The 230,686-nt window shown below is 53.9% G+C and carries 211 protein-coding genes, 3 tRNA genes, 3 rRNA genes and 6 pseudogenes (2 of these 223 only partly in view); 133 read left to right on the top strand and 90 right to left on the bottom strand.

All coding sequences use genetic code 11. The features are described from left to right. The 4 genes in view from PspS35_RS25035 to PspS35_RS25020 are tightly spaced (at most 29 nt apart) and all read left to right on the top strand, a layout consistent with a single transcriptional unit that may run on beyond the window. Positions 1-552 carry the 3' portion of a gluconate:H+ symporter gene (locus PspS35_RS25035; RefSeq protein WP_159937215.1) on the top strand. The gene continues 852 nt to the left of window position 1, outside the view, so 552 of the gene's 1,404 nt are visible here — the last part of the coding sequence; its start codon lies off the left edge, out of view; it ends in the stop codon at positions 550-552. Between the two features lie 13 nt (positions 553-565). Next, on the top strand, positions 566-1,426 hold the full coding sequence (locus tag PspS35_RS25030; protein ID WP_159937214.1) for a MurR/RpiR family transcriptional regulator: 861 nt from the start codon (positions 566-568) through the stop codon (positions 1,424-1,426). Between the two features lies 1 nt (position 1,427). After that, on the top strand, positions 1,428-2,891 hold the full coding sequence (locus PspS35_RS25025; protein ID WP_159937213.1) for a D-aminoacylase: 1,464 nt from the start codon (positions 1,428-1,430) through the stop codon (positions 2,889-2,891). Positions 2,892-2,920: 29 nt separating this feature from the next. After that, a complete protein-coding gene (locus PspS35_RS25020) occupies positions 2,921-3,289 on the top strand; it encodes a glyoxalase superfamily protein (RefSeq protein WP_159937212.1) in 369 nt (122 codons plus the stop codon). Positions 3,290-3,916: 627 nt separating this feature from the next. On the opposite strand, the gene PspS35_RS25015 is transcribed toward PspS35_RS25020, so the two are convergent. Continuing rightward, positions 3,917-5,836 carry a methyl-accepting chemotaxis protein gene (locus PspS35_RS25015; protein WP_159937211.1) on the bottom strand — a complete coding sequence of 640 codons (1,920 nt, stop codon included), beginning with the start codon at positions 5,834-5,836 and terminating at the stop codon, positions 3,917-3,919. Between the two features lie 248 nt (positions 5,837-6,084). Here PspS35_RS25015 and PspS35_RS25010 point away from each other — a divergent pair, with 248 nt between their 5' ends. Beyond that, complete coding sequence (locus PspS35_RS25010) at positions 6,085-6,702, top strand: FKBP-type peptidyl-prolyl cis-trans isomerase (RefSeq protein WP_159937210.1); 618 nt, start codon at positions 6,085-6,087, stop codon at positions 6,700-6,702. Positions 6,703-6,839: 137 nt separating this feature from the next. On the opposite strand, the gene PspS35_RS25005 is transcribed toward PspS35_RS25010, so the two are convergent. The 3 genes from PspS35_RS25005 to PspS35_RS24995 all read right to left on the bottom strand — a co-directional run bounded on the left by PspS35_RS25005 (position 6,840) and on the right by PspS35_RS24995 (position 8,750). Beyond that, on the bottom strand, positions 6,840-7,097 hold the full coding sequence (locus PspS35_RS25005) for a hypothetical protein (protein WP_005791321.1): 258 nt from the start codon (positions 7,095-7,097) through the stop codon (positions 6,840-6,842). 161 nt (positions 7,098-7,258) lie between these two features. Beyond that, entirely contained in the window at positions 7,259-7,600 is a 342-nt protein-coding gene (locus PspS35_RS25000; protein ID WP_159937209.1) for a zinc ribbon domain-containing protein YjdM, read from the bottom strand. A gap of 181 nt (positions 7,601-7,781) precedes the next feature. Continuing rightward, positions 7,782-8,750 (bottom strand): polyprenyl synthetase family protein, encoded by a 969-nt coding sequence (locus tag PspS35_RS24995; protein WP_159937208.1) that lies wholly within the window; start codon positions 8,748-8,750, stop codon positions 7,782-7,784. 239 nt (positions 8,751-8,989) lie between these two features. On the opposite strand from PspS35_RS24995, the gene rplU reads away from it, so the two are divergent. The 7 genes from rplU to PspS35_RS24960 all read left to right on the top strand — a co-directional run bounded on the left by rplU (position 8,990) and on the right by PspS35_RS24960 (position 14,574). Further along, complete coding sequence (gene rplU, locus PspS35_RS24990) at positions 8,990-9,304, top strand: 50S ribosomal protein L21 (RefSeq protein ID WP_007950961.1); 315 nt, start codon at positions 8,990-8,992, stop codon at positions 9,302-9,304. 34 nt (positions 9,305-9,338) lie between these two features. Continuing rightward, positions 9,339-9,596 (top strand): 50S ribosomal protein L27, encoded by a 258-nt coding sequence (rpmA, locus tag PspS35_RS24985; RefSeq protein ID WP_003176049.1) that lies wholly within the window; start codon positions 9,339-9,341, stop codon positions 9,594-9,596. Between the two features lie 192 nt (positions 9,597-9,788). Further along, positions 9,789-11,012, top strand: a complete 1,224-nt coding sequence (gene cgtA / locus PspS35_RS24980) for an Obg family GTPase CgtA (RefSeq protein ID WP_065874686.1) — start codon at positions 9,789-9,791, stop codon at positions 11,010-11,012. A gap of 111 nt (positions 11,013-11,123) precedes the next feature. Further along, on the top strand, positions 11,124-12,242 hold the full coding sequence (gene proB / locus PspS35_RS24975; protein WP_026013771.1) for a glutamate 5-kinase: 1,119 nt from the start codon (positions 11,124-11,126) through the stop codon (positions 12,240-12,242). 15 nt (positions 12,243-12,257) lie between these two features. Beyond that, a complete protein-coding gene (locus PspS35_RS24970) occupies positions 12,258-12,722 on the top strand; it encodes a CreA family protein (RefSeq protein ID WP_015885841.1) in 465 nt (154 codons plus the stop codon). 101 nt (positions 12,723-12,823) lie between these two features. Continuing rightward, positions 12,824-13,306, top strand: coding sequence for a glutathione peroxidase (locus PspS35_RS24965; RefSeq protein ID WP_159937207.1), 483 nt, complete (start codon positions 12,824-12,826; stop codon positions 13,304-13,306). Between the two features lie 164 nt (positions 13,307-13,470). After that, on the top strand, positions 13,471-14,574 hold the full coding sequence (locus PspS35_RS24960) for an NADH:flavin oxidoreductase (RefSeq protein WP_159937206.1): 1,104 nt from the start codon (positions 13,471-13,473) through the stop codon (positions 14,572-14,574). Between the two features lie 376 nt (positions 14,575-14,950). Here PspS35_RS24960 and PspS35_RS24955 read toward each other — a convergent pair whose 3' ends face one another. Both PspS35_RS24955 and cysZ read right to left on the bottom strand, forming a co-directional pair. Beyond that, positions 14,951-16,129 carry a glycosyltransferase family 1 protein gene (locus PspS35_RS24955; RefSeq protein WP_159937205.1) on the bottom strand — a complete coding sequence of 393 codons (1,179 nt, stop codon included), beginning with the start codon at positions 16,127-16,129 and terminating at the stop codon, positions 14,951-14,953. A gap of 54 nt (positions 16,130-16,183) precedes the next feature. After that, complete coding sequence (cysZ, locus tag PspS35_RS24950) at positions 16,184-16,948, bottom strand: sulfate transporter CysZ (RefSeq protein ID WP_159937204.1); 765 nt, start codon at positions 16,946-16,948, stop codon at positions 16,184-16,186. On the opposite strand from cysZ, the gene PspS35_RS30130 reads away from it, so the two are divergent. Further along, positions 16,947-17,102, top strand: coding sequence for a hypothetical protein (locus PspS35_RS30130; RefSeq protein ID WP_174244838.1), 156 nt, complete (start codon positions 16,947-16,949; stop codon positions 17,100-17,102). The two genes, cysZ and PspS35_RS30130, sit on opposite strands and share 2 nt — an antisense overlap. 127 nt (positions 17,103-17,229) lie before the next feature. Then, positions 17,230-18,192 carry a thioredoxin-disulfide reductase gene (gene trxB / locus PspS35_RS24945; protein ID WP_122488872.1) on the top strand — a complete coding sequence of 321 codons (963 nt, stop codon included), beginning with the start codon at positions 17,230-17,232 and terminating at the stop codon, positions 18,190-18,192. 63 nt (positions 18,193-18,255) lie between these two features. Here the strand turns inward: trxB and PspS35_RS24940 are convergent, their stop codons facing one another. Genes PspS35_RS24940 through PspS35_RS24915 form a run of 6 tightly spaced genes read right to left on the bottom strand, consistent with a single transcriptional unit; the run spans position 18,256 to position 21,186 of the window. Next, positions 18,256-18,597, bottom strand: a complete 342-nt coding sequence (locus PspS35_RS24940) for a HopJ type III effector protein (protein WP_159937203.1) — start codon at positions 18,595-18,597, stop codon at positions 18,256-18,258. Continuing rightward, complete coding sequence (locus PspS35_RS24935) at positions 18,590-18,886, bottom strand: DUF1244 domain-containing protein (RefSeq protein WP_010206472.1); 297 nt, start codon at positions 18,884-18,886, stop codon at positions 18,590-18,592. The genes PspS35_RS24940 and PspS35_RS24935 overlap by 8 nt, the downstream gene beginning before the upstream one ends. Positions 18,887-18,902: 16 nt before the next feature. After that, entirely contained in the window at positions 18,903-19,274 is a 372-nt protein-coding gene (gene folX / locus PspS35_RS24930; RefSeq protein WP_003194073.1) for a dihydroneopterin triphosphate 2'-epimerase, read from the bottom strand. A 2-nt stretch (positions 19,275-19,276) separates the two neighbouring features. Continuing rightward, entirely contained in the window at positions 19,277-19,837 is a 561-nt protein-coding gene (gene folE, locus PspS35_RS24925) for a GTP cyclohydrolase I FolE (protein ID WP_159937202.1), read from the bottom strand. 20 nt (positions 19,838-19,857) lie between these two features. Then, positions 19,858-20,568 (bottom strand): dihydromonapterin reductase, encoded by a 711-nt coding sequence (folM, locus tag PspS35_RS24920; protein ID WP_159937201.1) that lies wholly within the window; start codon positions 20,566-20,568, stop codon positions 19,858-19,860. 57 nt (positions 20,569-20,625) lie between these two features. Continuing rightward, positions 20,626-21,186, bottom strand: coding sequence for an antibiotic biosynthesis monooxygenase (locus tag PspS35_RS24915; RefSeq protein WP_159937200.1), 561 nt, complete (start codon positions 21,184-21,186; stop codon positions 20,626-20,628). Positions 21,187-21,400: 214 nt separating this feature from the next. On the opposite strand from PspS35_RS24915, the gene PspS35_RS24910 reads away from it, so the two are divergent. Further along, positions 21,401-22,360 (top strand): MerR family transcriptional regulator, encoded by a 960-nt coding sequence (locus tag PspS35_RS24910; RefSeq protein ID WP_159937199.1) that lies wholly within the window; start codon positions 21,401-21,403, stop codon positions 22,358-22,360. 2 nt (positions 22,361-22,362) lie between these two features. Here the strand turns inward: PspS35_RS24910 and PspS35_RS24905 are convergent, their stop codons facing one another. Both PspS35_RS24905 and PspS35_RS24900 read right to left on the bottom strand, forming a co-directional pair. Next, positions 22,363-22,968: a hypothetical protein gene (locus tag PspS35_RS24905; protein WP_159937198.1), complete on the bottom strand. Its 606-nt coding sequence runs from the start codon at positions 22,966-22,968 to the stop codon at positions 22,363-22,365. Between the two features lie 60 nt (positions 22,969-23,028). After that, complete coding sequence (locus tag PspS35_RS24900) at positions 23,029-23,496, bottom strand: PAS domain-containing protein (protein ID WP_159937197.1); 468 nt, start codon at positions 23,494-23,496, stop codon at positions 23,029-23,031. A 128-nt stretch (positions 23,497-23,624) separates the two neighbouring features. Between PspS35_RS24900 and PspS35_RS24895 the strand changes: the two genes are divergently transcribed. The 7 genes from PspS35_RS24895 to PspS35_RS24865 all read left to right on the top strand — a co-directional run bounded on the left by PspS35_RS24895 (position 23,625) and on the right by PspS35_RS24865 (position 33,605). Further along, entirely contained in the window at positions 23,625-24,080 is a 456-nt protein-coding gene (locus PspS35_RS24895; RefSeq protein WP_159937196.1) for a flavodoxin, read from the top strand. A 199-nt stretch (positions 24,081-24,279) separates the two neighbouring features. Continuing rightward, positions 24,280-25,062 carry a class II aldolase/adducin family protein gene (locus tag PspS35_RS24890; RefSeq protein WP_159937195.1) on the top strand — a complete coding sequence of 261 codons (783 nt, stop codon included), beginning with the start codon at positions 24,280-24,282 and terminating at the stop codon, positions 25,060-25,062. Beyond that, positions 25,062-25,964: an alpha/beta fold hydrolase gene (locus tag PspS35_RS24885; protein WP_159937194.1), complete on the top strand. Its 903-nt coding sequence runs from the start codon at positions 25,062-25,064 to the stop codon at positions 25,962-25,964. Before PspS35_RS24890 ends, PspS35_RS24885 begins: the two co-directional genes overlap by 1 nt. A gap of 118 nt (positions 25,965-26,082) precedes the next feature. Beyond that, on the top strand, positions 26,083-26,994 hold the full coding sequence (locus PspS35_RS24880) for an SDR family oxidoreductase (protein ID WP_159937193.1): 912 nt from the start codon (positions 26,083-26,085) through the stop codon (positions 26,992-26,994). 483 nt (positions 26,995-27,477) lie between these two features. After that, positions 27,478-29,256, top strand: coding sequence for a DUF1302 domain-containing protein (locus tag PspS35_RS24875; RefSeq protein WP_159937192.1), 1,779 nt, complete (start codon positions 27,478-27,480; stop codon positions 29,254-29,256). A 26-nt stretch (positions 29,257-29,282) separates the two neighbouring features. After that, positions 29,283-30,641: a DUF1329 domain-containing protein gene (locus PspS35_RS24870; protein WP_159937191.1), complete on the top strand. Its 1,359-nt coding sequence runs from the start codon at positions 29,283-29,285 to the stop codon at positions 30,639-30,641. 462 nt (positions 30,642-31,103) lie between these two features. Then, positions 31,104-33,605 carry a LuxR C-terminal-related transcriptional regulator gene (locus tag PspS35_RS24865; RefSeq protein ID WP_159937190.1) on the top strand — a complete coding sequence of 834 codons (2,502 nt, stop codon included), beginning with the start codon at positions 31,104-31,106 and terminating at the stop codon, positions 33,603-33,605. Here PspS35_RS24865 and PspS35_RS24860 read toward each other — a convergent pair. Further along, positions 33,602-34,474 (bottom strand): AraC family transcriptional regulator, encoded by an 873-nt coding sequence (locus PspS35_RS24860; RefSeq protein ID WP_159937189.1) that lies wholly within the window; start codon positions 34,472-34,474, stop codon positions 33,602-33,604. The two genes, PspS35_RS24865 and PspS35_RS24860, sit on opposite strands and share 4 nt — an antisense overlap. 138 nt (positions 34,475-34,612) lie before the next feature. Between PspS35_RS24860 and PspS35_RS24855 the strand changes: the two genes are divergently transcribed. After that, complete coding sequence (locus tag PspS35_RS24855; protein ID WP_159937188.1) at positions 34,613-35,524, top strand: DMT family transporter; 912 nt, start codon at positions 34,613-34,615, stop codon at positions 35,522-35,524. A gap of 65 nt (positions 35,525-35,589) precedes the next feature. On the opposite strand, the gene norR is transcribed toward PspS35_RS24855, so the two are convergent. Then, on the bottom strand, positions 35,590-37,134 hold the full coding sequence (gene norR / locus PspS35_RS24850; RefSeq protein WP_159937187.1) for a nitric oxide reductase transcriptional regulator NorR: 1,545 nt from the start codon (positions 37,132-37,134) through the stop codon (positions 35,590-35,592). A gap of 148 nt (positions 37,135-37,282) precedes the next feature. Here norR and hmpA point away from each other — a divergent pair, with 148 nt between their 5' ends. Both hmpA and PspS35_RS24840 read left to right on the top strand, forming a co-directional pair. After that, positions 37,283-38,464, top strand: a complete 1,182-nt coding sequence (gene hmpA / locus PspS35_RS24845) for an NO-inducible flavohemoprotein (protein WP_159937186.1) — start codon at positions 37,283-37,285, stop codon at positions 38,462-38,464. Positions 38,465-38,614: 150 nt separating this feature from the next. Continuing rightward, positions 38,615-39,121, top strand: coding sequence for a disulfide bond formation protein B (locus PspS35_RS24840; protein WP_159937185.1), 507 nt, complete (start codon positions 38,615-38,617; stop codon positions 39,119-39,121). 473 nt (positions 39,122-39,594) lie between these two features. Here PspS35_RS24840 and PspS35_RS30615 read toward each other — a convergent pair. Continuing rightward, positions 39,595-39,886 (bottom strand): annotated as a pseudogene (locus tag PspS35_RS30615) (hypothetical protein). A gap of 27 nt (positions 39,887-39,913) precedes the next feature. Here PspS35_RS30615 and cyoA point away from each other — a divergent pair. The 6 genes from cyoA to queC all read left to right on the top strand — a co-directional run bounded on the left by cyoA (position 39,914) and on the right by queC (position 45,550). Further along, positions 39,914-40,855 (top strand): ubiquinol oxidase subunit II, encoded by a 942-nt coding sequence (cyoA, locus tag PspS35_RS24835; protein ID WP_159937184.1) that lies wholly within the window; start codon positions 39,914-39,916, stop codon positions 40,853-40,855. Positions 40,856-40,858: 3 nt separating this feature from the next. Next, positions 40,859-42,877, top strand: coding sequence for a cytochrome o ubiquinol oxidase subunit I (cyoB, locus tag PspS35_RS24830; RefSeq protein WP_159937183.1), 2,019 nt, complete (start codon positions 40,859-40,861; stop codon positions 42,875-42,877). A gap of 3 nt (positions 42,878-42,880) precedes the next feature. Then, complete coding sequence (locus tag PspS35_RS24825) at positions 42,881-43,507, top strand: cytochrome o ubiquinol oxidase subunit III (RefSeq protein ID WP_159937182.1); 627 nt, start codon at positions 42,881-42,883, stop codon at positions 43,505-43,507. Then, complete coding sequence (gene cyoD, locus PspS35_RS24820; protein ID WP_017734785.1) at positions 43,507-43,848, top strand: cytochrome o ubiquinol oxidase subunit IV; 342 nt, start codon at positions 43,507-43,509, stop codon at positions 43,846-43,848. Before PspS35_RS24825 ends, cyoD begins: the two co-directional genes overlap by 1 nt. Before the next feature lie 11 nt (positions 43,849-43,859). Beyond that, the gene (gene cyoE, locus PspS35_RS24815; RefSeq protein WP_003194050.1) at positions 43,860-44,747 is read left to right on the top strand and encodes a heme o synthase; all 888 of its coding nucleotides are present in this window, start codon (positions 43,860-43,862) and stop codon (positions 44,745-44,747) included. A 104-nt stretch (positions 44,748-44,851) separates the two neighbouring features. Beyond that, positions 44,852-45,550 (top strand): 7-cyano-7-deazaguanine synthase QueC, encoded by a 699-nt coding sequence (queC, locus tag PspS35_RS24810; RefSeq protein WP_159937181.1) that lies wholly within the window; start codon positions 44,852-44,854, stop codon positions 45,548-45,550. Between the two features lie 50 nt (positions 45,551-45,600). Here the strand turns inward: queC and PspS35_RS24805 are convergent, their stop codons facing one another. Both PspS35_RS24805 and PspS35_RS24800 read right to left on the bottom strand, forming a co-directional pair. After that, positions 45,601-46,479: a queuosine precursor transporter gene (locus PspS35_RS24805; RefSeq protein ID WP_159937180.1), complete on the bottom strand. Its 879-nt coding sequence runs from the start codon at positions 46,477-46,479 to the stop codon at positions 45,601-45,603. Next, on the bottom strand, positions 46,466-47,068 hold the full coding sequence (locus PspS35_RS24800; RefSeq protein ID WP_159937179.1) for a helix-turn-helix transcriptional regulator: 603 nt from the start codon (positions 47,066-47,068) through the stop codon (positions 46,466-46,468). The genes PspS35_RS24805 and PspS35_RS24800 overlap by 14 nt, the downstream gene beginning before the upstream one ends. A gap of 307 nt (positions 47,069-47,375) precedes the next feature. Between PspS35_RS24800 and PspS35_RS24795 the strand changes: the two genes are divergently transcribed. Together PspS35_RS24795 and PspS35_RS24790 are read left to right on the top strand one after the other, a co-directional pair. Further along, complete coding sequence (locus PspS35_RS24795) at positions 47,376-48,731, top strand: serine hydroxymethyltransferase (protein ID WP_159937178.1); 1,356 nt, start codon at positions 47,376-47,378, stop codon at positions 48,729-48,731. Positions 48,732-48,874: 143 nt separating this feature from the next. Then, a complete protein-coding gene (locus PspS35_RS24790) occupies positions 48,875-49,966 on the top strand; it encodes a pyridoxal phosphate-dependent aminotransferase (protein ID WP_159937177.1) in 1,092 nt (363 codons plus the stop codon). A gap of 184 nt (positions 49,967-50,150) precedes the next feature. Here PspS35_RS24790 and PspS35_RS24785 read toward each other — a convergent pair whose 3' ends face one another. Both PspS35_RS24785 and PspS35_RS24780 read right to left on the bottom strand, forming a co-directional pair. Continuing rightward, positions 50,151-50,867 carry a hypothetical protein gene (locus PspS35_RS24785; protein WP_159937176.1) on the bottom strand — a complete coding sequence of 239 codons (717 nt, stop codon included), beginning with the start codon at positions 50,865-50,867 and terminating at the stop codon, positions 50,151-50,153. 131 nt (positions 50,868-50,998) lie between these two features. Then, positions 50,999-52,249, bottom strand: a complete 1,251-nt coding sequence (locus PspS35_RS24780; protein WP_159937175.1) for an aspartate aminotransferase family protein — start codon at positions 52,247-52,249, stop codon at positions 50,999-51,001. 222 nt (positions 52,250-52,471) lie between these two features. On the opposite strand from PspS35_RS24780, the gene PspS35_RS24775 reads away from it, so the two are divergent. After that, complete coding sequence (locus tag PspS35_RS24775) at positions 52,472-53,500, top strand: amino acid ABC transporter substrate-binding protein (RefSeq protein WP_159937174.1); 1,029 nt, start codon at positions 52,472-52,474, stop codon at positions 53,498-53,500. 12 nt (positions 53,501-53,512) lie between these two features. Here PspS35_RS24775 and PspS35_RS24770 read toward each other — a convergent pair whose 3' ends face one another. The 5 genes from PspS35_RS24770 to PspS35_RS24750 all read right to left on the bottom strand — a co-directional run bounded on the left by PspS35_RS24770 (position 53,513) and on the right by PspS35_RS24750 (position 60,509). Then, positions 53,513-54,526 (bottom strand): sensor domain-containing diguanylate cyclase, encoded by a 1,014-nt coding sequence (locus PspS35_RS24770; protein ID WP_159937173.1) that lies wholly within the window; start codon positions 54,524-54,526, stop codon positions 53,513-53,515. Positions 54,527-54,666: 140 nt separating this feature from the next. Continuing rightward, on the bottom strand, positions 54,667-56,562 hold the full coding sequence (locus tag PspS35_RS24765; RefSeq protein WP_159937172.1) for an alkaline phosphatase D family protein: 1,896 nt from the start codon (positions 56,560-56,562) through the stop codon (positions 54,667-54,669). A 517-nt stretch (positions 56,563-57,079) separates the two neighbouring features. Next, a complete protein-coding gene (locus tag PspS35_RS24760; protein ID WP_159937171.1) occupies positions 57,080-59,323 on the bottom strand; it encodes an ATP-binding protein in 2,244 nt (747 codons plus the stop codon). Continuing rightward, entirely contained in the window at positions 59,320-59,934 is a 615-nt protein-coding gene (locus PspS35_RS24755) for a biliverdin-producing heme oxygenase (RefSeq protein WP_159937170.1), read from the bottom strand. Before PspS35_RS24755 ends, PspS35_RS24760 begins: the two co-directional genes overlap by 4 nt. A 194-nt stretch (positions 59,935-60,128) precedes the next feature. Then, on the bottom strand, positions 60,129-60,509 hold the full coding sequence (locus tag PspS35_RS24750; protein ID WP_099587293.1) for a response regulator: 381 nt from the start codon (positions 60,507-60,509) through the stop codon (positions 60,129-60,131). Positions 60,510-60,786: 277 nt separating this feature from the next. On the opposite strand from PspS35_RS24750, the gene PspS35_RS24745 reads away from it, so the two are divergent. Next, entirely contained in the window at positions 60,787-61,161 is a 375-nt protein-coding gene (locus PspS35_RS24745) for a cytochrome c family protein (RefSeq protein ID WP_159937169.1), read from the top strand. On the opposite strand, the gene PspS35_RS24740 is transcribed toward PspS35_RS24745, so the two are convergent. The 5 genes from PspS35_RS24740 to PspS35_RS24720 form a co-directional block, all read right to left on the bottom strand. Next, positions 61,162-63,183: an LTA synthase family protein gene (locus tag PspS35_RS24740; protein ID WP_159937168.1), complete on the bottom strand. Its 2,022-nt coding sequence runs from the start codon at positions 63,181-63,183 to the stop codon at positions 61,162-61,164. A gap of 72 nt (positions 63,184-63,255) precedes the next feature. Beyond that, positions 63,256-63,867 carry a hypothetical protein gene (locus tag PspS35_RS24735; protein ID WP_159937167.1) on the bottom strand — a complete coding sequence of 204 codons (612 nt, stop codon included), beginning with the start codon at positions 63,865-63,867 and terminating at the stop codon, positions 63,256-63,258. Beyond that, entirely contained in the window at positions 63,867-65,135 is a 1,269-nt protein-coding gene (locus PspS35_RS24730) for a sialidase family protein (protein ID WP_159937166.1), read from the bottom strand. Before PspS35_RS24730 ends, PspS35_RS24735 begins: the two co-directional genes overlap by 1 nt. A 22-nt stretch (positions 65,136-65,157) precedes the next feature. Then, the gene (locus PspS35_RS24725) at positions 65,158-65,703 is read right to left on the bottom strand and encodes a cytochrome b/b6 domain-containing protein (protein WP_159937165.1); all 546 of its coding nucleotides are present in this window, start codon (positions 65,701-65,703) and stop codon (positions 65,158-65,160) included. After that, the gene (locus PspS35_RS24720) at positions 65,703-65,969 is read right to left on the bottom strand and encodes a PepSY domain-containing protein (RefSeq protein WP_104994763.1); all 267 of its coding nucleotides are present in this window, start codon (positions 65,967-65,969) and stop codon (positions 65,703-65,705) included. Before PspS35_RS24720 ends, PspS35_RS24725 begins: the two co-directional genes overlap by 1 nt. A gap of 147 nt (positions 65,970-66,116) precedes the next feature. Here PspS35_RS24720 and PspS35_RS24715 point away from each other — a divergent pair, with 147 nt between their 5' ends. The 3 genes from PspS35_RS24715 (at position 66,117) to PspS35_RS24705 (ending at position 68,904) form a co-directional block, all read left to right on the top strand. Next, on the top strand, positions 66,117-66,779 hold the full coding sequence (locus PspS35_RS24715) for a response regulator (RefSeq protein WP_159937164.1): 663 nt from the start codon (positions 66,117-66,119) through the stop codon (positions 66,777-66,779). After that, positions 66,776-68,155, top strand: coding sequence for a sensor histidine kinase (locus PspS35_RS24710; protein WP_159937163.1), 1,380 nt, complete (start codon positions 66,776-66,778; stop codon positions 68,153-68,155). Before PspS35_RS24715 ends, PspS35_RS24710 begins: the two co-directional genes overlap by 4 nt. Before the next feature lie 194 nt (positions 68,156-68,349). After that, positions 68,350-68,904 (top strand): hypothetical protein, encoded by a 555-nt coding sequence (locus PspS35_RS24705; protein WP_159937162.1) that lies wholly within the window; start codon positions 68,350-68,352, stop codon positions 68,902-68,904. A 192-nt stretch (positions 68,905-69,096) separates the two neighbouring features. Here PspS35_RS24705 and PspS35_RS24700 read toward each other — a convergent pair whose 3' ends face one another. The 3 genes and pseudogenes from PspS35_RS24700 to PspS35_RS24690 form a co-directional block, all read right to left on the bottom strand. After that, the gene (locus PspS35_RS24700) at positions 69,097-69,468 is read right to left on the bottom strand and encodes a PH domain-containing protein (RefSeq protein ID WP_024077309.1); all 372 of its coding nucleotides are present in this window, start codon (positions 69,466-69,468) and stop codon (positions 69,097-69,099) included. Positions 69,469-69,551: 83 nt separating this feature from the next. Next, positions 69,552-69,881 carry a hypothetical protein gene (locus PspS35_RS24695; RefSeq protein ID WP_159937161.1) on the bottom strand — a complete coding sequence of 110 codons (330 nt, stop codon included), beginning with the start codon at positions 69,879-69,881 and terminating at the stop codon, positions 69,552-69,554. A 75-nt stretch (positions 69,882-69,956) separates the two neighbouring features. Then, positions 69,957-70,115, bottom strand: a pseudogene (locus tag PspS35_RS24690) (OmpA family protein); the annotation flags it as partial. On the opposite strand from PspS35_RS24690, the pseudogene PspS35_RS24685 reads away from it, so the two are divergent. The 9 genes and pseudogenes from PspS35_RS24685 to PspS35_RS24640 form a co-directional block, all read left to right on the top strand. Then, a pseudogene (locus PspS35_RS24685) lies at positions 70,099-70,365 on the top strand (TonB-dependent receptor plug domain-containing protein); the annotation flags it as partial. The pseudogenes PspS35_RS24690 and PspS35_RS24685 overlap by 17 nt on opposite strands. Positions 70,366-71,151: 786 nt before the next feature. Next, positions 71,152-72,688: ribosomal RNA gene (locus tag PspS35_RS24675) — 16S ribosomal RNA — on the top strand. 83 nt (positions 72,689-72,771) lie between these two features. Next, positions 72,772-72,848: transfer RNA gene (locus PspS35_RS24670), tRNA-Ile, on the top strand. 30 nt (positions 72,849-72,878) lie between these two features. Continuing rightward, positions 72,879-72,954, top strand: a tRNA-Ala gene (locus PspS35_RS24665). A gap of 248 nt (positions 72,955-73,202) precedes the next feature. Further along, positions 73,203-76,094, top strand: a 23S ribosomal RNA gene (locus tag PspS35_RS24660). Between the two features lie 157 nt (positions 76,095-76,251). After that, positions 76,252-76,367 (top strand): 5S ribosomal RNA (gene rrf, locus PspS35_RS24655). Together the 16S, 23S and 5S rRNA genes with 2 tRNA genes alongside form the textbook arrangement of a ribosomal RNA operon. A gap of 76 nt (positions 76,368-76,443) precedes the next feature. Further along, entirely contained in the window at positions 76,444-76,668 is a 225-nt protein-coding gene (locus PspS35_RS24650; RefSeq protein ID WP_159937160.1) for a hypothetical protein, read from the top strand. After that, the gene (gene tnpB, locus PspS35_RS24645; protein ID WP_159937159.1) at positions 76,665-77,057 is read left to right on the top strand and encodes an IS66 family insertion sequence element accessory protein TnpB; all 393 of its coding nucleotides are present in this window, start codon (positions 76,665-76,667) and stop codon (positions 77,055-77,057) included. Before PspS35_RS24650 ends, tnpB begins: the two co-directional genes overlap by 4 nt. After that, positions 76,991-77,662 (top strand): annotated as a pseudogene (locus PspS35_RS24640) (transposase); the annotation flags it as partial. The gene tnpB and the pseudogene PspS35_RS24640, both read left to right, overlap by 67 nt. 638 nt (positions 77,663-78,300) lie before the next feature. Here the strand turns inward: PspS35_RS24640 and PspS35_RS30465 are convergent. Beyond that, a complete protein-coding gene (locus PspS35_RS30465; RefSeq protein WP_026067433.1) occupies positions 78,301-78,483 on the bottom strand; it encodes a hypothetical protein in 183 nt (60 codons plus the stop codon). A gap of 561 nt (positions 78,484-79,044) precedes the next feature. On the opposite strand from PspS35_RS30465, the gene PspS35_RS24630 reads away from it, so the two are divergent. The 3 genes from PspS35_RS24630 (at position 79,045) to PspS35_RS24620 (ending at position 84,777) form a co-directional block, all read left to right on the top strand. Then, a complete protein-coding gene (locus tag PspS35_RS24630) occupies positions 79,045-82,986 on the top strand; it encodes a response regulator (protein WP_159937158.1) in 3,942 nt (1,313 codons plus the stop codon). Beyond that, positions 82,979-84,094, top strand: a complete 1,116-nt coding sequence (locus PspS35_RS24625; RefSeq protein WP_017530054.1) for a two-component system response regulator — start codon at positions 82,979-82,981, stop codon at positions 84,092-84,094. Before PspS35_RS24630 ends, PspS35_RS24625 begins: the two co-directional genes overlap by 8 nt. A 254-nt stretch (positions 84,095-84,348) precedes the next feature. Beyond that, on the top strand, positions 84,349-84,777 hold the full coding sequence (locus tag PspS35_RS24620) for a hypothetical protein (RefSeq protein ID WP_159937157.1): 429 nt from the start codon (positions 84,349-84,351) through the stop codon (positions 84,775-84,777). Here PspS35_RS24620 and PspS35_RS24615 read toward each other — a convergent pair. Next, positions 84,774-85,301 (bottom strand): integrase arm-type DNA-binding domain-containing protein, encoded by a 528-nt coding sequence (locus PspS35_RS24615; RefSeq protein ID WP_238785932.1) that lies wholly within the window; start codon positions 85,299-85,301, stop codon positions 84,774-84,776. The two genes, PspS35_RS24620 and PspS35_RS24615, sit on opposite strands and share 4 nt — an antisense overlap. 351 nt (positions 85,302-85,652) lie before the next feature. Between PspS35_RS24615 and PspS35_RS24610 the strand changes: the two genes are divergently transcribed. From PspS35_RS24610 to PspS35_RS24595, 4 genes are all read left to right on the top strand, one after another. After that, positions 85,653-87,191 (top strand): tyrosine-type recombinase/integrase, encoded by a 1,539-nt coding sequence (locus PspS35_RS24610; RefSeq protein WP_159937156.1) that lies wholly within the window; start codon positions 85,653-85,655, stop codon positions 87,189-87,191. Positions 87,192-87,750: 559 nt separating this feature from the next. Then, complete coding sequence (locus PspS35_RS24605; protein WP_159937155.1) at positions 87,751-88,062, top strand: hypothetical protein; 312 nt, start codon at positions 87,751-87,753, stop codon at positions 88,060-88,062. Between the two features lie 57 nt (positions 88,063-88,119). Next, the gene (locus PspS35_RS24600) at positions 88,120-88,611 is read left to right on the top strand and encodes a hypothetical protein (RefSeq protein WP_159937154.1); all 492 of its coding nucleotides are present in this window, start codon (positions 88,120-88,122) and stop codon (positions 88,609-88,611) included. A 46-nt stretch (positions 88,612-88,657) separates the two neighbouring features. Continuing rightward, the gene (locus tag PspS35_RS24595; protein WP_159937153.1) at positions 88,658-89,551 is read left to right on the top strand and encodes a hypothetical protein; all 894 of its coding nucleotides are present in this window, start codon (positions 88,658-88,660) and stop codon (positions 89,549-89,551) included. 68 nt (positions 89,552-89,619) lie between these two features. Here the strand turns inward: PspS35_RS24595 and PspS35_RS24590 are convergent, their stop codons facing one another. The 3 genes from PspS35_RS24590 to PspS35_RS24580 all read right to left on the bottom strand — a co-directional run bounded on the left by PspS35_RS24590 (position 89,620) and on the right by PspS35_RS24580 (position 92,715). After that, on the bottom strand, positions 89,620-90,267 hold the full coding sequence (locus tag PspS35_RS24590; protein WP_159937152.1) for a hypothetical protein: 648 nt from the start codon (positions 90,265-90,267) through the stop codon (positions 89,620-89,622). A 174-nt stretch (positions 90,268-90,441) separates the two neighbouring features. After that, a complete protein-coding gene (locus tag PspS35_RS24585) occupies positions 90,442-92,343 on the bottom strand; it encodes a hypothetical protein (RefSeq protein ID WP_159937151.1) in 1,902 nt (633 codons plus the stop codon). A gap of 108 nt (positions 92,344-92,451) precedes the next feature. Next, positions 92,452-92,715 (bottom strand): hypothetical protein, encoded by a 264-nt coding sequence (locus PspS35_RS24580; protein WP_159937150.1) that lies wholly within the window; start codon positions 92,713-92,715, stop codon positions 92,452-92,454. A 285-nt stretch (positions 92,716-93,000) separates the two neighbouring features. Here PspS35_RS24580 and PspS35_RS24575 point away from each other — a divergent pair, with 285 nt between their 5' ends. After that, entirely contained in the window at positions 93,001-93,399 is a 399-nt protein-coding gene (locus PspS35_RS24575; RefSeq protein ID WP_159937149.1) for a hypothetical protein, read from the top strand. Here the strand turns inward: PspS35_RS24575 and PspS35_RS24570 are convergent. From PspS35_RS24570 to PspS35_RS24550, 5 genes are all read right to left on the bottom strand, one after another. Further along, positions 93,396-93,647 carry a hypothetical protein gene (locus tag PspS35_RS24570; RefSeq protein WP_159937148.1) on the bottom strand — a complete coding sequence of 84 codons (252 nt, stop codon included), beginning with the start codon at positions 93,645-93,647 and terminating at the stop codon, positions 93,396-93,398. The two genes, PspS35_RS24575 and PspS35_RS24570, sit on opposite strands and share 4 nt — an antisense overlap. A gap of 168 nt (positions 93,648-93,815) precedes the next feature. Continuing rightward, entirely contained in the window at positions 93,816-94,103 is a 288-nt protein-coding gene (locus PspS35_RS24565; protein WP_159937147.1) for a hypothetical protein, read from the bottom strand. A 24-nt stretch (positions 94,104-94,127) separates the two neighbouring features. Then, the gene (locus PspS35_RS24560) at positions 94,128-94,730 is read right to left on the bottom strand and encodes a hypothetical protein (protein ID WP_159937146.1); all 603 of its coding nucleotides are present in this window, start codon (positions 94,728-94,730) and stop codon (positions 94,128-94,130) included. Positions 94,731-95,649: 919 nt separating this feature from the next. Further along, on the bottom strand, positions 95,650-98,220 hold the full coding sequence (locus tag PspS35_RS24555) for a hypothetical protein (RefSeq protein WP_238785931.1): 2,571 nt from the start codon (positions 98,218-98,220) through the stop codon (positions 95,650-95,652). A gap of 59 nt (positions 98,221-98,279) precedes the next feature. Then, positions 98,280-100,949 carry a hypothetical protein gene (locus PspS35_RS24550; RefSeq protein ID WP_159937145.1) on the bottom strand — a complete coding sequence of 890 codons (2,670 nt, stop codon included), beginning with the start codon at positions 100,947-100,949 and terminating at the stop codon, positions 98,280-98,282. A gap of 615 nt (positions 100,950-101,564) precedes the next feature. Between PspS35_RS24550 and PspS35_RS24545 the strand changes: the two genes are divergently transcribed. Next, positions 101,565-102,131, top strand: a complete 567-nt coding sequence (locus tag PspS35_RS24545) for a hypothetical protein (RefSeq protein ID WP_159937144.1) — start codon at positions 101,565-101,567, stop codon at positions 102,129-102,131. 143 nt (positions 102,132-102,274) lie between these two features. After that, positions 102,275-103,279 carry a DNA adenine methylase gene (locus tag PspS35_RS24540; RefSeq protein WP_159937143.1) on the top strand — a complete coding sequence of 335 codons (1,005 nt, stop codon included), beginning with the start codon at positions 102,275-102,277 and terminating at the stop codon, positions 103,277-103,279. A gap of 514 nt (positions 103,280-103,793) precedes the next feature. Here the strand turns inward: PspS35_RS24540 and PspS35_RS24535 are convergent. From PspS35_RS24535 to PspS35_RS24520, 4 genes are all read right to left on the bottom strand, one after another. Next, entirely contained in the window at positions 103,794-104,018 is a 225-nt protein-coding gene (locus tag PspS35_RS24535) for a DUF2188 domain-containing protein (RefSeq protein ID WP_159937142.1), read from the bottom strand. Between the two features lie 8 nt (positions 104,019-104,026). After that, positions 104,027-106,588 (bottom strand): DNA ligase D, encoded by a 2,562-nt coding sequence (gene ligD, locus PspS35_RS24530; protein ID WP_159937141.1) that lies wholly within the window; start codon positions 106,586-106,588, stop codon positions 104,027-104,029. A 543-nt stretch (positions 106,589-107,131) separates the two neighbouring features. Further along, complete coding sequence (locus PspS35_RS24525) at positions 107,132-108,106, bottom strand: helix-turn-helix transcriptional regulator (RefSeq protein ID WP_159937140.1); 975 nt, start codon at positions 108,104-108,106, stop codon at positions 107,132-107,134. Between the two features lie 579 nt (positions 108,107-108,685). After that, positions 108,686-109,141 carry a hypothetical protein gene (locus tag PspS35_RS24520; RefSeq protein ID WP_159937139.1) on the bottom strand — a complete coding sequence of 152 codons (456 nt, stop codon included), beginning with the start codon at positions 109,139-109,141 and terminating at the stop codon, positions 108,686-108,688. Positions 109,142-109,537: 396 nt separating this feature from the next. Here PspS35_RS24520 and PspS35_RS24515 point away from each other — a divergent pair, with 396 nt between their 5' ends. After that, positions 109,538-110,206, top strand: coding sequence for an OmpW family outer membrane protein (locus PspS35_RS24515; protein WP_268934839.1), 669 nt, complete (start codon positions 109,538-109,540; stop codon positions 110,204-110,206). Between the two features lie 61 nt (positions 110,207-110,267). Beyond that, positions 110,268-111,425, top strand: a complete 1,158-nt coding sequence (locus PspS35_RS24510) for a GGDEF domain-containing protein (RefSeq protein ID WP_159937137.1) — start codon at positions 110,268-110,270, stop codon at positions 111,423-111,425. A 499-nt stretch (positions 111,426-111,924) separates the two neighbouring features. Here PspS35_RS24510 and PspS35_RS24505 read toward each other — a convergent pair. Continuing rightward, positions 111,925-112,073, bottom strand: a pseudogene (locus tag PspS35_RS24505) (efflux transporter periplasmic adaptor subunit); the annotation flags it as partial. A gap of 55 nt (positions 112,074-112,128) precedes the next feature. Between PspS35_RS24505 and PspS35_RS24500 the strand changes: the two are divergent. From PspS35_RS24500 to PspS35_RS24465, 8 genes and pseudogenes are all read left to right on the top strand, one after another. Then, positions 112,129-113,757, top strand: coding sequence for a methyl-accepting chemotaxis protein (locus tag PspS35_RS24500; protein ID WP_159937136.1), 1,629 nt, complete (start codon positions 112,129-112,131; stop codon positions 113,755-113,757). 163 nt (positions 113,758-113,920) lie between these two features. Continuing rightward, positions 113,921-115,237, top strand: a complete 1,317-nt coding sequence (locus PspS35_RS24495; RefSeq protein WP_159937135.1) for a PAS domain-containing methyl-accepting chemotaxis protein — start codon at positions 113,921-113,923, stop codon at positions 115,235-115,237. A 200-nt stretch (positions 115,238-115,437) separates the two neighbouring features. Continuing rightward, a pseudogene (locus PspS35_RS24490) lies at positions 115,438-115,810 on the top strand (histone-like nucleoid-structuring protein, MvaT/MvaU family). A gap of 533 nt (positions 115,811-116,343) precedes the next feature. Continuing rightward, entirely contained in the window at positions 116,344-116,586 is a 243-nt protein-coding gene (locus PspS35_RS24485; protein WP_159937134.1) for a hypothetical protein, read from the top strand. 16 nt (positions 116,587-116,602) lie between these two features. Beyond that, a complete protein-coding gene (locus PspS35_RS24480) occupies positions 116,603-117,295 on the top strand; it encodes an SOS response-associated peptidase family protein (RefSeq protein ID WP_159937133.1) in 693 nt (230 codons plus the stop codon). 71 nt (positions 117,296-117,366) lie between these two features. Then, positions 117,367-117,930 (top strand): hypothetical protein, encoded by a 564-nt coding sequence (locus PspS35_RS24475; RefSeq protein ID WP_159937132.1) that lies wholly within the window; start codon positions 117,367-117,369, stop codon positions 117,928-117,930. An 86-nt stretch (positions 117,931-118,016) separates the two neighbouring features. Further along, positions 118,017-118,337, top strand: coding sequence for a hypothetical protein (locus tag PspS35_RS24470; protein ID WP_159937131.1), 321 nt, complete (start codon positions 118,017-118,019; stop codon positions 118,335-118,337). A gap of 56 nt (positions 118,338-118,393) precedes the next feature. Further along, positions 118,394-119,179: a hypothetical protein gene (locus tag PspS35_RS24465; RefSeq protein WP_159937130.1), complete on the top strand. Its 786-nt coding sequence runs from the start codon at positions 118,394-118,396 to the stop codon at positions 119,177-119,179. Between the two features lie 83 nt (positions 119,180-119,262). Here the strand turns inward: PspS35_RS24465 and PspS35_RS24460 are convergent, their stop codons facing one another. Continuing rightward, entirely contained in the window at positions 119,263-119,544 is a 282-nt protein-coding gene (locus PspS35_RS24460) for an addiction module antidote protein (RefSeq protein WP_159937129.1), read from the bottom strand. Beyond that, on the bottom strand, positions 119,541-119,849 hold the full coding sequence (locus PspS35_RS24455) for a type II toxin-antitoxin system RelE/ParE family toxin (RefSeq protein WP_056788882.1): 309 nt from the start codon (positions 119,847-119,849) through the stop codon (positions 119,541-119,543). Before PspS35_RS24455 ends, PspS35_RS24460 begins: the two co-directional genes overlap by 4 nt. Positions 119,850-119,944: 95 nt before the next feature. Here PspS35_RS24455 and PspS35_RS24450 point away from each other — a divergent pair, with 95 nt between their 5' ends. Then, positions 119,945-120,796: a hypothetical protein gene (locus tag PspS35_RS24450; protein ID WP_159937128.1), complete on the top strand. Its 852-nt coding sequence runs from the start codon at positions 119,945-119,947 to the stop codon at positions 120,794-120,796. Between the two features lie 55 nt (positions 120,797-120,851). Here the strand turns inward: PspS35_RS24450 and PspS35_RS24445 are convergent, their stop codons facing one another. The 6 genes from PspS35_RS24445 to PspS35_RS24420 all read right to left on the bottom strand — a co-directional run bounded on the left by PspS35_RS24445 (position 120,852) and on the right by PspS35_RS24420 (position 125,089). After that, complete coding sequence (locus tag PspS35_RS24445) at positions 120,852-121,604, bottom strand: hypothetical protein (protein WP_159937127.1); 753 nt, start codon at positions 121,602-121,604, stop codon at positions 120,852-120,854. Continuing rightward, positions 121,604-122,125: a hypothetical protein gene (locus PspS35_RS24440; RefSeq protein ID WP_159937126.1), complete on the bottom strand. Its 522-nt coding sequence runs from the start codon at positions 122,123-122,125 to the stop codon at positions 121,604-121,606. Before PspS35_RS24440 ends, PspS35_RS24445 begins: the two co-directional genes overlap by 1 nt. Before the next feature lie 10 nt (positions 122,126-122,135). Further along, positions 122,136-122,570, bottom strand: a complete 435-nt coding sequence (locus PspS35_RS24435; RefSeq protein WP_057021762.1) for a hypothetical protein — start codon at positions 122,568-122,570, stop codon at positions 122,136-122,138. Between the two features lie 67 nt (positions 122,571-122,637). Beyond that, the gene (locus PspS35_RS24430; protein WP_159937125.1) at positions 122,638-123,708 is read right to left on the bottom strand and encodes a hypothetical protein; all 1,071 of its coding nucleotides are present in this window, start codon (positions 123,706-123,708) and stop codon (positions 122,638-122,640) included. A 1-nt stretch (position 123,709) separates the two neighbouring features. After that, on the bottom strand, positions 123,710-124,330 hold the full coding sequence (locus PspS35_RS24425) for a HEPN domain-containing protein (RefSeq protein WP_159937124.1): 621 nt from the start codon (positions 124,328-124,330) through the stop codon (positions 123,710-123,712). 69 nt (positions 124,331-124,399) lie between these two features. After that, complete coding sequence (locus PspS35_RS24420; RefSeq protein ID WP_108538251.1) at positions 124,400-125,089, bottom strand: hypothetical protein; 690 nt, start codon at positions 125,087-125,089, stop codon at positions 124,400-124,402. A 142-nt stretch (positions 125,090-125,231) separates the two neighbouring features. Between PspS35_RS24420 and PspS35_RS24415 the strand changes: the two genes are divergently transcribed. The 3 genes from PspS35_RS24415 to PspS35_RS24405 all read left to right on the top strand — a co-directional run bounded on the left by PspS35_RS24415 (position 125,232) and on the right by PspS35_RS24405 (position 128,840). Beyond that, positions 125,232-126,692, top strand: a complete 1,461-nt coding sequence (locus PspS35_RS24415; protein WP_159937123.1) for a hypothetical protein — start codon at positions 125,232-125,234, stop codon at positions 126,690-126,692. A gap of 91 nt (positions 126,693-126,783) precedes the next feature. Next, positions 126,784-128,121, top strand: coding sequence for a hypothetical protein (locus PspS35_RS24410; RefSeq protein ID WP_159937122.1), 1,338 nt, complete (start codon positions 126,784-126,786; stop codon positions 128,119-128,121). Beyond that, positions 128,118-128,840 (top strand): hypothetical protein, encoded by a 723-nt coding sequence (locus tag PspS35_RS24405; RefSeq protein ID WP_159937121.1) that lies wholly within the window; start codon positions 128,118-128,120, stop codon positions 128,838-128,840. Before PspS35_RS24410 ends, PspS35_RS24405 begins: the two co-directional genes overlap by 4 nt. Here the strand turns inward: PspS35_RS24405 and PspS35_RS24400 are convergent. From PspS35_RS24400 to PspS35_RS24390, 3 genes are all read right to left on the bottom strand, one after another. Continuing rightward, positions 128,837-129,433 (bottom strand): hypothetical protein, encoded by a 597-nt coding sequence (locus PspS35_RS24400; protein ID WP_159937120.1) that lies wholly within the window; start codon positions 129,431-129,433, stop codon positions 128,837-128,839. The genes PspS35_RS24405 and PspS35_RS24400 overlap by 4 nt on opposite strands. Continuing rightward, the gene (locus tag PspS35_RS24395) at positions 129,430-130,368 is read right to left on the bottom strand and encodes a hypothetical protein (RefSeq protein WP_159937119.1); all 939 of its coding nucleotides are present in this window, start codon (positions 130,366-130,368) and stop codon (positions 129,430-129,432) included. Before PspS35_RS24395 ends, PspS35_RS24400 begins: the two co-directional genes overlap by 4 nt. A gap of 308 nt (positions 130,369-130,676) precedes the next feature. Beyond that, complete coding sequence (locus PspS35_RS24390) at positions 130,677-131,426, bottom strand: hypothetical protein (protein ID WP_133244082.1); 750 nt, start codon at positions 131,424-131,426, stop codon at positions 130,677-130,679. Between the two features lie 82 nt (positions 131,427-131,508). On the opposite strand from PspS35_RS24390, the gene PspS35_RS30140 reads away from it, so the two are divergent. Beyond that, a complete protein-coding gene (locus tag PspS35_RS30140) occupies positions 131,509-132,174 on the top strand; it encodes a hypothetical protein (protein WP_159937118.1) in 666 nt (221 codons plus the stop codon). A gap of 33 nt (positions 132,175-132,207) precedes the next feature. Here the strand turns inward: PspS35_RS30140 and PspS35_RS24380 are convergent, their stop codons facing one another. Then, positions 132,208-132,978, bottom strand: coding sequence for a hypothetical protein (locus tag PspS35_RS24380; protein WP_159937117.1), 771 nt, complete (start codon positions 132,976-132,978; stop codon positions 132,208-132,210). 97 nt (positions 132,979-133,075) lie between these two features. Here PspS35_RS24380 and PspS35_RS24375 point away from each other — a divergent pair, with 97 nt between their 5' ends. From PspS35_RS24375 to PspS35_RS24365, 3 genes are all read left to right on the top strand, one after another. Further along, positions 133,076-133,348, top strand: a complete 273-nt coding sequence (locus tag PspS35_RS24375; RefSeq protein WP_159937116.1) for a hypothetical protein — start codon at positions 133,076-133,078, stop codon at positions 133,346-133,348. Then, positions 133,345-133,521 carry a hypothetical protein gene (locus tag PspS35_RS24370; RefSeq protein WP_159937115.1) on the top strand — a complete coding sequence of 59 codons (177 nt, stop codon included), beginning with the start codon at positions 133,345-133,347 and terminating at the stop codon, positions 133,519-133,521. Before PspS35_RS24375 ends, PspS35_RS24370 begins: the two co-directional genes overlap by 4 nt. Before the next feature lie 82 nt (positions 133,522-133,603). Beyond that, positions 133,604-133,909, top strand: coding sequence for a hypothetical protein (locus PspS35_RS24365; protein WP_159937114.1), 306 nt, complete (start codon positions 133,604-133,606; stop codon positions 133,907-133,909). Positions 133,910-133,966: 57 nt separating this feature from the next. Here PspS35_RS24365 and PspS35_RS24360 read toward each other — a convergent pair whose 3' ends face one another. The 3 genes from PspS35_RS24360 to PspS35_RS24350 are packed head-to-tail and all read right to left on the bottom strand — an operon-like array spanning position 133,967 to position 135,448. Continuing rightward, positions 133,967-134,509 carry a hypothetical protein gene (locus tag PspS35_RS24360; RefSeq protein WP_236298320.1) on the bottom strand — a complete coding sequence of 181 codons (543 nt, stop codon included), beginning with the start codon at positions 134,507-134,509 and terminating at the stop codon, positions 133,967-133,969. 31 nt (positions 134,510-134,540) lie between these two features. Beyond that, positions 134,541-135,077 carry a hypothetical protein gene (locus tag PspS35_RS24355; RefSeq protein WP_159937112.1) on the bottom strand — a complete coding sequence of 179 codons (537 nt, stop codon included), beginning with the start codon at positions 135,075-135,077 and terminating at the stop codon, positions 134,541-134,543. After that, positions 135,074-135,448, bottom strand: coding sequence for a hypothetical protein (locus PspS35_RS24350; RefSeq protein WP_159937111.1), 375 nt, complete (start codon positions 135,446-135,448; stop codon positions 135,074-135,076). The genes PspS35_RS24355 and PspS35_RS24350 overlap by 4 nt, the downstream gene beginning before the upstream one ends. Positions 135,449-135,639: 191 nt before the next feature. Here PspS35_RS24350 and PspS35_RS24345 point away from each other — a divergent pair, with 191 nt between their 5' ends. Then, positions 135,640-135,948, top strand: coding sequence for a helix-turn-helix transcriptional regulator (locus PspS35_RS24345; RefSeq protein WP_159938114.1), 309 nt, complete (start codon positions 135,640-135,642; stop codon positions 135,946-135,948). 22 nt (positions 135,949-135,970) lie between these two features. Here the strand turns inward: PspS35_RS24345 and PspS35_RS30460 are convergent, their stop codons facing one another. Together PspS35_RS30460 and PspS35_RS24340 are read right to left on the bottom strand one after the other, a co-directional pair. Then, on the bottom strand, positions 135,971-136,192 hold the full coding sequence (locus PspS35_RS30460; RefSeq protein ID WP_236298321.1) for a hypothetical protein: 222 nt from the start codon (positions 136,190-136,192) through the stop codon (positions 135,971-135,973). Beyond that, a complete protein-coding gene (locus tag PspS35_RS24340; protein ID WP_159937110.1) occupies positions 136,189-136,422 on the bottom strand; it encodes a hypothetical protein in 234 nt (77 codons plus the stop codon). The genes PspS35_RS30460 and PspS35_RS24340 overlap by 4 nt, the downstream gene beginning before the upstream one ends. A gap of 679 nt (positions 136,423-137,101) precedes the next feature. Here PspS35_RS24340 and PspS35_RS24335 point away from each other — a divergent pair. The 3 genes from PspS35_RS24335 (at position 137,102) to PspS35_RS24325 (ending at position 140,293) form a co-directional block, all read left to right on the top strand. Then, positions 137,102-137,980, top strand: coding sequence for a hypothetical protein (locus tag PspS35_RS24335; RefSeq protein ID WP_159937109.1), 879 nt, complete (start codon positions 137,102-137,104; stop codon positions 137,978-137,980). Positions 137,981-138,401: 421 nt separating this feature from the next. Beyond that, the gene (locus PspS35_RS24330; protein ID WP_159937108.1) at positions 138,402-138,737 is read left to right on the top strand and encodes a hypothetical protein; all 336 of its coding nucleotides are present in this window, start codon (positions 138,402-138,404) and stop codon (positions 138,735-138,737) included. A 266-nt stretch (positions 138,738-139,003) separates the two neighbouring features. Further along, positions 139,004-140,293 carry a HEPN/Toprim-associated domain-containing protein gene (locus tag PspS35_RS24325; protein ID WP_159937107.1) on the top strand — a complete coding sequence of 430 codons (1,290 nt, stop codon included), beginning with the start codon at positions 139,004-139,006 and terminating at the stop codon, positions 140,291-140,293. Between the two features lie 94 nt (positions 140,294-140,387). Here PspS35_RS24325 and PspS35_RS24320 read toward each other — a convergent pair whose 3' ends face one another. Continuing rightward, entirely contained in the window at positions 140,388-142,229 is a 1,842-nt protein-coding gene (locus tag PspS35_RS24320; RefSeq protein ID WP_159937106.1) for a hypothetical protein, read from the bottom strand. Positions 142,230-142,283: 54 nt separating this feature from the next. Then, positions 142,284-142,955 (bottom strand): hypothetical protein, encoded by a 672-nt coding sequence (locus tag PspS35_RS24315; RefSeq protein WP_159937105.1) that lies wholly within the window; start codon positions 142,953-142,955, stop codon positions 142,284-142,286. A 491-nt stretch (positions 142,956-143,446) separates the two neighbouring features. Here PspS35_RS24315 and PspS35_RS24310 point away from each other — a divergent pair, with 491 nt between their 5' ends. Continuing rightward, a complete protein-coding gene (locus PspS35_RS24310) occupies positions 143,447-146,212 on the top strand; it encodes a TrlF family AAA-like ATPase (RefSeq protein ID WP_108538235.1) in 2,766 nt (921 codons plus the stop codon). Between the two features lie 35 nt (positions 146,213-146,247). On the opposite strand, the gene PspS35_RS24305 is transcribed toward PspS35_RS24310, so the two are convergent. The 4 genes from PspS35_RS24305 to PspS35_RS24290 are packed head-to-tail and all read right to left on the bottom strand — an operon-like array spanning position 146,248 to position 150,284. Then, entirely contained in the window at positions 146,248-148,503 is a 2,256-nt protein-coding gene (locus PspS35_RS24305; RefSeq protein ID WP_159937104.1) for a hypothetical protein, read from the bottom strand. Then, positions 148,500-149,300: a hypothetical protein gene (locus PspS35_RS24300; RefSeq protein WP_159937103.1), complete on the bottom strand. Its 801-nt coding sequence runs from the start codon at positions 149,298-149,300 to the stop codon at positions 148,500-148,502. Before PspS35_RS24300 ends, PspS35_RS24305 begins: the two co-directional genes overlap by 4 nt. A gap of 10 nt (positions 149,301-149,310) precedes the next feature. Continuing rightward, complete coding sequence (locus PspS35_RS24295) at positions 149,311-149,748, bottom strand: hypothetical protein (protein WP_108538149.1); 438 nt, start codon at positions 149,746-149,748, stop codon at positions 149,311-149,313. Next, on the bottom strand, positions 149,745-150,284 hold the full coding sequence (locus PspS35_RS24290; protein WP_159937102.1) for a hypothetical protein: 540 nt from the start codon (positions 150,282-150,284) through the stop codon (positions 149,745-149,747). Before PspS35_RS24290 ends, PspS35_RS24295 begins: the two co-directional genes overlap by 4 nt. 611 nt (positions 150,285-150,895) lie before the next feature. On the opposite strand from PspS35_RS24290, the gene PspS35_RS24285 reads away from it, so the two are divergent. From PspS35_RS24285 to PspS35_RS24265, 5 genes are all read left to right on the top strand, one after another. After that, on the top strand, positions 150,896-151,399 hold the full coding sequence (locus tag PspS35_RS24285; protein ID WP_133244138.1) for a hypothetical protein: 504 nt from the start codon (positions 150,896-150,898) through the stop codon (positions 151,397-151,399). Continuing rightward, positions 151,399-152,526, top strand: coding sequence for a hypothetical protein (locus PspS35_RS24280; RefSeq protein ID WP_159937101.1), 1,128 nt, complete (start codon positions 151,399-151,401; stop codon positions 152,524-152,526). The genes PspS35_RS24285 and PspS35_RS24280 overlap by 1 nt, the downstream gene beginning before the upstream one ends. Before the next feature lie 512 nt (positions 152,527-153,038). Next, positions 153,039-153,515, top strand: a complete 477-nt coding sequence (locus PspS35_RS24275; protein ID WP_236298329.1) for a hypothetical protein — start codon at positions 153,039-153,041, stop codon at positions 153,513-153,515. Between the two features lie 114 nt (positions 153,516-153,629). Further along, a complete protein-coding gene (locus PspS35_RS24270; RefSeq protein ID WP_159937099.1) occupies positions 153,630-156,758 on the top strand; it encodes a hypothetical protein in 3,129 nt (1,042 codons plus the stop codon). Positions 156,759-156,760: 2 nt separating this feature from the next. Continuing rightward, the gene (locus PspS35_RS24265; protein ID WP_108538154.1) at positions 156,761-157,066 is read left to right on the top strand and encodes a hypothetical protein; all 306 of its coding nucleotides are present in this window, start codon (positions 156,761-156,763) and stop codon (positions 157,064-157,066) included. Between the two features lie 314 nt (positions 157,067-157,380). Here the strand turns inward: PspS35_RS24265 and PspS35_RS24260 are convergent, their stop codons facing one another. From PspS35_RS24260 to PspS35_RS24250, 3 genes are all read right to left on the bottom strand, one after another. Next, a complete protein-coding gene (locus PspS35_RS24260; protein WP_133244137.1) occupies positions 157,381-157,722 on the bottom strand; it encodes a hypothetical protein in 342 nt (113 codons plus the stop codon). Positions 157,723-157,859: 137 nt separating this feature from the next. Next, positions 157,860-158,711, bottom strand: a complete 852-nt coding sequence (locus PspS35_RS24255; protein ID WP_159937098.1) for an N-6 DNA methylase — start codon at positions 158,709-158,711, stop codon at positions 157,860-157,862. Continuing rightward, positions 158,708-159,583 carry an N-6 DNA methylase gene (locus PspS35_RS24250; protein ID WP_159937097.1) on the bottom strand — a complete coding sequence of 292 codons (876 nt, stop codon included), beginning with the start codon at positions 159,581-159,583 and terminating at the stop codon, positions 158,708-158,710. The genes PspS35_RS24255 and PspS35_RS24250 overlap by 4 nt, the downstream gene beginning before the upstream one ends. A 440-nt stretch (positions 159,584-160,023) precedes the next feature. On the opposite strand from PspS35_RS24250, the gene PspS35_RS24245 reads away from it, so the two are divergent. The 8 genes from PspS35_RS24245 (at position 160,024) to PspS35_RS24210 (ending at position 168,258) form a co-directional block, all read left to right on the top strand. Beyond that, on the top strand, positions 160,024-160,455 hold the full coding sequence (locus PspS35_RS24245) for a S24 family peptidase (protein ID WP_122752495.1): 432 nt from the start codon (positions 160,024-160,026) through the stop codon (positions 160,453-160,455). A gap of 11 nt (positions 160,456-160,466) precedes the next feature. Next, entirely contained in the window at positions 160,467-161,372 is a 906-nt protein-coding gene (locus PspS35_RS24240; RefSeq protein ID WP_159937095.1) for an abortive infection family protein, read from the top strand. After that, positions 161,365-162,093 (top strand): hypothetical protein, encoded by a 729-nt coding sequence (locus tag PspS35_RS24235; protein WP_159937094.1) that lies wholly within the window; start codon positions 161,365-161,367, stop codon positions 162,091-162,093. Before PspS35_RS24240 ends, PspS35_RS24235 begins: the two co-directional genes overlap by 8 nt. Beyond that, positions 162,077-162,538: a DUF4113 domain-containing protein gene (locus PspS35_RS24230; RefSeq protein ID WP_159937093.1), complete on the top strand. Its 462-nt coding sequence runs from the start codon at positions 162,077-162,079 to the stop codon at positions 162,536-162,538. The genes PspS35_RS24235 and PspS35_RS24230 overlap by 17 nt, the downstream gene beginning before the upstream one ends. A 36-nt stretch (positions 162,539-162,574) precedes the next feature. Beyond that, positions 162,575-164,080, top strand: a complete 1,506-nt coding sequence (locus PspS35_RS24225) for a hypothetical protein (protein ID WP_159937092.1) — start codon at positions 162,575-162,577, stop codon at positions 164,078-164,080. Between the two features lie 64 nt (positions 164,081-164,144). Then, positions 164,145-166,481 (top strand): hypothetical protein, encoded by a 2,337-nt coding sequence (locus tag PspS35_RS24220; protein ID WP_159937091.1) that lies wholly within the window; start codon positions 164,145-164,147, stop codon positions 166,479-166,481. 118 nt (positions 166,482-166,599) lie between these two features. Continuing rightward, a complete protein-coding gene (locus PspS35_RS24215) occupies positions 166,600-167,169 on the top strand; it encodes a hypothetical protein (RefSeq protein ID WP_238785930.1) in 570 nt (189 codons plus the stop codon). Positions 167,170-167,784: 615 nt separating this feature from the next. Then, positions 167,785-168,258 carry a hypothetical protein gene (locus PspS35_RS24210; RefSeq protein ID WP_097191535.1) on the top strand — a complete coding sequence of 158 codons (474 nt, stop codon included), beginning with the start codon at positions 167,785-167,787 and terminating at the stop codon, positions 168,256-168,258. Positions 168,259-168,525: 267 nt separating this feature from the next. Here the strand turns inward: PspS35_RS24210 and PspS35_RS24205 are convergent, their stop codons facing one another. The 4 genes from PspS35_RS24205 to PspS35_RS24190 form a co-directional block, all read right to left on the bottom strand. Continuing rightward, positions 168,526-168,984 (bottom strand): hypothetical protein, encoded by a 459-nt coding sequence (locus PspS35_RS24205; protein WP_097191534.1) that lies wholly within the window; start codon positions 168,982-168,984, stop codon positions 168,526-168,528. Between the two features lie 27 nt (positions 168,985-169,011). After that, positions 169,012-169,989, bottom strand: coding sequence for an AAA family ATPase (locus tag PspS35_RS24200; protein ID WP_159937089.1), 978 nt, complete (start codon positions 169,987-169,989; stop codon positions 169,012-169,014). A 304-nt stretch (positions 169,990-170,293) separates the two neighbouring features. Next, positions 170,294-170,458, bottom strand: a complete 165-nt coding sequence (locus tag PspS35_RS24195) for a hypothetical protein (protein WP_159937088.1) — start codon at positions 170,456-170,458, stop codon at positions 170,294-170,296. Continuing rightward, positions 170,455-171,657: a zincin-like metallopeptidase domain-containing protein gene (locus PspS35_RS24190; RefSeq protein ID WP_159937087.1), complete on the bottom strand. Its 1,203-nt coding sequence runs from the start codon at positions 171,655-171,657 to the stop codon at positions 170,455-170,457. Before PspS35_RS24190 ends, PspS35_RS24195 begins: the two co-directional genes overlap by 4 nt. Before the next feature lie 212 nt (positions 171,658-171,869). On the opposite strand from PspS35_RS24190, the gene istA reads away from it, so the two are divergent. Then, complete coding sequence (gene istA, locus PspS35_RS24185) at positions 171,870-173,369, top strand: IS21-like element ISPpu27 family transposase (protein ID WP_159935364.1); 1,500 nt, start codon at positions 171,870-171,872, stop codon at positions 173,367-173,369. Further along, complete coding sequence (istB, locus tag PspS35_RS24180) at positions 173,362-174,165, top strand: IS21-like element helper ATPase IstB (protein WP_010466203.1); 804 nt, start codon at positions 173,362-173,364, stop codon at positions 174,163-174,165. Before istA ends, istB begins: the two co-directional genes overlap by 8 nt. A gap of 158 nt (positions 174,166-174,323) precedes the next feature. Here istB and PspS35_RS24175 read toward each other — a convergent pair whose 3' ends face one another. Next, the gene (locus PspS35_RS24175; RefSeq protein WP_159937086.1) at positions 174,324-175,115 is read right to left on the bottom strand and encodes a GIY-YIG nuclease family protein; all 792 of its coding nucleotides are present in this window, start codon (positions 175,113-175,115) and stop codon (positions 174,324-174,326) included. Positions 175,116-175,433: 318 nt separating this feature from the next. Next, a tRNA-Leu gene (locus tag PspS35_RS24170) sits at positions 175,434-175,518 on the bottom strand. A 108-nt stretch (positions 175,519-175,626) separates the two neighbouring features. Between PspS35_RS24170 and queA the strand changes: the two genes are divergently transcribed. From queA to PspS35_RS24140, 6 genes are all read left to right on the top strand, one after another. Next, the gene (gene queA / locus PspS35_RS24165) at positions 175,627-176,676 is read left to right on the top strand and encodes a tRNA preQ1(34) S-adenosylmethionine ribosyltransferase-isomerase QueA (protein WP_159937085.1); all 1,050 of its coding nucleotides are present in this window, start codon (positions 175,627-175,629) and stop codon (positions 176,674-176,676) included. 5 nt (positions 176,677-176,681) lie between these two features. Then, positions 176,682-177,797 (top strand): tRNA guanosine(34) transglycosylase Tgt, encoded by a 1,116-nt coding sequence (tgt, locus tag PspS35_RS24160; protein WP_003175976.1) that lies wholly within the window; start codon positions 176,682-176,684, stop codon positions 177,795-177,797. A gap of 43 nt (positions 177,798-177,840) precedes the next feature. After that, complete coding sequence (gene yajC, locus PspS35_RS24155; protein ID WP_003175975.1) at positions 177,841-178,179, top strand: preprotein translocase subunit YajC; 339 nt, start codon at positions 177,841-177,843, stop codon at positions 178,177-178,179. Between the two features lie 62 nt (positions 178,180-178,241). Then, complete coding sequence (secD, locus tag PspS35_RS24150; RefSeq protein ID WP_159937084.1) at positions 178,242-180,110, top strand: protein translocase subunit SecD; 1,869 nt, start codon at positions 178,242-178,244, stop codon at positions 180,108-180,110. A gap of 9 nt (positions 180,111-180,119) precedes the next feature. After that, positions 180,120-181,034, top strand: coding sequence for a protein translocase subunit SecF (gene secF, locus PspS35_RS24145; protein WP_159937083.1), 915 nt, complete (start codon positions 180,120-180,122; stop codon positions 181,032-181,034). 124 nt (positions 181,035-181,158) lie between these two features. After that, a complete protein-coding gene (locus PspS35_RS24140) occupies positions 181,159-181,701 on the top strand; it encodes a glycine zipper 2TM domain-containing protein (RefSeq protein ID WP_032890678.1) in 543 nt (180 codons plus the stop codon). Between the two features lie 142 nt (positions 181,702-181,843). Here PspS35_RS24140 and suhB read toward each other — a convergent pair whose 3' ends face one another. Then, positions 181,844-182,659 (bottom strand): inositol-phosphate phosphatase, encoded by an 816-nt coding sequence (suhB, locus tag PspS35_RS24135; protein ID WP_003175971.1) that lies wholly within the window; start codon positions 182,657-182,659, stop codon positions 181,844-181,846. Between the two features lie 145 nt (positions 182,660-182,804). On the opposite strand from suhB, the gene trmJ reads away from it, so the two are divergent. The 21 genes from trmJ to PspS35_RS24030 all read left to right on the top strand — a co-directional run bounded on the left by trmJ (position 182,805) and on the right by PspS35_RS24030 (position 201,567). Then, the gene (gene trmJ, locus PspS35_RS24130) at positions 182,805-183,575 is read left to right on the top strand and encodes a tRNA (cytosine(32)/uridine(32)-2'-O)-methyltransferase TrmJ (protein WP_159937082.1); all 771 of its coding nucleotides are present in this window, start codon (positions 182,805-182,807) and stop codon (positions 183,573-183,575) included. Positions 183,576-183,577: 2 nt separating this feature from the next. Beyond that, entirely contained in the window at positions 183,578-184,360 is a 783-nt protein-coding gene (gene cysE, locus PspS35_RS24125; RefSeq protein WP_159937081.1) for a serine O-acetyltransferase, read from the top strand. A gap of 238 nt (positions 184,361-184,598) precedes the next feature. Beyond that, positions 184,599-185,090 (top strand): Fe-S cluster assembly transcriptional regulator IscR, encoded by a 492-nt coding sequence (gene iscR, locus PspS35_RS24120; protein WP_003194020.1) that lies wholly within the window; start codon positions 184,599-184,601, stop codon positions 185,088-185,090. A 50-nt stretch (positions 185,091-185,140) separates the two neighbouring features. Then, complete coding sequence (locus PspS35_RS24115; RefSeq protein ID WP_112196678.1) at positions 185,141-186,355, top strand: IscS subfamily cysteine desulfurase; 1,215 nt, start codon at positions 185,141-185,143, stop codon at positions 186,353-186,355. Between the two features lie 99 nt (positions 186,356-186,454). Beyond that, positions 186,455-186,841, top strand: coding sequence for a Fe-S cluster assembly scaffold IscU (iscU, locus tag PspS35_RS24110; RefSeq protein ID WP_003209682.1), 387 nt, complete (start codon positions 186,455-186,457; stop codon positions 186,839-186,841). 28 nt (positions 186,842-186,869) lie between these two features. Further along, entirely contained in the window at positions 186,870-187,193 is a 324-nt protein-coding gene (gene iscA, locus PspS35_RS24105; protein WP_003209680.1) for an iron-sulfur cluster assembly protein IscA, read from the top strand. Between the two features lie 8 nt (positions 187,194-187,201). After that, the gene (gene hscB, locus PspS35_RS24100; protein WP_159937080.1) at positions 187,202-187,723 is read left to right on the top strand and encodes a co-chaperone HscB; all 522 of its coding nucleotides are present in this window, start codon (positions 187,202-187,204) and stop codon (positions 187,721-187,723) included. Between the two features lie 51 nt (positions 187,724-187,774). Further along, on the top strand, positions 187,775-189,637 hold the full coding sequence (hscA, locus tag PspS35_RS24095; RefSeq protein WP_159937079.1) for a Fe-S protein assembly chaperone HscA: 1,863 nt from the start codon (positions 187,775-187,777) through the stop codon (positions 189,635-189,637). Between the two features lie 3 nt (positions 189,638-189,640). Further along, the gene (gene fdx / locus PspS35_RS24090; protein ID WP_017736823.1) at positions 189,641-189,982 is read left to right on the top strand and encodes an ISC system 2Fe-2S type ferredoxin; all 342 of its coding nucleotides are present in this window, start codon (positions 189,641-189,643) and stop codon (positions 189,980-189,982) included. A gap of 14 nt (positions 189,983-189,996) precedes the next feature. Next, on the top strand, positions 189,997-190,197 hold the full coding sequence (gene iscX, locus PspS35_RS24085) for a Fe-S cluster assembly protein IscX (RefSeq protein WP_032879605.1): 201 nt from the start codon (positions 189,997-189,999) through the stop codon (positions 190,195-190,197). Positions 190,198-190,289: 92 nt separating this feature from the next. Further along, positions 190,290-190,715, top strand: coding sequence for a nucleoside-diphosphate kinase (gene ndk, locus PspS35_RS24080; protein WP_003175956.1), 426 nt, complete (start codon positions 190,290-190,292; stop codon positions 190,713-190,715). 29 nt (positions 190,716-190,744) lie between these two features. After that, positions 190,745-191,893 (top strand): 23S rRNA (adenine(2503)-C(2))-methyltransferase RlmN, encoded by a 1,149-nt coding sequence (rlmN, locus tag PspS35_RS24075; protein ID WP_159937078.1) that lies wholly within the window; start codon positions 190,745-190,747, stop codon positions 191,891-191,893. 12 nt (positions 191,894-191,905) lie between these two features. Beyond that, entirely contained in the window at positions 191,906-192,664 is a 759-nt protein-coding gene (gene pilW, locus PspS35_RS24070) for a type IV pilus biogenesis/stability protein PilW (RefSeq protein WP_159937077.1), read from the top strand. Beyond that, positions 192,664-193,656, top strand: a complete 993-nt coding sequence (locus PspS35_RS24065; protein WP_159937076.1) for a RodZ family helix-turn-helix domain-containing protein — start codon at positions 192,664-192,666, stop codon at positions 193,654-193,656. Before pilW ends, PspS35_RS24065 begins: the two co-directional genes overlap by 1 nt. 2 nt (positions 193,657-193,658) lie before the next feature. Next, positions 193,659-194,768, top strand: a complete 1,110-nt coding sequence (gene ispG / locus PspS35_RS24060; RefSeq protein WP_099585613.1) for a flavodoxin-dependent (E)-4-hydroxy-3-methylbut-2-enyl-diphosphate synthase — start codon at positions 193,659-193,661, stop codon at positions 194,766-194,768. A 21-nt stretch (positions 194,769-194,789) separates the two neighbouring features. Further along, positions 194,790-196,079 (top strand): histidine--tRNA ligase, encoded by a 1,290-nt coding sequence (gene hisS, locus PspS35_RS24055; protein ID WP_159937075.1) that lies wholly within the window; start codon positions 194,790-194,792, stop codon positions 196,077-196,079. Between the two features lie 42 nt (positions 196,080-196,121). After that, positions 196,122-196,763, top strand: coding sequence for a YfgM family protein (locus tag PspS35_RS24050; RefSeq protein WP_159937074.1), 642 nt, complete (start codon positions 196,122-196,124; stop codon positions 196,761-196,763). Beyond that, the gene (bamB, locus tag PspS35_RS24045; RefSeq protein ID WP_159937073.1) at positions 196,756-197,907 is read left to right on the top strand and encodes an outer membrane protein assembly factor BamB; all 1,152 of its coding nucleotides are present in this window, start codon (positions 196,756-196,758) and stop codon (positions 197,905-197,907) included. Before PspS35_RS24050 ends, bamB begins: the two co-directional genes overlap by 8 nt. 134 nt (positions 197,908-198,041) lie before the next feature. Then, positions 198,042-199,511: a ribosome biogenesis GTPase Der gene (gene der / locus PspS35_RS24040; protein ID WP_106578275.1), complete on the top strand. Its 1,470-nt coding sequence runs from the start codon at positions 198,042-198,044 to the stop codon at positions 199,509-199,511. 128 nt (positions 199,512-199,639) lie between these two features. Next, positions 199,640-200,788 (top strand): pyridoxal phosphate-dependent aminotransferase, encoded by a 1,149-nt coding sequence (locus tag PspS35_RS24035; protein WP_159937072.1) that lies wholly within the window; start codon positions 199,640-199,642, stop codon positions 200,786-200,788. Continuing rightward, on the top strand, positions 200,776-201,567 hold the full coding sequence (locus PspS35_RS24030; RefSeq protein ID WP_159937071.1) for an amidohydrolase: 792 nt from the start codon (positions 200,776-200,778) through the stop codon (positions 201,565-201,567). Before PspS35_RS24035 ends, PspS35_RS24030 begins: the two co-directional genes overlap by 13 nt. Before the next feature lie 161 nt (positions 201,568-201,728). Here the strand turns inward: PspS35_RS24030 and leuA are convergent, their stop codons facing one another. The 4 genes from leuA to PspS35_RS24010 form a co-directional block, all read right to left on the bottom strand. Beyond that, positions 201,729-203,408, bottom strand: coding sequence for a 2-isopropylmalate synthase (gene leuA, locus PspS35_RS24025; protein ID WP_159937070.1), 1,680 nt, complete (start codon positions 203,406-203,408; stop codon positions 201,729-201,731). A gap of 324 nt (positions 203,409-203,732) precedes the next feature. Continuing rightward, a complete protein-coding gene (locus PspS35_RS24020) occupies positions 203,733-204,554 on the bottom strand; it encodes a M23 family metallopeptidase (protein WP_159937069.1) in 822 nt (273 codons plus the stop codon). Between the two features lie 3 nt (positions 204,555-204,557). Next, positions 204,558-205,937 carry an exodeoxyribonuclease VII large subunit gene (gene xseA, locus PspS35_RS24015; RefSeq protein ID WP_159937068.1) on the bottom strand — a complete coding sequence of 460 codons (1,380 nt, stop codon included), beginning with the start codon at positions 205,935-205,937 and terminating at the stop codon, positions 204,558-204,560. A 10-nt stretch (positions 205,938-205,947) separates the two neighbouring features. After that, a complete protein-coding gene (locus PspS35_RS24010; RefSeq protein ID WP_159937067.1) occupies positions 205,948-206,838 on the bottom strand; it encodes a LysR family transcriptional regulator in 891 nt (296 codons plus the stop codon). 99 nt (positions 206,839-206,937) lie between these two features. Between PspS35_RS24010 and PspS35_RS24005 the strand changes: the two genes are divergently transcribed. From PspS35_RS24005 to guaA, 4 genes are all read left to right on the top strand, one after another. Beyond that, positions 206,938-207,705: a sulfite exporter TauE/SafE family protein gene (locus PspS35_RS24005; RefSeq protein ID WP_159938113.1), complete on the top strand. Its 768-nt coding sequence runs from the start codon at positions 206,938-206,940 to the stop codon at positions 207,703-207,705. A gap of 137 nt (positions 207,706-207,842) precedes the next feature. Then, entirely contained in the window at positions 207,843-208,391 is a 549-nt protein-coding gene (locus PspS35_RS24000; protein WP_159937066.1) for a sugar ABC transporter ATPase, read from the top strand. A 104-nt stretch (positions 208,392-208,495) separates the two neighbouring features. After that, the gene (gene guaB, locus PspS35_RS23995; protein WP_090400665.1) at positions 208,496-209,965 is read left to right on the top strand and encodes an IMP dehydrogenase; all 1,470 of its coding nucleotides are present in this window, start codon (positions 208,496-208,498) and stop codon (positions 209,963-209,965) included. 80 nt (positions 209,966-210,045) lie between these two features. Next, positions 210,046-211,623 carry a glutamine-hydrolyzing GMP synthase gene (gene guaA / locus PspS35_RS23990; RefSeq protein ID WP_122489116.1) on the top strand — a complete coding sequence of 526 codons (1,578 nt, stop codon included), beginning with the start codon at positions 210,046-210,048 and terminating at the stop codon, positions 211,621-211,623. A 110-nt stretch (positions 211,624-211,733) separates the two neighbouring features. On the opposite strand, the gene PspS35_RS23985 is transcribed toward guaA, so the two are convergent. Continuing rightward, entirely contained in the window at positions 211,734-212,357 is a 624-nt protein-coding gene (locus PspS35_RS23985) for a DUF1120 domain-containing protein (protein ID WP_159937065.1), read from the bottom strand. A 135-nt stretch (positions 212,358-212,492) separates the two neighbouring features. Next, a complete protein-coding gene (treR, locus tag PspS35_RS23980) occupies positions 212,493-213,197 on the bottom strand; it encodes a trehalose operon repressor (RefSeq protein WP_159937064.1) in 705 nt (234 codons plus the stop codon). Positions 213,198-213,423: 226 nt separating this feature from the next. On the opposite strand from treR, the gene treP reads away from it, so the two are divergent. The 5 genes from treP (at position 213,424) to PspS35_RS23955 (ending at position 220,791) form a co-directional block, all read left to right on the top strand. Beyond that, complete coding sequence (gene treP / locus PspS35_RS23975) at positions 213,424-214,866, top strand: PTS system trehalose-specific EIIBC component (protein ID WP_159937063.1); 1,443 nt, start codon at positions 213,424-213,426, stop codon at positions 214,864-214,866. A gap of 117 nt (positions 214,867-214,983) precedes the next feature. After that, the gene (gene treC / locus PspS35_RS23970; protein ID WP_159937062.1) at positions 214,984-216,621 is read left to right on the top strand and encodes an alpha,alpha-phosphotrehalase; all 1,638 of its coding nucleotides are present in this window, start codon (positions 214,984-214,986) and stop codon (positions 216,619-216,621) included. A gap of 72 nt (positions 216,622-216,693) precedes the next feature. Then, entirely contained in the window at positions 216,694-217,914 is a 1,221-nt protein-coding gene (locus PspS35_RS23965) for a carbohydrate porin (RefSeq protein ID WP_159937061.1), read from the top strand. A 91-nt stretch (positions 217,915-218,005) separates the two neighbouring features. Next, entirely contained in the window at positions 218,006-220,510 is a 2,505-nt protein-coding gene (gene ptsP, locus PspS35_RS23960) for a phosphoenolpyruvate--protein phosphotransferase (RefSeq protein ID WP_159937060.1), read from the top strand. Between the two features lie 2 nt (positions 220,511-220,512). Then, a complete protein-coding gene (locus PspS35_RS23955; protein ID WP_065947917.1) occupies positions 220,513-220,791 on the top strand; it encodes a PTS transporter subunit EIIB in 279 nt (92 codons plus the stop codon). Positions 220,792-221,091: 300 nt separating this feature from the next. Here PspS35_RS23955 and mltF read toward each other — a convergent pair whose 3' ends face one another. Continuing rightward, entirely contained in the window at positions 221,092-222,552 is a 1,461-nt protein-coding gene (gene mltF / locus PspS35_RS23950; protein WP_159938112.1) for a membrane-bound lytic murein transglycosylase MltF, read from the bottom strand. A 286-nt stretch (positions 222,553-222,838) separates the two neighbouring features. Between mltF and purL the strand changes: the two genes are divergently transcribed. Further along, a complete protein-coding gene (gene purL, locus PspS35_RS23945) occupies positions 222,839-226,735 on the top strand; it encodes a phosphoribosylformylglycinamidine synthase (protein ID WP_159937059.1) in 3,897 nt (1,298 codons plus the stop codon). 4 nt (positions 226,736-226,739) lie between these two features. Then, positions 226,740-227,051, top strand: coding sequence for an NGG1p interacting factor NIF3 (locus PspS35_RS23940; protein WP_159937058.1), 312 nt, complete (start codon positions 226,740-226,742; stop codon positions 227,049-227,051). A gap of 99 nt (positions 227,052-227,150) precedes the next feature. On the opposite strand, the gene PspS35_RS23935 is transcribed toward PspS35_RS23940, so the two are convergent. Next, positions 227,151-230,686, bottom strand: partial view of a membrane-targeted effector domain-containing toxin gene (locus PspS35_RS23935; RefSeq protein WP_238785929.1) — the 3' portion only. Its footprint extends 2,191 nt past the window's final position; only the last 3,536 of its 5,727 coding nucleotides appear in the window; its start codon lies off the right edge, out of view; the stop codon is at positions 227,151-227,153.

Raw genomic sequence — 230,686 nt, 5'->3', positions numbered from 1 at the left:
CTGTTTATCGGCAACTCGGTCATCGCGTTGCTGGTGGCGACCCTGGTGAGTTTCTGGACCTTGGGCCTGGCCCAGGGCTTCAACCGCGAATCGATCCTCAAATTCACCAATGAGTGCCTGGCGCCCACCGCCAGCATCACCTTGCTGGTGGGCGCGGGCGGTGGGTTGAACCGCATCCTGGTGGACGCCGGCGTCACCCATGAAATTCTCGGCCTGGCCAATGCGTTCCAGTTGTCGCCCTTGGTGATGGGTTGGTTGTTCGCCGCGTTGATGCGTATTGCTACCGGCTCGGCCACTGTCGCGATGACCACCGCGTCCGGCGTGGTCGCGCCTGTGGCGCTGGGCTTGGGTTATCCACACCCTGAGTTGTTGGTGCTGGCCACAGGCGCCGGTTCGGTGATCTTTTCCCACGTCAATGACGGCGGCTTCTGGCTGATCAAGGAATACTTCAATATGACGGTGATCCAGACCTTCAAGACCTGGACCGTGCTGGAGACCCTGATCTCGGTGGTTGCCTTCGGTCTTACGTACGGTCTGTCGTGCATCCTCTGACCCTGGAGCCCTAATGGACATCCTCTACCAGATCCGCGCCCGCCAGGCGTCTTTCAGCGCCGGCGAAGGGCGTATCGCCCAACTGATGCTCGATGACGTTGGCTTTGCCGCATCGGCCAGCCTGGAGGAATTGTCCCAACGCGCCGAGGTGAGTACGGCCACCTTGTCGCGCTTTGCCCGCAGCGTCGGCTGCCGCGATCTGCGCGATTTGCGCCTGCAACTGGCCCAGGCCAGCGGGGTCGGCAGCCGCTTCCTGGACCCGGCGGGGTTACCCGAACAGTCGGCGTTCCACCGGCAGATCCTCGGCGATATCGAGGCGACGTTGCGTCAGCATTTGTCCGGGTTCAGCCAGGCGTGTTTTGCCGATGCCGTCAGCCTGCTGGGTCAGGCGCGGATGATCCACGCATTCGGCATGGGTGGCCCGTCGAGCCTGTGCAGCGACGAGTTGCAGGTGCGCCTGGTCCGCCTGGGTTATCCGATTGCCGCCTGTCACGACCCGGTGATGATGCGCGTCACGGCCGCCACCCTGGGCCCGCAGCATGCGTTGATCGTCTGCTCGCTCACCGGCCTGACCCCCGAACTGCTGGACGTAGTGGCACTGGCCCGCAGCTACGATGCACGCATCATCGCCATCACCCTGGCCGATTCCCCGCTGGCGCAGTTGGCGGACGTGCTGCTGCCGCTGCAACCGGCCGAAACCAGTTTTATCTACAAACCCACGGCGGCGCGCTACGGCATGTTGTTGGCCATCGACCTGCTTGCCACCGAGCTGGCGCTGGCCCAGCCGGACGACAACCAGGAACGCCTGCGCCGGATCAAACTGGCCCTGGACGATTATCGCGGCGGGCCCGATAGCCTACCGCTTGGAGATTGAAATGAAGTACGACACGCTGATTCGCCAGGCGCTGGTCATCGATGGCAGCAATACCCCGGGTTACCTCGCGGATGTGGGGGTGCGCGACGGGCGTATCGAGACAATCGGTGATCTGTCTGCTGCAACGGCCGAGCATGAAATAGACGCCACCGGTCGCGTATTGACGCCAGGCTTTATCGACGTGCACACCCACGATGACACCGTGGTGATCCGCCACCCACAGATGCTGCCCAAACTCAGCCAGGGCGTGACCACCGTGGTTGTCGGCAATTGCGGCATCAGCGCTTCGCCGGTCAGTCTGCGCAGCGACCCGCCCGACCCGATGAACCTGCTGGGCACGCGTGAGGCGTTCACCTACCCGCGTTTCAGCGATTACCGCCGCGCCGTGGAAAACGCCCACCCGGCCGTCAACGTCGCGGCGCTGATCGGCCACACCGCGCTGCGCAGCAACCACATGGACGACCTGCACCGCACGGCCACGCCGGGTGAAATCGCGGCCATGCGCGTGCAGTTGCAACAGAGCCTTGAAGCCGGTGCACTCGGTTTATCCACAGGCCTGGCCTACGCCAGTGCGTTCAACGCCGAGACCGATGAAGTGCTGCAACTCAGCGAAGAACTGACGGCCTACGGAGCGGTGTACACCACCCATCTGCGCAGCGAATTCGAACCGGTACTGGAAGCGATGGACGAAGCGTTTTTGATCGGTCGGCATGCCAGGGCGCCAGTGATTATTTCCCACCTCAAATGCGCAGGGGCGGGGAACTGGGGGCGTAGCCCGCAACTGCTGGCAGCGCTGGAGCTGGCGGCGAAAACCCATCCGGTGGGGTGTGATTGTTATCCCTATGCGGCCAGTTCTTCGACCCTGGACTTGAAGCAAGTGACCGATGCGTTTCGCATCACCATCACCTGGTCCATGCCACACGCGCAGATGGGCGGGCGCGACTTGCAGGACATTGCGGGTGAGTGGGGCGTTTCGCTGATGGACGCCGCGCGCCGCCTGCAACCGGCCGGGGCGGTGTATTACGGCATGGATGAGGCGGATGTGCGGCGCATCCTGGCGCATCCACTGTCGATGGTGGGCTCCGATGGCTTGCCGGAAGATCCGTTCCCGCACCCGCGTTTGTGGGGCGCATTTCCACGGGTGCTGGGGCATTTCAGCCGGGATGTGGGGCTCTTCCCGTTGCACACCGCCGTGCACAAGATGACCGGTTTATCGGCGGCGCGTTTTGGTTTGTCGCAGCGCGGAGAAATTCGTGAAGGGCACTGGGCGGACCTGGTGTTGTTCGATGCGTTGAGGGTGCGGGATGTGGCGGATTTCAAAACGCCAGAACGGGCGGCAGAGGGCATTGACGGCGTGTGGGTCAATGGCGTGTTGAGCTACAGCGACGGGCAGGCGAACGGTCAGCGACCGGGTCGGTTCCTGGCGCGCAGTGGGGATTTGCGTCGGGGATTTTCGCCTTTATAGTGGGCGATCTTTTACACGGAGCGGTTGCCATGCACTTAGGAAAAGTCACCCCGATCCTGCGGATTTTCGACGAGACCAAAGCGTTGGAATTCTATGTGGATTTCCTCGGGTTCAAAGTCGATTGGCAGCATCGTTTCGAGGCGAATTACCCGCTGTACCTGCAAGTGTCGTTGGGTGAATGCGTGCTGCATTTGTCCGAGCATCACGGCGATGCATCGCCGGGTGCTGCGGTGCGGATCCAGGCGCAGGGCGTGGACGCCTACCAGCAGCAATTGCAGGTGAAGGACTACCGTTATGCCAAGCCGAGCGTCGAAGAAACGCCGTGGGGCTCGCGGGAGATGAGCATCAAGGATCCGTTTGGCAATCGGGTGGTGTTTGTCGAGGAAGGCGAGGGCTGAGGGGCAAATCCCAGGCACTAAAAAACCGCCTTAGTAGGGCGGTTTTTTATTGCAATCCCGGTTTACGACTGGGGTTGCGGTCTCACAGGAAGCGCTGACCCGCAGGCGGATACTACCGCCGGTCTTATCATCTCGCAAGGCCAGCGGATTATCATTGTTGATGATTTCTCTTGCCTTTTTGTTCTGTAAAAATTCGCAATGAATCTATCGAATTATATTGGTATCTGAGCGTCGTTGGTCACACCTTCGACTGGGATTTTGGTTAGGCTCCGCCCCGTTCTACGTTTGTCGATGTGAGGTGATCCGGGCGTGCGCGCGAATTCTGGACCAACCGCCACGGGCTAGTAATCCGTGCCGGATTAATGCGGGAGGCCCATTAGCCCGGCCACCTCACTGGAAGCGATGACCCGCATCCGAAGGCTCACATGTTCCGGTAAGTGCGCTGGAGGTAAGGCCTAACTCACGGAGGGCCGAGTATGTCCAAGTTTGCACGACGTACGTGGAGCCTCGTAGTGAACTGCCTGCGTGCTTATCACGTATGGAAGTTCCTGCGGGACAGCTTCGATGACCGGTAAGGTCTGAGAGGTGGAGCCGCCTCGGTTAATCCCAAGGCGGCTTTTTGGTTTATTAAACCCGGAAATGGCTGACCATCTGCTGCAACTGGCTGCCCAGGCGTGCCAGTTCCACACTCGACTTAGCGGTCTCGTCACTGGCGGTGGCGGTCTGTTCCGACACATCACGCACATTGACGATACTGCGGCTGATCTCTTCGGCCACGGCGCTTTGTTGCTCGGCGGCGGCAGCGATCTGCTGGTTCATCGACTGGATGTTCGACACCGTACGGGTGATGTTCTCCAGGGAGACACCGGCCTTGCGCGTCAGCTCCACGCTGCTGTCGGTGAGGCTGCGGCTGTTGTTCATCACGTTGGCCACTTGCTGGGTACCGTTCTGCAAACCGGCGACCAGGCCTTCGATTTCTTCGGTGGATTTTTGCGTGCGCTGGGCCAGGCCACGCACTTCGTCGGCGACCACGGCAAACCCACGACCGGCTTCACCGGCACGCGCGGCTTCGATGGCGGCGTTGAGGGCCAGCAGGTTGGTCTGTTCGGCCACGGCCTTGATCACGTCCATCACGCTGCCGATCTTGTTGCTCTCTTGTTGCAGGTGGCTCATGGCGTCGGTGGAACGCGCCACTTCGGCAGCCAGGCGTTCGATCTGGGCGATGGCTTCGGCCACCACTTTGTCGCCTGCACGGGCTTGGCCGTCGGCATCGGCAGCGGCCAGGGAAGCCTGTTCGGCGTTGCGCGCAACTTCCTGCACGGTGGCGGTCATTTCATGCATCGCGGTGGCCACTTGATCGGTCTCGATCTTCTGGCTGTTCACGCCGGCGCTGGTCTGTTCGGTCACGGCCGACAGTTCCTCGGCGGCGCTGGCGATCTGGGTCACGCCGTCACGAATACCGCTGATCAATTCACGCAAGGTGGTGCCCATGCGCTGGATGCCTTGTTGCAGCACGCCCAGTTCGTCGCGGCGGGTCACCTGGATGTTGTGGCTCAGGTCGCCGGAGGCAATGCGCTCCACCACGGCCAGGGTTTCCTGGATCGGGCGAGTGATCTGGCGGGTGATGACCCATGCGGCAATGATGCCAACCAGCAGGGCCAGCAGGGTGCTGATCAATTGCAGGCTACGGGCCTGGGCGCTTTCGGCGTCGCGGCGGTCCAGTTGGATATCGTAGAGCTTGTCGCTGATGCTCACGATATCAGCGCCCTGGGTAGTCATTTCGGCACGGGCGGCGACAATGTTGGCGTTTGCCGTCTTGTAGTTCTGCACGGCGGTCCGGTACGCGCCCAGGGCGGTTTCCAGCGCGCTCAACGCGCTTTGCTGGCTGGCGCCAAACGCGGTGCTGAGGTCTTTCAAGCCGGCAATGGCTTTGTCGATCTGGGCCGCAGCGCGGGCTTCGGTGTCCGGGTTGACGTTGCCGGTGTAGCCGCGCACTTCGTAGCGGGCCAGCTGGAATTGCATCTTGGCGTCGGCCACGGCCTGGAACTGAGCCAGGTGCTCGGCGCTGTCAGGCATCTGCTTCAAGATGGCTTCCAGCGCGTCGATCTGGGTGTTGGCGCTGTCGGCCTTGTCACCCATCACTTGGCGGGAGGCATTGCCGTTACGGTAGGCCTCGCGCATTTTGTTCAGGGACTGCTGGTAAGCCGTGATCACCGCTTTCTGCTCGTTGAGCAGCTTGAGGTTTTCCGGGCTCTTGAAGCTGTCCAACAGCTTCTGTTGCTGGGCAGCGAAGGCATCCAGGCTGGTCTGCACGTTCTGCGCCACGGCTTCATCGCCGTTGGCCAGCATGTATTGCAGGCGCACGATGCGCAGTTTGGTCAGCGACGCGTTGAGCTGGGTGATGTCGCTCATCCAGTTGCTGCGGTCGATCAGGCCGCCCAGGCTGGTCCAGCCGGTGAGGGCCAGGATTGAGGTCAGAACGAGTACCAGGCCGAAGCCCAGGCCCAGTTTGAGGTTGACGCTGATGTTACCGAACCAGCTGTTCATCGATTGCTCCGCAAGAGTGATGTCTGTTTGCTGGACGGTGTTGTTATTTGAGCCAGCCAAGGTGTAGCGCTGTATCGGCGGCCAGAGGTGAATCTGAAGGGGCTTTTATTGCGAGTGCGACGAAGGGTCGCCAGCGGTGTGCAGCACCACTGAGGGCTCATCAAGGGGCGGTCTTGTGTGCTAGTCTGCGGGCCCTTTTAGTTTTGGACAGCGCGGGAAATCGCGTTGTCCTACAGCGGAGCCTCTTCATGTCCGAAGTTAATCTGTCCACAGACGAAACCCGCGTCAGCTACGGTATCGGCCGTCAGTTGGGCGACCAACTGCGCGACAACCCGCCACCGGGTGTGAGCCTGGACGCGATCCTGGCTGGCCTGACCGACGCGTTTGCCGGCAAGCCAAGCCGCGTTGATCAAGAGCAAATGGCTGCCAGCTTCAAGGTTATCCGTGAAGTCATGCAAGCCGAAGCTGCCGCCAAGGCTGAAGCCGCTGCTGGCGCTGGCCTGGCCTTCCTGGCTGAAAACGCCAAGCGTGATGGCATCACCACCCTGGCTTCCGGCCTGCAATTTGAAGTGCTGACTGCCGGTGAAGGCGCCAAGCCGACCCGTGAAGATCAAGTCCGTACCCACTACCACGGCACCCTGATCGACGGCACTGTGTTCGACAGCTCCTACGAGCGTGGCCAGCCAGCAGAATTCCCGGTTGGCGGCGTGATTGCCGGTTGGACCGAAGCCCTGCAACTGATGAATGCCGGCAGCAAATGGCGCCTGTACGTGCCGAGCGAACTGGCTTACGGCGCTCAAGGCGTTGGCAGCATCCCGCCGCACAGCGTTCTGGTGTTCGACGTCGAGCTGCTCGACGTTCTGTAAGACCTGCTTGGCTTTATGTAGGAGCTGGCTTGCCTGCGATGGCATCCACTCGGTGTAACTTCAGACCGAGTCGCCTGCATCGCGGGCAAGCCCGGCTCCCACAGCAAGCGCAGTGCATTCAGGTTTTGCGCGGTTATTCATGGATGAAACTTGCCATTGAGGTCCGTCGCCGGGCGCAACGCTCGGGCGTAGCAAAACAGGAACAGATTACGCACCACCTCTTTCAGCACACCGGGTTCGCTTGAACTCAGGCCATTGACGTCCAGGTCGCCCTGGTCCTGCAATTCATTCAGCGCTTCTTCTTCCAGTACCGCACAGACTTCACCGGTTTCCCGATGCAGGATCCGCAGGTAAGGGTGTGGCCGGTCCAGCCAGGCATCTATCAAATAAGTCATGGGTCGCATCTCCTTGATAAGTTTAAATGAGAATAATTCTTATTCGTAGAATAGCAAGCGTCTATTGGCAGTTTCTTGGTTTTTCTGTGTGGATATTGAGATGGGTCAGGCGAGAGGGCAAAACGCCATCCCGCGGCGGGCGCGGGATGGATGCAGCAAATTCAGACTTTGCGCACGAACTCGGACTTGAGCTTCATCGGGCCGATACCGTCGATCTTGCAATCGATATCGTGGTCGCCGTCGCACAGGCGGATGTTCTTGACCTTGGTGCCGACCTTGACCACCAGGGACGTGCCCTTGACCTTGAGGTCCTTGATCACGGTGATGGTATCGCCGTCCTGCAGGACGTTGCCCACAGAGTCTTTCTTCACGGTTTCATCGCCGGCCACTTCGGCCTCGCCATTGGCGGACCACTCATGGGCGCATTCCGGGCAGATCAGCTGGGCGCCGTCTTCGTAGGTGTATTCGCAATTGCATTTCGGGCAGGGTGGCAACGTGCTCACTAAAGCTCCTTAAAGGGCAGGATGGCTAAAGTCGCACATTATATAGGGTTTTGTGGTGTTGCAGGCTGTATGAAATCCAAATGTGGGAGGGGGCTTGCTCCCGATGACGGTGTTCCAGTTGATATATCGACTGGCTGATCCACCGCTATCGGGAGCAAGCCCCCTCCCACACGGGTATTTCTTAGTGCGTACGCGCGACCGCAAACTCACTCAGCTCAACCAGGGCATCCCGGTATTCGCTGGCCGGCAGGGCTTCGAGGCACTTGATCGCACGGGCCACGTAGTCACGCGCCAGTTGCGCGGTGTAGTCCAGGGAGCCCGAGGCTTCCACGGCTTCACGGATGCTTTCCAGGTCTTCGATCCCGCCTTTCTGGATCGCCTTGCGCACCAGGGCGGCCTGTTCCGGCGTGCCTTCGCGCATGGTGTAGATCAGCGGCAAGGTCGGCTTGCCCTCGGCCAGGTCGTCACCGACGTTCTTGCCCAGGGTTTCGGCGTCGCCACGGTAGTCGAGCAGGTCGTCCACCAGTTGGAAGGCCACGCCCAGGTGATCACCAAAGGTACGCAGGGCTTCAGCCTGTTCGGTGGTCGCGCCACACAGTGCGGCGGCGCTGTGGGTCGAGGCTTCGAAGAGCATCGCGGTCTTGCCGCGAATCACTTCCATATAGGTTTCTTCGGTGGTGCTGGCGTCGCGGACCTTCGACAACTGCAACACCTCGCCTTCGGCGATGATGCGCGTGGCCTGGGACAGGATTTTCATCACCGGCATCGAGCCCAGTTCGACCATCATTTCGAACGAGCGCGAGTACAGGAAGTCGCCCACCAGCACGCTTGGGGCGTTGCCCCACATGGCATTGGCGGTCTCGCGGCCACGGCGCATGCCGGACATGTCGACCACGTCGTCATGCAGCAGGGTGGCGGTGTGCAGGAACTCGATGGTGGCGGCCAGCAGGCGCAGGTCATCGCCCTCGCGGCCCAGGGCCTTGCCACACAGCAACACTAATAAAGGACGCAGACGTTTACCGCCCGCCGACGTAATGTAGTCGCCAATTTTGGAGACCAGCGGCACTTTAGACGTCAGCTGCTGCTTGATGATGCCGTCGACGGCGCTAAAATCGTCCGCGACCGCGCGGTAGAAAGCTTGGGGTTGCATCAGCGACAGTCGCTCCAGAAGGGTTGCGCGGCATGCTAGGACCCTGACCCCCGGGTGTCAAGGCGCGATAGACGGCCCCTTGCAACACCCATTTACCTTGCGTACAATCGCGCACCCTGAACTTCCTGGGCAGCACCTGCCTTACGCAATTGCATTCGGGACGTCCATCCCATGCAGCCATGCCAGCCAATACCTCTTTTTATAAAGCGCTGGGTGAGCAGGATTATCGGAGAAATACCATGTCGTACGCAGTAATTGTTACTGGTGGCAAGCAATACAAGGTCGCCCCAGGTGAATACCTGAAGATCGAAAAACTGGAAGTCGCTACTGGCGAATCCGTTACTTTTGATCGCGTTCTGTTGGTCGCCAATGGCGATGACGTGAACATCGGCGCTCCAGTTGTTGCTGGCGCTACCGTTGTGGCTGAAGTGATCTCCCAAGGTCGTCACGATAAAGTCCGCATCATCAAGTTCCGTCGTCGTAAGCACCACATGAAGCGTATGGGCCACCGCCAGTGGTACACCGAGATCAAAATCACCGGTATTCAGGCTTAATTTCAGCCTAATTCCTCACTAGGAGAATTGACTCATGGCACACAAAAAAGCTGGTGGTAGTACCCGTAACGGTCGCGACTCAGAAGCCAAACGCCTTGGCGTTAAGATGTATGGCGGCCAGAAAATCATTCCGGGCAACATCATCGTGCGTCAGCGCGGCACCCAATTCCACGCCGGTTACGGTGTAGGCATGGGTAAAGATCACACCCTCTTCGCGAAAATCGAAGGCGTGATCAAGTTTGAAGTAAAAGGCGCGTTCAACCGCCGTTACGTGAGCGTTGTCGCAGCTTAATTGCGAGATCGCTGGAAAAGCCCTGTCTTGCGACGGGGCTTTTTCGTTTGTGGGGTGAGTCTCTTGCAAAGCTGTTTGTGATGAGCTCAGGCGCTGGTTTGCGGTCGCTGATTGAGGTCGCTGCGCTCATTTTTGCAAGAGTCTTATGTCTTGGTTTTTTAAGCTCGTCCATGCGGCGAGAGGCGTTTTGTTATGAAGTTCGTTGATGAAGTTTCCATCCGAGTAAAAGCAGGCGACGGCGGTAACGGTTGCATGAGTTTCCGTCGCGAAAAGTTCATCGAAAACGGTGGCCCCAACGGCGGTGACGGCGGTGACGGCGGTTCCATCTACATGATGGCCGACGAAAACCTCAACACCCTGGTCGACTACCGTTACACCCGGCACTTCGATGCCGAGCGTGGCTCCAACGGCGGCAGCACCGACTGCACCGGTAAAAAAGGCGAAGACCTGGTACTGCGCGTACCGGTCGGCACCACGATTATCGACTCCGCTACTCAAGAAGTGATCGGCGACCTGACCAAGGCCGGCCAGAAGCTGATGGTAGTGCAGGGCGGCTGGCACGGTCTGGGTAACACCCGATTCAAGTCCAGTACCAACCGTGCGCCACGCCAGACCACCCCAGGTAAGCCGGGCGAGCAGCGTGACCTCAAGCTGGAAATGAAAGTGTTGGCTGACGTGGGCCTGCTGGGCTTGCCGAACGCCGGTAAAAGTACCTTCATCCGCTCGGTCTCGGCCGCCAAGCCGAAAGTTGCCGACTACCCGTTCACCACCCTGGTGCCAAACCTGGGCGTGGTCAGCGTCGACCGTTGGAAAAGCTTCGTAGTCGCCGACATTCCTGGCTTGATCGAAGGCGCTTCCGATGGCGCAGGCCTGGGGATTCGCTTCCTCAAGCACTTGTCGCGCACCCGTTTGCTGCTGCACCTCGTCGACATGGCGCCGCTGGATGACACCAGCGCACCGGACGCCGCCGAAGTGATCGTCAGCGAGCTGACCAAGTTCAGCCCGGCCCTGGCCGAGCGTGATCGTTGGTTGGTACTGAACAAGTGCGACCAGATCCTCGAAGAAGAGCACGAGGAGCGCGTCAAGGAAATCGTTGATCGCCTGGAGTGGACAGGCCCGGTCTACGTGATCTCGGCCATTGCCAAAGAAGGCACCGAGCGCCTGACCCGCGACATCATGCGCTACCTCGAAGACCGCGCCGACCGCCTGGCGGCCGACCCGGTGTTCAAGGCAGAACTCGCCGAGCTCGATCAGCAGATCGAAGACGAAGCCCGTGCCCAGTTGCAGGCCCTGGACGACCAGCGTGCCTTGCGCCGCAGCGGCGTGAAGTCGGTCCATGACATCGGCGACGACGATTGGGACGAAGAAGACGTGGATGATGAAGACGGTCCGGAAATCATTTACGTGCGTGACTGATCCGTTGCAGTAAACTTGAACGCCGCTCTCTATAGAGCGGCGTTTTAGTATCCGGGTTTAACGTTATGGGCCGCGCTGGGTCGCGCAGCCCTCAATCTAAGGTTGAAGATGATGCGGAGCAAAGTGACAGGTGCGCAGCGCTGGGTCGTAAAGATCGGAAGTGCGCTGCTGACGGCGGATGGCAAAGGTCTGGATCGTGCAGCCATGAGCGTCTGGGTGGAGCAGATGGTGGCCTTGCATGAGGCCGGTGTCGAGTTGGTGCTGGTGTCGTCCGGGGCAGTTGCCGCCGGGATGAGCCGCCTCGGCTGGACCGCGCGACCCAGCGCGATGCACGAACTGCAAGCCGCCGCCGCCATCGGCCAGATGGGCCTGGTGCAAGCCTGGGAGTCCAGCTTTGCCGAGCACGGCCGCCACACGGCGCAGATCCTGCTGACCCACGATGACCTGTCCGACCGCAAGCGCTACCTCAACGCTCGCAGCACCTTGCGTGCGCTGGTGGAGCTCAAGGTCATCCCGGTGATCAACGAGAACGACACCGTGGTCACCGACGAAATCCGTTTCGGCGACAACGACACCCTGGCTGCCCTGGTGGCCAACCTGGTGGAGGCCGACTTGCTGGTGATCCTCACCGACCGCGACGGCATGTTCGACGCCGACCCGCGCAACAACCCCGATGCGCAGCTTATTTATGAGGCGCGTGCCGATGACCCGGCGCTGGACGCCGTGGCCGGCAGTGTCGGCGGCGCCCTGGGTCGTGGCGGCATGCAGACCAAGCTGCGCGCTGCACGCTTGGCGGCACGCTCCGGTGCCCACACCATCATCGTCGGTGGGCGCCTGGAGCGCGTGCTGGACCGCCTCAAGGCGGGCGAGCGCATTGGCACGTTGCTGTCGCCGGAACGCGGCATGCTGGCGGCGCGCAAGCAGTGGCTGGCCGGGCACCTGCAAACCCGTGGCACCCTGGTGCTGGACGATGGCGCGGTGTCGGCACTGTCCCAAGGCAACAAGAGCCTGCTGCCGGTGGGCGTCAAGTTGGTGCAGGGCAGTTTCCGCCGTGGCGAGATGGTGGTGTGCGTCGCGCCGGATGGCCGCGAGATTGCCCGTGGCCTGGCCAACTACAGTGCCTTGGAGGCGCAGAAGATTATTGGACAATCCTCTGATGCGATTGTCGGACTCTTGGGCTACATGGCGGAACCGGAACTGGTGCACCGCGACAACCTGATCCTGGTCTAACCAAAGGAATACACGATGCGCGTAATGAAGGGATTGCTCGGCCTACTGCTGGCCATGCCGCTGCTGGCCTCGGCCGAAGAGATTGGCCAGGTGTCGACGGTGTTCAAGTTTGTCGGCCCCAATGACCGAATCGTCGTGGAAGCGTTTGACGACCCCAAGGTCGACGGCGTGACGTGCTACTTGTCGCGTGCCAAGACCGGCGGCGTCAAAGGCGGCCTGGGCCTGGCCGAAGACCGCGCCGAAGCGTCGATTGCCTGCCGCCAGGTTGGCCCGATCCGTTTCAAGGGCGAGCTTAAGGATGGCGACGAAGTGTTCAAGGAACGCACCTCGCTGGTGTTCAAGACCATGCAGGTGGTGCGCTTTCTCGACAAGAAGCGCAATACCCTGGTGTATCTGGTCTACAGCGACCGTCTGATCGAGGGCAGCCCTCAGAACGCGGTGACGGCGATTCCGATCCTGCCGTGGCCGACCGCTCAGTAATCCGCAGGCGGGTTTTGTAATCGGCGTCTATGATTGCAGGCTTGCGGGTTGTAATCTCGAACAGCTGCAATGCGAAGAACATGGGATATCTGGAGTTCGTCATGAGTGCTTTCCACGACCTGAAACTCAAAGCTTTGGACGGACAAGAACTGCCACTGGCGCCCTTCAAGGGGCACGTTGTGCTGGTGGTCAACGTGGCCTCCAAATGCGGCCTGACCCCGCAATATGCGGCGTTGGAAAACCTCTATCAGCAGTACAAGGACCAGGGGTTTACCGTACTGGGCCTGCCGTGCAACCAGTTTGCCGGCCAGGAACCGGGTACCGAAGAGCAAATCCGCGAGTTCTGCAGCCTGAACTACGGTGTGACTTTCCCCCTGGGCAGCAAGCTCGATGTAAACGGCCCGGACCGTCACCAGCTCTACCGTTTGCTGGCGGGCGAGGGCGCCGAGTTTCCTGGGGATATCACCTGGAACTTCGAAAAATTCCTGCTCGGTAAAGATGGCCGCGTGCTCGCACGCTTCTCGCCGCGCACGGCTCCGGATGATCCAACCATCGTCCAGGCCATCGAAAAAGCCCTGAGCTGACACCCTGCGCCGCGTCTGTGGTGAGCGAGCCCGCTTGCCACAGATTCGCGGTCATTCACTTTCTGCGCTTTTAGTCCTTAATCACCCAGATCAATAGTGCTACCCGGCAGGCTACACTCTCCATATTATCCACGTCATAAATCTCGTCCCCGTGGAGTGCCCCCATGCCTGTCCAAGCCTTGTTCAAACCGTTCCAGCTCGGTGCACTGCAACTGTCGACCCGTGTGGTCATGGCGCCGATGACCCGCTCGTTTTCTCCGGGCGGTGTACCCAACGCCAACGTCATCGAATACTACCGTCGCCGCGCTGCCGCTGGCGTGGGCCTGATCATCACCGAAGGCACCGTGGTCGGTCACCAGGCCTCCAACGGCTACCCGAATGTCCCGCATTTCTACGGTGAGGCTGCGTTGGCCGGCTGGAAGAAGGTGGTCGACGCGGTGCATGCCGAGGGCGGCAAGATCGTCCCGCAGTTGTGGCACGTGGGCAGCGTGCGTCGTATCGGCACCGAGCCTGATGCCAGCGTGCCGGCTTATGGGCCGATGGAAAAACTCAAGGATGGCACTGTAGTCGTCCACGGCATGACCACCCAAGACATCAAGGACGTGATCAACGCCTTCGCCCAAGCTGCCAAAGATGCTCAAAGCATCGGCATGGATGGCGTGGAAATCCACGGCGCCCACGGCTACCTGGTCGATCAGTTCTTCTGGGAGGGCAGCAACCAGCGCACCGATGAATACGGCGGCAGCCTGGCCAACCGTTCGCGGTTTGCCATTGAGCTGATCCAGGCCACCCGCGCCGCTGTCGGCCCGGACTTTGCGATCATCTTGCGCTTCTCCCAGTGGAAGCAGCAGGACTACACGGCGCGTCTGGTGCAAACCCCCGAGGCGCTGGCTGAGTTTCTCAAGCCGTTATCTGAGGCTGGCGTAGATATTTTCCACTGCTCCACCCGCCGTTTCTGGGAGCCGGAATTCGACGGCTCCGATCTCAACCTGGCCGGCTGGACACGCCAGCTCACCGGCAAACCGACCATCACCGTGGGCAGCGTGGGTCTGGATGGCGAGTTCCTGCAGTTCATGGTCAACACCGATAAAGTCGCGCAGCCGGCCAGCCTGGAGAAACTGTTGGAGCGCCTGAACAACGATGAATTCGACCTGGTTGCAGTCGGCCGCGCTTTGCTGGTGGACCCGGATTGGGCCGTGAAGGTGCGTGAAGGCCGTGAGGGCGACATCCTGCCATTCAGTCGTGAGGCGTTGACGAGCCTGGTGTAACGGCCTCAGCTCCCTGTGATGTTCACAGGGGGCTGTGCAGCTTCAGTGGCTCAGTATTCCAGTGACTTCTTCAGCTCGTGGCTATGATCGGTCTTGTGCCCTTCTTTTCGCGTGGATTGGTCGTAGGTTGGCGGTTCGGCTCGGGATTGATCCAACCATTGTTGCTGACGCATCCACTCCGCCGTTGGCATGTTGACGCCATTGCGTATACCCATTCCATAAGTAGCCATCTTTGAATATCTCCATTTAATTTAAGAGTTCTGCCTCAACTGGCAGGTACCTTTAAGTGGTCGTTCGCCGCCAGCTGTTCCCTCATTTAAATACCCGGTAATGCTTGAGTGGAGGATGGTAAGGGCGCCACCAAACGGCCGTTGACTCAAGGTGTATAAGGCTCTGCTGGCATCACAAAATGCTCTGCGCAAACGCTGCGTAATTGGATTTCAAACTGCTCGATAATTGCCGGCCAACCCTGGCGGCTTGCATGTTGGCGCGCATTCAAGCGCATGCGGCGTAAACTCTCCGCATCCTCCAGCAGCCAGTTGGCGGCGTCACAAAACGCGTCCTCATCGCCTGGCATCGCCAGTACGCCGTTGTAGCCATGGCGAATATGCTGGGTCGCGGCTGCCTGATCGTAAGCCACCACACCCAGTCCCGAGGCCATTGCTTCCAGCACCACGTTGCCGAAGGTTTCGGTCAGGCTGGGGAACAGGAACACGTCACCGGACGCGTAGTGCCGCGCCAGTTCTTCACCGCGCAGGGTGCCGCAGAAAATCGCCTCGGGCAGTTCCTTTTCCATCGTCGCCCGTTGCGGGCCGTCGCCGACGATGATCAGTTTCATCTGGCGCAGTGGGTAGGTGTCTTGCAAGGTTTCGAAGCAGCGCTTGAGCAGCCCCAGGTTTTTTTCCTGTGCCAGGCGGCCCACATGCAGCACGGCGATTTGATCGTTAGTCAGCGCCCAGCTTTCACGCAACGCGTTATCGCGTTTGGCTGGGTGGAACAACTGGCTGTCTACACCGCGCGACAACATCCCCAGGCGCTCGAAATGGCGACGCTCCAGTTCCAGGCGCTGGCTGGCGCTGGGCACCAGGGTCAGGGTCGAGCGGTTGTGAAACCAGCGCAGGTAATGCGTCACCACGCGACTGAGCAGGCTCAAGCCGTACTGGTTCGAATACTGCTGGAAGTTGGTGTGAAAACCACTGACCACGCTGATGCCCAGGCGCCGCGCTGCACGCAATGCCGACAGCCCCAGCGGCCCCTCAGTGGCGATGTACAGCACGTCTGGGCGTTGCCGCGTCCAGCGTCGCAGTAACTTGTGCATCGACGACTGGCCCCATTGCAGGCCTGGATAGCCCGGTAACGGCCAGCCGCGACACAGCAGCAGGTCGGCGTCACTGGGACGGCTCTGGTCGGCGCCTTGGCGTGGGCGAACCAGCTCGACTTGATGGCCGCGTGCGCGCAAACCGTCGCACAGGCGACCAAGGGTATTGGCCACCCCGTTGATTTCCGGCGGGAAGGTTTCAGTGATCAGGGTGATGTGAAGCGAAGCTGTCGTCATGACCCACAGTGTCGCCGTGGGCCATGTCGTCATTGTGTCATCTGGATGATGGATTTATGACGGGGTCACCTTAGGTGTTTCCATGGCCTCGGCCCCTTGCTCACGCACCCAGAACAACGTGGCCCCGGCCACCGCTGCTGGCATCATCAGCAGGTTGACCACCGGCACCAACAGCACCAGGTAGACGATCCCGCCAAAGCTCATGCTTTGCCAGCGTTTCTGGCGCAGCCAGGCGAGCATTTCGTTCCAGCCCAGCTTGTGGTTGTCCGCCGGGTAGTCGATGTATTGGATCGCCATCATCCACACACCGAACAGCAACCACAGCGGCGCGGCGATCAGGTTCACCACCGGGATGAACGACAGGATAAACAGGCCAATCGCCCGCGGCAGGAAGTAACCCAGCTTGCGCATCTCCCGGGCCAGGGTGCGCGGGACCATCGCGATCAACTCGCCCCAGCTGAACGCCGGGAAGTCGTCGGTGCCACGCACTACCACTTCGACCTTCTCCGAGAGAAAGCCATTGAACGGCGCGGCGATGATATTGGCGAGCATGGTGAAGGTGAAAAACACCATCAGCACCACCAACACGACAAACAATGGCCACAGCAGGTAATTCAGAAAACTCAGCCAGCTTGGCAACGTCGGCATCAGGTGATCGACCCACAGGCTGAATTGATGGCCGGCGAAATAGATCAAGCCGACGAACAGCACGATATTGATCACCAGCGGCAGCAACACAAACAGACGCAAGCCTGGGCTCAACACCAGTTTGAGGCCTTCACGCAGGTATTGCGGGCCGGAAAGAGCAGGGGCAGGCATGGAGAACTCCGAGCAGGATGACGAACGCGCCGACCTTACCGGCTTTGTATCCCAGGCGAAAGCGGCGACATCAGCAGTAACAAACGCGTCGATTAACCGGGCTCAAAGCATAGAGACCGCCTATGAGCTGGATTGTTATTCCGTATTTCCTTAATCTTGCCCCCCTCTATACGCTGCACCCATTATTTTCAGGATCCGCGAGTTCAAGCCTTCCCCAAGTGCTTCGCGGTCCTTTTTTATTCCCGCCGCCTTGTAGTGCGGGCGGTCGATAGGAGCGAGTCATGTCTGATACCCGTCATTCGCGAGTGATTATTCTCGGTTCCGGCCCTGCCGGTTACAGCGCTGCTGTCTACGCTGCTCGCGCCAACCTCAAGCCGCTGCTGATCACCGGCATGCAGGCGGGCGGTCAGTTGACCACCACCACCGAAGTCGACAACTGGCCGGGCGACGTCCACGGCCTGACCGGCCCGGTGCTGATGGAGCGCATGAAAGAGCACGCCGAGCGCTTTGAGACCGAGATCGTGTTTGATCACATCAACCAGGTCGACTTCTCGAAAAAGCCTTACAGCCTGACCGGCGACAGCGGTGTGTACACCTGTGACGCGCTGATCATCGCCACTGGCGCCAGCGCTCGTTACCTGGGCCTGCCATCGGAAGAAGCGTTCATGGGCAAGGGCGTTTCGGCCTGCGCGACCTGCGACGGTTTCTTCTACCGCAACAAGCCCGTCGCAGTCGTCGGCGGCGGCAACACGGCGGTGGAAGAGGCGCTGTACCTGGCCAACATCGCCAGCACTGTGACCCTGGTTCACCGTCGCGAGACCTTCCGCGCCGAGAAGATCCTGATCGACAAGCTGCACGCCCGTGTGGCCGAAGGCAAGATCATCCTCAAGCTCAACGCCACCCTGGACGAAGTCCTGGGCGACAACATGGGCGTGACCGGTGCGCGCCTGAAGAACAACGACGGCAGCTTTGACGAGCTGACTGTCGACGGCGTGTTCATCGCCATCGGCCACACCCCGAACACGTCGCTGTTCGAAGGCGTGCTGGAAGCCAAAGACGGTTATTTGGTGGTGCAGGGCGGCCGTGAAGGCAATGCGACTGCCACCAACATCGAAGGCATCTTCGCTGCCGGCGACGTGGCTGACCATGTGTACCGCCAGGCCATCACCTCGGCCGGCGCCGGTTGCATGGCAGCACTGGATGCCGAGCGTTACCTCGATGGCCTGCAGAACGCTTCGTTCTAACCAGCGCCACAAAAAAATGTGGGAGGGGGCAAGCCCCCTCCCACATTTTGATCTGCGTCTGACTTAGGATTTGCGGGCCAGGGGCTGCGCGCTGAATTTCACGCCGGCCAGGCCATTGGCAATCAATGCCCGAATATTGCCGTGGTCGCTGCCCTCAGGCGTCGCCAGCACCGAGCGGTAATGCTCACCAAACGCCAGCAGCGCTTGCTGATCACTCAAGCCTTCCAGTACCGCCAAGCCCAAAGTCTTGCACGACCCTTCATTTTGCCCGGCCGCGTTTTCCACCGCGCCGTTGGTGAAGGCTTGCGGCTGGTAGTCATAACCGGCGGCAATAAACGCCAGGGTATCGGCAAAAACGTGTTCGCCGCTGTTGAGGCTGGCGCGCAGGGTGTTCAAATCAGTCATGGGTTTTTCCTTTGGCGAACGCCGCCTGTTGGTCGGCGCTGGCTTCTTTCTGGTATTGGGCTTTCCACTCGGCGTACGGCATGCCGTACACCACTTCACGGGCGTCATCGAGGCTCAGCTCGATCTGGCGCTCATCGGCCTCGGCCTTGTACCACTTCGACAAGCAGTTGCGGCAGAACCCGGAGAGGTTCATCAGGTCGATGTTCTGCACATCCTTGCGGCTGTCCAGGTGTGCTACCAGCCGGCGAAAGGCGGCGGCTTCGAGTTCGAGGCGTTGTTGGTCGTTCATAGGGTTCACTTAATGGTCAGCGGCTGGCCGCCAGGGTGATCGAAACCGATTCGGCAAAGCGCAGTGCATGGGGCTTGTCTACTTCGACTTCGGCATACAGCACCGACTCATTGCTCATCACCAGGTCCAGCAACTCCTGGGTCAGGCGCTCCAGCAGGGCGAAGCGGTTGCCTTCCACATGGGCGATGATCGCCTTGGTGATGGTGCGGTAGTTCAGCGCGTGGTCGATGTCGTTGTCGCGTACCGCCTCTTGGGCGGCATACAGGATGGTCAGGTTGATCAGCACATCCTGCTTGTTGAGGATCTCGTCCTCATTGATGCCGATGAAGGTGCGCAGGCACAGGTCCTTGACCCGGATGCGCGCCATGCCTGGTTGAAGTTGTGGCATTGCTACTTGCTCCGTCCAATCAATTGCAGGAACTCCATGCGCGTGGTGTTCGACTCGCGGAACGCGCCGAGCATCACGGAGGTGTTCATGGTTGAATTCTGTTTTTCCACGCCGCGCATCATCATGCACATGTGCTTGGCTTCGATCACCACTGCCACGCCAGCGGCCTGGGTCACGTCCTGGATGGCGTCGGCGATCTGCCGCGTGAGGTTTTCCTGGATCTGCAGGCGTCGGGCGAACATGTCGACGATGCGCGCCAGCTTGGATAGGCCCAGCACTCTGCCGGTCGGAATATAGGCCACATGGGCCCTGCCGATAAAGGGCAGCAAGTGGTGTTCGCACAGCGAATACAGTTCGATGTCCTTGAGGATCACCATCTCGTCATTATCGGATGCGAACAGCGCACCGTTGACGATTTCCTCAAGGTTCTGCGCGTAGCCATGACACAGGTACTGCATGGCCTTGGCAGCGCGCTTGGGGGTGTCGAGCAAGCCTTCGCGCTCCGGGTCTTCACCCAGGCCTTTGAGGATCTCGCGGTAGTGTTGGGGCAGGGATAAGGTCATACAACATCCTCACAAACGGCTTACTTGATATGCCGCCCGCCGTTGACGGTCAGGGTGGTACCGGTGACGTAGGGGTTGTCCAGCAGGTAACGCACGCTCTGGTAAATCACTTCCGGGCCTGGCTCTATGCCCAGGGCCGACTTGGCCAGCACCTTGGCGCGGTAGGCGGCGGCGTCGCCTTCGTTGAACATCACCATCGCCGGGGCGATGCCGTTGACCTTGATCAGCGGCGCGAACTGCGCGGCAAACGACAGCGTAAGGCTGTCGAGCCCGGCCTTGGTGGCGCAGTAGGCGATGTGCTGGGCGCTGCCCTTGCGTACCACGTCATCGCTGATATGCACGATGTCGGCAGGTGTTGAGCGTTGCAGCAGGGGTGAACAATGCAGGTTGATCAGGTACGGCGCAAGCATGTGTACGCTGAACATGTCGCTGAAGGCACGGCTTTCGTCACCCGGTGTTTCCGCGACCCAGGCTGACGCATTGTGGATGATTGCGCGCAGGCTTTGAGTGTGGGTGTTCAGTTCAGCGATAAACGCCAGGATTCCAGCTTCATTGGAAAAGTCGGCAAACACGCCGATCGCACCGCGTTCGCGCAGGGCCTGCACGCCGGGACGTTCGCTGCGGTAGCTGAAGATCACCGGCTGGCCTTCGTCCAGCAGTCGCTGGGCGCAATGCAGGCCGACACGTTGGCCGGCGCCGGTGATCAGGATCGGGGCGTTCGTTGCAGTCATGGGAGGCTCGCGTCGCTGGCAGGCGCAAATCATACCAGCGACGGGTCGCCCCTGTACTCACGCCGCCGCTTCGGTGGCCTTGCGCGGTGTTGGCGCGGGGTGCAGCCAGTTCGCCAACAGGTGGGTCGACAGCGGGATGAACCAGTAAACCATCAGCGGCGTGAGTGCCATCGTGCTGACCAGTACCCGAGGCAGCAGGTCCAACCCGTTGAGCAGTGGGCCCAATACAAAGTTGAACAGCAGCGACACCGGGAAAAACGCCAGCCAGATCGCCACCGCCTGCTTCCAGCGCGGTGGGCGTGCGCCCGCAGCACCAAACCAGCCATCGATGCCACGCACGCGATGCTCGGACGGGTCGGCAAACAGATCGCTGCCACGGCTCAGCCACGCCCCCCGGGAGGCGGAAAACTCCCAAGCGTGCAGGGTCTTCTCATCAGCGAAGCGGAAAATGATCTGGAATTCGTCATCGTTGGGCGGCGGCGCAAGTACGCCAGAACCCAGGTAGCCAGGGAAATCGGTGGCCAATTGCTCGCCTTCGCGCAGCCAGGCCATCAGTTCTTCGTAGCGCCCTTTGGCCACGCGGCGCGCAACCATCAAGGTGACGGGAGAGGTAGACATTGTGTATCTCCAAATGTACGGGTGCGCTGGACCGGGTAGGTGGCACACAGACGAAGCTGCGGGGTGTTGCAGCAACGTAGAAAAAACAGGCAAGGATTATTCCTGTTTTGTCGCAATACACCAGCGGCATTGGTCAGAAATGTACAGACCTTGAAAAGGACAGATGTAAAAGCGTTAAATGAGCGCCCGACTACCGCCGGTTTTTTGGTGTCAAATGCACGTAATTACTGCTCCCATTGATAGCCTTTCGCTTCTGGATTCAACTGGTTCCCCGGAGCTGTTTCCAATCCGTGAAGTATCAAGACTGACAGGCGTCAACCCGGTTACCCTGCGTGCCTGGGAGCGGCGTTATGGGCTGATCCAGCCCGCACGCACCGAAAGTGGGCATCGCCTTTATTCCAAGGCCGATATTGAGACCGTTAATCGCATCCTTGATTGGATCGAGCGTGGCGTCGCAGTGAGCAAGGTCGGCAAGATTCTCGCCCACGACGATCAGCAGGCCGAAGTGGTTCGCGCTGAGCGTGACACCCGTGAAGCGGCCGAGTGGCCGCAGTGGCGCGCGCGGTTGATGAGCGCCGTCAGCGCCTTTGATGATCGCCAGTTGGAGAGCCTGTACGGCCAGGTTGTTGCCACCTATCCTCTCAACGTGGCGTTTCAGGACATCCTGATGCCTCTCTGGAACGAGCTATTGCGCCACCAGGGCCGCTTCGGCCAGGCCAGCGAATGGCTGTTTTTCGACGCCTTCCTGCGTGTACAGACTTTCATGCGACTGCACGTTGCGACGGTGTCGCCTGCGCCTCGGGTATTGCTGAGCGCCATGCCCGGCGAATGCCGCAAACTGGAGCTGCTGGTGGCAGCGTTGTTGATGAGTCGCGATGACCTGGCCGTGAAAGTGCTGGGCATGGGCCAGCCGTTTGATGAGCTGACCCTGGTGTGTGAAAAAACTCACTCCCAGGCGCTGATCATCTTCTCCAACCACGCCCACAACCTTGAGCTGGCCGGACGCCTCAATCGCCTGGCGTTGACCCTCGACTGCCCACTGTTTATTGCCGGTGCGGCGTCGGACCTGGCGCAGACCGCGCTGGCAGGGACCTCCGTCGGCTGCCTGGGCAGCGAAGGGCGGCAGATGCAGCGCCGCTTGCAGCAGTTTCTCAGCGGTAGCCTGGATACCTGATCTCAGGCGTGCATCTGCGGGTGCACCAGACGGTGCTGATGCAGGATGAACTGGCGCAGGCGCTCGATCTCATCGGCATCGCTTTGGCTCAGGCGATAGGCAAACAAACCCCGCGCTGTTTCGCGCTCGAATGCGCCGCGCAACGCGATGCGCTCGTAGCCGGACGGGCTGAACCACAGGGAAAAAGTCTTGGGTGGTTTGATCCGGCCGCGAATCTCCACCAGCACGCCCTTGAATGACACCTCATGCACCCACAGCGCGCCCGCCGAGCCCTTGATGTTCTCCAGGGCCACCGGTGCTTCCAGCGCCAGGCGCCAGGCGCGGATCACCGGGCCGTCTTCGAAAATACTCGGCACCCCCAGACGCAGATGCACCGCATTGAACTCGTCCTCCACCAGGTGCAGGGGGAACGTCAGCTGCTGGTTGTCGAACTGCGCCTGGATGGTGACGTGGTCGTGGGCGGCCAAGCGGGTAAGCAAGTCGCGAATCTGCGCACCGCCGTTGACGGTCAGGCTCGACGAAGCATCCCGCAGGTTCAGTTGCGGGTTGTGCTGCATGTTCTGAATGAAATCCAGCTCATCCTGGGTCAGAAGCGCATTGCGTTGCATCGTGCTTGCTCAGTAGGGAGGGCATTAAAGTGCCATTATCCGCTCTTACGGCCGCTTTTTCTAAATTTTGTTCAGTCCGCTTGTCGCCTTGAGCGCTGCCAGTTCGGCTTTGACCTGGGCCAGTTCCTTCTCCAACTGCGCGACACGTTGCTGGGCCTTGACCTGCAGCGTGACGTCTTTTTGGACGCCGACAAAATAAGTCTGCTTGTCGGCCTCGTTGTATACCGTTGAAAGCGACAGTTCGTTCCAGAAGTGGCTGCCGTCCTTGCGGTAATTGCGCAGGGTTTCCCGGCATGAGCCGCCACTCTCCAAGGCCTCCCGAATAGCCATCAGGGCCGGCTGGTCGCGGTCACCCGATTGCAGGAAGCGGCAATCCTGATAGAGGATTTCATCCAGGGTGTAACCGCTCAGCCGTTCGAACGCCGGGTTCACGTAAATCAGTGGTTTGTCCTTGCCTTCGCGTTCAGCGACGACGATGCCGTCGTTGGAAGCGTTGATGACTAGTTGCATCAGCTTGGCGTTAATCATTGAGCGGTCCATGGCTTGATTTTGGAATCAGCAGTTTATGGCAACTTCAGAATGTTGCACGGCGTGCCCCGAAATATTTGCACCGCTGTTAATATCCCACGCTTTCACTCAGCTACAGGATCAGATTGATGAAAGTCGCCATCCTTTCCGGCTCGGTCTACGGCACGGCTGAAGAAGTCGCTCGCCACGCCGCCGGCATCCTCAATGCCGCCGGTTTTGAAGCCTGGCACAACGCACGCGCGACCCTGGCGGATGTGCAGGCGTTTGCCCCCGAGGCCTTCCTGGCCGTGACGTCCACCACCGGCATGGGTGAATTGCCGGATAACCTGCAACCGCTGTATTCGACGATTCGCGACCAATTGCCTGCCGCCTGGCGCGGCCTGCCCGGCGCGGTGATCGGCCTGGGCGACGCCAGCTACGGCGACACCTTTTGTGGCGGCGGCGAGCAGATGCGTGAGTTGTTCGCCGAGTTGGGCGTACGCGAAGTGCTGCCGATGCTGCGCCTGGACGCCAGTGAAAGCGTCACCCCCGAAGCCGACGCCGAGCCCTGGCTGGCCGAGTTGGCCACTGCGCTGCGCGCCTGACCGAGCCGCTGCGACAGTTTGCAGCGCGTTTATTGACGGCGTCTCTTTGACGCCGTTTACACATATTTAAACTATTCTCCTAGCTGACTCGTACGGTCATCAAGCTGGCTGCGAAGGAAACTCCTTGTGCCAGGGTGTCTGACTAGACTGGCCCATCACTCGAAAAAATAATAAGAAGTGCGCCAAGGAGGTCGTTGCCGTGAGCCTAGCCCCCGTCGTATCGCCACAGAATGTCAAAGACCAGGTGAGTGCTGCCGAGTGGCAAGCCCGTGTCGACCTGGCGGCGTGCTATCGCCTAGTGGCGCTGCATGGCTGGGACGACCTGATCTTTACCCACATCTCGGCCAAGGTGCCGGGCACCGATGATTTCCTGATCAACCCCTACGGGCTGATGTTCCACGAGATCACCGCGTCGAGCCTGGTCAAGGTTGACCAAGCCGGCAACAAGCTGATGGACAGCCCCTACGAGATCAACCCGGCGGGCTACACCATCCACAGCGCCATCCATGAAGTGCGCCACGATGTCACCTGCGTGCTGCACACCCACACCGCTGCCGGTGTGGCGGTGGCGGCGCAAAAGCAGGGTGTGCTGCCGATCAGCCAGCAATCGATATTCGTGCTGTCGAGCCTGGCCTATCACGCCTATGAAGGCGTGGCGCTGAACCACGAAGAGAAGGCGCGCCTGCAGGCCGACCTGGGTGACAACAACTTCCTCATGCTGCACAACCACGGTCTGCTGACCTGTGGCGGCACCATCGCCGACACGTTCCTGATGATGTTCACCTTCCAGCGTGCCTGCGATATCCAGGTGCTGGCGCAAAACGGCGGCGCTGAATTGATCGCCATTGGCCCGCAGATTCTTGCGGGCGCCAAGGCCATGGTCGCTGCTGTCACAAAGAGCGCCCAAGGTATGGGAGGCGCGCTGGCCTGGCCGGCGTTGCTGCGCAAATTGGATGCTCAAGACCCAGGGTATAAAAGCTGATGCCACTCGCCGAGATCCCGCTCAGAGCCTGGCGCAAACGCGGCCAGAGTTTCGACTTTCGCGGTCGCTCCATCCGCTACTGGGTGGCGGGGCAGGGCGAGCCGTTGCTGCTGATCCATGGCTTTCCTACCGCCAGTTGGGACTGGCATTACCTGTGGCAGCCCCTGGCCCAGCACAACCTGGTCATCGCCTGCGACATGCTCGGTTTTGGCGATTCGGCCAAGCCGCTGGACCATGGTTATTGCCTGCTGGAACAGGCGGATTTGCAGCAAGCCCTGCTCGAACACCTGCGCGTAGAACAGCCCGTGCACGTGCTGGCCCATGATTACGGTGACAGCGTCGCCCAGGAACTGTTGGCGCGGCACTATGAAGGCCGGTTCCAGATGGCCAGTTGCGTGTTCCTCAACGGCGGGCTGTTCCCGGAAACCCATCGCCCGGCGCTGGTGCAAAAACTGCTGCTCAGCCCATTGGGCTGGATGATCGGCCGCGCGTTCGGGCGCAATGCCCTGGCCGACAGTTTCAGCCAGATTTTCGGCCCCAACACCCGCCCCAGCGAAAGCGCCCTCGATGATTTCTGGAGCCTGATCGACTGCAACGATGGCACGCGCATCCTGCACAAACTGATCGCCTACATTCCCCAACGCCGACGCCTGCGTGACCGCTGGGTGGCGGCGATGCAGAAGGAGGATGTGCCGTTACGGGTGATCGACGGCGAGATCGACCCGATTTCCGGCGCCCATATGGTGGAGCGTTACCGCCAATTGGTGCCCCATGCCGACACGGTGCTGCTGGCCAATATCGGGCACTACCCGCAGATCGAGGCACCCGTGCAGGTACTCAAGCATTACCTGGCGTTTCGTGATCGGATTGGGCTGTCCACGCCGCGCTTGGCTTATTCCTGAGCCATAGGATCATCCCCCAGCCTTATCGAGCACCATTCAGCCCTGGCCGACTTTATTGTGACCAGCGGCTGGGTGCCTGACACTCGACCCATTCCCATTGTCGCCATTGGAGTTCGGTATGCGTGAGTCAGTGCAGTTCCAGGATAAGGTCGTGATCGTCACCGGTGCCGGCGGCGGATTGGGCCGGGCCCATGCGCTGTTGTTCGCTAAACATGGGGCCAAGGTACTGGTCAACGACCTCGGCGGTTCCACCCAGGGCGAAGGCGCCAATGCGTCGGCCGCCGACCGGGTGGTGGCCGAGATCCGCGAAGCCGGCGGGATCGCCGAAGCCAACCACGACTCTGTCACCGACGGTGACAAGATTGTGCAGAACGCCCTCGACGCCTTTGGCCGCATCGACGTGGTGGTCAACAACGCCGGCATCCTGCGCGACAAGACCTTCCACAAAATGGAGGACGCCGACTGGGACCTGGTTTACCGGGTGCATGTCGAAGGCGCCTACAAAGTCACCCGCGCCGCCTGGCCCCACCTGCGGGAGCAAGGCTATGGCCGGGTGATCTTCACCGCGTCCACTTCGGGGATCTACGGCAACTTCGGCCAGTCCAACTACGGCATGGCCAAGCTGGGCCTGTATGGCTTGACCCGCACCCTGGCGTTGGAAGGGCGCAAGAACAACATCCTGGTCAACGCCATCGCCCCCACCGGCGCCACGCGCATGACCGAAGGCCTGATCCCGCCGCAGGTGTTCGAACGCCTCAAGCCGGAGCTGGTCAGCCCGCTGGTGGTGTATCTGGGCAGCGAGGCGTGCCAGGAAACCTCGGGGTTGTTTGAAGTGGGCGGCGGCTGGATCGGCAAGACCCGCTGGGAACGCAGCCTGGGCGTGGGCTTTGATCCCGAGGCCGGTTTTTCACCGGACGATGTGGCTGCGCATTGGCAGCAGATCTGTGACTTCGAAGGGGCGGCCCACCCCAAGGACAACATCGAGGCCTTGAAGGAAATGATGGCCAACTTGCAAAAATACAGCCTGTAATCGTTGCTTTAAAAAGCTTGAATCCTACGGGGCGCTGACAGCGCCCCGTTTTATTTTTGGCATAAAAAAGGCCGCTGCAAACGCAGCGGCCGAAGTCAGACGTTGGATCAAGGAGCGACAAATCAACGTCAGTGAACACCGATAACAGATTGATAAAAGGCATCAATCCATTTGAATCTGGCTTTTCTCCCGGTTGTGGAAGCGGGCCGTTTGCCCTGAAAGCCCAGCAAGAATAGTCGTTTGTAACAGCATGAGTAATAGCGTTTCACGACATGCACTGTTGTCAAAACTGCAACAGTTTCCAAGCTCGCCATCCATGTCCCTGATAACCCGCCATCCACCCGGTCCATGCCCCCGCCCAGACCCAGGCCAGAGCGCCCGGTAATCCTTTCGAGCGACAACGCGAATCCCTCCTTGGTGCGCTTATCGCTCCTGATGCGCGGCAGTAGGGTGGGGCCTTCTGTCACTCACCGGGGAAGACGCATGACAAAAACAACAATGCGCGCCATCTTCACGCCACAGGCGCTGGCCGCTGCGGTTGCCTTGGGTTGCTGTGCCCAGGCTCAGGCTGTTTCGTTCAATATTGGCGAAATCGAAGGGCAATTCGATTCGTCGTTGTCGGTGGGGTCGAGTTGGGGCATGCGCGATGCCGACAAGAGCCTGGTCGGTACCGTCAATGGCGGCACAGGCCAGGCTTCCACGGGGGATGACGGGCGACTCAACTTCAAGAAGGGCGAGACCTTTTCGAAAATCTTCAAGGGCCTGCACGACCTGGAACTCAAGTACGGCAACACCGGTGTGTTCGTGCGTGGCAAGTATTGGTACGACTTCGAACTCAAGGACGAAGACCGCGAGTTCAAGCAGATCAGCGACCACAACCGCAAGGAAGGCGCCAAGTCCAGCGGCGCGCAGATCCTCGATGCCTTCGTCTACCACAACTACTCACTGGGCGACCTGCCGGGCACCGTGCGCGCAGGCAAGCAGGTGGTCAGTTGGGGCGAAAGTACCTTCATCGGCAACTCCATCAACAGCATCAACCCGATTGACGTGTCGGCGTTCCGCCGGCCCGGTGCCGAGATCAAGGAAGGCCTGATCCCGGTGAACATGCTGTTTGCGTCCCAGAGCCTGACCAACCAACTGACTGTGGAAGGGTTCTATCAGTTGGAATGGGACCAAACCGTGCTGGACAACTGCGGCACGTTCTTTGGTGGGGATGTGGCGGCAGATGGTTGCACCGGTAACTACACCGTAGCCAGCCCTGGGATCGCGCCGCTGCAGTCGATTGCAGCGGACCGCGGCCAGGGTTTTGTGGTGACTCGCGAGGGTGTGGTGGTACAGCGTGCCGGCGACCGTGATGCTCGGGATTCCGGTCAGTTTGGGGCGGCTTTGCGTTGGCTGGGTGACGACACCGAGTACGGTTTGTACTTCATGAATTACCACAGCCGCACACCCACCGTGGGCACCATCACCAACAACACCACGGCGCAAACCATCGGTGGCATCGCCGCCGCCGCGGGAGGTTTCGGGCAGGCCCTGGCCCAGAGCACCATGCTCGGCCGTGGCCAGTACTATCTCGACTACCCGGAAGACATCCGCCTGTTCGGCGCGAGCTTCTCCACCACCTTGCCCACCGGCACCGCGTGGACCGGGGAAATCAGCTACCGGCCCAATGCCCCGGTGCAGTTGAACACCACCGACTTGACATTGGCTTTGATCAATCCGATCGCCGGCCAACTCGCTTCACCCATCCGCAGCAACTTCGGTGACGACAACAAGGGCTACCGCCGCAAGGAAATCACTCAGATCCAAAGCACCATGACCCAGTTCTTCGACCAGGTCCTCGGCGCCGAACGCCTGACCCTGGTGGGCGAGGCGGCCGTCGTGCACGTGGCGGGCCTGGAGGACAAATCCAAACTGCGTTACGGCCGTGATTCGGTCTACGGCGCCTACGGTTTCCAGGGTGACACCGACGGTTTTGTCACCTCCACCTCCTGGGGCTACCGCGCGCGGGCGATCCTCGACTACAACAACGCCATCTTCGGGGTGAACCTCAAGCCCAACCTGTCCTGGTCCCATGACGTCGCCGGCTACGGCCCCAACGGGATCTTCAACAAAGGCGCCAAGGCCATCAGCGTCGGCGTGGATGCGGACTACCGCAGCACCTACACCGCCAGCCTCAGCTACACCGACTTCTTTGGTGGCGACTACAACACCCTGACCGACCGCGACTTCCTCGCCCTCAGCTTCGGCGTGAACTTCTGATTTGGCTTAAAGAAGGACAAGAACCTATGCGTAAGACAATTGCAGTGTTGGCCCTGAGTTTGTTGGCCGCCCACGTGATGGCAGCCGTATCGCCGGAAGAAGCGGCCAAGCTGGGCACCACCCTCACGCCAGTCGGCGCCGAAAAAGCTGGCAATGCCGACGGCTCGATCCCGGCCTGGACCGGCGGCATCCCGAAAAACGCCGGCGCGGTGGACAGCAAAGGCTTTCTGGCCGACCCGTTCGCCAGTGAAAAACCGCTGTTTGTGATCACCGCCGCCACCGTCGACAAGTACAAAGACAAACTCTCCGACGGCCAAGTGGCGATGTTCAAGCGCTACCCCGAGACGTACAAGATCCCGGTGTACCCAACCCATCGTACGGTCAACCTGCCAGCGGACATTTACGAATCGATCAAGCGCAGCGCGCTCAACGTCAAGGCGATCAACGACGGCAACGGCCTGGAAAACTTCACCGGCAACCGCTACTACGCGTTCCCGATTCCGAAGAATGGCGTGGAAGTGCTGTGGAACCACATCACCCGTTATCACGGCGGCAACCTGCGCCGCATCATCACCCAGGCCACCCCGCAGACCAACGGCAGCTACACGTCGATCCGCTTCGAAGAAGAAGTGGCGGTGCCCCAAGCGATCCCGGATATCGACGCGGCCAAGGCGGCCAACGTGCTGAGCTATTTCAAGCAATCGGTCACCGCCCCGGCGCGCCTGGCCGGCAACGTGCTGCTGGTGCACGAAACCCTCGATCAGGTGAAGGAGCCTCGCCTGGCGTGGATCTACAACGCCGGCCAGCGTCGCGTGCGCCGTGCGCCGCAAGTGTCCTATGACGGACCGGGCACTGCGTCCGACGGCCTGCGCACCACCGACAACTTCGACATGTTCTCCGGCGCTCCCGACCGCTACGACTGGAAGCTGGTGGGCAAGAAAGAGATGTACATCCCCTACAACAGCTACAAGCTCGACTCGCCGAGCCTCAAGTACGACGACATCATCAAGGCCGGCCACATCAACCAGGACCTGACCCGCTACGAACTGCACCGCGTGTGGGAAGTGGTCGGCACGGTCAAGCCGAGTGAACGGCACATCTACGCCAAGCGCCACATGTACATCGACGAAGACAGCTGGCAAGTCGCGCTGGTGGATCACTACGACGGTCGCGGCCAACTGTGGCGCGTCGCCGAAGGCCATGCGCAGTTCTACTATGACCACCAGGTGCCGGCCTATACCGTCGAAACCCTCTACGACCTGATCGCCGGGCGCTATCTTGCGCTGGGTATGAAGAACGAAGAGAAGAGCAGCTTCGTGTTCGGCTTCGCCGCCAAGGCAGCGGACTACACCCCGGCAGCGTTGAGGGCGGACGGCGTACGCTGATCTTGGATCGAAGCGCAGTCAACATGTGAGAGGGGGCTTGCCCCCGATGAGCATGGGTATCTACACAACTTCCAGTGAATACGGAATCTATGGCAATCAGGCTTCTGTGGTGAGCGGGCTTGCCCCGCGCTGGGCTGCGAAGCGGCCCCTAAAACGTTCACCTCGACTGATTCTGGCACTCTGCGGTGACCTTATTGGGGCTGCTGCGCAGCCCAGCGCGGGGCAAGCCCGCTCACCACAGAGTGATGTGTCAGCCTTTAAGAGTTGTGTAGATAGCTATGCCCCGATGAGGGAGTATCAGTTACTGGATTGGTTGACTGATACACCGCCATCGGGGGCAAGCCCCCTCCCACTTCTGTGCATGGCCTTCAATCACCCTGCTGAATACTTCTTCAACAACCCCCCGCCACAGGACTAGGGTACGCATCAGGTTGCATAACAATAAAAACGCAGGATGCAGCAATGACTGCCATGACACGCTGCCTGGACCGTCCTGGATTCATGCCAAGGCTGTCCGCCCATCACTTGCTGCGCCCGCGCCTGGCCGCGCCGTTGCTGGCGGCGCCGGTGCGCGTCAAGTTGTTGTGCGCCCCCGGCGGCAGCGGCAAGAGTGCGTTGCTCGCCGAATGCGCGTTGCAGGCGTCTGCGGGTTGCCAGGTGTATTGGCTACCGCTCAATGGCGCCGCTCTCAGCCCCCTCGATCTCTGCCAGCGCCTGGCGCAAAACCTGGGCCTGACGTTTACCGACGAACCCACATTGCTGCTGGAGCTCAGCCGTTGGCAGGCGCCGGCGTGGCTGTTCCTCGATGATTTTTGCCGCTTGCCCAACCCCGGCACCGATGCCTTGCTCGACCGTCTGCTCACCGTCAGCAGCCCGGCCCTGACGTGGTGGCTGGGCGCTCGACGGCGTCCGGCGTGCAACTGGCCGCGGCTGCTGCTCGACGATGAATTGCTGGAGTGTGGCGCCGAATTGGCCTTTAGCTCGATGGAAATCCAGGCGTTACTCAGCCATGCGCCGGCTCAGTCCGTCGACAGCGTGCTGCAGTTCAGCGCCGGTTGGTGCGCGGGTGTGCGCATCGCCTTGCTGGGCGATGGTCATCCCGACAAGACATTGCTCGACTACCTGCAACATGAACTGTTCAGCACGCTGCCGCCGGAGCTGGCCGAGGCGTGGCGTGTGCTGGCCCATCTGCCGCGCTTCAATACCGGCCTGTGCGAACACCTCTTCGGCGCGGGCGACGGTGGCCAGTACCTGCGGGACTTGCAGGCGCTCGGCGCATTTATCCAGCCGTGGGAAGACACCGACTGGCTGCAGGTTTTCCCACCGCTGGCGCAACTGATGCACGACGAACCCTGGCCAGCCAAACGCTCCTGGCATCGACGCGCGTGCCAATGGTTTTGCGCCGAACAGGACTGGCAAGCCGCCTTCGAACAGGCGCTGCTCGCCGAAGAATATGAAATGGCGGTCAGCCTGTTGCAGCACTTCAGCTTCGAGGACCTGTTCCGCCAGCAGAATGCTGTCTTGCTGTTGCGCCTGCATGAGCAGCATGGCGATGAATTGATGCTCGGTTCGGCGCAACTGGTGGGGCTGGTGACGGCCGCGTTGTTGTTCGCCGGGCGCTTCGAACAGGCCGCCGCGTGCATCGACCAGTTGGCGCGGTTTGCCCCGCAACCCACGGCAGCGCAGCAGCGTTATTTACTGGCGCGCTGGCAGGCCCAGTGGGGTTGGTTGCTGCACCTGAGTGGCGATGCCGAGGGCGCCCGTCTGCATTTTCTTGAGGCATTGCAAGCCTTGCCCGACAGCGCCTGGACGTCGCGGCTGATGTGCTTGTCGGGCCTGACCCAACAAGCCCTGCTGCGCGGTGAGCTGGATGTGGCCCAAGGCTTGAGCCGTGACGCGCTGTGCCTGGCACGCGCCCATGGTTCGTTGCTGCTGGAGGCGTTGCTGGAGCTCGATCACGCGCAATTGCTGGAACAGCGCGGTGCCCCGTATCGGGCGCAAAGCCTGCTGGAAACGGTGCAGGCGATGTTGCTCCAGCAGCGGCTCAAGGCCGGGCCACTGGTGGGGCGCATTGCCTTGCGACGCGGGCACCTGGCCTTGCGCCAGGGCCAAGACAGCCTGGCCGCCGAGTGTTTCGAGACTGGTTTGAAGATGTGCCTGCACAGCCAGGATAAACGCGTGCTGTACGGGTTTCTCGGCCTGGCGTTGCTGGCCGCCAACCGGGGCGATTACGCCCAGGCGTTTATCCAGTTGCGCGAGGCCGAGCGGCTGATGCAGCAACGCCAGGTGCCAGATACCGTGTACCGCGCGGTGCTGCTGTTGGTCAGCGGGCATTTCTGGTTGCAGCAGGGCCGCGCCGAATTGACCGTGGAAGCGGTGCGTCGCGTGCTGCGCCATTTCCGTGGACCCCAGGCCAAACAAGCGCCGCCAGCCACCCTGGAACTGATTCCGCGCCTGGAATACCTGCTGGTGCTGGCCCAGGTGAAACTGGGCTGCGCCGAGCAACCCTTGGAGCGCCTCAGTGCCTTGCTGGAAACCACCCACCAGCGCGGCATGCTCTGCCTGGAAACCGAACTGCACCTGGTGCTGGGCGAAGTCGCCTGGCAACTGGGCGACGCCGCCCTGGCGCGCCGTTCACTGCAAAGCGGGCTGGAACTGGCCGGGCGTTGCCAGGTGCAACAAGCGATTCGCGAGCTGCGCTTGCGCTCGCCGGGGTTGCTCAGCGAGCTGGGCCTGGAACCTCAGGCATGCCCCTCGGGTGTGGTGGAAAACCCCTTGAGTCAGCGCGAGTTGGAAGTGCTGCAGTTGATCGCACTGGGCAGCTCCAACCTGGAAATCGCCGACCGGCTGTTTATTTCGCTGCACACCGTCAAGACTCACGCGCGGCGCATCCACAGCAAGCTGGGTGTGGAGCGGCGTACCCAGGCGGTGGCCAAGGCCAAGACGCTGGGCTTGATGGTCTAGATGAACGCTTGGCGGTAGTCGCCCGGCGTGGCGCCCATGGCCTGGCGGAAGCGATGGGTGAAGTGGCTGGCGCTGGAGAAACCGCACAGTAAGGCAATTTCGCCCAGGGGCAGGGCACCGCTGCGCAATAGGTGTTGCGCCCGTGTGAGCCGGCGCGCCAACAGGTATTGATGGGGCGGCAGGCCGAAGCTCTGGCGGAACATCCGTGCGAAGTGGTATTCCGACAGCGCGCACAGGCCGGCCAATTGCCCGAGGCTGATCGGCTCTTCCAGGTGTTGGTCGATGTAGTCCACCAACAGCCGTCGCTGGTACGCCGCCAGCCCGCCTTTCAAACGCAAACCCTCGCGGGCGCCCACTTGGCTGAGCAAGGTGTGGCTGAGCATTTCATGGGCCAGGCTGCTGGTCAGCAAACGCTCGCCGGGCTCGTGCCAGTTGAGGGCGATCAACTGGTGGAAGCGTTGTGCAAGGCGTCCGTCTTCCAGGAAGGTGCTTTCCCGCAGTTCCAGCGTGCGTGGCTCACGGTCGAGCAGGGTGACGCAGCCCAAGGCAAATTGTTCCGGGCTGAAATACACATGGGCCAGGCGGACTTCACCGTTGATCACCCAGGCGGACTGGTGTTCGGCGGGCAGGATGCACAGCTTGTCGGGCCCGCCCTTGGTGCCCGGCTGGTCACGCCGGAACGTGCCGGTGCCGCCGCCGACGTAGCAGGACAAGGTGTGATGGCTGGGCGCCTGGTAATCCTGGGAATCGTGATGGTTGCTCCACAAGGCCGCCGACAAGCCGTCACCGAGCTCGGCGCAGGCCTCAAGGCGTGCGTTGGGCGAGCGGTTAAGGGCTTGAAAGACTTGCAGGGATTCCAGATCTGACATGGCGTGTGTTCTCCGACGCCTTGCATCCTACTCCGCACGGCTGGCGCTGTGAGCCCATCACCCGACAAAAGCGCAAGAATGTGCAAGAACGTGGCGCCGGTTGAGGGCGACACTGTGGCTCAACCGATGGAGCCCGTTATGAACCTTTCCCTGTATTTACTCACCGTGCTGATCTGGGGCACCACCTGGATCGCCCTCAAATGGCAACTGGGCGTGGTGGCGATTCCCGTGTCCATCGTCTATCGCTTCGGCTTGGCGGCGCTGGTGTTGTTTGCGCTGTTGCTGCTCAGCCGCAAGTTGCAGGTGATGAACCGGCGCGGGCATCTGATCTGCCTGGCCCAGGGGTTGTGCCTGTTCTGCGTCAACTTCATGTGCTTCCTGACTGCCAGCCAGTGGATCCCCAGCGGCCTGGTGGCGGTGGTGTTTTCCACGGCCACGCTATGGAATGCGCTGAACGCCCGGGTATTTTTCGGCCAGCGGGTGGCGCGCAATGTGTTGATGGGCGGCGGTCTCGGCCTGGCGGGGTTGGGCCTGTTGTTCTGGCCAGAGCTCGTGGGGCACACCGCCAGCCCGCAGACGTTGCTGGGCCTGGGCTTGGCGCTGCTGGGGACGATGTGTTTCTCGGCGGGCAATATGCTGTCGAGCCTGCAACAGAAGGCCGGCCTGAGGCCGCTGACCACCAATGCCTGGGGCATGTTGTACGGAGCCTTGATGCTGGCGACCTACTGTCTGGTGCGCGGCATTGCGTTTGAGATGGACTGGAGCGCACGTTACCTCGGTGCGCTGTGGTACCTGGTGATTCCGGGGTCGGTGATTGGGTTTACCGCTTACCTGACGTTGGTAGGGCGCATGGGGCCGGAGCGTGCGGCGTATTGCACGGTGCTGTTCCCGGTGGTCGCGCTGAATGTGTCGGCGTTTGCCGAAGGTTACCAGTGGACCGCACCGGCGCTGGCGGGGTTGGTGCTGGTGATGCTGGGGAATGTGTTGGTGTTTCGTAAGCCCAAGGTGGCTCAGCCGGTGAATCCGATCCTTCAGGCAAAGCAGGTCTAGTGTGGGAGGGGGCCAGCCCCCTCCCACATTTCCTGCATTTCATACAGTTGGCCGAGTTGTCCTTGCTATTTCAGTCCGAGGCGCTTGGCCATACGACCGAGGTTGGCGCGGTCCAGGCCCAGTTCGCGGGCGGCGCTGGCCCAGTTGTGCTGGTGGCGCTCCAGGCAGGCGTTGATCACTTGGCGCTGGTAGGCCTCTGTGGCCTGGCGCAGATCGCCGGTAACGGCCAAGGCTGTTTCTGCCGGTGCTTCGATCATCGGCGCGCTGACATCGGGCAAGTCCAGATCCAGGGCGCTCAAGCTCAGAATCCTCGGCCGTTCGCGACTGTTACCCAGGGCTTTCAACGCGCTGCGTCCGATCAAATGCTCCAGCTCGCGCACATTGCCCGGCCAGTTATAGGCCAGCAGCGCCGCCTGGGCGTCGCTGCTCAGGCGCAGACTGCCCAGCCCCATGCGTGAGCGGTTCTGTTCGAGGAAGTAGCCCGCCAGCAGCAATACATCACGCCCGCGCTCGCGCAAGGCCGGCACTTGCAGTGGGTACACGCTCAGGCGGTGGTAGAAGTCGGCGCGGTAGCGGCCGTTGCGCACTTCGTCGGCGAGGTCGCGGTTGGTGGCGGCGATCAGGCGCACGTCCACGTGGTGCTCCTTGTCCGAGCCCAGGCGCTGCAACTGGCCGCTTTGCAGCACCCGCAGCAACTTGGCCTGCACGGCCAGCGACAGTTCACCCACTTCATCCAGGAACAAGGTGCCGCCATTGGCCAGTTCGAACTTGCCCCGGCGCTCGTTCAGCGCGCCGGTGAAGGCCCCGCGGACGTGGCCGAACAACTCGCTTTCCACCAGGGTTTCCGGCAGGGCGGCGCAGTTGAGGCTGATCAACGGTTTATCCGCCCGGGACGACGCGGCGTGGATGGCCTGGGCCACCAACTCTTTGCCCACCCCGGTTTCGCCGGTGATCAGCACGGTGAGGTCGCTGCCGCCCACCAGTTTGATTTCTTCGACCAGACGCTTGTGGGTCTTGCTCTGGCCGATCATTTCCTTGTGCTGCTGGCCGCTGGCCTGGCGATAGATCTCGGCGCGTTGGTGTTCGTCCTCGGCGCGCAGGGCCAGGCGCTCGATGCGTTCGGCTGCGTTGACGGTGGCCGCGGCGAGGCTGGCGAAGGCTTGCAGGGCATCCAGTTCAACCCGTTCGAAGCGCTCGGTGTCGAGGGCGTCCAGGGTCAGCAGGCCCCAGGGCTGGTCGTCGACGAACAATGGGCAACCCATGCAGTCGTGGACTTGCAGGTGCCCGTGGAGGCCATCGACCAGGCCGTCGTAGGGGTCGGGCAATTCGCTGTCACTGTCGAAGCGCGTCGGGCCGGGGCTGCCCAGCAGTACGGCGAAGCGCGGGTGCTCGCTGACCTTGAAGCGCCGGCCCAGGGTGTCGGCGCTCAAGCCGTCGACCGCCAGGGGCACCAGCCATTCCCCGTCCAGGCGTAACAACGCGGCAGCATCGCACGGCAGCAGGGCGCGCATGGCTTGCAGCAGACGGCGGTAACGTTCGCCCTCGGGCAGGTCGCGGGACAGGTCGGCGACTAGCGGCAGCAGGGTGGTGAGCAGCGATTGCGCAGTCATAATGACTCCTTGTAGTCCTTATGACTATAAAGTGTAGGAGGTCATACTGACTACATTTAAATTAAGTCATTGAAAAAATAACGATTTATAAGTTGGCACGAATACTGACTACCTCAAGGCAATCAGTAAAGAAGCCCAGGAGGCTCCCATGCTTAGTGCCCAAGACCGTGCCATCGTCAAATCCACCGTGCCCCTGCTGGAAAGTGGCGGCGAAGCGCTGATCACCCATTTCTACCGCATGATGCTCAGCGAGTACCCAGAGGTTCGCCCGCTGTTCAACCAGGCCCACCAGGCCAGCGGTGACCAGCCCCGCGCCCTGGCCAACGGCGTGTTGATGTACGCGCGGCATATCGACCAACTCGACCAACTGGGCGACCTGGTGGCGAAGATTATCAATAAGCATGTGGCCTTGCAGATCCTGCCCGAGCACTACCCGATCGTCGGCGCCTGCCTGCTGCGCGCTATCTCCGAGGTGCTGGGTAGCGAGATTGCCACGCCTGAAGTCATGACGGCCTGGGGGAATGCCTACGGCCAGTTGGCGGATATTCTGATTGGCGCCGAGGCGGCGATCTACGACGAGAAAGCCCAGGCCCTTGGCGGCTGGCGCGGTGCGCGGCCGTTCCTGCTGGTCAAACGGGTGGAGGAGAGCGATGAGATCATTTCGTTCTACTTCGCCCCAGTGGACAACGGCCCGATTCTCGCCGCGGCCCCGGGCCAATACATCGGCATGAAGCTGGTGCTGGAGGGGGAGGAAGTGCGCCGCAATTATTCGCTGTCGGCCTTGAGCGATGCCGGCCTGTACCGCATTAGCGTCAAGCGCGAAGCCGGTGGGCGGGTATCCAGCTACCTGCACGACCAACTGCATGTCGGGGCGACCATCGACCTGTTCCCGCCGTCGGGCGAGTTCACCCTGGCGGCCAGCGACAAACCGCTGGTGTTGATCAGCGGTGGCGTGGGCATCACACCGACGTTGCCGATGCTCGAAGCGGCCCTGGCTACCCAGCGTCCGGTGCACTTTATCCACTGCGCGCGTAACGGCGGGGTGCATGCGTTCCGCGATTGGGTCGATGGCCTGGCGGCGCAGCATCCGCAGCTCAAGCGTTTCTATTGCTATGCCGAGGATGACGGCGTGAGCCCGGCGGCGGATAAAGTCGGCCTGCTGAGCCAGGAGCAACTGGCCGCGTGGCTGCCTGAACAGCGCGATGTGGATGCGTACTTCCTGGGCCCTAAAGGTTTCATGGCCGCGATCAAGCGCCACCTCAAGGCCTTGGGCGTGCCGGAGAAACAGAGCCGCTACGAGTTCTTCGGCCCGGCGGCGGCCTTGGAGTAACACGGTCAAAAAAGTGGGAGGGAGCAAGCCCCCTCCCACATTTAATTTTCCATTCCTGCCGATTAATCCCCTGTTAACCCCTCTCTGTTTAAACCACTCCCTGTGTGTAAACTTGCGGCCATTGGCACAACCAAACAAAGGGATACGGGGATGACTGACGAATTGCGTTTAGGCAGGGAGCGGCGCTTTCTGGTGTTGCTGGGCATCATCTGCCTGGCACTCATCGGCGGGGCGCTGTACATGCAGGTGGTGCTGGGCGAGGCACCGTGCCCGCTGTGTATCCTGCAACGCTATGCCTTGCTGTTGATTGCGATCTTCGCGTTTATCGGCGCCGCCATGCGACGCAAAGGCGCGCTGACCTTTTTCGAAGGCCTGGTGGTGCTCAGCGCCCTCGGCGGGGTGGCTGCGGCCGGTCATCATGTGTACACCCAATTCTTTCCGCAGGTCAGCTGCGGCATCGACGTGCTGCAACCCATCGTTGATGACCTGCCCCTGGCCAAGGTCTTCCCGCTGGGCTTCCAGGTCGATGGTTTCTGCAGCACGCCGTATCCGCCGGTACTGGGCCTGTCCCTGGCGCAATGGGCACTGGTGGCGTTTGTGCTGACGGTGATCCTGGTTCCGCTGGGCATCTATCGCAATCGCCAACGCAAGGCCTGAGCCGATCAGTGAAACGCCCTGGTCCTTCTTTAAGGAAGGCCGGGGCGTTTTTGCCTGTAGGCTTTTGTGAACAGAGCGTGACGCCGGACAACTGTAGGCGTGCGCAGCGTGCGACATGTTGTCACACGGACGCCGCCGCAGGACGTTTCTGACCCGCCAAACCAGCGCTTAAATTTGCAAAAAACGCCCAAAATGTGCTGTCACTTCGTGGTTTGGGCGATGCCATGCACCTCACGCCGTACAAGCCTTTGGATGATGTCCGAATGCCTTGTTTTCTGGGGGGTTGGATAGGTTTTGCATGCCCTTACGGGCTGTAGGGGTTGTGGCAGTTGACCCTATAACACGGCAATTTTTGTGGTTTTTGTTGAGAATCGAACACGATAAGATCGCGAACCTTTGCAATATTGGTGAAGGATTATTGCTGGAATCGATAAAAATTATTTCTTTATAAGACATGGTTTATACATCGCTAGCTAACTACAATCGCCCGCACTGAATGTCCGGTGCTGTTCAATATTTGAGCACTGGAGCGGTCGAGGGGCAGATGGATGGCTCTGTGCGACCCCAAGGTTCCGGCAGCCTTTCAACTATCCGCACCAAATGGAATTGGTCTGTAACAAGGCCTTTAACCACGAAATCGAATAAGAACTCACCGCAGGTCCGTGAAACGCTCCGTTATGGCGTGCCGGGCAGGCTCTTATTCAATCGAAGAGAAATGCCAACCCTTGGCAGGGTGAAGTGTTGGCGATCAAAACCCAACTGCATTGCGCAAGCTGCTTTAGAGGTCGTGAGATGAGTAAAAACAGGTACCCCCGATTACTAGGCTTTTTGCCGCTGCTTGGCATGATGTTAATGCTGGGAGGCTGCAAGTGGACCTTGATGGACCCAAAAGGACAGATCGGTCTGGATCAACGAAACCTGATCATCACCGCCACGCTGCTGATGCTGTTGGTCGTGGTGCCTGTGATCATCATGACCTTCGCCTTCGCCTGGAAATACCGCGCGTCGAACACCAGCGCTACCTACGCGCCTAAGTGGTCGCACTCCACCAAGATCGAAATCGCGGTGTGGCTGGTTCCGATCCTCATCATCATCGCCCTGGGTTACATCACCTATAAGTCGACCCATGAGCTGGACCCGTACCGTCCGCTGGAGTCCGACGTTGCGCCGATCAACATCGAAGTGGTTGCGCTGGACTGGAAGTGGCTGTTCATCTACCCAGACCTGGGTATCGCCACGGTCAACCAGATCCGCTTCCCGGAGAACACTCCGCTCAACTTCCGGATCACCTCCGACGCCGTGATGAACTCGTTCTTCATCCCAGCCCTGGGCGGTCAGATCTACGCGATGGCAGGCATGCAGACCCGCCTGCACCTGATCGCCAACGAAAAAGCTGAAATGGAAGGCATCTCCGCGAACTACAGCGGCGCTGGCTTCACCGGCATGAAATTCAAAGCGATCTCGACGAGCCAGGAAGATTTCAACGCCTGGGTAGCCGAAGTCAAGGCCGCACCTAAACAGCTTGATCAAGCTGAATACGACGCCCTGACCAAACCAAGCCAGAACAACCCAGTCGCCCTGTACTCCACGTATGAGCCGAACCTGTTTCAGAAAATCGTCGACAAGTACGAAGGTATGAAGCCAGGCAAGCCGGTCAAGCACGAGAAGAAAGAAGTGGCCGCGGTTGAAGGTTCTGACACGGGCTCGCATTCAACTGCTGGGGCAGAGGAGTAAACGATGTTTGGTAAATTAAGTTGGGATGCGGTCCCGTTCCACGAGCCGATTGTGATGATTACCATCGCCATGATCGCGCTGGGTGGTCTGGCACTGTTTGCGGCAATCACTTATTTCAAGAAGTGGACCTACCTGTGGACCGAGTGGCTGACGTCGGTCGACCACAAGAAAATCGGCGTGATGTACATCATCGTTGCCATGGTCATGCTGCTGCGTGGTTTTGCCGACGCCATCATGATGCGTACCCAGTTGGCAATGGCCACCGAGGGTTCGCCTGGCTACCTGCCACCTGAACACTATGACCAGATCTTCACCGCCCACGGTGTGATCATGATCATCTTCATGGCGATGCCTTTCTTCACCGGCCTGATGAACCTTGCAGTGCCGCTGCAGATCGGTGCCCGTGACGTTGCCTACCCGTTCCTGAACTCCCTGAGCTTCTGGCTGCTGGTTTCCGGCGTGGTGCTGATCAACGTGTCCCTGGGCGTCGGCGAATTCGCCAAGACCGGTTGGGTTGCGTATCCGCCATTGTCGGGCCTGCAATACAGCCCTGGCGTGGGTGTGGACTACTACATCTGGGCCCTACAGTTATCAGGACTCGGGACGACGCTGACGGGGGTCAACTTCCTGGCCACCGTCCTGAAAATGCGCGCCCCTGGCATGAAACTGATGGACATGCCGATCTTCACCTGGACCTGCACCTGGGCCAACGTCCTGATCGTGGCTTCGTTCCCGATCCTGGCCGCGACCATGGCGCTGCTGTCGCTTGACCGTTACCTGGATTTCCACATTTTCACCAATGAACTTGGTGGCAATCCAATGATGTACGTGAACCTGTTCTGGGCATGGGGTCACCCTGAGGTGTACATCCTGATCCTGCCAGCGTTCGGTATCTTCTCCGAAGTGATCTCGACCTTTACCGGCAAGCGCCTGTTCGGTCACCACTCGATGGTCTACGCATCGGGCGCGATCTCTGTACTGGGCTTCATGGTTTGGCTGCACCACTTCTTCACTATGGGTTCGGGGGCCAGCGTCAACGCCTTCTTCGGCCTGGCGACGATGCTGATTTCCATCCCGACGGGGGTGAAGCTATTCAACTGGCTGTTCACCATCTACCACGGTCGTCTGCGCATGACCAGCCAGGTCCTGTGGACCTTGGGCTTCATGGTGACCTTCGCCATCGGCGGCATGACTGGCGTACTGCTGGCCATCCCGGGTGCTGACTTCGTACTGCACAACAGCCTGTTCGTGATCGCTCACTTCCACAACGTGATCATCGGTGGTGCTGTATTCGGCTACATCGCAGGTTTCAGCTTCTACTTCCCGAAAGCGTTCGGCTTCAAGCTGCACGAAGGTTGGGGCAAGGCTGCGTTCTGGTTCTGGATCTCGGGCTTCTTCGTCGCGTTCATGCCGCTCTATGCACTGGGCTTCATGGGCATGACCCGTCGTCTGAACGCCACCACCAACCCTGAGTGGGTGCCGTACCTGTACGTCGCCATGTTCGGTGCGGTGATGATCGCTGTGGGTATCGCCTGCCAGCTGATCCAGCTGTACGTGAGTATCCGTGACCGTAAGCAGAACGCTTGCGACTCCGGCGACCCATGGAATGGCCACACCCTGGAATGGTCGACTTCGTCGCCACCACCGTTCTACAACTTCGCCGTGATCCCTACTGCGAACACCATCGATGCGTTCACCGAAGCCAAGGAAGACGGTACTGCGTACCAGAAGCCTAAGCACTACGAACCGATCCACATGCCAAGCAACACCGCCACTGGCGTGGTGATGGGTGCGCTGTTGACCGTGTTCGGTTTCGCGATGATCTGGCACATCTGGTGGCTGGCAATTGCAAGCCTGGTGGGCACCATCGGTTACTTCATTGTCCACGCTGCACGTGATGATCAAGGCTACATGGTGCCGGTCGAAGAGATCGAACGCATCGAAGCCGAGCAGCACGCTCGCCTGGTCGCCGAGAAGAAAATCCCGGCCAACCGTGTAGAAACCTCGTTGGAACAGGCTTAAACCATGTCGAACTTAGTGACCAATGCTGGACACGCCCATGTCGATGACCATGGGCACGATGACCATCACCACGACTCGGGGCCGATGACCGTTTTCGGTTTCTGGCTCTACCTGATGACCGACTGCATCTTGTTTGCGTCGATCTTTGCGGTGTACGCGGTACTGGTAAACAACGTAGCGGGTGGCCCGTCGGGCCACGACATCTTCGAACTGCCTTACGTGCTCGGCGAAACCGCCTTGCTGTTGTTCAGTTCGATCACCTACGGCTTCGCCATGTTGGCCTTCTACAAGGGCAACAAGAAAGGCGTGCTGACCTGGCTGGGCCTGACCTTCCTGCTCGGCCTGGGCTTCATCGGCATGGAGATCAACGAGTTCCACCTGCTGATCTCCGAAGGCTACGGCCCGCACCGCAGCGGTTTCCTGTCGGCGTTCTTCACGCTGGTCGGCACCCACGGTCTGCACGTAACTGCCGGCCTGCTGTGGATGGCGGTGATGATGTATCAGGTCAATAAGCACGGCCTGACCAACACCAACAAGACTCGCCTGACTTGCCTGAGCCTGTTCTGGCACTTCCTGGACGTGGTCTGGATCTGCGTCTTCACCGTTGTTTACCTGATGGGGACACTGTAATGGCTAATGCACACTCCCATGACCATGACAGCCATGATTCGAGCCACGGCAGCGTTAAGTCGTACGCCATCGGCTTCATCCTGTCGGTAATCCTGACGCTCATCCCGTTCGGTCTGGTGATGTACCCGACCCTGCCGAAGTCGATCACCTTGATGATCGTGCTGGCGTTCGCGGTGATTCAGGTACTGGTTCACCTGGTGTACTTCCTGCACCTGGATCGCTCTAAAGAGCAGCGCGATAACGTGATTGCGTTTGTGTTCGCAGGTTTAGTAATCCTGCTGCTGGTTGGCCTGTCGATATGGATCATGTTCAGCATCCATACGTTCATGATGGCGAAGTGAGGTAAGACCCGATGTCGCTTAAGCACTTTATCCAAATCACCAAACCGGGGATCATTTTCGGTAACGTGCTTTCTGTGGCGGGCGGTTTCTTCCTGGCCTCCAAGGGACATGTCGATCTGGCCATTTTCCTGGCTGCGATGATCGGTACGTCCCTGGTGGTTGCTTCCGGTTGCGTGTTCAACAACTGCATCGACCGTGACATCGATATCAAGATGGAGCGCACCAAGAATCGCGTGCTGGTCCAGGGCCTTATCTCCCTGAAGCTGGCACTGATCTACGCGACCGTCCTGGGTGTTGCCGGTGTGGCGTTGTTGTACAAGGTGGCCAACCCGTTGGCGGCGCTGTTTGCCGTGATCGGTTTTGTCATCTACGTCGGCCTCTACAGCCTGTACCTCAAGCGCAAGTCGGTGCACGGCACGCTGGTGGGCAGTCTGTCGGGGGCGATGCCGCCGGTGATTGGTTATGTGGCTGTAACCAATAGCTTCGACATGGCCGCGCTGACGCTGCTGGTGATGTTCAGCCTGTGGCAGATGCCGCATTCCTACGCCATCGCGATCTTCCGTTTCAACGACTACCTGGCTGCGTCGATTCCGGTTCTGCCGGTCAAGCGTGGCATCCAGGTCGCCAAGAAACACATCCTGCTCTACATCCTGGCCTTCCTCGTGGCGACCTTGATGTTGACCTTCAGTGGCTACGCCGGCATGAGCTACCTCGCCGTCGCGGCGGCCATGGGCATGTACTGGTTGTACATGGCCTGGACCGGTTACAAGGCGGTGGATGACACCGTCTGGGCGCGCAAGCTGTTCGTGTTCTCGATCTTCACCATCACCGCGCTCAGCGTGATGATGTCCCTGGATTTCCAAGTACCGAAAGAGCTGTTGCTGACCTACGCACACTGAGTGCCTGAGCAGTAAAAAGGCCCCGCCTTCGTAAGAAGCGCGGGGTTTTTTATTGAGTGAGCTTTAAACTATGCCCACATCCTACCCATGCAGGACGCAGAACCATGAGTAAAAAAGCCGTAATCGTGTTCAGTGGCGGACAAGACTCCACCACCTGTTTGATCCACGCACTGCCGCACTACGATGAAGTGCACTGCATTACCTTCGATTATGGCCAGCGCCATGTGGCAGAAGTCGAAGTCGCCCAGCAGCTTGCCAAGCAGTTGGGGGCCACCGTCCACAAAGTGATGGACGTGTCGCTGCTCAACGAGCTGGCCATCAGCAGCCTGACCCGCGACAACATCCCGGTACCCACCGTGAACAGCTCAGGTGAAAGCCTGCCCAGCACCTTTGTGCCGGGGCGCAATATCCTGTTCCTGACCCTGGCCGCGATCTACGCCTACCAGGTGAAGGCCGAGACCGTCATCACCGGCGTGTGCGAAACCGACTTCTCCGGTTACCCGGACTGCCGCGATGAATTCGTCAAGGCGCTGAACCAGGCACTCAAGCTGGGCATGGAATATGACGTGCGCCTGCAAACCCCACTGATGTGGCTGAACAAGGCTGAAACCTGGGCCCTGGCCGACTACCACCAGCAACTGGACTTGGTCCGCCAGCAGACACTGACCTGCTACAACGGCGTCCTTGGCAGTGGCTGTGGCGAGTGTGACGCGTGCAACCTGCGTGCGCGGGGCTTGAATGAGTACCTGCAGAACAAGGCGGATGTCATGCAGAACCTGAAGCAAAAACTGCAACTCGACTAATCCCCACGTAGATCCCGTCTTGACGGGCGTTAAGACGGTATCTACCTAGATCAGGCAGTGGCGTTGGTCAGGTAGCGCTTGAACAACGAACGCGCGCCATAGGCCGGCAGGATGTTGAAGAACGCAAAGCCCACCTTAATTGCGATCTGTACATAGATCATGCTCAGGATATCGCTGGTCTGCATGGCGCCGTAGAACGCGATGAAGCAGAACAGGAAGCTGTCGATAATCACCGCGAAGAAGGTGCTGAGGAAGATGCGCAGGTACAGGTACTTGGAGTTGGTCAGCTCTTTGATCTTGCACAGCAAATACGAGTTGATGTTTTCCGAGACCAGGAACGACACCGAAGACGCGACCAGCACCGACGACACCTGCACGATCACGTCGTTGTACGGCCCGTCGAGTTTCCAGCCTGGCAGGCCGGGTAGAAAGGTCGAGCCGTAGAGCAAAATAATGATCATCGCGTTGCTGGCAAAGGCAAACAGGATGGCCTTTCGGGCGAGCCTGAGGCCGAAGTTTTCGTTGAGCAGGTCCACGATCAGGAAGGTCAGCGGGTACAGGAACGTGCCAGGGGTGACGATAATGTCGAGGGACTCGATATAGATCGGTTTGGTCGCGGCAATGCTGGTGAAGATGTAAAAAGTGAACAGCAGCAGGTTCAGGATGATGTAGATCATCCACGAATTTTCATTGCGATCATTGAGGTCGTACGCCGTCACCGTACCGGCTTGGGAGTAGTACTTCTTGTACAGGTTTTTAACTTCCATTTTATTTAGGTTATCCATGATTTCGCTGTTTAAGACTTCGCTCAACTTGACCCGAATGATCTTGCCCGTGGCGATGATCATGATCACCGCCAAGCGCTTGTCATTGTCGAAGCCAAGCAGTTTGTACTTGCTGTTTTCGATCTCGCCTTCATACGTGGTCATTGAAGCGCTCCTCGATGATATCGCCCAGTACACACAGGTGTTCTGAGCTGACGCAGGCTTCACGGCTGATAAACAGCGTTTGGGTGGCCCTGTCGAACACCAGTTTTTCCTTATCGTCGCTCGACGACCCCTTCTGGATGATCAACAGGTCTCCCGGCTCATTCACGCCGCAAAGGGGGCGCTCCAGCTGCACGCCTATGAGGTTGTGGGACGTGCCGAAGTAGTATGTGAGCGGGTAGAGGATGGCCAGTTCGCCAATGCGCTTGTCGAGGTGTTGCATGACCTGGCTTTCCTTGAGCACCGGCACGGCTGCCGGGTTCATGTTGCCTTGGGGCGAGGCACTGCTCTCGATGATTTCCTTGGCTTCAAAGTCGACGGTCTCGATCTCTTGGTAGGACACGCCGAAGAAGTCGGAAATCTTGCGCAGGGTCGACTGCTGAACGTTGACGACCTTGCCTTCGAGGATGTTGTAGATCGTGGTGCGGGTCAGACCGGCGGCGTTGCACAGTGACAGCTGGGTCTCGCCACGGCTCTTGATCAAATACTTGATATTGCTCTTCAAGTGCTCGGTTTTTTCTCGTCTGTGCATCACGTGCTCACCACTTCCCTATCGTAAAAAACGTTGATCTTTGCAGGTGCCACGCGGGCTGATTCAGCGATGAAGCACCCATCCAGGGCGTTTCACGCGTCGCGGCGGGCGCAAGTGTTGCACGCGTATGGCCTAACAATAAAGTCCCGGATGCCCGGCAGCCTCAGGCGGCAAGGCAAATGGCCATGCGCTCGGTTAAGGGGGACAAAAGCGAACATTTAATTTGGAAAATGTTTAATTTCCTGTTTAATTGGACGCCACGGTTCAGGACGAACTGACACGCAGCGACCAAGGAAAGGACATCCTCATGCCAGTCAATACCGTACATCTGCAGGATCAGGCTGACCTGTTGCGCCGAGGGATGGCAGACCTGCACGCCGAAGACCTGGAGTTGGCGATGCTGCTGGACGCCGAAGTGGCGCGCCAACACCGCACGCTGTCATTGGTCGCTTCCTCCTGTGCGGTCAAGCCCCGCACCCTCGTGGCCTCGGCGTCGGCCCTGGTCAACATCACCGCCGAGGGCACGCCCGGCAAGCGCCATCGTGCCGGTTGCGAGAATGTCGATCTGGTCGAATCGTTGGCGATCCGCCGCGCGCGTGAGTTGTTCGATGCCCACTACGCCAGCGTGCAATCGCACTCGGGTTCCAGCGCCAGCGCCCAAGTGCTGTCGGCCTTGCTTGAGCCTGGGGATACCTTGCTGGGCATGGCCCACGATCACGGCGGGCACCTCACTCACGGCAGCCCCGCCGTGTTTACCGGGGCCTACTACAAGGCCATTCGCTACGGCACCACCGCCGAGGGGCTGATCGATTACGAGCAGGTGCGCAGCCAGGCGCTGGCCCATCGTCCACGCATCATCATTTGCGGGGCATCGGCGTATTCGCGGGTGGTGGATTTCGAGCGGTTTCGCGCCATTGCCGACGAAGCCGGTGCGATCCTGCTGGCTGATATTTCCCATATCGCCGGGCTGGTCGTGACCGGCCGGCACCCCAGCCCGATTAACGCGGCGCACGTCACTACCACCTGTACTCACAAGCAACTGGGTGGCCCGCGTGGTGGCCTGATCCTGTCCGGCCGCGACGCCCATACCAAGGTGCCTGGCTTGAAAGCGACCTTCAGCCGTGTGCTGGATCAGGCGGTTTTCCCGCGGATGCAGGGCGCGCCGGCGGTCAATATGATCGCCGCCAAAGCGGCCGCATTGGGCTACGCGATGACAGCGGAATTCGATGTTTGCATGGGACGGGTTCGCGCCTTGGCCGACGAAGCCGCCTACGCCTTTCAGGCCCATGACTATGAAGTGATCGGCGGACGCAGCGAAAACCATATCGTGCAGATCCGCCTGCGCGGTGACATGACCGGTGCCATCGCCGAGTCGGCGTTGGAAGGCTGCGGTATCGTGGTGAATAAAAGTCGTGTACCGGGCGAGCCGCGTTCGTCAGCCGTGACCAGCGGCTTGTGTATCGGCACCGGCTCTATGGCGCAGCGCAACATCGATGCCGATGGCTGTCGGCAAGTCGTCGATCTGGTGTGCCGGGTACTCGACCAGGTGACGCCGCTGGGCGAGCACGAGTACCACTTCGAGCCCGCTGTGCGCGTGCAATTGCGTTGCGAACTGGAGCGCTTGTGCGAAACATACCCCATCGCTGACTACTGGGAGCGCTGAAATCCCACCCGCAAAAAAGCCCCGTCTGCGAAAGCAGTACGGGGCTTTTTCATGGGTGCTCGTTAAATCAGCCTACTCGCGTCTCGTCATACTTCTTAATACGAGCAGTGCGAATCCGTCCCCGCCTACAAGGAGTAGTCACCATGGTCAGCGTCAGTCGTCGATCCCTTCTCGCCCTCGGCGCCGCCCTGCCTTTGCTCGCACGCCTGGATTGGGCCGTCGCCGCGCCGCCTTCGGCCAAGACTGACAAGGTACTGCTCAACTACAACGAAAGCCCCTACGGGCCTTCGGCGGCGGCCCGCGAAGCGATGCAGCGCGGCATCGCCACTGCCGGGCGGTATCCGTACAAACACATGTACGCCCTGGCCGAGTTGTTTGCCCAGCAACAAGGGATTGCCGAAGAGCAGGTCGCGGTGTTTTCCGGCTCCATGGCCGCACTGCGCTACGCGGTGTTGGCATTCACCAGCGAAACCCGCGGCCTGGTCATGGCTACCCCGTCCTACGAAGTGCCGCGCCAGGCTGCCGAGTCGAACAAGGCGGCGTTCAAGGAAGTGAATCTCAACGCCGAACACGCCCACGATGTCCCGGCCATGCTCGCGGCCGATCCCCAGGCCGGCATGCTCTACCTGTGCAACCCCAATAACCCGACGGGCACTGTCACGCCAACCGAGGCCATTCGCCAAGCCCTGGCGAACAAACCCATAGGCAGCGTGCTGGTAGTGGACGAGGCCTACATCGACTTTGCCGACACCCCAAGCGTGGTGAGCTGGGTCAAGGACCACGACGACCTGCTGGTACTGCGCACGTTCTCGAAAATCTACGGCATGGCGGGCGCCCGACTGGGCCTGGCGATCGGCCACCCGGCGCTGCTGGAACGCTTGGCGGTGTTCGGCGGTGATAATGTCCCGGCCGGCGCGTCCCTGCTCGGCGGCCTTGCCAGCCTGCAAGACGTCAAACTGCTGCCGCAACGCAAGGCACTCAATGCCCAGTTGCGTGATGAAACGATCACCTGGCTCAAGGCCCGTGGCTTTACGTGCACGGCATCCCAGGCCAACTGCTTCATGATCGACGTGAAGCGCCCGGCAGGGCAGGTCATCGACGCACTTGCCGAACACGGCGTGTTGATCGGGCGGGTGTGGGGGAACTGGCCGCAGTGGGTGCGCGTGACGGTGGGGAGCAAGCGCGAGATGGCGCGGTTTCGTGAGGTGTTTGCGGCGCAAGTGGCGCAATCATAGATCGAGCAGTGCTTATCTACTACTGGCTCACCAGTGATGGCCACTTTTGGATGTTCGCCATTTACAACAAGGATGAATTGGAACAGCGAGGTACCCCATGAAAAAGCGCGATCGGTTGGCCGCCGTCTGATAACAAAAAGCCCCGCCTTCATACGAAGTCCGGGGCTTTTTATTGGGGTTCAGCTCACTGCTGCGCGATGCTGTACCCCTCAAACGCCGTCTGCTGCTGCAGCGCGGTGATCACGCTCTTGCGGCTCAGCGGCTGTTCAGCCCCCGAGTTATCCACAAAGCTCTCGACGTCCAACTCGGCCTCATCGCCTTCACCCACAAAGCTGAAGCCCAGGAACTCGAACGCTTCGCGGTCGACGTTCAACTTCGAGCGTGGCGTGCGCAGTGGCAGGGTGACGCTGATGCCGTCCTTGCTGATCACAAACACTTCGGCTTCTTTCTTGGGACGGGAAGCCTTGCCCTTGCCGGCGCTCGGGTTGCTGATGGCTTGGTGAGACTGGTTCAGCACCTTGAGGGCCAGGCCGTAGACCAGCTCCTGGAATTCAGGGTCGTCCTTGAAGCTGGACAGGATGCGGCTGATGGAGAATTTGCTGCTCAGGTCTTCCAGCGCGATGGTGTCCGCCGCTTCGGCGTCCTTGAGCTGCTTGAGCTGGCCCATCAGGTCGTAGGCCTTGTCGTCATCGAAAGCGTCGTGGGCCTGGCGGATGGCAAGGCGCAGCTCGCGGATCTGGTCGCTTTCCTTGGAGGTGTGAAACGCGTCCAGCACCATCTCGCTGATGATCTTGGCGGCTGGCACATGCTGTGAAAGATTGATGGCGTTTTCGTATTCAGCTTTGGCGTGCAAGGCGACTACGGATTCTTCGGTGGAGTGTTCGGTGTAAGAATCGGACATTGAAATTTCACTACTTCAGTAAACGGGGAGACAAAAAAGCGTCGCGCATTTTCAGGGGGGAGGGGGATGAGGTCAAGGCAGCACAATGCCCTTATCACTGTGCAAGGCTGCCGGCTGGCGGATAAGGGCTGTTAAACCAGGCGCTCGAGGCACGCTTCAAAAATATCCAGTCCCTCCTGTAATACCTCAGGCTCAATGGTCAACGGTGCCAGCAGTCGAACAATATGCCGCGACTTGCCACTGGGCATCAGCAGCAACCCGGCCTCCCGCGCCAGACCCAGCAGTTGGGTCAGTTGCTTGGACGCGGGCGTGCCGTCGGCATTCACCAGTTCGATGCCGCGCATGGCGCCGACGCCGGTCAGGCGGCCCAAATAGGGCGACAGCTGCTGTGCGCGCCAGGTTTCATAGCGGCTCACAATTGCGGCCTCCTGCTGGGTGCCCCAGGCGTGCAACGCCTCATCCGTCATCGCATCCAGGGTGGCCAACGCCGCCGCGCAGGCGATGGGGTTGCCGGAGTAAGTGCCGCCCAGCCCGCCTTTGGGCAGGTTGTCCATCAATGCCTTGCGCCCGACCACCGCGCCTAGCGGCACGCCGCCGGCGATGCTTTTGCCGAGCAGGATCAGGTCCGGTTCGATGCCCAGGCGTGAGAACGCAAAACGCTGACCGGTGCGGCCGAAGCCGGATTGGATTTCATCGGCAATCAGCAGGATCTCGTGCTCATCGCACAACCGCCGTAGCGCCTGGGCGAACTCGATATCCAGTGCGAGGAAGCCGGCTTCGCCCTGCACCGGTTCGATGATGAAACAGGCTACATCGCTGACATCGATTTCCACGCTGAACAGGCGGTCCATTGCCTTCAGCGCCTCGGCACGGGTCACGCCGTTATCGGCACTCGGGTAGGGCAAGTGATACACCGGGCCGGGCAGCACGCCGACCTTTTGCTTGTAGGGCGCCACTTTGCCATTGAGATTGAGGGTGGCCAGGGTGCGGCCGTGGAACGCGCCGTCGAAGGCGATCACCGCCGTGCGGCCAGTGGCGCCGCGTACGATTTTCAAGGCGTTTTCCGCGGCTTCTGCGCCACTGTTGGTGAGCATGCCGCTGACGGGGTAGTCCACTGGTATAAACGCGGTAAGGCGATCCATCAATTCGATGTAGGGTGTATGCGGCGCAGCGTTGAAGGCGTAGTGGGTCAGCTTGGTCGCTTGTTCACGAATGGCCTGCACCACACCGGGATGGCAATGGCCGAGGTTGAGCACGCCGATCCCCCCGACAAAATCGATATAGCGCTTGCCCGTGGTGTCCCACACCTGGGCGTTCCTGCCGTGGCTGAGGCTGATGGGGTGAACGATGGAAATCGACTGGCTGATGGTTTCGCGGCTCATGAATCCTGGACTCGGCAGTGGCGGGCGTCTTTTTATCTAAGCCGTGCGCCATGCCCTGTCGCAAACGAAATAAAGTCGCCGGGTCATTCCAAATCGGAAGGAGCTGTTGCCAAAAGGTCGTTTGTGGCAGCGCTGCAAACCCGTCGATACTCCCCGCCAGCATCAGAAACCGGCGCGGGCTGTACGGCGCCGAATAACAGGGAACGACAGGGAGCGCCTCGCATGACCTCATTCAAAACCTCATTGGCCGCGATCAGTGCGGCCGCCGTCCTGGGCCTGGCCGGCACCGCCCACGCGGGCGCGACACTGGACGCCATCCAGAAAAAGGGCTTTATCCAGTGCGGTGTCAGCGACGGTTTGCCAGGCTTTGGCGTGCCCGACAGCCAGGGCAAGATGACCGGCATCGACGTGGATGTGTGCCACGCCGTGGCCGCCGCGGTGTTTGGCGACGCGTCCAAAGTGAAGTTCACCCAATTGACCGCCAAGGAGCGTTTCACCGCGCTGCAGTCCGGCGAGATCGACCTGATTTCGCGTAACACCACCTGGACCAGCTCCCGCGATTCGGGCATGGGCCTGGTGTTCACCGGCGTAACCTACTACGACGGCATCGGCTTTCTGGTGAACAACAAACTGGGCGTCACGGCGGCCAAACAGTTGGATGGCGCGACCGTGTGCATCCAGGCCGGCACCACCACCGAACTCAACGTTTCCGATTACTTTCGCACCCACGGCCTTAAGTACACGCCGATCACCTTCGACACTGCCGACGAAAGTGCCAAGGGCCTGGAAGCCGGGCGTTGCGACGTGCTGACGACCGACCAGTCGGGTTTGTATGCCCAGCGCATCAAGATGGCCCACCCGGATGAATTCGTGGTGCTGCCGGAAGTGATCTCCAAGGAGCCCTTGGGGCCGCTGGTGCGCAAGGGGGATGACGAGTGGTTCAGTATCGTCAAGTGGACCCTGTTCGCCATGCTCAATGCCGAGGAGCTGGGCATCACCTCGCAGAACGTTGAAGAACAGGCCAAAACCACCAAGAACCCGGACGTAGCGCGACTGCTGGGCGCCGACGGCGAGTACGGCCGGGACCTGAAACTGCGCAAGGACTGGGTGGTGCAGATCGTCAAGCAAGTGGGCAACTACGGTGAAGTGTTCGAGCGCAATATCGGCCAGGGCAGCGTGTTGAAGATCAAGCGCGGCCTCAATGCCTTGTGGAACAACGGCGGCATCCAGTACGCGCCGCCGGTGCGCTGATACGGCGTTGGCCTACGCGGACACGCCGTCTTTCCCCGCTGCCTTGGCGCGATACAACGCCTGATCGGCCCGCGCCATCAGGGCCGCGGGGGACTCATCCACTTGGCGCTCGGCGACGCCCAGGCTCAGAGTGACCCTGACGTCGCCGGGTTGCGGGTTGGCTTTGATCGCCCGGCAGATGTTTTCGGCCAACGCCTTGGCGGTCTCAAGCGAGCTTTCGGGCAGCACCACCATGAACTCATCGCCACCCCAGCGGGCCAGCAGGTCGCCTTCACGCATGCAGCTTTCCAGGCATTGCGCCACGTGCACCAGGGTCTGGTCACCTATGCCGTGACCGTGTCGGTCATTGATCGGCTTGAAGTCGTCGATATCCATCGCGATCAGCGCCAATGGCAGGCGAAAGCGCTGGGCGCGCTCGCATTCTTCCAGCAGCACTTTCTCCAGGCGGTAGCGGTTGGCAACGAGGGTCAGGGCTTCCCGTTCGGCCAGGGAGCGGTTTTCGTCCAGCTGCAGTTGCAGCTGCTGGTTGACCCGCGACAGCTCACGCGTGCGCTCGGCCACCAGCGCCTCAAGCGATTGATTGCGCCGCTCCAACTGTTCGACCGAGGATTTACGCAGATGAATATCGCGATGGGCGCCTACCATCCGCGCCACTGAGCCGTCGTGATTGCGCGCAATCACGTAGCCGCGGTCTTCGATCCACAGGTAGCTGCCATCTTTTTTGCGGCAACGGTATTCGGTCTGGTAATGGGGCGTGCGACGGCTGATGTAGTCATCGAACAGCGTCATCACATGGGGATAATCTTGCGGATGGATGACGTTTTCCCAGGTGAATACGCTGTTCTCCAGGGAGTGGCGCGGGTAGCCCAGCATTTCGTACCAGCCTGGGTTGCGGTAGACAAACCCGGTATTGGCGTTCCAGTCCCAGATCCCATCGCTGACCAACTCCAGGATGGTGTGCAACAAATCGGCGTTAAGGTGGGAAAAGTCATTGTCCGGCGAGTTGCTGTCGGGAATATCGTCCATTTGCGCATTCCTTGGCTGGGCAGGCGTCCAAGGCCTGCCGATGTTGACGCCGATACTCCGTGGCTGGCGCTACTGTACAACGTGGTTTGGAAGCTTTGAATAGGGCGGATGTGCTGCTTTTGGCTAGTGGCTCGAGGCCATTATTTCGGCGCGACCATCTTCGTTGGGGCTTTCCCATTAGCATTGTGCTGGTAAATCGCCGCAGGCTGGCCTTGCTCGTTGAAAAACACCTGGCCGATCCCGGCCGAATTCCAAAGTCGCTCACCGGCCTCGGCGTGTTCGGGTATATGCGGCACCACCTGCATCGTGCGGCGGCGGGTGAACCAGTTGAGAGGCGAGCGCGGTGAGTAGAGCCAGCGGTTGAGCCGGTCGAACCATTCCAGCAGGCGTGGCGGGAATTCGTTCTTGATGCCGCTGCTGGTGATCTGCCAGATCCTGGGGCCGGCGTTACGATGACGAATCAGCACTTCATAGACGAACGAGTAGTGCACGTCGCCCGAGAGGATCACGTAGTTACCCGGCGTGCGCGAGTGGCGGAAAATGTTGAGGATCACCTGGGCCGCACCGCGATGGGCCATCCAGTTTTCTGCATCGACCAACAATGGCTGGCCGCACCAGCTGAAGATTTTTTGCACGGTCTCGATCAGCTTCACGCCAAAGATCGGCGCCGGTGAAACGATGATGGCCGAAGGGTGGTCGAGCAGTTCCTGCTGGAGTTCGCTCAAGGCTTCCCAGTCCAGCAGGCCGGAGGGTTGCTGGAGCGTGAACTCACTGCGCCAGCGCCGGGTGCGGGTGTCGAGCACCACCAGGGCCGGGGTGGTGGGCAGTACGTAGTGCCATTGCTGGAACTTGAGCAGCGCGCCGAGCAAATGATCCTGCGCAGCCGCATCCAGGTGGTTGTTGTGCGCCTGGGCGCTGAGCGCCTGGGTCTGGCTCACCAACCCCTCGAACGCATCCGGGTTGTTGCCCCAGCCCTGGCACAACAGGTAGGCGAGCAAGGCGTTACCGATGATGCGCTTGGAGAACGGGTGCCCGTAGGCGGTCTCTTCCCATTGCGCGCTGAGGTTCCAGTCATCGGTGATGTCGTGGTCGTCAAAGATCATCAAGGTGGACAGATGGGCAAACACCCGCGCCACGCCCGGCAAGCCAGCGCGGAATTTATCCACCTGCACTTGCTCGCGGGCATAGCGTGCGGCTTCATCGGTAGCCAGTTGCGGTGGCTGCGGGGTGATCAGCGTCCAGGGTGTGGGCGACCACACCAGCAGGTACATCGCCAGGACTTCGGCGAAGGTCACCAGGTGATTGTCGGCGGTGCTGCTGGTAAAGATCGGCTTTTTCACGCCGCCGAAAAAACGCTCGCGCAAGGTCTCGTTGCTGTCCAGCGCCGGGAGCAGGTCGGCCCGATGGTAATAGCTGGCGCGATGCCCATAGAGACTGGCGCTGTCATCTATCACGGCGCCTTCGAGGTATTCATCGAACAGGCCCAGGCGTGCGATCAGCGCATGGATCGCCCGTAGCATCGGCCCGGCTACGTCGTCGGCGTACACCTGGTCGCCACTCATCATCAACAGCGCCGGGCGTTCGCTTAGGGTGGGAGCGTTGGCGAGCAAGCGATCGACGCAGAGCAGGCCTTCATCCGCACTGTGATGAGGTTTGCGGCACGAGCCATGCACCAGTTGGTGGATACGGCTGTGCAGCACGAAGTTCGGGGATTGGGCATCGGCGTACAGCAGGTGCGGGGCCCACTGGGCGATGCCGGCGCCGTCGAGCAGCAGGTCGTAGTCGATGACTACATCCTGGGGCAGCGCCTCGTCCAACTGCACGTCAATCAGATGGATAAACGCGTGGCGCCCGACGGGCACGACCTGGCACTGATCGTCGCCCAACGGGATATCCACGTGCTGGTCGGCCAGCCGCAGCCGCAGGGTCAAGGCTAATGTGTGGCTTGCCGCCAGCCAGAGCACCAGGCGCCGAGGTTCCAGACGCCGCAGCAGAGGGCCGGCTAGCAGGGCGGGCAGGTTATCGGGGGCAAGCATGCAGAAAAAGGCTCCGGCCAGAGTTAGGTCGGTGAGAGTAGCGCAGTGTATGTCAGTGTTTTGTTAAGACGTACGGCAGGGAAGTACGAAGGACAGTGCACCGGCCTTCGTACGGTGCATTAGAGCAAGTTACCCTTGCCCAGGCTGTCCAGCCCGCTACCTCCTCGGTGTCGGCGGCTGCCTGAAGAACCGTCGTGAGCGTGAGGCTCCAACTGCGATTGAGGGGCATCAATACTGCGCTTCTTGCGTTGAAGGGCTGCATCATCATGCGGTTGGGGTGGGTTGGCGGTTGGGTATTGAGGCATGCGCGTGGAGCTAATAGGACCCGACATAAAACTATCCTTCTATCGCTATAGATGTACTTCGCCGCTTGCTGCGAAGCTTGCCTAACGTAATAGAGGGCAAGGAGGGAGGGCTACTCATCCCCTGCTGCAAGATATGACGGCGGTTGACGAGTCGTTTCAGACCTCATCAACAGCGCTTTTTTCGCTCCCGTCAGCCAGCGGCAACAGGACGGTCAGGTATGTGAGTCTGAAATTACTTTCGGCACCGTGAACCGGAACTCGCTGCCACGGCCGACTTCACTCTCCGCCACGATCTTGCCGCCATGGGCCTGGACGATACCCTGGGTGATGTACAGCCCCAAGCCACTGCCGGTGGGGTTGTTTTCGGTCTGGGTCCAGTAGCGGTCGAACACATGGGGCAACTGTTCCGGCGCAATGCCTTCGCCGGAATCGCGCACCGAGAACACGATCTCTTCGCCGTTGCTCATGGCGCTGATGCCGATATTGCCCTGTCGCGGGGTGAACTTGATCGCATTGCCGATCAAGTTCGACAGCACCTGGAACAGGCGCTCCGGATCGCCATTGATCAACAGACCGGGTTCGGCGTTGAACGACAGGTCGATGCCTTTTTCCATCGCCAGCGGCGCGAGCAACGAGTACGCCTCTTCGAACATCTGGCTTACATCCAGTGCCACCGGCTTGACCACATACCGCCCGGCCTCGATTTTCGAGGTGTCGAGCAAGTCTTCCAACAACACGTTCATGCGCCCGGCGGCTTGTTGCATGGTGTCGATGGCCGAGGAGATCCGGCGCGAGGTGTGTGGGCCATCGGAACTGAAGGCCTTTTGCATCATGCCGCACAGCATCGAGATAACCGTCATCGGGTTGCGCAAGTCGTGGGACACCACCGCCACCAGCTCATCCCGTGCGCGCACGGCTTGTTGCTCGCGCAGCACCTGGCGGGCCAGGTCGTTTTCCAGGGCTGAGCGGCGCAGGTCATTGGCGGCGAACAGGTCGCCGTGGCTCCACTTGGTGGAGATGCCCGCCATCTCGACTTTCCAGATTTCAAACGAAGTGCGTGGGCGCAGACGCAGGCCGGCGTCGGAGCTTTCCAGGTTCAGCGGTTTGTTCGGGTCACCACTCCAGTTGATGTTCTCCTTCACTTCCGGACGGAACCACAACACGCCGTTATCCACAGGCTTGGGCAGGCTCATGGCCAGGACACCGCTAGCCACCTGCTGGAACTCGGCGGCCGGCGCGTAGACCGAGGCCAGGTTATGGCTTGAAAACACCGGCTCGCCGCTGTCTTGCAGCCACTTGTGCAACGCACGGATCTGCGCCGCGTCCGGGCAATTGCCGTAGCGGTGCAGTTGCTTGTCCTCGATGATCGCCACGCCGCCGGACAGGGTCAGGTCCATCAGCACTTGGCCTTGCTGGGCCAGGCCATCGAACACGTTGTCTGCCGAGGCCTTCATCGCCTGATCAAGCAACGCCAACGCCTCGACTTTTTCCTCGCGCTGGCGGCTCAGGTCCAACGCTTCCATCGCGCTGATCTGCAGCGACAGCACCTGGCCAATGGTCTGGCATGCCGTGCGCAATTCGTTGGGCACCAGCAGTGGCTCGCGGTTGCCGCAACTGATCAGGCCCCACAGCTTGTCGCCCTTCATCAGGGAGATGCTCATGGACGACAACACGCCCATGTTCTGCATGTACTGGCAATGAATCGGCGACACGCTGCGCAGGGTGGCGAAGCTCAGGTCCAACGGTTCGCCGCTGTCCGGACGCAACTTAGGCAACAGCGGCACCGGCTCGTACGCCGCGTTGGGGATAATGCGCAACCAGTTGGTGCGATACAGCTCGCGGGCCTGCTCGGGGATGTCGGACGCGGGGAAGAACAGCCCGTTGAACAGCTCCATAGACGGCGCCGACGCTTCGGCGATCACCTGGCCGTGGCCTTCCTCTTCGAATCGGTAGATCAGCACGCGGTCGTAGCCGGTCATGGCCTGGATTTCATTCACGCTGATTTCGTACAGCGCTTGCAGGGTTTTCGCCGCCTGCAAACGTTGCAGCATCTTGCCCAGGTCACTGGTGCGACCATTCAGTGCCCGCGGCTGGAAGTTCTCCAGCAAGGGCTCGAATTCCAGCACCAGCACGCCCTGATGGCGGTGCAGCAAGCCATCGAACCGGGCGCCGTTGAAGGTCACGTGCAGCGGCGGTGCGTCGATAAAGTTGTTGTGTTCGACCATGCGTTGTACGGCCGCAGCAGGTTCGGCGCCCAGCAACGTGTGCAACGGCTGGCCCAGTAGCGCCTCGGGCGCATGGTTGAACAGGCTGGCAACGTTGGCGCTGACCTGGATGATCTGCAAGCCGGGGTCGGACAACGTCAGCAACACACCGTGGGGCTGGATCGCCCCTGGGAAACGGATAGGCTCGTCGGCGCAGTTGGCAAGCAGCTCTTCAAAATCATCGGGTTTCATAGCAGTACCTCCTGGCTGTCGAGCCATCGCTCAAAGCAGCTGAATGTCGAACGGGCCGCGTCCACCGCGCGTTGTTTGGCTGGCGCATCCAGCGGCAGGTGGCCCAGATAGTCGAGAAAGTCTTTCCAGCGCCGACCGGTTTCGGCGCCATACACATTGAGAAACGCACCGCCGTTGTCGGCGTCCAGGTCCAGGCGTCGGGCCATTTCCCGGCGCAGTACCTGGCCGCCCAGGGTCGCGCCTTCCAGCACATACAGGGCGCCAAGGCACGCGGCCGGGGTGTCGAGGGGCGGCAAGTGGGTGCAGCGGGGCAGGGCATCGATAGCGTGCTTATTCAGGCTCAAGGCATGAAGGTCGCTCAACAGGGTCGGCGTTTTCACACGCAGTACTTGGTCGAATCCTACGGGGATCAAGTTGCTGTCATACAACGCCGCTTCCATCGGCCCATAAAACCCGTAGTACGCCTGGAGCAGGCGCTGGTACCAGTCGGCATCCAGGCGTTCGCAGAAAAACGGCAAGCGTTTTTCCAAGGCAACGTGCAGCAGGGCAGTGCCTGTGCGCAACGCTTCCAGCAACGAGGGCGCACCAACGTCAGGGGCCTGTGAATGCATTCAGTAAGCTCGAACTGTGGGCCTGCCGGCCATGAGTGACGCGTCGAAATGGGCGACGATTCTACACAGCTCATAGCCATTAGCTGTACGCACAAGGCGAAAAGCCTGACCAGCGGATCAGAAAAGTCACTCCCTGCTCATCAATGACCGCAGCGCTTGTCCCAAAGTTCGGTTTAAGTGATATCGCGACGCTATCAATGCAGGCGCGAGCCTTGCTGGGTCAGTGCGGTCTGCACGCACTCAAGCAGGTGTTCGGCGCTCCACGGTTTCGGCAAAAACCGCACCGAGCCCCCCAGTTGCGCCGCAATCTTGGTGTTGCCGGATGTCAGCACCACCTGCACTTCTGGCCATCTATGGGCCACGACCCGGCTCAAGTCATAGCCGTTGAGCAAACCTGGCATCTGTACATCACTGACGATCAGATCGACCTGCTCATCATCACGCTCCAGAAAAATCATCCCTTCGTCCGCCGAAGGAAAAGAGGTCACATGCGCCCCGAATTCCTCCAGTACATCCACCATTAACGAGCGAATGATCTCGTCGTCTTCCAGCACCAAAATCGATGGCTGAGCCATGATCCTTACTCCACCATCAGGGTTCAGTAAGGTGGAGTGGGATACCGCCGGATAGGTTCGATTGGATGTGTCTTAAACGATGGGTGGTCATTCAGAACGTCTGGTTAGCCTGTTTGCCGGGAGGTACGGCACGATGCCATTGCTTTGTAACCCACTCAAAAGGCGATCAACCGTGAACGCGGCCACGTCGGTGAGCCTGCAACGAAGCCGTGATCTGGATGGGCATGGGTTGCTGACAAACAGGCATAATCGCCGCACCAGCCGATGTGGAGTGCCCATGAAGTACGTCCTGCTTAGCCTCGCCCTTATACTCAACACCCCCGCAGCCCTCGCGGCCGGCGATGCCGAGGCGGGCGGCAAACTCTTCAGCAAGACCTGCGGCGGCTGCCACAGCGTCGGCGAAGGCGCGCGCGGCGGGTTCGGCCCGGAACTCAACGGCATCATCGGCCGACCTGCCGGCACCACCGCCGACTATCAGTATTCCGACGCGATGAAAAACTCCGGGGTGGTCTGGACTCGGGACAAACTCGCCGCCTATATCGAGGCGCCGAAGAAGGTGGTGAGTGGTACGCGGATGATCTTCTGGGGGATCAGTGACCAGGAGAAGATCGACAACATCCTGGCGTACCTCGAAACCTTCCAGCCCAAATAATCACTCCCGTACATTGCGCAACAACATCAACCGCGCACTCTCATGCAGCCCACGGGTCAGTCCCTGCAGACGCTGAAATTCTTCGGGATGCTGCGCGGCCACGTCCTCGCGCGGGGTTTGCGAGGCCAAGTCGTGCAGGGTCGGTGAGCTGCCGTCGTGCTGCATCTGCAACAGGAAGTGTCGGGTCACGCCGCCGATGATCGGGAATGTGCCCTCGCGCAACACCAGCGGTACCACGCGCTCACCCTCGGGCGCGGGTTGTTGGATATCCCGGCCCATGGCGCCATTGGCAAACGGTATGCCCGCCATGCCGGCCACGGTCGGTAACAGGTCCGCGAGGCCCACGGCGTCTTCGATCACTCGCGGCGCAAGCCCAGGTGCGTGGATCAGCAGCGGCACGTTGTTGCTTTCCAGGCCCAACTGCTCGAAGGCCGGCGCCATGTGCGGGATCTGGCTGATGCGCGTGTTGTGGTCGCCGAAGAACACAAAAATGCTGTTGTCGTAGTAGCCGCCGGCCTTGGCGATTTCCATCAAGCGGCCGATGTTGTAGTCGAGCAGGCGCACCGCGTTGTATTGCTCGACACTGCGCGAGCCGGCCGCCTGGACTTGCTCCAGCGTCACGTCCGCCACCTGGAAACCGTCGTTGTGTTTGGGAATGGTGAACGGCCGATGGTTGCCGGAGGTTTGCAGGTAGGCGAAGAACGGCTGGTCTTTGGGCATCCTGCTCAACCGTTCATCAGCTTCCTTGAACAGGTCCAGGTCGCCAATGCCCCACACGTCCACCCGTGGCGATTGCCAGTCACTCTCTTCAAACAGCTGCACGTCGTCGATGCTCTGGCGGATCAGCGCGTTGATATTCGCCCAGCCGGCGTTGCCACCGATCATGTAGAACTTCTGGTAACCCTCAAACGCATTGATCAGCGTGTGTTGCCGGGTGATCAGCGGGTTGCGCGTGGCGGTCTCCTGGCGGGTGACGTCGGGCACGCCAGTGATACTGGCCCAGACGGTCTTGGCGGTGCCGGTGACCGGCACGTAGAAGTGCTTGAAGAACCAGCTCTGGCTGGCCAGCTTGTCCAGGTTCGGCGTGGGGTTGAGCGGGTTGCCGTAGGCCCCGACGGCGCTGGTGCCGAGGGATTCGAGCATGACGAAGATCACATTCGGCGGGCGCTCGCTGGCCAGGCGATAAGGTTGCACACCCTGGTGGCGGATGAAATTGAGCTGCCGGGCATCCGGCTGATCCACCCCCAGGTACTGGGCGATTTGCGGGTAATTTTTACGCACTTGGGCTTCGTCGAACTGCGATTGGTCGACCTTGAGGGTGTCGTACAAAAACAGCACCGGGTTCAGGCCCACGGCGGCCACCTGGCTATTGCCGGAAAAGAACGCATCGCTCCAGCGCAGCGGCACCGGGTTTTCCAGGTTGAGGTTGGCGACGCGCCCGAGCAGGGCCAGCAGCACGGCGGCGACGCCCATCACGGATACTGACGCCAGTGCCCACCGGTTGATGGCGGTGGGTGAGCGGTCCAGGGTCAGGCGCTCCAGGCAGATCAAGGCCCAGACCCACAACGCGACCGCTGTCAGCCAACAGGCGGTTATCCACAGCACGGGGTAGGTTTCCCACACCATCTGTTGTGAAATCTGTGCGTCTTGCAGGTAGCGCAGCACCGTCGCATTGATGCGCACGCCGAGGTAGGCGTAATGGCCGAAATCGATGATGTACACCAAGCCGATCACCGCCAGTGCCACCACCAGATAGGCACGCGCCAGCCAGCGCAGAGCCGGCAGCGTGGTGAGGTTCCAGCGCGGCAGCCATGCCAGTACGGCCAGCGGCAACAGCAACAAGACTGCCAGGCGCAGGTCGAACCGCAGGCCGATGCCGAGGGTTTCCAGCAGCGCCGGGGTGTTTAAATCAAGACCGGAAAAACCCAGCACAAACACCAACCGTAACGCCGCCAGCAACACAAACACCCACCCAATGGCGCCCATGCCGTAGCGCAGGCGACGTGATTGCAACGCACTCATGATTGACCTATTCCCATTTTTTGAGCGACACCTATCCACTGTGGCAGGGGGCTTGCCCCCGATAGCGGTGTGTCAGTTAACAATATGCTGACTGACCCGCTGCCAGCGGGAGCAAGCTCTCTGCCACAGTTTCAATCGCATCAGCCCAGCGATCAGGCAGTAGCCCGTCAGAAGTGGATCAACCAGATAATCCCAATAGTTTTCCGACGCCTTGAGCCGCAGCGCGAACGCCAGCGTGCCGATCACCAACATCCACACCGCCAACGCATTGCGCAGCCACAGCATCAACAGCGCCGACGCCGCGACCAGCACAATCATCGGCCGAGGGTTGAAGCCCCAGCGGTAGGGGTCGAAATAGGTCAGGCCCAACCTCGCCGGGTAGAGCACCAGGCCCAGCAGGCCAAACAGCAGCAACATCTGCACGTGATGCGGTCGAGCTAGCGGCTGCACCAAGCCCAGGCGGCTGAGCGAGACCCACGCCAACAACGCCAGCGTGCTGATCGCCAAATCATCGGTAAAACTGCGCACGTACGCCGCCAACGGCAACTCATTGACGGGCATAACACTCACTGCCACCAAGGCCGGTAGCAACCACGGTCGCCACGGGGCGGTAAATCCAAATGTGCTGAACAGCACAAACCCCAACAGCACAAAACTCAAATGCGCCTGCCACAGAGAAACCATCACAGACGCTCCGCCAGCCAGGCTTCGTTGAAGCTGACATGTTTGATAAAGGTGTTATTCCAGGAGTACACCAAGTGGTACATGCCATCCGGGCTGCGGCTGAAGTACGGGTATTCGTATTCGAAATCGCAGCCTTGGGGCTTGCACACGCGGTAGTCGAGGTTGCTGAGAAAACGCTGCTCCAACGGTAATCGTTGCGCGCCGCTGGAGGCGCGGAAGCCTTCGCCGATGATGGCTTTATAGGCCTCGGGGGCGAACGGTTGACCGAGCGGGTCTGGCGATTCGTCCAGTTGCACCACGGTGCGCCACTGGCTGAGCTGGGCGTCGGTGCCGTAGAGGCTGAGCTTGAAGCGCCCGTCCTGCAGGTCATTGAGCGCTACCAGCAATCCATCGTCCACCGTGCCCACCGCCGCCAATGACGAGTTGGGGTTGGCCGGCTCCAGCGGGTACGGCTGGCTCCAGGTTTGCCCGGCGTCTTCGGTGCGGCTGGCGAGGACACGGTGGTGGGTGTCGCCGGCGTAGCGCAACATCGCCACGGCGCGCTGGCCATCCAGTGGCACGATGGTCGGTTGCAATGAGTTCTTGCCACGGCTAATGCGGAATTTATCGATCACCGCGCCGTCCGCGCTCAAGTACAGGTACTCGGCAAACTTACCCATGAACTCGTGGTACACCGGCAGGCCGATGGAGCCATCGGCGTGGAACACCGGCGCGGCGCGTACCAGCGTGCTGATATTGAAGAACGGCGAGGTCACCAGTTGCCGAGGGGCGGTCCAGTTGGTGCCGAGATCATCCGACACCATCACATTGATCGCACTGGTGGCCCAACCGCCCACTGACACCGAGACATAAAACATCCACAGGCGTTTATCCGGCGCCAGCGCAATCACCGGGTTACCGAGCTTGCGGATATAGCGCTGGGTGCCGTCGCGGGTGCTTTCCCGCGTGGCCAGCACCTGCTCGGCGCCCCATTCGCCGCTGCGTGCATCAAAGCGCGCGGTGCGCACCTGCACATCGGCGGCGCCTTCGCGTGAGCCGGCAAACCACACGGCCATCAAGTCGCCGCCGGGCAGGGCAGTGACGGACGAGGCATGCACGAAGTCGGTGAGCTGGGTGGACACGAACCGGCTGCTGTACTGCGCCGGTGCCGCCACGTTTGCGGTGTTCGGGCTGACCTGGGCAAACGGCGCCAGCACATGGGGCGGATGACTTTGCCAGGCGGCGAAAAACACCGCCAGCAGGCTGCATATTAATAAGGCGGGGCGCATAGGGAACCTGTGGATAAAAGGATTACTGCGCACGTTCATCCGGCAGGCGCTTCCTGCGACCGGTGAGCATGGATAACGGCAGGTTGTCCCGCACCTGGATACTTTCAAACACAGCGGCCAGCACATGCACGCAGACCAGCGCGAGCAGCGCATTGGCAGCGGTCTCGTGCACTTGCAGCGGCCAATCGGCACCCCAGAGGGCATCGACTTGCTGCATCAAAAAGCCGCTCACGCCGACCGTGAGCAACGCCAGCAACATCAACAGCATCACCAACGCGCCAATCGGCGAGTGACCCAGGCGGTGTTGCGGCCGACCGTTGAGCAGCGAACGCACGTGGGCATTCAGCCTTTTGGGTGTAGGCCAAAAGTCCGCCCACCGTGCGCTGCGCGGTCCGACAAACCCCCACACCGTGCGTACCAGCAGCCAGGCCATGGCGTAATAGCCCAGCCAGACATGCCAGTCATCGCCTGCTTCGTTGAAGCAGTAATTGGCGACAAAGACCCCAGCGATGGAAGCGTGAAACAGCCTCACCAGCGGGTCCCACAGGCGCAGGGATTCGCCTGGCATCAGCCTTTGATCTCAGTCTTCACGGCCTTGCCGGTGACCGGGTCGTGGTAGATCTCGACCTTGCGCTTGTCCTTGTCGAACCCGTAGATCTCGTAGCAGTTGCCGTCGGTGACCTTGAACTTGCTGATGGTGTAGCCCTCGGCCTTGAGCTTGTCCTGGAAGGCTTTTTCGTCTTGCCATTGGGAGCGCTCGGCGGTGGTGCATTGCGGGCCGGCAAGGGCCAGTGGGCTGGCGAGGATCAGGGACAGCAGGAGAATTTTGCGCATGGAAAAGCTCTCAGCAAATGTGGGAGATTTCACAGTGCAAAACCAACCTTAGGGCAACCTTAGTTGGCAACGAGCCGTAACATCTTTGCTGAAATAACCCCGGCCAGAACCCGGCATGATGCCGCCGATTCCTACAGAGGTTTTGCCATGCGCCTACTCCTTGTCGAAGATGACCGTGCCCTCGGCCAGGGGATTCGCGTGGCCTTGGGCGCCGAGGGATACACCTTGGACTGGCTGCAGGATGGCGTCGCGGCGCTGCATGCGGTGCGTAGCGAGAGTTTTGATTTGTTGCTGCTCGACCTTGGCTTGCCCCGCCTCGACGGCCTCGACCTGTTGCAGCAACTGCGCGCCGAACAGCACGACCTGCCGGTGCTGATCCTCACCGCCCGCGACGGCACCCCCGAGCGCATCGCCGGGCTCGACGCCGGCGCCGACGACTACCTGGTCAAACCCTTCGATGTCGAAGAGCTCAAGGCCCGCGTGCGCGCCCTGTTGCGCCGCAGCCAGGGCCGAGCGCAACCGATGCTCGAACACGCCGGCGTCAGCCTCGACCCGGCCACCCAACAGGTGCGTTATCTGGATGAGGACATCATCGTCACCCCCATGGAATATCAGTTGCTGCACCAACTGATGGTGCGCCCCGGCAAAGTGGTGACCCGCGAGCGCCTATCCCGCGGCCTGTATGGCTGGCAGGACCGCGTCGAGAGCAACACCTTGGAAGTGTTGATCCACAACCTGCGTAAAAAGTTATCCACCGAGCTGATCCGCACTGTGCGCGGTGTGGGCTATGTACTGGTGCTCAAGCCATGACCTCCGTACGCGCGCGCATTCTCGTCCCGGTGCTGGTGTTGATCCTGCTCGGTGATGCCCTGATCAGCTGGCTGGTGCTGCGCGACAGTCACCACGAGATCGAAGAAGTCTACGACGCCCAACTCGCGCAAAGTGCACGCCTGCTGCAAGGTGTGCTGCGCCAGCGCGACCCCGGCGAAGCGGATTGGGAACGCTTGTACCAGGCGTTCGACCACGCCATGAGCCGCGTGGGTGAAGAGGGCGTGGCCCATCCCTATGAAACCCGCCTGACCTTCCAAGTGTGGCGCAGCGACGGCCAGCTACTCGTACGCTCCGCCGAAGCGCCGGTGCTCGCCGCGCCGCCCGCGACCCTCGGTTCCCACGACATCATGGATAACGGCAACGACTGGTGCGCCTTCCTCCTCGCCGACCCGCAGCAAGGCCTGCTGATTTGGGTGGGCGAGCGCGACGACATCCGCCAGGACGTGATCCAACGCATCATGCGCCACACCCTTTGGCCCACCCTGATCGGCGTGCCGCTGCTCACCCTGTTGATCTGGCTGCTCATCGGTTGGGGCCTCAAGCCCCTGCGGGCCATGGCCTTGTCGATTCGCGGGCGCAACGGCGACACGTTGCAACCGCTGCACCTCAAGCCGCTGCCCACCGACCTGGAACCCATGCAAACCGCGCTCAACCGCCTGCTGGTGCAGGTGGACGACCTATTGGAACGCGAACGTCGCTTCATTGCCGACGCCGCCCACGAATTGCGCACGCCGCTGGCGATCCTGCGTATCCATGCGCAAAACGCAAAAAGCGCGCAGACAGTGGAGCAACGACGCGAGGCGTTGGAGTTTCTGGTGAGCGGTGTCGACCGCGCCACCCGCATCGCCAGCCAGTTGCTGACCATGGCGCGCATAGAGCCACAATTGAATAACCCAGTACGCAGTCGTGTGCAGTTGACGGCGCTGGTGCGCGAAGAGTTGGCGGAACTGACCCCGCTCGCCATGGAAAAAGGCGTGGAGTTGGTGCTGGAAGGGCATGAAGAGTGCTGGGTCGAAACCGAACCCGTGGCACTGGCCATCGCCCTGCAAAACCTGGTGACCAACGCCCTCAACTTCTCCCCGCCCGGCAGCGAAGTGAAGGTCGTGATTGGTGCCTATTGCCTGAGCGTGCAGGACCAAGGCCCGGGGATTGATGAAGCGCAAGCCGGGCGCTTGTTCGAGCGGTTCTACAGCCGTGGAAATGCCAATGGCGCCGGCCTGGGGCTGGCGATTGTCGAGATGATCGTCGGCAAGATCGGCAGCCGGCTGGCGTTGCACAACCTGGAGCGGGGTGGGTTGTGCGCGCGGTTGGTGTTTAACGAAGAAATCCAGAGCCGCCCCCCTTCAACGGGCTGAGCCGAAAGGTTTTTTGTTGTGTGATGTGTTTTTTTGCGGTGAGCGGGCCCGCCGCGCTCACCACAAAAAAGCCTACTCGTCAGAGAGAGTGTGGCCAGTCTTTGCCGTGCGGAGAGAGGCGCATACTGCGGAACATTTCGTTTAAACACCGGTCCAGTCTTCACTGGCTTCACTACGATAAGGACATCCTCCCAGTGAAACGAATCGCACTGCTCTCCCTCGCCCTGGCCCTGGGCGCCTGCCAATCCAACCAACGCGACTCATCCCCCAGCCTGTTCAAAGACGGTATCCAACTGCGCCAGAAAACCGTAGCCGTCGACACCGAACACGCCAAAGTCATCATGAAAGCCAGCGGCGGGACCAACCCTGTCGACTTCGCCATCCACCGTGAAGGCGACCCCGACCAGCGCATGGAAATCCTCGGCACCGTGATGGACACCGGCGAAGGCAAAATCTTCAACTGGATCGCCAAGCTCAACCAGACCGTAGCCAGTGCCGGGTTCAAGCGTTTTCCGCAGTTGGAGATCCAGGCGGATCCAGGCAAGAAGCTCACCGTGAGCAGTACGGCGAGAAGCCAGGGCAATGGGATTTACTACCGCTGCGGCCCGCTGCACAGCACGTTCAGCCCACAGAAGGCGAAGGTGTATCTGGTGGAGTTTCAGTTCAAGGGCGAGCGGTGTGGGCAGGTAGTGTACGACGTGACCGAGACGGGGCAGCGGGTGCTGGTGGAAGGGGTCACGAAGGGGTGAGGGCTTGCGGGATGGTGAATCGTGCACCCGTGATGGCTGCGGTATCGGGAGCCGTCGTTTGAGTTGTGCGCCTACACGCGTTTAGACACGACGGGCTCACTTCCTTGCGTGAGGAAGTGAGCCTATGAGGGCGAATCAGCAAGCCCCCACATTTTGATCCGTTGTCGATCCGCTGAGCTGGGTACCTGCTGATCAGGTCAGCAGATGCTTGGAGATCAGCCGGGAGATTTCGACAATCGAGGTCTTCCCCGTAAATTCAAACTTCACTTTCCCCAGGGACGAAAAGTAAATCTCCAGTTCCGAATCCAGGTCAAACGTGCCGGAGGTTTCCACCGAGTACGCGACGATGTTTTTGTACGGCAGCGAGGTGAAGTCCTTCTTGCTGCCGGTGATGCCTTGCACGTTCACGGCAATGATGCGTTTGGTGGTGAAGACCACGCCGTCGCGCATGGCTTTGTAGGCGTCGATGACTTCTTCGCCATCCAGCAGCAGGGCCGAGACGCGTTCGGCGTATTCGTTGTTTTGTTTGAGCTTGAAGAAGCCTTTGTTGTTGAAGTCGATCATTTGACTGTCCTTGTGGTTAGTCAGTTAGAGCGCGTTATCGTTGACGTCCATCGGGGGCAAGCTCCCTCCCACATGGGATGGCGTCATTGGATGGCTTTTAAGTAGTCCTTGAGTGCCTCAAGCGGTGGGTTCAGTTCCTCTAGCGTAGAGGCTTTTTGCACCTCGCCCGCCAACCGCTGCAATTCCCGCCCTAACACCGTATCCGCTCCGCCCAGTGCGGCCAGTGCCTGGTCAACACACGCCCGCAACTTGAGCTGAATCGTCGGTAAGTCCCCCTGCCTCACCAACAACCCAAACACCTCCCGCTCATATCCATCCATCACCAGGTCGTCGCGCAAAAGCGGGCTGCCGTCATCGGTTTCATGCATCAGTTTCAGTGCAAACAGCGCAGCCGCTTCCAGCGTCAGTTCCATGGTCTTGGGTGCTCGGAGTTGTTTGGGGGAGGGCGATGATCACTGTTCTGCCGCAGAAAAAAAAGACCCCGACTCTTAGCGCTCCAGGATCAGTTCCACCCGCCGATTACGCGCCCGGCCTTCAACCGTGGCGTTATCCGCCAACGGGCGCGTGTCGGCATACCCAATAGCCGCAAGTCGCTGCGGTTGAATGCCGTTGCTTTGCAGGTAGCGCACCACACTGTCGGCGCGGGCGAATCTGACCCAGAAAGAGACTCCGCAATCGGTGACAGTGATCACCCGTCAGCGCCTCGACGATCAGAAGCTCACCAACCTAACCGAGGTGCTGGAGGCCACGCCGGGCATCCCCGTGCTGCGGGTGGGCGTGGGCGCGGAGAACGATACGTACTGGTCCCGTGGTTTCCAGATCAACAATTTTGAAATCGACGGCGTGCCGACCTCGTCGCGCCTCGATAACACCACTCAGAACACGGCGATGTTTGACCACGTAGGTGGGGGTCAAGGCCAGTCTCAAAGACGGGGATGGATTTGCACACGTTCGAGCAGGGCAGCTACGCGTTGCCCAACCTGATGCCGAGGTAAGACATCAGCAGGAACCTCAGCGCGACCTTGAGCGTGAACAACCTGTTGATCGAAGTTGCTACACCGACGCCGACAGCTGGAGCGTGTACGGTGCGCCGCGTAACTTCATGACGAGCTTCAATTACACGTTCTGACGTTGGGTGGGGCGCTCTATATATAGAGGGATTTGCAGGTCGGTAGGCTATTTGATAGAAAAACCAAATTAACGCTTGACCGCAGATTCTGGAAGCCTATAATTCGCCCCACTTCCGGCGCAGTCGAAACGGAAAACTCCTTGGTAAACAATGAGTTACGCAGTTTTCGGCAGCAGGTGCTTCAGTTCATCGAAGTCAAAAGGAAGTTGAAAAAGAGGTGTTGACAGCAGCGTGTAACGCTGTAGAATTCGCCTCCCGCTGATGAGAGATCTGAAGCGCAAGTGGTTGAAGTTGTTAAGGATTCCTTGAGAACTTCTTAAAATAATCACTTGACAGCAAATGAGGCTGCTGTAGAATGCGCGCCTCGGTTGAGACGAAAGATCTTAACCAACCGCTCTTTAACAACTGAATCAAGCAATTCGTGTGGGTGCTTGTGGGGTCAGACTGATAGTCAACAAGATTATCAGCATCACAAGTTACTCCGCGAGAAATCAAAGATGTAACCAACGATTGCTGAGCCAAGTTTAGGGTTTCTTAAAAACCCAAAGATGTTTGAACTGAAGAGTTTGATCATGGCTCAGATTGAACGCTGGCGGCAGGCCTAACACATGCAAGTCGAGCGGTAGAGAGAAGCTTGCTTCTCTTGAGAGCGGCGGACGGGTGAGTAATGCCTAGGAATCTGCCTGGTAGTGGGGGATAACGTTCGGAAACGGACGCTAATACCGCATACGTCCTACGGGAGAAAGCAGGGGACCTTCGGGCCTTGCGCTATCAGATGAGCCTAGGTCGGATTAGCTAGTTGGTGGGGTAATGGCTCACCAAGGCGACGATCCGTAACTGGTCTGAGAGGATGATCAGTCACACTGGAACTGAGACACGGTCCAGACTCCTACGGGAGGCAGCAGTGGGGAATATTGGACAATGGGCGAAAGCCTGATCCAGCCATGCCGCGTGTGTGAAGAAGGTCTTCGGATTGTAAAGCACTTTAAGTTGGGAGGAAGGGCAGTTACCTAATACGTGATTGTTTTGACGTTACCGACAGAATAAGCACCGGCTAACTCTGTGCCAGCAGCCGCGGTAATACAGAGGGTGCAAGCGTTAATCGGAATTACTGGGCGTAAAGCGCGCGTAGGTGGTTTGTTAAGTTGGATGTGAAATCCCCGGGCTCAACCTGGGAACTGCATTCAAAACTGACTGACTAGAGTATGGTAGAGGGTGGTGGAATTTCCTGTGTAGCGGTGAAATGCGTAGATATAGGAAGGAACACCAGTGGCGAAGGCGACCACCTGGACTAATACTGACACTGAGGTGCGAAAGCGTGGGGAGCAAACAGGATTAGATACCCTGGTAGTCCACGCCGTAAACGATGTCAACTAGCCGTTGGGAGCCTTGAGCTCTTAGTGGCGCAGCTAACGCATTAAGTTGACCGCCTGGGGAGTACGGCCGCAAGGTTAAAACTCAAATGAATTGACGGGGGCCCGCACAAGCGGTGGAGCATGTGGTTTAATTCGAAGCAACGCGAAGAACCTTACCAGGCCTTGACATCCAATGAACTTTCTAGAGATAGATTGGTGCCTTCGGGAACATTGAGACAGGTGCTGCATGGCTGTCGTCAGCTCGTGTCGTGAGATGTTGGGTTAAGTCCCGTAACGAGCGCAACCCTTGTCCTTAGTTACCAGCACGTTATGGTGGGCACTCTAAGGAGACTGCCGGTGACAAACCGGAGGAAGGTGGGGATGACGTCAAGTCATCATGGCCCTTACGGCCTGGGCTACACACGTGCTACAATGGTCGGTACAGAGGGTTGCCAAGCCGCGAGGTGGAGCTAATCCCATAAAACCGATCGTAGTCCGGATCGCAGTCTGCAACTCGACTGCGTGAAGTCGGAATCGCTAGTAATCGCGAATCAGAATGTCGCGGTGAATACGTTCCCGGGCCTTGTACACACCGCCCGTCACACCATGGGAGTGGGTTGCACCAGAAGTAGCTAGTCTAACCTTCGGGAGGACGGTTACCACGGTGTGATTCATGACTGGGGTGAAGTCGTAACAAGGTAGCCGTAGGGGAACCTGCGGCTGGATCACCTCCTTAATCGACGACATCAGCTGCTCCATAAGTTCCCACACGAATTGCTTGATTCATTGAAGAAGACGATAAAGAAGCAGCCCGAAATTGGGTCTGTAGCTCAGTTGGTTAGAGCGCACCCCTGATAAGGGTGAGGTCGGCAGTTCGAATCTGCCCAGACCCACCAATTTTGTGTGGGAAACGCCTGTAGAAATACGGGGCCATAGCTCAGCTGGGAGAGCGCCTGCCTTGCACGCAGGAGGTCAACGGTTCGATCCCGTTTGGCTCCACCACTACTGCTTCTGTTGTTGAAAGCTTAGAAATGAGCATTCCATTGTGATGATGGTGAATGTTGATTTCTAGTCTTTGATTAGATCGTTCTTTAAAAATTTGGGTATGTGATAGAAAGATAGACTGAACGTTACTTTCACTGGTAACGGATCAGGCTAAGGTAAAATTTGTGAGTTACTCAGTTTTGAGTATTATCGAATTTTCGGCGAATGTTGTCTTCACAGTATAACCAGATTGCTTGGGGTTATATGGTCAAGTGAAGAAGCGCATACGGTGGATGCCTTGGCAGTCAGAGGCGATGAAAGACGTGGTAGCCTGCGAAAAGCTTCGGGGAGTCGGCAAACAGACTTTGATCCGGAGATGTCTGAATGGGGGAACCCAGCCATCATAAGATGGTTATCTTACGCTGAATACATAGGCGTAAGAGGCGAACCAGGGGAACTGAAACATCTAAGTACCCTGAGGAAAAGAAATCAACCGAGATTCCCTTAGTAGTGGCGAGCGAACGGGGACTAGCCCTTAAGTGGCTTTGAGATTAGCGGAACGCTCTGGAAAGTGCGGCCATAGTGGGTGATAGCCCTGTACGCGAAAATCTCTTAGTCATGAAATCGAGTAGGACGGAGCACGAGAAACTTTGTCTGAATATGGGGGGACCATCCTCCAAGGCTAAATACTACTGACTGACCGATAGTGAACTAGTACCGTGAGGGAAAGGCGAAAAGAACCCCGGAGAGGGGAGTGAAATAGATCCTGAAACCGTATGCGTACAAGCAGTGGGAGCCCACTTTGTTGGGTGACTGCGTACCTTTTGTATAATGGGTCAGCGACTTATTTTCAGTGGCGAGCTTAACCGAATAGGGGAGGCGTAGCGAAAGCGAGTCTTAATAGGGCGTCTAGTCGCTGGGAATAGACCCGAAACCGGGCGATCTATCCATGGGCAGGTTGAAGGTTGGGTAACACTAACTGGAGGACCGAACCGACTACCGTTGAAAAGTTAGCGGATGACCTGTGGATCGGAGTGAAAGGCTAATCAAGCTCGGAGATAGCTGGTTCTCCTCGAAAGCTATTTAGGTAGCGCCTCATGTATCACTGTAGGGGGTAGAGCACTGTTTCGGCTAGGGGGTCATCCCGACTTACCAAACCGATGCAAACTCCGAATACCTACAAGTGCCGAGCATGGGAGACACACGGCGGGTGCTAACGTCCGTCGTGAAAAGGGAAACAACCCAGACCGTCAGCTAAGGTCCCAAAGTTATGGTTAAGTGGGAAACGATGTGGGAAGGCTTAGACAGCTAGGAGGTTGGCTTAGAAGCAGCCACCCTTTAAAGAAAGCGTAATAGCTCACTAGTCGAGTCGGCCTGCGCGGAAGATGTAACGGGGCTCAAACCATACACCGAAGCTACGGGTATCACGTAAGTGATGCGGTAGAGGAGCGTTCTGTAAGCCTGTGAAGGTGAGTTGAGAAGCTTGCTGGAGGTATCAGAAGTGCGAATGCTGACATGAGTAACGACAATGGGTGTGAAAAACACCCACGCCGAAAGACCAAGGTTTCCTGCGCAACGTTAATCGACGCAGGGTTAGTCGGTCCCTAAGGCGAGGCTGAAAAGCGTAGTCGATGGAAAACAGGTTAATATTCCTGTACTTCTGGTTATTGCGATGGAGGGACGGAGAAGGCTAGGCCAGCTTGGCGTTGGTTGTCCAAGTTTAAGGTGGTAGGCTGGAATCTTAGGTAAATCCGGGATTCTAAGGCCGAGAGCTGATGACGAGTTAACTTTTAGTTAACGAAGTGGTTGATGCCATGCTTCCAAGAAAAGCTTCTAAGCTTCAGGTAACCAGGAACCGTACCCCAAACCGACACAGGTGGTTGGGTAGAGAATACCAAGGCGCTTGAGAGAACTCGGGTGAAGGAACTAGGCAAAATGGCACCGTAACTTCGGGAGAAGGTGCGCCGGTGAGGGTGAAGGACTTGCTCCGTAAGCTCATGCCGGTCGAAGATACCAGGCCGCTGCGACTGTTTATTAAAAACACAGCACTCTGCAAACACGAAAGTGGACGTATAGGGTGTGACGCCTGCCCGGTGCCGGAAGGTTAATTGATGGGGTTAGCTAACGCGAAGCTCTTGATCGAAGCCCCGGTAAACGGCGGCCGTAACTATAACGGTCCTAAGGTAGCGAAATTCCTTGTCGGGTAAGTTCCGACCTGCACGAATGGCGTAACGATGGCGGCGCTGTCTCCACCCGAGACTCAGTGAAATTGAAATCGCTGTGAAGATGCAGTGTATCCGCGGCTAGACGGAAAGACCCCGTGAACCTTTACTATAGCTTTGCACTGGACTTTGAATTTGCTTGTGTAGGATAGGTGGGAGGCTTTGAAGCGTGGACGCCAGTCTGCGTGGAGCCAACCTTGAAATACCACCCTGGCAACTTTGAGGTTCTAACTCAGGTCCGTTATCCGGATCGAGGACAGTGTATGGTGGGTAGTTTGACTGGGGCGGTCTCCTCCTAAAGAGTAACGGAGGAGTACGAAGGTGCGCTCAGACCGGTCGGAAATCGGTCGTAGAGTATAAAGGCAAAAGCGCGCTTGACTGCGAGACAGACACGTCGAGCAGGTACGAAAGTAGGTCTTAGTGATCCGGTGGTTCTGTATGGAAGGGCCATCGCTCAACGGATAAAAGGTACTCCGGGGATAACAGGCTGATACCGCCCAAGAGTTCATATCGACGGCGGTGTTTGGCACCTCGATGTCGGCTCATCACATCCTGGGGCTGAAGCCGGTCCCAAGGGTATGGCTGTTCGCCATTTAAAGTGGTACGCGAGCTGGGTTTAGAACGTCGTGAGACAGTTCGGTCCCTATCTGCCGTGGACGTTTGAGATTTGAGAGGGGCTGCTCCTAGTACGAGAGGACCGGAGTGGACGAACCTCTGGTGTTCCGGTTGTCACGCCAGTGGCATTGCCGGGTAGCTATGTTCGGAATAGATAACCGCTGAAAGCATCTAAGCGGGAAACTAGCCTCAAGATGAGATCTCACTGGGACCTTGAGTCCCCTGAAGGGCCGTCGAAGACTACGACGTTGATAGGTTGGGTGTGTAAGCGCTGTGAGGCGTTGAGCTAACCAATACTAATTGCCCGTGAGGCTTGACCATATAACACCCAAGCAATTTGACTACTCGAAAGAGCATCAGATTGCGGTGTGTGAAGACGCAATGAACCGAAAGTTCGATGCTCACAAAACACCGAAAGCTGTCACATACCCAATTTGCTGAAGCGAGGCCAACTGGTCGCGACTCAGTACCCGAATTTCTTGACGACCATAGAGCATTGGAACCACCTGATCCCATCCCGAACTCAGTAGTGAAACGATGCATCGCCGATGGTAGTGTGGGGTTTCCCCATGTGAGAGTAGGTCATCGTCAAGATTAAATTCCGAAACCCCATTTGCGAAAGCAGATGGGGTTTTGTTTTGGGCGCTCGGAAAGTTGCCGGCGTTTCAGCGTGGCTCCACTCAATGCCAATGTGATCCGCAAGTGGCTACCACTTTACCGAGATCAACCACCCGCGCCGCCGCCGGCATTTGTTCCGGTGAAAGTCGCGCCGAAAAGGTCGGCCGAGGGCTCCGTCATCATTGAACTGCCATTTGGCGAGCAAGCCATCATGGTGAAATGGCCATCTTCCGATCCCGAGGGCTGTGCCCGGTTTGTACGTGAGTTAACGCAATGATCCGTATCGACTCGATCTGGCTGGCCACCGAACCTATGGATATGCGAGCCGGCACCGAAAAAGCGCTCGCTCGAGTCGTCGCTGTCTTCGGTGCGGCGCAGCCGCACTGCGCTTATCTCTTTGCCAATCGCCGGGGTAACCGCATGAAGGTGTTGGTACACGACAGCCTAGGCGTTTGGCTAGCGGTACGCCGTCTGCACCAAGGAAAGCTCTCCTGGCCGAGCAGTCGATGTGGCGACCAGATGGAGCTGAATGCTGAGCAACTCCAGGCACTGGTGGTCGGTCTTCCCTGGCAACGCCTTGCGTCTAGTTGCTTCAACATGTCGAGCGTCTTGATAAAGAAGTGCTGCACCAAAAGAGCCGCAACCAGCAGCTCATTCATGAGATAGCCCAGCTCAAGCGTCACCGTTTCGCCAAACGCTCCGAGTCATTCAGTCCTGACCAGGCCAGTTTGCTCGACGACCTTATTGAGACCGACCTGGCCGCCATCGAGGCCGAGCTTGAAATCCTGGCACCAAAGCCTGCACAAGCGCCAGTCCGTCAGCAACCCAAACGTACTGCTTTGCCCGCCGAGTTTGCGCGCATGCTGATTCATCACGAACCTGAAAACACCCAGTGCCAATGCGGCTGCACCCTCAAACGCATCGGCGAAGACATCCCCACGTTACCGAAATCGGCTGCATGGCCCACGCCCGCCGCAAGTTCTATGACCTGCACATCACCGGCAAAAGCGTGCTTGCCGAGCAAGCACTGCGGTACATCGCAGCCCTATATGAAATTGAACGCGAAATCCGCGATGTGGAACCGGACGTCCGACGACGAATACGTCAGGAAAAGCAGCGCCTCTGATGGACGCGTTTCTCATGCCTGGATGAGCGCCCAGCGCGAGGGTGTGCATGAAGGTTTGGGGATTATCAAAGCGTTGGATTACAGCCTCAAGCGCTGGCCGGCGTTGAGTCGTTACCTGGATGACGGCACCGTGCCCATAGATAACGTGCGCTGCCTCTGATCCGAAGTATCCGTAGGCGTTCCTCCCCGGTCTTGCCTTCTACCTACGTTAGAGGCCCTCAATGGTCGAGCCCTGGCTGTTGTCGACGTATCGGCGCAGCTAAACCCATCAAGTCCATAAGGCCGATGTTCAAGTCGAGGTTCGCACGTTAGCTTATGTGTACTGATAGGGGCGAGAAGGGCAGGCTACGTCATCACAAGATTCTTGCGGTCCGTAAGCGCGCTCACTGGCTTTTAAGGCTTGTGACTATCTTGGGGGTTGGTTTCGCCTGATCTGGCCTTCTGAGCGCTCATGCGGCCCCTGGCGACAGACTTTCACTTTTTTGCAGGCGAAAAAAAGACCTTGAAATTCAAGGTCTTTCTTTAAGATGGTGCCCGAGGGAGACTCGAATAATAGCATAACTGTATAATTAATATAGTTTTTTGCATGTGTACACTTCCACGTTGTACCGTGAAGTGTACACCCTACCAGCCTCCAATAAGGGCTGGTGTCGATGGAAGCCTGATTGGATTTCTCCATCCAATTTCCGACGAGCTGTGAATAATATCTACAAAAAATTGGTTACGGATAGACTCCCTGGTCTGCCAAAAAATGTCGAACTGATACATGGCGAACTTTCGCGATTAGTCGGGCGTCATGAGCACAGCAAGCGTTATCTTGATGAACTCCTCGTTTCGATCGATTGTGTCTAGGGCGCCCCGAACATTGTCGGCGACGTCCGCCGATCCGCGCATCTCTACCCAGTTCGAAAGCTCCATGATGGCGGCCTCCAGGGCGAGCTGGTTTTCGTTGATCTTAAATAGCAGGGAAGGGAGTAAGTCTGAGTTTGGCGTTGTGCAATCCTCCGTGAAATTTTCAGCGTAGCAGGAGGATTACTGACCTCGGTAGGGAGTTGCGCATGGTCGGAAGGACACCGGGAGGAGGGTGCATCCACAGTCGACTGCTGCCAGTCATGAAGGGCCGCAGTCGACCGATTCTGTTGAAAAAGTCGACCATGGTTTCCACGGCAGAAAAGTACGCGTCCGAGATTGAAATTTTTACTTTTGGCAGAGGTTTCCAGACGCAGATTTCACGCAGCAGCTTGCAAAAATGGTGTTCTCACTAGGCAATGGCCAGGCAGTTTTGGATAACCGACTTTTTCAACAGAATCGACCCGGAGCGGACATTGGCGAAACTTATGTGTACGAGTACTGAGTAAGCGTCCGGAAACTCACTTTCCGAACGGTAAGCACCAGTGGAAATTCGCTAGCTGGCCCAGTTTTTGTTGCTGGCGCTTGCTGTAGCGTATGCCTACACTCCAAAAGCCTATCGTACCAGTGTAGGAAGACGGACAAGCTCTGCAAGGGCGTTCACAAGGATATGTCGAGTTGGATCGTGAGCAATTACCTACCAGTAGATGCATTTTGAAAACAAAGCCGCGCTGGGGAGCGTTGCTTGCGCTGGGAGGCTTGTTGGTGCTGAGCATGCCATGCGTGGAAGCACGTACGCTGTCCCAGATTCGGGAAAGTGGCGTCCTGCGCATATGCGTGGCTGGCTCAAGCGCTTCCTTCTACCGGACCAATGCGGAGGCGTTCGCGCAATCACTTGGTTTACGCCCACAGGTAACGGAACTGCCGAGTTTCGATGCGCAGTTTCACGACGATCGGGGCGAGACCGTACGCGAGGCAAGCTACGACCCGAAGCTACTCGCCGACGGCAGCTGTGATCTTTATCCAAATGACTTGCAGATCGTCCCTTGGCGCGAAACGAAGATGTTGCTCGTGCCCTACTACCGGGTCCGCAACCTGGTCATCGCCCATCGCTCCAACCAGTCCCTGGGCAACGAGGTGTCTGATTTGCTCGGTCTGACGGCGGCAGTGCAGAAGGGCACGGGCTACGAGCAGTGGATCGATGAAGCCAACCGCGGTCCTCTCTCCAGTCAGCCGGTCAGAATAGTGTATGCGCCAACCGAACAGGCGGTGAAACTGGTCGCCGATGCGAAGGTGGATTTCACGGTGTTGGGTAGCGAAAGCGCGCTGCGCTGGGCCCGTGAAGATCCCGAACGTCTCTCCATTGCGTTTCCGGTCAGCGAAGCGACCAGCGTTGGGTGGGGTGTTGCGCGCAACGCCCCGGATCTCGCGCGAGCGCTGGAGCGGTTCTTCCAGTCCAGCAATCGCATTGATTCGCCGCTCGATGCGAGCTGGCGGCGGTACTATCGCGTATCGCTCATGGAATACCGGCTGTTCGAGGAGTCCCTCAACGAGGACGGCCTCGATATTAAAACCGTAATGAGCTGGGCGATACCGAGCTTGGTCGCGGTCCTGCTGTTGCTCGGCGCCATGCTGGCCTGGAACCGACGCCTCAACCGCGAAGTGGACGAGCGCAAGCGCGTTGCCGCAGAGCTAGCCGAGCGCGAGGCTTTCACCCGCGCGCTCATGGATACCAGCCCCGCCAGCCTGGTGCTGGCAGATCGAAACGGGGTCGTCAGGGAAGTAAGCCAACGCTTTTCACAGGCGACCGGTTATGTCAACGAGGACCTGCTCGGGCGCAACGCCACGAGCCTGTATGTCGACCCTGAGGAGCGCGAACGCTTCCTCGAACTGCTGACACGAAACGGCAAGGTCGAAAACTTCGAGACCCGCCTGCTGCACAAAAATGGATCAATTCTCTGGGTTCTGGTCGGCGCATCATTCGTGACAATCCACGGTGAGACCCTGGTTGCTAGCTGGGTGCGCGATGTCACGGATCATCATGCGGCAGCAGTGGCGCTTAGCGAAGAACGCGCGCGGCTGCAGGCAATCCTCGATACGAGTCCAATCAACATAGCCTTTTCTACCCAGGGCGTGATCCGCTTCGCCAACCCCCGCTTTTGTGAAACGTTCGGCGTAGGCGTCGGTGACGCTGCTTCGCAGATTTACGCGAATGGGCATGATCGCGAAGCCATCGTCGAACGCCTCACGGACGACGGCATCGCAAAGGACCAGGAAGTACCGATGCGTGACCGGCAGGGGCGCGAACGCACCATACTTGTCACCTACCTGCCAATCCAGATCCAGGGGGAGCAAGGGCTGCTCCACTGGCTGCAGGACATCACCGAGCGCAAGGCAGTAGAGCAGGTGCAGCAGCGGGCGAAGGAGATTGCTGAAGAGGCGACGCGGGCAAAAAGCGACTTCCTTGCAAACATGAGTCACGAAATCCGCACGCCCATGAATGCGATCATCGGCATGTCCTACCTTGCGCTGAAGACTTCGCTGGACCAGCGGCAGCGCGATTATGTCTCGAAGATCCACAACGCGGGCACTTCGCTGCTTGGCATCATCAACGACATCCTCGACTTCTCCAAGATCGAGGCCGGAAAGCTCAGCGTCGAGGCCGTGCCGTTTGAGATCGATGCGGTGCTCGACAACGTGTCCTCGCTGATTGCGCAAAAGGCCTACGACAGGGGTATTGAGCTGCTGTTCGACCGGGCGTCGGACGTTCCCGGGACGCTGCTTGGAGATCCGCTGCGCCTGGGCCAGGTCATCCTGAACCTGGTAGGCAATGCAGTGAAATTCACCGAGCATGGGCAGGTGACGGTCGTGGTTCGCAACCTGGGCCGCACCGGCGACAAAGTTCAACTGCAGGTTCGTGTACGCGATACCGGTATCGGCATGACTCCCGAGCAGGCCGGGCGACTCTTTGAGGCCTTTGCCCAAGCCGATAGCTCCACCACGCGACAATTCGGCGGTACCGGCCTGGGCCTTGCCATCTCGAAGCGCATCGTCGAGCTGATGAGCGGAACGATCGCGGTGGACTCCGAACCGGGCAACGGCAGCACGTTCTCTTTCAGCGTCTGGCTTGGTCTTGACCAGCACATGCGTACGCAGCGCCAGATTGTCCCTGCGGAGCTCGCCGGAGCGCGGGTCCTGGTCGTCGATGACAATGCCGACGCGCGCCAGATCCTTTCCGATATGCTTCGCGTAGCGGGACTTTCGCCGGTCGCGGTGGCGTCAGGCGAGGCTGCTCTGGAGAGCCTTCGCGGTGCGGCGGCCGACGACCCGTTCCGGGTGCTATTGGTGGATTGGCAGATGCCAGAGATGGATGGCATCGAGACGACGCGCCGGGCGCTTGGCCTGCAGCCTACATTGTACGCCGTCATGGTCAGTGCATTTGGGCATGACGAAATGCACGCCGCTGCGCAAGCGGCCGGCATTCGCGCGTTCCTGGTCAAGCCGGTCAACCAGTCCTCGCTGGTAGAGGTACTGGTCAACTTATTCGCGCCGCAAACGGGCGTGGTGGCGGTAACCGTACCCATTGCGCAGGCGCAGGTGCTCGCCGGAGTGCGCCTGCTCGTCGCGGAGGACAACGAAATCAACCAACAGATTGCCAGGGAGCTTCTCGAGGCTGCCGGTGCCCTGGTGGAAGTTGCCGGCAACGGCTGCGAGGCGCTGTCGATGTTGGCTGCAGCGCAATACGACGCGGTGCTGATGGACGTACAGATGCCGCAGATGGATGGTCTCGAGACGACCCGGCGTATTCGCGTCGGGCCTCACTGCGCACAGATCCCGGTGATTGCTATGACCGCACATGCCAGGGTCGAGGACCGGGAGCGCTGCATCGAGGCGGGCATGGTCGACCATGTGACCAAGCCCGTGGATCCGCAAGCACTCATCGCCACGGTTCTGCGCTGGGTCGTACCTCGGTCGGCGGCAGTGGAGCCGTCCAGCGCCGCATCGGGCGAGGAGCGCCTACCGGACATTCCAGGGCTAGATAGCGCCGACGGACTGAGGCGAGTGGCGGGCAATCGCCAGCTATACATCAAGCTGCTAGGTCAATTTGCCGACCGCAGGGCTTTGGAAGGGCAAGCGCTGGGGAACGCGCTGCGCGCGGGTGATCGGGCGACGGCCGAGCGAATGGCCCATACCGTTAAAGGCGTTGCAGGCAACCTCGGCTTCAGCGGCCTGCAAGTCATGGCCGGTAAGCTGGAAACCGCGATCAGGGCGCACGCCGAGTCGGACGCATTGGTGAATGAATTGATCGAAGCGCTCTCGCTGGCCGTGCATGCGATCCGCCAAGCGCTGGGTAGCGGCCAGGCAGCACCGGCGGTGGTATCGAGCGTCGACTGGGCACAGCATGCCATAGCGCTCATGCACCTGCTGGAGGCCAATGACGGAGCAGCGCCGGATTATATGGAGCAGTATGCGGATTCGTTGCGCGGAGCACTCGGCCAGGACAGTTTCGAGCAGTTGATGAATGAGGTGAACAACTTTGACTTCGAGGCCGCACGGCTAACACTCAAGCGTGCATCGACGGCCCGCGATACCCCGTGCTGGAGGGAGCATCATGAGTGAAACGCTAAACTACTCACTTAGCCCGATCATCCTCATTGTCGATGATACGCCGGAGAACATTACGCTGATCAATGGCCTGCTGAAGGACATCTACCGCACGCGCGTGGCCATCAGCGGTGAGCGCGCGCTGAAGGCAGCGGTGCAGGAGCCTCGCCCGGATCTGATTCTGCTCGACATCATGATGCCTGATCTGTCGGGGTATGAGGTGGCAGAGCAGCTCAAGCGCGATCCGCGCACCGCTGATATCCCGATCATCTTCATCACCGCCATGGCGACAATGGAAGACGAGATCCTGGGTTTGCAGATGGGCGCCGTGGACTACATCACCAAGCCGATCAATCCACCCATCGTGCTGGCACGGGTGGAAACCCAATTGAAGGTCAAGGCGGCCGCCGACTTTTTGCGTGATCAGAAGGCTTACCTTGAGCAGGAAGTTCAGCGCCGCACCGCCGAGGTCATCGCCATCCAGGATGTGACCATTCAGGCCATGACCTCGCTGGCCGAAACCCGCGACAATGAGACGGGTAACCACATTCGACGAACTCAGCACTACGTCAGACTACTGGCCGAGATGCTTCGCGAACATCCGAGGTTCCAGCATTTTCTCAATGACGAGAGCATCCGCCTGCTGTTCAAGTCGGCTCCACTGCATGACATCGGCAAGATCGGCATACCCGATGGCATACTGCTCAAGCCGGGGCGCCTCACGCCGGAAGAGTTCGAGACGATGAAGACCCATACGGTACTGGGACGCGATGCCATCCGGAATGCCGAAGAGCAGTTAGGCACCTCGGTGGCATTTCTGCGCCTTGCCAAGGAGATCGCCTACAGCCACCATGAAAAGTGGGATGGTACCGGTTATCCCGACGGGCTGAGTGCCGATGACATCCCCATCAGCGCCAGGCTCATGGCGGTGGCGGATGTCTATGACGCGCTGATTAGCCGACGCGTATACAAGAAGGGCATGTCACACGATCAGGCGCTGGAGATAATCCGCCAGGGATGTGCTACGCATTTCGATCCAGAAATCTGCGAGGTTTTCCTGGCCAACCATGAGCAATTCCAGGCTATCGCGGTGCGTTTTGCTGATAGCGGTCAGGATGGCTAATCAACGCGTCGCCGTGAAATCAATGCCCAGGGCTTTTGGTCATTTTTTTTGAGGTTTTGAAATACCCCGTAGAGGCAATGCGCACTCCATCGATCATTTGGCATCACATCTGCTTGAACGTCCGTCATGGGTCGTTTTCTGCCTCTCGCGATGGACAGAAAACGGCCAGAAGCGGACAGCGCTTACCTAGAGCTTTGCACGGTAAAAATACTCTAATAGCCTGCTGAACAAACTTCGCTCCTGGCCCTCAACATATGCTCCCTTCCGACATCGAAGAATGGCTCCAATCTAACTCTTCCTCTGGCTATAGAGCACATTTGCTAGCTCACCAAGCTGACGTCTGGTTTTACGTCACCACGTTGGAAATCGAGGGTACTGAGCTAGCCGATCTTTATTTTCGTCACGGCGCAATGCCTGTTCGGGGATGGTATGAGTTGATCGAAATCGATCAGGTTGAGCAGGTGACTACCTACGCGATCAACGAGCTTGGAGTACCAGTTGGTTATCTGGCTCTTACCGGAGTAGTGGGGCAAGGCATCGTGCTCTACAACCGCTCATCCCAAGCTGTGTTTGATGTAGAGTTCGGTCAGTTCGACCTTCTTCTAAAGGGCGAATTAGCACCTATCGCAACTACGTTTAGTGGCTTCCTCCGGTGGTGTCGTGACCGCGATCAGGACGACTAAAGCAATGGGGAGCGGAAATAGTTTTTCGTCCGCTTCTGGCCGTTTTCTGACCTTCGCTTAGTGGCCTGCAGTTTTGCGCAGTCGCTTCGCGTGATGAGCTCCAGTTGCTTCTCGCCGAGAGCGGGCAGTAGATCCTTATCGAGATAGTCGCGGATCTTCTTCAGCGTCGCGCTGCTGCGGCCGGAGTCCGATTTGAATTGGTACCAGTACTCCGCGGCTCGCCTGAAGGTGTTGAGCCCGGCCTCCTGCTGTCGCAGTTTGTCATCGCGGCGTTTGGCGCCGGGGTTGGTGCCTTGCTTGAGTAGGTTGCGGCATTCTGCAGCTCGTTCACGGGCTTCCTGCAAGGAGATATGCGGATACACGCCCAGTGACATGCGCGCCGCCCGCCCCTGATAGGTGTACCGGAAGTGCCAATACTTGCTGCCGTTGGGTTTCACCAGCAAGGCAAGACCCGAACTATCACTCAACGTGAACGGTCTGTCGGCAGGCTTGGACGCTTTGATTTGCAAGACGGTCAATGGCATCGCTGTACACCTCCGGTTCTCGAACTGGAATATGTACAGAAAATGTACCAAAAAGAGGCTGGCTTGCAAGAGAAGGGGGTGGAACCCCAGAGACCAAAAAGCCCGCAGTTAGCGGGCTCTAGGGGTGTTACGTAGACGGTGGTAGTCGTCTATGTACTGCAAATGGTGCCCCGAGGGAGACTCGAACTGTCTCCAAAAATGGCGCAACCCCCTGTAAACCTTGATATGCGGTGCTTACAGCAATTTTTACTTCCAAAAACCACTTCCAAAAAGCTGTTCGTGGCATTAAATTCTGTGCAGATGAGAAGGCCATATGCCTTCAGGCTAAAAATTGTACAGGATGCTCACGCTATGGCGGTCGATAATCTCAAAAACATCGATGGAACGTGGTACGTCCGCGTAGCGATTCCCAAGGATGTTAGGTCTGCTTTTGGGAACAGAACTGAGTTCATCAAGAGCCTCAAAACGGGTCGTAAGAGCGAAGCCCTTGTGCTTCGTACCAAGGATCTGCATGAGTTCAAAAACCGCATAGCAGTGGAGCGGCGCAAGCTCGTCATTGAGCAAGAAATGCAGACCCTAGCTTCACTGCCAGTCGATGTGAAATTTGACGAAATGTTCCAGAACCTGGGCGAGATCAAGCGCAGGCTGATGGAGCGGAAAGAGGATAGGAAGAAGGCTTTTCAAGATTCAGAATTTGAAGACATACAGGCGGTGAAGGAAATAGACAGCCACCATAGTTTTCTGAATCTTTTGGCTGAAGAAAAAGAGGCTCTTGGTGAGGATTTGCACCCGGCGCTGGCTTCGATTTTGACTGAGCTGAATGAATTCCAGAGCAAGCCAAGCAAAACCTTCAAGCAATCGGAATGGCTCCTTGAGAAGCTGGAAAATACCCTTGAATTAGGTTCATTCCATGGGTACGCAGAAACCCATGCAGAAAAGGAACAAGTCAAAACCTTCATTGCAGAACCAACCAAATTCGTTAAAAGGCATCCTCTGACAGAGAAGAATTTCGTAGAGTTTCACAAATATGAAGTGAAACGTAAGGTTACGCTCCGTTCGATTGACCGGCACGTAAAACGTTTGAATATGCTTAAGTCGTTTCTGGAAAAACAGAAATTTGAGCTTGATTATGAATCGGTTCGTGTTTTCTTGGAATCGCTTGAATGTGCCGATAAAACGAAATTGCAATACCTCTGTTCCTACAACGCCTTTTACAAATTCATGTTCAATAACGTGGATTTCAGACAGAAATATCCAGTCAATCCCTTTGCAAATCACGCAGTGGCTAAAATTCGCCGTGGTGCGAGGAAAGAGGATGCTCGTAAAGGATTTACCAAGGAACAGGTCAAGGCGCTCTACAGCAATGCTATAAGCCAAGAAAAGACACGCCTTGCCGATTTGATCAGACTTGGATGCTACACAGGCGCACGAATCGAAGAAATATGCCAAATCAAGGTTGAAGATTTGGTTGAGGTGGATGGTGTTTACTGTATAGACATTAAACAGTCTAAAACCAATGCTGGTGAAAGGCTTGTACCAATTCACTCAGAATTGCTAACACTTGTTAAACGCTTAAAGGCTGAATCCAAAGACGGATATTTGCTGAAAACGAATCGAGGCGGGAAGTATGGAACAAAATCTAAAGAAATGAGCAGTGAGTTCTCTGCCTTTAAAATCGCTCTTGGATATCCAAAGGATTTAGTCTTTCACTCCTTTCGACACACAATGGTCACGGAGCTTGAACGTGCCGATACGAAAAACATCCTTGTTATGTCGATTGTAGGGCATGACGTTGGCGGTAGCCTTTCTATGACCTTTGATCGTTACTCTGATGGACCAACACCTATGGCAAAGAAAGAAGCTATTGAAAAGGTTAGATTTGATATTTGATGTACGTTCATGGAAATGCAGGAATAGCTTTAATTTAAAAAGTGTCTTGGCGGATACTTAAGCGACAAAGGCATGATCCAAAGGTTTGGGGCTTGCAGTGCTGAACAATTTCGCGCAGCGAGTGCCCGAACCTCTTAAAAGAAATGAGCTTAAAGGATCAATGAAAGTCATTGACCTGTCGAATGCATTTTCGATTCTAATGCATGATCCAATACCCAACAATTGATGGCTAGATTTGCTGGCGCCTTTAGGTTTTTAAAGAGATCTAAAATTATACGCGCGCGCTATAGGTTTTCAGTCCATGATTTCCGTGGCCTGTAGAGACTTTACAGTACAAAAAATTGTACTGTAAAGGTATTTTAGAGTACAAAAAACTGTACTCTAAAGCGGTGTTTTCCAACATATTTGTGGAATTTCTCTTTTTAGAGTACAAAAAATTGTACTCCAAAGTTTGCTTTATTTTCTCATACTAAAATATTTTTCAACAAATTTGTGCTTAAACCACAATTTTGTGTTTTTCAAATGCTATCGTATTAAAACAAACTAAATAATAATCAACATGAACATTGAGAATAGAAGATATATAAAACTGCCTACTTCTGACAAAGCCTTGGAAGCTCTTTGTAAAGTGGCTTTGACAAAACACTCCGCGCATACGCTATTGATAAAACTCTGCACTGCTGCTGATAAAACAGAAACTGGCTTGCATGTCGTTTATACGGACAAAGCAGAGATTATGAAGTGGATGGATTGCACAAGCGAAAATGTACGCAGATGCATGAACGTTTTAATTGAGCAGAAATTAATTGCTGTTGAGCATAATAAAGCCCATGGAATGATGTGGATTGAAGTTAAGTTCCTTAACCTTTAATTGATAGAAAAATAAAAAGACTGCGGCAAACAGTCTAATTAATGAGTTGAGGTTGAGATGAAGAACCCTTTTAATAGTATAACATTTAATAAATTAGAAAAGAATTTTTACGCACAGATTCTTACGAGCGCAATGCCTTATTATATTGCGGTGGTTGGATTTGATAAAGTGGCTGGGCAAATCCTGATGGCTGCAGTCGAAAATATGGATAGATTTAATGAATGCAAAGTTAACCTCCATGACCTTGATAAGTACTTGGACGTTTCTGAAAATACTCGTAAGAAATCCCTTAACGTTTTGAGGTATATGAATTTCATTGAAACTAAAAACAGTAATAGAACCGGTGGGGAAACGTCCTTTAAGGTAAATGTTCAGTTTGCTTGTAAAGGTAGTATTGAAGAGAAGATGAAAATGCCTGGCGCATTGAACAAATCGTTTAGATCTGCTGCGTTGGTAAAAGGGCAGATTTGTAAAGAGAAATTCAAGAAATATAAGCAATTTAATAATGATATGAAGCAAGAGGGTGTTGATGGGCTCATCCCATTCTAATTGGCAATAATGTTCCGCAAGGAGAAATAAAAAAAACGAGAGCAAAATGACAAAAACAAAAATAGCTAGAATCGACCATTTTTCAAACCAGTTAGCATCCTTTGAAGCTGACAAGTTCCAAGTCATATTCAACCCAGCTACAGAAACCTTGATTGAGAAAGGCAAGGCGGCTTTCTGCTTGAAAGCATTCAATGCGCAGGGGGTGAAGGATCAGTTCTTCACTGCTGATGACCTGCTGACCGACAAGCTTTTCAAGCTAATGAGCGCAAAAAACATAGAAGGGTATGACGTAACGATTGTCCCGAAGTCAAAAACCTTCCACTACCTCACAATCAGTTCTGTCACTCCCTTAAAGCTCAAAGACCTGGCTAGCCTTGGCTTTGCCCCAACAATGGTGACTACGATCAAGGGAAGCCTGCACAGCAAGCTTTACGACCTGGTGTGTAGGATTGATAAGGATAAAGCTGATGACCAGTACGCATACAACGCACAGATGTTCGTGTGGGCTCTGAATAAGAGTGTCAGCACCTTGCGCGTACCTCGGCCAAAGAGCCTTGAAGCACCGATCCACGCTGCTGGATTCAAGCACCATGGCACAGGGTCATTCGTGACCTGCAATCGTTCTCTAAAGCGTTCCTGCACTGAATGTGTGGATCAGATACAGAAGGTAAGGGGAATGAAGCTCACAGCGCCTGCTGTTGGAGATGGTAGCCCTGATGACACCGCTTTCTACCTAAATGCGTTACGTGAAACGCTGATGTACAAATCTAGGCTTCTTGGTGATGCCGTGATCGATGATGTGATCGACAGGAGAGTGGCTAGACAAGCATTTGCAGAGCATTACAGCGGTGATGACGTGATGGCCTTCCTGATGAGTCTGGGCCACGTCAAAGCAAGGGAAAATGCATTGGAGCATGCTGTAAAGCTCATGACCTTCTGATGACTGACCACAAAAGAAAAAGCCTCATAAGAGGCTTTATTATTGATTCGACTTCAACAGTGTGAATATCATTTTTTGCATGATGAATGATATTCGTCATAAATTCTTTTTACTTCAAGGCTATGCAAGTGCTCCTGGCTTCTTAGATCTTTTTCAAGTTGTTCTTTAAGTCTTCTATCTTCTATTGCTTGCTTCCGCTCGTATTCAGTTTTTAAATTTTCAATGAATAAATCATCATCTTTATTATTGTCTTCTTTAAATTTTTCAGATATTTCAAATTTTAACTTTGGGTCGTTAAGGTCTATCCCTGATTTGGTATATTGTGCCAAGGTTCTATTTTCATGCTTGCGAGTTCTGTAAAATAAGATGAAGAATCTTGGTAGGTAAAACGCTAATGATAGTGATATTCCGCATACAGAATAGCCCATGCCGAATAAAAAACAAAGTAAAAGGAATTTTAATGGAGGTCCTAATAGCAGCATTTGGAATGCTTCGTTAGGGTCGCTAGGCAAAGGAATTAATTCTGTACCAGAATATGCAACTTGTAAGTGGTAAGTCATAAACATAAGAGCTATAAGAAGCATGGCAAGGAGCAATGATTTCTTAAGGGCGCCATTCTCTCTTTTTTCCATTCTAGATAATGTTTGGAGTAATGTTGTTCTCATTTTTAGTAAAGGTTTGTTTGTTAATCGAGTTATACCATTTTGGATTTGCAAACTAGCCCGTAAGCCAAGAAAATTACAGAATTCCTATTTAGGATGGCTGTCGATTGATTTGAGAGCTTTCAAAGGTTGGGATGTGCCTATTTTGTTGGAAAGGTCAGGACAGCTTATAGAGGCAATTCCAGGGCACAAAAAAAGCCCCTCGGGGGTTTCTGTTGGTGACTAGATTTATTCAAATACTTTGACTGTGAAACTGAAATGCTCTGGTGTTGCTTTTGCAAGGGAAACGTATTTTACAGTGACTGTACCGTCTTTAACGCTTGTGCCTGATAGCGATAGTCTTTCTAATCGAATTCTAGATTGTGTTAATCCATCTTGATTAATGTATTTATCCAATGTCACTGGTACTGACGATAATTTTACGTTAGCTGATTGACCTAGTTTTGTTTTAAATGTTTTTACAAGGTTGGTGATTTTGTTTTTATCAAAAGCTCCTTCGCTTAAATTATCAGCATTGATATTCATGATGTACGTTTTATCTTCAAGCTCTGATGTATTAATTTTGTTAAGCTCGTTTATTATCGAATCGTTTTTAGAAATGGACGTTGTGGTAAAGCTTAAATTTGATAATACGGAGTCTTGTAAATGTGGAGCATTTTCTATTGTGAGTTCTTCGTTTACTGAAACTGCTATACATGAGTTATTTTCCAAAATTGGAGTAGTGCCGTATGGGTAAACCGTACCTGTGGAGCTTTCAGCTTTTACTAAATACTTTGTAATTTTACCCAAGAATCCGGCTGGGCATTCTTCTTCAATGATTTCTTTCGTAGTCGTTGTGATTTCTTTTATGCACGATGTTGTGTCTTCGCTTTTCGTTTGGAACGTTGTGTTTGTCGCTCCGCTTATAGGGTCAAAGATTGTGATGTTGTCTCCAGTCTTGGTAACGTTTCCTGTGTACGTTCCTGCTTGTGTTCCATAATACGAATCACAGCTTACGGTTTCGCTACCGGGTTTTACTTCAACAGTGACGGGGCCTGACGCTTTGCAGCTATTTTCAGTTTCAACAATGTATGAAGAATCGTTTTGCGACCAAGAGATGTATTGTTTTAATTTTAAGTGCGTTTCTCTTATGATTTTTCCTGATTGGCCTGTTGGGCATGAAACCTCATTTGTGCTTGTTACTGTGTCTTTCATGTAGTAGCAGGCATTAGAAATAAGCACTGTTAATTTCCAATCGCTGGCAATTCCTGCCGGTGTCACCGTCCTTGAATAAAGTCCGTTCGTTGTTCCCAAAGGGTAAGCCGGATTCACAACTGTACAATTTTCTTGCACAAGCTGTTTGTTTTCAGTTTTTGAACAAGTGTCTTGTGTTACTACATACCCTGAATCGTTTTTTTTGCTGCCTGTTGTCCAAAGGTCGTATGTTCTTGATTCTACCTTTTTCCCCGCGTATCCCGTAGGGCATACAAGATTATTAGTTTCAGTAACGGGTTTGAAACAATTATTTGAATTAGGGTAAAATTGGTTTAAAGCCCATTCGCTCGGCACACCGTCTTTTATAGTTCTAGTCCACGTTCCATAAATTGCGCCAAGTGGATAATCTGGATTTTTAGTCGCACAAACAGGGTTATCAAAAACCTTTGTTTCTCTTAATTGACAAGTGCTAGTAACCATCACATTAAAACCTGTTTTGAAGTTGCTATTTACTCTATCAGGACTCCATAACGTATATGCACGACGCTTATTTATTGAACCGGTTTCTAATGGCTTTTCGCATTTTTGAGAAATTACTTCTGATACCACTTGAGATATTTTGGCTTCTTCAATTCCTGTGTTTGTCGAATCATAGCATTTTGACAAAATCTCAAATCCGTCTCCGTAGGATTCACTGCCCTTAACAAAAACCCCATTTCCTTTATTTACATAGTTTTTACTACCATCTTTATTCATAAAAAAGACTCGTCTCATACTGATTTGTTGCCCCGACTTGCATCCCCCGCTTGTTGACCATGTTTCTGCGCCTAATGATTCTTCGTATGTTTGTTCAGCAGGCCATGTAATTGATGCTGATGCTGTGTTTGCTATCAACAAAGCAGAAAGTGTTGATATGGCTATTATAGATTTTTGCATGATTTAAAGGTTTGTTTATTAGCTTAATTATACCATTTTGCCGTTTGCATACTTTTCCTTTGGGCAAAATTAAAGCCTCTGTTGAGGCTTTAATTGATAAGTGGTTAATCATGAAGCGTCTATATGGGCGTCGTAATCGTTTGTGTCTTCATAATCTTCAATAGGAATTCCTTTGAAGTCTGTGCTTAAAAATGAACGTGACTGTGCATCCATATCAACAAAGCCCACTGAGTCAAAAATTTGTCTTGTGGTCTCAATCAGGTTTTGTTCATCTATATTCTGTTTTCCTGATTTGTTTTGATTTGAGTCATTCGCATTGGATAAACTCGAAAGTAAAGCTAATGCTGCAAAGGTTAATAATCTAATTTTCATTTTAGTAAAGGTTTGTTGTTTTGAAATAATAGCATTTTAAAAAAGAAAATCTAATTACCTTAAAGAATAAATTCTTTATTTTCTTTATTTGTAAATATAAATGTTAAACTGTAAAGGCAAGCAGCAAGTTGTTCATCTTTTAGTAAAGTCCCCTGCTTGTTAAGTTAGGTTTGTTTTTAGAGAGGCCCGCAATCGTGCGGGCTTTTCGCTTTCTGTGATTCCTAAGTGGCTTCGCTGCGAGATCTGGAGTTAGGATCAGATCGACTTCTTCCAGGGCGGCCTCACATGTCTCGACCGATACGCAACAGGTACAACCCTAGGGAGCGCATTCAGCTTGATTTTGACGTGGCTACGTGTGTCCTGAACCTGAATCAGCACCTACAGGTTTTCCGTGGATTATCAGTCGCTGATGACCGCGAAACCTTTCTACGGACACTAGGAGAGGCTGCAAGGAATGCTATGCACGTACACCAGATCATCGCCTGCTGGTTTGGGCTTTATTGCTTGGGTGAGGATGGGGAATGGCAGGAGTACTGCAGGGCGTTTGTTGAGAAATTCGTAGACGTTGATACGGGATTTGCAGAAGTGGCTCTAGCTGATGCAGTCAGCTACTCACAGAGCCTATTGGAATCCCTCGATGCTGCAAGGATTCAGCTTGCCAATGGAGCAGAGAAGGGCGTTTAGGCTTCCACCAGCTCTAGAACTTCGCTACGGCTGTCAATGATGAGCTTTCGGCCTTCAAGGTGGCCTATGGGTTCTCCGTACTGGAATAGTACGTTATCCACAAGGAATCCTGCCTCTGCATGCTGGTTTTTCGCAGTAAGGCTGGAATCGAACCTGTAGAGCTTGCCATCCACCATTGCCCCAACGTCTTGACCGTTGTGCAGCACAATGCACGGAATTAAAGGGTTGTAACTGAATTCCTTGTCCATACGGTCAACTCCCTGAACCTACGACTCCTGGAGTATACCCGGCTGTTGGGTGTGAAGGTCTTTGACAAATTCTATCGCTAGAATAGTAAGCCTCGGATCATGCTCTGAACGGCAGTTGAGTGATTGCATCCTAGCAAACCACTCTCAACTGCAGCAGTGACCACCACATCACGACCAAGGAATCCGGGCAATTTCCACTTCATTCATCTCGCGCCAATCATCCCTAAAAATCCCGTAATCCTGTTTAGCGGATTCTAAGGCTTCCTCCAGCGAGTGCATCAAATGGTCTCCTTCAATTTGTTGGCTGTCGTAGTCCAAGAATCGAATCTCCATATATATCGGCGGTTCGTGCTCACCCTCGACCTCAAGGCCAAACAACACGATTGTTGAGACATTTGGGCGGTATGCGCATGGTTTTTTCACATCAGCAACTAGGTGCAGAGGCTTTAGCTTCATCTGTGAACCTGCTCAGTGTTGCCACTACCTAACGTCGGTGCCGGGATACAGTTCAGGCGGTGGCTGATAGTTGGAATTTTCGAATTTACTGTTGGTATAGAAGGTCTTGGCGGTAGGTCCGTCGTATTCGTAGGTTACGTTTTTGTTGGGGACTAGATGCCAGCCTGCGCTTTCTTTATCACGCTCAATCAGGGTGGGGTATAGCGTGCATGTCCCACTGGAGCCTGACGTGAGTAGGAACTGATAGTAGCGCCCAGCTTCTGGTGTGAATTTCGTCGTGACGAAGCAGGTCCTAGTACGCGATCCCTCCCATGACGTGTAGACGCTGGTTTCGAGCCCTGGTCGAATCGTTGACTCATAATAGTCCCAGGTTAGGTTTTGTCCCGCTTTAGGCATGCCGATATCCTGTGTATGGGTAAAGGGAAGAAGACCGGTACGGACTACACCACCCGTCTTCACACCGTTTACGGATTGGTAAATTGCAGCATGCTGGGTGAAATTGACGATACGAATCCAAGCAGGATTCGACTCATTGTCTGGAGCGACGAAGTAATTGGTGTGGGGTAGGTACTGGCAACCTGCGAGCATCGGCAATAGCAGTAAACAGAATGGTATGCGAATAGACATGTACGCCGTCCTCTCCATAATTATGGCTGTGACAGCGTCGAGAGGGATTGATTCGGCACCACGTTTAATTTTTCCTCGGTGCGTTAATTTGTGCGCTGGCAGGAATAGGCTATGGAAAGCAGAGGGGGGCTGAAGGCGTTCGCTGACGCAATAGGGTTGTATGAATGAATGGGGCGATGCATCCCGTGTGTCGCCTGTAAACGGCACAAAGCTTTTTTGATTTTTTAAGGGCCGTTCATTAGGGATGGAATCATCAGACATTGGATTAATCATCCTGGGGATGATCTGCCGAAGGCATTGCATCATACATGCCCTCGTTTTATCAGACCCTTTTCATGAAGCTGCTTAAGAAATTTTTGAATCCAGAGTTCTTTCTGCGCATAGCTAAAATGGCTTTGAAATGCTGAACTCTGCCAACGTTTTTATAATAAATGAACTCTCTGATGGTCCACAAAAATTTACTTAATTGTCTGAAAGCAATGGCTGTAATGTAAAGGCAAGCTGAACATCCAAAAAATATCACTAAAGGAAAATTCTCTTGTAAGCCTTTCGCATAAAGTGAAAAGTACGCGTACCAAATGTATATGCTTGCGAAGACCCAAAGGGAAATTATTATGAGTGGAGCTATAACCCAAAATTTGAAGATTTTGTTTTTTGAACGTATCAGTCTCATTATAGGTATTGATGTCGCAAAAAATGCATAGGGAAAAAATAGGGCAGTGATTTTTGCGATTTTATAAAGGTTATCGACTTCACTGTATTGACTTAACGAGTAGTCAAACTGTTGCTGAATTTCTAGTTTTTCTTCATCTGTGTATCGTGCGCTTCGTTTTTCAATTTTGATTGACATTATAGTATTAGGCTGTTTTGCAAATTATAGCATTTCCCAAATTAGAAATTGGCCGTAAGGCCAATCTATTTACATGTGATACCTGTTAGGGGCAAAAACAATATCATTTGCATGCTCTGGTAGATTTGAGTCTTGTTTCGAGAAAAGAATGATTTTCATAATTTCTCTAATCTTCGATACTTTTCTTATCATGTGAACACAGATGAATAAAACAACAAATAGGTACATGCAAATTGCTACAAGGGTTGAATATATATCACTAATGCTCGTTATGGTGTACGAAACGCTCAATGAGCCGGTCAACATTTCCAATGTTATGATTTTGTATATGAACAAAACCTTTATGAATCTGAATGTCATGTACAAAACTGATGTGTAGCAGACAGTTGGTATGAACAGCATTGCCAGTTCTATTATGAATTTGAGGTAGTCAGTTTTCCTGTCTACGGTCGTGCCGTTAATTATCTGCAGTGATGAAGCTGTTGAGGTCAAAAGGAAGCCGACTAAAGCGACTATTAAAGTAACGATTACGCTTACTACGCTCACGCTGATGGCTATAGGAATAGACCAAATGAGAATGTAGCCAAGTGATAGCAACGTCGATGACAGAGAGTCCAGGAACTCTTGCATCTGCGGGACACTGACCACGACCGCAAGGGCTACCATTGCTTCAGGCCCGATGTTTAAGCCAACAGGGTTGTAAATGTCATTGAATCCAGCGGACGCTGCTATACCAGCAGAGACAATTCCAATCTTACCCCCAGTCGTTCCGAAAAAACCTATGGCAGAATCTATAATACTTTTTGTTCCGTTTACGGCTGCTGCTTCCTTGCTTCTGCTTTGGGTATTTTTTCTCAATTGTTGATTTACACGCAATTCAGCTTTTATTAATGACGCAGTGAATACCAGTGTTTGACCAAAATTCTGAATTTCAACGAACACAGAGCCGCATTCCCTGCCACTCGGTGTTGTGGAGCTTGGGTAATTTAGGCAGTCGATTAGCTTATCAATACCCAGTACGCCATTTTCTCCCACTGTCACTGCTTTCAATAACCCAGCGGACCAGTCGTTAGAGGTTTTAGTAAGCTGAACTGAATCAAGGCTATTGTTCAAAAAATATTGAAGATTGATGTCTGATTCAGCCCTTTCATAGTCAACTGTGAAAATGACTTTGTTATTATTCTCAGATATTAAAATGCTGCCAGACTGGTACATATCAACCTTCATTGAGTTAGCTAGCGTTTCTCCTGGTGTTGAGTACTGATTGTTCTGAAATTCCGTGAATAATATTTTTGGTAGAATCGTCAATATGTTCGGATTCGTCATGAAACGATTGTTAAAGTAAACATTGTAGAAGTTTATTGAGTCAGAACAATTCTTTGGGCTTGAATCCTCTGCACAAGAACGCTCTACACACGCCCTCAACGTTGATTCTAGGGTTTCATCAGCGACAAACGATGTTGAGCTTGAGTCCTGGTTTAGATTTGTCCCTTGCCCTGCGCTATGGTCAACCGTCGAGCAGATCCTGACGTTTCTGTCTGCTGGCATCAGTGACTCTGTGTAAGTGGGCACTTTGTTCAGCTCATCTATTGCACGCCCATGCATGCACTTTGCCGCATCAAAGGCGTAATCCTTGATGCTGCTAGGGCTCATCCCTCTAAGGTTGAAACTGGCTTCGTCGTTGCAATCAAGCTGGCCTGGAGTATAGGTATCGGCCACACCCAAGGTGGGCCTACCCGCTTTTATGATGTTGTCTGCAATCTTCTTGGCATTCAGTGTGTACTCTGTTTCCACGATCCTTTTGGCTGTTTCTATAGCAGAATCTAAGTAGCTTGGGAGCCCAAATCTTTTGGAGATGCTTTCTGTATTCATGTCTACCAAAAAGCTAATGTCTAGAATGCAGCTACCAACCTGATGGAAAGCTTTAATTTCTCCTTTCGATTCGTCAATTGTGAATTTGATTTTTTGCTGTTTAGCAGCTTCTTGGATAGACATACTAGAAGTGCAGAGTTGAAAGCTAATCGCGTTATATTCATTTATCGCTCCGCCAGAGTCTTTGTTCGGAACGAAACGTTTAGGGAATTCAACCCGTGTTTTTTGTGATTCTTCAAACTGATGCGTTTCATCAATGTCTAGCGCTTTAACCACGACCTGAATAGCCAGCTTTGTGAAAAGATTGTACCTAATACCTTGTTCGTTCACAAAAACAGGAGATGCAAATATTAAAATAAGAGCTGAAACAGATCCGGCTGTGATAATGGAGTTCTTATCCTTGAATTTGGTAGAGGCAGCGACAAATATCTTTAGGTAAATGAATCTGCTCAATATCAGAGCAGCTAGGATAGAAATTGCATTGAGCGTATAAAAAATTGCAGGGTTCAGTACTTTTGACGTTCCACTGTTAAACTGATTATTGTTGCCTACGCATTCATGCTTCCCAAATTCATCACCTTGTACTGCACTCTGCGTCATTTCACAGCCAAACATTGATTCCACGAGTGGGCCGGTAAATGATGCCGCACGTTCTTCTTCTGTTAATGACTGCATATGAGCGTTTGCTCTGGTAGCAATATTATCAGCGTTAGCAAATGATGAAATAGTCGATAAGACTATTAAAAATACATAGGTAATGATTTTCATGGTGTAGGGCTTGTTTGTTGTATTATAACATTTTCAAGCCCTTCAATTTTGAGGTACGATTACCGCTGATTGTAAGATTTTACAGAGTCCATTAATCCAGAGCTTAATTTTAGTATTAGATTCACTGATCCAAACGATAACATGCTTAAAAAGCTAATCATGACAGCAATGATTCGCTCTCCCGAATCTGAAAACATAACGTGTCCATTCATTAAGTTAAGTACTCTGTTAAGAAAATGAAGGCTCAATGTGGTTGATACGATAGAAACAATCACTGGCTTGATGAATTCAACGACGAAACCAACCACGTTATCTAAGATACCGCCAGCTTCAAAATGTGAGTAGCTGTCTGTGTACAACAATATGACTCGACTCACTTCCCAATTCAGCAATGCAGTCATCATGACGACAGACGGCACAAAGATAATGCTAGAAGCGAAAGCTAAAAGATTGCTTCTCATGGATGCGAAATTGTCAGCGTCATTCAAACGGCAGAATGCCAAAAGGAAAAATGGCGAAAGCTGGATTGTCATCAAGGTAACGAATTTGTGAGACAACAAAAGCACAAAAAAAGGCAATATTGAAATCAACATCGGTAAGAATCTTAAGAAGTTACTTGCTTGGTCGAGTGTGATACTCATCTTGACAAGACTTGTTCCTATCCCCGCAGCAATGAATGTTGCTGTTTGAGAAAAAGATACTACTGCGCTGCTTTTGTCTTTCTTCCCGATGTTTGCGGCACTGTTACCTTTTACATCTGCCAATTTGGAATTTGCGTAGTCGTTAGCAATTTGACCACTGATCGCTAGGCTCAAGCCAACAGCACGTAGGTCACTGGCCGTTTTGCTGATGCTTGTGGCGTACATCTGATAGCACTTTAAAGGGTGTGTGATTGTGTTTTTGCAACGCTGCAAAGCGGTCATAGGCATTTCAAATGCAAGCCCTGCACCTTGTTGAAGGTCTTTGTTCATGCCTGCAGCAGTGCCATTATCAAAAATCAATTTTTGTGAAATAGCATCTGAATCAACAATGTTCGGAAGTTTCGCGCTTTCTGTCTTCTCGAAATAGTTTCTGACATATTGGCTTATGTTTATTGCACTTGAATAGTCAGGATCGTATCCATGACCTCTAGCCCATTCATCGTCCAGAAAGAAATCGACCGCTTTTCTTTCTGAAATTATCAACACCTTGTCGTTGAACATGTTTTGAGCTGCGCTTGTGTAGCTGGTGTCTTCGCTGTAATTGAAAATATAAAATAGAAAGGTCAAATCACCTTCTTGGAGCATCTTTTTCAACTGGGTCAATGATGAGTCATTTGTTAATGCGCTGCTAAAAGCATCATTGTACGCAAGGATTCTATCTCTCAATTTCGTCTCAAGGGTTTTTCTTGTCTCGAAGAGTTGCTTCTTATAAACGTCTGCGTTTTCCTCTCCTTTGACTTTCCAGTCATCGCCCACACAAAAAATAGATCCTGTGCCTTTAGGGCCACTTCCATTGTGGGCATCTATATATTGCTTCGCAGACATGCGTAGCTGTAGATTTTCTGCACAGATGAGGTTCAGCATTACCACTGCAGCGTTATCAGCCAGCTTGAAATCATTGGGAAGTTCTTTGAGGTAAGTGTTTGCTCTTGAATCTCTATAAAAAATCGACATGGCAGTATTTTTTATATCTTCATACCCTGCGCGATTGTTATCAAATGGCCCACTCAATAATTCGTTTTTAAGCTGATTAGCAGTAGCTTCGACCGTTGTTAAATCAGCTTCGTCTCTGTATCTTTGATCGTATCGAACTGCTTGAAAGTAAGAATTCGCTGCACCAGCATTTAACTCTGATTTGAAAACCGTTACAGGGTCTAGCTCGAAAAGCAGATTTCCTTTTGGACTGTATTTTTCAAAGGTATAGCTCACGTCTTCTTTTTTAGATAAATCATAAAGAGAGTCTGAAACTACCCAATTTGAGGAATCGCTTTTGTAGAAAATGTCGTTGTAATGCTGGCTTGAATGTCGTGCAACAATAGCTTTGAGTATGAGTTGTTCTGTCCATGCAGACGCTGTATAGGCCGCTTGGGTCTGCGATACATCATCCTTAACCCCCGTGTCAGGATCAACAATATCTCTTACCAGACCACCCGTTTGGAGCATGTAGGTATAGAGCTGCATTTCATATTGAGTTAAAGAGTTACCAATCATCGTGAGTCTAATGCCAACAGAATCAATGATTGATAATGAGTTTTTAGGGCCAACAAGGCCGAACCCAATTAAACCTACTGCAAAAACTGCCAAAAATAGGTTGGTCAACAAGCTGTATCTTGCCTCTACCGTTTCTCCGCTCTCATTTTTCTTGTCGCCAAAATTTCCTAGAAAAGCATTGAAAATAATTTGAGCAATTAATATTAAACCGGCTATTAGTGCGACTATATATACAATGCTGCGAAAAAATTCTTTATCTCTTCTTGTCTGTTCTTGGTTTGATTCGTCAAACCTTAATTGTGATTCTGATTTTTCATTTTGGATTTTTGCGTAGGTCTCGTCCTGATCCTTTGTGAAAACCATCACCCCCTCACCATAGGAGCTTGTCAGTAACTGTAATGATTTGTTATTCGGGCAGAGAACCATTGAATTTGGGTCAACGGTTTTGTTGTCTGCTTTGAATCCACACTCCGATGCAGATGCTTGAGACAGAGACATGAAAGGCAATAGAAGAAGAGCGAGAGCTAATTGACGCATTAGTAATAGGTTTTGTTTTCTAAATTATACCATTTTGCTTTGTGAATTCCGGCTGGTAAGGCGATTGCCATTTTTACCCATTTGCCAAGCTCCTCATGAACCATCCACCGTCCTTGGCGGGGAAGTGTGTGGCTCTCGCTCTGCTTCCTACTCCACCACATTTGCATAGCTGGCGGCCTACTGTGCCGGGGAGACAAGCAAGCTCCTGGTGAGCTGTGAGAAAGATCAGACGTTGTTAGGTTGCTTTGTTCTCTGTTCTCAAGCTGTGATCCAAATATTTTTTCAAAATCGTTTTAATCGACTTCCATGCACCTGATCGAGTTTGACTATCAGAAATGACACGGGGGAATAGCGTTTCCCTAGATATCCGATTTTTATTTTTTCCGAAAAACTTTATTTCCATTTTCTAAATGACCTCTAGCCTAGAGAAACTAAGAGCTGCATCGATGTGCGAGCCTCTATGTGTTATTTATCAAAATCATCATTTCGAATTTAATGTTTTCAGACTGTATAAAAATCTGTTTTTTCTTAATTTTGGTTGTTTGACAATGTTTTTAAAACCATTAAAGTTTGCTTCATCGAATCATAGGGATTCGACAATATGAGGCAAACACAATGGCTAACGTATACCGCACAGAATATGAAGTAAAAGGCACAGCGCAAGAAATTAAGAAGTTTATTGTCGAGGTTATAGGTGATGGTGCAACTGAACGTCAATATTTCGATTTGGAGAAGATTATTCCTTTGGATGGACAAGAAATGGATACCGCATGGGGAAGTGAAAGTGAAGCATTCAATTTTCAGCTTTGTCATGTGAGTTCCACGAAAATCGTTTTCCGGTTTGATACCAATAATTGCACACCTCTCCACGTATGCTTTGCACTTATGAATAAATACACTCTCCTTACGTTCAATGTTCGCTCATGTTGTGAATTGCTTATTGAGGCGGTTCGTTTCGTGAAAGATCCCCGCATCCAAGGCATTGGCTGTGAATGTCATGAGTGGAATGATGATGGTGGAGTTTGGAGAAAATACATCAAAAATGAAGCCAAATATCTATGGGGTTATTCGAACAAACCCAACCTTGAAAAGCGTGGGTTTGTAAAAATAGGGAATACCTATGTAAAGGTTCATTTCGGTATTTCGCTTGAGGAGCTGCGTCCACGTTTCAAGGTTTCCTAACGATAATCGCTAAAGTACATCTTATTTGCACTACCTGAAATATCTCTATTTCTAAAGGCTGATTGAGTTCAGCAGTGCAAGCCCGAAAAGTTAAAGTCTTTTCCGCTGGTTCATTCTGAATCCGTGCATCGCTCTGTGCGCGTGTGAAATATTTGGGCTCAAAAGCCAAACTGCTTGGCTTCATTGATTCTGTAGTTAGTGATTGCGTTTCTAAAATTTCAAAGCCATCAAATGAGATTGTTCTGTGTGACCTGTTCAGCGGGTCGGGCAGGGTAGCGAATCACTTCAAAAATCGTTTCAAGGTCGTAGCTAATGACCTGGAGTACTACTCCTATGCGACCTTGGAAAACCTGCTGAACAATGATCCTTCGACCGTCTACGAATGTCAGCCGATCATCGACTACATGAATCACTGCATGGATGGTGTGGAAGGCTTCATTTTTCAGAACTACAGCGAGTCTGGTGGCCGCACCTTCTTCACTAATGGCAACGCCATGAAGATCGATGCTGGGGTTGCGCTTGTGTACGAGCTGTATGGCAATGGGGAGCTGACTGATGGGCAGTTCTACTACTGCCTCTGCTCTGTCCTAGAGGCTGCTGACAGGGTGAGCAACACGACAGGGCTGTACTCATCGTTCCTAAAGAAATTCACTGGTGCTTCGCTCAAGCCCATTGAGTTCAGAGGGTTTGACCTGAAAGATCCCGTGGCAAGCAATGAGGTGTACCAGGGAGACGCTAACGAGCTGTTGCAGCGCGTTAGTGGTGACGTTTTGTACCTCGATCCACCGTACACGTCCATGCAGTACAGCAATGCTTACCACGTCCTCAACACTATTGCGCAGAACGAGCGCCCAACGATCCATGGGATCAGCGGTCGGCCCCAAGGCCGGAATGTATCTCCATGGGCTAGCAGGCCAAAGGTAGAAGGTGAGTTTAGGCGGCTCGTTGAGACTGCCAATTTTGAATACCTGGTCATGAGCTATTCCAACGAAAGCATCATGCCGATGGATCTGATTGCTGATGTGATGAGTAGTTACGGCAAATACCAAAGAAAGGAAATGCAGTACAAGAAATTCAAATCACGTAAAGAAGCTGCCAATGAAATTTACGTGACTGAATATCTTCATGTGTTGCACAAGAATAAATGATCTACTGTTTTTATTAATATATTTGAGTAGGAGGGACTCCAAAATGGTTACTACAGACGATTATGCAGTGTTATTCGGTTTTATGAGTAGGGAGGAATGTGAAGCAGAATTAAAAACGCATAAGTCATCGTTTCCAATGTTCGCCGGTTTCAATAATAGGACTTCAGGTTTTACGATTCATCCTAAACGCAAGCCGGTCTACGAAATAATTTCGAGATTAATGTTCGCTACGTGGAATGAATATTTAAGATTTGATAACGACTGCTCCGATGTTCGAGCAAGGTATCTATGTAATGATATTTTTAAAAAGTGCTTTCGTCGTAAAGTTCAGGATTTAGAATTTGAGAAGATTTTTAAAGCTTTCAATAGGATCTACAAAGCTGCCTTAAAATCAAATAATCATGTTCCTTTTTTTAAAAACGTAAAAAAGAAATCTCATGATGCAAAAACAGACTGCTAACAACGCGGTTTGTTGATGTTGGTGTAAAGCTCGAGAGAGCTTTACATTCCTGATTTATCCCTTCGATTTCGTAGGGTCAGAGCTACGCGGGTAGGTGCGTTCTTCCTGGATTGTCCCATCTTCCTTGTGGACTTTCAGAGAGGCGGTTTTGCCCTCTAAAAACTCAACCGCTAGCTTGATGATTTCAGCCTTGGTATCAGCAGTCTTCGACGCCCGTTCAGCACCTTGCTTCTTGAGAATCCAATGGTCGCCAGACTTTGTGATGTGGTAGGTATCCATGAAGCCTCCTATTTTTTAAACCCGATCATTCGACGCATATCAGCAGTGATCGTTTGTTTTATTTTGCCGTAGTCCTCCCATGGGTCTTCCCCAAGCTCACCAAGACGTTCATGAAGGTTATGTATGTTCCAGATGTTCGCCCCTTTTATCTCCTTCACTTCTTCTTTGAAGAGTGGCACCGACACCGGCAGTCCTTCGCGTGTGCGAGCTGCATAGGCATTGATAGTAGTAGCTCCTTTGCCGTTGCGCAGATAGTCGATGAAGATCTTGCCTACACGATTCTTCGGGCCTGATACGGCTGAAAAGCGATCAGGAATGAGCTTGGCCATGTGCTGAACAATCTTCTGGCTGAACCCCTTCACAGTGTCCCAGTCGTCTTTGGGGGTGAGCGGAACCACGATATGGATTCCCTTGCCGCCGCTGGTCTTGATGAAGGACTTCAACCCCAGCTCATCGAGGATGGTCAGCGTTAAGGTTGTAGCTTCGACCATGCTTTTCCATGGCAATGCTGGATCAGGGTCGAGGTCCAGCACGAAGCGGTCAGGACGATCCAATTCCGGTGCTTTCGCATTCCAGGAATGGAACTCAATGGTACTCATCTGCACAGCACCAACTAGTGCTTCAGCGTTGTTGATGAGCATCACTGATTCACCTTCGACTGTCTCAATGCCGGGTATCGGTAGTCGCTCAACGTTTTTCTGAAAGAACAGCTCTCCGGCTATCCCTTCAGGGGCACGTACCAAGGCAATGGGTCTGTCATGCAGTGTAGGAAGAATCCAATCAGCAATACTCACGTAGTACTCAGCGAGCTGCATTTTCGTAGTGCCACTGGATGCGTCTATTACCCGATCAGGGTGTGTGATTCGAATTTTGCCAGATGTGGGCTTTGGGTCAGCTTTGACTGGTTTTTTCTTTGCCGCAGGCTTTGTTTTTTTGTCCTGTACATCTGTTGCCGGCACTGGTGTTTCTTCGGTGATTTCCTTGGCAGGTTTGTCGTTCCGTAAGCCGTGGAAAACCGAATGACGCACTGAACCATCCTTGGTGATTTCAGCGTAGGCGACCTCGGCCAACAGTTCCGGTTTAAGCCAATGCACGCCACGAGCATCTGCCCCGGTAGGTGGATTTACTACGGTGGGTTTGGAGGTCTCCAAAGGCTTTAGCTGCTCAAGGATGGTCCGTAGGGTGCGCTCGTTGAAGCCAGTACCCACTTTGCCGCTGTAGCGAAGCTCGCCGCTGTCCTTGTCATGCAGTCCAAGCAGAAGCGCCCCAAACGACGTTCTAGCCCCTTTGGGCTCGCTATAGCCAACCACAACGAATTCTTGGCGGTGCTTACATTTGAGCTTTATCCAGTTATCCGAGCGGCGGGATACATATGTACTCCCTGCACGTTTTCCTATCAAACCCTCCATGTGCATTTGACAGACAGAGGTAAGAAGGTCGCTGGCTTCTTCACCAAAATCCTCTGAGAACCTGATGATGTCGTCTTCACTGCGTTCAACAACCTGGGCAAGGGCTGCACGTCTTTCTTCGACAGGAACTTCTCGGAGGTCTACCCCGTTGAGGTAGGGCATGTCGAACAGGTAAAAAACGATGGCTTGGCTCTTACCTGATTCGAAAGCGTTCTGGAGAATCTGGAAGCTGGGTACGCCTTCATCGTCAGCGGCAATGACTTCCCCATCAAGCCATGCTGACTCGAGAGCCAGGCTTGCCAATGCTTCTGCTTGCCGATGCAGCTTGGAAGTCCAATCGTGGCCGTTGCGGGTGAATAGCTTCACCTCACCGTTATCAATTCTTGCCATCAATCGATAGCCATCAAACTTGATTTCGTACCGCCAGTCTCCAGCGGGGGCCGTCTCCACTAGGGTAGCGAGCTGGGGTTTGATTATGTCGGGAATTGGAGCTGGTTTAGCCCCAGTGAGCTTGCCAGTTTTAGCTCGTTTGCGCGGCTCCGGCACCTCTTCAACAGCTTTGGCCTTGGGCTGTTTTCCCCGCTTTTTCGGTATGATTGTGCGATCACTCAGAACGGAATCGGGCAGCTCTTTCACCACGTCAAATTCAGCCTCTGGCTTTGCTGCCGAGTCCTGGTGCTTGATGAGGAACCAAGGCTTTGATTTGCCTTCTTGGTGTGTTCTGACAAGGTTCCAAAGGCCGCCGAGCTTTTCGCCTTCCAGCTCAAATTTCAGCTTCCCCTTTTTGTACGATTCAACTGGATCACCTATGCATTTCCATATTCCTCGATCCCACACAATCACGTCACCGGCGCCGTAGTGGCCCTCCGGGATGTTCCCCTCAAAGGTGGCGTAATCAATTGGGTGATCTTCAACCTCCATTGCCAGACGCTTTACCTGGGGATCAAGGCTTGGGCCTTTCGGGACCGCCCAGCTTTTCAGAGTGCCTTCGATCTCGATTCGAAAATCATAGTGCAGACGGGAGGCATCATGCTTCTGGATACAGAACTGCAGAGCATGGTCTTCTGCCTTCTTTTTTCGGGTGCTTTTCTCTGCGCCTGAAGGTTCCGGGGTGGCATCAAAGTCACGTTTTTTGTTGTATTCGTCTAATGCATCGGCCATCACAACCCCTCCCATATTCTAAAGTTGAGAGGAACCAAACAACCGACTAGTTCCGGTTTTGTGCCGATGGTGGAGTTCTACCGAAACCTGATCTGAATTTCTGAGCTTGGGTGGCATCACAACACTGCCACTTGAAGTTCTACGATGAGGGTCAGGATTTGAACATTGCATGCCTAGGATGGGGATCGTTGATTTGGAAGCCGGGTGTGCTTCTTCTGGCTTCTGAGTGGTTCAATGATGGGCCGCAATTGCCAATCGAATTTTCAAGGGTTGGCGGTGGGTGTTAAGACTGCCGTAGCTCACACAACGTTGTGGCGGTAGGTTTTACGATGGTGCAAGGAGCAAGTAGGGGCCGCGCACCAACCAGATCCATGACCACTGGGGAATACAGACCTTAGAAGTCGCCGAAATGAGCTAAAATACGGGCTCTAGCTGAGCACCTGTACAGTGTGTGACTTCTTCCAGCTAAGCATTTCTAACAATGCACCGCGGTACGGGGCGCAGATAACACGCGCTATTAATCTAGACATCAGTTAAGTCTTTTTATAAAAACGATTTTTTGGACTTCTGAAATGTGACAGTAGGATGCTCACCAAACGACTGCATATAGTATTTGCAGAATACATGGTAATTCAGAAAACCTACTTGACAAGCCACCTCTTGCGGACGAGCGAGAGCCCCTCCTTTTGAAATGAGTTCTTTACTTTTAAGCAATCGTTCATTTCTAAGAAATTCAATTGGACTCATATTTTTATAGCGTTTGAAGCCGGTTTGCAGTGATCTAACGCTTATGCCAGCAAATTTGGCGATTTCACCTACTGTTAATTCAGGGTCTGCATTCGCAGTCATATACTCTGCCGCTCTTTTTATTTCAAACGGTGTCGGTATGGCTACCCCAGCTGCGCTGTCGAGCGCGCTACTGTAATTACTGTTGAAATTTGATAGCACAAATCCAACCATGCTTTCTTTTAAGCTACTCGCCACTTTCTCTAACGGGGCACGAGAGTTTTCGGCCAGATCAAAGATCGTGTTTACAAGTCCGAGTATAAACCGACTTTTCCATACCTCTGGGTTGGGCTTATCGAAATGCACTCTCGTCTTAGGTGGCGCTCCTAGTAGAGCCGAGAGGTATCTAAACATGTCCGTGTTATCTATATATACAGTGGTATATGTGATGCCCGGAGCATAATGTGAAGCAGATATTTCGCGCACATCAGCAACTGCAAGAGTGCCAGCATTGGCTCTATAGTTACCAACGCTAGTTCTCCAAGTGAATTCACCTGCGTGAGGAATGGTGATTAGAAAGCCATTCGTTTCGTTTTTCATCTCATAGCCCCAGCCAGTGTGGCTGATCGTCAAACTGACGAACGACTTCCCGAGAATGCAAGCCTTTTTTTGGTAATGTAAACGACCGCCGTGACCTGGAAAAATCTCCATGTCGTTATCATGAGCTTGGAAATGGCAAGCTGCAATTTCCGTACTTTGAATTAACAAACGAGTGAATCGGTATATATCCATCGCTAAACCCTGAGCAAAACGTTATCCGATGTTATATCATGTCATTTATCAGAGTAATTTGTTATCTGACAAGCGTGCTTCTCGCGCCGCCGAACCGTCGCATCCTGATATCGCCCGCACGCCTCACTAGCCTCTTATACAGCACGGCGGGGCCGAGCGGCCTTACGCGGTTATTCGGCATTGTGGAATGTGAAGTGCATCTCACCATGAGTATTCTCCAAGGACCTCAGCATTTTGAATCCATGATCATGGGATCTGCTTTTGCTAACCCTCGTCCTATCTATGCCAAAGCGCAAAGTAACTAGTTTTGGGATTCCCGTTTCTTAAGCGTCACCCAATATTCCATGCCACGTTGGTTATGCCTAAACTTAGTGCCTCTGAGCTAGTGATGCTAATCGATTTTTCCTACCGAACTTTGGGTATGGATCTAAATCCGGAATCTACCGCTGCCCAATATAGCGCCTTGGAATCATCTATCGCCACAGTGCAAATATAAAAGCTTTTGAACTTATTGCGGGGTAAATATGAAATCTTATAGTGTTTCTATTCAGGCATGTTTGAGGCCCACGTTACCAGTAACTATTTTTTATATGTTTTCGCCTCAAAAAGTTTGTCACTGAAATGCTCTAGAGTGTGGATGCATTCCACTAGTACTTCCCGATACTTCTGATAGGCCTTGAACACTTCCGGGTCGGAAATGATAGGGTTCGCTCCGGCGGCGTCAGTCAAGATTACGTTGAGATCCTGGAGCGTTGAACTCAACCTAGTTCGCACTGCACTCTTAAGCTCAGATAGCGAAAATACCAGATTTAGCATTTCTTTTTCGAGGATGACGGCTGGTATTGATATAGGCTGAGTGGAGGTTTTAGCGTCACCTGCGCCAGTAGCGTTGGCAACAGCCTTGCTTGCGCGCAGAAAGTTTTCCTCGATTACATGCACAGAGGCCATTATAGCGTTGGAATTTTGTATGACTCCATTCGTGAGTCTTTCACAGCTGGTCATAGCAGCGAGATAGTAAGCTTCAAGCTTAAACATGTATTAGCTCTCAATGATAGGGTAGGTGAAGCACTATATTTGCCCTTCTCCGCAAAGTGGTGATCTTAAGGTAAAATTTCTTGCGCATTTCTTGAAACCTGCGTTTTTTTTGGAGACTTAGTTATGGAGTGATGTATTATTGCCACTATGGGCCGTCATAGTTGCGACACTTCACTAGCAGCCACTCCCGCGGCGTCGACGGTCTGCTTTGAGTGGAAAGTAGCCGGCCATGGCCGGCCGATTTCGGCCCAAAAAAGACATTTGATCTAGGGTAGCGATCGCCAGAGCATGAAGCTCGCGGTCGTTCATGTATTCGGCATTATGACCTAAGCGCGCTATTGACCGGCCGACCAATGTTCGCTCGCTTATTGGCGTCACTATATAGGTGATAACGGAATGATTCTTAGACACCTTCAATGCACGTGGAGTACTGTATCATTTGCGAGTCTGATGACTTTTAGTGCTTCAGTTTTCGCTTATGAAGACGTGCAAAGTAAAATACAAGCAGGAATTAATGACCGATGGTTGTTAAGAGTAATGGCACTGGAGATCATACCCGTTGAACTCGCGTCGGAAATTTCCACAATCGGTGGTAATCTGGAAACTCCACGAACGCGACAGATTGGTATAGACCTCAGTTACTCTGTCACAGAGAATTGGGTGGTTGAATTCCAAGGCGGACCATTCGATCGTGAATATCGAATTAAGGGATCTCGAATAGGGGATTTCAAGGTTGGTTCCATTTCCCAAATTGCGTTATCAATGTCGTTGCAGTATCACTTTTATCCAAATGCTCAATGGAGCCCTTATGTGGGCTTAGGCCTAAATCATACTTGGACGCGTGATGTAAAACCGGCTGCCGGAATTCCGAAATTCGAAGTGCGTGAAATTACCAGTGGGATAATGAGCACTGGGCTTGATTACCGTCTGAGTCGATATTGGACGTTGAGCACCAGTCTGCGTTATGTAATAAGTCCAAAATATGAATTCCAGGGTCAGGGATTTAACTCAACCGTTTCGATGAATACGCTGGTCGTAGGGGGAGGAGTAGGGTACCGATTCTGATCCACTTTCAATCCGATTACTCATTGTCGATATGCATAAATCTGGATTCAAAGGATGAACCATGCTCTCAATTGAAACGCTCTACTTTACCAGTACAATCAGTCGCGTAACTATTCTTTTTATTTTTGGGGTTTTGCTAATAAGCCAGCCCCGGGATCGCTATCTTTGGCACTGGTGCGTCGCTTTAATGTGCTCAGGTATAGGCGCATTCATTGATGGGCCCTACGGTGAGGTGGTCAAGCCATCGTTGGTGCTCCAACAGCTCGCTATGACTGTGTTCGTGATCAGTCTTCTAGCCTCATGGACTGGCTTGCGGCTCTTTTATGGGCGGTCAGCACATTTTTCCTGGTGGGTTATTAGCCCTACCCCCAGCATAATTTACATACTTGGTATTCATTTCGGCGCACCCGCTGAAGTGATGATGCCTTTTTTGTATCTAGCTGCCGCGCTGCTGGCCTCCTTCCCATTTTATGAAATACTCGCCTCGCCTGACCGACGTATTATTTCCCAGTATGTGGTGGCTTTGGCCTTCGCGGTTTATACGTTCATATTGACGATTTCCGGCGTCCTAATACTAATGGGTAAACTCGCTGCGGACGCTAAAAGCAGTGCTGTCATGTCCATGACTTTCGACCAGATCGCAAGCATACTGATTTATTTTGGCTACATCGCTATGGCTGGCGAGCGAGCTGCTCTGCACCTCCACCGTCAAGCCGAAACCGACACTCTGACCGGGCTAACTAATCGCCGAGGAGGGAGTCGGATGCTCGAGCGATTGCATACTGAAACTGCTGAAAAACGCCAATACAGTGTTTTGATTGCCGATATAGATCATTTCAAACACGTCAACGACACGTACGGCCATGAGTCGGGCGACACCGTGTTGAAGTCGCTGGCAGAGCGCCTGACAAAGGTGATGCGCAAAAGCGACGGCGTTATACGCTGGGGCGGAGAAGAGTTTTTGATCGTGTTGCCCCACACCTTGATCAATGAAGCGGAAATTTTGGCCGAACGCCTAAGGCAGCAGGTAGCTGCAGAGCCCTTCATTTTGATAGTGCGAAATATAGACGTCACGCTCAGCTTGGGTATTGCTATGTACCAGGAAGGTGATTCGACATTCGCCGACACTATTGCGCGGGCAGACAAAGCGCTCTACCAAGCCAAACAGCAGGGTAGAAATCGTGTAGCGGTCAGCAGTAACACAGAGAGTGATATCTAACATTAACATTACACTTAATCTTAAGCATACGCATTGGCGGTGCCGCAATGGCTGGAAAGTTTGGTCCGCAGACTATCTAGGCGCAGCTTCCGGATATGCCGTAGGCTGGAAGAATTTATTCCAGCTTCTTTTAGAAGCCAGTGCAATTCGAATTTTTCATGACCACATCAGTAAGTCTTTCACAGCTGGTCATAGCAGCGAGACAGTAGCCTCAAGCCGAAACAGGTAATAGCTCTCAATACCGCAGTTGCATCGAACTACATTTTTTTCCGTATAGTCGGGGCGTTAAGGAACATTTCTTGCGCTTTTCTTAAATCCTGCGTTTTTTTTGAAGTTCTATCTAGCGAGTGATGTAGCATTGCCACTCTGGACCGCTCTAGGCTTTCTCCATGGTAGTTATGACTGGACGTCCGGATAACCAATCTACTTTATCCCCGAATGCAAACCTGGGTGCTATCAGCTTCGTATTAGTTTGAGTATGGAGAAGGACGTTTTTCAAGACCCAGAACGAGTTTACGTCGACCACCGCCATCTTCGCCTCGCCGATGCGCGCGTAATCGCCGCAATGCAGGTTGAGGTTGGTGATATATCCATACACGGCTGCCAGTGATGGGTGCGCCGCAGGTTGCATTCGGCCGCTTCCGGTCGACCTAAAAAACCCTAAGCGCCCTTGCGCTTACCCTAACGTCGCACAGAGGTTCTTATGTTTCTTAGGCGGTTGAAAATTGCTAGACGCACCTTGGCCTGTTTTACGGTTATGGTGTTTCTTATTTTAGGGCTCGGTTTTTTCAGTTTGAAACAGATGTACGAAATTCGTGAGGCAGGTTTGGAAATCGAGAACCATTCCCTACCCGGTATTGCGCTAGGAGATGACATAAATTTAGCTTTTGCCGACACCCGCTATTCAGTGATGAAAATGCTATCGACACGCAACCCTGACGAATCGGCCAGCGAACGCGACGAGCTCAACCTACGCATCGATAAGTTTTTCCAATCGCTGAAGCAGTATAGATCTGTCATCCAGTCCAGCCGCGAGCAAGAGCTCGTAGATGCTATAGCGAAGGACTTCGCGGTATACCGTGATTATGCTGCTGAATTCTCTTCGCTTGTAGCAGGGGGCCAATTAGATCGAAGCAGAACGTTGGCATGGACCGACATGGCGGAAGTTGCGAAACCAATCATCGCTGACCTTGAGGAATTGGAGAAGCTGAACGACGGTTCAAAAGACACGTCCATCACTAGAGCCAGTACTGCTTATGACTCTGCCCAGCGCGTGTGCTACATCATCATGGGGTTGTCTGTAGTGATTACTCTTCTTTTGGCTTGGCGTTTAACTGCTAGCCTCTCTGGCCCAATTGGCCAGGCTTTAGCGGTATCTGAAACTATCGCATCCGGCGATCTGAGGGGCTCGACAGTGGACCAGTCCGGCAGAGATGAGGCAGCTCTGCTTCTGCAGTCGATGGTCAGAATGCGAGATAATCTTCGCAGCATCCTGGGTCACGTCGACGCGACTGCAGACCAGCTTGCCACTGCTACTGAGCAAATGTCGGCACTCATGCGCAGCAGCAATAGTGATCTGTTAGTGCAGAACAATGAAATTGAAATGGCTGCCACGGCAGTCACTGAAATGAGCGCAGCTGTAGAGGAGGTTACCCGCAACGCAGTGTCGACTTCCGAAGAATCAAAAGCTTCGGCGCAATCAGCCCGGATTGGGCAGGAAGAGCTGAGGATGACGGTGACGTCGATTAAAGATCTGACGGACAATGTGGCCGAAGCATCCAATGAGGCACGACAACTGGCTGTCAAAGCATCTGAGATAACCAAGGTGCTGGAAGTCATCCGTTCCATATCAGAGCAAACCAATCTTCTTGCACTGAATGCTGCCATTGAGGCTGCGCGAGCAGGCGAGGCCGGTCGCGGATTTGCCGTGGTGGCAGACGAAGTGCGTGGACTGGCGCATCGCACCAGTGATTCCACGCGCGAGATCGAAAGTATGATCGGACATGTGCAAAAAGGTAGCCAAGACACAGTCGCCGCATTGGCACGCAGTGGCACACAGGCCGAACGTACCAAGGAACAGGCCGAGTCGGCCAGCGCAGCACTTTCATCCATTGCCGCTTCAGCACTTGCCATAGATGAGCGCAATACCTCGATTGCCAGTGCCTGTGAAGAGCAGACGCAGGTTGCTCGTGAAGTGGACCGAAGCTTGGTTCGAATTAGAGATTTGTCTTCACTATCGGCGGTACGCGCCGAACAAACGGACAGCTCCGGGCAGGGGCTCGCCGATCTTGCTAACGGATTAAACGACCGCCTTAAACAGTTTAAGTTATAGAGGTAGAAACTCTGTGGGGGCAAAGCGTACAACCCTAAACGTAAGTCCGGCCAAGAGCTTCCAGCGTTGTAAACGGTTAGCGTAGTCTGCGCAATGTCCGATAAACCATGGCCTTTCAGGCTGATAGAGAAAACAACTTGCATTAATCTGCAACGGTGCCGCTATGTTCAATTCCCATTTGAAGAAGATAATCCAGGCGCAACACGATGAACTGGCAACACTGCGGCAACTGCACGCGGGAATGGATAAGGTAATGCTCTCCATCACCTTGGATCCAGAATTTCGCATAGTCGCCAGCAACGCACTGTTCAGTCAGACCTTGGGCTACGACGCCGAAGCCTTAAGCGGCCGTCTCATGAGGGAGATCGTCCCGGTCGACGAGACTCAAGTGCCGTGCTCGCGCAATTTTCGCTCCGCCGTGGCCAGCGGTGATCCGGTAAGTGGGACCTACCGCTTCCTGCACAGCGACGGCCGCTTATTCTGGTTGAGGATCGTATGGCAACCGATCCGGGACGTGGACGGCAGGCTGAGTCATATCCAGGGATATGCCAGCGATGTCACCGATAGTACTGAAAGTGGCAGGGAGAACGAGGCGATCATCAAAGCCCTGCTACGGTCCACGGCGGTCATCGAGTTTGACTTGAGCGGGTATGTATTGACCGCAAATGATCAATTTCTGCGCGGTATGGGTTATGCCTTAGGGCAAATCAAGGGCAAGCACCACAGCAAGTTCTGCACAGCTCAGGAATCTGCATCCAGCCGATATAAGGAGTTCTGGGCAGCCCTTAATCGTGGTGAATTCGTCGCCAGTCGTTTAAAGCGCGTTGACAGCAACGGCCGAGAGGTCTGGCTCGAAGCCACCTACAACCCGGTGTATGACGCCGAGGGCAACCTCTACAAGGTAGTGAAATTCGCCACAGTGGTCACGGATCAGGTCGAGCGCGAGAACGAGGTGAGCGCCGCAGCAGGCATTGCTTTTGAAATCTCCCAAAAGACTGACCTCAGTGCTCAGCGCGGCGCCGCAGTGGTTCAAGACACAGTGGAGACCATGCGAAAGATTTCAGAAGAAATGCAAGCAGCCTCGGGCGGCATCGAAGCTCTGGGCAAGCAATCGCTGCTGATCAGCTCTATCGTGCAGACCATAGGCGGCATTGCTCAGCAAACCAACCTGCTGGCCCTCAACGCGGCCATAGAGGCCGCGCGCGCTGGCGAGCAGGGTAGGGGTTTCGCAGTGGTGGCCGACGAAGTTCGCCAACTAGCCTGGCGTACCAGTACGGCAACTGAGGAAATCGTTAGCGTGGTCCAGCAGAACCAGGCGTTGGTAGACGAAGCGGTGCGCAGTGTTACCAGCAGCAGGGGCCAGGCCGAGCAGGGCCTAAGCCTTGCCAATGAGGCAGGTTCGGTGATTGTCGAGATCCAAGATGGCGCACGGCAAGTCGTCGGCGCAGTGAGTCGGTTCGCCAATCAGCTAAGTAATTGAGCCGCTCGGTTGCAATGAGTCGCTTCTGGTTTGTCAGGCACCCATCGCGTGAACGGCTACTTGTTACCGATTGCTGGGCGACGGCGAAAACATCGGGTGCTGGTCCGACTTTAGAGGAAGCGCTACCCGGCCTGGCCTCATTATTGGGCGTAGGTCGGTGTGGTGCTACTAGTTGAGAACATCTTATTTAGGAGATGCATATGTCCAAATTGGCAGAGTTCGTGAATTAGAAAGTATCTGGCCGAACAACTGGCAGCTTTGGAGTCAATGAAATGTGACTCCGGACTGCAACGCGAAATCGAATTCGAGCGAAAGCTGCGCGGGTTGCTGGGTGAGTATAGCTATAGCTTGCGTAATATTATCGCTCTCCTCGATCAAAATGCTGCGAGTCGTCAGGCTCCAGTTGGTATTTCTGCTCCGGCAAAAGGCACGCGCCGCGCGCGTCAAACAAAGCAATACCATAATCCACACACAGGCGAAGTCATCAAAACAAAAGGTGGCAATCACACGCAGCTTAAACAATGGAAAACCGAGCACGGCACCGATGTGGTTGAGTCTTGGCTCAAGACATGACCGCATAAACCACTCGTGTAAACAGGCCCTGTGGTGCCTTCTTTGTTAGAAGTGTTATGGCTAGTGGCGGCTAATCGAGTGATTTGACGTGATGATCTCCTCTGGAACGTGTAGTACGAGTGTTGCCTACTTCAAGAATCAAGTGCCACTCAAATTCCTTGCCTGCTGACTCATGTCTCTTGCGATTTTTCCCGCTAGATTTTTGCTGAGCCTCGTGCCAGCTACTACCGTAAGCGTGAGCAAATTCCTGATGACAGAGCTGATGGTGTTGGCGTCTTAACTATCACTAGCTCCACGGTAGGAGTCCTTGGAAAGTGGGCTGCTGACCGTCAGTTGGACGCCGTAATCTGGACTGACTTGCCTCCACGATTTGAAGATGTTGAAGGTTTGATACCCTCTCTCGATGATGTGCTTTCGTACCTGATCTCCTTGGATGGAAAGACGTTGGAACACGCCAAGGCGTATATGGAAAACGTTCCTGAACAGATCGATACGCCCTACCGGCGAGAGATCAAAAAGCTCGGGTGGGACTGATGAGCAAGGACAGCAAGACATTGCTCGTTGGGATCTTCGATCAGCTTCGTGTGTTACGTGCAACGGTCGCTGAATTGGAATCTGTTGCTGAGATCGAGGTTGATGCTCTCCGGGGCAGGCAGACTGTCGATGTGGATGACTCAATTCACCTGTCATTCATGAAGCTTCAAGACCAGATAGGCGAGATGGAAGAAACCCTAGCAACGATTGCTGAAGCCACAGGCGAGATTCCCAAGCTGTGATTGAAGGAGAAGGTTTATGTGTGGTCGATTCGTGATGTTCAGAAGCCTTGATGAGTATGTGCAGGAACTCGACCCCCAAGGTGATCTGTTCGCCAAGGTGGATAAGACGCCCATTGGCCGATACAACATCGCTCCCAGCACTGACGTTCCTGTCATTCACGCCGAGCCTGACGGCCCGCAGATCTCGCCCGTGCATTGGGGTTGGAAGCGCGAGGTGTCTTGGCCGAAGCCGAAGGTTGTACAGCCGATCAATGCCAGAATCGAAACCATAGCGCGAGGCCGGTTCTATAAAACTCTTTTCCCTGACCATCGTGCGCTGATCCCAGCGGACGGCTGGTATGAATGGGTCAAGATACCTGGTGATGAGAAGAAGCAACCGTTCTTCATCAGGTTGAAGACTCGCAAGCCTATGTTCTTCGCTGGACTGGCCCAGGTAGAGCCAGGTCCTTTACCTGATGAGCCACCGGGCTTTTTAATCATTACTGCCGATGCAGCCGGGGGCATGGTAGACGTTCATGACCGTAGGCCAGTGGTTCTTTCTCCCGAGCTTGCGCGGGAATGGCTTTCCCCAGGTCTGACGAAGGATCGGGCAAAGGAAATCGCCCGCGACCTTGGCGAACCTGCAGAAGATTTTGAGTGGTATCCCGTCTCAAAAGACGTTGGCAATGTGAAGAATAAAGGCGAGTATCTGATTAAGTCGATTACATGAACAAGTAGAGATAGGCTGTGTAGCAAAAAACAGTGAAGCCTAGGTGATTGAAGCATAAAAGGAATTTTCAGATGAATCTTAAATTCAATTCACCTGTGGAAAAAGCCGCTTTGGATTTTGCCTATATTTTGATGGTGAAGTCCGCAACCTATCCAGTCTATATTAATACCAATAATACGCACATGGAGCCTGATGGTTCGCTGTTATTCCGGGCGCTGAACATTGAAACTCTCGAAAGCGAAAATCTATACCACTCAATGATGCACTATGAGCGTCTCGGTAAATTAGATTTTTTCAATATAGGCGAAGTGCTTACCGAAAAAGCACAGAAGAAAATGGTTCAGCTTTGCCAGAAGCGGTCCTGCCTACCTCATTCATTTACCTTTGTTGAGCTAATGGCTCAGATCGATGTGTTTAGCAGTATTGAAGAAAATACGGCAAAAGATGAAGCTGAATTTGTTAAGTATAATCTTGAGATTAACTTTTCTGAATGCTTCCAAACCGATGAGTGTCGATTTATAGCCTATAACACTTCCTACGACCGTGAGCTTACCAGCGGTTATAAAATGGTAGAGGAAGGGTTTCAACGATTAGCATTCGATCTAACCTTGCTAATTGGTGTTGTTAAAGACTGAATTATTTTTAAGTAAAAAATCCTTAACGGTGATTTTTGCTTTTTCCGTTTGGTATAATTTGACTCATAAACAAAACTATATTTACCATGAGTAAAATTAAATTCAAATCTGATGAAGAATATCTAACGCATTTTGAAGGGTTGATTGACTCTTTAAGGCATATAGCCCGTGAATACGGTTATTGCGCATTTGGCTTATCTTACAAAGACTATTCAGGGAAAACTGTAATTTCTCTAGACTACTATGATGTAAAACTAGATTCAGTGGTTAGCTGGGATGTGGTCAAAGACGTAGGAATCGCTGTGAGAAGGTTCAAGGACAAAGAGGTGCAGATGTTTCGCGGAGAAACGGTAATAACTCATAAACAAATAAAATATTTAAAAGAAATTGAATTGTCAGCCTCCTAAATGGTGGTTTGGTTTTATCAAATGGTATAATTGTTTGTATAACTATTTATCCATTTATGACTAAAAGAAAAGCTACAAAAAATAAAGGTGCGTTACCTGAAAGTTCTCAGCCAGTTGCTGAAATGCAAAATGACGATCTAGATTTTTCATTCCTTATTGAAGAAGATCCAATAGACGCAAAGAATAATAAGGATGACTGCATTGATTCAAATGATGATTTTGCTATAAACGGTCTTGAATATGACTGGTTAGAAAATTCAGTTAAAGAATATACTAAATTGAAAACAGAATTTTTTAGCTCATATTCTGAATCAGTAAGAGAAGAATTGGTAGAGGTAATTGCTAGTATCCGAAGGATCAAAGCTGAAAATTATGGTTATCAATTTGAGGTTAAGAAGGATCGGGTTTTAGGGTACTCTGAATATATATATGCTAAGTCCTTTTATGTTCCTTGTTTTCTTTTGAGGCTGCTTGAAGAATATGGATTTGAAGCAGAAGTTTCAGAGCTGGAAATCAAAGAGCCTGATAAAAATGTCACTTCGGATGTTATTAGGTTTCGTAAAGATCTGATTTTATCAAGAAAGGATGGTTCGTTTGTTTTTGCTTGCTGCTTTAGAAGGTCGCTGAAAAACTTTTTAGATATTTCTATAAGCTATGGGCACCTCCCATGGAGGTTTCCGGCATTCATAGAGGGTCTGTATAATGATAATTCGTGTAACAATAATTTGATAAAGTGCGATGAGGAATCCATTCGTACTCTAGATGTTGCTGAAGTTTCTCTTTTAAGTTATGAGAGGCTAAATAATAAAATATACGAGGATTGTAAAATTAGGTATAAATAACAATCTTATATTAAAAAATAAGCCTCCTTTTAGGAGGTTTTATATTTACTCATGCTCCCGGTCAGTCCGGGAGGGTATCGAGCCTAAACGTGCTGTGCCGTCAGCTTCACCCCTAATGCATTCACGAGCTTCAACACTGTGTCATACCGGGGCTTTGCACCTGGTGCCAACGCTTTGTACAGGCTCTCACGGTTCATGCCTGCATCACGGGCCAACTGCGACATACCACGGGCCTTGGCAACTTCTTGCAAGGCGCGAAGGAACACGTCAGGGTTTGGGTCTTCCAAAGAAATGGTCAGGAATTGAGCAATCTCGTCCTCGTTGGTGAGGTATTGGGATGCATCAAATGCTTTGAGTTCTCTCATTTTACGTCTCCTTGCTCGATCTCATCGAGGATGGATTTGGCAAGCTTGATGTCTCGTTTCTGTGATGACTTATTGCCGCCACACAGTAGCAGGTAAACGACCTCGCCACGGCGCGTGTAGTACACACGGTATCCCGGCCCGACGAAGATCCGCATTTCGCTTATGCCTTCGCCCACCGGCTCACAGTCACCAAAATTACCCGCCTCTGCACTCAAGATCCGAGAAACGATCCGTAGACGTGCCTGTACGTCTTTCAGACCTTTCAGCCAGTTATCAAATTCATGCGTAGTGATGATTGTGTTCATGAACCAAGTGTAGCCGAACGGCTACACCTGTAGCAACATAATTGATCAGAAATTGATCAACGAAAAATGGATGGTAAGCGAGTGTTGATGGCAATGTGCTTCCTGCTCATGGCGGTTCCAGCTTATTATCAGCGAAATTAACAAAGCCCATGGATGAGAAAATGTCTGCAAGGTTGAATGTCCTTATCAAACCCCTTTCTTTTACGTTGATTACCATTTTGCTCAGTGGTTGTGGTGCTGACGAAGTTGACTTTAAAGAGTTACAAAGCGTCAAAGGTATTTATTACAAAGTTAACAGTAAGGAGCCGTTTTCTGGTATCGCTAATAACGTTCCTCTTTATAATTCACCTGTGAATTACGGCAGCTGTCGGACCGAAATCAAGGAAGGTCTGAGAGATGGGACTGAATCGTGTGCGTATAGAGATGGAAAAAAATACAATGAGACGCAGTTCTTAAAGGGTAATAAACAAGGTGCTGAGAAACGTTGGTTGGAGGACGGTTTCCAATACGCAGATCTTCATTGGGTAAATGGAAAACCTGATGGATTGAATAAGATGTGGGATGAAAAGAAACAGCCCCTGTCGGAAGTTCAGCTCACAAATGGACAGAAATCGGGTGTTGAAAAACTTTGGCGAGATGGTGTATTGGAATATGACCTGGTATGGGAAAACGGTAAGCAATCTGGTAAATACTATTACAACGGTTATTATTCCATCATTACCAACGGTGTGCGAGCGCCTTTACTAAAAGTTGGCACTGATGAGCCCTATATAGAAAAGTCTGAAAATCGGCAGATTAAGAATGATAACCACGTCATAAACCCAGCAGAATGCGTCGCTCAGAAAGTGAGAGAGGTGAATGAAGAATTAGATGAGACTGGAGTGCAGACTCCTGTTTCTCAAGATATGCTGGAAGAATTTAAGGCTGATTGTGGCTCATCAGAATAAATAACGCCGGTTGTCTGCGTCAGCTTTCGGCGTGCCGGGAGCTGATTCAAACCCTTTAAGCATTTCGTTTGCACATCATATCTTCCAGCTCGTTCTTCCTTTCATTGAGGGCCTGGAGAGCCTGTACAGCCTCATGAGTCACCTTGTCGTGTGTCATGGACAAAACCATAGCAGTGGCTAATCCCATCTCTATGCAAGTAAATAGGCCGCATTCGTACCCATAATTTTTAACCCCATATAAGCCAACATTCTCTATCAGAGTCATACCCTGTTCATCATCAGTGATTCTAGTGTGAAGAGTCACGGTCTTGGCGTTGGGGTGTGCGCCAAAGTCGATGGTGCTTTCGTATAGCGCATACATCCAGGCACCCAGTACAGGGTCATGCTCATCCACGAGTTTTTGAGCGTCTTTCATAGGTTTATTGAAAGCGTTTTTGCAGGCTTTGAAGTCCTCTGGTGAGCTGTTACGACCTAACCATATGTCACACAAGGAATCGTTCTTCGACATCAGCAGTGCGTAACAAGCGGTTTCCAGTGCCGTGCGTAGAATGGGGAAAATCCCTGAAACGTGGCCTGTCAGGCCAATGCGAAACCCGGTCATCAAAAGAAAACGGGCGTTGATGCGCAATAGGTGGATTATCTGATTATCGATCTCGACGTTCGGGCCGCTCACATGCTGATTCAGGAACGAATCGAGGTCGTCCATCATGCTCAGGAACGGAGAGCCAGCTTCAAGGATCTCGTCTAGGTTTTCGGTTCCGGCAGTGAGGTAAGCACGGAAGGAATCATCACCATTGCTTCTGATCATCAGACCACCTCGTCCGGCTTGGACCTACGCAATTCAGCTTGGTATTTCTCAACCTCGACTTCAATCCGTTCTATGGTCCAACCGTTCTCTATCCACAAGGGTTCAAGGATGGCTGTGAGTGCTGTATCTGTCTCATGGAACAACTCAATGTCATCGTTTAGTCCGGTGACAATTTCGTCAAAACCACCCGCGTAAAGCACGTCCATGTTTTCACGGAAAAAAGTATGGGCGAGGTAGTTGCGGCGCTTGTTGGATCTGCGAATCAGGTCATCAAAGGCTTGCGGTACGGTCATCACTTGTCTCAAGGAATGGACCAGCGCGCCAAACGTCTTGGAGAAATTGCCGTCAAAAAACTCTTCGTATTCAGTGTCAGTCCATTCGGATTTTTTACTAGGTAAAAAGTCCAGGAAGAAGATGGCGTTCACTATCCCATGCTCAAGCACCTGGGCCATGTGCATGGCTGCACCGTAGAAAGCGCAGACCTCTTTGAACTGGAGGGCTTGAGGGTCAATTTCATCCATGCTGACGTTCCTAATTGAACCGTTTTAGAAATTCGTTAAGGTCACGTTCTGGACGTACACCTTTGACGCTAACCAACATCAAAACTCCGATTAATCGAGCCTCCGAAGTGGCGATTTCAGCATCCCCAAATTCTCTCCTTACGACCGGCAAAGCATGCTCCAACCACCCATTCAGAATCTCTATAGGATCTTCCTTCATGCATCCGACGTCGAGTTCGCGTTTCTCGGTCGGGGTGATGGCTCCGAATTCCTCTGCAAGGTGGAAGGTTTGAAGGATCAACGCTCGCGCCATCCCGTGATTTTCAGGCATCTGACTGTTGGAAAATAATGCAAACCAATTCGGAAAGTGCATCCGTGTGAGCTTATTGAATTTGTCAGTTTTGGACTTTACCAAGACAACAAAAATGATAATTCCGGCCACGATTGCGCCGATCAAATATTCCATTAAAACCTCTTATATATCCGTGTAGTGCGGCGTATTTTACTTGATGGTAAATGGTATGCTTTTCGCGCTATCGAAAAATATCCTCGTCCATTATGCCGTTGAATAAACTGCCTTGGTAACGCTCTGCATAGACCAGTGTTGTAACGTACCGATCAGCGCTATGCGTTCCGTTCAGCTCAAGAGGGTGGGCACCATCAGTTGCAAAAATGTTGCTCGGGTCGTGGTCCTGGATATCGTCCTCGGAAACCTTTCTGTACACAGGCTGGTAGATCGTCCCATGGTCGGCCCGCAGGTAGTACGTTGGGTGCTTCGTTTCCTTGTCGAGAAGGATTGCACCAGCAGTGAGTCGAGCGGGGCCGTTTACCGTGCGAACCTTGCCATCTGATAGTTTGTAGGTGCCATTTCGTGTGTGAAGCTCCATCACAAAGTCACCCATCGACCGAAGCGGCTTGCTGACAGGTATGCCCTTGCTCGTGATGTAAACAAGGAAAGCATCAGACAGGGTTTCTGATGACAGCGAGCTACCATCAATGAACTCAACAACTCCACCGGCCAACGCCCGTTCAAGGTCAGTGGCTGCTACCAGTAGTGGTTTTAAAGAATGGTCAGCGGCTTTTGCACGATCCAGAAGGTGCAGCATGTTCAGATCGTCCTGTCCCGAGGGAACGCTATCGGTACGTTGGACCAAGAATGACTCTTTAAAAATGCCCTGCCAGCTATCCAAGCACTCGTTTTTGGAATCCCAGATAACAAGCTGGTCCTCCAATTGCAGAGGTAAGCACGTTGAGCGGAGTGCCTCGATGAGCATGAGCAAAGGCGCGAAATAATCACCGTCCTTTTCTCGGAAGCGAACAATCAGCCCTTCATCTTTACCCGCGATCATGCCATCCAATGACCACTGACCGATTTCAGCCGTTTGGCCCGTCCAAACCATTAGAGATATTTCGGAATGCTTGGGGATGCCGTGTGCATCAAGCTTGATCAACGCGTTCACTTCCTCCTGGTTAAGATCACAGGGAGGCGGTTGGCTCAAAGATTTTTGGCGCGGAGTTTTCTCAAGACTGTTGATGATTTTTTCATAGTCGTCTTCCCCTGTGGAGAAGCCACGGGACTCACAGAACTCTTCCCACTCGCTCATTTTATTTGGCCTTGACTGGGTAGCGATGATCGAACAGGGCGGTGTAGCTCTTGTAGAGAGCGTCGTACCGCTCCCAAGACGTTGCCCCAGTCGGTGAGTAGGTCTTGATGTTGATGGTCGTGCCCTTAATCACTGTCTTGCCTTTGTACAGAACGGTGTTGGTCATCTCGTAGTAGTCGATCAGCTTTTCGTCAGTCGCATTCACTGGCACGGGATAGCGTCCTGCCCAAACAACGCTGTGCTGGTAAAAATTCAGGATCTTCTTCTGCGAAGGGTTTCTCTTCACACCAAGCAAATGAGCCAATAGGTTCAAGTCGTGATGCTCTGGTGGGGTAGTTCCTTGGCTAACAAGCGCCGCCTTCATCGCAACTTCCAGCGATAGCCCGCAGAGCATGTGGTAGACGTGGGAACAGGCAAGGTGCATGTCGAACCCTTCACCTAACCCAAGCTCCATAGCAGCATCGCGGCCACGCCCGTGTGACATGGAAAGCCAAATGGCACCTGCAGAGGCATGAAGATCATTGGCACGATTCCGCCAATGATTTTGATGGCTCTTGTCGTCTACCAGTGTGGGACGTTGGTGGTGCTGATAAACCTCATACTCCGGGAAATCTTCTTCCATGTGAGTCCCTAATGACAGACGAAAAAAAGCCCCGATAGGCCGGGGCTTCATGCTAGCAGTTTGGAACCATCAAGCGATGGTGTACCCATCGAAAGCGGTTTTTTCAGTGATAGCTTTAGCGATGTTTGGTCGATTAGCTGGAATCTCTGAGCCGTCTATAAGTTTGATTGTTGCCGGATCGAGTATTTCCTTGCCCGCCTCATTCTTGACGATCTTAAAGCCCAAGAAGGTGAATACTTGTTCGTCTTGTGTCAGGTTCGCAGCAGCACGGCCCCAGCGGGTGAATAGCTTTTCAGACTTACCGTTGTGCGTCACGGTGTGGAATGTCGGCTTGTCGGATTGGTCTTTCTCGCTAGTTTTGCGAGTGCCCTTTGTTTTGCCACCGGCGTTCTTCAACGCTACGTGTGTGCCTTTGATGACTTCAAGCGAAATATCATAGGCCAAGGCTTTGAATTCGTCCTGGAAAGCCAACAGAACGCGTTCAAAAGAAGTGCTTTTCTTCAATTCTGCCAAGGACTTGAGGTTGGCTTTTTCTGCATCTTTCAGCTTTTTCAATTCTTCAAAAAGCTTAACCAGCTTTTCGTCATCGCCCGATGATGCTGCTGTGGCAATTTGAGCGTGGATGTCAGTCAAGGCTGATGAAGTCGTGACAGACAGCAGGTGCTTCAAAACCTTTGCGCCCAGCTCTTTCGCAGGAGCTGCGTGAAGATCAGCAGCAATGGCGGTTTCATATTCAGTTTGAGATGCTTTGTCAGTCATTCACTCATTCCTTGCGTGCGTGTTGGTAGTTTTAAAAAAACATCACCTGAAGCTACTCGATGAAAAAAAGGTTGTCAATTCGTTTGGCGGTGTTTGAAAAAATATAAATGATATAATTGTTCATATAACTAACAAATCTAATATGAAGTATTCAAAAGAAGAAGAAAGGCAGGCACAGGCAAAAAGAGATCAAGCAGTTCAAATAGATAAGGCAAAGCAAATCCAAGATATTGATGACATGCTTGTCAAGAAAGGTGTTGCTCAGAAGTTACCAGAACCAATCGCTACACAGCAAGGCATAATAAGCGGGGGAGTGAATGTTAAACGCGCAGTTCCTTTAACAAAGCTGTCTAATGAAGAGGAAGAAGAACAGCTACCAGTGGATGAATTCGTTTCTGCTCTACTGAAAATAGGTAAAAAATACGATAGAAAAATAATGCAGAAGAAAGACGACATTCATGATGGCGTAGACCTTTTCTTCATCAAAGTTGGGCAAGAACGCGCTATTGATGTGAGCGTAAAGCATGGTGGTGATATACGATTCACTGAGGGCGATTTGAATTGTCAGATGAATCAAGACATTATAAGATCGGTAGCTCCATTTAAGTTTCATCAGCCAGACACGGTGCTTGAGGTGTGGGTAGATGATTCTAAAAAGACTGCAGAAGCAATTGCTGCGCAAGAGCAGTTCATTAAGAATACTATTGGCACATTGGTAGACTCTGGCGTTAGTCTCGACCGTATTATCCTAAAAAACGAGCAATTCAACTCTATTCTTGAAAAGTACAAAACAGACGCACAGGCAGCTAATCCAGAAGATCCCGCTGTAGCTGGTGTTAATGTCGTGAGTCAAAACAAGCCTGTTGAAAAGCCAGTTGAACCTACAACCGCCGTAGCTGAACATTCGCCAAAGGAAGTTCAAACAAAAGATGAGATTCCTGCGAAGCAGAATGTAACCGATACTCCATCTGATGAGGTGAAAACTAGAATCGAAGAGATTTTTATTGGTGAGGGATTGTTCAGAAGGGGAGACACTATTTTGGATATGTTCAATAGGCGTGCAGAGATAGAAAGAACTGAAGGATTAAAAATTCAATTATCGACAGATGGAAGCACCTGGAACGTCACAAAAATAGGTGATGGTCAAAGAATTCCAGATAAAAAATTCCAGTTCGACACTTCTAAAATGCCTGAAAAGGATGAGTTTAAAAGGGTCTTCAATTCTCTTGAAGGGCAAGGCATGCTTGCGATAATCAGAGCAGGGAAAAATGTAGCGAAATTCACAAATCAAAAAGAATACCTAAAGGGACAAGGTATAGACATTTCATTCACTAGTGATTATCAAGACGTAGTGGTTTCAAGATTTATAAATGGTGCTACTGAAAAAGAGTCTTTCCCTTTGAATAGTATTGTTGTTGATGGGTCAAGGTTAGGTGCTGGGTTGTATAGTGCATTGAATAATATTTCAAGTGCTGATAATCAATTCAAAGAACCACCTGTTAGCAGTCCACGCAATGCAGCTAATGCTGATGCATTGTTTGACGCTAATCCACAGAGTGTAGAAGAGAAGCAAACCAATCGAAGGAACAAACCTTCGATGTAAAAAATAAGAGAACCTACGGGTTCTTTTTTTTTTGCGCATAATTTGTTGCCTGTGAAATGGTATAATTAAAGCATTAACAAACAAATCTAAAATGAAGTTTATAGATAAAATTAAAGAGGTATTTGGTGGGAAGAAAGACACTGGATTCACAGAGGATACAGTGGATGTTGTTCAGTCCTTTCAAGATGCAGATGACAAACCTAATATTCTCCAAGACCTTCCTGAAAACAAGGAGGAATATAGTGATGATATTTTGCAACAGTTTGCAGACGATGCCAAAACATTCAGCATGGGTAGTAACAGCCAAACAAATTACGATTTGACTGAATATGACGGTTCTTTCAAAGAGAAAGTGATAGCGACGATTAACCTGAAAAGAATTCCCGCCTCTGAGCTTGTACAAGAACCGGAACAAGATCTTGTAGAAGCGAAAGACTATTTAGCTGAACTAAAAGTGCTGTTGGCGAAGTATAACCTTTCTATTCTTCAGCTTTCGAACACCAAAATAAAAATAGCCGATGAGCGTAATATGCCAATTTTTGATTTGAATAGAACGGGCTCCATAAATTTCTACTCAAATATAAATGCGCCCTGGGTTAAAGAGATAGCTAGGTTTGAGGCTAGACATAATTATGCTGATACGAAAAAACCAGTTGAGTTATCGACAGATGCTAAGTTAGTGAGTAGGACCGAACGAGAAAAGTTTTTTGTTGATGTTATTAAGACGTTGCATGAAGAGGGAATAGACCATAAAAGAATTGTCATTCTTGATAAAGATTTCAGATACCTAATGGATGAGTTAAAGCCCAAAGTTGAGCCAGTCAAAGTTGACATTGAATCTAATAACAATGCAGCTCCAGTGAATTCACAAGCGCCTCCTTTAACTGGTGGGGTTAAACCTATTACTGCACAAGAAGCTTTAGAGCAACGTACATTGAGGATGTTAAAGGTTTGCGGTGGAGATTTAGAGTATTTAGAAAGTAAAAGTGAAATGTTTGCGGGTGTGCACAATTTAGAAATTACGTTCAGCAAGGATGGTGAGCATGTTACCGGTTCGACGGTGGATAAAAAGCTTTCTGCAACATTCCTTACCAAAACGGTGGAAAAAGGGGAGAGGTATATTCAAGAGCTGAAAATGGGTGAAGAGCAAAGAATTGAAAAATCTATCAGAAACGTAGTCTTAGCTAGTAATGGGAATCTCTCAACTTTTGAAGAGCATGCAAAAAAAGCAAGTGCTGATATGTCGATTTCAGATGATTCAAAGAATGTTGTCGGTAAAAAGGTAAAAGATGGAAAGACGCACGAGGTATCACTTGAACTGGGTAAAATCATTGGAGGTAAAACCCTCTCAGAAATGCACAAGCTTGAAAAGAATGAGCAAGACGACCACACGGTGCGGGAGGCAGTTAAAAGGGGGTACAAACCATGATTTCGATGAAGTGGCTGTTCTCCTTCTTCGTACCTAACCAAGCTCAAAGGCCAAGAAGCAAGGAGGCTTCCAAAGCAGCTGATGAGCTGGTGGCGAAGCCTGAACTCCTCAATAGATGTCGAGAACGTTTGATCAGCACCATGATTCGGTCGTCTCGGTCTTTGACGCTTGTGGTGCCTGATACCGCCGAAGGGTCCACAGCCCCGGCCAACGGGTTGGGTTCTGTACTACTGACGGGTAAGGGCTTCTGCGTACTGGACGTGCGTACACAGTCTGCAGAGATTGCGCTTTCCCTGATTCGGGATGTGCATCATGAATTTGGTATAGGTGCCAGCAACGAAGGTCAGATCATTCTCTCCCTGGTAGCTGATGAAGCTGTAACGCCAAAAGGGGGCCTTGTAAGGCTCATCACTGACGTAATCCACGCTGCGTGCATCGATCTGCCTGACTCGGTACTGGAAGCTGGGCGTGAGGATGTGGAAGGTCAGGTTTATGCTGTGATTGCGCGTAAGCTTGCTTCGACGCTAGGGCAGTACTTCGCTGACAATCAGCGCATCCCGTTAGCTGTAGCTCGTCATGAAGCCTTGAAAGCACCTCACCTGGTGGGTGACGAAGACTTGAAAAGCTTTTTGGATAAGAAACTACAGAAGAATGCAGATGTTCTATTCGATGAACTTTACATCTTTGATACGACAAGCACCTACAGGAAAGGCGATTAAAGGTCGCCCTGCAAATCTGTAAATATCTCGGCTAGCACTGATTTGTTCGTTGGAAATTTTAGGCAGATTGTTAGGATTTCCATGGGTTGTCTGTATTCCCATTTGACCTTTGAATAACCCATCTTGAAAATAATCCTATCCAGCTCGAATAGATTTTCTACATAGTGAGTGTTGATCTTGTTGTTTTCGAATTGGGTGTACTTAAAAATACTATAATAGTCATCCATGTGTTTTACGAATGCCTTTACCTCTTCATTGCACATCTTCCATTCGGGTGAGCCGGGTCTGATTTTTGTGTAAGTTCTAATCATGCTCGTGACGAACATTAAAGAAGCACAGGTTTCGATTGGTTGTTTAAGAAAATTGCTTGTGATGATTTGGTCGAAAGCCGTGCAATATTTATCCAGCGGTGCGCCTAGTTTCTTCTTAAAACCGGCATACGATTTATCTTCTGGTGGCGGGTCAGAGTTGAAAATTTGATCTAGGATGTCAACGTTCGGATTGGGAATGTCTTTTTCATCATCACCATTTATTCCCGTATCTAGGTTTGCCATCATTTGATTTATTGCGTCTTCATCATATTCGTCTGTCATAATAGTCTCGCTATATTTGTTGGTATTGAAAGGATTTTCATAAGTGTTCGTTGAGGTTTGGTAGCCTCTAGAAAGGCTCTGTATGACTTGGCTTTTTTATTCAGATACGTTTCATTGTATCTAGCGAAAAGGTGCCCATACCTTTTCAGAAAAGGTTCATAAGTGATTAGCATGTCTTTATGAAGTGAGGGGTGTTCCGTCATATAGTCTGTTGGATATCTAAGCCATTCCGGTTTATTCACGTAATGGGTAAAGTATCGTGCATAATTTTTCTTTAGCAAAAAAGCGATGTATTCATTAATGCTGTTTGGTCGAGCGTTTTCAGCCCACTCATAAAATTGGCATAATTGAAAAGCATCAAAGGCCAGCCAGTTTTCTTCATTCGTAGTGAAGTTGTTTAATGATTCTTCGTTTTGAATCTGTGCCCAGTCATGTCTGATTCGGAATCTATGATCCGTACAACGGCTATTAGCTCTGTAGCCACTGACGTTCAAAGCGTCCGTAGGAAAAGCGTATAGAGTCTTTATGAAACCTTTCAGGTCTTTCTCATAGAACCACTTCAAACGAAAAACGAGAGGTTTGTTAGCCAATCGTTGCGAGTAATCGTCAAAGATAAGCGCACTGATTAGGTCATTTCGCGTTGGGCAGTTAGAAAAGAAAAGCAGAAATTCAATTTCTTTGTTGTACTTGTAGAGGATAAAAGGATTACTCAGCTCTGTGTAATTTTTGGCACTATTGATTTCGTCAAGTGTATTGGGCTTTGGATCGAAGTCGAAAGTCTTGCTGTAAAGCAATTCGTTCAAATCATTGATCGGAATCTCTCGACCTTTAGTTAGGCTGGCTTTAAACATAGTGGCATTGTTTGTTTTTTCTTCTCTAATTATACCATTTGATAGCGCCGAAATTTTACTTATAGGATAAAGATAATCAGGCATTAAGCCTGACGATTTTTTCTTTTGTAAATGAATAGGTAGGAGAGGGTGATTGGTAAGGCAATGTAAGCAATTGAGCCACACATAACTTGAGTGACATTTGATCGAGAAATTGCCTCTAGCCAATTGATGAAGCTGAAATTGCCCATCGAATGGCTCATAAATATTGAACAAAATATTAGGATGACAAAGCTTAGTATTATGAATTTAACGAGGCGTTCTATTTTAAAGTAAGTTTTGTATACTTCAGTTGTAGATAATTTTGAATTTTGCATAATTGTTCAGTTTGTTTTTATAGATTATACCATTTGTTAGGATGATTCTTTGATGAAGATGTTGCAAAAATATGCAATATCTTTGAGGTTTGATTTTGGATAGTGAGCAAACACCTGGCAAGTGGCCGCATCCACTGCGACCATGCAATGCAATTCCCCTAATGGGTTTTCAATTGCAACGTAAAGCTTATGTGTTCGTGTTTCTATATCTTGGGTTAAATCTGCGAATGCTTCGGCTCCGCTTGGAATGTATTTGATGACCGGGGCTTCAAGGTCTTTTATTATTGAGCGTAAACCTTGAAGAAGATCTGTTTGGCTAATCTTGATGGCCGTTTCTGAAGGGCTCCTGTACGGCATGAATTTCCTATACGCTTTACTGTAGTCTTCGTTAGTAAAAGAATCCCAAGTGTCGTAATTCACCACAACCTTGAAAAAGCGGCAAAGGTGTAGCTTCAAATAATCTTCATTAGCTTTTTTGGATTTACCATTATGTGTAATGTCGAATTCAAAGCAGCAGTGGTGTTCGTGTTCGATGCGTATAGCATCTGGTGCTGTAATACTGATGTGTCGTTCTAGTAGCAAGTCTCTTGTGAAATGCACCTGAATCTTTGTAGTGAAGCGTTTTCTTTGGGCCGTGTATATCATCAACTCACTGGTATTTGTTTGATGAAGTTTCGCCAGGGCTTGAATTAGGTTTTGATTGATTGATGGCTTTCCGTTTGCTGTGAAGTCTTGAAATGTTAGTTTTAGTTGAGGATTTAATACGTGGATGTTTGAATTCGTCATGTGCGGGAAATTATTTATTTAACGTATTATACCATTTGAGCTAATCGCATTTGCTATAATGACAAAAACAACTGTGTAAAATATGAACGAATTAAACTTTAACGAACCGCCAGTGCAGATTGATTTACCAGATCTATTCGGAACAGAAAAAACAAAAGAGAACGTCGCGGGAAGAACTGACTCACTGATCCAAGCGTTAAGCTCGATAACTGAACATCGTGGCTTGAATGCATCACTTGCCGCGATCAAGCTCCCAGCACCAGCACCAGCACCAGCACCAGCACCAGCACCAGCACCAGCACCAGCACCAGCACCAGCGCCCATCGTAGCGTCTGAAGTAGCCTCTGTTGAGCCTTCGCAAGGCATCGAGGATGATGAGTGGCCTGTCGTTGTGCCTGACGTGATTGTGCCCCTTGGTGTGAGCGAATCGTATGAGCGTCTAGGCATCGTCCAGGTAGAGGAAGAAGTAAGCTTAGACGTAGCTATAGCAACGCCAGCGGCAGAGAAGGGCGGTTCCCTGGCTGATTACAAACGCTGGGCACTTGAGTACAAGAAAGAAGAAGAAGCGCTTTTGCGTGATGCTTTTAAAACTGCACGGATATTAGTCAGCTACGATTTTGACCCAACCTCATCAGAATTCGACTATCTTGAAAATGTGCTTAAAATGGCTCTTATCAAGCGTGGAGTTTACAATGAATGTAGATATGAAATTTCCAAGCGCCTGTTTGATCAATTCATTAGCGAGTGAGCAATGAATTAGAAAAGCCCCAGATGGGGCTTTTTATATGTCCAGACCTAACAGCTTTCCAGAAGCTAGGACTACAGCTACAGTGTGCGGGAAATCAATAATTAGGCCAGCGGCAATTATTTGAGTTAAAACACGTCCAACCCCATGCCTGCTTGAACCTTTAGAAATTTGGTTCAGTTCATTAATGCCAATAATAAAGTATATGACACCCAAGGCTTGTAGGGCGCTTATTACAATTTTTAACTGGCTTTCGATACCTCCGGCATTCTGTGAGTCAATCATGCTTTTGGCTTTCTCATAAGTTGGTCCAGTTATTTGTGCTGATGCTAGACTCCAACATGCGTCTTTGTTTTTACCAACCCTTATATCATCCAAAGCTTCGGCATTCGTGATAAAGCAACCCCCTTTTGATTCAGGGTTTAATGTATATACAACGACGTCAATGATGGACGTGATATTAAGCAGTAAAACGCCAATTAGAAATCCTATCATTGCTTTTCGCACCAGCTTTGGTTTGTCATGTCCGCCTACTTCTGTAGATAGACGCATATCCATGAAAGCATTTAGGACAAGAACTACTCCAATCAAAACTGAAGCCTTTACAGCAACCCAAGTTATTATTGATATAAGGTCTAGATATGCGTCTCCATTAGCACTATCTGCCCACTCGTCATAGCCTTCATCATTGTCATCAACCCCAACGAATCCGCTTGAATGTTCTGATGTTGATTCACCTGTAATCGGTTCTGCGTAGCTGAGAGGTACTGTCGTTACCGTAATGGCTAGGACGGCTGAAAAAATCATTAGCCATCTTTTTATTGTTTTCATTGTTTAGAAGGTTTGTTTCTCAAATTATACCATTTTGAAATGCTATAATAGGTACAAACAAACAAGCCAAAAAATGAAAAAGGATATAACTGTTGAAGATGTAAATGCTTTAAAGGCGTTTAGTCTTGAGATTGAAGGCGATCAGTTAAAAAGGTTGTCGATTCTGGTGAAAGTCAGAGTCAAGGGGGATAAGTTTTTAAGCTTCACTAAGAAAATGCAGAAGATAACAAAAATAAAAGTAATGAATTTCAGAGCACCAATTTTTATCATGTTTAGTGGTCAGGCTATTTCTGCGCTTTATGATCTGAGTCTTGAGCTGATTGGTCAGCAGGAGGCAGTGAAATGAAAATAGGGAAAAAGAAGCCATTTAACTACTACGATGATGAAGAGCCGATCACACATAAAAAAACAGATGATGAGGTTGACGAATGTTTGAGTCTGGATCTGAATATCCATCTTGAGCGGAAAAAGCATCAAGAATTTAGAGAGAATTGGAAACCTATTAATACAGACCTTTGAGTCTGTTTTATTATTTTTGCTTAATTGTAAATTTGATTAAAGTGAAATGCTATAATTCGCATAACAACAAACCTTACTAAAAATGAATACATATGAAACGATTGCGTTAGAGCTAGAAGATAAGAAAGATAATGACTACGTTAAGGCTGTGAGGCTCCACAATCATGAAGCCAAAAGAAGACGGTTAGCAGAGGAATTGGCTAGATATGACTTGGTTGTTGAAGCTGACAGATTAGCTAATCTATATTTCCACAATTTTGAAGATGAATTTGCTCAAAGCCTTCCATCTACCAAGGATGCTTACCTTTTTGCAGTAGGTAAACTGTCTACAATGAATTTAACCCCTGATGAGAAGAAGATTATAAGATTGAAAATTATAGGTGGATAAGGCGGAAGCTTGATGAATTTTAAAGGCAGTAGATTTGCTCTACTGCCTTTTTTATTATTAGAAAATCATCTCTTTGTTTTTTTCTGTCAGCGGAATATCACGTTTTATTTCATTTACCTGTTGGAGGGGTGTTGTGCTTCCATTTTTGTTGATTATATAAAGCCTGTTGTCTGAATCCATACCTAGATCGAATTCATAAGGTCTTGCATCATCACGGTCCATCTTGACAATTCTGATAGCGTTATCGTATTTGCTTGGTGTGAATGTACTTACTTGAGTATGCCCCGGTGTACCATCCACAAAGAACTGCACCTTAATAAAGCGCACACCCTTCATGTCAGCAGGGTTGCCAGTGTACTGAATATCACCTTCTGCATAACGAGTAATGGTATACGCGTATTCAGTTTTTTGCTGGTCGAATTTTACATATTTCGACTTGCCTACCTGATCGATGACTTTGTTACCAAAACCCTGAATGTCGGCACTGACTTGTTGGTCGTTGTAGTTTTCGTTTTTAGAAAAGCTGGTTTCAGCTTGTACGACTGTGGCTGTTGAAAACAGCATAGCTGTAAATACGAGACTGCTGATTTGTTTGATCATGGTATGAAATTCCATTTAGAAAGCGTAGGGGCTAGAAAGCGTAGGGACTTTTTTTGTCTTTTCTTGAAACGTGCTTCTTGATTGTTTCGACCTGTTCTAGGTGGGTCGTAGACGTAGGGCCGTCGATTAAGAACAACCGTTTGTCTTCATCCATTCCAAGGTCTAACTCGTAAGGGCGATCATCATTGCGGTCCATTTTTACAATGCGGATCGCATTATTATATTTGCTAGGTGTAAAAGTACTGACCTGTTTTGGAAGCTCAAAACCGTCTTTGAAAGCTCTCACATTGATAAAAATGACACCCTTTAGGTCTTTGGCATTTCCCGTGTATTGCACATCGTTTGAACCAAGACGTTCAATGATGTAGGCATATTCTGTGCCTTGCAGATCAAATTTCAGATACTTCGATTTTCCTGCTTGATCTAAAATTTGATTGCCGAAACCTTGTATATCTGCACTCACCTGGTCCACCCGATAGCTTTCATTCTTCGAAAAGCTAGTGGCAGCCTGAACAATGGTGGCAGCGGAGAAAATCAAAGCTAAAAGCATTAAGTCAGCTATTTTCATTTAACGATTCCTCGCACCATCATCGTTATTGAAACGACTGCAATGATGATGAGTGTCCACATGAACACTCGATCCCTTTGTTCTTGTGTGAATTTGTTGACGAATTTAGTCAAAGCGTACAGACCCCAAATCATGGGGAGAAGAAGGACGTACCCCAAGCCACTCTCAAAGCCCTGCGCACCTGCAAACACAAGGACGCAGACGACAAGGTAGATAACCTGGACAAGGTTGCCTTTCAGGCTGACTTCTTTCTGAAACGTCTCACGCATCTCCTTGCCGTGGGCTTTGTCACGCTCATTGGCCTGAAAATGTGTTTCATGCTTCTGGCCGTCATACGACAACCATTTGTCATCTTCATCGCGATCTGCCATTCCCTAAATCCTCACCCATATCGACCGTAGAGCCCCTGACAGACGGCGTGGTGGCCGTCTGATACCTGAAGCTGATTCTACGCATACCATCGTATTATTAGCAAAAAATCCGATGGCACAGAGCGTTTGTAGAGAAGGATTTTTACGGTGAAGTGCTTGTTTGAAATATGTGAACAGGCTGAAAAACTGTGGTGCTTGCAAAAGCGATTAAGAAATACCGCTTGGGGAAGGGAATCACACAAGCGGAGCTAGCCAATCGGTCAGGGTTCGACCCAAAGACGATCAGTCGATTTGAAACGGGCGAGTACGTCCCAACCGTGGAGGCTGTGTACAAATTTGCTGAAATTTTAGGTGTGCCAGTTAAGGATTTTTTTGCGGATTTGGATGGCGAGATTGAGCAAAGGGCGTTTCTCTTTGAAGTTATCCACAACGCTGATGCTGATGAGCTTCGGAGGCTGGTTGCGTTGGTAGGGAAAGCTCGTAAGGCACCGAAGCACTAGCGGAATGGTAGCCACCAGTGCCTTAAAACTTGTGAACTCCATAAAGGTGGTTCAACACTACCAATTCAATCACGGCCACGAAAACGCATAGCACGAGGAATCCAGGGGTGAACACCCGCTTGCGGTTAGACGGCCCGCCACCTAACCCACTTGGGTCTGAATCCCCGGAGATCAGTACGAGAAACGCCAACCAAGCAATGACCCCTGCCTTGCTTTTGATGCTCTGATTTCTCCATGCCGTCATACGACTATTTCCGAGTATTGCTTCACTTGAGTCACCGAATGCGTCTCCAGATTAGCGTCAACTTCCTGGAAAGAGCGAGCAATCTCCATCAGCTCGTTGGCAGCTTTTTCATCTCCTGCGGATTGCATCCGTTTGGCCACTGCGAACAGATCGACGCCTGCCCACTTTAAGGTGGCCGCTGCTTCTTTAAGATCGTCGCGCAATGATCGTTTGGGCCTGGTGAGGGGCATGGTGGCGTCCGTCCATGTCAATTCCTATCTGACGAGTATGACCAAGGAGGAAAGAGGATCTCAAGACCTCGTTCTCATCAATTGCATTTGTCACTGCCTAGGCTCGAGAAGGATGAGTGAGAAGGTGCGTTACGCTCGATGGGTATGTCCTTGGAGTTCTGCGCTAGGCTGAGAAGGTTAGGTCGAAGCACAAGGACAAGCTATGAATCAGCAACTGATATGGATGGCAGTGCTTCTCACCGCGTCTTGGGTGTTTGCGGTTTCGATGGTCTTGTATGAGATCGTGGGGCTGAATGCTGAATAAAGCGTAGCCCTGATACGCCATACCTCCGAGGCTTCTATTCTCACCTGCGTGATTGTATGGAAGTGATAACCGCTAGAGAGCGGCCAAAAGCGGACAGTTCCCACGCGGATCAGTAGGCTCACCTTGAAGTACGAGGTCTGCAGAATAGCTGTACCTACTACGGCCTATTGCAGCGAGCTCGAATTGGCCCTACCCTATCGTTGGTTTTGGAAGCCCCAGCCTCCCCCATTGCACACCAGTGCACGGTTAATGCCTTCCCACCCTCTGCTATCGCGGGGGGGCGCGACACACTCATGCTAGGCCCTAAATCAACTCGATCTAGTGTCTGTAATAGGGGGAACCAGATGCACATGGGTCGATTATCTGGTGCCTCGTATGTCCGCGATTTCTTCAAACGATTTAAAACTGCTGTCGCATATCCTCCACTCCACATCAAAAGCTCTGGGCCGTCCCAGCAATCTCGCGACAAAGCGTGAAATGCTCAGCAGGCTGCTCGGCTTCAATGACTGGAATGGGGCATCCGCAATGTTGCCCACCCACACCCCCTGCAATACCCATGTTGGCATTGCCTTGCTCGAAGTTCCGTCCGCATCTCCGAAGACGTTCATAGCCACCGGCATTGATGCTCCATGGCGGCTGCCTGAAAAGGTGCGCAATCACCTGACCAAGCATTCCTTGAACCCGGCCGGTTTCACTGTGCCCAGTTGCTCAAGGCCTGACCCGGAAGGTGATGCGATACCTCGATACTGGAGTTATGCGGTCGCGCTGACACCTGGGAGCATCACCGAGCACAAAGTGCCATTGGGTCCGCACACACCCGATTACAGCCGCTTGGATCACACCCCCTCCGTGATGACATTTACCAATCCACAGGGCGGCGTCGCCTTCAAGCTCACAGTCTGGTGGATCACCCTGGATCCAAGCACCGGCACTGCGACGAACTTTACCGGCGCAATGTCACGGCCTCTCTCCCACACATTCATTGAATCAATTACCGGCCGCGTACCTGATCTTCGCCAGGCTTATTGCTTGGTCAACAGCCGGCAAGCCGGGTTTTCTAGCGCGGTCGTAAGGTGTAATGAGATAGGTAGCGAGCTGGAAGTCGTCAAACATCTTCCCTACATGACGGAAGTCGAGGCTTGGGCACAACTGGCACCTTACAACAACGTACTAGGCCTATCTCTTCTGGATGTAGCGGACATCACCGACGCATGCTTCAGCGCGGACAATGATGATATCGGGGGGACCTGGTGACGGTCCTTGCGTAATTGCGCCAGTCTGCCGAGCTTGTTGCGTCCATATTGACCACCAATTGCATCTGCCCTGGACGGTCCCAGCCAATGGTGACCGTCAGGAACCGGCCCGATTGCAGTACTCCAGTGTCTGGCTGACGCACTCCTGCTGAATGGCCCCCGTTGACACCGATCAACTACAAGAATGCAAATGACTGGTCAGGTCCGGTGCAAACGCATGGTCAAGGGAAGTGCAATTTCCCACTCACCACCATCCCTCAATGAAAGCGAGCGTGGCGTGACGGTAGCAAATTGACCTGTGGGTGCAAATCCCCGCCACGCTTCTGTAGGAAGTGTTGGAAAGTATGCATAAGTGGTATTCCTTCGGGTAAAGTGTCGCCGCCCGATAATTGGATTCGGGCTTTTTACTATGGAGTTTTTACGTGAAGTCTTTTAGCAAAATCATCGCTTCTGCAGCATGTGGTTTGGTTCTCGCGGGTTGCACAGGCACGGCGATGAAAACCCAGCAGTACGACAGCAGCCAATACACTGTCGTTGGCCACAGTGAGGCGAGCGCCACTGGCCTGATGCTTTTCGGTCTGATCCCTATTCGTCAGAACGACCGTTTTGTTCGTGCTCAGCGTTCCGCGATTCAGGCCAAAGGTGGCGATGCCCTGATCAATACTCAGGTGCAGGAAAAATGGTTCTGGGCTTGGGTTCTGAACGGCTATACCACCACCGTATCCGGTGAAGTGATCAAGCTGAAAACTGCCAAATAAGCAGCGCTCGGTTCAAGAGAGCCCGGTTCGCCGGGCTTTTCTGTTTCTGACGGTTAGGAAGGGGGTTTCAGGTTAGGTGGCTGCTCTGCCGGAAAAAAGGGGCCTAACGGTCCACACGTGATTCTCGACAACCTGTTCATATTTCTGCATCGTAGGCTGGCAATTGGATAAAAAAGCCCATCTAACGCGCAGATTAAAGCGGGAGCCAAGTTTTTTAATATTGCGAAATTCATAATATTAATTCTATAAATGTACGGGTATCGAATTTGGGAACTGTAATTGAGTTAAAAGTCGCAGGTCTGTCAATAGACTACGCGAAGAACAACATGGGAGCAGATCATGGTGCGATTTTTCAGCCTGAAAATAAACTGCGGCGCCGTTCTGATCAAATTGACTATGAATATTACGGTGATCCTGATGATGAAACTTTGTGTTGTCATGAAGCTTCATTCGTCCGAACCTTGAAAAAGGTTATACCCCGGCTTAATTTATTAGGATTCACAGAGGCATCAGCCCGACATGAATATGAACAGCTAGTCTTTGACGAGCTTGAAATGAGAGGCGAGCATTACAACGAAGCAAATGGCTCTGATTACTTATCATTTGATGAGTACTGTGAGTTTGTATGCAAATTTCCTCTGGAAACGTTAGACGATACCTACATTGAATACGGCACGGACGGTCGTATGGACCAAGCAAAAGGCAGATTTGCAGACTTCGACGATTTAATATCTCGCATCCCTAACTCGCTATACAATAATAATTATTGGTCGGAACAAAGTTACTTTGGATCTGCCGTATGCGTTCTCCATCCATACTCTATGCTTCAGGTGTTGTTTAAAAATAAACTCAATGCGGACGTTGAAGTAGTTTGGCAATACGGTCCTATCGTTGAAGCCGGTTGGGTGAAGTTAGAAAGTTTTCAGTCAGTTGTACCTCGAACAAAAACGATATTGGTAGCAACGGAAGGTAGTTCAGATGCTCGTATTCTTAAACATGCGTTGGAGCTATTATGTAGTGAAGTTGCTGACTTTTTTAGGTTTGTGGACTTAGAGGGAGCACATCCATTTTGGGGTACGGGAAACCTAGTTAAGTTTGCCGAGGGCCTATTGAGAATTGACGTTCACAATCACATTATTTTCGTGTTAGATAACGATGCAGAAGGATTAGATGCTTATCAGCGTCTGCTAAAATTGTCACTGACTTCAAATATGAGGGTTATGACGCTTCCGGACCTACATCAATTTAATAGCTTTCCAGCTAAAGGGCCTGAAGGCATTATAAATTGCAATATAAATGGTCGAGCGGTTGCCATTGAGTGCTATCTTGACCTGAAAATTCCTAACTATCCCGAGGCTAATATTCAATGGAGTAACTACAAAAAAGAAATAGGTAGCTGGCAGGGGGCGCTTGAACACAAAGAGTCTTATATGCGGCGATTCCTAGCACTCAATACTGAAAATATACAAAATGGACTATACGACACTTCGAAAATTAAAGAGGTTCTAACATGCCTAATTGCTGAAGCGACAGTGCTAAATAGTATTAGGGATTGACTGAGCAATAGGGCGCAGAACAGGTATATTACTATTTTTGTTGTCCTGAATTTACACAATCCCTAACTGGTTTTTTTAACTGTGCAAATCATGTTTAAGAAAACTTCTTAAAGCCTGCAAAGAATGGTTTTGCAATCATGCAGATTTCCCAACCGTCGCCTTGTACATATGGCGCTGAACGATAATTTGCAGGAGGGTAAGGCGTAAATAAACTTGCTAGGTTATGCACGGCCGTAACTATTAGTTCTTCTGTCAATAACTTATCAAAGAGCGCATCGGTAAATTGTAGATGGATTGCATACTTTTCATTAAGGTTTATAATCAGATTTATTACTTTAATTCGTCGATGCATTTCTGATAATTCTTCACTCCGGGGGATATTTGAAATCACACCCAAATCATTATGGTATCGATCATCTTTTTTTCCGGGCAGTCCAAAACGTACAGCGGGTTTCCAGCCAGACAATATTTTTTCCAGCACCTTCTCATAAGCTTTAAGCTTATCGCGAAGATAACTACTTACAAAAAAAGAAGATCTAAATTTCTTCGTTCTCACTAAGTAGTCTTTTTGATTTGGCAAGCCAAACGAAAACTGCCAACTAACTTCAAGTTCATCATGCCCATGCCCCCATACCCAGAGTTTGTAATTTCTTTTTAGCAGAGAGTCATTGCCTGTTGATACTATGATCACGGCAAAGGCAGTGGTTTCAACCCTCTCTTCTGACAGCTCACCAGTATCAAGATTCGCTGCTAATAACTCACACTGAAATTCTTGTATCGTAAGACGATGTACCGAGTCGGGCTCAAACTCTTGATTCGAAAACCAGGAAGTTAGTATCTCACCTATTGAGTCATTTGTAAGTTTTTTAAGTTTCGTTTTTTGCTTTATCGGCGCGCGTAAAATAGCCGGAACTCCGTCTTCTTCAATCAGTCCTTGATTCTTGCTGACTTCACTGATTGCAAGGGAAAGCTTTTGGCTAACAAAATTATGTTTGTCTGCCATTGTATATATATTAACACTTTGACTCATCATGAGAGATTGCAGCGGTGACATCCTTTTTTGAAGTTTTTCATAAAATTCGTGCTTTTTAATTTCTAAAAATTCGCTCTCATTGGTAGTAGCCAGAACCTTCATCAGCAGTCGTGCAATACCAAAATCATCGACCAGTTCTGGTATATAGGAGCAGAGAGTGCTCAGAGCAATTTCCCCAGCGACACCATTTAGCTCAGTGCAAACCATGACCAGCCGCGCCCACACCATGTTTTTATCGAGCCTAGGCAGTTGCTGAAAAATTAATTGTTTTTGAAAATTAGTTCCTGCTGAATTATCGGAGTCTAAGGTTTCCCCAAGAAACTCGATAGACTTTACAAAATCGTGAAATCTATCATCGCTAAACGCATGTAAAGCATAACTTTTAACTGCGCGTTCCATAGCGTCGTATGCTTTTCTATTTTTTTCGTTACTAAAATTTTTGGTGTTAACTTTGGTTTTCCATACATCATGAGTCAATGTTGAACGGGCGAATGCAACAATTTGTTGCGCCCCTTTCATCTGACTCAGGCTTGAAGAATCGAAAACAATTTGTATTTGATCTAAATCTTTATTAAAGGAAGGGTCTACGAAATCAAGCCAAGCCAGTCCAACTGCTTCTTTAAAATCATTTGAACTAGGTGTCAGAGTACGCTTCATCTGCATTCGCACTATGGCATTTTCGCCAGTTCTCGCGCATACAGAAGTAATAATAAGGTCGTCTGTGTTATGCCCCAGTACACGCCCCTGAAACTGCAATTTTTGGATTGAATATCCAGTCGGCACACCAGCGCAAGGAAGCCCCAGGCACATTGCTAGCAATCTTGAGGCTTGAACTCTTCGCTCGAATGCACCTCCACGGTCGCCTGTGGAAGAGGGACTTGCTACTTGTTTTTTGTTAAACATTTTTTTACGTTCGCCTAATCATTATATTGGCTAGTAGGTATGATTATCCATTATTTACTTTCTGAAATAACGATCAAGATTTTTTGACGAACAACCAGACACTTGTGGATAGATCTGGCAAACTAGTGTTGATTTGTGCTTTGGCTCAAAGCCGTGATCAATCATGCAGCGTTGCGCTTTGGCTGTATCTCCAATGCTTGCAACGTCCAGATTTGCCCCCAGTGGTTTGGCATAACCGCATGCATACATTACAGGTAGGGCTTCACTATCATTTGCTATCTGGACTGAAAAATGCGGTGATGCTCCCGCCTTACGCCAGGTGACTTGCATGCGTTCATCCCTGCCAGAATTCGGCTTGATAGGGTGAAATGCTTCGTCCTCCACAAATGGCAAAGCCTCGAGCTGGGACAGGCTTAGAGGATGTCCCTGCCTTTCCTCGACGCAAGCGGGCATGTCTTTCATTACTTCACAGTATTCAAAACCGTCTTTGCGAATGAAGCCATTACGCTTCATACACTGGAATTGCAGCACCTGTTCGTTGATTGGCAAATCCGTTATCGAAGTGCCTACCGGGTCGCCACATTCTGTCATTGCGGCTTTGACACCCTCAACAGAGGTAGAAGGGCGTTTCCACTGTGTAAATTCAGGTGATGGCGGGCAGCCGGTCAGTAAAAGCGCCGTCGCGATTAGGGCGGGGAAGGTAATGATGTGAGCTTTGCGGAACATGTTAATCCTTTAGGTACGTCAGGCTCCCCAACTGCTTCGATCCTTGGGAGCCTCCATTGACGATGATCATGACAGAAACCGAAAGAGCCTGGCAGTGCTGGAAAGGGTGAAGAGTCCATTATGCCTTCCTCGGTTTACTAGACGGTCGTATAGGGGTTCTATGCTTACCAGATGCTAAAAAATCTGGCTGATCCGGCTTTTCCAGCCTTGTGACCGTTGGAGCTGAATGCATAGCCAGGGATGGTTCTGACCTTGCGGAGCAAGTGCCGACACATAGGTGTCGCTGTCCTTTACGGTAGGTCCGTTAAGAGAATCTGGGCACTCACTAGCCATCTGCCTCTACCTTAAGGCCGTCACCTCAAGCAGTCCCTGAAGGGCATCCGTTAGGCTGATAGTAGGCTTTCGCCATTACGGGTAAGCTCATAGCTCTCATGGCTGCAACCTGAACCTAGGAGGCAGTACCCGTTTGGCGTGCATAAGGATGAAGGTTGATGGTTCAGGTAGGAGCAAGATGGTGGAAACTCGACTTTCATACGCATACGCCAGCCTCGATGGACTATGGGCGCCATGAGCCTCATCTTCGCAACACCGTGACGCCGAGGGAGTGGTTATCATCGTTTGTCGATCAGGGGATAGAGTGTGTAGCGGTTACGGATCACAACACGGCTTCTTGGGTTGACCGTCTTCAAGTAGAAGCAGCAGTAATGAGGGAAGAGGGAAAGATTATTCATGTCTTTCCTGGTGTGGAAATTACAGCCAACGGTAATATCCATATTCTTGCTATTTTCGACCCTTCAAAATCATCTGAAATTGTCATGGCTGCTGTTGGAGCCGCGAAATTCAGAGGCGAGTACGGCAATAGTGATGCAGTGGCTGGTGAAAGCGCTGAAAATATTGTCGATGAAATCACCAAATTAGGTGGTATTGCAATTCCAGCTCATATCGATATGAAGGCTGGAATGTGTCAAATTCAGTCAAGCCATACCATTAAGCAGATCTGCCATAAGTCTTCTGCTGTAGAAGTCATTTTTCCAGAAGGCGGGCGTGGTCCAGAACATGATGAATGTTTAAGGCGGTACAAAGCCCTGGAGTTGGGTTTGGCCGAGGTCATAGGATCTGACGCGCACCGTCCAGATGAGGTGGGTAGAGCCTATACCTGGGTCAAGATGTCTAGCCCTACTATTGATGGTGTAAGGTTGGCGTTGGTTGATGGTGCTTCCTCAATCAAACGATCAAACACGGTTACAGGCAATCCAAATGCTGTTTCAAGTAATGTGATTCATTCTATATCTATTGATAAAGCAAAATATTGTGGTAGAGGTAAACCATTAGAAATTGTCTTTAACCCTTGGCTCAATTCTATCATCGGCGGGCGTGGTAGCGGAAAGTCATCTATCCTGGAATTCATCAGACTTGCATTAGGTCGGGATAAAGATTTACTAGATATACCTGGCCGTAATGAGGTTAAAGAAACCTTTACACGCTTTGCACAAAAGTCAGCAGATCGTGATGCCGATGGTGTTCTGCTCGATGAAACCTGTATCAGTTGTGTTATTCAGAAAGAGGGTGCTTATTACCTTCTGAAATGGGTTTCCAACGTTCCTAGCGTGGCTATATTCAAGTGGGATGGTCAGGAGTGGAAAGCAGAACATGGTGATGCGCGAAGCAGGTTTCCGGTAAAAATATTTAGCCAAAAGCAAATATATGATATAGCAAGAAATCCGAGTGCTTTGATAAGAATCATTGACGAAACTGACGTTGTTGATTTGTTCGGTTGGAAAATGGCTTGGACAGAGAAAGAAAATAAATTCTTATCTCTCTGCGGACAGAGAAGGGTTCTCCAAGGTCAGATGGCTAACAAGAATGTTCTTGAAGGTCAGCTATCAGATGTAATTCAGAAGATTGATGTTATCGAGTCATCAGGACATGCCCAGGTATTGTCCGATTTTAATGATGCAATGAAAAAACATACAGCCATTGTAGATTTCAAAGAGTCATATTCAAATTTGGGAGAAAAGCTGTCAGAGCAAATGCGTACTGCTGATCAGCTTAAATTCAATAGTACAGTTTTTGCGGCTACGAACGAAATTGATGTTGAGGTGCTTCAACGTGTTGGTGCAATGAATCAGGCTTATTTGCAAATTAAAAGCCAGATTAATGCCCTTATTGCTGGTTTGAATAGTAGTCTTGATGAATTCAGTCAATGGCAGGCTACAAGTGCTTTTGGTAAGCAGCAAGATTCATCGTTTAGCCAATATGCATCTCTTGTCGCAACCCTCACTCAGAATGGGGTGGATAATCCCGATCAATATCAACAGCTCGTTGAAACCAAAAATGGCATTGAAAAGAAGCTTGCCGAGATAGAAGCTTTTGAATCACAAGAGCGCTTAATGGCGGCTGAAATTAATTTGATTTATGCCGATTTAATCGAGTTGAGAAAATCACTTACGAATAGGCGCAGAGATTTCGTTCGCCAGCATTTATCGAATAATCCCTCTATTAGTTTGTCTATAGAACCTTTGTGTAATATAGATGATATGGAAGAATCTTTCCGGGACGTCATTGGTCGTCCTGATGGTGCTTTTGCTAGTGACATACTTGATAAGGAAAAACAGACAGGATTCTTGTATTTCCTTTGGTTAGCTCTAATTGCTGAACATAACAATAACCCAGCAGTGCCAAACGATCTCACTCAGAACTTTACCTGTGTTCATGATTTTAAAAGCCAATTGTTTAAGTTTGGAACGGGTCAAATCATGGGCATGCCCATCGGTAAACGGTTTTCAGATTTGTTGAGCCAATTGCAACCGCAAATTTTTGACAGACTTAACCTGTGGTTTCCAGATGATCGACTCGTTGTTAAATTTAACGATGGGAAAAGACTGAAAGATATTTCTCAGGGATCTGCTGGTCAGAAAGCGGCTACGGTACTCTCCTTCCTATTGTCCTATGGGAATGAGCCTCTGATTTTGGATCAACCTGAAGACGACCTTGATAACGGCTTAATTTCCTCGTTGATTGTCTCAAAGCTGCAGGAAAATAAGTCGAGAAGGCAAGTGATAGTAGTCACTCATAATCCCAATATTGTCGTCAACGGTGACTCTGAATTCGTTGTAGCTCTCCAAGACAAAGGTAGTATTGAGGTGGCTGCATCAGGCGGCCTTCAAGAGCCAGACGTTAGGCGTGAGGTATGCGAAATCATGGAGGGTGGTAAGCAAGCCCTAGAACAGCGATACCGCAGGATGATCGCTGTCTGACTTGGGCCTTACGGCCATTGTCATTGTGGTGGGGATTACATCTTGCCGGGCTGTACCGGATGGCGTCTAGGATCTGTTGGCTTACCCGTGCCTGCAGATCCTGGCTGAACTGGCTTGTCCTGCTCTGATGCTGCTGGAGGCGTGACAATCCCTGGCTTCTGATCTTGCGCAGCAAGTGCCGGCGCCTTCGCAGGTGGTTTTGACGGTAGGGCGTCTTCTAGTGTTATCCCAGCTCGTATAAGGATGCTGTCCAGCTCGTTGGCTGAAAGCTGCTCATCCTTGCGAAGGTCGTCAATAACGCGCTTCTTCAATGCCCTTGGCAGATCATTCAGGTGCTGGACGTATGTGAAGTCATTGGCGGGTATCCCCTGATGGATACCGTATAAGAAGCCGTATAGCTTCGGACGGGCATCAACCTCTCTATCCATCCTGTTGTTCGTCTGGATGAACACCTTCTTCAATTTGCCGGTTGGGTTTGTTGTTCTTATGGCTACCGCGTCCCTTACCCTCTGACGGTTAGCTATCACGAGCTTCTTGTACTCTTTGTCCATCATTGCATCTGCTTCTCTGACAAGCTCTGGAGAAGGCGTGTAGTCCAGAAGCGTTGTCCCGCAGATACGTGATGCAAGGTAGAGATTCGCTTGCGTCCTCGGGTTCGGCTCCCCTGTGCAGCGGATCTTAGTGTGGCCTTTGGCAATATGGATCGACATGGTAATGAGAGCCGAATTTAGGTCAGTCTGGTAAGTCTCGACGGCATTCCCGACGATTGTGCATACGTCTCTCTGGTTGAATTTCGACACAACGGTGTTCCCCACGATCATCTGCTTGGTGATGGATGGGCCGTATCTACTGTTCTCGTTGAACCTTGTGATGAAGTCCTGGAGGGTTTCAGTGTTATCTATGAACCTGAACTTGATCTTCTTCTTCCTGCCGCCCCCAATGGAGATTGAGCCGTTCGCCGTGGCTTCTGTGACCTGTTTTTGGATGTTCTGTTTCTTGATCATCTGGTAGAGACTGTTGATAGATTCGACTTCTTCCATGTCAATCTTCATTTGGCTATCTATGACGATCCCGGATTTTTTCGCAGAGATTTTGAAGTCGAATTCGTCCAAGTAGATCGACCAACCGCTGACATTACGTTCCCCTTTTTTGTTTTTGCTGATGTTCGGGACCAGCCTAGCGCCGAGTTCTTGGTATAGTTTTTTGTTCAGCTCTTCAACCCCATTGCTCATGTCAGAAGCGTTGATCAGCGCAACGGATTTTGAAACGATCAGGGATATGTCCGTTTTCGTTTGATTGGCTTTGTATTTGTAAGCTGAATAAAGCTCAAGCACACCCTTTGTTTGTGTCGGAAGGGTGTCTATAGAAAGGAATTCATTACCATAGTCCTTATGCTTGATTTTGATGTGCTGTTTCCCGTTAAGGTAATCATCCACAACCTCAAAACCACTGTCCTGAAGGGCTTGTGTGAATTGCGGGTAAGAAAAATTCTGACCATTGAATTGAGAAGTGATTGACTCGATTCGATTAACCAGATCAACGTGCTTACCGAAAACCTCCCCGGTGTTTGGGTTGGTCATCACATCAATCGTTTTGGCTCTGTCCTCATGCTCCATCTGTAAAAGGAATGGATACTTCTCTTCAAGGCGGAATTTTACGTCTCTCATTTTTTTGATTATGCCGCTGTGTTTTTTGCCACGGAAAAAGCTTGGTCTGTAACCATCCAGCCTGCGCGTGGACATTAGGACATGGACGTGTGGATTTCCATCTTTAAGGTGAGGAACAATCATGTATTTGAATTCAATATCCGTTTTGGAATTAGACAGCTCAAGTAAAGTTTCTTTGGCGGAATTGATAAGGAATTTTGCTTTTTCTTCGTCAGTTTTTAGAGTGGCTAGCTCGTTGTCTGTACAAGAAACGATGAACGAAAAAGCATCAGATGCTTTCGATGAAGAATTTCTGCCTTGCTTAGAATGCTGTATGAATTCTTGTGCACAAGAATTTGCGAATTCTAATGTATAATTTCTTTCATCAATATCGTTTTTTAAAAGGCCAAGCTTCTTCATTTTTTGCGGTGAATCTAGCTGTAAATCCAAATTCGTTTCTGAATATTGGACTCCTACGTGTGTGTCTATTCCTTCGTCATTGATTTTTGGAAGGTACAAATAAGCAACCGCACCTTTAATCCTGACCTTCCCTCTGATTTCAGGGTCAGAGGATTCAACGTATTCTATCTTTGCGTTGGATGTAATGCTGGCAAATTTAAGCTTAAGTGGTACGGCAATTATCATTTTTCTTCTCGTATTCTGATCGTTTTATTGTTCCTATATTTCATGTGTAAAAGCTCCAACGCTTTTGATGCTTCAAGCATTGTGCGAACCAGCAGTTCTTTGTAGTCCTTACCGATTTTCACCAGCTCATTCACGTCTCTGACGCGTCGATTCAGAAGGTCGTAAATGCGCTTTCTTTCGACGAAGAAGGGGTGCTTTGAGCTAACCCCAATCTTGAATATCTTGGCTTCTTCGATTGCCCTCACAATCTGAGTAAATGGATCGTCATCGTGTTTAAAAAACCAGTATGGTTCGTCCTCAAGCAGCGCAGATAGGCGCGTTTCGCTCTCCCTATAAAGCTCGGCGCTGCGTAAGAATTTGCGTTTGGCTACGGCCTCTACACCAGTGGTTTGTTCAACGTATTCGACGTGGACATACGTGAATTTTTCACTGAGCAGGTTCACCTTGACGTGATGCTTCAGAAGCATCGTAAGCACGTTGGGGAGCTTGACCGTCTTGCCTTGCTTGGATGTGTACTGCTGGCCTGCGCATAGGTTGAAAAGCTGCTGGAGGTTGCTCTGATTCCTGTTGAATGTGTCCTTTATCGCGGCAACGCTTTTCTGGTCCTTCAGAGGAATGTAAATGTCTTTGTCCCTGTGGAGGTGAGTCAAGAAAAGGCTCACGCCTTTTCTGTATTTGGCGATCAACTCGATCTCATTCACGACCTCTGGAAGGCGTGTGTAACCACACGCAAAGACTAGGTTCTGTAGGTCTGACTTGAAGCGTTCTGAACACCTGAACTGGAGATACCTTTTCATGGGTCAACCCTCACTGATGGGGGCTGTTATTCGTTGTGTGCTGCGGCTGGAGTTTTGTCCTGAAGGCTTCTCTTAACTTGGCAGTGTCCTTGATTGAAGTCAGGGCCTTCATTTCTTCGACAAACTCTAGTGCTTCTATTACTGAGATCGAATATTCAATAGCGCTTATTTCTGACGTGATTTTTCCTCGGGCTTCTGTTTTTATCTTCTTTAAAGACTCGTTTCTTTCAAGCAATTTGGTTTTGTTGTCGTAGGATTTTTCAGCCCTGGCTTTTGCTTCGTCAGTGGAAGATTTCTTCAGCAGGGTTTCACCGAATTTGTCTCTGCTTGCGCGAATGGTACTAGCCTGATCTTCAAGTTTTTTTATTTCCGAAGCGAGCGTTGTGAACTCGTTTTGTTTTTCGATGATTTCGTCTTTTAGATCAGATATGGTTTTTGTGGTTGTCATTTTTTATATTGTTTGTTTGTATCTATTATAGCATTTTTAATCCCGCAAATTGTTCTGTTGGATTTCATTTGTAGAGTGTAAATAAAAACTACACCTACAATTATCCCGGCGATGATTTTGTCAAATTGATTGACTGCGGCAATACTTAAAAGAATAGTTAACAATACGAATGTGATTTGCAGTTTCAAAAGGTCGAGTAAATCATAGTTGTAGGTTAGGGCTCTTTGCTTAACCGGGTTCATGAGGTAGAGATATTTGTAGTCCAAGATGGCATTGTCTATTTCGAGTTTTGAAGCGTTTAACCTAGCGAGGTTCATAGCTAATGGTGTGTATTCCTCGGCCCTAGCTTTTACAGATTTGAAGAGTGCTTTGCGTAGTTTATGGGGCTGCGTTCTCTCTATTTCTTTAAGTACGTCACGAATGTTGTCTTCTACAGAGTTTCTGTATGTTATTAAGATTTTGTAGGATTCTTTGGAGCGTAATTCTTTGCCAAGCTTAATAAGTCGAAAATGGTTTTTTAGGTGTGTGGTTATCATGATGAATAGAGATTGTTGTACTTTAGATTATAGCATTTCAGTAGCGCACTTTATTCTATTGATGTCTTTTAACATGCTTTCACTTTTTTATTGATTCATGTCTGATTTTTGTCATCACTGATTTAATGAAAGCCTTATAGAATGCGGTATCCAAACAAACGGAGTGCGCTAGATTGTTTTAATTGACTTGTCAATTAACAACCTGACCTTGCCTGCTCTAAAAATTGCTTAAAAATAGCTTTATTGAATAACCAATACATACCAAATGACGCATAGCTCTTGGTGGAATCCCCGCTCTCGCGGTCATCCGAAGGGGGGAGGGGAGGGAGTGAGGCATCCGACCGCTGCGCAGCCGGAATCAGCATCCCTACCTGGTCTGTTGGCCGTGGCCGGAATCGGCTGTGTCTGGATGGTTCGTGTACGTCATACAGAAGCGCTAAGAGCTTTCTGTCAGATCCATTCGATAGACAGGGCTGGGTAGCGCTGGTGTGTCCTTGGTTCGGCTGGTGGTAGGTGTAGCTTGCTTTGCTCCAGGGCGATGAGAGATGTGCTATCGGTGTGCCATTACCTTGGGTAGAATGCTGAAAATATCACTCAAACTAGGGAGAGTTATGAATCTTGAATTTTCGAAAAAATTTGTATTAGTAAGTTTGGGATCTGCTGCGATATGGGGAGGGTTAACCTTCATTTTATTACAGACAGGTTTTCTCCAATTGGCGGGTGCTAATGCAACGCAACTAAATATTACATTTGGTTCGATTGGTGTTACCTCTGGGCTCTTAATTCTTGTCATTTTTAGTTTTCTCAGTGATAACACATTTTCAAAAGCCTTCAAAAAAGGTGTGATGTCTTTCATCTCGTTTTTTACGGTTATTGGCTTTTCTGCATTTGCCGCTTGCCTGGTATATTATTCAAACGATGGTTGGAATAGTTTCTTTACTTTTCTCACTTGCGCAGGTCTGGCTTTTTGGATTTCCTCGTTAATTCTTTTGTACATAATTTCCAATGTCACGTTCTCGAAAACCCATAGGTGGATTGTTTGCGTCGTTGCAGCAATAGCCCTTGCATTTGTCTGTTATTGTGTATTGAGTGCACGAAGTGTGGAACTATTGTGATGGTTAAAAAAATATGGAATAACATCTGTGAATACCCATGGATTTCCGGTGTCATAGGTATTGGTTTATTGTTCATTATGGTTATCTTCATTACCTATGGGGTTAGCCTCGGACCTCGCTCACATGACCACACAGCGTGGAGTAGCTTTGGCTCGATGCTGGCTGGTGTATTCACCTTGTTTGGAACCACTGCAACCATCGCAACATTGCTGTTCCTCAATGCACAATTTAAGGAGCAGCAGAAGGTCACGACCAAGCAAATTGAAGCACTCACGTTTGAGCAGTACGTGAACCATCGTAAGCTTTTCTTCGAGCGCCTAAACGAGATTGAAGGGAGCCTAGATAATAAAATAAAGTTCAAAGATCAAAATAAGCTGTACCACAATATTTTCCCTCATAACTCTCCTTCAGAATGCTCGTTCAGGGTTCAGATCGTGAGTGGTCAATTGGCAAAGGTCGGTGACTTATCGGATATGTTTTCAAGCTATGAAATGTTGAAATACATGCTTGAAAAAAATGAGTGGTTCCATGTAGAAACTGAATTCCTTGTGAAGCATTTGATCATGATGCCTAACGCTCTGAGTTTCCTGAATGTTGATGCTGAATATGATGGCGACATGGAGCTTGAAGGAATAAACTTCGGTATCAATATCTACTCGATGAATGAGTACGTGAACCGTGTTACGACTATCCTGAATGCTTTCCTTGCGTTCACAGGTAATGCGACGGTTCCTAGCATCGATCACAAGGCTGAAAGCTCTCAGTTGCGCAAAGCCTTGATGCAGAATTTTGAAGGCCGCTATGCTGCAAAGCATGGGCTTGTTCCGATCAAAAAAATTAAGATGATTGATGAGCTGGTTAGGCTTCATTTTTGGATTGATCAAGCCAAGGATACAGACGGTCAGCGAATGTTCTTAGAAGCTTGGCAAAATCTTAATATTCTATTCAGTTCGAAGCTGAAAGTTAACGAGCTAAAAGACTCGCGAGCCTATAAAGAAATGATTCAGAAGTTTCTTGATGAGCTGCATTTAGTAAAGGATAAGGTTTCACTTAACTCTTATGAGTTTACGGTCGTGGATGAATATTTTACCAAGCTGAAAGAAATTGAAAGGGGGATAAATAATTAATTCCAAAATATATTTCCTTAACGTCAAGTTTGAGTTTTCGGTGTGGTACAATTCGCTTATAAAACAAACTTTGCTAATCATGAAAATTTCAAAAAGCCAAATCTTACAGTTGTCAGTTGTATCTGTTTTCGTCGCATTGCTCTCAATTAATGCCTTGTTTGAAGGCGCAACGGAAAGAATGGTTTTCGTATCGAATGCTATGGTTGCTAGTCTCAAATTTGCGCTTCATGGCTTGAGTGATTTTTTAAATCTATTTATTTACCCGGCGTCAATATTTTGCATCCTTGGTTTGGTCGTGGTGTATGTTCCGATGTTGTTTTTAAGCATTAGGAATGGCCGTCATTCCTGATAAATTTAAGCAATAATAAAGCCGCCTTAACTGGCGGTTTTGTTTTTATGAAATGGTATAATTGGAGCATAAACAAACTTTACTACAAATGAAAAATCAACCAACCGATTTGGAAATCAAAAGTCTACTGCACGTAAAAAGGAATCTCCTTGAGGGTGTAGGCATGAACCTTGTCCGCGTCCTACCCATTGCCGTTATGGGTGGCTTCGTGATCAAAACTATAATTGCTTTCTTCCTCAAAGAACCCTTCAGTACAAGCTTCGCCTTCTATCTATTCTCCTTGGTATTTTTAATGAGCTTACTAGGCGTTTCCTCCCTAGCAATGCTAAGAGCCAAATGCGCCGAAAAGGAAGATGGCTATGAAGGAGGGTTTACTCCGGCTCTCGCGCTTTCAGGCAAGATCCTATCAAGCAATATCCTTGCACCCGGCCAGTACGTGGCACAGCACAAAGCAATCATCAAAGACGGCGCTGTGTGCTTCCTGGTGCCCTCTGTGATGCTCGCCATAGCCTTTGCCCTTCACGTACCCGTAGTGGTGAGTCTCATCGTCCTGGGTGCCGCTGTAGGCTTGTGGTCTGCCCAGCTCAATACGATCCAAGCTAACGCATATGAAGAGGTCGAAACACTCACCAGAGGTTGATTGCTAATGGAATTCAAAAGGTCGCATTTAAGCGGCCTTTTTTATTGAGAGATTATCTATGTAATAAAAGGCATTCGGCAAATGGTATAATTAAGAAAACAAATCTTAAACTTAATGCGTCAATTCAAAATTCTGTTCGCAATGCTTTTTCTTCTGTTAATTGGCAACCAAGCCCAAGCTCTCGAATATTCAAATATTTGTGAAGTGATGAGGACAGCAACACCTCAATCCAAGGGGTTGGCTTCACAGATAACCCAAGGCATGTTCGCTTGTGATGCCGATCAGGGGGTAAGCGTGCTTCTTGCCCTTGAAGGTACTAATTCCACTGCTGTTAAAGCGATCAAGCCGATTCTTATAAACGCTGGTCGTACTGATGCGAGCTTCTCAAAGCCTAGCCCTTTCCTCGATTCAATGACTACATATTTAACCAATATAGGTTTGGGCGTAACAGGTCTGATTGCTGTTTTTTTGATTTGGAAGTTTTTATATGACAAGGCCAAAACCGGTAGCCTTGAGGCTGCTATCAAAAACAATACTGTAAGAATGATTGCACTGCTTCTGCTTTTCTGTCACCTCATCATTGTGAGCGTTGTAATGTTGTTGTTTGCAATATTTGGATTCATGGTCTCGAATAAGCATGCACTTTCTACTGATTTAGAAGAGCTTTCCAAGTCTGAAGATTATAATGTGGTCAGACCAGAAGAGAAGATGGTTTTCTCTGCAAATATCGAGAGGATAAACGATATAGCTACTGAAGATGTTAGGACGATAGACGCAATGTTTGCTAATAATCGTGTGGCATTGGGGGAAGCCGGGTATACAAGAGGTGAGATACTTAAAATTTCTGCTGACGCCGGTTTAAAGGTTTCGAAGGATAAAAGCTGGGGTAGACCCAACGTAGACGCAACCACCAATTGGAAGAACATTGTTCATTGGCTCAACGAAGTCAAAGACTATTCGATGAAAAAGTCTGCTGACGATTATCCCTTCAAAGACCAAGTGCTTAAAGGTTATCCCGCTAGTTTTGGTAAATTCATCATTGGATCGAATGGTGCTGATGTTGAGCAATTGACGGGGGAGAGCCTCAATGACGGCACCATGAGGTCAATGTTCGAAAAAGGAGCAAAAGCCAGTAATGAAATGTTGGGCGGATCTTCTACCTATCTGAAAAATACTGGTACGTTAGGTCGTAAGTATTACGCTCAAATCATGGATGACAATTTCCAAACGAACTCAATGAATGTTGTTGATGGTAAGTTCGACGCAGAAGAGCAAGCCATTGTTGATGATGCTTATGCTAAATCAAAAGAAGTGATGGGCATTTTAAAGCTTGACGAAATTGGAGTCAGTACATCATCAGTTGCAGAAGTCATAAAGTCGAAATTTGCATCGGGATTTTTATCGGCGTACATGGGGCACGACTTCGATGCTGATGGTGCATCATTTCAAAACATTATTAACTATTTTAAGAATACGATTGTTAAAGCCAAGCTTAACGAATATTGCACTGACACATGGTCTGAGCATGAATCTTCCAGGAGGGCTATAAAGCAATATAACGAATTACCTAATGACGTAAAGGGTAGCAAATTAAACCGTGATCAAGGATCGGATTCAATCTCTGATTTTGACATGCAGTGCGCGACCCTTAACCCAACCTCATTGAAAATTGAGATATTGGGAAGCGAAAATCAAGCTGACGTTCTCAAATTCAGAGCGGTGCAATTAGCATACTTAACGGCTGCTAATAGGGCTTTCGAGCTTTATTACATTGGGGTAAAGAAGGCACTGCAAGAGAACAAGGAAGGCATAGACATGCTGACCTATGAGGTGCTGACGAATTCGACAAAAGGGATTTTAGGTAGTGCTTTGTCAGCTTCATCGATGTCTAAATTCCGCAACAATAAAAATATCAGTACCCAAACATTGAAAAATGCTTTCTTTGTTCACTGGGATAACGCCGATATTAAAAACTATAACTATGTGAATAGAAAGGTGCTTTGTGGCATACACGATGTTAGGCCAGAAGGCCAAGCAAGCTCGTGTAACCTTGTACCGTTTGCCCCGATTGATTACAAAGGGCTTTACCTCTCAGCAATTATTAACGTAACACCTTCCAATCTTTTGGACGATGGAAGCTGGTTTAGTAAATTCGACTTTAACAAATTAATCATGGATGCAATCGGTTTTGATTTCACCTCCATCAAATTGATGGCCGGGTTTGATCCCTCGCTGTCGATTATGAAAGGTAGAGCGGAGTGTGCAGCAAATCCACAAAGCTGCGCGAACAATTACCATATAGGTCTCGCTGCTGGGATGTACATGCTTGGTAACGAGATGTTCGACTTTGGTGTGAAGATCATATTGCTTAAGGCGCTTACAGCTGTTGCAGATGGAACTCTTGATTCGATTATAGAGATGATCGGTTCTAGTGATTCATCATCAGCAGGAATCAAAACTGGCCAGTTCACAGGAAATATCGCTAAATTCCTAGGTTCGTTTAGCGGTAAGACAGTACAGATAGCTCTCAAATCCATGGATATTATTATGAGTGCGTATTTACCGCTGGGGTATGTATTTGCTGCTCTAGGTTTTTTCTGTAAATACGTTATTCCTTTGGCCTTATTTTTTATGTTGTTGGGTAGATTGATTTCGTTTATCTACTTCGCGTTTTTCTTCAAATTTATCGAAGCTCCGGTACTTTTCAGCTACGGAGCCATAAGCGGTAATCCTATCCATTTACAAAGAGCTGGGTGGAAGTTGGTTTATTTAGCTTGGTACATGCCAGTACTCGCTTTGTTTTTGAAAGTGATTTCATTCACTGCAGACAATATGAATGCTCAAGGTTTAATTGCTGGAATTCTAGGTATGAGTGATGGGTCGTTTATTGGAGATATTCTTGCAATTCTTGCTACGGTAATCTTTATCATTTTCTGTATTTTCAGTATCTATAAAAGTGGTATGGACCAATTCGACAGTACAATGAAAGTAATCGGTAATGAGGATACCCCTGCTGATGATTCAGCAAACAGAATGTATGCTTTATTGTTTGCGAATAATAGAATGCAAAATGCGATCAGTTCTAGTGTCCCAGCACTTGAGAAAGGCTTCAAAAATCTTGTGGCTAACAATTTGAAGGCAAAGCAATACGAGGCTCAAAGGAAAGAGAGAAATAGACAAGCTAGTGAAGAATTCAGTAAGGAAGAAAATAAAAATAAACAAACCACTGAAGGGGAGGCTTGAATATGAATGAGCAATCTAAAAAGCACTACTATTGGTTTTTGGTAGCTATCGTCGTGCTAGGTCTGGTGAAGGTTTTTACCGTTTTAAGTTTCGGTGCGATGTTGTTAACTGCATTCGCTTGCGCGGTATTGTTTTGGGCAATTCTCAAGGGTGTGAATATAAATCAGAAGCTCATTGCAAAGATTGAACAAGTTGATGCTGCGAATCGTGATGTGATTGAACACAACGAAACTCTGATGGGACTGGAAATGTCGCGCAAGAATGAGGTCAGAAAGAAGAGACTTGAAAAGCTCGGGCGTGGTGATTGATGAGGTTTCTTGCTTGTGTCACCAGAGCCTTTCTGTGCTGTTTCCTTGCCTTGAGCTTGGCGTCGGCCAGTGCCGCTATACAGCCTTGGCCTGTTGCTGTGATGCCTAGCGCCATGGATCTGGCTCCCCTCGTTGCCTCTAACCGTGTGGCATGGCCTGTGACCTGTTCTGTGTTTGCGTTCATCCTTCGGGAAGGGGAGAAGACGAACGTGTTGAGGGCGTTGCTAGGAGAGGACGTTGAATCATTAAAGATTGCAGGTAGGTGAGTGAGGTTTCTAGGATACAAAAAAAGCCCATTAGGGCTATTTGAGTTATTATATTTTGAATTTTACCTTTTTGCTCTTTGGTTCAGGCGTTGCTGTCAGTTTTGCCTTTTTAGCTTTTTCCAGTAACAATTTTAATCCGTAATCTAGGTGTGAGCCTTCGCGTGATCTCACTGGATTAACGGATTGACCCTTGTTGTCGTAAAAGTCTATGGATATCGGAGTATCATTTTCCATGATTCTTTCGTTTTTATTATCTGTGAGATAAGCTCTGCTTTTACCATTGGATTGAGATCTAATTTCTATCTTGAATCCCAAGCCTAATATTTCATTGTAGTTGGTGTTGGCTGCTGCTTGTGCTTTTTCATTTGCGGGTTTGTTTAATGTTGTCATTCTAATTACCTTTCGAATATGTCGGCATAATTGCTTTTCATATAAATATATTACCATTTGCATTGTCGTAAAATCAGGGTTAGGTGTAACTATCGTACCATTTGGATTTTATTTTTTAGGGTTGTGCGAAAATAACCCTAGCTTTTATTTAAAATCCTATTCGTCAATGAATTCATATGTTTGAACTGTTGAAGCTTTTCCTGCATGTGCTGGTCATGAGCGAGCTTGACGTTCAGGAGAACCTTTTCAGGAGTCTTGATGACTACCATCGACTTACTATTAGGTTTCGTCTCTGTGAGCGCATTCGAGCAAATGACTCTCAGCTGATGAAGGTCATGCTCATGAACCACCATGCTCGATACGAACTGCAGGGCCGCTGCGCAACACATCAATGGGTCAATGTCGTTCACCATTAAATTGAGTAATTGCGTGCGGTGGCGTCCTACTCTGGCTTCTCTCTGTGCTGCTGGTAACGTCAAGCTACCTGCCCCACTGCAATCATCATGTATGACATACGGCTGGGTGCGCTTATCTCGGTCGGATTCGCACACGTCTATCAGGTTGCCAATCAGATTAGCCAAGTCTGGTGGAGTGAGGTACTGACCTAAACCATTGCCCTTCTGGTCATCAAGCCATATGTCTTCGATGAGCGAATGCAGCACGTCTGAGAACGCAGGTAGGGCTTCTACAACTTCTTTGTAGATTTGCGCTGACCTTGCCAACGCTGCCAGGTTGATTGAGCTGAACAGCTTTGCGTCTAGACAGATGTAGGTATCGTCAATGAAGACGTGTTCGGTTAGCTCCAGGTCAGTGGCTCCATAATAACGGTATCGCGCCGCAAGCTGATTCAGCATCACTCCAAGGTTGAATTTGATGAAGATGGATAAGGCCAAATCTCGTTTTGCTCGTTTGCCACCGGTTTGATGGCTTGTAATCTGAAAGATTGAGGCTTTCAGGGCTTTGATTTGTTGTTCGATAGGTAGGCTCATGCTGCACCTACCAATTGCGTAGCGCTGTGTACTCTCCTGGCTTCGCTATCACTAAGAGGTGTGACATTCGCCGGGTAGCCAAATATCTCGTAATAGCCACACGCACGAAGCTTCTCTTCACGAGTCCTGGCGCGTGATTCATAAACCTTGGCAGGGGTTATGAACCTGAAGAGGTAAGGATTTCCAGAAGTCCACTCTGTAATCACGTTTGAGCAGTGCTGTGTGAACTCGCAAAGGTCTATGTCGTTAATCACAGTGTTGGCAATGATCTGGAGGGTCATGGTGCAGCACATGAAATGGTCAATGTCGTTCGCTATGACAGTGGCATTTTTCGCGTGATGGGGATTTTGCTTCATCATTTGCTGCAGTGGTGCCAACACTAATGCACCAGCCCCGCAGCACATTTCCATGACCTTGAATGGCTGGTCTGTCTGCATAGGCATGAGTTCGGAGCATCCGCTTGCGAGGCTTGGAGGTGTCAGACACTGCCCGAGTCCTTTCCCGCGCTTGCCCACGAGCAGTATGCTTTCTAGGAGAAGTGACAGAACGTCAGTGTATGCAGGAGCTATAGACACGATTTCAAAGTACTGTGCCACTGCGATACAGAGTGCTTCGGAATCGCAATCATCGATCTGTTTTGAAGAGATTTCGTAAAGGGAAGGGTGGATCACTATGCATTGCATAGTTTCTGCGTCTGACAAACCCAATCGCTTGTACCGTTCGATGAAGAGCTTTAGCTGAATATTCAGTGCGCCTTTCACGAACAGCTTGAATGAGTTTTCTTGGTTTGTTCTATCGTTTTCAGGATGATTTTCGTAAATCTTAAATATGGTTTTTCTAAGAGTTTCGATTTGGTTTTTTAATTCATTCATTTTTCACCTATTCAGTAATGACGGAGAAAATATAAATCGAATTAAATGTGGTTGTCAAGATTATTATTATAATATTGGGTTGGTTCTTTGGATAAATTGTATAATGGAGCTATAAACAAATCTTTTAATGATGCGGAAATCTAAGCTAGAAGCAAAAAACAAAGGCAGTTCATTTTCAGGGATTAATGAGAGTCCAAAAAATTCAGGCCCTTTATCTAAATATCAAATCGATTACTATAAAGGATTTAATGTTGGTAAAAGTGTCGAAGTAATTAATGATTATGTAATTATCTGAAAGCCATTTGTTTTTTTTGGGTTATGTACCGGCATTGCTTTTTTATCGAAAGCGAAGCTCGTCTGTCGGACGGATCTGTAGGTCGCTTGTCGGCTGCTGGCACGTCGCGCCATACTGTTTGCATGTACAGTGTGAGCAAGCCCCCATGTTTTCCATCCTCGGTCCTATCAATCCCCCTGTAGATCCTCTGCGAAAGCCCATCGTGGGCAGGGTTTCGTGTGGGTTTCCTTCCCCAGCCTTGGAGTACTCTGAACCGCCTTTGAGCCTGGATGAACTGGTGTGCCTGCGTGAGCCTTCGCGTTGGTTGCTGCGTGCTGACGGGGATAGCCTTCAGGGGATTGGGATCTACGATGGTGACGTGCTGGTCGTGGATAAAGCTTTGGACCCCCTCAATGGTGACATCGTGGTTGTGGTCATTGGCTCTGATTTCTGCTGCAAGGAGTACAGAGAGCGCCTAGGAAAATCGCCCGTTCTGCTGGCTCACAATCCCCTCAATGCAAGCATTGAGGTGGGAGAGTGGGAAGACATCGAGCTGTGGGGTATCGTCCTGCACAACCTACACCGTGTGTCTCGATAATTGAGTGCTTTATGACTAGCAGAAAAGAAGCTCTTTCCCGTTTGACCAAGCAGGTACTGGAAACGCGAAGTGAGGTACGAGCAGGTCTGGAATCTGTAGAGATAGAATTGCGTGAGTCAGTTAATGGTCTAAGAATATACGCAACCGGTAAAAGAATAGATCTATATAGAATCGACGAATGGGACTGGGAATATGGAATGTTGCATTTCGACGGGGAAAATTTAAGGATTCTTACTTCCACAACTATGGAGGATGGTCAAAATTACGGAACGCCTTACGAGGGGCACATGACTTCGCGGCATATGAGCGAGATCAAAGACGACAATGCGATTATTAAACTAACTTCTCCTGACTCAATAAACTCTATTTGGAACGCATTGGAAGATCAGGCAAAGGAGATGCTTGGTGAGGCTAAAAGCTCCGCTAAACTCCTGTCCGAATTTTCGGATGTTCAAAGTGAGAGCATCCATAAAGAATTAGTAAACTTGATGGATGGCGACTATTTTGAAAGGCAATGGGTTCGCGCAAGACTTGCAATTGAGACAGATGCAAGTGACTCCTTAACGCGCACAACCCAATTCCTTCAATCGGTCTGCCGCCATTACCTGGAAAAACGTAAAATCCCTTTGGGTAACAAGAAAACCATTACAGATTTCATAAATGCTGTCGTAGCCGATTTCCCCCCGCTGAAATTTCCAAACGGCGAAGACCATACAGCAGATATTAAAGCCTTTTTTGGCGGCGTTAAGGGAATATCACAAAGTGCCGGGGCTTTAAGAACACATTTGGGTACGGCCCATGGTGGAGATAAAACCGCCAATGCTGATGAGGCGCGCCTGTCCAATAATCTAGCGGGTGCAGTGGCGATCTACATTCTTGAAAAACTTAAAGAGCGGATGGTTGCAGAAAATGAGTGATGACGGATTTTCTGAGCTGGCAGCTCGATCAGCGAAGGTCAAAAACGAAAACCTGCAACTGTTGCTTGGGTTGAGAGCGTTTGAACGAAAGCTTCTCGATTTGGTTGAAGGTCTTGGCTGTGGTGGTAACAGTGAGACCGTAGTGTTTGATGAAATTCTCGACCAAGAACATGAGCCGATGGGGCACACAGCTTGTTATCTCGCATTCACTGGACGGGAGCTAATGATTGGATGGAAACAGGTTCCTTGTCCAAGCGAAGAGGATTACTGGACCCTTTGCCCATTGGACAAAGCGGACACTGACCTGCACAGGCGTATCAGTGACCATAAGGTTCTGAATTCACTGGTAGCTGATCTCCTGGTTAACCTTGATCGGGAGTACCTGAAAACTACCTCTGTGGTTCAGTCCCTATCCCAATTTGTGACTGTCGAGAAGGCCGCGATGGATGCCGATCTCGATGGGCTCTTCCATGGCAATAGAATGCTATCGGATTCCTGGTTGAAAGCTCGGGGATGTGTGCTGACTGATCCAGAGCTTTCCATCACGTTGAGCTGCAGCCACATTGAGACAGTACTGAAAGCTTGTCTCAAATCTCTAGGTGAAACGGGCTACCAGAAAGACGCGATTGAGAAGCTTGGTAGCAAGGTTTTGGACATCCTGAAAAAGTCCTCGGTTATCGACGAAGCTACCTCGCAAATGATGCGTGGAGTATGCGAGTAGGGCATGCGCAAAGCTCCGGTCTGAAGGGCAGCTTGCTTCCTGCCTCCAGGTCTTCATTCAAACGTCCCGCTTCGATGACAAGCCCTACAGCCGTGCTGTGATCTGTGGCTTGCCGGTGCCGAGTAACGACACTCGGGAGTTCGTTGCCGTGGCCCTTGAGGGACTACAAAAGATCTACGTGCCAGGCTATCGTTATGCCAAAGCTGGAATCGTGTTAAGCCAGTTCGTCAGTGGTGACGGCTATCAGCCGGATCTGTTTGCACCAGAGCCTAGGCGAAATTCAGAGACCTTGATGAAGGTGCTAGATGGGATCAACGCTCGCTATGGCCGGGGTAGCATCAGGCTCGCTGTGGAGCCACCCATTCCCCAGTGGGGAATGAAAAGGGATTACCTATCAGATAGTTTTGTCACCGATTGGAATCAGCTCAAAAGGGTTTTATGTTAAGTTGAGAAAATATGGTTTCAGGTCAAGGATGAATTAATGTACCACTATTATAAGCCACTTCGTAACTTCTCAAAAAAACTAGACTTGAATACTTCACTGGTTCAGGTCTGGGAGATTTTTCAAAACATCGTCAACGATAAGCCTCTGCCTTACGAGTTCCACGTATTAGGTAACGGAAGCCCATCTGTAAAAGGTAAGGCGTTTCCATGGGAGCTAGATATTTTAGTAAAAGAGATAATCTTGCATGCAGGTACAGTATGCGATAAAAACCTATTTGTAATTCCTGACTTTGTTTGCGCTTTTAATTTGGTAAAAAATATACCAGATACGCTAATTGGTATGAGGCCGCAAGAGCGTATCATGCGTGAGATGTCGCGCATTTACAGTCAGCAAAGTACCTGGAAGACTGGGAAGGACTTGCAGACCCTAGCAAGATACCTAAGAATCTATTCCTATCCTGATCTGCATGAAGTTTTGCTGAAAGCGACGGGCATGTCGATAAAGCACCATATGCTAATGGGGGCGGCGATTACAGGACACTTACTTGGCAGCTATTGGTATAGTCCACTGCAATCGTTTGAGGCATTCGGCATTTCAAACCAAATGCGGGATTCTTTTTGGAATAGGGTGTCGAGTAACGTCAACGATCTGCGTGAGGCTGTTAGGAAGGAGCAAAAATACGATGATGACTGGGCATATACATTTAACCCGCTTATGGAAAAGCCATTCATTAGAGGTTTGACGAGAGATCCTAACATGGCTGTGTGCCCGATACCTTCGTACCTTCTTCAGCGAATAACAGAAGGTTTATTTTTTGATATTAAAAATGTAAAAGGTTTCGGTAACTCATACGGAGCTGCATTTGAGAGTTATGTGAAAGGGATAACAGAGCAGCTAAATGAGGGTGGTTTCTTCACCGTTATTGAGGGTAGTGAGTATAAAGTTGGGAAAGACAAAAAGCATGGCGTAGACCTTATTCTTGAGAGTTCTAATACCGCTATATTAATAGAATGCAAGACTAAGAAAATGGTTTGGGACGCCAGGTATGGCTATGGTGAAAAAAGTCTAATTTCCGAAATCGAGAAGTTGGCTATGTTTGTGGTTCAAAACTATAAAAATTTGGTGGATGTTGTTAGTGGGAATACGAGCTGGAAATACCTAGGTCGCCATTTGTATCCGATGGTCGTTACCCTAGGAGACTTTTTGATGATGGACCCAGTGATAATTGCAAGGTTCGAAACTGAAATTCTAGATAAGCTTGCTATCGAAGGGCTTCCCCCTGAAATTCAGTCCGAATACCCTTATCTAGTGGTTTCGATTGATGAGTATGAAAAGCTCATACAGGTTCTAGACATTGTTGGGTTTGATGAGTTTTTTGATAAATTTAAAGCAAGTGAAAATAGGGGCTGGGCAGTAACCAAATTTCTCCATGAGGTTTATTCTGCCGAAATCTTAAACTGTTCTAATGATTATCTACGCCAAGATTTGCTCGATTTAAAGACGGATCAAATATTCTACGAAAAAGATATACCCATAAATTAAAGTCTGTGCAAATTTAAAATGGAGGCTTGCAAATGTTATAATTAAGGAAATGAATACTAAATAGATGAACTTCACAAGAAATATTTTTCTACTGCTTTTGTTGTTTTCTTCCTCCATCTCACAAGCGCAAGCAAACACATTAGAAGAAGCACAGCAGGCAGATTGTTACTACGCAACGAGTGACATGGTAGGGAAATGCGCTGGGCATGCGGCTAAAAATGATTTTGCCTTTAGCGCAGCCGCTAAAATGCTAACCCCGCAATCGGTCATGATAGCTCGATTGATCTTGTCACCTTACTACGGTGACCTATCAATCGTTGCTGATAAATCAAAAGAAGGTGAAGCAATACAGGCTATCGTGAAAGGTGCCGTGGACGTAATTGGTATATTTGCCTTTCTAATTGTTGGTCTTGCGGTTCTTTATAATATTTACAAGACCGCCTCTGACGCTAGCGTTGTAGCAAATCAAAATAAAGCCCTTCTGATTTTTTGTTGGATAGCAGCAATAGTCCTCGTGGGATATGGATGGATAATACAGACCATTTTAGCGGCTGCGATAATCTGTTTTGTACTGACAATACAGGCAGGGATATTTTTGTTTGGTATTTTATTTGACTCGTCGGTAAAGGATGAATCTGCATTTACAACAAGAGGAAATATCGCTGCCGAGCTTTATTATAATAATGTCATATTGAATGCTATTCAAATGTCCGCTGAAGACATTTCGCTTCGTAGAAAGCTTCTGGTGAAGCATAACCTAATTAAAGATGTGAACACGGGTAGGTTCAAATTCGTCGAGACTGCTTTCTCTCGTTGCCTTGAACAGCCCGCACCACAAACCGTCTACGATGGTGAGGCTTTACTGGTTGGTGAGATAGTGAAGACCAAACATTGTATGAAAGAGGGTCTACAGATAAACGTATATTCACCTGGGATCATCAAGTCTTCTCAGTCTGAAATCGTAAAGATGGCAAACATTAGGTTGTTTGATGGTGCTTATGAAGAGGCCAGGAAAAACCTAATTTACATGTGTAATACCGGCCTAGATAAGGGCGAGAATCGTCAAACCTACGCTGAAAGTGAGCTATTACTAAACGACTGTCTAGACATAAAGGTGGACGGATCTGTTGCTGACAAGGATACGTTTGTTCATGAATATAGGGAAAGCGTGACTGCTGACCAGTTACGTGAAAACCGTGATCAACTGGTTGGCATTGTCAAAGACACTGTAGACACAGTGGTTAGAGAATTGTTGGATAAAACGGAAAAAGAGAAAATTCGTTCTGATTTGTTTTCAATGTTCATATCATTGATGCACGTTAACAGCTTCCAAAAGAAAATCCATGATGCGGTAGACGCAGAATATAAAGGCTTTGTGGTTACTGTGGATCAAAAGCTGAATGCGGCTGATTCATCTGCTGCATTGAATGAAAACGATGCTGGCAATAGTAGAAGTAATTTATTGAGTGATTCTGAAAATGTGAAGCTCTTCGACATTAAGAAATCGATTTATGACGTGTACCTGACTGGCGGCAATAACGATTTATCAGGTTTAACGTTAGGGACCATTCAAAAACTCTTAAACATGATGACAGCAAAGTATTATGAAAATATTGGTTTTCAGTTCAAGTCATGTTTTAAAACCGGTGCGAATTGCTATTCTCCAGTTTTGAACGCACCAGCAGCGCTGTTCAGTAACTCAGCTGAATACACACAAATGTCACTGTCGATTTACTACGGTGCAGAAGTGTTAAGAAACGGAATTCTGACATTCAATAAGAACGAAAGATATTTGACTAATACCCTTTCTGGTATCTCCAAGATCTCAATGTTTATGTATTTGTTCTTTATGGGTAGCCAGATCTTGTTCGGAATTCTTCCGATCATCTATCTGATGGGTGAATTAGGAACTCTTTTTGCTGGTATTGTGGGCATCACAATTATTCTTTGCGTAAGAATTCTCAAGGCAATAATGCCAGGGAAAAGTGAAGATCATGCTTTTGATGTGTTCAAAAATATTCTTCTGCAGCACGCTTGGATTTGTTTGCACGGTCCTATGACGATTGTCTTGTTTGTTGTGGGCATTGTTCTGATTTCAAATATACTCGTAATAGTCAATGAGGTGGTCTACCATTTATCTTCTATCTTTATGGCGGGCGGTACAGGGATTATCTTTGATGTTATAAGAATGCTCGTGATGTTGTTCTTACATCACATAATAAGTATCGTAATGTTTGTCGTATTCTTGAGGCAGGTGAAATCCATCAACGTTTCATTCAAGGAATTGCTAGTGGCAAAAGACATTGTTGAAGATAAGAGAATGGGTGAGAAAGGCTTTGAGAAAGTTAAAGGCGCAAACGAGAAATTCACAGGCTCATTAAAATTGCAGAGTTTTAAATAAGGAATTTGTTATAAGGGTATAGGAGTTTATTGCAAAGGGGTTGATGCGTTTGTCGCTTAACTCTTTTCTTTTTATTTGCAAATGCTATAATTTGGATAACTTGAAGAAGGTGAGCTACATGAAGAAGGAAAAGATTAGGTTAAATTTCTTACAGAGATTTATAATTATATACGCAGGCATCTCAACGTTACCCATTGGGAATGTTCTCGTACAAGGTACGTCAAATGTTAATACTGCGTATTATGATGCTCACCTGATTCTCTTTCATGTCGCGCCATTCATTTTTGGATTGATTACGTTGCCAGTTTTTTATTTAATCAATCAGATTGATTACAAACCAAACTTTTTCAGTCCTGATGTTTACGATAAGCGAATCAAAGCGTTCAAGTTGATAATGAATATCCTGGTATGGGTTTTCATCTACAGGGCATCCATGGTCATGTTGTTCGGGGTGCCATTTTGGAGCTTTGCGGGGGAAACGGCAGTTGTGAAGTTTTTCCTCCATGAATTGTATTACGTCGATCTTACACAGATTCAAATGAGCTTTAAGAGAAGTGATCCTTCAGCAATGTTCGGCTCTATGTTTGCGTTTACAATAATTTGGCCGATTACTCTCCTGGTTGGAATGTTCACTTTGGTGCTGATGAAAAATAGAAACTTACGCAATGACAATAGAAGAACTGCATGAATACAAATGTTGGGATATGAAAAGGCCACTCTTCAGTGGCTTTTTTATTGGGGATGATTTTTCGAGGTGCATTACGGCTTTGCCGTAGAGGGGAGATTTATCTGGTTTTGTACGTTGGTAATTTATTGAGAGCGCTCAATGGTAGGGAAGTACAGTAAAAATCTAACAAAGCATTTATAGGCGGTTTAGGCAGAATCAAAACTTGTTCATTGGGGGTAATCAAATTTTGGCTAGGCAATATTAATCGGGCTTGGTTAGGTAAAATCAATTCATGTGAGTTGTTCATAATGGCAATGGTTTGTTTAGTCTAATTATACCATTCTGGTTATGCCTTATTTGCCATTAGCGAAAGTATTCATAATTATTTATTAAGTGTTTATTAGGTGGATATGAATTACTTCATAAGTGTTTACGAAATACTTATTAAGTGGTTCTTAAATCATTGGTTTTTACGGGTTGGATACGGGTTGGATACGGCTTGGTGAGGCTTCCGCACACGTCCTGTGTTGAAATTGGCAGGGCAATGCCTCGCAAAAAAGACCAGAATTCAACACAGAGCGCCTATGCTTGAGCGCTAATAGGCGGTTTCCACGGTTGAAAAGGAGAGGGTGGGTGATGAAGGAGTCGTACAAGCTGTTGGTGACACTCAACAAAAACGAGCTTCGCCCTTTGCTTGATGAGAAGAAGATCCTGCTATCTAGTTTGTACAGTCAGGCAATAGCGCACTGCATTGACCACGCGACCAAGCACCGTGACTACACGCTATTCGTAGCTTTGGTTGAGGTCTTCGATACCCGCGACTACAAATTATTCGTGTCAGGTTGGGTTTGTGAACGGCTTGGGTTGTTGAGCAAGATGGGACCGAACGGAGCTGTCTTTGCTCGTAGTGGGAATCCGCCGAACGAGCGCATGAGCTGGAAGGTAAGTCTTGAAGAGTTCGCAGCAAGGAAATTCAAGATTGCTTTGCCCGTGAAAAAGCTAGTCCACGACACCAAGCCGGTCGAGAAGGGTAGGAAGAGCCCCAAGAAAATAGACATGCTTGATTCCTGGGCGCGGCTACCTGGGAGTTACGGTAGCGGTAAACGCTAAAATCTGTTTCTGATGCATTTATGAAGTAGATGTGAAACCCCTATGAGGCTCTTCATAAGCATTGAGCAAATGGCTATGAGCTGGTTCTGAGCTGTTGAAGAAACGCATGTGAAATGGTTCATAAGGATTTATTAACCACGTCAGAACTGTTTCATAAGTGTTTATGAAGTGCTTATGATGTAGATCAGATCCAGTTCAGATCGGTGATTATGAACGTCCATGCGAAAAAAAGCCCCGGTTAAGGGGCTTGGGTTTTTTGAGTCTCTATCAGTCGATGGTGCGTCTGAATTCAGCGTCTACGTCATCCAGGTAGGATTTCAGAACAGGGTCTGTCAGAGCCTTCAAGCGCAGAATGCACATGCGCTCAACGTCAACGCTGACTGAACTGCTCACGTACCCTTTGCCATAGCGCTTGTTGTTGGTGATGGACTCGAAAGCCTTGATAGCGCTATCGGTCTTGTCTGTGAACGCAAAGCTGCGAACGCTCAATTTGTTGCCTTCTGGCAGGGCTTTGTGTTCCTTCAAAGCTTGGTCGATTTTGAAAGCCAAGACCTTTTGATCGTGGATAGCTTTTTCAGCGGCTGCTTGCTCGATCTCTGCTTGAATCTGTTCTGGTGATTTTGGAGCTGTCTCTACCAAAGTGATTTCAGATTCTGGTGGTGTAGTAGGTGCTTCCGCTCTTTTAGCTTCTGCACGGGCTTTTGCTGCTTGTAAGTCAAATGTCATGATTGTTATCTACTTTTAGTTTGTGAGTTAGTTTGTGATTGATTCGGTTTGGGCAGTGGCGACCACTGATATTTCATCAATGGCTTCAAGAATCGCTTTCACCACAAGATTGAATTCAGCTTGGGCAATTTTGGCCGATTCAGTCGTGGCGTTATAAATGGTCTGCCCTTTGTTGAATTGGTTAGGGTATATCGAGCGAAAAATCAAAGGTGCTTCCAACGGCTTCTGGTGTTCACCAAACGCATCACCGAATGCCCTAATGTCTGCATCAATTTGGTTCTTACGGTCGATTTCCTTCAAGGCTTTACGTTCTGCATTACGGGCAAGTCTTGCTGCAGTCGTGGATGTATCCGTCAAGGTGAGGTTAGCGCTGACCTCTTTGGAGTTTGCCTTGATGCGTGCTGGATCGAAAGCCAACAGAGAGCGTATCTTTGTGGTGAATTTTCCGCCTAGGCTCACAGCGTCGTATTTCAAATCCTCAATGATTCCCGACACGGTAACAGCAGTCACTGCGTTCTGCGTGTCGCCCTTGTAAGGTGTAATCACCAAATCACTGAAGCTGATGAGCCTTTTAATTTCCTTGATTGGATTGTTTTTCGAGTCTAGAACCTTGGCTGGAACATCTACAATAATAAAGTCGAAGTGAGCGTAGTCACGTTTGATCACATCAAATTGTGCGTCCAGCTCATAAAGGCTGCGGGCAATAACGATAGGACGGTTTTCAAGTGCGAATTCATCGTACTCAAGTTGATCCAGCAAGGACTGGTTTATAGCTCTACCTTTATTTTTAAGAAATTCCACCTTGGCTTTGTTTTTGATAATGCGTTTTTCTGTTACTTCTTTGTTCTGCTCGATGTGCATTTGAATAGCTGGAACGCCATCAGTGTCGATAATCAGCGTGCGATAACCTTGAAGCGACAAGGAGTGGCTGAGATTTGAAATGGTCGTGGTTTTAGTAATGCTTTTATGACTGATTAAGGCCAAGATTTTAGCTGGTTGGTTCATGATTAAAGTCCTTTAGTTTTGATTTGTTTTTAAAATAATAACATTTGAAAAATGAAAACAAGCCTTTAGTGTGAAATATTTCATAAATAGTTATGAAATACTTATGAGGTGCTTCATAAGTGTTTATGAAGTGCTTAATAACGTGGTGGATCATGAATTAATTTTTGGCTTCAGTAAAATGATTGATCGCTGGTTTTTAGACTGAAGGGATATCAAAACCTTTCATTTACTGATTTGCGGATATCAAAACCAAAAAAAACAGGAATCTCTTCCTGTTTATTTTCTAAGATCACATTTTATTTTCTTAGTAAATCCTTTCTGGCGGAATTTCTTTATACGGTTCATTTGTGGATTCCTCCACAAAGCATTCCTCCGTAAGCATTCCTTGCTCGTAAAGATCTATCAGCTCTACGTCTCCATCGATTAGATCTTCAAAAGCTTGTTTTCTGGTTTTCTCGAAATTATTCATATTTTCAATGTCCTCTTTTTTTGTTGTATGGGTGTGGCAGTCTCTACCTGGATGTCGTGGCTGCTGATGGTCGGCGGCTTCACCTGTGGCGTGGAATCCACTTCAGAGCGAGATAGGCGCTGTTTGATGAAGTCAGAGACGGGTAGGGTGGGGTCGAGTTCGTACTTTGCTTTAAGGTCATTCTCAAGCTTGTAGATGATCTCGTTCGCTGTGCGGTCTGCGTCTGCGGCAGCTTTGAATACCTGGTCAGGTTTGTCCCTCAAGCCTTTGAGAGCCCAACCCACATCGTAGGTCTGGTGGTTCTTGAAAAAGGATTCGTCTAATTGATCGCGCATGCCATCGGTGATGTTGAAGTTCAGGTGCTTAATCACAGCTTGCGCTGACAGATTGGCTACCAACTCTTCATAGGCCCTGTGTTCATCACTCTGAGCATATTTTGCAAGGCTTTCACGGTTCTTGCGGCTGGGTACTCCGTATGAGTGACTGACCTCATGCAATAGAGTGGATAGCTCGTGTAGGTCGCTCTTGAAGTAGCCAGACGGGGCCATGTAGATGGTGTCTTCACTTGGTGAGAAGTAATTGCTGTGTTCCGCCCCTGCGTGCCTTTTGAGCGGTGTGGGCATGGTATCTATTACGGACTGTATGACTGTCTGTACTTCTGCTGGTGTAGGGATCTTGGCGCGTTGCGCCATCTGCGCTTTTATCTTGTCGGGTAGTTCGCCTGTAAATTGCTGCAGGTTGAAGACAGGGGATAGCTTTGAAGCACGTCTATAGATGGCTTTGCCTTCCGCATTGTCCTGGTCATCGTTACCTCCAGCACCTGGCTTTTCACCGTCCTTGACGAACCCTATCTGCATGCCAAAGTGGTGAACAACGAAGTCAGCCTTTTCCCCTTTGTTGGACAGGCCAGCGTCAAACCCTTGCTTCGCCGTCATGTAGTAGGGCAGTTCAAAGCCTTTCTCTTTGCCAAGCATCGAAAGCAGCATCGAGTTTTCGAGGTTGTAGACTGTTCCTGATATCGGGTTCAGGTATCGGATTTTGAAGCACGGCGAATTCCACACCGGCACGTCTGGATTTTCTGCCTGGAGCATTGCGTGGATGCTATCGACCTTATCCGCAAGGAATCCCTCGAGCTTCTCTTTACTGTTGTCGATGTACTCCTTTTTTTCTTTGTATGATTTTCGTTTAGCTACTGCCATTTAATTTCTGGTTGTTATATGACAGATTTTACCATTTTATTTTTAGAAGGCATTCGCTACGCGAAATAAAGACTGGGACACCGTATTGAGGCAAACTTGTTGCCGCTGACCGAAAACTGACCCAGTAAAGGCTGTTCTGCCGACTGAAAACTGACCCAGGTGTTCAACTGCTTCTGCTCACTTTTCGAGCAGGAGAACACAGGGTGATCAGCATGGAAATGTTGGGAAAAATCCGGCGGATGTACTTCCGCGACAAGCTCTCGCTGCATCAGATAGCCAAGCGTACCGGACTGTCGAGAAACACCATTCGAAAATGGGTCAGAGCACCCGAAGCCACCCAGCCGGCGTACCAACGGTGCGCAACCTTCAACAAACTCAGTCCATTTCACGAGACGCTGGAGCAGGCGCTCAAGGCCGATTCGTTTCGGGCAAAGCACAACCGCAGGAGTGCCAAAGCACTCTTCGAGCAGATCAAGGCCGAGGGCTACGACGGCGGCTACAGCCAGCTCACCGCCTTCATACGCGCGTGGCGCGGCGAGCAAGGCAAGTCTTTTCGGGCCTTTGTGCCGCTGACCTTTGCACTCGGGGAGGCCTTTCAATTCGACTGGAGCGAAGAAGGTCTGCTGATCGGCGGCCTGTTCCGACGCATCCAGGTCTCCCATATGAAGCTGTGCGCCAGTCGCGCATTTTGGTTGGTTGCGTATCCCAGCCAAGGCCACGAGATGTTGTTCGATGCCCATACCCGCTCGTTTGGCGCGTTAGGTGGGGTGCCGCGTCGCGGCATCTACGACAATATGAAAACGGCTGTCGACAAGGTCAACAAAGGCAAAGGCCGCACAGTCAATGCCCGGTTTGCCGTCATGTGTGCCCACTACCTATTCGATCCGGACTTCTGCAACGTGGCCTCCGGCTGGGAAAAAGGCATCGTTGAAAAGAACGTTCAAGACAGCCGACGGCGCATCTGGCTCGATGCTCAAAACTGCATGTTCCATACCTTCGAGGAATTGAATGCCTGGCTCGGCCAACGCTGCCGTGCGCTCTGGGACGAACTGGTGCACCCGCAGTACAACGGGCTGACAGTGGCGGACGTCCTGGAGCTAGAACGCGCCGAATTGATGCCGATGCCGACTGCCTTTGATGGCTACGTCGAGCGCACCGTACGGGTCTCCAGCACCTGCCTGATCAGCGTGGCGCGAAATCGCTACTCGGTGCCGTGTGAGCGGGTCGGCCAGTGGGTCAGCAGCCGTTTGTATCCCACACGGGTGGTGGTCATCGCCGATGAAACGATGATTGCCAGTCACGAGCGCCTGTTTGATCGAGATCAGGTCAGTTTTGACTGGCAGCATTACATCCCGCTCATCGAACGCAAGCCCGGTGCGCTGCGCAATGGCGCTCCGTTTGCCGATCTGCCGAAGCCGTTGCAACTGCTAAAACGCGGTCTGAGGCGGCACACCAATGGTGATCGAGTCATGACTCAAGTACTGGCGGCTGTTCCCATCGCCGGGCTCGACGCCGTATTGGTGGCTGTGGAGTTGGTACTTGAATCCGGCAGCTTGAGTGCTGACCACATCCTGAATGTCCTGGCTCGACTGACATCGACAGCAGCCCCTCCGTCTGCCGAAACCAGCCTTCAACTCAAGATAGCGCCTGTCGCCAATACGGCACGCTACGACCGGCTCCGTACCACCGATGAGGAGACTCGCAATGCGTGATCTTATGGCGGAACTCAAAGAACTGCGTCTGCATGGCATGGCCAGCGCCTGGGAAGAACTAGCCTCGCAAGGAGAAGCTTCGACGGCATCCTCGAAATGGCTGCTCGAACATCTGCTTCAACAAGAACATGCAGATCGAGCGGTGCGCTCAGTGAATCATCAGATGAACATGGCCAAACTGCCCATGCATCGTGATTTGGCCGGCTTCGACTTCAGCGCTTCCAGCGCAGATGCCCGCCTGATCAGGGATCTGTCCAACCTGGAGTTCACCGATACCGCGCAGAATGTCGTGTTCATCGGCGGGCCTGGAACAGGCAAAACACACCTCGCCACCGCCTTGGCCGTTTCCGGGATCACGACGCATCACAAACGCGTGCGCTTCTACTCCACGGTGGATCTGGTCAATCTGCTGGAGCGCGAAAAGTACGACGGCAAGACGGGCCGCATCGCTCAAGGGCTGCTACGAACAGACCTGGTGATACTCGATGAACTGGGGTATTTGCCCTTCAGCCAGAGCGGTGGTGCCCTGTTATTTCATTTGCTGTCCAAGCTGTACGAGCACACCAGCGTGGTGATCACCACCAACCTCAGCTTCTCGGAATGGTCGAGCGTGTTTGGTGACGCCAAGATGACAACGGCGTTGCTGGATCGGCTGACACACCACTGCCACATCGTCGAAACGGGCAACGAGTCCTACCGCCTGCAACACAGCAGCTTGGTCGCCCAGACCAAGATCAAATCACGTGAACGAAAGCGCAAAGACAATGATGGTGCCGAGGACGATGAGCTGTTTTGATCCGCACCGAAAATACCCTGCCGCATGCCCAAATGCGGTGGGGCTTTAATGCCTCTTCCACCGGGACACGACTGCTAAGCTTATCCACAATTGCTGATGCCAAAATCAGCAATCCGCCCTGGGTCAATTTTCAATCGGCAGGGTGGGTCAGTTTTCATTCAGCGCCGACAGCAGTGAATCTCCTTTTCCTTCATTTCTTCAGTGCCAGTATGCTTATCGGCAATTTCTAAGATGCTGAATCTGAAACTTTCAGAAAACGTCTCACCACGTTTCAGATGAAGGTCACGTATGCGGGTGTTACCGCCATGCCCATTCTTTGAGTAAGTCACCCAACGATCCCACAAGCCACCTGTGCCTGTGGCAGAGCCTACATATAGCTGGTGTTCACCCTCGGTGCGGTCGGATATTAGGTAAACGCCTGCAACACTGCTCAAAGCAGTCTGCCACGACACAATCCCTTCCCTGGCGATGATTTTCAATTCTTGAAAGCTAATGTTCACATCCTTGAAGCCGGGGAATCCCCCCACGGTCATTTTCCTTTCTAGGATTTCAGACAGCTTCATCGTGGGCATGCATGTCTTGAGGTACAGGTAGTTGGCCCTTGGTTTTTTGTACTCAAGGACCAATCTCCCCGCCAGCTCTTCGAACTCTGGCACACGGCGGTATTCGTAAACGTAATCACGATTGACCTTGCCTTGGCGTACCTCTTTCACCTTCAACGAATCGTAGATCCCAGCTAGGAGCCAGTTCTTGGACTCTGGAATCTCAACAAGGCCGATGACGTATCGGCACTCGAAATTCTTCCTCGACTGCCACGACTGCCACTCATCAAAGTCCCCAGCCAGGTACACGTCCATTGGGTGTTCGATCCCGTTGTGCTGTGCCAAATGGATCTTGGTGTTATCGGGTGTGAGGGTAGGCAAGAGGCTGGTCAGGAGCTGCATGAGCATATTGGTAGAAATCCTCGGACGATTCGAGAATCTAGCATTTGATGCATTCCGCTGCGCGGGAAGATGTGCCTTCAGGGGTTGCTAGGAGTGGAAGCTCTGGAAAAGCAGAAAAGGCGTTTTCAGCCTGATAATTTTGAGGGGAGGGGCATGGACCAGAGGAACCCTTGCAGGCTGTGGCTTTGAGCGATTTTTGAGCAATAAAAAACCCGGCGCGTAGGCCGGGTTCTTTGATTTGGAAGTTCCAAAAACACTTCCAAATATCACTTCCAAAACTTTAAAACCGTAAGCTGGTAAGTGCTTGATTTTAAAGGAAAATCTTGGTGCCCCGAGGGAGACTCGAACTCCCACTCCTTTCGAAAACGGATTTTGAATCCGCCGCGTCTACCAATTCCGCCATCAGGGCTCAATGGCGGCGAAGTATAGAGATGAGATTACCGTTGGTCAATCACGTTTCATGGTCTATTTTCACTATTTCCGCTAGACTTCCCGGCCCTGCTAGACGAACCCCATCATGCGCGTTGCTGACTTTACTTTTGAACTGCCTGATTCGCTGATCGCTCGCCACCCTTTGGCCGAGCGTCGCGCCAGCCGACTGCTGACCCTTGACGGGGTCAGCGGTGCCCTCGCACACCGTCAATTCACTGATTTGCTTGAGCATTTACGCCCAGGCGATTTGATGGTGTTCAACAATACCCGGGTGATTCCGGCGCGGTTGTTCGGCCAGAAAGCCTCCGGCGGTAAGCTGGAAATCCTGGTGGAGCGGGTGCTGGACAGCCATCGTGTGTTGGCCCATGTGCGTTCCAGCAAGTCGCCGAAACCGGGGTCGAGCATCTTGATCGATGGCGGTGGCGAAGCCGAGATGGTCGCGCGCCATGACGCGCTGTTCGAGCTCAAGTTCGCCGAAGAGGTGTTGCCGCTGTTGGAGCGCGTCGGCCATATGCCGTTGCCCCCCTATATAGACCGCCCCGACGAAGACTCGGACCGCGAGCGCTATCAGACGGTGTACTCCCAGCGCCTCGGTGCTGTGGCGGCGCCAACTGCCGGGCTGCATTTCGACCAGTTGCTGCTGGATGCGATTGCCGCCAAGGGCGTCGAGACCGCCTATGTGACCCTGCACGTGGGGGCCGGCACGTTTCAGCCGGTACGTGTGGATAACATCGAAGATCACCATATGCACAGCGAATGGCTGGAAGTCAGTCAGGAAGTCGTGGACGCAGTGGCTGCGTGCAAGGCGCGCGGCGGGCGGGTGGTGGCGGTGGGTACCACCAGCGTGCGCTCCCTGGAAAGTGCTGCCCAGGACGGCGTGCTCAAGCCGTTCAGTGGCGACACCGATATCTTTATTTTCCCAGGCCGGCCATTCCATGTGGTCGATTGCCTAGTGACCAACTTCCATTTGCCGGAATCCACGCTATTGATGCTGGTGTCGGCATTTGCCGGTTATCCCGAAACCATGGCCGCCTACCAGGCTGCCATCGACAATGGATACCGTTTTTTCAGCTACGGTGATGCGATGTTTATCACCCGTAACCCGGCGCCACGCGGCCCAGAGGAAACCTTATGAGTCGTATGTCGTTTGAATTGTTGGCCACCGACGGTAAAGCCCGACGTGGTCGCCTGACCTTTCCACGCGGCACCGTAGAGACCCCGGCGTTCATGCCGGTTGGCACCTACGGCACCGTCAAGGGCATGTTGCCCCGTGACATCGTCGCCACCGGCGCCGAAATCATCCTCGGCAACACCTTCCACCTATGGCTGCGCCCGGGTACGGAAGTGATCAAGAAGCATGGCGACCTGCATGACTTCATGAAGTGGCAAGGCCCGATCCTCACCGACTCAGGTGGCTTCCAAGTGTTCAGCCTGGGCGCCATGCGCAAGATCAAGGAAGAGGGCGTGACCTTCGCCTCGCCAGTGGACGGATCCAAGGTGTTCATGGGGCCGGAAGAGTCCATGCAGGTGCAGCGTGACCTGGGCTCCGACATCGTGATGATTTTTGACGAGTGCACACCGTACCCAGCCGATGAGGACGTTGCCCGTATTTCCATGGAGCTGTCGTTGCGTTGGGCCCAGCGCTCGAAGAATGCCCATGGCGACAACACTGCAGCGCTGTTCGGCATCGTCCAAGGCGGTATGCATGAAAGCCTGCGCAAACGCTCGCTTGAGGGCCTCGATAAAATCGGCTTTGATGGTTTGGCCATCGGCGGTTTGTCGGTAGGCGAGCCCAAGCACGAAATGATCAAGGTGCTGGATTACCTGCCGGGCCTGATGCCGGCTGACAAACCTCGTTACCTTATGGGCGTTGGCAAACCGGAAGATCTCGTAGAGGGTGTGCGCCGCGGTGTGGACATGTTCGATTGCGTGATGCCAACCCGTAATGCCCGCAATGGGCATCTGTTCATCGATACTGGCGTGCTGAAGATCCGTAACGCGTTCCATCGCCATGATGATTCGCCGCTCGATCCCACGTGTGATTGCTACACCTGCCAGAACTTCTCCCGTGCTTATCTGCACCATCTGGACAAATGCGGGGAAATGCTGGGTAGCATGTTGAATACCATCCACAATTTGCGTCACTACCAAGTCCTGATGGCTGGTTTGCGCGAGGCTATTCAACAGGGTACATTGGCCGCCTTCGTCGATGCCTTCTATGCCAAGCGCGGGCTCCCTGTGCCGCCCTTGGACTGAGTTTTCCGACCCTAAGATTCACTATTTGCAACTGGAGTGCTAAATGAGCTTTTTTATCTCTAACGCCATGGCTGACGCCGCTGCGCCTGCTGCTGCCGGCCCTATGGGCGGTGGTTTCGAGTGGATTTTCCTGGTCGGCTTCCTGGTCATCTTCTACCTGATGATCTGGCGCCCACAGGCCAAGCGCGCCAAAGAGCAGAAAAACCTGCTGGGCAGCCTGCAGAAAGGTGACGAAGTTGTGACCACTGGCGGCATCGCCGGCAAGATCACCAAGGTTTCCGACGCTTTCGTGGTTCTGGAAGTATCCGACACCGTAGAAATGAAGTTCCAGAAGGGCGCCATCGCCGCCACGCTGCCAAAAGGCACGCTCAAAGCGATCTAAGTAACAACCTTTACCAATCGACGGGGCGCGCAAGGCGCCCCGCGTTATAAGCGGGCGGCGTGATGCTGAACAAATACCCTCTGTGGAAATACGTACTGATCCTGGCGGTGCTGGCGATCGGTTTTATTTATTCCGCTCCCAATCTTTATCCTGATGACCCGGCGATCCAGATCACTGGCGCCAGCACTTCGCTGCAGGTCAATCAGGCTGATCTGGAACGCGCGAGCAAAGCGCTCACTGATGCGGGTATCCAGGTCAAAGCGGCAACATTGGCAGCTGGTGCGAAGGGCGGCTTGTTGCGCCTGACCAAGCAAGAAGACCAATTGCCGGCCAAGGATGTTGTGCGCAAGGCGATGGGTGACGACTACGTTGTCGCGCTCAACCTGGCACAGACCACGCCACAATGGCTGCGCAGCATTGGCGCGCACCCGATGAAGCTGGGTCTGGACTTGTCCGGTGGTGTTCACTTCCTGCTGGAAGTCGACATGGACAAAGCCCTCGACGCACGCCTGAAAGTCTACGAAGGCGACGTGAAGAGCTTGCTGCGTAAAGAGAAGCTGCGCTATCGCAGCCTGCCGCAGCTCAACGGTGCTATCCAGTTGGGCTTCTCTGATGAAGCTTCCCGCGAACAAGCCCGTGCGCTGATCCGCAAGAACTTCAACGATTTCGACATCGTACCGGCCGACCTGAATGGCCAGGCTGTACTGCGTCTGGCCATGAGCCCGGCCAAGATCGCGGAAATCCGCGAATACTCCATCAAGCAGAACTTGACCACGGTACGTAACCGCGTCAACGAGCTGGGTGTGGCTGAGCCGATCGTGCAGCGCCAGGGCGCCAACCGCATCGTGGTTGAGTTGCCAGGCGTACAGGACACCGCTGAAGCCAAGCGTATCCTGGGTAAAACCGCCAACCTGGAATTCCGCCTTGCAGCTGAACCAGGTGCTTCGCGTGCGACGTCCGAGGAATTCGAATTTCGTGAAGGCAACCGTCCTCCCGCGCAGATCGAGCGTGGCTTGATCATCACCGGTGACCAGGTGACTGATGCCAAGGCCGGTTTCGGCGAGCACGGTACGCCTGAAGTGAACATCCGCCTGGATGGTCACGGCGGCGAGCTGATGAGCCGCGCCACGCGCAGCAACGTCGGCCGCAGCATGGCGGTGATCTTCATCGAGCAACGCCCTGTCACTACCTACACCAAGCAAATGGTCAACGGCGTCGAGAAAGACGTGCCGGTGCAGACCTTCAAGGAAGAGAAGAAGATCATCAGCCTGGCGACTATTCAGTCGCCGCTGGGTGCTCAATTCCGTATCACTGGCCTGAACGGCCAGGGTGAATCCTCGGAGCTGGCCCTGCTGCTGCGTGCCGGTGGCCTCGCGGCCCCGATGTACTTCGCTGAAGAGCGCACCATCGGCCCAAGCCTGGGTGCGGACAACATCACCAAGGGTGTGGATGCTGCACTGTGGGGCATGCTGTTCGTGTCGCTGTTCATCATTGCCATCTACCGCTTCTTCGGCGTTATCGCCACAGTAGCCTTGGCGGGCAACATGGTGATGTTGCTGGCCTTGATGTCGCTGCTGGGTGCTACGCTGACCCTGCCGGGTATCGCCGGTATCGTACTCACTATGGGTATGGCGGTGGATGCCAACGTGCTGATCTTCTCGCGGATTCGTGAAGAGATCGCCGCCGGCATGACCGTACAGCGCGCAATCAACGAAGGCTTCGGCCGGGCATTTACCGCGATTCTCGACTCCAACCTGACCACGTTGCTGGTCGGCGGGATTCTCTTTGCCATGGGCACCGGCCCGGTCAAAGGCTTTGCGGTGACCATGTCCCTCGGTATCTTTACCTCGATGTTCACGGCCATCATGGTGACCCGCGCAATGGTCAACCTGATCTTTGGCGGGCGTGACTTCAAGAAGTTGTGGATTTAAGGGGCTGCCATGTTACGTACAATCAACTTCATGGGCGTTCGCAACATTGCGTTCGGCGCCACAGTGCTCCTTACCGTTCTGGCGTTGTTCAGCTGGTTCCATAAGGGCCTGAACTACGGTCTGGACTTCACTGGCGGTACGCTCATCGAGCTGACCTACGAGAAGCCGGCCGACGTTACCCTGGTGCGCAACGAGCTGGTCAAGGCTGGCTATCACGAAGCCATCGTGCAGAGCTTCGGTGCGACTACCGACCTGCTGGTGCGCATGCCAGGCGAAGACCCACAGCTGGGTCATCAGGTAGCCGAGGCCTTGCAGAAGGTCGGCGGCGACAACCCTGCGTCGGTCAAGCGTGTCGAGTTCGTCGGCCCGCAAGTCGGTGAAGAGCTGCGCGACCAGGGCGGCCTCGGCATGCTGATGGCGCTGGTCGGCATCATGATCTACCTGGCGTTCCGCTTTCAGTGGAAGTTCGGTGTCGGCGCCATTGTGTCGCTGATCCACGACGTGATCGTGACCGTGGGCATCCTGGCCTACTTCCAGATCACCTTCGACCTGACCGTACTGGCTGCCGTGCTGGCGATCATTGGCTACTCCCTCAACGACACCATCGTGGTATTCGACCGGGTTCGCGAGAACTTCCGCGTGCTGCGCAAGGCGACGTTGATCGAGAACATCAATATCTCCACGACCCAGACACTGCTGCGGACCATGGCGACATCGATCTCTACCTTGCTGGCGATCGCGGCATTGATGATCTTCGGTGGCGACAACCTGTGGGGCTTCTCCCTGGCGCTGTTTATCGGCGTTCTGGCGGGTACCTACTCGTCGATCTACATCGCGAACGTGGTGCTGATCTGGCTGAACCTCAACAGTGAAGATTTGATCCCTCCTGCCGCGACTGGCAAGGAGGTCGACGACCGTCCTTGATGGGCGTTTGTTGATCTGCTGTTACAAGAAAGGCGCGAGTATTGAACTCGCGCCTTTTTTTTTGCTCCAAGGCTGGGTATAGCGCGGATCTTCCGATCCGTTTGTGATGGTCAGGAGGTTCAACGTGAACAAGTCGTTACTGGTTGGTGCGGTATTGGGTGCTGTCGGTGTGACTGCCGGGGGTGCTGTTGCCACCTACAGCCTGGTAAAAAGCGGCCCTGAGTATGCGCAAGTGCTGGCAGTGCAGCCGGTAAAAACCCAGATCAAGACGCCTCGCGAAGTCTGCAAGGACGTCGCAGTGACCCGGCAGCGCCCGGTGCAGGATCAGCATCAAATCGCCGGTACCGTGGTAGGTGCCCTGGCGGGTGGCTTGCTGGGTAACCAGATTGGTGGCGGTAACGGCAAGAAACTGGCCACTGTCGCCGGTGCAGTCGGCGGTGGTTATGCCGGTAACAAGGTTCAGGAAGGCATGCAGAACCGCGATACCTACACCACCACGCAAACCCGTTGCAACACCGTCAACGACATCAGCGACAAGGTAGTCGGCTATGACGTGCGTTACACCCTGGACGGCAAGGAAGGCTCGGTGCGTATGGACCGTGATCCAGGCGGCCAGATTCCGGTCGATAAGGAAGGGCGTCTCGTCCTGGGCCAGAACCAGCAGTAAACCAGAGCCTGCTTCAGTTAAAAATGTGGGAGGGGCAAGCCGCCTCCCATATTTGATTTTTGGTGCGGCTGGCATTTAGCCTCACGCCAAATCCCAGGCATAAAAAAAGCACCCCGAAGGGTGCTTTTTTTTGCTCGCTCGCTTAGCGCTTCAGTGAAGCTGGCAGGTGCGGCTGGATCGCCGTCAGCACTGCCTTGAAGCACTTGGTGTTGCCAGCGACCACGTGGCCTTTTTCCAGGAAGTCATGACCGCCAGTGAAATCGCTCACCAGGCCGCCGGCCTCTTGGATCAGCAGGGCACCCGCTGCCATGTCCCACTCGGACAGGCCCGACTCCCAGAACGCATCAAAACGACCGGCAGCGACATAAGCCAGGTCCAGGCTGGCAGCGCCGGCGCGACGGATGCCAGCGGTCTGGCCAACCAGGGCGCGGAACATGCCCAGGTAGTTTTCCAGGTTGTCCATTTGGTCGTCACGGAACGGGAAGCCAGTGCCCAGCAGGGCGCCGTCCAGGCTGGTACGACCGCTGACGCGCAGGCGGCGACCGTTCAGTTGGGCGCCACGGCCACGGCTGGCGGTGAATTCTTCCTGGCGAACCGGGTCGAGGACAACGGCGTGTTCCAGGCGGCCACGGTATTTGCAGGCGATGCTCACTGCAAAGTGTGGGATGCCGCGCAGGAAGTTGGTGGTGCCATCCAGTGGGTCGATGATCCACAGGTAGTCTTCGCCTTCGCCGCTGCCTTTGTGCAGGCCGGTTTCTTCGCCGAGAATGCCGTGGGTAGGGTAGGCCTTGCGCAGCGCGTCGATGATTTTCTGCTCGGCGGCGCGGTCCACCTCGGATACGTAATCCTTGGCGTCTTTTTCGTCGACCTTGATGGTATCCAGGCGCTCGATGGAGCGGAAGATCAATTCACTGGCGCTGCGGGCGGCGCGCAGCGCGATATTCAGCATGGGCTGCATGGATGTGTCACCTAAGGTTGTTAAAGAAAGCCGAGCATTCTAGCAGAAACTTTCTTCAGGTGAAGGGCGACGTTAGCTTTCATGGCATAACCTTAGGCGGTTCTGTAAGATTTGCTCCCCTTTCCCGTGTCCGAGAGCGCCTCCCGTGCTGCAAAACATTCGTGTCGTCTTGGTCAATACCAGTCATCCCGGCAATATCGGCGGGGTGGCGCGAGCCATGAAAAACATGGGGCTGACGCGCCTGGTGCTGGTCGAACCGCGCGTGTTCCCGCACCACGAGGCCGATGCCCGTGCGTCCGGTGCTAATGACATCCTGGAAAAAGCCCAGGTCGTCGCCACGCTGGAAGATGCCTTGGTCGGCTGTAACCTGGTGCTCGGCACCAGCGCCCGTGACCGTCGTATCCCTTGGCCGCTGCTTGATCCGCGTGAATGCGGCAGCAAAGTGGTGCAGGAGGCCGCCGGTGGTGCTGAGATCGCCCTGGTGTTTGGTCGTGAAGACTCCGGCCTCACCAATGAAGAGCTGCAGCGATGTCACTACCACGTGCACATACCTTCAGACCCTGAGTTCAGTTCGCTGAACCTTGGGGCGGCAGTGCAGGTGTTGAGCTATGAAGTGCGCATGGCCTGGCTGGCCGCAGAAGGCCAGCCGAGCAAGGTGGAGAAGGATGAGGTTGCATCGACCAAAAGTGGCGAATTGGCCACGATGGACGAGCTTGAACGGTTCTATGAGCACCTGGAGCAAACCCTGGTGGCCATCGAATTCCTCGATCCGGAAAAACCACGGCACTTGATGGCGCGTCTGCGTCGTTTGTACGGACGTAGCTCGGTCAGTCGGGCGGAAATGAATATATTGCGTGGCATCCTCACGGAAACCCAGAAAGCGGCCCGTGGCGAGCTTCTTAAGCGGAAGGATTAAAAATGTTCGAGCGTTTGCGAGAAGATATCCAAAGTGTTTTCCATCGTGACCCGGCGGCGCGCAACGCCTTTGAAGTGCTGACCTGCTACCCGGGCATGCATGCGATCTGGATTCATCGTTTGTCTGGGGCGTTGTGGGGGATGGGCTGGAAGTGGCTGGCGCGGCTGGTGTCGAACTTTGGTCGCTGGATGACCGGGATCGAGATTCATCCGGGGGCCAAGGTGGGGCGTCGTTTTTTTATCGACCATGGCATGGGTATTGTCATTGGCGAGACGGCGGAAATCGGCGATGACGTGACGCTGTACCAGGGTGTAACACTGGGCGGCACCAGTTGGAACAAGGGCAAGCGCCATCCAACCCTGGAAAATGGCGTGGTGGTAGGGGCGGGCGCCAAGGTGCTCGGCCCGTTCACGGTCGGCGCCGGCGCCAAGGTCGGTTCCAATGCGGTAGTGACCAAGGCGGTGCCGCCAGGCGCTACCGTGGTCGGCATTCCGGGCCGCATCATCGTCAAGCCGCAAGTCGGTGACGAACAGGAAGCCAAGCGCAAGGCCATGGCTGAGAAAATCGGCTTCGATGCCTACGGTGTCAGCGAAGACATGCCCGACCCGGTCGCGCGTGCCATCGGCCAGTTGCTTGACCACCTGCAAGCGGTGGACGGCAAGCTGGACGGTATGTGCGGCGCACTGAAAGAGTTGGGCAGCAGCTACTGTGCGAAAGATCTGCCTGAGCTGCGCGAAGAGGACTTCGCCGAGATCAAGGACGAAGCTGCAACCAAGGCCGGCTGAAGGTCGCGCAGTCATTGCAAAACTAATGTGGGAGCAAGCCCCCTCCCACATTTTAATCTCCATTGGTCTTACATATCCTGCTCGGCCCTGTTCCTGCTGTTCGTCCCCACCCCGTCCTGCTATGATTCGCGCGCCCTTTTTACGGGTAATCCTGACTAAAGTACTAGGTCTTATAGTTGACTTAAATACTCGGGAATCGCATACTTGCTCCCATTCTGAAACACCTTGGTACTTGTCCATGAGACTGACTACAAAAGGCCGATACGCGGTGACTGCCATGCTCGACCTGGCTTTGCACGCGCAAACTGGGCCGGTGTCCCTGGCCGATATCTCCGAGCGCCAAGGCATTTCCCTGTCCTACCTAGAGCAGCTGTTTGCCAAGTTGCGCCGCAGCAATCTGGTTTCCAGCGTGCGCGGGCCGGGCGGCGGCTATCAACTGTCCCGCGACATGCAGGGCATCCAGGTAGCCCAGGTGATCGATGCGGTCAACGAATCCGTCGACGCAACCAAATGCCAGGGCCTGGGTGACTGCCACGCCGGCGACACCTGCCTGACGCACCACTTGTGGTGTGATTTGAGCCTGCAGATCCATGAGTTTTTGAGTGGTATCAGCTTGGCTGATCTTGTGACTCGCCGTGAGGTACAAGAAGTAGCCCAGCGTCAGGACCAGCGCCGTTGCAACACCAAGGCGCCGCGTCTGGACAAGATTGAAGCGTCCGCCGTCGAGTGACAGCCGAAGAGCTAACGGCACGCCAGCCAGCCTGATTTAGGAGAAAGTCCATGAAATTGCCGATTTACCTTGATTACTCAGCGACCACCCCGGTTGATCCGCGTGTCGCGCAAAAGATGAGCGAATGCCTGCTGGTTGACGGAAACTTCGGCAACCCGGCCTCCCGTTCCCACGTATTCGGCTGGAAAGCCGAGGAAGCGGTCGAGAACGCTCGTCGCCAAGTGGCCGACCTGGTTAACGCCGACCCGCGTGAGATCGTCTGGACCTCCGGTGCTACCGAGTCCGACAACCTGGCAATCAAGGGCGCCGCGCATTTCTACGCGACCAAAGGCAAGCACCTGATCACCACCAAGATTGAGCACAAGGCTGTCCTCGACACCATGCGCCAACTGGAGCGTGAAGGTTTCGAGGTGACTTACCTTGAGCCCACCACCGACGGTATCGTCACCCCGGCCATGATCGAAGCCGCGCTGCGCGAAGACACCATCCTGGTTTCCGTGATCCACGTGAACAACGAAATCGGCACCATCAACGACATCGCCGCCATTGGCGAGTTGACGCGTTCCAAGGGCATCCTGCTGCACGTCGACGCCGCTCAGTCCACCGGCAAGGTCGACATTGACCTGTCGAAGCTGAAAGTCGACCTGATGTCGTTCTCGGCCCACAAGACCTACGGCCCTAAAGGCATCGGTGCCCTCTACGTAAGCCGCAAGCCGCGCGTACGTATCGAAGCCACCATGCACGGCGGCGGTCATGAGCGCGGCATGCGCTCGGGCACCCTGGCGACCCACCAGATCGTCGGCATGGGCGAAGCCTTCCGTGTGGCCAAGGAAGACATGGCTGCCGAAAACGTGCGTATCAAGGCTCTGAGCGATCGCTTCTACAAGCAGGTCGAAAACCTTGAAGAGCTGTACATCAACGGCAGCATGACTGCCCGTGTACCGCACAACCTGAATTTGAGCTTCAACTACGTCGAAGGCGAGTCGCTGATCATGGCGCTCAAGGACCTGGCGGTTTCGTCCGGTTCGGCCTGCACCTCGGCCTCTCTTGAGCCTTCGTATGTACTGCGCGCCCTGGGCCGCAACGACGAACTGGCACACAGCTCGATCCGCTTTACCTTCGGCCGCTTCACCACTGAAGAGCAAGTCGACTACGCCGCGCAGAAAGTTTGCGAAGCCGTCAACAAGCTGCGCGTTCTGTCGCCGCTGTGGGACATGTTCAAAGACGGTGTCGATATTTCCAAGATCGAGTGGGCGGCACACTAACTATAGAAGCCGCCACCCAAGCTCTGTAGGAACGTGGCGGTAAACGCAGGCGTTTTTACAGGGTTCCAGAGCGGCCCTGATGAGTGAGGATTCAGTACCATGGCTTACAGCGAAAAGGTCATCGACCACTACGAAAACCCGCGCAACGTCGGCAAGATGAACGCGGAAGACCCTGATGTCGGCACCGGCATGGTCGGCGCTCCGGCGTGCGGCGATGTCATGCGCCTGCAGATCAAGGTCAACGAAGCTGGCGTTATCGAAGACGCCAAGTTCAAGACTTACGGCTGCGGTTCGGCTATCGCCTCCAGCTCCCTGGCGACCGAATGGATGAAAGGCAAGACCCTGGATGAGGCTGTGACTATCAGCAACACCCAGCTGGCCGAAGAACTGGCCCTGCCGCCAGTGAAAATTCACTGCTCCGTACTCGCAGAAGACGCCATCAAGGCGGCCGTTCGCGACTACAAGCAGAAGAAAGGCTTGATCTAAGCATTTGGCGACGAGTAAGGAGTCAACGATGGCTATCAGCATGACAGAAGCGGCTGCGCAGCACATTCGCCGCTCCCTGAATGGGCGCGGTAAAGGTGAGGGGATTCGTCTGGGTGTTCGCACCACGGGCTGTTCCGGCCTTGCCTACGTGCTGGAGTTTGTCGACGAGGTGGTCGAGGAGGACCAGGTGTTCGAAAGTCACGGCGAGAAAGTGATCATCGACCCTAAGAGCCTGACCTACCTGGACGGCACCGAGCTCGATTTCGTCAAGGAAGGGTTGAACGAAGGCTTCAAGTTCAACAACCCCAACGTACGCGGTGAATGTGGCTGCGGCGAAAGCTTCAACATCTGAGGCTATTCGTGGGTACTCCTTGTCATTTCGCTTTATTCGAGCTGCAGCCGAGTTTTCGGCTGGACCTTGAGCAGCTTGCCACGCGCTACCGAGAGTTGGCGCGTGGGGTGCATCCGGACCGGTTCGCTGACGCTTCCGAGCGTGAGCAACGTTTGGCTCTGGAGCAATCGGCCAGCCTCAATGAGGCCTATCAGACGCTGAAAAATCCACCCAAGCGCGCGCGTTACCTGCTCGCGATGAATGGTGGCGAGCTGCCATTGGAAGTCACGGTGCACGATCCGGACTTCCTGATGCAGCAGATGCAGTGGCGTGAAGAGCTCGAAGACTTGCAGGACGAAGCCGATGTGGCCGGTGTCGCTGTCTTCAAGCGTCGTCTGAAAGTGGCCCAGGATGAGCTCAATGAAAGCTTCGCAGCCTGTTGGGATGATGCAGCGCAACGTGAACAGGCCGAACGCCTGATGCGGCGCATGCAGTTCCTCGACAAGCTCACCTACGAAGTGCGCCAACTAGAAGAGCGCCTCGACGATTAACCCAGTGCTGCCCGTGATGCACGCCTGATAGACAGATAAGACCTGATTACCATGGCTCTACTGCAAATCGCCGAACCCGGCCAAAGCCCACAACCGCACCAGCGTCGCCTGGCGGTCGGGATTGACCTGGGCACCACCAATTCCCTGGTCGCTGCCTTGCGCAGCGGCCTGTCCGAGCCGCTGCCCGACGCTGATGGCCAGGTCATCCTGCCGTCGGCCGTGCGCTATCACGCGGATCGCGTCGAAGTCGGTGAGTCGGCCAAGCTGGCTGCGTCTACCGATCCCTTGAATACCGTGCTGTCGGTCAAGCGCTTGATGGGTCGTGGTCTGTCCGACGTCAAGCAATTGGGCGACCAACTGCCATACCGTTTTGTCGGCGGCGAATCCCATATGCCGTTCATCGACACTGTCCAGGGGCCGAAAAGCCCGGTGGAAGTGTCGGCCGATATCCTCAAGGTGCTGCGCCAGCGCGCTGAAAAGACCTTGGGTGGCGAACTGGTAGGTGCGGTGATCACGGTTCCAGCGTATTTCGACGATGCCCAGCGCCAGGCTACCAAGGATGCGGCTAAGCTCGCCGGCCTGAACGTGCTGCGCCTGCTCAATGAGCCGACCGCTGCCGCCGTGGCATACGGTCTCGACCAACACGCCGAAGGCCTGGTCGCAATTTACGACCTGGGCGGTGGCACCTTTGATATTTCGATCCTGCGCCTGACCGGCGGTGTGTTTGAGGTACTGGCCACCGGTGGCGACAGTGCCCTGGGCGGCGATGACTTTGACCATGCCATTGCGGGTTGGATCATCACCAGTGCCGGTTTGTCGGCTGACCTTGATCCGGGCGCGCAACGTAACCTGCTGCAAACCGCCTGCGCGGCCAAGGAAGCATTGACTGACGCTGCTTCTGTCGAGGTTTCCTACGGCAGCTGGTCGGCCCAACTGACTCGCGAAGCCTTCGATTCGTTGATCGAACCGATGGTTGCCCGCAGCCTGAAAGCCTGCCGTCGCGCCGTGCGTGATTCCGGTATCGAGTTGGACGACGTGGGTGCTGTGGTCATGGTGGGTGGTTCTACCCGCGTACCGCGTGTTCGGGAAGCAGTGGCTGACGCCTTTGGTCGCCAGCCACTGACCGAGATCGACCCGGATCAAGTCGTGGCCATCGGCGCTGCGATCCAGGCCGATACACTGGCCGGCAACAAGCGCGACGGCGGCGAACTGCTGCTCCTTGACGTGATCCCGCTGTCCTTGGGCCTGGAAACCATGGGCGGCCTGATGGAGAAGGTGATTCCGCGCAACACCACCATCCCCGTCGCCCGCGCCCAGGACTTCACCACCTACAAAGATGGCCAGACGGCCATGATGATTCATGTGCTGCAAGGCGAGCGTGAGCTGATCAGCGACTGCCGCTCCCTGGCGCGTTTCGAATTGCGCGGTATCCCGGCGATGGTCGCGGGTGCGGCGAAGATTCGTGTGACTTTCCAGGTCGATGCCGACGGCCTGCTCAGCGTGGCTGCCCGTGAATTGGGTTCGGGTGTGGAGGCGAGCATCCAGGTCAAACCGTCCTACGGCCTGACCGACGGCGAAATTGCCAAGATGCTGAAGGATTCGTTCCAATATGCCGGTGACGACAAGGTCGCACGTGTACTGCGCGAGCAGCAAGTGGATGCCCAGCGCCTGCTCGAAGCGGTGCAGGGCGCACTTGAAGCCGATGGCGAACGCCTGCTGGATGCCGAAGAGCGCATGGTCATCGACCTGCAGATGCAGGAATTGGCCGAACTGATGAAAGGCACCGATGGTTATGCCATCGAGCAACAGACCAAGCGCCTGTCGCAAGTGACCGATGCCTTTGCCGCCCGCCGTATGGACCAGACGGTCAAAGCCGCCCTGGCGGGACGCAACCTGAATGAAATCGAGGAATAATTAATGCCGCAGGTCATTTTTCTGCCACACGCCGAGCACTGCCCGGACGGTATGGTCGTGGAGGCTGAGACCGGCAAGTCCATTCTCGAAGTTGCCCATGACAACCACATCGAGATCGAAAGCGCCTGCGGCGGTGTGTGCGCCTGCACCACCTGCCACTGCATCATTCGCGAGGGGTTCAACACCCTGGAAGAAGCGGACGAGCTGGAAGAGGACTTTCTTGATCGTGCCTGGGGCCTGGAGGCGCATTCGCGTCTAAGCTGTCAGGCAAAGGTCGGGACTGAGGACATCACCGTCGAAATTCCGAAGTATTCGCTCAACCATGCGGCCGAAGCGCCGCATTGATTCAAGGAACTGTCATGAGCCTGAAATGGGTTGATGTACAAGAAATCGCTATACAACTTGCTGAAGCTCATCCTGAGGTCAATCCTCTGACTGTCAACTTCGTCAAGCTGCGCAATCTGGTGATGGCGCTGCCGGACTTCGATGACATCCCTGATCGGGGTGGCGAGAAGGTCCTGGAGGCGATTCAAGGCCTGTGGATCGAAGAAGCAGACTGAGCCGCCTTTTTACGCAGTTAGGCAATACCCAATAACCCGCGTATAATTCGCGGGTTTAATTTTTCGTAAATTACCGTTTCTGGAGTTACACCATGGCTGTTCAACGTACTTTCTCCATCATCAAGCCTGACGCTGTTGCAAAAAACGTCATCGGCGAGATCACCACTCGTTTCGAAAAAGCCGGCCTGAAGGTTGTAGCTTCGAAACTCAAGCAACTGTCCAAGGCTGAAGCTGAAGGCTTCTACGCTGAGCACAGCGCTCGTGGCTTCTTCGGCGACCTGGTTGCCTTCATGATCTCCGGTCCTGTTGTTGTTCAGGTTCTGGAAGGCGAAAACGCTATCGCTCTGAACCGTGAGCTGATGGGCGCTACCAACCCTAAAGAAGCTGCTGCCGGCACCATCCGTGCTGACTTCGCTGAATCCATCGACGCCAACGCTGTACACGGCTCGGACTCCGAAGCTGCCGCTGCTCGCGAAATCTCGTACTTTTTCGCTGCTACTGAAGTAACCGCTCGCTAAGCATTGGCTTAAAGAGTGAGGGTGAATCCATGACTACATCGACTGTTAAAACCAACCTGCTGGGGCTGACCCAGCCGGAAATGGAGAAATTCTTCGACTCAATCGGGGAGAAGCGTTTCCGTGCCGGTCAGGTAATGAAATGGATTCACCATTTTGGCGTCGACGATTTCGACGCCATGACGAACGTCAGCAAGGCCCTGCGCGACAAGCTCAAGGCTATTGCTGAAGTCCGTGGTCCCGAAGTGGTCAGCGAGGACATTTCCACCGACGGCACCCGTAAGTGGGTGGTGCGCGTGGCGTCCGGCAGCTGCGTCGAGACCGTGTACATTCCCCAGGGCAAACGCGGCACTTTGTGCGTTTCGTCCCAGGCAGGCTGTGCCCTGGATTGCAGTTTCTGCTCCACCGGCAAGCAAGGCTTCAATAGCAACCTCACCGCCGCCGAAGTCATCGGCCAGGTGTGGATTGCCAACAAATCCTTTGGCAGCGTCCCGGCGACCGTCGACCGTGCCATCACCAACGTGGTGATGATGGGCATGGGTGAGCCGTTGCTGAACTTCGACAACGTCATTGCGGCCATGCACCTGATGATGGACGACCTGGGCTACGGCATCTCCAAGCGCCGTGTGACCCTGTCGACCTCCGGCGTGGTACCGATGATCGATGAGCTGGCCAAGCACATCGACGTCTCCCTGGCGTTGTCGCTGCATGCACCCAATGACGCATTGCGTAACCAATTGGTGCCGATCAACAAGAAGTATCCGCTTAAGATGCTGCTCGAATCTTGCCAGCGTTATATGGCGACCTTGGGTGAAAAGCGCGTGCTGACCATTGAGTACACCATGCTCAAGGACATCAACGACAAGGTCGAGCACGCGGTCGAGATGATCGAGTTGCTCAAGAACACTCCGTGCAAGATCAACCTGATCCCGTTCAACCCGTTTCCCCATTCTGGCTACGAGCGGCCGAGCAACAACGCCATCCGCCGTTTCCAGGATCAACTGCACCAGGCCGGTTATAACGTCACTGTGCGTACCACCCGTGGTGAAGACATTGATGCGGCCTGTGGTCAATTGGTAGGACAGGTGCTGGATCGCACCCGTCGCAGCGAACGTTATATCGCCGTGCGTGAACTGAATGCCGCCGAAGATATGCCGCAGATCGCTGTGAATCGAATCTGAGAGAGGATCTCTATGCCCTTGCGCCTTGCGCTGCTCTTGCTGGTTACCGGTCTTGCGACCGGTTGTGTTTCATCGGGCCATGAGAGCCCTTTGCAAACCGGTAAAGGCCGTGATGAGGCGCGAGTTGCCTACGTGCAACTGGGTTTGGGTTATCTGCAGCAGGGCATGAGCGAACAAGCCAAGGTTCCATTGAAAAAGGCCCTTGAGCTGGACAGCCATGATGCCGACGCCAATGCCGCACTGGCCCTGGTTTTCCAGGCCCAGGCCGAGCCTGAGCTGGCCGATCAGTATTTCAAAAAGGCGCTGGCCTCCCGTCCTGCCGACCCTCGGCTGCTGAACAACTATGGCAGTTTCCTGTTCGAGCAGAAACGTTATGACCAGGCTTCCCGTTATTTCCAGCAAGCCTCTGCGGACACCCTCTACCCAGAGCGTTCGCGGGTGTTCGAGAACCTTGGGGTCACCTCGATGCGCCTCGGCCAGCGCGACAGCGCTCGCCAGCAACTGCAAAAAGCCCTGCACCTGAACAGTCGTCAGCCTCGCGCATTGCTCGAAATGGCTGAGTTGTCTTACGAAGACAGGCATTATGTGTCGGCACGTGACTATTACGAGCGTTTTAGCCTGCTCAGCGGGCAAAATGCACGTAGTCTATTGCTCGGTATGCGCCTGGCGACAGTTCATGACGAACTCGACACGGCCGTACGTTTTGGCCAGCAACTCGAACGACTCTATCCCGGTACGCCGGAATATCAGCAATACCTGTCGGAGCAATGATGAAAGCGGCGCACCCGGAAGTTGTAGCAGCTAATCGCGTAAACCCAGGCGACACCTTGCGTCAGGCCCGCGAAAGCAATGGTTGGTCGCTGGCAGAAGTGGCTCTCAAGCTCAATTTGACCACTACGTCCCTGGCCAACCTTGAAGCCGGCGCGTTCGATAAACTGCCTGGGCATACATTCGCCCGTGGTTATATCCGTGCCTATGCCAAGTTGCTGGGGATCGATCAGGCCCTACTGGTCCAGGAATTCGATCAGTTCACCGGTACCAACTCCCAAGGCAGCAGTGTTCATGGCCTGGGTCGTATCGAGGAGCCGGTGCGGGTTTCCCACACCATTTTGCGAGTTGTCAGCTTGTTGCTGCTGATCGCGGTGATCGGCGGTGGGTTTGTCTGGTGGCAAGACCAGACGTCCCAGCGCACCAAAGATCTGACCAGCAACGCCTTGGAGCACGTCGAAGTCGAAAGCGCCGACGGCACCACCCAGATTCATCCGCTGGATGAGCCTGAAGATCAGGCCGTTGCCGAAGGCCAAGCCGCGCCCGAAGCCCCGCTCGCTACCGAACAGCCTCTGCCGGAAACCGCCCCTGCTGCGAACGCTGCAGTGCCTGCTCCGGCAACAGCTGCAACACCGGCCGCCCCCGTTGTTGCCCAGGCGCATACGCCGGCAGTTCCTGCACCAGCGGCTCCTGCCCCAGCTGTTCCGGCAGTACCTGCTATTTCACCGCCCACCACGCCGGTATTGATTGCTGGTGATGGCCGCGTGCAAATTACCTTCATTGCCGACTGCTGGACGCAAGTCACCGATGGCAATGGCAAAGTGCTGTTTAGCGGTCTGAAGCGTAAGGGAGATACGCTCGACCAAGGCGGCAAGCCTCCTCTGACGCTGCGTCTGGGCTATGCCCGTGGCGCGCAAGTGGCCTACAACGGTCAGCCTGTGGACGTGGCGCCGTTCACCAGTGGCGAGACCGCTCGCCTCAAGTTGGGACAATAGTCATGCACGGCGAATCTCCAATCAAACGTCGCGTATCGCGCAAGATCTGGGTCGGCTCGGTGCCGGTGGGCGGCGACGCCCCCATCGCCGTACAGAGCATGACCAACAGCGACACCAACGATGTAGCCGCCACCGTGGCCCAGATCAACCGTCTGGAAGCCGCCGGCGTCGACATCGTTCGGGTTTCGGTGCCGGACATGGACGCCGCCGAAGCCTTCGGCCGCATCAAGCAACTGGTCAAGGTGCCGTTGGTTGCCGACATTCACTTCGACTACAAGATCGCGTTGCGCGTAGCCGAACTGGGCGTCGATTGCCTGCGTATCAACCCGGGCAACATCGGTCGTGAAGACCGTGTGCGCGCTGTGGTGGATGCTGCCCGTGATCGTGGCATTCCGATCCGCATCGGCGTCAACGCCGGTTCCCTGGAAAAAGACCTCCAAAAGAAATACGGCGAGCCTACCCCGGCGGCGCTGGTTGAGTCGGCACTGCGCCACGTTGAACACCTTGAACGCTTGAATTTCCAGGACTTCAAGGTCAGCGTAAAGGCCTCCGACGTGTTCATGGCAGTAGAAGCCTATCGCCTGCTGGCCAAGGAAATCGTGCAGCCGTTGCACCTGGGTATCACCGAAGCTGGCGGTTTGCGCTCAGGCACAGTGAAATCTGCGGTGGGTCTCGGTATGCTGCTCGCCGAAGGGATTGGCGATACTATCCGCATCTCGTTGGCGGCAGACCCGGTAGAGGAAGTAAAAGTCGGCTACGACATTCTCAAATCCCTGCGTTTGCGTTCCCGTGGCATCAACTTCATTGCCTGCCCGAGTTGCTCGCGGCAGAACTTCGACGTGGTGAAAACCATGAACGACCTGGAGTTACGCCTCGAAGACCTGCTGGTACCGCTGGATGTTGCGGTGATCGGCTGCGTGGTCAACGGGCCGGGTGAAGCCAAGGAAGCCCATGTGGGCTTGACCGGCGGTACACCGAACCTGATTTACATCGACGGCAAGCCGGCGCAGAAGTTAACGAATGACAATCTGGTGGATGAGCTCGAAAGACTGATCCGCGAGAAAGCGGCCGAAAAGGTCGCCGCTGACGCAGCGCTGATCGCGCGCGGCTAAGAACGAATTTAAGGATTTGATGTGAGCAAGTCTCTACAAGCCATTCGCGGCATGAACGACATCCTGCCGGAGCAGACGCCCTTGTGGCGTTACTTCGAGAATACTGTCGCGCGCCTGCTGGATAACTACGGTTACAAGCAGATCCGCATGCCGATCGTCGAGTTCACCGAGCTGTTCAAGCGCTCCATCGGTGAAGTGACCGACATCGTCGAAAAAGAGATGTACACCTTTGAAGACCGTAACGGCGACTCCCTGACCCTGCGTCCGGAAGGTACTGCCGCGTGCGTGCGCGCCGTGCTTGAGCATGGCCTCACCGGTGCTGGCCAGCCGCAGAAACTGTGGTACATCGGCCCGATGTTCCGCCACGAGCGCCCGCAAAAAGGCCGCTACCGCCAGTTCCACCAGATTGGCCTGGAAGTGTTCAACATCGATGGACCGGACATCGACGCCGAGCTGATCGTGTTGACCTGGCGCCTGTGGGGCCTGCTGGGTATCCGCGATGCAGTCAAGCTTGAACTCAACAGCCTGGGCACCAGCGAATCCCGTGGCCGTTATAAAGTGGCCTTGGTCGAGTACCTCTCGGCTCATCTGGACAAGTTGGACGAAGACAGCCAGCGCCGTCTGAAAACCAACCCATTGCGCGTACTGGATACCAAGAACGCCGACACTCAGGCCGTACTGGTCGACGCGCCGAAAATGGCCGACTACTTGGACGATGAATCGCGCACGCACTTTGAGGGCCTCAAGGCTCGCTTGGACGCCGCCGGCATTCCCTACGTGATCAACCCGAAGTTGGTGCGCGGCCTCGATTACTACAGCAAGACAGTGTTCGAGTGGGTCACCGACAAGCTCGGCGCCCAGGGCACTGTGTGCGCCGGTGGCCGTTACGACGGCCTGGTCGAGCAGATGGGCGGCAAGCCGACCACCGGTGTAGGTTTCGCTATGGGTATCGAGCGGCTGATCCTGCTGCTGGAAACCCTGGAACAGGTTCCGGAAGAAATCTCTCGTCAGGTGGATGTGTACCTTTGCGCCTTTGGCGAGGCAGCCGAATTGGCGGCCCTGGCCTTGAGCGAAAAAGTGCGTGACCAACTGCCAAACCTGCGCCTGCAGATCAATGCTGGCGCCGGTAGCTTCAAGAGCCAGTTCAAGAAGGCCGACAAGAGCGGTGCGCTGTATGCACTGATCCTCGGCGATGACGAATTGGCCCAGCAAGTGATAGGTTTCAAACCCCTGCGTGGCCAGGGCGAGCAACAGAACATTGCCTTTGATGCGCTCGCTGCGCACTTGGCCACCTGCGTCGTGCAGGGTTGAAGCTGTCGAACAGCCGAATTTAGCGATTTAAGGAGTATTGGGGTGTCGAGTTCTGATGATGATCAACTGGCTGAGTTCAAGGACTGGTGGCAGCGTAACGGCAAGCCCCTGGTTACTGGCGGCCTGCTGGCTTTAGTGGTGGTGTTCGGCTGGCAAGCCTGGACCAAGTATCAGGCCAACCAATCCCAAGGCGCCTCGATCGTTTACCAGCAACTGCTGGAAACTACTCTGACGCCAGACGGCAAGCCTGATCCAGCGCAGGTTGCCGACCTGGCCGGCAAGTTGAAAAACGAATTCGGCGGTAGCACGTACGCCCAATACGGCAGCCTGTTCGTCGCGAAAGTTGCGGTCGACACCGGTAAGCTGGATGACGCTGCTGCAGAGCTGAAGGCAATCGCCGACAAGCCGACCAACCCGACCCTGGGTGAAATCGCACGTCAGCGCCTGGCCCAGGTTTTGGCGGCTCAGAACAAGGCCGACGAAGCACTCAAACTGCTCGACGGCGATGCGGACAAGGCATTTGTAGCCACTCGCGAAGAGCTCAAGGGCGACCTGTTGGTCCAATTGGGTCGTACCGACGAAGCCAATGCTGCGTACAAGAAAGCCAAGGCGGCGCTGTCTGATGAAGCGGCGGTCGGTGGCTTACAAATCAAGCTCGACGACTTGGCCAAAGGGGATGCGTGACGTGATCCGTTGGAAACATGCAGCATTGCTGGCTCTGGCCGTTCTGGCCGCGGGTTGCAGCAGCAACAGTAAAAAAGAACTGCCTCCGGCCGAGCTGACCAGCTTCAAGGAAGAAGTCGTTCTGCAAAAGCAGTGGAGTCGCTCCATCGGTGACGGTCAGGGCGAAACCTACAACATGTTGGTACCGGCAATCGACGGTGACAACATTGTGGCCGCTGACGTGACCGGCGTGGTGATCTCCATGGATCGCATGAACGGCGACGTCAAGTGGAAGAAAGACCTCGAGTTGCCCGTGTCCGGCGCTGTAGGCGTGGGTTACGGCCTGGTGATGGTCGGCACGCTGAAGGGCGAAGTGGTTGCCCTGGATTCCAGCACCGGTGAAGAGAAATGGCGCGCTCGCGTGACCAGTGAAGTCCTCGCGCCGCCTGCCACCAACGGCGATATCGTCGTGGTGCAAACCCAGGATGACCGTGTCATCGGTCTGGATGCCGCTACCGGCAACCAGCGCTGGTTGTACGACAGCACCCCTGCGGTGTTGACCCTGCGCGGTACCAGTGGTCCGGTTGTGACCAACAATCTGGCCGTTGCAGGGCTGTCGACCGGTAAAGTAGTCGCCCTGGACACCCAGAACGGCGTGCCGGCCTGGGAGACCCGTGTGGCCATCCCGCAAGGTCGTTCCGAACTGGATCGCGTCGTGGATATCGACGGTGGCTTGCTGCTGTCGGGTGAAACCCTCTACGTTGCCACCTACCAGGGCCGCGTAGCTGCACTGGACCTGCAAACCGGTCGCGTCAACTGGCAGCGTGATGCTTCCAGTTACGCCGGTGTCGCCCAAGGGTTTGGCAGCGTCTATGTCAGCCTGGCGTCCGGCACCGTTGAAAGTGTCGACGAGCGTTCCACCACCGCGTTGTGGAGCAACGATTCCCTGGCTCGCCGTCAGCTGTCGGCACCGGAAGTCTTCTCCAGCTACGTAGCCGTCGGCGACTTCGAAGGCTACCTGCACCTGCTGAGCCAGGTGGACGGTCGCTTTGTAGGTCGTGAGCGTATCGACAGCGACGGCCTGCGTGCGCGTCCGCTGGTGGTGGGTAACATGCTTTATGTGTATGGCAACAGCGGCAAGCTGGAAGCCCTGACCATCAAGTAAGAACTATGCTTGGGGTAACACCCAGGCGGCCCCGCTTCGGCGGGGCATGCGGCATCTGACGATGCTGCCCCGAGCACCAGCCGCTGCCCTGCAGCGGCTTTTGTATTTTCTGAAATAACGAAGTGGAGAGCCGCATGGTTCCCGTAATCGCCCTGGTGGGCCGACCTAACGTCGGCAAGTCCACCTTGTTCAACCGCCTGACCAGGACTCGCGACGCCATTGTCGGCGACTTGTCCGGTCTGACCCGTGATCGCCAATACGGTGAGGCAAAGTGGCAAGGGCGCTCCTATATTATTGTCGACACCGGTGGTATCTCCGGTGACGAGCATGGCATGGACGAAAAAATGGCCGAGCAGTCGCTGCTGGCCATTGAAGAAGCCGATGTCGTGTTGTTCCTGGTGGACGCCCGCGCAGGCTACACCGCTGCCGACCAGATGATCGGCGAGCACCTGCGCAAGCGCAACAAGCGTTCCTATCTGGTCGCCAACAAGATCGATAACATCGATCCTGAAGCGGCCCGCGCCGAATTCAGCCCGATGGGCCTGGGCGATGCGATCCCGGTCGCCGGTGCCCACGGTCGCGGCATCACCCAGATGCTGGAAATCGCCCTGCGCGACTTCCCGAAGGATGACGCTGAGGAAGAAGAAGGCATCGAGGAGATCGTTGCCGAAGGTGAGGAAGCCAAGCGCATTCCTGGCCCGAGTGAAAAAGACGGTATCAAGATCGCCATCATCGGCCGTCCCAACGTTGGCAAGTCCACCCTGGTCAACCGTATGCTCGGTGAAGACCGGGTTATCGTGTACGACCAGCCCGGCACCACCCGCGACAGTATCTACATCCCGTTCGAGCGTAACGACGAGAAGTACACGCTGATCGACACCGCTGGTGTGCGCAAGCGCGGCAAGATCCACGAAGAAGTTGAAAAGTTCTCCGTGGTGAAAACCCTGCAAGCGATCAAAGACGCCAACGTGGTGATCTTCGTGATGGACGCCCGCGAAGGCGTGGTAGACCACGACCTCAACCTGCTGGGTTTTGCCCTGGAAGCGGGTCGGGCACTGGTGATCGCGATCAACAAGTGGGACGGCATGACGCCGAGCGAGCGCGATTTCGTCAAGATCGAGCTGCAACGTCGGCTGTTCTTCGTCGAGTTCGCCGATATCCACTTTATCTCGGCACTGCACGGCACCGGCGTGGGCAACCTCTACGCTTCCGTCCAGAACTCGTTCAAGTCCGCCGTTACCCGCTGGCCGACCAACCGCCTCACCCAGATCCTGGAAGACGCGGTGGGCGAGCATGCGCCGCCGATGGTCAACAACCGCCGGATCAAACTGCGTTACGCCCACTTGGGTGGTGCCAACCCGCCGATTATCGTGATCCACGGTAACCAGATCGAGAAGGTGCCCAAGTCCTATGTGCGTTACCTGGAAAACACCTACCGTCGTGTCTTGAAACTGGTCGGTACGCCGATCCGTATCGAGTTCAAGGGTGGCGAGAACCCATACGAAGGCAACAAGAACACGTTGACGGACCGTCAGGTGAACAAGAAGCGTCGTTTGATGACTCACCACAAGAAGGCCGACAAGAAACGCCGCGATAAGAAATAAGCGCCGCTTCAAGTTGCAAGCTGCAAAAAAGGGCTCCTTTGGAGCCCTTTTTTGTGCGTGACGGTTTGCCCCTTGACCTGCTTGCAGCTGGCAGCTTAAAACTTGTAGCTCACCCGAAGGGGGCTCCCATGATCACCAGCAAGCTGCCGAATGTCGGCACCACGATTTTCACCACCATGTCGCAATTGGCTGCCGAAACCGGCGCGCTCAACCTGTCCCAAGGCTTTCCCGATTTCAATGGCCCCCAGGCGTTGCTTGATGCGGTGGGCAAGCATGTTGCCAGCGGACACAACCAATATTCCCCGATGACCGGCCTGCCGGCCCTGCGCCAACAAGTGTCGGCCAAGATCGCCCGCCACTACGGCGCCGCGGTCAACCCTGACACTGAAGTGACCATCACCCCAGGCGCCACGGCGGCGATCTTCTGCGCGATCCAGGCGGTGATTCGCAACGGCGATGAAGTCATCGTGTTCGACCCCTGCTACGACAGCTACGAGCCCTCGGTCGAGCTGGCCGGTGGTCGCTGTGTGCATGTGCAACTGAGCCTGCAAGGCTTCGCGCTGGACTTCGAGAAGATCAAGGCCGCGTTGTCGCCGCGTACGCGCATGATCATCCTCAACACCCCGCATAACCCCACGGGCGCCCTGATCAGTCGCGCCGAGCTGGACCAGTTGGCCGAGCTGATCCGCGACCGCGATATCTACCTGGTCAGCGACGAGGTCTACGAGCACCTGGTCTTTGACGGTGTGCCCCATGTCAGCGTGCTGGCCCACGAAGAGCTGTACCAGCGCGCGTTTGTGGTCAGTTCCTTTGGCAAGACCTACCACGTGACCGGCTGGAAAACCGGCTATGTAGTCGCGCCACCGGCGCTCACCGCCGAGCTGCGCAAGGTGCACCAATACGTCAACTTTTGCGGCGTGACGCCGTTGCAGTTCGCGCTGGCCGACTTCATGGCCGAACACCCGGAGCATGTCGACGAATTGCCCGCGTTCTATCAAGCAAAGCGCGATCTGTTTTGCGACTTGCTGGAACCATCGCGATTCAGTTTTACCCGAGTGACCGGTACCTACTTCCAATTGGTGGATTACTCACAGATTCGCCCGGACCTTGATGACGTCGCCATGTCCCTGTGGATGACCCGCGAACACGGCGTCGCGACCATCCCCGTCTCGGTGTTCTACCAGCACCCACCCCAAGGCCAGCGCCTGGTGCGCTTGTGCTTTGCCAAACGCGAGGAGACGCTGCGCCAAGCAGCTGAAAAACTATGCGTGATCTGAGTGCACTGCCGAACCTGACTATCGCCCTGGTCCAGACCACACTCGCGTGGCACGACCGTCAGGCCAATCTTGAGCACTTCGACCTGCTGCTGGAGCAGGCCAAGGGCGCCGATCTGATCGTATTGCCGGAAATGTTCACCACCGGTTTCTCCATGGAGTCGGCCACTCTCGCTGAACCGGAAAGCGGCCCTACCCATAGATGGCTCCAAGCCCAGGCGGCGAAGTACAACGCCGTGATCACCGGCAGTGTGATCATCCAGGCCGCTGACGGCAGCCACCGCAACCGCCTGCTGTGGGCGCGGCCGGATGGCGAGGTGCTGCATTACGACAAGCGCCACCTGTTCCGCATGGCCGGTGAACATGACCACTACACTCCCGGCGAACGGCAGGTGCAGTTTGAATTGAAGGGCTGGCGCATTCGGCCACTGATTTGCTACGACCTGCGTTTTCCGGTGTGGAGCCGCGATGCCCAGGATACGGACCTGCTGCTGTACACCGCCAACTGGCCGGGTGCGCGGCGCCAGCATTGGAATCGTCTGTTGCCGGCGCGAGCCATCGAAAACTTGTGTTATGTGGCGGCGGTGAATCGGGTGGGCACGGATGGGAAGGGCTTTGCCTACACCGGGGACAGTCAGGTGTTGGATTTCCAGGGCGAAACCCTGCTGAGTGCGGGGGAGGCCGATGGAGTGTTTCAGGTGTGCCTGGACGCGGCTGAACTGGCGGCGTACCGCACCAGGTTTCCGGCGAACCTGGATGCCGATAGCTTTCAGTTTGTCTGACAGGCCGCTATCGGGGGCAAGCCCCCTCCCACAGGGAAACGCATTCCAAATGTGGGAGGGGGCTTGCCCCCGATGAGGACCTGACAGACACCGCAAATATAAAGCCCAGCAAAAAGGCCCCTGAGTTCTCACCCAGGGGCCTTTTGCATTTCAGCGGTGTGTTAAGCCGCCTTTGCTTCCAACTGGCTCAGCGAGCGGTTCAGCGCGCTGAACAGCGCCTTGAAGCTGGCTGTGGTGATGTTTTCATCAATGCCCACGCCATGCACCGGACGCTCGCCATTCACACGCAGCTCGATGTAGGCCGCTGCCTTGGCATTGGTGCCCGCGCCGATCGCGTGTTCGTTGTAGTCCATGATCTCGACCGCTACCGGCAGGCCGGCAACCAAGGCTTCCAGTGCGCCGTTGCCTTTGCCTTTCCAGTGCAGGTTGGTTTCGCCCTGGCCTTTGCCGGAAACTTCCACTTCGACAAAGCTGTTGCCGTTTTCTTCCTGCAAGCGATGGCTGACCAGCGCGTACGGGGTGTTGGCCTGCAAGTACTCGCGTTGCAGCAAGGCGTAGATCTGTGGTGCGGTCATCTCCAGGCCCACACGGTCGGTTTCGGCCTGGACCACCTGGCTGAATTCGATCTGCATGCGGCGCGGCAAGCTGATGTCGTATTCCTGCTCCAGCAGGTAGGCGATGCCGCCTTTGCCCGACTGGCTGTTCACACGAATCACGGCTTCGTAGCTGCGACCAATGTCGGCGGGGTCGATTGGCAAGTACGGCACTTCCCACAGCGCATCGTCTTTCTGCTGGGTGAAACCCTTGCGGATCGCATCCTGGTGGGAACCGGAGAATGCGGTGTGCACCAAGTCGCCGACGTACGGGTGACGTGGGTGCACCTGGATCTGGTTGCACTCCTCGACGACTTTGCGCACGCCGTCGATGTCGGAGAAGTCCAGTTGTGGGTCGAGGCCTTGGGTGTACATGTTAAGGGCCACGGTGACCAGGTCGACGTTGCCGGTACGCTCGCCGTTGCCGAACAGGCAGCCTTCGACCCGGTCAGCGCCGGCCATCAGGCCCAGTTCGGTGGCGGCTACGCCGGTGCCACGGTCGTTGTGGGTGTGCAGGCTGATGATCACGCTGTCACGACGGTTGATATGGCGACCGAACCACTCGATCTGGTCGGCATAGATGTTCGGCGTGGCGCACTCAACGGTGGCTGGCAGGTTGAGGATCATCTTGTGCTCAGGCGTCGGGTTCCACACCTCGATCACCGCGTCACAGACTTCCTTGGCGAACTCCAGCTCAGTGGCGCTGAACGTCTCTGGCGAATACTCGAAGGTCCACTGGGTTTCCGGCTGCTGGGCGGCGTATTTGACGAACAGCTTGGCCGCATTGACCGCGATGGCCTTGATGCCGTCCTTGTCCTGGTTGAACACGATGCGGCGGAACGATGGCGACGTGGCGTTGTACAAGTGCACGATGGCTTTCTTGGCGCCGCGCAGGGATTCGAAGGTGCGTGCGATCAAGTCTTCACGGCCCTGGGTCAGCACCTGGATGGTGGTGTCCTCGGGGATGTGGTTGTCTTCGATCAGGGTGCGCACGAAGTCGAAGTCGGTTTGCGACGCAGCCGGAAACGACGCTTCGATTTCCTTCACGCCGACGGCGACCAAGGTCTTCCAGAAGCGCAGCTTTTTCACTGCGTCCATCGGTTCGATCAGCGACTGGTTGCCATCACGCAGGTCGGAACTGCACCAGATGGGCGCGGTGGTGATGGTCTTCGATGGCCAGGTGCGGTCCGGGATGTCGATGGTCGGGAACGCGCGGTACTTCGAAGACGGGTCTTTGAGCATGCTCATCGGGAAATCCTTTGTTGTAGGGGCCGAGAAAAGGCGGCCTGCCGTAAAACTGTTTTTGGGGATAAAGCGTAGAGACGAGGCAGATCGATTCAGCCTGGCAGTCGTGCGCTGACGAGGCACAGGCTGCGGTGCTGGCGAAGCTGAATGAGGGTGTGAGAGGTTTTCATAAGCTCAACCCTAACCGCCGGGGTGAAAGATGGCAAGCAGTCGCTAAAAATTGAGAGAAGTTCTTCTATTTGCGTAGGAATCGAGATTTTATGCCTGGGAATGTGGCGGGCGCTGAATTTAATTGCGCGTGCTTTGCAGCGCGCGCAATCGAGTCATTCAGGGCTGGAACGCGCCGATAAAGATCGCCGGGTCCACCCGGGCGTCGTTGAGGCTGACATTCCAGTGCATATGCGGCCCGGTCGCGCGGCCTGTCGCACCGACCTTGCCCACCACCGCACCCCGCACCAGTTGCTGGCCCACCTTCACGTCGATCACCGACATGTGGCAGAACATGCTGATAAACCCCTGGCCATGATCGACAAACACGGTGTTGCCATTGAAGAAGTAGTTGCCGACCAGAATCACCTTGCCGTTCGCCGGCGTCTTGATCGGCGTGCCGGCCGGTACGGCGAAATCCAGGCCCGAATGCGGGTTGCGTTCTTCGCCGTTGAAGAAACGGCGTACGCCGAACTTGCTCGACAGCGGCCCGTTCACCGGTTTATCCAGCACCAGGTTGCTCGGCAGGTTAGGGCTGAAGCTGCGGTACGCCTTGATCTGCACTGCCAACTCGGCCTCGATGCGCTTGAGCTGCGCGGGGGCTGGGTTGACCTGGCTTTTGTTTTTCAGGGTGATGCGCTGTTCCGGGTATTTCTTGTAGCCGACGATAAACGGCAGGCTGCGCCCGCCGCTGCTGAGGCGCTCGTTGCCCGGCTTGACGGTTAGCGGGATGCCGACAATCGCCAGCCAATTGTCCTGCTCCTTCACCACCAGCACCGGTTTGCCTTGGTACGTGGCTTTAGGCGCACCGGCGGAAGGCCCGAGGTCGACCACCGCAACGCCACCCGGCACCGGTTTGTTCAGAGTGCGGCTGATGTAGCTGTCAGCGTGGGCATTAAAGGCAAGGCACAGCAGCATCAACAAGCTAAAAAGACGTGGCATCAATCAATCCAATAGCGAAAGGGTGACGGGTGTCAGGTGGTTGTCTTCCACCCGCACTTGCAATTGGCCTTCACCGAGGCGTGCGGTGAGGCGTTGGCCGGTGTGGGTTTGCGCTGCGTTGCGAATGGCCTGGCCGCGCTCGTCCAGCAGGATGCTGTAGCCACGGCCCAGGGTCGCCAGCGGGCTGACCACCTGCAACGTCTGTACCTGGCTTTGCAGTTGCAGGCGACGCGCCTTGAGGCCTTCGCGCATGGCGCGGGGCAGGCGTTCGGCGAGGCTGTCCAGGCGCTGGCGCAACAGCGCCAGTTGGCGGCCGGGGTGCTGGCCGGCGAGGCGGGTCTCCAGGCGGATCAAGCGTTCGCGACGGGTATTGAGACTGCGCTCGAAGGCGCGGCGCAGGCGCATGTCCAGGTCATCCAGGCGCTGGGCCTGCTGGCGCAAACGCTCGCCCGGGTGGCGCAGGCGACGGGCCATGCCTTCCAGGCGCAGGCGATCGTGGCTCAGGCGGTTGCGCATCAGCATCACCAAGCGCCGATGCAGGTTTTCTACCTGGCGCACCAGATGGCTGGCATCCGGTGCCAGCAATTCAGCGGCGGCAGACGGCGTGGGCGCACGCACGTCCGCCACGAAATCGCTGATGGACACGTCGGTTTCATGGCCGACGGCGCTGACGATAGGCGTGACGCACGCATCCACTGCGCGCGCAACAGCTTCTTCGTTGAAGCACCACAGGTCTTCCAGGGAGCCGCCGCCACGGGCCAGGATCAGCGCGTCAAAGCCTCGGGCGTCGGCAAGCTTCAGCGCCCGCACAATCTGTGCGATCGCTTCGCGGCCTTGTACGGCGGTGGGGATCAAGGTCAGCTCAACGTTCGGCGCCCGGCGGCGGAACACACTGATGATGTCGCGGATTACCGCGCCGGTCGGTGAACTGATAATACCGATGCGTCGAGGATGGGCGGGCAGGGGCACCTTGCGTTCGGCGCTGAACAGGCCTTCGGCACTGAGCTTTTCCTTCAACGCATCGAAGGCCAGGCGCAGCGCTCCATCGCCAGCCGGCTCCACGGTGTCGAGGATCAACTGGTAGTCGCCACGGCCCTCGAACAGCGAGACCTTGCCGCGTACCTTCACCGCCAGGCCATCCTTGAGTGCCTGGCGCACCCGCGCGGCATTGTTGCGGAACAAGGCGCAACGCACCTGGGCGCCGCTGTCCTTGAGGGTGAAATACACATGGCCGGAGGCCGGGCGGGCGAGGTTGGAGATCTCGCCTTCGACCCAGATATTGGTGAACACGTCTTCCAGCAACACCCGCGCACGGCCGTTGAGTTGGCTGACAGTCAGGACTTCGCGGTCCAGGCCCAGGCGGGCAAAGGGGTCTTTAATCATGGGCAGCAGTTTATAGGCATTCGTGCAAGGTTTGACAGAATTGCTCCACCAGCGGGCTCGGCGCCTGCTGGCAGGCCACGGCTACGGTGCTGAGGCAGTCCGGGTCGGCCAGCGGTAAAAAGTGCACATTGGCGGGGGCGATGTCCTGCATGGATTTTGGTAACAAGGCAATTCCGAAGCTGGCCTGGATCAGTTGCAGTTGCGTGGTCTTGCGCGACATGACCCGCGCCGCCTTAGGGAAAAATCCTGCGCGCATGCACAGTTCGGCCGACAGATAACTCAGGCCACCACGCTGCGGATGGGGGATCGAGATAAACGCTTCATCCTTGAGCTGCTCCAGGTCGACCGGCGCGTTGCTACGTGCCAACCGGTGATTCGGCGGCACTGCCAGCAGCAATTGTTCCTTATATAAAGGCTCCACGCGTACACCTTCGCGCTGGCGCAGGACCGGCAGCCGTAGCAGGCCGATATCCAGGCGGCCGTCGGCGATTTCCTCCAGTTGGGCTTCAGAGGACAGTTTGACGATATCCATCGACACGCCGGGGCAGCGCTCCAGCCAGGTGCTGATACCTTGCAGTAAAACGCCGCTCATCGGCACAGTGCTCGAATGGCTCAGGCGCAGGGTGCCGAGTTGACCGTTGCCGACCTGGGTCGCCACCTCGCTGGCCTTGGCCAGTTCACTCAGCAGGTTGCGCGCCCGCGGATAAAAGGCTTCGCCCGCTGCGGTGAGTCGTGGCTGGCGCGCGGTACGTTCAAACAGCGCTGTTTGCAGCTGGTTTTCCAGCGCCTTGATCTGCCGGCTCAGGGCCGATTGCGCCACGAACAGGCGTTCGGCGGCGGCGCCGAAGCTGCCGCTGTCGGCGATTTCGACGAAGTAACGCAGTTGGCGAGTGGAAATCACGCGTCATGCCTTTTCGAGATGGGTGGAGGGCTTTGACGATATTAGTCGCAACCCTCGCCGATGGCTAAAGTGATGGCTATCTCTTTCAAGGAATACGTCATGAGCCCGGTTGAGCTGATGGGTCAGTGGTCGTTTGGCGGTGTGGATTGGCTGGTAATCGGCGTGGGTGTCGTCGTGGCATACATCGTGTTCGGTATTGCCGGCTTCGGCACCGCTCTGGTGGCGGGGCCGATCCTGATTCTGTTCATGCCATTGTCGAAGATCATCCCGTTGCTGGTGCTGTTGGATTTTGTCGCGGCCTTCGGCGGCCTGCTGCAAACCCGGCGGGACGTGGACACGCCGGAACTGCTGCGACTGCTGCCGTGCATGGCCATCGGCTGCACATTGGGCGTGGTGTTTTTGCTCAACCTGCATTCGGACCTGTTGCTGTTGTTGATGGGGCTGTTTATCAGTGTCTATGCCGTTTACACCCTGGCCGTAAAAGCCCGCCCCGCGCAGCTTGCCAAAGGCTGGTCGATTCCCATGGGCACTGTCGGCGGCCTGTTTGGCGCGCTGTTTGGCAGTGGTGGCTTTTTATATGCGATCTACCTGAACAGCCGCTTGCCCAAGGACGCGGCGCGGGCCACCCAAAGCGCGCTGATCAGTTGCAGCACCGTGGTGCGCTTGAGCCTGTTCCTGATTGCCGGGGTGTACGCGGATTTGCCGCTGTTGCTGTTGGCGCTGTGCCTGTTGCCGGCGATGGTCCTGGGCTTGTGGTGTGGGCGCAGGCTGACGATGCGCATGTCCCGTGAGGCCTTCGTCCGGTTGGTGACCTGGCTGGTATTGGCCAGTGGCATTGCATTGATTGGGCGGTACTTGAGCACTTGACCTGATTTCTTCAGGGATTAAGCTGCCGTCCTCCCGGGCGTCATCGCGGGCAAGCCCGGCTCCCACAGTTGAGTGCATTCCAATGTGGGAGCCGGGCTTGCCCGCGATGAGGCCAGAAGCCACACCGCAGGACTCTCATGAACTCCCAAAGCATCCTTGTCCCGAAAATCTCCACCTTGCCCGTCCACGAACCCCGCGCCAGGGCCATCGTGCGCTGGCTGGTGCGCAAGAACATCATCAAGGAAGAACTCACCACCTGTGGCCGCACCGGCAACCGCATGGCCTACGCCCTGGCCGACAGCGCCCGCGCCGTGGTGCTGCACCCCGAGGCGCTGCCGTTCAACGAGCCGGTCAATGGCCTGGAGATCATCTACAAGCGCTGCATCTACACCCCGGCCAAGGGCTTTCTCGAAGAAGCCGGCTGCCCGGAGTGCCGCAGGGAAGTCGGTGAAGCGCTGTTCGAAAGCCTGGAAGACTGGATGCCCGGCCACACCGATAACTTCACCTGCCCGTTGTGTGGGCATGAAGATGACATCAATGGGTTCCTGTTCCTGCAGGAATGCGGGTTTTCCAACCTGGGATTCATCTTCAACAACTGGGCGGAGGCGGGGTTCAAGCAGAGCTTTATCGACGAATTTGCTGATTGGCTGGACCAGAAGATCAGTTGGGTCAAAGTCGAACTTTAATCCATCTATCAGTATTACCATGTTTGTCAGAGTTTTACATTGAGCCCGACAGGGTGCATGTATATAATGGCGCGCTTCCATTTTCCCGCTCGGGAGCCCCCGCGATGCTGCGTATCAGCCAAGAAGCTCTGACATTCGACGACATTCTCCTAGTGCCCGGTTATTCCGAGGTGCTTCCTAACGAAGTCAGTCTCAAGACCCGCCTAACCCGTGGCATCGAGCTGAATATTCCTCTGGTTTCCGCTGCGATGGACACCGTTACCGAAGCCCGCCTGGCCATTGCAATGGCGCAGGAAGGCGGTATCGGGATCATCCACAAGAACATGACTATCGAGCAGCAAGCTGCCGAAGTACGCAAGGTCAAGCGTTACGAAGCCGGTGTGGTGAAAGATCCAATCACCATCGAAGCCGACGCCACCGTGCGAGACCTGTTCGACCTCACTCGTCTGCACAACATCTCCGGTGTTCCCGTGCTGCACGATGGCGACCTGGTCGGCATCGTCACTTCCCGTGACGTGCGTTTCGAAAACCGTCTTGAAGTCACCGTCCGCGACGTGATGACGCCTAAAGAGCGTCTGGTCACAGTCAAGGAAGGCGCCGACAAGAACGACGTGCGCGAATTGCTGCACAAGCACCGCATCGAGCGCGTGCTGATCGTCGACGACAAATTCGCCCTCAAAGGCATGATGACCGTCAACGACATCGAAAAAGCCAAGGCTTACCCGCTGGCCAGCAAGGATGACCAAGGTCGTCTGCGCGTGGGCGCTGCCGTTGGTACCGGTAAAGACACCGGCGACCGCGTTGCAGCCCTGGTGGCTGCCGGTGTGGACGTGGTGGTGGTCGACACCGCACACGGTCACTCCAAAGGCGTGATCGACCGCGTACGTTGGGTCAAGCAGAACTTCCCTGAAGTGCAGGTGATCGGCGGCAACATCGCCACCGGCGCTGCCGCCAAGGCCCTGGCCGAAGCCGGCGCTGACGCAGTCAAGGTCGGTATCGGCCCTGGCTCGATCTGCACCACGCGTATCGTCGCCGGTGTGGGCGTGCCGCAAATCAGCGCCATCGCCAACGTCGCCGCAGCCCTAGAAGGCACCGGCGTTCCGTTGATCGCCGACGGCGGCATCCGTTTCTCCGGTGACCTGTCCAAGGCCATCGTAGCCGGTGCTTCCTGCGTGATGATGGGCTCGATGTTCGCCGGTACCGAAGAGGCGCCAGGCGAGATCGAACTGTTCCAGGGCCGTTCGTACAAGGCTTACCGTGGCATGGGTTCGCTGGGCGCCATGTCCCAGGCTCAAGGCTCGTCCGACCGTTACTTCCAGGACTCCTCGGCAGGCGCCGAGAAGCTCGTACCGGAAGGCATCGAAGGCCGTGTTCCTTATAAAGGCACCCTGAGCGCCATCATCCATCAACTGATGGGCGGCCTGCGTTCCTCGATGGGCTACACCGGCAGCGCCGACATCGAAGAAATGCGCACCAAGCCAGAGTTCGTGCGGATCACCGGCGCAGGCATGGCTGAATCCCATGTCCACGACGTGCAGATCACCAAGGAAGCGCCAAACTACCGCGTAGGTTGAGGCTTCCAGCAAAATGTTAAGTAACCGGGGCTGTTCTTCAGCCCCGAGTTGTTTCTGATTCATTAGACGAGACTGACTTCATGGCCCTCGACATTCACGCCCACCGCATCCTGATCCTCGACTTCGGTTCCCAGTACACCCAACTGATTGCCCGCCGCGTGCGTGAAATCGGTGTGTACTGCGAACTGCATCCGTTCGACATGGACGACGAAGCGATTCGCGAATTCGCACCGAAAGGCGTCATCCTCGCCGGTGGCCCCGAGTCCGTGCACGAAGCCAACAGCCCGCGCTGCCCGCAAGCCGTGTTCGATCTGGGCGTGCCGGTCTTCGGTATCTGCTACGGCATGCAGACCATGGCCGAGCAACTGGGCGGCAAGGTTGAAGGTTCCGAGCTGCGTGAATTCGGTTATGCCCGTGTGGACGTGGTCGGCAAGAGCCGCCTGCTGGACGGCATCGAAGATCACGTCGACGCCGACGGCCTGTTCGGCCTCGACGTGTGGATGAGCCACGGTGACAAAGTCACCAAGATGCCGGAAGACTTCCACATCCTGGCCAGCACCCCGAGCTGCCCGATCGCCGGCATGTTCAGCGACGAGCGTCGCTACTACGGCGTGCAGTTCCACCCGGAAGTGACCCACACCAAGCAAGGCGGCCGCATCCTGTCGCGCTTCATCCTCGACATCTGCGAGTGTGAAGCCCTGTGGACCCCATCGAAGATCGCTGAAGACGCCATCGCCAACGTACGTGCCCAAGTCGGCACCGACAACGTGCTGCTCGGCCTGTCCGGCGGCGTTGACTCCTCCGTGGTTGCGGCGCTGCTGCACAAAGCCATTGGCGACCAACTGACCTGCGTCTTCGTCGACAACGGCCTGCTGCGCCTGCACGAAGGTGAGCAGGTGATGGCCATGTTCGCCGAGAACATGGGCGTCAAGGTGATCCGCGCCAACGCCGAAGATCAGTTCTTGAATAACCTGGCCGGCGAGTCCGACCCGGAGAAGAAGCGCAAGATCATCGGCCGCACCTTCATCGACGTCTTCGATGCCCAGTCCAACAGCCTGGACAACATCAAGTACCTCGCCCAGGGCACCATCTACCCCGACGTGATCGAGTCGGCCGGCGCCAAGAGCGGCAAGGCCCACGTGATCAAGTCCCACCACAACGTGGGTGGCCTGCCTGAGGAAATGAACCTCAAGCTGGTAGAACCGCTGCGCGAACTGTTCAAGGACGAAGTCCGCCGTCTGGGCCTGGAACTGGGCCTGCCGTACGACATGGTCTACCGCCACCCATTCCCAGGCCCGGGCCTGGGCGTGCGGATCCTCGGTGAAGTGAAGAAGGAATACGCCGACCTGCTGCGTCGCGCCGACCACATCTTCATCGAAGAACTGCGCAAGGCCGACTGGTACCACAAAGTCAGCCAAGCCTTCGTGGTGTTCCAGCCGGTGAAATCGGTTGGTGTGGTAGGCGATGGCCGTCGTTACGCCTGGGTCGTGGCCCTGCGTGCCGTGGAAACCATCGACTTCATGACCGCTCGTTGGGCACACCTGCCGTACGAACTGCTGGAAACCGTCAGCGGCCGTATCATCAACGAGATCGAAGGTATCTCGCGCGTGACGTATGACGTGTCGAGCAAGCCGCCGGCGACGATTGAGTGGGAATGATCCTTTCCAAGGGTTAGCTGTCTTCTTATAAAAAGCCGTTTGTCTGTTGAGGACAAACGGCTTTTTTGTGTGCGTTGTCCGGTGCGAGAAAGTGCGCTATGGCCGCAGGGTTATAGATACTTCACTTGCAATGTGGCGTGGCCATCCAGCGGCACTTCCTGGGTCAGGGTCAGTGTGTTGGCCGGAGCAATCTGTGTGTAAAACACCAGGGTCGCATCCAGCGTGGTGAAGGCCGTGGGAACGGAGGCTGGGCTGCCCATACTGGTCACTGCGGTCAGTAGGCCGTGGGTCAGGTGGCTGCCGGACATCCAGGTGGCGCCGTTGTTGGAAGACACAATGGGTCTCATGGAGCCGGACTCGCTGACTGGATCCGCGAGGCTGAACGTGAGGTTGCCGAGTTTTTCGCTGCCGTTGACCAGGCCCAGGCCGTGAAGGCTGGGCTCCAATGCAGAGCCAGCTCGATTGTCGACAGTGTTCAGGGCCAGCAGCGTGGGCCCTTCGCATCGGATGCTCAATTGCAGGCGGTATTCGGGCAGGATCGTGAGCGTTTCAATGTTCAGATCCTTGGCTGACAATTTCCCGTGATCAATGGCGCCTCCGTTCGTGATGGCGGGCTGGCAGGCACTCGGGGTAATACGACCTTTGACGGTCAGGTCCACGGCGGAGTCGGCAGCGGCAATCGCACCGTCAGTCAGCAATAGGGCTGCGAGGAGTGGGGTGAGTAGTTTTTTCATTATCGGCTCGAAGGTCGTTGCGGTACTGCCGTCCAAGAGGCCGGTGTTGCTCCTCTTGCGGCGGGTCAGAACCTTATCGCCAGGTACCGGCGAGGGAAATGCAACAATTGCGACAATGTTTAGGCAACGGAACATTCAGCGCCGAGCAATATCCGAAAAGTAAAACTTATCCAGCGTATGCCGCGACTCGGTGTACTCGAACTGCCGCCCGTCCTGCAAAAACGTCTGGTTACTCACCACGATCACATGGCTTTGGCCGTCGAGGTCGAGGTGTGCCTGGTCGTCCTTGCTGCGGGGCAGGGCTTCAATGGTGCGTTGGGCGTAGCTGATGTGCAGTTGCAAGGTTTGCTCGATAAACGCGTAGATCGACTGTTCGGCAATCGTCTGGTCCAGGCCGGGAATCAGGTCGGCGACGAAGTGGTTGATGTCGAGGATCACCCGTTTGCCGCCAATGCGCCGTACCCGTTTGATCCGCGTGATCAGTGTGCCGGGCTCGGCTTCGATGTGTTGCAGCAATGCGCCTTCCAGCGGGAACTGGGTGAATTCGACTACATCAGTGCGTACGTCATCGCCCAGGTCGGCGTGGGTTTCGTGGAAGCTGACGATGCCGCCCAGTTGAAATTCAATCGGGTTGGGGGACAGCACGAACGTGCCCTTACCATGAATTTTTTGCGCGAAGCCGCGCTCCTGCAACTGCTCGATGGCGCGACGCACGGTGCCACGGCTGGCCTGGTAGCTGTCCATCAATTCGGTTTCGGAAGGAAGGCGCGTACCGCGTTGCAGGCGTTCGGTGGTGATGCTGGCAAGCAGATCCGTGTAGATCTGGTTGTATTTGCTCATGGGGATGGCTCTGTGCCCGACTGTTTGTAAGTGAACTGTGCGTTCAAGGCAGGAACCTTAGTGGCAGCCGTGGGGTTTGTCCATTGACCCTTGGTAAACCCAAAAACGATAGTTTCCAAACTCGTACAGACGAGTTGTTGCTTTAACTCGTACAGACGAGTAGTTTTGGCCTCGGCGTGCTGCCAATGACTGCCCCCAAATAAAAAAATCAAAGTGGAAACCAAGCATGAGCCACGACTATTCGACTATTGCCCACGAGATTCTTGAGAACCTCGGAGGGCGCGACAACCTTGAGCAAGCCGCCCATTGCGTAACCCGCCTGCGCCTGGCGCTCAAGGACCCCAGCCTGGTCAACGCCAGTGCGTTGAACCAGGTCGATCTGGTCAAGGGCTCGTTCTTCACCGGCGGCTTGTTCCAGGTCGTGATCGGCCCCGGCGAGGTGGAAAAAGTCTACGCCGCCCTGCGCGAGCAGACTGGCTTGGCCGCCTCGACCATTGCCGATGTGAAGAAAGCCGGCGGCGACAAGACCAACCCCATGCAACGCCTGGTGCGCGTGTTCTCCGATGTGTTCATGCCGATCCTGCCCGCGCTGATCATTGCCGGCCTGTTGATGGGCATCAACAACCTGATGGGCGCCAAGGGCATGTTCATCGAGGGCAAGACGTTGCTGGAGGCCTATCCGAACCTGGATGGCCTGTGGAGCCTGATCAACCTGATGGCCAATACCTCGTTCGTGTTCCTGCCGGCGTTGGTGGGTTGGTCGGCGGCCAAGCGGTTTGGCGGCAGTGAAATCCTCGGCATCGTGCTCGGCCTGATGCTGGTGCACCCGGACCTGCTCAATGCCTGGAACTACGGCAAGGCCGTGGCAGGGCTCGACGGCCAGAGCCTGCCGTATTTCGATATTTTCGGCTGGTTCAAAATTGAAAAGGTCGGCTACCAGGGGCAGATTCTGCCGATCCTGATGGCGGCCTATGTGATGAGCGTGATCGAGAAATGGCTGCGTGCCCGCGTGCCGAATGCCATTCAGTTGCTGGTCGTGCCGATTACCACCATCGTCGTCACCGGCGTGCTGGCGCTGGCAATCATCGGCCCGGTGACCCGTCACCTCGGCATCCTGATCACCGAAGGTGTAGTCACCCTGTTTGACCTGGCGCCCATGCTCGGCGGGGCGATTTTCGGCCTGCTGTATGCGCCGCTGGTGATCACGGGCATGCACCACATGTTCCTCGCTGTGGACCTGCAACTGATCTCCACCCAGGGCGGCACTTTTATCTGGCCGATGATCGTGATGTCCAACCTGGCCCAGGGCAGCGCCGCCCTCGCCGTGTTCTACATGACCCGCAATGCGCGGGACAAAAGCATGGCCTCGACCTCGGCGATTTCCGCGTACTTCGGCATTACTGAGCCAGCGATGTTCGGGGTGAACCTGCGCTTCAAATTCCCCTTTTACGCCGCATTGCTCGGCTCGGCGCTGGGCAGCATTTTCCTCTCGCTGAACAAGGTGACGGCTTCGGCTATCGGCGTCGGTGGCTTGCCTGGGTTTATCTCGATCATCCCGCAGTTCATCCCGAGTTTTGTGATCGGGATGGTGATTGCGATGGTGGTGCCGTTTGTTTTGACCTGTGCGTTGAGCATGAAGATTGTTCGGCCCGGTTATCGGGTTGCCTGATTGATCGCCATCGGGGGCAAGCCCCCCCACAGGTTGGAATGCATTCCAAAAATGTGGGAGAGGGCTTGCCCCGATGAGGCCCTAAACGCCAACACCCAACCAACTGAAGGACCCCCCATGCACCAATCGGTGATCTACCAGATCTACCCCAAAAGCTTCCACAGCCACGCGGGTAACGCCACCGGTGACCTGCTGGGCATCGTGGACAAGCTCGACTACCTCCAATGGCTGGGCGTGGATTGCCTGTGGATCACCCCGTTCCTGCGCTCGCCGCAACGGGACAACGGCTACGACATCAGCGACTACTACGCCATCGACCCCAGCTACGGGACGATGGCCGACTGCGACCTGCTGATCGGCGAAGCGGCCAAGCGTGGCATCAAGTTGATGCTCGACATCGTGGTCAACCACACCTCCATCGAGCATGAGTGGTTCCAGCAAGCGCGCAGCAGCCTCGACAATCCCTACCGCGACTTCTATATCTGGCGCGACCAGCCGAACAACTGGGAATCCAAGTTCGGCGGCTCGGCCTGGGAGTACGAAGCGCAGACCGGCCAGTACTTTTTGCACCTGTTCGACCACACCCAGGCCGACCTCAACTGGGACAACCCCAAGGTCCGCGCCGAGGTGTTCAAGTTGATGCGCTTCTGGCGCGACAAGGGCGTGGGCGGGTTCCGCCTGGACGTGATCAACCTGATCTCCAAGCCTGCCGATTTCCCCGAAGACAACAGCGATGGCCGCCGCTTCTACACCGACGGCCCCAACGTGCATGCATACCTGCAAGAGATGCACCGCGAAGTCTTTGAAGGCCATGACCTGATCAACGTCGGCGAGATGTCCTCCACCAGCCTGGAACACTGCATTCGCTACTCGCGTCCAGAATCGAAAGAGCTGTCGATGACCTTCAACTTTCATCACCTGAAAGTGGATTACCCGAACCTGCAAAAGTGGGTGAAGGCCGACTTCGACTTCCTGCAACTCAAGCGGATTTTCTCTGACTGGCAATTGGGCATGCAGGCCGGTGGCGGCTGGAACGCGCTGTTCTGGTGTAACCACGACCAGCCACGAGTGGTCTCGCGTTTTGGCCACGACGGCGAGCACCGCGTGGTCTCGGCGAAGATGCTGGCCACCGCGCTGCACTTTCTTCAGGGCACGCCGTTTGTGTACCAGGGCGAAGAGTTGGGCATGACCAATCCGGGCTTTGGGCGCATCGAGCAGTACCGCGATGTGGAAACCCTCAACATCTATCGCCTCAAGCGCGATGCCGGTGAGTCCGAAGCGTCGAGCATGGCGGCGATCATGCAGAAGTCCCGCGATAACGGGCGCACGCCGATGCAGTGGAACACGCAGGCCAATGCCGGATTCAGCACGGGCGAGCCCTGGATCGGTCTCCCGGCGAATGCCGCGCAGATCAACGTTGAGCACCAACTCGATGATCCCGATTCCGTGCTGCATCACTACCGCGCGCTGATTGCCTTGCGTCGTCACGAACCGCTGATCCAGGAAGGCGTTTACCGCGAACTGCTGCAGGACCATCCCCAGGTGTGGGCGTACCTGCGCGAGGGCCAGGGCGAGCGGCTGCTGGTGCTGAACAACTTCTATGGCAAGCCCTGCGACATTCTGCTGCCGGACAACGTGATCAACCCGGCCAGCGAGCAACGCCTGTTGATCAGCAACTACCCCGACTGCCCGCTGCGTACGGCCTCGGTGGTATTGCGCGCTTACGAATCCTTTGTGCTGCACCTCAAGGACTGAAACCCGCTGCAACCCCCGTACGGGAGTACGGGGCGCTAGACCCAAAACATAATAAAAATATCGGAGTGCTTCATGAAAACAACAATAAAGCTGGGCCTCGTTGCATCCTGCCTGAGCCTGCCTCTCGGCGCTCAGGCCCTGGAATTTGCCGGTTACTTGCGCAGTGGCGCAGGCACGTCGACCGGCAGTGGTCCGCAGCAATGTTTCCAACTGCCAGGGGCGCAATCCAAATACCGTCTGGGGAACGAATGCGAACAGTACGCCGAACTGGAACTGCGCCAGGACCTGCTGACCCTCGACGACGGCTCAGTGCTCAGCGTCGACGCCATGGCCTCGCTCTACAACAAATACGACCGCGAGCTGAAGTTCCAGGGCGAGAACAACGGCTCGGCGCGCATGCCGCAGATGTATGCGCAGTGGTCGAACGTGCCCGCCCTCAACGGCGGTTCGCTGTGGGCCGGTCGGCGTTACTACAAGCGTAACGACATCCATATTTCCGACTTCTACTACTGGAACCAGAGCGCCACCGGCGGCGGTATCGAGGACGTGCTGATCGGCGACCTCAAGTACAGCTACGCCATTTCGCGCAAGGACAACCTCTACCAGAAGGAATACGCCACCCGTCACGACTTCAACGTCGCCGGCTTCAAGACCAACCCCGGCGGCGAGCTGGAGCTGGGCTTGAGCTATATCGAGAAGGCCGGTGGCCGCGATACCAACAGCGGCTGGGCGTTGACGGCGCAGCATGTGCAAAAGCCTTTCCTGGGCGGCAAGAACAAGTTCGCGTTGCAGTACGGCGAAGGCCCGGGCACCGGCCTGGGTTACACCGGCAATACCTTCTTGGATAAGAGCAGCAAAAGTTATCGCGCCGTGGAGTTCTTCGACTGGCAGGTCACGCCGCGTTTTGGCGGGCAGGTCGAGGCGGTGTACCAGAAGGACATTCGCCCTGGCAGCCAGGATCAGACCTGGATGTCCCTCGGCGTGCGCCCGGCCTATGCCATCAGCGAACAATTCAAACTCGTCACCGAGCTGGGCCATGATCAAGTCGATGCCAGCGGCGGTACACGCAAGCTGAGCAAATTTACCTTCGCCCCGACCTGGTCGCCCAAAGGCCCGGATTTCTGGGCGCGGCCGGAAGTGCGCTTGTACTACACCTATGCCACCTGGAACGAAGCGGCCAAGCGTGCGGCGAATGAACTGGCGGCGGGTTCGGCGTTGTCCGACACCGGCTCCTATGGCACTGCGCGGCATGGGTCGAATTTTGGTGTGCAAGTCGAGTATTGGTGGAAATAACTGCATGGCCCCCTCCCACATTTGATCCCTGTCATCCTCAGGATTTGTTTCCTGCCAATGATTTTTACAGAACACAACAACAGGTGAAGTCATGACCGCATTGAAACCCCTGGAACTGCTGGCGCCGTTGTCCGGTGTACTGCTGGCGCTGGACGCGGTGCCCGACCCGGTCTTCGCCAGCCGCATGATCGGCGACGGCCTGTGCATCGATCCCACCTCGCAGACCCTGTGCGCGCCGTTGGCCGGAGTGGTCAGTAATATTCAGCACACCGGGCATGCGGTCAGCATCACCGACGACAATGGCGTGCAGGTGCTGATGCATATCGGCCTGGACACCGTGAACCTGGCAGGCAAGGGCTTCACCCGATTGGTCAAGGAAGGCCAGCGGGTCGAGGCCGGCGAGCCGCTGATCGACTTTGATGCTGACTATGTGGCCCTCAATGCCCGCAGTTTGCTGACCCTCATGCTGGTGGTCAGCGGCGAACCGTTCACCCTGCTGGCCAGTGGTGTAGTCGAGAGCGGCCAGCCGCTGCTGGCGTTATCCACAGGTCAGGCGCTTGACGTGGCGGACGAGGAGGAGGGCGACGCGTTGTTCTCCAAACCGCTGAGCCTGCCCAACGCCAATGGCCTGCATGCGCGCCCGGCGGCGGTGTTTGCCCAGGCGGCGAAGGGCTTCAACGCGAGCATTTACCTGCACAAGCAAACCCAGAGCGCCAATGCGAAATCCCTGGTGGCGATCATGGCGCTGCAAACCGTGCAGGGCGATACCTTGCAGGTGAGTGCGGCGGGGGATGATGCCGAGGCGGCGATCAAGGCCTTGGTGCAATTGCTGACGCAAGGTTGTGGCGAGACGGTCGCGGCAGCGGTTGCGACGGTTGAACCGGAGGTGGCGACCACTGTGCTGAGGGGTGTATGCGCATCGCCCGGGTCGGCGTTTGGCCAGGTAGTGCAGGTGGCTGAGCCTGAACTGAATATCCCTGAAAAGGGCGCAGGCGAAGAGGCCGAGCGTGCCGTGTTGGCGCACGCGCTACGGGCTGCCACTGAAGCGTTGCAAACCTTGCAAGCCAAGGCCGTCGGCAGCGCCCAGGCGGAGATTTTTCGCGCCCATCAGGAACTGCTCGAAGACCCGACCTTGTTGGAACATGCCTACGGCCTGCTCGCCGAGGGCAAGAGCGCGGCGTTTGCCTGGCACGGCGCCACGGCCGTCACGGTCAAGCTGTTTCAGGGCCTGGGCAATGCGCTGATCGCCGAGCGTGCAGCGGACCTGGCCGATGTTGGCCAGCGTGTACTCAAACTGATCCTGGGTATTGAGGACCGCGCCTGGGACCTGCCCGAGCGCGCCATTCTGATCGCCGAACAGCTGACCCCGTCGCAAACCGCCACGCTCGACACCCGCAAAGTGCTGGGGTTTGTCACCGTCGGCGGCGGGGCGACCAGCCATGTGGCGATCCTCGCCCGTGCCTTGGGCTTGCCGGCGATCTGCGGGGTGCCGGAGCAGGTCTTGGCGCTGGCGAATGGCAAGCAGGTGCTGCTGGATGCCGATAAAGGCGAGCTGCATCTGGCGCCGAACCTGGCTGAAATCGAGCGCTTGGAAGTGGCTCGCCAACAACAGGTGCAGCGGCATCAGCGCGATGTGGCGCAGGCTGCGTTGCCCGCCATCACCCGCGATGGTCATCACGTCGAGGTCACGGCCAACGTCGCTTCGCTTCAGGAGGTGGAGCAATCCCTGACCCTAGGGGGTGAAGGCGTGGGCCTGCTGCGCTCGGAATTCCTCTACCTCGACCGTAACCGCGCGCCGAGCCCCGAGGAACAGGCCACCACTTACAGCGCCATCGCCCGTGCCCTGGGTACTGAACGCAACCTGGTGGTGCGCACCCTGGACGTGGGCGGCGACAAACCGTTGGCCTACGTGCCGATGGAAGCGGAGACCAACCCATTCCTGGGTTTGCGCGGGATTCGCCTGTGCCTGGAGCGTCCACAGCTACTGCGCGAGCAGTTGCGCGCCATCCTCGCCAGTGCCGGCCTGACGCGGCTGCATATCATGTTACCGATGGTCAGCCTGTTGTCGGAGCTGCACCTGGCGCGCAAGATCCTTGAAGAAGAGGCGCTGGCGCTGGGGCTTGTCGAGCTGCCGAAGCTGGGCATCATGATCGAAGTGCCGTCCGCCGCCTTGATGGCCGACGTGTTTGCGCCCCATGTGGATTTTTTCTCCATCGGCACCAACGACCTGACCCAATACACCCTGGCGATGGACCGTGACCATCCACGGCTGGCCAGCCAGGCCGACAGCTTTCACCCGGCGGTATTGCGCCTGATTGCCACCACCGTCAAGGCCGCTCATGCCCACGGCAAATGGGTGGGCGTCTGCGGCGCGTTGGCGTCGGAAGCGCTGGCCGTGCCGTTGTTGATCGGGTTAGGGGTCGATGAGTTGTCGGTCAGCGTGCCATTGATCCCGACTATCAAGGCCACCGTGCGCGAGTTGGACCTGGTCGACTGCCAGAGCATCGCCCGCCAGGTGCTGGGCCTGGAAGAAGCCGCCCAAGTGCGCGAGGCCCTGCGCGACTATCAAACAGCCACCGTTGTGCTGGAGAACTGAGCATGTTGGATAAATTGAAGCAGGCGTTCTGGAAGGCCCTGACCCCGGATTTGATCGCCGAGACGGTCGAGGCACCGACGCAGAATCTGTTGTCGCCCGAAGTGCTGAGTGCGTTGGGGGGTGCGGATAACCTCAAGTCGCAACAGCGGGTGGCGCTGACGCGGGTAAGGGTGCAGTTGCAGGATGTGGGACGATTGGATGAGGCGGCGTTGAAAGCAGCGAGTGTGCCGGCGGTGATGGTGTTGCCGGGCGGTGTTGTGCACCTGATCACTGGTTTATAAGACGACGTCGATCAACGTTGAGCCATTTGAATGAGCTGCAGTTCGTGTGTGGTGAGCGGGCCTCTCTGGTGAGCAGGCTTTTTGTGGTGAGCGGCTTTTGTGGTGAGCGGGCTTGCCCCGCGCTGGGCTGCGAAGCGGCCCCAATAGGGCCGCCGCGATTTTTCAGGAAAACCGTAGCGCCTGGTTTTGGGGCGGCTTCGCCACCCAGCGCGGGGCAAGCCCGCTCACCACAAAAGCCCCTTCACTACAAAGGCCCGATCACCGGCCGGCTTACCACAAAGCGCTCTCCCACACGGGTACCTAGAGCTTCGGGTTGTCTTCCGGCGGTTTGGTCTTGTCCACGCCTGGCACATGCAGGTTGCCTTCGACCACCTGGTTACCTTCCAACTGCGGCTGGGTCACCCAGGTCAGGATGTCGTAGTAACGCCGGATGTTCGCCACAAAGTGCACCGGCTCACCGCCTCGGGCGTAGCCGTAGCGGGTTTTGCTGTACCACTGCTTCTGCGACAGGCGCGGCAGCATCTTTTTCACGTCTAGCCACTTGTTCGGGTTCAGGCCTTCTTTCTTCGCCAACAGCCGCGCGTCGTCCAAGTGACCGCCGCCCACGTTATAGGCGGCCAGGGCAAACCAGGTGCGGTCCGGTTCGGCGATGCTGTCGTCCAGTTCTTGCTTGATCCTGGCCAGGTACTTGGCGCCGCCCATGATGCTTTGCTTGGGGTCCAGGCGGTTGGACACGCCCATGGCTTGGGCGGTGTTCTGGGTCAGCATCATCAGGCCGCGCACGCCGGTCTTGGAGGTGACCGCCGGTTGCCACAGCGATTCCTGATAGCCGATGGCCGCCAGCAAGCGCCAATCGACCTTTTCTTCCTTGGCATAGGCCCGGAAGTGTTTCTCGTACTTGGGCAGGCGTTGCTGCAAGTGTTGGGCGAAGGTGTAGGCGCCGACATAACCGAGGACATCGACGTGCCCGTAATAACGGTCTTTGAGGCGCTGCAGGGTGCCGTTCTTTTCCACCTTGTCCAGGTAGCTGTTGATCTCGTTGAGCAGGCTGTTGTCTTCGCCGGCGGCTACGGCCCAACTCTGGTTGCTGGCGTTGCCCAGGTCGAACGCCACGCGCACGTTGGGGAAGTACACCTGGTTCATCGCCACTTCGTTGGAGTCCACCAGGGTCAGGTCGATTTGCCCCTCGTCCACCATGCGCAACAGGTCGACCACCTCAACGGCATCGGATTCTTCGTATTCGATCGCAGGATTCTGCTTTTTCAGCTCGGCCAGCTGTTCGGCGTGGGTGCTGCCCTTGAGCACCATGATCTTCTTGCCCACCAAGTCCGCCGCATTGGTGGGGCGTGATTGGCCGTTGCGGTAGATGACCTGCGGAGTGACTTCGAGATAAGGATGGGAGAAGCGCACTTGTTGTTGGCGCTGCTCACTGCTGACCAGCCCGGCCGCGGCAAGCACCGGGCCGTTGGCTTTGCCCAGTTGGCCGAACAGGTCGTCGAGGTTGTCGGCGGTCTCTATCTCTAGCTTCACGCCCAGGTCGTCGGCGAACCGCTTGACCAGTTCGTATTCGAAACCGGTTTCACCGTTGCGGTCCTGGAAATACGTGGCCGGGCTGTTCCGGGTGATCACCCGCAATACGCCATCCTCCTTGATTCGCTCGAGCGTGCTGGGTTTATCAACACAGGCGCTGAGCATCAGGAAGAGTCCGGTGGCGATGAGCCATTTGGCGCATCGCGGGCGCAAAGCAGTTGGGGAGAACATCTGCGCAGTATACGCAAACGGCCCACGGCGCCATATCTCGACAGCGGCGGTCTTGTCTGCTAGCGCTGCCAAAACTGTGCTGCAGCCCGCAGAAACGTGGCTTGGCGGGCAATTGTGACGGTTAAAATAACTGCGCCGAATGCCTTGGATAACGCCCCGATTGCGTGCAAACCCTGCCAACTGACGTTCGGCAGCGTCTACCCGTACCGTTTCGGGTGCCGTTGGCGATGGTTTACGCTAGAATGCACGGCCTCAAAGCACACCCCTTCCCGAGGCTGTCCCGAAGATGTTGATCCTGCGCGGCGCTCCTGCCCTTTCTGCCTTTCGCCACAGCAAACTCCTTGAACAACTGAGCCAGAAGGTTCCAGCGGTTACAGGCCTGTATGCTGAATTTGCTCACTTCGCCGACGTTACCGGCGTGTTGGCCGCCGACGAACAGCAAGTGCTGGCACGCCTTCTGAAGTACGGCCCAAGCGTTCCCGTTCAAGAGCCGACCGGCCGCTTGTTCCTGGTCCTGCCGCGGTTCGGCACCATCTCGCCCTGGTCGAGCAAGGCCAGCGACATCGCCCGCAACTGCGGCCTGGCGAGCATCCAGCGCCTGGAGCGCGGTATTGCCTTCTACGTTGCCGGCCAGTTCAGCGACGCCGAGGCCGAGCTGATCGCCAGCAGCCTGCACGACCGCATGACCCAGATCATCGTCAGCCAGTTGGAACAAGCTGCCGGCCTGTTCAGCCACGCCGAGCCCAAGCCGCTGACCGCGATTGACGTGCTCGGCGGCGGCCGTGCTGCCCTGGAGAAGGCCAACACTGAACTGGGCCTGGCCCTGGCCGAAGACGAGATCGACTACCTGGTCAACGCCTTCAACGGTTTGCAGCGCAACCCCCACGACATCGAACTGATGATGTTCGCCCAGGCCAACTCCGAGCATTGCCGTCACAAGATCTTCAACGCCAGTTGGGACATCGACGGCGAGAACCAGGAAAAAAGCCTGTTCGGCATGATCAAGAACACCTACGTGATGCACAGCGAAGGCGTTCTGTCGGCTTATAAGGACAACGCCTCGGTCATCGTCGGCAGCGTCGCCGGCCGTTTCTTCCCGGACCCCGAGACCCGCCAGTACGGCGCGGTCCAGGAGCCGGTGCACATCCTGATGAAGGTTGAAACCCACAACCACCCGACCGCGATTGCCCCGTTCCCGGGCGCAGCCACCGGTTCCGGCGGCGAGATCCGCGACGAAGGCGCGACCGGCCGTGGCGCCAAGCCAAAGGCGGGCCTCACCGGTTTTACCGTGTCCAACCTGCAGATCCCAGGCTTCGAACAGCCGTGGGAAGTGCCGTACGGCAAGCCTGAGCGCATCGTCACCGCACTCGACATCATGATCGAAGGCCCGCTGGGCGGCGCCGCGTTCAACAACGAATTCGGGCGCCCGGCGCTGACCGGCTACTTCCGTACCTTCGAACAGTCCATCACCACCCCTCATGGTGATGAAGTGCGCGGTTACCACAAGCCGATCATGTTGGCCGGCGGCATGGGCAACATCCGTGAAGAACACGTCAAGAAAGGCGAGATCCTGGTCGGCTCCAAGCTGATCGTGCTCGGCGGCCCGGCGATGTTGATCGGCCTGGGCGGCGGCGCGGCTTCTTCGATGGCCACCGGCACCAGCTCGGCCGACCTGGACTTCGCTTCCGTACAGCGCGAAAACCCAGAGATGGAACGTCGCTGCCAGGAAGTCATCGACCGTTGCTGGCAGTTGGGTGACAAGAACCCGATCAGCTTCATCCACGACGTCGGCGCCGGCGGTTTGTCCAACGCCTTCCCGGAACTGGTCAACGATGGCGACCGTGGTGGCCGTTTCGAACTGCGCAACATTCCAAACGACGAGCCGGGCATGGCCCCGCACGAAATCTGGAGCAACGAATCCCAGGAACGCTACGTGCTGGCCGTCGGCCCTGAAGACTTCGCGCGCTTCCAGGCCATCTGCGAACGCGAGCGTTGCCCGTTTGCGGTGGTCGGCGAAGCCACTGCCGAGCCGCAGTTGACGGTGACCGACAGCCACTTCGGCAACAACCCAGTGGACATGCCACTCGAAGTGCTGCTGGGCAAAGCCCCGCGCATGCACCGTTCGGCGGTGCGTGAAGCCGAACTGGGTGATGATTTCGACCCAAGCACACTCGAACTGGCCGACAGTATCGAACGCGTGCTGCACCACCCGGCCGTGGCCAGCAAAAGCTTCCTGATCACCATCGGCGACCGCTCCATCACCGGCCTGGTTGCCCGTGACCAAATGGTCGGCCCGTGGCAGGTTCCGGTGGCCGACGTTGCCGTCACCGCCACCAGCTTCGACGTCTACACCGGTGAAGCCATGGCGATGGGCGAGCGTACGCCGCTGGCCCTGCTGGACGCTCCGGCGTCGGGCCGCATGGCCATTGGTGAAACCCTCACCAACATCGCCGCATCGCGCATCGGCAAGCTGTCTGACATCAAGCTGTCGGCCAACTGGATGTCCGCTGCCGGCCACCCAGGTGAAGACGCGCGTCTGTATGACACCGTAAAAGCCGTCGGCATGGAGCTGTGCCCGGAACTGGGGATCACCATTCCGGTGGGCAAGGACTCCATGTCCATGGCCACCCGTTGGAACGAAGAAGGCGTGGACAAGAGCGTCACCTCGCCGCTGTCGCTGATCGTCACCGGTTTTGCACCGGTCACCGACGTGCGCCAGACCCTGACCCCGCAACTGCGCATGGACAAGGGCACCACCGACCTGATCCTGATCGACCTGGGCCGTGGCCAGAACCGCATGGGCGCGTCCATCCTGGCGCAAACCCACGGCAAGCTCGGCAAACATGCGCCGGACGTCGACGACGCCGAAGACCTCAAGGCCTTCTTCGCCGTGATCCAGGGCCTCAACGCCGACGGCCACCTGCTGGCTTACCACGACCGTTCCGACGGCGGCTTGCTGACCAGCGTTGTCGAAATGGCCTTCGCCGGTCACTGCGGCCTGAACATCGTGCTCGACAGCGTTGCCGAGGATGCTGCCGAAATCAACGGCATCCTGTTCAACGAAGAGTTGGGCGCGGTGATCCAGGTGCGCCAGGACGCCACGCCGGATGTACTCGCACAATTCAGCGCCGCTGGCCTGGACGACTGCGTGGCCGTGATCGGCCAGCCGATCAACAACGGTGAAATCAATATCTCGTTCAATGGCGATACCGTGTTTGCCGGCCAGCGCCGCCTGCTGCAACGCCAGTGGGCCGAGACCAGCTACCAGATCCAACGCCTGCGTGACAACGCCGACTGCGCCGAGCAGGAATTCGACGTGATCCTGGAAGAAGACAACCCGGGCCTGAGCACCAAGCTCAGCTTCGACGTCAACCAGGACATCGCCGCGCCGTACATCAAGAAAGGCATCCGCCCACAGGTTGCCGTGCTGCGTGAGCAGGGCGTCAATGGCCAGGTGGAAATGGCGGCGGCGTTCGACCGTGCCGGCTTCAATGCGATCGACGTGCACATGAGCGACATCCTCGCCGGTCGTGTTGACCTCAACGAGTTCAAAGGCCTGGTGGCTTGCGGCGGTTTCTCCTACGGCGACGTGCTGGGTGCCGGTGAAGGCTGGGCTAAGTCGGCGCTGTTCAACAGCCGTGCCCGCGACGCGTTCCAAGGTTTCTTCGAGCGCAACGACAGTTTCACCCTGGGTGTGTGCAACGGTTGCCAGATGATGTCCAACCTCAGCGAACTGATCCCCGGCAGCGAGTTCTGGCCGCACTTTGTGCGCAACCGTTCCGAGCAGTTCGAAGCCCGTGTCGCCATGGTGCAAGTGCAGGAGTCCAACTCGATCTTCCTGCAAGGCATGGCCGGTTCGCGCATGCCAATCGCCATCGCCCACGGTGAAGGCCATGCCGAGTTCGAAAGCGAAGAAGCCTTGCTCGAAGCCGACCTGTCCGGTTGCGTGGCCATGCGTTTCGTCGACAACCACGGCAAGGTCACTGAGGCCTACCCGGCCAACCCGAACGGTTCGCCGCGCGGGATCACCGGCCTTACCAGCCGCGACGGTCGCGTCACCATCATGATGCCGCACCCGGAGCGGGTATTCCGCGCCGTGCAGAACTCGTGGCGTCCGGAAGAGTGGAACGAGGACGGCGCCTGGCTGCGCATGTTCCGCAACGCTCGCGTGTGGGTGAACTAAGACCGTGTACAAGCTCGCCTTCTTTGTGCCCGACAGCCATGTGGAGACGGTGAAAACCGCCGTCTTCGCAGCCGGTGGCGGGCGCATCGGCGACTACGACAGCTGCGCCTGGCAAGTGCTGGGCCAGGGCCAATTCCGCGCGTTGGACGGCAGCCAGCCGTTTATCGGGCAGGTGGGCCAGGTTGAAGTGGTTGAAGAGTGGAAAGTCGAGTTGGTGGTGGCCGATGAGTGGATCAAGGCGGTTGTCGCGGCCTTGAAGCTCAGCCACCCCTACGAGACACCGGCGTATGAAGTGTGGCAGTTGGCAGATTTCTGATCGGCTGGCTGTTAAAACAAGAAACCCGCTGGGCCAGTTTGGCCAGCGGGTTTTTTGTTTTGTTGGCTGTCATGCAATCAGGGCCAGGCCTTCAACGACTCAGGGCGCGGGGGTCAGCCCGACTTCCACCCGCAGTGCACTGATCAAGGTGCTTTCGTAGCTGAAGCGCTTGCCCTGCATCGGTTCCCAGCGGTCGACGTAATACAGGCCGTCAGCATTGACCTTGATGGGCGTCGACACAATTTCCCCGGTGCGCGAACGGTGCAGCACATTGTTCTGCGCCGGTGTTGGGCGTTCGATCAGGAAATGGCCGGGTCTTTTCAGCCGAGACCGGTCGACCGGAACGAACGGCGCTGGCGCCGTTAAGCCTTCCACACCGGCCTCCAGAACTAAGTCGCTACGCAAGGCCCTGGCATCGAGGTCTATGCCTTCGGAAAATGTCTCCCAGGTGCCGGGGCGAATGTTTCGCGCCAACGCGGGGGGCGTGTCCCTGACATGCAGGCTGACGGCACCTTGCAGTTCCGCCAGTCCGGGCACCCCCAGGTTGTTGTTGGTGTGAGTGCTGCCGATGAACGCGACCCACTTGTGTGGCCCATGCGCCGCCTGGTCGGCCTTGATCACATTGGAGGCGAAGTAGCTGAATATTTGGTTGCGCGTTACAGACATGTCCCCACCCAGCCCTTTGAGGTGATAACTGGCGGCGCAGTCCAGGGCGCGGACGCGCAAGCCATGCTTGCCGGCTGCCTGGATGACTTCCGTGTACGTATCGCGGCCTTTGTAGCCGCGCATTTGCCCCTGGTCCAGATAGTTAAGGTAGCGCTTGAGGGGGGCCGGCAGGTGTTGGGTGCGCAGGAAGGTATCCAGCTCTGCCTGATGCAAATCGGTCATCAGGTGTTCTACGTACAGGGTCTTGAACCCCTGCGCCTTGAGGTGCCCCATGTACTCGCGCAACAACCGTTTGCTGGACTCCGCCCGGTGCCCTTCACCGATCACCAGTCCGGTGAACTCGCTGTGACGGATGCTTTCCAGCAGCGCCTCTGGGGTTTTCGGCGAGCCCAGAACCGAAGGGTCGGGCCTGGTGGGCGGCACGTGGCTGGCCATATAGGTTTGTGCCTCGGTGCTCAGGCGTTCCCTGGTGTTCTGGAACGCCTGGAGTGCTTCGCGATGATCCGGGGCCGTCGAGTAGTAACGTGTATTGAGCCCATATCGCGTAGTAGCCTGTTGAGCGATGCTGGCGCGCAACGGCGGCGCGATGTCGTAGTCGCTGAAGTGGTTAGCGACAGCAACTGCCCCAGCACCGGATGGCGTTACCGGCTCGGGCGCCGCATAGGCTGTGTGAAGGGTCAGCCGGTAGTCAGCGTGGGCCAGTGGATCGCCGACGATGGCGCCCGGCTCGTCGATCCAGATGCCCACCGGCTGGCCTGGGCCGACATCGTCCACCCGCAAGGCCACCGCGTCGTGCAAGTCGGCCAGGCCCGGCGTTTTATCGAAGGTACGCAGGCGCGAGGAATCCACTAACGCGATCCAGCGAGCGTTGGGCTCGTCGATGGCGTCGGTCTCGATGGTCTTGTGGGAATAGAAGTTCCTGGCCGCGTTATCCCGCGGCGTCGTCGCCGGTGTGTCGCCCATTTGCAGGGCATCCTCCAGTTGATACGAGGTCGAGGCGTCGAGGGCTCTGAGTTTCAAGCCCTTTTTTTGCGCCTGGCGCACCAGGGCGACAAACGAATACTCGGCGTCTTCGGCGAAGCCAAACGCCTGGTCAATCGTCTTCAGGTGGCGTTCGATGTGCTGCCAGGATTTACCGGTGTTGAGCTTCTGCAATTTTGTGCGGAATAAATCGGCAGGCAGGTGCTCGATGTACAAGTGCGTGAAGCCTTTGCTCAGCAAGCTGTCCATTTGCGTTATCAGGAGTTCTTTACTGGCGATGGAGCCTGGTGCCGCGCCGATGACCAAGTGCCGGTTTGCGGCCAAGGCATCGCTGGCCAGTAGCTGCGTAAATGAGGCGTCGGCGTCGATGGCCGGGACGTCGGCGCGGGCCGGCAACGGATCAAGGTGTTTGAAGAACTCTTCGGCGTCACTCGTCAAGCGTTCGGCCTGTTGCAAATAAGTGGTGCGCAGGGAGTGCAACTCGCTGGCGACGTGCCCCAGCGCGCCCTCCCGCGAGCGGAACTCCCATTCAGTCCGCTGCACGATGCTGGCCCGCACATCCGGATTGATCGCCAGTTCCAGTTTGCTCGCGTACTTCACCGGTATTTCATAGGGCTTGAGCGGCTCCGGTGTGTCGGGCAGTTTTTCATATTTAGGTGCGCCGCCGGTGATCCCGGTGCGGCTCCAGACGCCTTGCGCATCCGGGGCTGCCACGCGTGTGGTGGAGACCAGTTTGCCGCTGGCCGGGTCCAGTCGGTAGAGCAGGTAGCGGCCGATGGGGTCCGGGGTTTTCTTCGCCCACAGCGCTTGGCCATCGAAGAGTACCGCTTGCATGTCTTCCAGGGCCAAGGGCTTGGGTTGCAGAGGCTGGACAAGTTTCAAGGCTTCGCTGGGGACGGCAGTGCGCCTGGCGATCGGGCTCACGGCGGGTCGGGCAAGCTGCCTGAGGGACACTAGGGCCGGGCGCAGATCGGTGAATGCGGCGCCGGCACTGTTGAGCATGTAGCCGATCAAGTGCTCCAGGGCGGCGCCGGTATCGCCCTGCTGGTAAGCGTGCAAGGCCAGCATGCCGTCCTTGAACGCCAGCAGCATGCCCAGGCTCAGGCTGAGGACGGGGAAGGGCGCGGTGGCAATCGCAGTGACCCACTCCACGCAGGTCCACAGAATACCGGTGATCATCTTGAGTCGATTGACCGTGGTGCCTTCAACATCGTCGATCTTGCGCTGCAGCTTCATGTTGTAAAGCGCTTGGCGCAGGTCCGGCAGGGGCACGCGAGTGGCGTCGTAGCGCGCAAGGCTGACGGAGGTCTTGTTCAGGTCCTCGGGTAACTGCGCCTTGGCGTTTTCCAGGAAAGTCCGTACCCGCGTCTGCGACTGGGCCCCTACCCGTAGGGTCAAATAGCCGACCATGCCGGGAATTTTTTTCAGCAGGTAATTGAACTGCCGGGCCTCGCGAAAGCTGATGCCATCCGGTGCGTTGGGGGTGTAGAGCAACGTCGGGAAGCCGCTGTGGCTGAACAGGAAGTTGTCGATGACCCACTCCCCGTCGACCAGTAGCCGATGGATCGCATAGGTACCGCGCTGGTCGGTGGCGGTACTGCCCATGCTGGCGATACTGCGTTCAAGCCACTCCCAATCGACCCCGGCGATATGCCCTTGCAGGCGGCACTCCAGGGCAGCGTTCTGCATCTGGCGTTGGGTGATGCTCAGGGTTGCATTGCGCCGCAACTCGTAATCCGCGCTGCCGACATTCAATAGGCGGGCCCTGACCTCGTTGATGTAGCGCTGGCCGATCCACACACCAGTGACCGAGCGGGCGACCTTTTCTGCGGTCAGCGGGCTCAGGTCAATGCCGTTGGGACCTTTGAAGCGGGCCGCCCGCGAAAACTTTTCGTCGAGAAAACCCACGCCGTCCGCGTAGCCGTCACGGTACAGCTGGGTGTAGGTCAGCGGTTTCGGCGTCCAGGCGCCGAGCAGTGCCGGCGGCG

This window comes from Pseudomonas sp. S35 (assembly GCF_009866765.1).
Taxonomy (GTDB): domain Bacteria; phylum Pseudomonadota; class Gammaproteobacteria; order Pseudomonadales; family Pseudomonadaceae; genus Aquipseudomonas.
The sequence above is the reverse complement of the archived record's forward strand: the minus strand, read 5'-3'. Positions and strand labels throughout refer to the sequence as shown.

Excerpts from the sequence above, each read along its gene's own strand:
- istB (WP_010466203.1), top strand. The coding sequence starts at position 173,362 with ATGCGTGATCTTATGGCGGAACTCAAAGAACTGCGTCTGCATGGCATG.
- PspS35_RS24360 (WP_236298320.1), bottom strand. The coding sequence starts at position 134,509 with ATGATCAAACAAATCAGCAGTCTCGTATTTACAGCTATGCTGTTTTCA.
- PspS35_RS24610 (WP_159937156.1), top strand. The coding sequence starts at position 85,653 with ATGGCGGTCGATAATCTCAAAAACATCGATGGAACGTGGTACGTCCGC.
- bamB (WP_159937073.1), top strand. The coding sequence starts at position 196,756 with ATGCGTGACGTGATCCGTTGGAAACATGCAGCATTGCTGGCTCTGGCC.
- PspS35_RS24430 (WP_159937125.1), bottom strand. The coding sequence starts at position 123,708 with ATGAGCGAGTGGGAAGAGTTCTGTGAGTCCCGTGGCTTCTCCACAGGG.
- iscR (WP_003194020.1), top strand. The coding sequence starts at position 184,599 with ATGAGACTGACTACAAAAGGCCGATACGCGGTGACTGCCATGCTCGAC.
- PspS35_RS24225 (WP_159937092.1), top strand. The coding sequence starts at position 162,575 with ATGTACCACTATTATAAGCCACTTCGTAACTTCTCAAAAAAACTAGAC.
- pilW (WP_159937077.1), top strand. The coding sequence starts at position 191,906 with ATGCCCTTGCGCCTTGCGCTGCTCTTGCTGGTTACCGGTCTTGCGACC.
- PspS35_RS24415 (WP_159937123.1), top strand. The coding sequence starts at position 125,232 with ATGAAGTATTCAAAAGAAGAAGAAAGGCAGGCACAGGCAAAAAGAGAT.
- PspS35_RS24260 (WP_133244137.1), bottom strand. The coding sequence starts at position 157,722 with ATGACAACATTAAACAAACCCGCAAATGAAAAAGCACAAGCAGCAGCC.
- PspS35_RS24855 (WP_159937188.1), top strand. The coding sequence starts at position 34,613 with ATGAACCTTTCCCTGTATTTACTCACCGTGCTGATCTGGGGCACCACC.
- PspS35_RS24485 (WP_159937134.1), top strand. The coding sequence starts at position 116,344 with ATGAGCAAGGACAGCAAGACATTGCTCGTTGGGATCTTCGATCAGCTT.
- purL (WP_159937059.1), top strand. The coding sequence starts at position 222,839 with ATGTTGATCCTGCGCGGCGCTCCTGCCCTTTCTGCCTTTCGCCACAGC.
- PspS35_RS24515 (WP_268934839.1), top strand. The coding sequence starts at position 109,538 with ATGATTCTTAGACACCTTCAATGCACGTGGAGTACTGTATCATTTGCG.
- PspS35_RS24770 (WP_159937173.1), bottom strand. The coding sequence starts at position 54,526 with ATGGACGATATTCCCGACAGCAACTCGCCGGACAATGACTTTTCCCAC.
- PspS35_RS24795 (WP_159937178.1), top strand. The coding sequence starts at position 47,376 with ATGCCAGTCAATACCGTACATCTGCAGGATCAGGCTGACCTGTTGCGC.
- PspS35_RS23985 (WP_159937065.1), bottom strand. The coding sequence starts at position 212,357 with ATGAAAAAACTACTCACCCCACTCCTCGCAGCCCTATTGCTGACTGAC.
- PspS35_RS24250 (WP_159937097.1), bottom strand. The coding sequence starts at position 159,583 with ATGAATGAATTAAAAAACCAAATCGAAACTCTTAGAAAAACCATATTT.
- PspS35_RS24620 (WP_159937157.1), top strand. The coding sequence starts at position 84,349 with ATGCTCCCTTCCGACATCGAAGAATGGCTCCAATCTAACTCTTCCTCT.
- PspS35_RS25025 (WP_159937213.1), top strand. The coding sequence starts at position 1,428 with ATGAAGTACGACACGCTGATTCGCCAGGCGCTGGTCATCGATGGCAGC.
- queC (WP_159937181.1), top strand. The coding sequence starts at position 44,852 with ATGAGTAAAAAAGCCGTAATCGTGTTCAGTGGCGGACAAGACTCCACC.
- norR (WP_159937187.1), bottom strand. The coding sequence starts at position 37,134 with ATGACTGCGCAATCGCTGCTCACCACCCTGCTGCCGCTAGTCGCCGAC.
- PspS35_RS24750 (WP_099587293.1), bottom strand. The coding sequence starts at position 60,509 with ATGGCTCAGCCATCGATTTTGGTGCTGGAAGACGACGAGATCATTCGC.
- PspS35_RS24730 (WP_159937166.1), bottom strand. The coding sequence starts at position 65,135 with ATGCGCCCCGCCTTATTAATATGCAGCCTGCTGGCGGTGTTTTTCGCC.
- PspS35_RS24280 (WP_159937101.1), top strand. The coding sequence starts at position 151,399 with ATGGTTAAAAAAATATGGAATAACATCTGTGAATACCCATGGATTTCC.
- PspS35_RS24535 (WP_159937142.1), bottom strand. The coding sequence starts at position 104,018 with ATGGATACCTACCACATCACAAAGTCTGGCGACCATTGGATTCTCAAG.
- rplU (WP_007950961.1), top strand. The coding sequence starts at position 8,990 with ATGTCGTACGCAGTAATTGTTACTGGTGGCAAGCAATACAAGGTCGCC.
- PspS35_RS24475 (WP_159937132.1), top strand. The coding sequence starts at position 117,367 with ATGAATCTTAAATTCAATTCACCTGTGGAAAAAGCCGCTTTGGATTTT.
- PspS35_RS30140 (WP_159937118.1), top strand. The coding sequence starts at position 131,509 with ATGAACGAATTAAACTTTAACGAACCGCCAGTGCAGATTGATTTACCA.
- tgt (WP_003175976.1), top strand. The coding sequence starts at position 176,682 with ATGTCGTTTGAATTGTTGGCCACCGACGGTAAAGCCCGACGTGGTCGC.
- proB (WP_026013771.1), top strand. The coding sequence starts at position 11,124 with ATGCGGAGCAAAGTGACAGGTGCGCAGCGCTGGGTCGTAAAGATCGGA.
- PspS35_RS24335 (WP_159937109.1), top strand. The coding sequence starts at position 137,102 with ATGTCCGCGATTTCTTCAAACGATTTAAAACTGCTGTCGCATATCCTC.
- trxB (WP_122488872.1), top strand. The coding sequence starts at position 17,230 with ATGTCTGATACCCGTCATTCGCGAGTGATTATTCTCGGTTCCGGCCCT.
- PspS35_RS24380 (WP_159937117.1), bottom strand. The coding sequence starts at position 132,978 with ATGATTTTTTCAGCCGTCCTAGCCATTACGGTAACGACAGTACCTCTC.
- PspS35_RS24020 (WP_159937069.1), bottom strand. The coding sequence starts at position 204,554 with ATGCCACGTCTTTTTAGCTTGTTGATGCTGCTGTGCCTTGCCTTTAAT.
- PspS35_RS24860 (WP_159937189.1), bottom strand. The coding sequence starts at position 34,474 with ATGTCAGATCTGGAATCCCTGCAAGTCTTTCAAGCCCTTAACCGCTCG.
- PspS35_RS24695 (WP_159937161.1), bottom strand. The coding sequence starts at position 69,881 with ATGGAACTGACGCTGGAAGCGGCTGCGCTGTTTGCACTGAAACTGATG.
- PspS35_RS24560 (WP_159937146.1), bottom strand. The coding sequence starts at position 94,730 with ATGTCTATTCGCATACCATTCTGTTTACTGCTATTGCCGATGCTCGCA.
- queA (WP_159937085.1), top strand. The coding sequence starts at position 175,627 with ATGCGCGTTGCTGACTTTACTTTTGAACTGCCTGATTCGCTGATCGCT.
- PspS35_RS24300 (WP_159937103.1), bottom strand. The coding sequence starts at position 149,300 with ATGAAAAGGTATCTCCAGTTCAGGTGTTCAGAACGCTTCAAGTCAGAC.
- PspS35_RS25020 (WP_159937212.1), top strand. The coding sequence starts at position 2,921 with ATGCACTTAGGAAAAGTCACCCCGATCCTGCGGATTTTCGACGAGACC.
- PspS35_RS24065 (WP_159937076.1), top strand. The coding sequence starts at position 192,664 with ATGAAAGCGGCGCACCCGGAAGTTGTAGCAGCTAATCGCGTAAACCCA.
- PspS35_RS24775 (WP_159937174.1), top strand. The coding sequence starts at position 52,472 with ATGACCTCATTCAAAACCTCATTGGCCGCGATCAGTGCGGCCGCCGTC.
- iscX (WP_032879605.1), top strand. The coding sequence starts at position 189,997 with ATGAGCCTGAAATGGGTTGATGTACAAGAAATCGCTATACAACTTGCT.
- guaA (WP_122489116.1), top strand. The coding sequence starts at position 210,046 with ATGGCCCTCGACATTCACGCCCACCGCATCCTGATCCTCGACTTCGGT.
- PspS35_RS24350 (WP_159937111.1), bottom strand. The coding sequence starts at position 135,448 with ATGGCAGATCGCGATGAAGATGACAAATGGTTGTCGTATGACGGCCAG.
- PspS35_RS24585 (WP_159937151.1), bottom strand. The coding sequence starts at position 92,343 with ATGCAAAAATCTATAATAGCCATATCAACACTTTCTGCTTTGTTGATA.
- tnpB (WP_159937159.1), top strand. The coding sequence starts at position 76,665 with ATGATCCGTATCGACTCGATCTGGCTGGCCACCGAACCTATGGATATG.
- guaB (WP_090400665.1), top strand. The coding sequence starts at position 208,496 with ATGCTGCGTATCAGCCAAGAAGCTCTGACATTCGACGACATTCTCCTA.
- PspS35_RS24875 (WP_159937192.1), top strand. The coding sequence starts at position 27,478 with ATGACAAAAACAACAATGCGCGCCATCTTCACGCCACAGGCGCTGGCC.
- PspS35_RS24895 (WP_159937196.1), top strand. The coding sequence starts at position 23,625 with ATGAAAGTCGCCATCCTTTCCGGCTCGGTCTACGGCACGGCTGAAGAA.
- PspS35_RS24375 (WP_159937116.1), top strand. The coding sequence starts at position 133,076 with ATGAAAAAGGATATAACTGTTGAAGATGTAAATGCTTTAAAGGCGTTT.
- fdx (WP_017736823.1), top strand. The coding sequence starts at position 189,641 with ATGCCGCAGGTCATTTTTCTGCCACACGCCGAGCACTGCCCGGACGGT.
- PspS35_RS24600 (WP_159937154.1), top strand. The coding sequence starts at position 88,120 with ATGAAGAACCCTTTTAATAGTATAACATTTAATAAATTAGAAAAGAAT.
- PspS35_RS25005 (WP_005791321.1), bottom strand. The coding sequence starts at position 7,097 with ATGACTTATTTGATAGATGCCTGGCTGGACCGGCCACACCCTTACCTG.
- PspS35_RS24800 (WP_159937179.1), bottom strand. The coding sequence starts at position 47,068 with ATGCACAGACGAGAAAAAACCGAGCACTTGAAGAGCAATATCAAGTAT.
- istA (WP_159935364.1), top strand. The coding sequence starts at position 171,870 with ATGGAAATGTTGGGAAAAATCCGGCGGATGTACTTCCGCGACAAGCTC.
- PspS35_RS24550 (WP_159937145.1), bottom strand. The coding sequence starts at position 100,949 with ATGCGTCAATTAGCTCTCGCTCTTCTTCTATTGCCTTTCATGTCTCTG.
- ndk (WP_003175956.1), top strand. The coding sequence starts at position 190,290 with ATGGCTGTTCAACGTACTTTCTCCATCATCAAGCCTGACGCTGTTGCA.
- PspS35_RS24030 (WP_159937071.1), top strand. The coding sequence starts at position 200,776 with ATGCGTGATCTGAGTGCACTGCCGAACCTGACTATCGCCCTGGTCCAG.
- folM (WP_159937201.1), bottom strand. The coding sequence starts at position 20,568 with ATGACTGCAACGAACGCCCCGATCCTGATCACCGGCGCCGGCCAACGT.
- PspS35_RS24725 (WP_159937165.1), bottom strand. The coding sequence starts at position 65,703 with ATGCCAGGCGAATCCCTGCGCCTGTGGGACCCGCTGGTGAGGCTGTTT.
- PspS35_RS24520 (WP_159937139.1), bottom strand. The coding sequence starts at position 109,141 with ATGTTTAAGCTTGAAGCTTACTATCTCGCTGCTATGACCAGCTGTGAA.
- cyoB (WP_159937183.1), top strand. The coding sequence starts at position 40,859 with ATGTTTGGTAAATTAAGTTGGGATGCGGTCCCGTTCCACGAGCCGATT.
- yajC (WP_003175975.1), top strand. The coding sequence starts at position 177,841 with ATGAGCTTTTTTATCTCTAACGCCATGGCTGACGCCGCTGCGCCTGCT.
- PspS35_RS24460 (WP_159937129.1), bottom strand. The coding sequence starts at position 119,544 with ATGAGAGAACTCAAAGCATTTGATGCATCCCAATACCTCACCAACGAG.
- PspS35_RS24965 (WP_159937207.1), top strand. The coding sequence starts at position 12,824 with ATGAGTGCTTTCCACGACCTGAAACTCAAAGCTTTGGACGGACAAGAA.
- PspS35_RS24420 (WP_108538251.1), bottom strand. The coding sequence starts at position 125,089 with ATGACTGACAAAGCATCTCAAACTGAATATGAAACCGCCATTGCTGCT.
- PspS35_RS24955 (WP_159937205.1), bottom strand. The coding sequence starts at position 16,129 with ATGACGACAGCTTCGCTTCACATCACCCTGATCACTGAAACCTTCCCG.
- PspS35_RS24305 (WP_159937104.1), bottom strand. The coding sequence starts at position 148,503 with ATGATAATTGCCGTACCACTTAAGCTTAAATTTGCCAGCATTACATCC.
- PspS35_RS25030 (WP_159937214.1), top strand. The coding sequence starts at position 566 with ATGGACATCCTCTACCAGATCCGCGCCCGCCAGGCGTCTTTCAGCGCC.
- folE (WP_159937202.1), bottom strand. The coding sequence starts at position 19,837 with ATGACCTTATCCCTGCCCCAACACTACCGCGAGATCCTCAAAGGCCTG.
- PspS35_RS24425 (WP_159937124.1), bottom strand. The coding sequence starts at position 124,330 with ATGGAAGAAGATTTCCCGGAGTATGAGGTTTATCAGCACCACCAACGT.
- PspS35_RS24870 (WP_159937191.1), top strand. The coding sequence starts at position 29,283 with ATGCGTAAGACAATTGCAGTGTTGGCCCTGAGTTTGTTGGCCGCCCAC.
- PspS35_RS24310 (WP_108538235.1), top strand. The coding sequence starts at position 143,447 with ATGGTTCAGGTAGGAGCAAGATGGTGGAAACTCGACTTTCATACGCAT.
- PspS35_RS24190 (WP_159937087.1), bottom strand. The coding sequence starts at position 171,657 with ATGGCAGTAGCTAAACGAAAATCATACAAAGAAAAAAAGGAGTACATC.
- PspS35_RS24240 (WP_159937095.1), top strand. The coding sequence starts at position 160,467 with ATGACTAGCAGAAAAGAAGCTCTTTCCCGTTTGACCAAGCAGGTACTG.
- suhB (WP_003175971.1), bottom strand. The coding sequence starts at position 182,659 with ATGCAGCCCATGCTGAATATCGCGCTGCGCGCCGCCCGCAGCGCCAGT.
- PspS35_RS24035 (WP_159937072.1), top strand. The coding sequence starts at position 199,640 with ATGATCACCAGCAAGCTGCCGAATGTCGGCACCACGATTTTCACCACC.
- PspS35_RS24790 (WP_159937177.1), top strand. The coding sequence starts at position 48,875 with ATGGTCAGCGTCAGTCGTCGATCCCTTCTCGCCCTCGGCGCCGCCCTG.
- PspS35_RS24400 (WP_159937120.1), bottom strand. The coding sequence starts at position 129,433 with ATGACAGACGAATATGATGAAGACGCAATAAATCAAATGATGGCAAAC.
- PspS35_RS24625 (WP_017530054.1), top strand. The coding sequence starts at position 82,979 with ATGAGTGAAACGCTAAACTACTCACTTAGCCCGATCATCCTCATTGTC.
- PspS35_RS24210 (WP_097191535.1), top strand. The coding sequence starts at position 167,785 with ATGAAGGAGTCGTACAAGCTGTTGGTGACACTCAACAAAAACGAGCTT.
- PspS35_RS24525 (WP_159937140.1), bottom strand. The coding sequence starts at position 108,106 with ATGGATATATACCGATTCACTCGTTTGTTAATTCAAAGTACGGAAATT.
- PspS35_RS24740 (WP_159937168.1), bottom strand. The coding sequence starts at position 63,183 with ATGAGTGCGTTGCAATCACGTCGCCTGCGCTACGGCATGGGCGCCATT.
- PspS35_RS24900 (WP_159937197.1), bottom strand. The coding sequence starts at position 23,496 with ATGATTAACGCCAAGCTGATGCAACTAGTCATCAACGCTTCCAACGAC.
- PspS35_RS24200 (WP_159937089.1), bottom strand. The coding sequence starts at position 169,989 with ATGAACCAACCAGCTAAAATCTTGGCCTTAATCAGTCATAAAAGCATT.
- PspS35_RS24495 (WP_159937135.1), top strand. The coding sequence starts at position 113,921 with ATGTTCAATTCCCATTTGAAGAAGATAATCCAGGCGCAACACGATGAA.
- PspS35_RS24735 (WP_159937167.1), bottom strand. The coding sequence starts at position 63,867 with ATGGTTTCTCTGTGGCAGGCGCATTTGAGTTTTGTGCTGTTGGGGTTT.
- PspS35_RS24270 (WP_159937099.1), top strand. The coding sequence starts at position 153,630 with ATGCGTCAATTCAAAATTCTGTTCGCAATGCTTTTTCTTCTGTTAATT.
- cyoD (WP_017734785.1), top strand. The coding sequence starts at position 43,507 with ATGGCTAATGCACACTCCCATGACCATGACAGCCATGATTCGAGCCAC.
- PspS35_RS24440 (WP_159937126.1), bottom strand. The coding sequence starts at position 122,125 with ATGGATGAAATTGACCCTCAAGCCCTCCAGTTCAAAGAGGTCTGCGCT.
- PspS35_RS24370 (WP_159937115.1), top strand. The coding sequence starts at position 133,345 with ATGAAAATAGGGAAAAAGAAGCCATTTAACTACTACGATGATGAAGAG.
- PspS35_RS24390 (WP_133244082.1), bottom strand. The coding sequence starts at position 131,426 with ATGACGAATTCAAACATCCACGTATTAAATCCTCAACTAAAACTAACA.
- PspS35_RS24275 (WP_236298329.1), top strand. The coding sequence starts at position 153,039 with ATGAACCTTGTCCGCGTCCTACCCATTGCCGTTATGGGTGGCTTCGTG.
- ispG (WP_099585613.1), top strand. The coding sequence starts at position 193,659 with ATGCACGGCGAATCTCCAATCAAACGTCGCGTATCGCGCAAGATCTGG.
- PspS35_RS23965 (WP_159937061.1), top strand. The coding sequence starts at position 216,694 with ATGAAAACAACAATAAAGCTGGGCCTCGTTGCATCCTGCCTGAGCCTG.
- PspS35_RS24510 (WP_159937137.1), top strand. The coding sequence starts at position 110,268 with ATGCTCTCAATTGAAACGCTCTACTTTACCAGTACAATCAGTCGCGTA.
- hscA (WP_159937079.1), top strand. The coding sequence starts at position 187,775 with ATGGCTCTACTGCAAATCGCCGAACCCGGCCAAAGCCCACAACCGCAC.
- ligD (WP_159937141.1), bottom strand. The coding sequence starts at position 106,588 with ATGGCCGATGCATTAGACGAATACAACAAAAAACGTGACTTTGATGCC.
- PspS35_RS24865 (WP_159937190.1), top strand. The coding sequence starts at position 31,104 with ATGACTGCCATGACACGCTGCCTGGACCGTCCTGGATTCATGCCAAGG.
- PspS35_RS24355 (WP_159937112.1), bottom strand. The coding sequence starts at position 135,077 with ATGAAAATAGCTGACTTAATGCTTTTAGCTTTGATTTTCTCCGCTGCC.
- PspS35_RS24905 (WP_159937198.1), bottom strand. The coding sequence starts at position 22,968 with ATGCAACGCAATGCGCTTCTGACCCAGGATGAGCTGGATTTCATTCAG.
- PspS35_RS24720 (WP_104994763.1), bottom strand. The coding sequence starts at position 65,969 with ATGCGCAAAATTCTCCTGCTGTCCCTGATCCTCGCCAGCCCACTGGCC.
- treR (WP_159937064.1), bottom strand. The coding sequence starts at position 213,197 with ATGAGCAAATACAACCAGATCTACACGGATCTGCTTGCCAGCATCACC.
- PspS35_RS24960 (WP_159937206.1), top strand. The coding sequence starts at position 13,471 with ATGCCTGTCCAAGCCTTGTTCAAACCGTTCCAGCTCGGTGCACTGCAA.
- PspS35_RS30460 (WP_236298321.1), bottom strand. The coding sequence starts at position 136,192 with ATGACGGCATGGAGAAATCAGAGCATCAAAAGCAAGGCAGGGGTCATT.
- PspS35_RS24785 (WP_159937176.1), bottom strand. The coding sequence starts at position 50,867 with ATGTCCGATTCTTACACCGAACACTCCACCGAAGAATCCGTAGTCGCC.
- PspS35_RS24935 (WP_010206472.1), bottom strand. The coding sequence starts at position 18,886 with ATGAACGACCAACAACGCCTCGAACTCGAAGCCGCCGCCTTTCGCCGG.
- PspS35_RS24915 (WP_159937200.1), bottom strand. The coding sequence starts at position 21,186 with ATGTCTACCTCTCCCGTCACCTTGATGGTTGCGCGCCGCGTGGCCAAA.
- der (WP_106578275.1), top strand. The coding sequence starts at position 198,042 with ATGGTTCCCGTAATCGCCCTGGTGGGCCGACCTAACGTCGGCAAGTCC.
- PspS35_RS24595 (WP_159937153.1), top strand. The coding sequence starts at position 88,658 with ATGACAAAAACAAAAATAGCTAGAATCGACCATTTTTCAAACCAGTTA.
- cgtA (WP_065874686.1), top strand. The coding sequence starts at position 9,789 with ATGAAGTTCGTTGATGAAGTTTCCATCCGAGTAAAAGCAGGCGACGGC.
- PspS35_RS24340 (WP_159937110.1), bottom strand. The coding sequence starts at position 136,422 with ATGCCCCTCACCAGGCCCAAACGATCATTGCGCGACGATCTTAAAGAA.
- PspS35_RS24000 (WP_159937066.1), top strand. The coding sequence starts at position 207,843 with ATGAACTCCCAAAGCATCCTTGTCCCGAAAATCTCCACCTTGCCCGTC.
- PspS35_RS24745 (WP_159937169.1), top strand. The coding sequence starts at position 60,787 with ATGAAGTACGTCCTGCTTAGCCTCGCCCTTATACTCAACACCCCCGCA.
- secF (WP_159937083.1), top strand. The coding sequence starts at position 180,120 with ATGTTACGTACAATCAACTTCATGGGCGTTCGCAACATTGCGTTCGGC.
- PspS35_RS24320 (WP_159937106.1), bottom strand. The coding sequence starts at position 142,229 with ATGTTTAACAAAAAACAAGTAGCAAGTCCCTCTTCCACAGGCGACCGT.
- iscU (WP_003209682.1), top strand. The coding sequence starts at position 186,455 with ATGGCTTACAGCGAAAAGGTCATCGACCACTACGAAAACCCGCGCAAC.
- PspS35_RS24205 (WP_097191534.1), bottom strand. The coding sequence starts at position 168,984 with ATGACATTTGACTTACAAGCAGCAAAAGCCCGTGCAGAAGCTAAAAGA.
- PspS35_RS24290 (WP_159937102.1), bottom strand. The coding sequence starts at position 150,284 with ATGATAACCACACACCTAAAAAACCATTTTCGACTTATTAAGCTTGGC.
- PspS35_RS30130 (WP_174244838.1), top strand. The coding sequence starts at position 16,947 with ATGGAGAACTCCGAGCAGGATGACGAACGCGCCGACCTTACCGGCTTT.
- PspS35_RS24295 (WP_108538149.1), bottom strand. The coding sequence starts at position 149,748 with ATGACAACCACAAAAACCATATCTGATCTAAAAGACGAAATCATCGAA.
- PspS35_RS24545 (WP_159937144.1), top strand. The coding sequence starts at position 101,565 with ATGGCTAACGTATACCGCACAGAATATGAAGTAAAAGGCACAGCGCAA.
- PspS35_RS24175 (WP_159937086.1), bottom strand. The coding sequence starts at position 175,115 with ATGCTCATGCAGCTCCTGACCAGCCTCTTGCCTACCCTCACACCCGAT.
- cyoE (WP_003194050.1), top strand. The coding sequence starts at position 43,860 with ATGTCGCTTAAGCACTTTATCCAAATCACCAAACCGGGGATCATTTTC.
- PspS35_RS24710 (WP_159937163.1), top strand. The coding sequence starts at position 66,776 with ATGACCTCCGTACGCGCGCGCATTCTCGTCCCGGTGCTGGTGTTGATC.
- PspS35_RS24805 (WP_159937180.1), bottom strand. The coding sequence starts at position 46,479 with ATGACCACGTATGAAGGCGAGATCGAAAACAGCAAGTACAAACTGCTT.
- PspS35_RS24570 (WP_159937148.1), bottom strand. The coding sequence starts at position 93,647 with ATGGACAAGGAATTCAGTTACAACCCTTTAATTCCGTGCATTGTGCTG.
- PspS35_RS24115 (WP_112196678.1), top strand. The coding sequence starts at position 185,141 with ATGAAATTGCCGATTTACCTTGATTACTCAGCGACCACCCCGGTTGAT.
- PspS35_RS24840 (WP_159937185.1), top strand. The coding sequence starts at position 38,615 with ATGACTGACGAATTGCGTTTAGGCAGGGAGCGGCGCTTTCTGGTGTTG.
- PspS35_RS24480 (WP_159937133.1), top strand. The coding sequence starts at position 116,603 with ATGTGTGGTCGATTCGTGATGTTCAGAAGCCTTGATGAGTATGTGCAG.
- PspS35_RS24315 (WP_159937105.1), bottom strand. The coding sequence starts at position 142,955 with ATGTTCCGCAAAGCTCACATCATTACCTTCCCCGCCCTAATCGCGACG.
- leuA (WP_159937070.1), bottom strand. The coding sequence starts at position 203,408 with ATGAGCATGCTCAAAGACCCGTCTTCGAAGTACCGCGCGTTCCCGACC.
- cysZ (WP_159937204.1), bottom strand. The coding sequence starts at position 16,948 with ATGCCTGCCCCTGCTCTTTCCGGCCCGCAATACCTGCGTGAAGGCCTC.
- cyoA (WP_159937184.1), top strand. The coding sequence starts at position 39,914 with ATGAGTAAAAACAGGTACCCCCGATTACTAGGCTTTTTGCCGCTGCTT.
- PspS35_RS25010 (WP_159937210.1), top strand. The coding sequence starts at position 6,085 with ATGTCCGAAGTTAATCTGTCCACAGACGAAACCCGCGTCAGCTACGGT.
- PspS35_RS24285 (WP_133244138.1), top strand. The coding sequence starts at position 150,896 with ATGAATCTTGAATTTTCGAAAAAATTTGTATTAGTAAGTTTGGGATCT.
- PspS35_RS24700 (WP_024077309.1), bottom strand. The coding sequence starts at position 69,468 with ATGATCGACTTCAACAACAAAGGCTTCTTCAAGCTCAAACAAAACAAC.
- PspS35_RS24765 (WP_159937172.1), bottom strand. The coding sequence starts at position 56,562 with ATGCTTGCCCCCGATAACCTGCCCGCCCTGCTAGCCGGCCCTCTGCTG.
- PspS35_RS24220 (WP_159937091.1), top strand. The coding sequence starts at position 164,145 with ATGAACTTCACAAGAAATATTTTTCTACTGCTTTTGTTGTTTTCTTCC.
- PspS35_RS24405 (WP_159937121.1), top strand. The coding sequence starts at position 128,118 with ATGATTTCGATGAAGTGGCTGTTCTCCTTCTTCGTACCTAACCAAGCT.
- xseA (WP_159937068.1), bottom strand. The coding sequence starts at position 205,937 with ATGATTAAAGACCCCTTTGCCCGCCTGGGCCTGGACCGCGAAGTCCTG.
- PspS35_RS24575 (WP_159937149.1), top strand. The coding sequence starts at position 93,001 with ATGTCTCGACCGATACGCAACAGGTACAACCCTAGGGAGCGCATTCAG.
- PspS35_RS24715 (WP_159937164.1), top strand. The coding sequence starts at position 66,117 with ATGCGCCTACTCCTTGTCGAAGATGACCGTGCCCTCGGCCAGGGGATT.
- PspS35_RS24910 (WP_159937199.1), top strand. The coding sequence starts at position 21,401 with ATGCACGTAATTACTGCTCCCATTGATAGCCTTTCGCTTCTGGATTCA.
- PspS35_RS24500 (WP_159937136.1), top strand. The coding sequence starts at position 112,129 with ATGTTTCTTAGGCGGTTGAAAATTGCTAGACGCACCTTGGCCTGTTTT.
- PspS35_RS24780 (WP_159937175.1), bottom strand. The coding sequence starts at position 52,249 with ATGAGCCGCGAAACCATCAGCCAGTCGATTTCCATCGTTCACCCCATC.
- PspS35_RS24760 (WP_159937171.1), bottom strand. The coding sequence starts at position 59,323 with ATGAAACCCGATGATTTTGAAGAGCTGCTTGCCAACTGCGCCGACGAG.
- secD (WP_159937084.1), top strand. The coding sequence starts at position 178,242 with ATGCTGAACAAATACCCTCTGTGGAAATACGTACTGATCCTGGCGGTG.
- PspS35_RS23955 (WP_065947917.1), top strand. The coding sequence starts at position 220,513 with ATGTTGGATAAATTGAAGCAGGCGTTCTGGAAGGCCCTGACCCCGGAT.
- rpmA (WP_003176049.1), top strand. The coding sequence starts at position 9,339 with ATGGCACACAAAAAAGCTGGTGGTAGTACCCGTAACGGTCGCGACTCA.
- PspS35_RS24615 (WP_238785932.1), bottom strand. The coding sequence starts at position 85,301 with ATGCCATTGACCGTCTTGCAAATCAAAGCGTCCAAGCCTGCCGACAGA.
- PspS35_RS24465 (WP_159937130.1), top strand. The coding sequence starts at position 118,394 with ATGACTAAAAGAAAAGCTACAAAAAATAAAGGTGCGTTACCTGAAAGT.
- PspS35_RS24365 (WP_159937114.1), top strand. The coding sequence starts at position 133,604 with ATGAATACATATGAAACGATTGCGTTAGAGCTAGAAGATAAGAAAGAT.
- ptsP (WP_159937060.1), top strand. The coding sequence starts at position 218,006 with ATGACCGCATTGAAACCCCTGGAACTGCTGGCGCCGTTGTCCGGTGTA.
- PspS35_RS24470 (WP_159937131.1), top strand. The coding sequence starts at position 118,017 with ATGAGTAAAATTAAATTCAAATCTGATGAAGAATATCTAACGCATTTT.
- PspS35_RS24435 (WP_057021762.1), bottom strand. The coding sequence starts at position 122,570 with ATGGAATATTTGATCGGCGCAATCGTGGCCGGAATTATCATTTTTGTT.
- cysE (WP_159937081.1), top strand. The coding sequence starts at position 183,578 with ATGTTCGAGCGTTTGCGAGAAGATATCCAAAGTGTTTTCCATCGTGAC.
- PspS35_RS24565 (WP_159937147.1), bottom strand. The coding sequence starts at position 94,103 with ATGAAGCTAAAGCCTCTGCACCTAGTTGCTGATGTGAAAAAACCATGC.
- PspS35_RS24005 (WP_159938113.1), top strand. The coding sequence starts at position 206,938 with ATGAGCCCGGTTGAGCTGATGGGTCAGTGGTCGTTTGGCGGTGTGGAT.
- PspS35_RS24605 (WP_159937155.1), top strand. The coding sequence starts at position 87,751 with ATGAACATTGAGAATAGAAGATATATAAAACTGCCTACTTCTGACAAA.
- PspS35_RS24755 (WP_159937170.1), bottom strand. The coding sequence starts at position 59,934 with ATGCATTCACAGGCCCCTGACGTTGGTGCGCCCTCGTTGCTGGAAGCG.
- PspS35_RS24555 (WP_238785931.1), bottom strand. The coding sequence starts at position 98,220 with ATGAAAATCATTACCTATGTATTTTTAATAGTCTTATCGACTATTTCA.
- PspS35_RS24580 (WP_159937150.1), bottom strand. The coding sequence starts at position 92,715 with ATGAAAATTAGATTATTAACCTTTGCAGCATTAGCTTTACTTTCGAGT.
- PspS35_RS24825 (WP_159937182.1), top strand. The coding sequence starts at position 42,881 with ATGTCGAACTTAGTGACCAATGCTGGACACGCCCATGTCGATGACCAT.
- PspS35_RS24970 (WP_015885841.1), top strand. The coding sequence starts at position 12,258 with ATGCGCGTAATGAAGGGATTGCTCGGCCTACTGCTGGCCATGCCGCTG.
- PspS35_RS24455 (WP_056788882.1), bottom strand. The coding sequence starts at position 119,849 with ATGAACACAATCATCACTACGCATGAATTTGATAACTGGCTGAAAGGT.
- PspS35_RS24195 (WP_159937088.1), bottom strand. The coding sequence starts at position 170,458 with ATGAATAATTTCGAGAAAACCAGAAAACAAGCTTTTGAAGATCTAATC.
- iscA (WP_003209680.1), top strand. The coding sequence starts at position 186,870 with ATGGCTATCAGCATGACAGAAGCGGCTGCGCAGCACATTCGCCGCTCC.
- rlmN (WP_159937078.1), top strand. The coding sequence starts at position 190,745 with ATGACTACATCGACTGTTAAAACCAACCTGCTGGGGCTGACCCAGCCG.
- PspS35_RS24885 (WP_159937194.1), top strand. The coding sequence starts at position 25,062 with ATGCCACTCGCCGAGATCCCGCTCAGAGCCTGGCGCAAACGCGGCCAG.
- mltF (WP_159938112.1), bottom strand. The coding sequence starts at position 222,552 with ATGTTCTCCCCAACTGCTTTGCGCCCGCGATGCGCCAAATGGCTCATC.
- hmpA (WP_159937186.1), top strand. The coding sequence starts at position 37,283 with ATGCTTAGTGCCCAAGACCGTGCCATCGTCAAATCCACCGTGCCCCTG.
- PspS35_RS24880 (WP_159937193.1), top strand. The coding sequence starts at position 26,083 with ATGCGTGAGTCAGTGCAGTTCCAGGATAAGGTCGTGATCGTCACCGGT.
- PspS35_RS24255 (WP_159937098.1), bottom strand. The coding sequence starts at position 158,711 with ATGAGCCTACCTATCGAACAACAAATCAAAGCCCTGAAAGCCTCAATC.
- PspS35_RS24235 (WP_159937094.1), top strand. The coding sequence starts at position 161,365 with ATGAGTGATGACGGATTTTCTGAGCTGGCAGCTCGATCAGCGAAGGTC.
- PspS35_RS24995 (WP_159937208.1), bottom strand. The coding sequence starts at position 8,750 with ATGCAACCCCAAGCTTTCTACCGCGCGGTCGCGGACGATTTTAGCGCC.
- PspS35_RS24215 (WP_238785930.1), top strand. The coding sequence starts at position 166,600 with ATGAAGAAGGAAAAGATTAGGTTAAATTTCTTACAGAGATTTATAATT.
- PspS35_RS24245 (WP_122752495.1), top strand. The coding sequence starts at position 160,024 with ATGTTTTCCATCCTCGGTCCTATCAATCCCCCTGTAGATCCTCTGCGA.
- PspS35_RS24940 (WP_159937203.1), bottom strand. The coding sequence starts at position 18,597 with ATGACTGATTTGAACACCCTGCGCGCCAGCCTCAACAGCGGCGAACAC.
- folX (WP_003194073.1), bottom strand. The coding sequence starts at position 19,274 with ATGCCACAACTTCAACCAGGCATGGCGCGCATCCGGGTCAAGGACCTG.
- PspS35_RS25015 (WP_159937211.1), bottom strand. The coding sequence starts at position 5,836 with ATGAACAGCTGGTTCGGTAACATCAGCGTCAACCTCAAACTGGGCCTG.
- treP (WP_159937063.1), top strand. The coding sequence starts at position 213,424 with ATGAGCCACGACTATTCGACTATTGCCCACGAGATTCTTGAGAACCTC.
- PspS35_RS24395 (WP_159937119.1), bottom strand. The coding sequence starts at position 130,368 with ATGCCTGATTATCTTTATCCTATAAGTAAAATTTCGGCGCTATCAAAT.
- PspS35_RS24265 (WP_108538154.1), top strand. The coding sequence starts at position 156,761 with ATGAATGAGCAATCTAAAAAGCACTACTATTGGTTTTTGGTAGCTATC.
- PspS35_RS24410 (WP_159937122.1), top strand. The coding sequence starts at position 126,784 with ATGAAGTTTATAGATAAAATTAAAGAGGTATTTGGTGGGAAGAAAGAC.
- treC (WP_159937062.1), top strand. The coding sequence starts at position 214,984 with ATGCACCAATCGGTGATCTACCAGATCTACCCCAAAAGCTTCCACAGC.
- PspS35_RS24445 (WP_159937127.1), bottom strand. The coding sequence starts at position 121,604 with ATGATCAGAAGCAATGGTGATGATTCCTTCCGTGCTTACCTCACTGCC.